The organism is Flavobacterium maritimum, assembly GCF_040049085.1.
GTDB lineage: Bacteria > Bacteroidota > Bacteroidia > Flavobacteriales > Flavobacteriaceae > Flavobacterium > Flavobacterium maritimum.
In genome coordinates this window covers 133,917-364,602 of sequence record NZ_JBDLZY010000003.1, presented here as the reverse complement: position 1 = coordinate 364,602, position 230,686 = coordinate 133,917, and the positions used below count along the sequence as shown (strand labels likewise).

At 34.6% G+C, this 230,686-nt stretch carries 188 protein-coding genes, 3 tRNA genes and 2 pseudogenes (1 of these 193 running past the window's edge); 80 read left to right on the top strand and 113 right to left on the bottom strand.

Annotated features, from left to right (window positions below; genetic code table 11):
* The 6 genes from atpD to ABEB23_RS08845 all read right to left on the bottom strand — a co-directional run.
* A protein-coding gene (atpD, locus tag ABEB23_RS08870; protein ID WP_348812210.1) for a F0F1 ATP synthase subunit beta crosses the window boundary here: on the bottom strand, positions 1 to 99 show its 5' end (the start). Its footprint begins 1,413 nt before the window's first position; only the first 99 of its 1,512 coding nucleotides appear in the window; the start codon lies at positions 97 to 99; the stop codon falls past the left edge of the window.
* A 257-nt stretch (positions 100 to 356) separates the two neighbouring features.
* On the bottom strand, positions 357 to 1,823 hold the full coding sequence (locus tag ABEB23_RS08865) for a G-D-S-L family lipolytic protein (RefSeq protein WP_348812209.1): 1,467 nt from the start codon (positions 1,821 to 1,823) through the stop codon (positions 357 to 359).
* Positions 1,824 to 1,911: 88 nt separating this feature from the next.
* Positions 1,912 to 4,746, bottom strand: coding sequence for a TonB-dependent receptor (locus ABEB23_RS08860; protein ID WP_348812208.1), 2,835 nt, complete (start codon positions 4,744 to 4,746; stop codon positions 1,912 to 1,914).
* A gap of 297 nt (positions 4,747 to 5,043) precedes the next feature.
* On the bottom strand, positions 5,044 to 6,891 hold the full coding sequence (gene glmS / locus ABEB23_RS08855) for a glutamine--fructose-6-phosphate transaminase (isomerizing) (protein WP_348812207.1): 1,848 nt from the start codon (positions 6,889 to 6,891) through the stop codon (positions 5,044 to 5,046).
* 7 nt (positions 6,892 to 6,898) lie between these two features.
* Positions 6,899 to 8,554, bottom strand: coding sequence for a BamH family beta-barrel-assembly machinery protein (gene bamH / locus ABEB23_RS08850; RefSeq protein ID WP_348812206.1), 1,656 nt, complete (start codon positions 8,552 to 8,554; stop codon positions 6,899 to 6,901).
* A 21-nt stretch (positions 8,555 to 8,575) separates the two neighbouring features.
* Positions 8,576 to 9,382, bottom strand: a complete 807-nt coding sequence (locus ABEB23_RS08845) for a glycogen/starch synthase (protein WP_348812205.1) — start codon at positions 9,380 to 9,382, stop codon at positions 8,576 to 8,578.
* 78 nt (positions 9,383 to 9,460) lie between these two features.
* On the opposite strand from ABEB23_RS08845, the gene panC reads away from it, so the two are divergent.
* The 8 genes from panC (at position 9,461) to ABEB23_RS08805 (ending at position 16,592) form a co-directional block, all read left to right on the top strand.
* On the top strand, positions 9,461 to 10,339 hold the full coding sequence (gene panC / locus ABEB23_RS08840) for a pantoate--beta-alanine ligase (protein WP_348812204.1): 879 nt from the start codon (positions 9,461 to 9,463) through the stop codon (positions 10,337 to 10,339).
* A gap of 14 nt (positions 10,340 to 10,353) precedes the next feature.
* Complete coding sequence (panD, locus tag ABEB23_RS08835; protein ID WP_348812203.1) at positions 10,354 to 10,704, top strand: aspartate 1-decarboxylase; 351 nt, start codon at positions 10,354 to 10,356, stop codon at positions 10,702 to 10,704.
* Positions 10,705 to 10,901: 197 nt separating this feature from the next.
* Positions 10,902 to 12,050, top strand: a complete 1,149-nt coding sequence (locus ABEB23_RS08830) for an alpha/beta hydrolase (RefSeq protein ID WP_348812201.1) — start codon at positions 10,902 to 10,904, stop codon at positions 12,048 to 12,050.
* Positions 12,050 to 13,411 carry a DNA repair protein RadA gene (gene radA, locus ABEB23_RS08825; protein ID WP_348812200.1) on the top strand — a complete coding sequence of 454 codons (1,362 nt, stop codon included), beginning with the start codon at positions 12,050 to 12,052 and terminating at the stop codon, positions 13,409 to 13,411. The genes ABEB23_RS08830 and radA overlap by 1 nt, the downstream gene beginning before the upstream one ends.
* 182 nt (positions 13,412 to 13,593) lie before the next feature.
* Positions 13,594 to 15,237, top strand: coding sequence for a carboxylesterase/lipase family protein (locus ABEB23_RS08820; protein WP_348812198.1), 1,644 nt, complete (start codon positions 13,594 to 13,596; stop codon positions 15,235 to 15,237).
* A gap of 192 nt (positions 15,238 to 15,429) precedes the next feature.
* A complete protein-coding gene (locus ABEB23_RS08815; protein ID WP_348812197.1) occupies positions 15,430 to 15,840 on the top strand; it encodes a hypothetical protein in 411 nt (136 codons plus the stop codon).
* Positions 15,841 to 15,911: 71 nt separating this feature from the next.
* Positions 15,912 to 16,322: a hypothetical protein gene (locus tag ABEB23_RS08810; protein WP_348812196.1), complete on the top strand. Its 411-nt coding sequence runs from the start codon at positions 15,912 to 15,914 to the stop codon at positions 16,320 to 16,322.
* A 75-nt stretch (positions 16,323 to 16,397) separates the two neighbouring features.
* Positions 16,398 to 16,592, top strand: a complete 195-nt coding sequence (locus ABEB23_RS08805) for a hypothetical protein (RefSeq protein ID WP_348812195.1) — start codon at positions 16,398 to 16,400, stop codon at positions 16,590 to 16,592.
* A 60-nt stretch (positions 16,593 to 16,652) separates the two neighbouring features.
* On the opposite strand, the gene ABEB23_RS08800 is transcribed toward ABEB23_RS08805, so the two are convergent.
* The 12 genes from ABEB23_RS08800 to gdhA form a co-directional block, all read right to left on the bottom strand.
* Positions 16,653 to 17,255 carry a lipoprotein signal peptidase gene (locus ABEB23_RS08800; protein WP_348812194.1) on the bottom strand — a complete coding sequence of 201 codons (603 nt, stop codon included), beginning with the start codon at positions 17,253 to 17,255 and terminating at the stop codon, positions 16,653 to 16,655.
* A gap of 84 nt (positions 17,256 to 17,339) precedes the next feature.
* Entirely contained in the window at positions 17,340 to 17,720 is a 381-nt protein-coding gene (locus tag ABEB23_RS08795) for a TraR/DksA family transcriptional regulator (protein ID WP_348812193.1), read from the bottom strand.
* 7 nt (positions 17,721 to 17,727) lie between these two features.
* Positions 17,728 to 21,129, bottom strand: a complete 3,402-nt coding sequence (gene ileS / locus ABEB23_RS08790; RefSeq protein ID WP_348812191.1) for an isoleucine--tRNA ligase — start codon at positions 21,127 to 21,129, stop codon at positions 17,728 to 17,730.
* Positions 21,130 to 21,297: 168 nt separating this feature from the next.
* On the bottom strand, positions 21,298 to 22,023 hold the full coding sequence (locus ABEB23_RS08785; RefSeq protein ID WP_348812190.1) for a LytR/AlgR family response regulator transcription factor: 726 nt from the start codon (positions 22,021 to 22,023) through the stop codon (positions 21,298 to 21,300).
* A 68-nt stretch (positions 22,024 to 22,091) separates the two neighbouring features.
* Positions 22,092 to 23,126 (bottom strand): sensor histidine kinase, encoded by a 1,035-nt coding sequence (locus tag ABEB23_RS08780; protein ID WP_348812189.1) that lies wholly within the window; start codon positions 23,124 to 23,126, stop codon positions 22,092 to 22,094.
* A 12-nt stretch (positions 23,127 to 23,138) separates the two neighbouring features.
* Positions 23,139 to 24,359 (bottom strand): ABC transporter permease, encoded by a 1,221-nt coding sequence (locus ABEB23_RS08775; protein ID WP_348812188.1) that lies wholly within the window; start codon positions 24,357 to 24,359, stop codon positions 23,139 to 23,141.
* Between the two features lies 1 nt (position 24,360).
* Positions 24,361 to 25,104 (bottom strand): ABC transporter ATP-binding protein, encoded by a 744-nt coding sequence (locus ABEB23_RS08770; RefSeq protein WP_348812187.1) that lies wholly within the window; start codon positions 25,102 to 25,104, stop codon positions 24,361 to 24,363.
* 2 nt (positions 25,105 to 25,106) lie between these two features.
* Entirely contained in the window at positions 25,107 to 26,318 is a 1,212-nt protein-coding gene (locus ABEB23_RS08765; protein ID WP_348812186.1) for an efflux RND transporter periplasmic adaptor subunit, read from the bottom strand.
* A gap of 4 nt (positions 26,319 to 26,322) precedes the next feature.
* On the bottom strand, positions 26,323 to 27,648 hold the full coding sequence (locus ABEB23_RS08760; protein ID WP_348812185.1) for a TolC family protein: 1,326 nt from the start codon (positions 27,646 to 27,648) through the stop codon (positions 26,323 to 26,325).
* Between the two features lie 193 nt (positions 27,649 to 27,841).
* Complete coding sequence (recO, locus tag ABEB23_RS08755) at positions 27,842 to 28,555, bottom strand: DNA repair protein RecO (protein ID WP_348812184.1); 714 nt, start codon at positions 28,553 to 28,555, stop codon at positions 27,842 to 27,844.
* Between the two features lie 74 nt (positions 28,556 to 28,629).
* Positions 28,630 to 30,933, bottom strand: a complete 2,304-nt coding sequence (gene porZ / locus ABEB23_RS08750) for a type IX secretion system anionic LPS delivery protein PorZ (protein WP_348812183.1) — start codon at positions 30,931 to 30,933, stop codon at positions 28,630 to 28,632.
* A 131-nt stretch (positions 30,934 to 31,064) separates the two neighbouring features.
* The gene (gene gdhA / locus ABEB23_RS08745; protein WP_348812182.1) at positions 31,065 to 32,408 is read right to left on the bottom strand and encodes an NADP-specific glutamate dehydrogenase; all 1,344 of its coding nucleotides are present in this window, start codon (positions 32,406 to 32,408) and stop codon (positions 31,065 to 31,067) included.
* Positions 32,409 to 32,729: 321 nt separating this feature from the next.
* Between gdhA and ABEB23_RS08740 the strand changes: the two genes are divergently transcribed.
* Complete coding sequence (locus ABEB23_RS08740) at positions 32,730 to 33,533, top strand: THC0290_0291 family protein (protein WP_348812333.1); 804 nt, start codon at positions 32,730 to 32,732, stop codon at positions 33,531 to 33,533.
* A gap of 78 nt (positions 33,534 to 33,611) precedes the next feature.
* Here ABEB23_RS08740 and ABEB23_RS08735 read toward each other — a convergent pair whose 3' ends face one another.
* Positions 33,612 to 34,757: a cystathionine gamma-synthase gene (locus tag ABEB23_RS08735; protein WP_348812181.1), complete on the bottom strand. Its 1,146-nt coding sequence runs from the start codon at positions 34,755 to 34,757 to the stop codon at positions 33,612 to 33,614.
* Between the two features lie 104 nt (positions 34,758 to 34,861).
* Here ABEB23_RS08735 and ABEB23_RS08730 point away from each other — a divergent pair, with 104 nt between their 5' ends.
* Complete coding sequence (locus ABEB23_RS08730; protein WP_348812180.1) at positions 34,862 to 35,605, top strand: DUF3298 and DUF4163 domain-containing protein; 744 nt, start codon at positions 34,862 to 34,864, stop codon at positions 35,603 to 35,605.
* A 146-nt stretch (positions 35,606 to 35,751) separates the two neighbouring features.
* Here ABEB23_RS08730 and ABEB23_RS08725 read toward each other — a convergent pair whose 3' ends face one another.
* Entirely contained in the window at positions 35,752 to 36,207 is a 456-nt protein-coding gene (locus tag ABEB23_RS08725) for a DinB family protein (protein WP_348812179.1), read from the bottom strand.
* A 76-nt stretch (positions 36,208 to 36,283) separates the two neighbouring features.
* Between ABEB23_RS08725 and ABEB23_RS08720 the strand changes: the two genes are divergently transcribed.
* The 5 genes from ABEB23_RS08720 (at position 36,284) to nadD (ending at position 39,781) form a co-directional block, all read left to right on the top strand.
* Positions 36,284 to 36,640, top strand: a complete 357-nt coding sequence (locus ABEB23_RS08720) for an arsenate reductase family protein (protein ID WP_348812178.1) — start codon at positions 36,284 to 36,286, stop codon at positions 36,638 to 36,640.
* The gene (locus ABEB23_RS08715) at positions 36,633 to 37,514 is read left to right on the top strand and encodes a DMT family transporter (protein WP_348812177.1); all 882 of its coding nucleotides are present in this window, start codon (positions 36,633 to 36,635) and stop codon (positions 37,512 to 37,514) included. The genes ABEB23_RS08720 and ABEB23_RS08715 overlap by 8 nt, the downstream gene beginning before the upstream one ends.
* An 82-nt stretch (positions 37,515 to 37,596) precedes the next feature.
* Positions 37,597 to 38,457 (top strand): YicC/YloC family endoribonuclease, encoded by an 861-nt coding sequence (locus tag ABEB23_RS08710; protein WP_348812175.1) that lies wholly within the window; start codon positions 37,597 to 37,599, stop codon positions 38,455 to 38,457.
* A gap of 50 nt (positions 38,458 to 38,507) precedes the next feature.
* Positions 38,508 to 39,080 (top strand): guanylate kinase, encoded by a 573-nt coding sequence (gene gmk / locus ABEB23_RS08705; RefSeq protein ID WP_348812174.1) that lies wholly within the window; start codon positions 38,508 to 38,510, stop codon positions 39,078 to 39,080.
* An 89-nt stretch (positions 39,081 to 39,169) separates the two neighbouring features.
* A complete protein-coding gene (gene nadD / locus ABEB23_RS08700) occupies positions 39,170 to 39,781 on the top strand; it encodes a nicotinate (nicotinamide) nucleotide adenylyltransferase (RefSeq protein ID WP_348812172.1) in 612 nt (203 codons plus the stop codon).
* Here the strand turns inward: nadD and ABEB23_RS08695 are convergent, their stop codons facing one another.
* Complete coding sequence (locus ABEB23_RS08695; protein ID WP_348812171.1) at positions 39,782 to 40,678, bottom strand: LysR family transcriptional regulator; 897 nt, start codon at positions 40,676 to 40,678, stop codon at positions 39,782 to 39,784.
* A gap of 88 nt (positions 40,679 to 40,766) precedes the next feature.
* On the opposite strand from ABEB23_RS08695, the gene ABEB23_RS08690 reads away from it, so the two are divergent.
* The 3 genes from ABEB23_RS08690 to ABEB23_RS08680 all read left to right on the top strand — a co-directional run bounded on the left by ABEB23_RS08690 (position 40,767) and on the right by ABEB23_RS08680 (position 44,109).
* On the top strand, positions 40,767 to 41,537 hold the full coding sequence (locus tag ABEB23_RS08690) for a type 1 glutamine amidotransferase domain-containing protein (RefSeq protein WP_348812170.1): 771 nt from the start codon (positions 40,767 to 40,769) through the stop codon (positions 41,535 to 41,537).
* A gap of 113 nt (positions 41,538 to 41,650) precedes the next feature.
* Positions 41,651 to 42,814, top strand: coding sequence for an iron-containing alcohol dehydrogenase (locus ABEB23_RS08685; protein WP_348812169.1), 1,164 nt, complete (start codon positions 41,651 to 41,653; stop codon positions 42,812 to 42,814).
* A 299-nt stretch (positions 42,815 to 43,113) separates the two neighbouring features.
* Complete coding sequence (locus tag ABEB23_RS08680) at positions 43,114 to 44,109, top strand: NAD(P)H-dependent glycerol-3-phosphate dehydrogenase (protein ID WP_348812168.1); 996 nt, start codon at positions 43,114 to 43,116, stop codon at positions 44,107 to 44,109.
* A 115-nt stretch (positions 44,110 to 44,224) separates the two neighbouring features.
* Here the strand turns inward: ABEB23_RS08680 and ABEB23_RS08675 are convergent, their stop codons facing one another.
* The 3 genes from ABEB23_RS08675 to ABEB23_RS08665 all read right to left on the bottom strand — a co-directional run bounded on the left by ABEB23_RS08675 (position 44,225) and on the right by ABEB23_RS08665 (position 46,232).
* The gene (locus tag ABEB23_RS08675; protein ID WP_348812167.1) at positions 44,225 to 44,632 is read right to left on the bottom strand and encodes a hypothetical protein; all 408 of its coding nucleotides are present in this window, start codon (positions 44,630 to 44,632) and stop codon (positions 44,225 to 44,227) included.
* A 114-nt stretch (positions 44,633 to 44,746) separates the two neighbouring features.
* Positions 44,747 to 45,766 carry a phenylalanine--tRNA ligase subunit alpha gene (pheS, locus tag ABEB23_RS08670; protein ID WP_348812166.1) on the bottom strand — a complete coding sequence of 340 codons (1,020 nt, stop codon included), beginning with the start codon at positions 45,764 to 45,766 and terminating at the stop codon, positions 44,747 to 44,749.
* A gap of 109 nt (positions 45,767 to 45,875) precedes the next feature.
* Complete coding sequence (locus ABEB23_RS08665; protein WP_348812164.1) at positions 45,876 to 46,232, bottom strand: hypothetical protein; 357 nt, start codon at positions 46,230 to 46,232, stop codon at positions 45,876 to 45,878.
* A 145-nt stretch (positions 46,233 to 46,377) separates the two neighbouring features.
* On the opposite strand from ABEB23_RS08665, the gene ABEB23_RS08660 reads away from it, so the two are divergent.
* Complete coding sequence (locus ABEB23_RS08660) at positions 46,378 to 46,878, top strand: CvpA family protein (RefSeq protein WP_348812163.1); 501 nt, start codon at positions 46,378 to 46,380, stop codon at positions 46,876 to 46,878.
* Between the two features lie 194 nt (positions 46,879 to 47,072).
* Here ABEB23_RS08660 and ABEB23_RS08655 read toward each other — a convergent pair whose 3' ends face one another.
* From ABEB23_RS08655 to ABEB23_RS08620, 8 genes are all read right to left on the bottom strand, one after another.
* Positions 47,073 to 47,816, bottom strand: coding sequence for a tetratricopeptide repeat protein (locus ABEB23_RS08655; protein ID WP_348812162.1), 744 nt, complete (start codon positions 47,814 to 47,816; stop codon positions 47,073 to 47,075).
* A 20-nt stretch (positions 47,817 to 47,836) separates the two neighbouring features.
* A complete protein-coding gene (locus tag ABEB23_RS08650) occupies positions 47,837 to 49,588 on the bottom strand; it encodes a BatD family protein (RefSeq protein WP_348812160.1) in 1,752 nt (583 codons plus the stop codon).
* A 104-nt stretch (positions 49,589 to 49,692) separates the two neighbouring features.
* Positions 49,693 to 50,457, bottom strand: a complete 765-nt coding sequence (locus tag ABEB23_RS08645) for a tetratricopeptide repeat protein (protein WP_348812158.1) — start codon at positions 50,455 to 50,457, stop codon at positions 49,693 to 49,695.
* 50 nt (positions 50,458 to 50,507) lie between these two features.
* Positions 50,508 to 51,539, bottom strand: coding sequence for a VWA domain-containing protein (locus ABEB23_RS08640; protein ID WP_348812156.1), 1,032 nt, complete (start codon positions 51,537 to 51,539; stop codon positions 50,508 to 50,510).
* Between the two features lie 3 nt (positions 51,540 to 51,542).
* A complete protein-coding gene (locus tag ABEB23_RS08635) occupies positions 51,543 to 52,544 on the bottom strand; it encodes a vWA domain-containing protein (RefSeq protein ID WP_348812154.1) in 1,002 nt (333 codons plus the stop codon).
* Positions 52,544 to 54,178 carry a hypothetical protein gene (locus ABEB23_RS08630; RefSeq protein WP_348812153.1) on the bottom strand — a complete coding sequence of 545 codons (1,635 nt, stop codon included), beginning with the start codon at positions 54,176 to 54,178 and terminating at the stop codon, positions 52,544 to 52,546. Before ABEB23_RS08630 ends, ABEB23_RS08635 begins: the two co-directional genes overlap by 1 nt.
* Positions 54,179 to 54,228: 50 nt before the next feature.
* The gene (locus ABEB23_RS08625) at positions 54,229 to 55,092 is read right to left on the bottom strand and encodes a DUF58 domain-containing protein (RefSeq protein WP_348812152.1); all 864 of its coding nucleotides are present in this window, start codon (positions 55,090 to 55,092) and stop codon (positions 54,229 to 54,231) included.
* A 73-nt stretch (positions 55,093 to 55,165) separates the two neighbouring features.
* The gene (locus ABEB23_RS08620; protein ID WP_348812151.1) at positions 55,166 to 56,170 is read right to left on the bottom strand and encodes an AAA family ATPase; all 1,005 of its coding nucleotides are present in this window, start codon (positions 56,168 to 56,170) and stop codon (positions 55,166 to 55,168) included.
* A gap of 212 nt (positions 56,171 to 56,382) precedes the next feature.
* Between ABEB23_RS08620 and ABEB23_RS08615 the strand changes: the two genes are divergently transcribed.
* Positions 56,383 to 57,255 (top strand): aldo/keto reductase, encoded by an 873-nt coding sequence (locus ABEB23_RS08615; RefSeq protein ID WP_348812150.1) that lies wholly within the window; start codon positions 56,383 to 56,385, stop codon positions 57,253 to 57,255.
* A 70-nt stretch (positions 57,256 to 57,325) separates the two neighbouring features.
* On the opposite strand, the gene ABEB23_RS08610 is transcribed toward ABEB23_RS08615, so the two are convergent.
* Entirely contained in the window at positions 57,326 to 58,129 is an 804-nt protein-coding gene (locus ABEB23_RS08610) for a DUF4382 domain-containing protein (RefSeq protein WP_348812148.1), read from the bottom strand.
* Positions 58,130 to 58,393: 264 nt separating this feature from the next.
* Here ABEB23_RS08610 and ABEB23_RS08605 point away from each other — a divergent pair, with 264 nt between their 5' ends.
* From ABEB23_RS08605 to ABEB23_RS08585, 5 genes are all read left to right on the top strand, one after another.
* Positions 58,394 to 59,149, top strand: a complete 756-nt coding sequence (locus ABEB23_RS08605) for an SDR family NAD(P)-dependent oxidoreductase (protein ID WP_348812147.1) — start codon at positions 58,394 to 58,396, stop codon at positions 59,147 to 59,149.
* Between the two features lie 84 nt (positions 59,150 to 59,233).
* The gene (locus tag ABEB23_RS08600) at positions 59,234 to 60,382 is read left to right on the top strand and encodes an ATP-binding protein (protein ID WP_348812146.1); all 1,149 of its coding nucleotides are present in this window, start codon (positions 59,234 to 59,236) and stop codon (positions 60,380 to 60,382) included.
* Between the two features lie 434 nt (positions 60,383 to 60,816).
* Positions 60,817 to 61,704, top strand: coding sequence for a 3-keto-disaccharide hydrolase (locus ABEB23_RS08595; RefSeq protein ID WP_348812145.1), 888 nt, complete (start codon positions 60,817 to 60,819; stop codon positions 61,702 to 61,704).
* A gap of 109 nt (positions 61,705 to 61,813) precedes the next feature.
* The gene (locus tag ABEB23_RS08590; RefSeq protein WP_348812144.1) at positions 61,814 to 62,539 is read left to right on the top strand and encodes a metallophosphoesterase family protein; all 726 of its coding nucleotides are present in this window, start codon (positions 61,814 to 61,816) and stop codon (positions 62,537 to 62,539) included.
* Positions 62,540 to 62,584: 45 nt separating this feature from the next.
* Positions 62,585 to 63,082 (top strand): DUF6646 family protein, encoded by a 498-nt coding sequence (locus ABEB23_RS08585; protein WP_348812143.1) that lies wholly within the window; start codon positions 62,585 to 62,587, stop codon positions 63,080 to 63,082.
* Positions 63,083 to 63,174: 92 nt separating this feature from the next.
* On the opposite strand, the gene amaB is transcribed toward ABEB23_RS08585, so the two are convergent.
* The 3 genes from amaB to ABEB23_RS08570 form a co-directional block, all read right to left on the bottom strand.
* Complete coding sequence (gene amaB, locus ABEB23_RS08580) at positions 63,175 to 64,722, bottom strand: L-piperidine-6-carboxylate dehydrogenase (RefSeq protein ID WP_348812142.1); 1,548 nt, start codon at positions 64,720 to 64,722, stop codon at positions 63,175 to 63,177.
* Between the two features lie 280 nt (positions 64,723 to 65,002).
* Positions 65,003 to 65,542 (bottom strand): 3-hydroxyanthranilate 3,4-dioxygenase, encoded by a 540-nt coding sequence (locus ABEB23_RS08575; RefSeq protein WP_348812141.1) that lies wholly within the window; start codon positions 65,540 to 65,542, stop codon positions 65,003 to 65,005.
* Positions 65,543 to 65,685: 143 nt separating this feature from the next.
* Positions 65,686 to 66,822, bottom strand: a complete 1,137-nt coding sequence (locus tag ABEB23_RS08570) for an endonuclease/exonuclease/phosphatase family protein (protein WP_348812140.1) — start codon at positions 66,820 to 66,822, stop codon at positions 65,686 to 65,688.
* A gap of 224 nt (positions 66,823 to 67,046) precedes the next feature.
* Between ABEB23_RS08570 and ABEB23_RS08565 the strand changes: the two genes are divergently transcribed.
* The 3 genes from ABEB23_RS08565 (at position 67,047) to ABEB23_RS08555 (ending at position 69,120) form a co-directional block, all read left to right on the top strand.
* Entirely contained in the window at positions 67,047 to 67,943 is an 897-nt protein-coding gene (locus ABEB23_RS08565; protein WP_348812332.1) for a S66 peptidase family protein, read from the top strand.
* 42 nt (positions 67,944 to 67,985) lie between these two features.
* Positions 67,986 to 68,345 carry a YraN family protein gene (locus tag ABEB23_RS08560; RefSeq protein ID WP_348812139.1) on the top strand — a complete coding sequence of 120 codons (360 nt, stop codon included), beginning with the start codon at positions 67,986 to 67,988 and terminating at the stop codon, positions 68,343 to 68,345.
* Between the two features lie 118 nt (positions 68,346 to 68,463).
* Complete coding sequence (locus ABEB23_RS08555) at positions 68,464 to 69,120, top strand: aspartate kinase (RefSeq protein ID WP_348812138.1); 657 nt, start codon at positions 68,464 to 68,466, stop codon at positions 69,118 to 69,120.
* A gap of 102 nt (positions 69,121 to 69,222) precedes the next feature.
* Here ABEB23_RS08555 and ABEB23_RS08550 read toward each other — a convergent pair whose 3' ends face one another.
* The 4 genes from ABEB23_RS08550 to ABEB23_RS08535 form a co-directional block, all read right to left on the bottom strand.
* On the bottom strand, positions 69,223 to 69,990 hold the full coding sequence (locus ABEB23_RS08550; protein ID WP_348812137.1) for an SDR family NAD(P)-dependent oxidoreductase: 768 nt from the start codon (positions 69,988 to 69,990) through the stop codon (positions 69,223 to 69,225).
* Between the two features lie 175 nt (positions 69,991 to 70,165).
* Entirely contained in the window at positions 70,166 to 71,095 is a 930-nt protein-coding gene (locus ABEB23_RS08545) for a helix-turn-helix domain-containing protein (RefSeq protein WP_348812136.1), read from the bottom strand.
* A 57-nt stretch (positions 71,096 to 71,152) separates the two neighbouring features.
* Positions 71,153 to 74,518: a transcription-repair coupling factor gene (gene mfd, locus ABEB23_RS08540; protein ID WP_348812135.1), complete on the bottom strand. Its 3,366-nt coding sequence runs from the start codon at positions 74,516 to 74,518 to the stop codon at positions 71,153 to 71,155.
* The gene (locus tag ABEB23_RS08535; RefSeq protein WP_348812134.1) at positions 74,511 to 75,122 is read right to left on the bottom strand and encodes a hypothetical protein; all 612 of its coding nucleotides are present in this window, start codon (positions 75,120 to 75,122) and stop codon (positions 74,511 to 74,513) included. Before ABEB23_RS08535 ends, mfd begins: the two co-directional genes overlap by 8 nt.
* Before the next feature lie 497 nt (positions 75,123 to 75,619).
* Here ABEB23_RS08535 and ABEB23_RS08530 point away from each other — a divergent pair, with 497 nt between their 5' ends.
* Entirely contained in the window at positions 75,620 to 76,558 is a 939-nt protein-coding gene (locus ABEB23_RS08530) for an L-threonine 3-dehydrogenase (protein ID WP_348812133.1), read from the top strand.
* A 64-nt stretch (positions 76,559 to 76,622) separates the two neighbouring features.
* On the opposite strand, the gene ABEB23_RS08525 is transcribed toward ABEB23_RS08530, so the two are convergent.
* The 3 genes from ABEB23_RS08525 to ABEB23_RS08515 all read right to left on the bottom strand — a co-directional run bounded on the left by ABEB23_RS08525 (position 76,623) and on the right by ABEB23_RS08515 (position 78,309).
* Positions 76,623 to 76,694, bottom strand: a tRNA-Arg gene (locus ABEB23_RS08525).
* 16 nt (positions 76,695 to 76,710) lie between these two features.
* Complete coding sequence (locus ABEB23_RS08520; protein ID WP_348812132.1) at positions 76,711 to 77,181, bottom strand: c-type cytochrome; 471 nt, start codon at positions 77,179 to 77,181, stop codon at positions 76,711 to 76,713.
* A gap of 3 nt (positions 77,182 to 77,184) precedes the next feature.
* Positions 77,185 to 78,309 (bottom strand): PQQ-dependent sugar dehydrogenase, encoded by a 1,125-nt coding sequence (locus tag ABEB23_RS08515; RefSeq protein WP_348812131.1) that lies wholly within the window; start codon positions 78,307 to 78,309, stop codon positions 77,185 to 77,187.
* Between the two features lie 246 nt (positions 78,310 to 78,555).
* Between ABEB23_RS08515 and ABEB23_RS08510 the strand changes: the two genes are divergently transcribed.
* The 4 genes from ABEB23_RS08510 to ABEB23_RS08495 all read left to right on the top strand — a co-directional run bounded on the left by ABEB23_RS08510 (position 78,556) and on the right by ABEB23_RS08495 (position 87,427).
* Positions 78,556 to 81,204 (top strand): MGH1-like glycoside hydrolase domain-containing protein, encoded by a 2,649-nt coding sequence (locus ABEB23_RS08510; RefSeq protein WP_348812130.1) that lies wholly within the window; start codon positions 78,556 to 78,558, stop codon positions 81,202 to 81,204.
* 213 nt (positions 81,205 to 81,417) lie between these two features.
* Positions 81,418 to 83,067 carry a SusR family glycan utilization regulator gene (susR, locus tag ABEB23_RS08505; protein ID WP_348812129.1) on the top strand — a complete coding sequence of 550 codons (1,650 nt, stop codon included), beginning with the start codon at positions 81,418 to 81,420 and terminating at the stop codon, positions 83,065 to 83,067.
* 349 nt (positions 83,068 to 83,416) lie between these two features.
* A complete protein-coding gene (locus tag ABEB23_RS08500) occupies positions 83,417 to 85,531 on the top strand; it encodes a glycoside hydrolase family 97 protein (protein WP_348812127.1) in 2,115 nt (704 codons plus the stop codon).
* A gap of 123 nt (positions 85,532 to 85,654) precedes the next feature.
* On the top strand, positions 85,655 to 87,427 hold the full coding sequence (locus tag ABEB23_RS08495; protein ID WP_348812126.1) for a glycoside hydrolase family 13 protein: 1,773 nt from the start codon (positions 85,655 to 85,657) through the stop codon (positions 87,425 to 87,427).
* A 177-nt stretch (positions 87,428 to 87,604) separates the two neighbouring features.
* On the opposite strand, the gene ABEB23_RS08490 is transcribed toward ABEB23_RS08495, so the two are convergent.
* The 11 genes from ABEB23_RS08490 to ABEB23_RS08440 all read right to left on the bottom strand — a co-directional run bounded on the left by ABEB23_RS08490 (position 87,605) and on the right by ABEB23_RS08440 (position 98,092).
* Positions 87,605 to 89,935 (bottom strand): glycoside hydrolase family 3 protein, encoded by a 2,331-nt coding sequence (locus tag ABEB23_RS08490; RefSeq protein WP_348812125.1) that lies wholly within the window; start codon positions 89,933 to 89,935, stop codon positions 87,605 to 87,607.
* A 342-nt stretch (positions 89,936 to 90,277) separates the two neighbouring features.
* Positions 90,278 to 91,018, bottom strand: a complete 741-nt coding sequence (locus ABEB23_RS08485; protein ID WP_348812124.1) for a 3-keto-disaccharide hydrolase — start codon at positions 91,016 to 91,018, stop codon at positions 90,278 to 90,280.
* Between the two features lie 384 nt (positions 91,019 to 91,402).
* Positions 91,403 to 91,792: a Dabb family protein gene (locus ABEB23_RS08480; protein ID WP_348812123.1), complete on the bottom strand. Its 390-nt coding sequence runs from the start codon at positions 91,790 to 91,792 to the stop codon at positions 91,403 to 91,405.
* A 125-nt stretch (positions 91,793 to 91,917) separates the two neighbouring features.
* A complete protein-coding gene (locus tag ABEB23_RS08475; protein WP_348812122.1) occupies positions 91,918 to 92,433 on the bottom strand; it encodes a PepSY domain-containing protein in 516 nt (171 codons plus the stop codon).
* A gap of 276 nt (positions 92,434 to 92,709) precedes the next feature.
* Positions 92,710 to 93,252, bottom strand: a complete 543-nt coding sequence (locus ABEB23_RS08470; protein ID WP_348812121.1) for an alpha-glucosidase C-terminal domain-containing protein — start codon at positions 93,250 to 93,252, stop codon at positions 92,710 to 92,712.
* Positions 93,236 to 94,033, bottom strand: coding sequence for an alpha-amylase family glycosyl hydrolase (locus tag ABEB23_RS08465; protein WP_348812119.1), 798 nt, complete (start codon positions 94,031 to 94,033; stop codon positions 93,236 to 93,238). Before ABEB23_RS08465 ends, ABEB23_RS08470 begins: the two co-directional genes overlap by 17 nt.
* 22 nt (positions 94,034 to 94,055) lie before the next feature.
* Positions 94,056 to 95,411: an alpha-amylase family glycosyl hydrolase gene (locus ABEB23_RS08460; protein WP_348812118.1), complete on the bottom strand. Its 1,356-nt coding sequence runs from the start codon at positions 95,409 to 95,411 to the stop codon at positions 94,056 to 94,058.
* Positions 95,412 to 95,821: 410 nt separating this feature from the next.
* Entirely contained in the window at positions 95,822 to 95,947 is a 126-nt protein-coding gene (locus ABEB23_RS08455) for a hypothetical protein (protein ID WP_348812117.1), read from the bottom strand.
* Between the two features lie 11 nt (positions 95,948 to 95,958).
* A complete protein-coding gene (locus ABEB23_RS08450) occupies positions 95,959 to 96,819 on the bottom strand; it encodes an alpha/beta fold hydrolase (protein ID WP_348812116.1) in 861 nt (286 codons plus the stop codon).
* Positions 96,820 to 96,847: 28 nt separating this feature from the next.
* Positions 96,848 to 97,546 carry a 3-keto-alpha-glucoside-1,2-lyase-like domain-containing protein gene (locus ABEB23_RS08445; RefSeq protein WP_348812114.1) on the bottom strand — a complete coding sequence of 233 codons (699 nt, stop codon included), beginning with the start codon at positions 97,544 to 97,546 and terminating at the stop codon, positions 96,848 to 96,850.
* A gap of 24 nt (positions 97,547 to 97,570) precedes the next feature.
* Positions 97,571 to 98,092 (bottom strand): DinB family protein, encoded by a 522-nt coding sequence (locus ABEB23_RS08440; RefSeq protein ID WP_348812113.1) that lies wholly within the window; start codon positions 98,090 to 98,092, stop codon positions 97,571 to 97,573.
* Positions 98,093 to 98,191: 99 nt separating this feature from the next.
* Between ABEB23_RS08440 and ABEB23_RS08435 the strand changes: the two genes are divergently transcribed.
* Positions 98,192 to 98,536, top strand: a complete 345-nt coding sequence (locus tag ABEB23_RS08435; protein ID WP_348812112.1) for a winged helix-turn-helix transcriptional regulator — start codon at positions 98,192 to 98,194, stop codon at positions 98,534 to 98,536.
* A 213-nt stretch (positions 98,537 to 98,749) separates the two neighbouring features.
* On the opposite strand, the gene ABEB23_RS08430 is transcribed toward ABEB23_RS08435, so the two are convergent.
* Together ABEB23_RS08430 and rseP are read right to left on the bottom strand one after the other, a co-directional pair.
* Positions 98,750 to 98,823 (bottom strand) — tRNA-Asn (locus tag ABEB23_RS08430).
* A 133-nt stretch (positions 98,824 to 98,956) separates the two neighbouring features.
* Positions 98,957 to 100,300 (bottom strand): RIP metalloprotease RseP, encoded by a 1,344-nt coding sequence (gene rseP / locus ABEB23_RS08425; RefSeq protein ID WP_348812110.1) that lies wholly within the window; start codon positions 100,298 to 100,300, stop codon positions 98,957 to 98,959.
* Between the two features lie 186 nt (positions 100,301 to 100,486).
* Between rseP and ABEB23_RS08420 the strand changes: the two genes are divergently transcribed.
* The 8 genes from ABEB23_RS08420 to hflX all read left to right on the top strand — a co-directional run bounded on the left by ABEB23_RS08420 (position 100,487) and on the right by hflX (position 111,841).
* Entirely contained in the window at positions 100,487 to 101,554 is a 1,068-nt protein-coding gene (locus tag ABEB23_RS08420; RefSeq protein ID WP_348812109.1) for an NADH:flavin oxidoreductase/NADH oxidase, read from the top strand.
* 208 nt (positions 101,555 to 101,762) lie between these two features.
* On the top strand, positions 101,763 to 102,803 hold the full coding sequence (locus ABEB23_RS08415) for a Gfo/Idh/MocA family oxidoreductase (RefSeq protein ID WP_348812108.1): 1,041 nt from the start codon (positions 101,763 to 101,765) through the stop codon (positions 102,801 to 102,803).
* A gap of 194 nt (positions 102,804 to 102,997) precedes the next feature.
* Complete coding sequence (locus ABEB23_RS08410) at positions 102,998 to 104,209, top strand: MFS transporter (RefSeq protein ID WP_348812107.1); 1,212 nt, start codon at positions 102,998 to 103,000, stop codon at positions 104,207 to 104,209.
* Between the two features lie 154 nt (positions 104,210 to 104,363).
* The gene (locus tag ABEB23_RS08405) at positions 104,364 to 107,246 is read left to right on the top strand and encodes a TonB-dependent receptor (RefSeq protein ID WP_438861673.1); all 2,883 of its coding nucleotides are present in this window, start codon (positions 104,364 to 104,366) and stop codon (positions 107,244 to 107,246) included.
* 20 nt (positions 107,247 to 107,266) lie between these two features.
* Positions 107,267 to 108,619 carry a DUF5689 domain-containing protein gene (locus ABEB23_RS08400; RefSeq protein ID WP_348812106.1) on the top strand — a complete coding sequence of 451 codons (1,353 nt, stop codon included), beginning with the start codon at positions 107,267 to 107,269 and terminating at the stop codon, positions 108,617 to 108,619.
* Between the two features lie 108 nt (positions 108,620 to 108,727).
* Positions 108,728 to 109,177, top strand: coding sequence for an FKBP-type peptidyl-prolyl cis-trans isomerase (locus ABEB23_RS08395; protein WP_348812105.1), 450 nt, complete (start codon positions 108,728 to 108,730; stop codon positions 109,175 to 109,177).
* A gap of 369 nt (positions 109,178 to 109,546) precedes the next feature.
* The gene (locus ABEB23_RS08390; protein WP_348812104.1) at positions 109,547 to 110,413 is read left to right on the top strand and encodes a hypothetical protein; all 867 of its coding nucleotides are present in this window, start codon (positions 109,547 to 109,549) and stop codon (positions 110,411 to 110,413) included.
* Positions 110,414 to 110,605: 192 nt separating this feature from the next.
* Positions 110,606 to 111,841, top strand: coding sequence for a GTPase HflX (hflX, locus tag ABEB23_RS08385; RefSeq protein ID WP_348812103.1), 1,236 nt, complete (start codon positions 110,606 to 110,608; stop codon positions 111,839 to 111,841).
* Between the two features lie 71 nt (positions 111,842 to 111,912).
* On the opposite strand, the gene ABEB23_RS08380 is transcribed toward hflX, so the two are convergent.
* The 6 genes from ABEB23_RS08380 to ABEB23_RS08355 form a co-directional block, all read right to left on the bottom strand.
* Positions 111,913 to 112,848, bottom strand: a complete 936-nt coding sequence (locus ABEB23_RS08380) for a DUF3078 domain-containing protein (RefSeq protein WP_348812102.1) — start codon at positions 112,846 to 112,848, stop codon at positions 111,913 to 111,915.
* Between the two features lie 82 nt (positions 112,849 to 112,930).
* Complete coding sequence (locus ABEB23_RS08375) at positions 112,931 to 113,443, bottom strand: DUF2480 family protein (protein ID WP_348812100.1); 513 nt, start codon at positions 113,441 to 113,443, stop codon at positions 112,931 to 112,933.
* A 65-nt stretch (positions 113,444 to 113,508) separates the two neighbouring features.
* Positions 113,509 to 113,832 carry an SUF system Fe-S cluster assembly protein gene (locus ABEB23_RS08370; protein ID WP_348812099.1) on the bottom strand — a complete coding sequence of 108 codons (324 nt, stop codon included), beginning with the start codon at positions 113,830 to 113,832 and terminating at the stop codon, positions 113,509 to 113,511.
* Positions 113,833 to 113,909: 77 nt separating this feature from the next.
* The gene (locus ABEB23_RS08365) at positions 113,910 to 114,329 is read right to left on the bottom strand and encodes a SufE family protein (RefSeq protein ID WP_348812098.1); all 420 of its coding nucleotides are present in this window, start codon (positions 114,327 to 114,329) and stop codon (positions 113,910 to 113,912) included.
* Positions 114,330 to 114,375: 46 nt separating this feature from the next.
* Complete coding sequence (locus tag ABEB23_RS08360; RefSeq protein WP_348812097.1) at positions 114,376 to 114,801, bottom strand: hypothetical protein; 426 nt, start codon at positions 114,799 to 114,801, stop codon at positions 114,376 to 114,378.
* Positions 114,802 to 114,813: 12 nt separating this feature from the next.
* On the bottom strand, positions 114,814 to 116,028 hold the full coding sequence (locus ABEB23_RS08355) for an aminotransferase class V-fold PLP-dependent enzyme (RefSeq protein WP_348812096.1): 1,215 nt from the start codon (positions 116,026 to 116,028) through the stop codon (positions 114,814 to 114,816).
* A 285-nt stretch (positions 116,029 to 116,313) separates the two neighbouring features.
* Here ABEB23_RS08355 and ABEB23_RS08350 point away from each other — a divergent pair, with 285 nt between their 5' ends.
* Positions 116,314 to 117,660, top strand: a complete 1,347-nt coding sequence (locus ABEB23_RS08350) for a serine hydrolase domain-containing protein (protein WP_348812095.1) — start codon at positions 116,314 to 116,316, stop codon at positions 117,658 to 117,660.
* A 100-nt stretch (positions 117,661 to 117,760) separates the two neighbouring features.
* Here the strand turns inward: ABEB23_RS08350 and sufD are convergent, their stop codons facing one another.
* The 4 genes from sufD to ABEB23_RS08330 all read right to left on the bottom strand — a co-directional run bounded on the left by sufD (position 117,761) and on the right by ABEB23_RS08330 (position 121,817).
* Positions 117,761 to 119,077, bottom strand: coding sequence for a Fe-S cluster assembly protein SufD (sufD, locus tag ABEB23_RS08345; RefSeq protein WP_348812094.1), 1,317 nt, complete (start codon positions 119,075 to 119,077; stop codon positions 117,761 to 117,763).
* Between the two features lie 73 nt (positions 119,078 to 119,150).
* Positions 119,151 to 119,903, bottom strand: coding sequence for a Fe-S cluster assembly ATPase SufC (gene sufC / locus ABEB23_RS08340; protein ID WP_348812093.1), 753 nt, complete (start codon positions 119,901 to 119,903; stop codon positions 119,151 to 119,153).
* Between the two features lie 33 nt (positions 119,904 to 119,936).
* Entirely contained in the window at positions 119,937 to 121,385 is a 1,449-nt protein-coding gene (sufB, locus tag ABEB23_RS08335) for a Fe-S cluster assembly protein SufB (protein WP_348812092.1), read from the bottom strand.
* Positions 121,386 to 121,487: 102 nt separating this feature from the next.
* Positions 121,488 to 121,817 (bottom strand): HesB/IscA family protein, encoded by a 330-nt coding sequence (locus tag ABEB23_RS08330; protein WP_348812090.1) that lies wholly within the window; start codon positions 121,815 to 121,817, stop codon positions 121,488 to 121,490.
* Between the two features lie 368 nt (positions 121,818 to 122,185).
* Here ABEB23_RS08330 and ABEB23_RS08325 point away from each other — a divergent pair, with 368 nt between their 5' ends.
* Positions 122,186 to 123,043: an MBL fold metallo-hydrolase gene (locus ABEB23_RS08325; protein WP_348812089.1), complete on the top strand. Its 858-nt coding sequence runs from the start codon at positions 122,186 to 122,188 to the stop codon at positions 123,041 to 123,043.
* Between the two features lie 74 nt (positions 123,044 to 123,117).
* On the opposite strand, the gene ABEB23_RS08320 is transcribed toward ABEB23_RS08325, so the two are convergent.
* A complete protein-coding gene (locus ABEB23_RS08320; RefSeq protein WP_348812088.1) occupies positions 123,118 to 128,151 on the bottom strand; it encodes an RCC1 domain-containing protein in 5,034 nt (1,677 codons plus the stop codon).
* 440 nt (positions 128,152 to 128,591) lie between these two features.
* On the opposite strand from ABEB23_RS08320, the gene ABEB23_RS08315 reads away from it, so the two are divergent.
* The 3 genes from ABEB23_RS08315 to trpS all read left to right on the top strand — a co-directional run bounded on the left by ABEB23_RS08315 (position 128,592) and on the right by trpS (position 133,260).
* Entirely contained in the window at positions 128,592 to 130,172 is a 1,581-nt protein-coding gene (locus ABEB23_RS08315; RefSeq protein ID WP_348812087.1) for a S8 family peptidase, read from the top strand.
* A 68-nt stretch (positions 130,173 to 130,240) separates the two neighbouring features.
* On the top strand, positions 130,241 to 132,115 hold the full coding sequence (locus ABEB23_RS08310) for a M1 family metallopeptidase (RefSeq protein ID WP_348812085.1): 1,875 nt from the start codon (positions 130,241 to 130,243) through the stop codon (positions 132,113 to 132,115).
* Positions 132,116 to 132,285: 170 nt separating this feature from the next.
* Entirely contained in the window at positions 132,286 to 133,260 is a 975-nt protein-coding gene (trpS, locus tag ABEB23_RS08305; RefSeq protein ID WP_348812084.1) for a tryptophan--tRNA ligase, read from the top strand.
* 224 nt (positions 133,261 to 133,484) lie between these two features.
* Here trpS and ABEB23_RS08300 read toward each other — a convergent pair whose 3' ends face one another.
* The gene (locus ABEB23_RS08300; protein ID WP_348812083.1) at positions 133,485 to 135,206 is read right to left on the bottom strand and encodes a tetratricopeptide repeat protein; all 1,722 of its coding nucleotides are present in this window, start codon (positions 135,204 to 135,206) and stop codon (positions 133,485 to 133,487) included.
* Positions 135,207 to 135,866: 660 nt separating this feature from the next.
* Positions 135,867 to 136,967 (bottom strand): DNA-processing protein DprA, encoded by a 1,101-nt coding sequence (gene dprA, locus ABEB23_RS08295; RefSeq protein ID WP_348812082.1) that lies wholly within the window; start codon positions 136,965 to 136,967, stop codon positions 135,867 to 135,869.
* A gap of 251 nt (positions 136,968 to 137,218) precedes the next feature.
* Between dprA and ABEB23_RS08290 the strand changes: the two genes are divergently transcribed.
* Positions 137,219 to 138,157, top strand: a complete 939-nt coding sequence (locus ABEB23_RS08290; RefSeq protein WP_348812080.1) for an HU domain-containing protein — start codon at positions 137,219 to 137,221, stop codon at positions 138,155 to 138,157.
* 58 nt (positions 138,158 to 138,215) lie between these two features.
* Here the strand turns inward: ABEB23_RS08290 and ABEB23_RS08285 are convergent, their stop codons facing one another.
* The 6 genes from ABEB23_RS08285 to ABEB23_RS08260 form a co-directional block, all read right to left on the bottom strand.
* The gene (locus ABEB23_RS08285) at positions 138,216 to 140,483 is read right to left on the bottom strand and encodes a helix-turn-helix domain-containing protein (protein WP_348812078.1); all 2,268 of its coding nucleotides are present in this window, start codon (positions 140,481 to 140,483) and stop codon (positions 138,216 to 138,218) included.
* A 319-nt stretch (positions 140,484 to 140,802) separates the two neighbouring features.
* Positions 140,803 to 141,375: an OmpH/Skp family outer membrane protein gene (locus ABEB23_RS08280; RefSeq protein ID WP_348812077.1), complete on the bottom strand. Its 573-nt coding sequence runs from the start codon at positions 141,373 to 141,375 to the stop codon at positions 140,803 to 140,805.
* A 245-nt stretch (positions 141,376 to 141,620) separates the two neighbouring features.
* Positions 141,621 to 142,469 carry a class I SAM-dependent methyltransferase gene (locus tag ABEB23_RS08275; protein ID WP_348812075.1) on the bottom strand — a complete coding sequence of 283 codons (849 nt, stop codon included), beginning with the start codon at positions 142,467 to 142,469 and terminating at the stop codon, positions 141,621 to 141,623.
* A 215-nt stretch (positions 142,470 to 142,684) separates the two neighbouring features.
* Positions 142,685 to 144,556 (bottom strand): tRNA uridine-5-carboxymethylaminomethyl(34) synthesis enzyme MnmG, encoded by a 1,872-nt coding sequence (gene mnmG, locus ABEB23_RS08270; protein WP_348812074.1) that lies wholly within the window; start codon positions 144,554 to 144,556, stop codon positions 142,685 to 142,687.
* Positions 144,557 to 144,755: 199 nt separating this feature from the next.
* Entirely contained in the window at positions 144,756 to 145,175 is a 420-nt protein-coding gene (ybeY, locus tag ABEB23_RS08265; RefSeq protein WP_348812073.1) for an rRNA maturation RNase YbeY, read from the bottom strand.
* Positions 145,172 to 148,444: a DUF4175 family protein gene (locus tag ABEB23_RS08260; RefSeq protein WP_348812072.1), complete on the bottom strand. Its 3,273-nt coding sequence runs from the start codon at positions 148,442 to 148,444 to the stop codon at positions 145,172 to 145,174. The genes ybeY and ABEB23_RS08260 overlap by 4 nt, the downstream gene beginning before the upstream one ends.
* 153 nt (positions 148,445 to 148,597) lie before the next feature.
* Here ABEB23_RS08260 and gltX point away from each other — a divergent pair, with 153 nt between their 5' ends.
* Positions 148,598 to 150,109, top strand: coding sequence for a glutamate--tRNA ligase (gene gltX, locus ABEB23_RS08255; RefSeq protein WP_348812071.1), 1,512 nt, complete (start codon positions 148,598 to 148,600; stop codon positions 150,107 to 150,109).
* A 35-nt stretch (positions 150,110 to 150,144) separates the two neighbouring features.
* On the opposite strand, the gene ABEB23_RS08250 is transcribed toward gltX, so the two are convergent.
* The gene (locus tag ABEB23_RS08250; protein WP_348812070.1) at positions 150,145 to 150,786 is read right to left on the bottom strand and encodes a PorT family protein; all 642 of its coding nucleotides are present in this window, start codon (positions 150,784 to 150,786) and stop codon (positions 150,145 to 150,147) included.
* A gap of 77 nt (positions 150,787 to 150,863) precedes the next feature.
* Here ABEB23_RS08250 and ABEB23_RS08245 point away from each other — a divergent pair, with 77 nt between their 5' ends.
* Positions 150,864 to 151,853 carry an SPFH domain-containing protein gene (locus tag ABEB23_RS08245; RefSeq protein ID WP_348812069.1) on the top strand — a complete coding sequence of 330 codons (990 nt, stop codon included), beginning with the start codon at positions 150,864 to 150,866 and terminating at the stop codon, positions 151,851 to 151,853.
* A gap of 26 nt (positions 151,854 to 151,879) precedes the next feature.
* Here the strand turns inward: ABEB23_RS08245 and ABEB23_RS08240 are convergent, their stop codons facing one another.
* From ABEB23_RS08240 to ABEB23_RS08225, 4 genes are all read right to left on the bottom strand, one after another.
* The gene (locus ABEB23_RS08240; protein ID WP_348812068.1) at positions 151,880 to 152,134 is read right to left on the bottom strand and encodes a DUF6327 family protein; all 255 of its coding nucleotides are present in this window, start codon (positions 152,132 to 152,134) and stop codon (positions 151,880 to 151,882) included.
* Positions 152,135 to 152,136: 2 nt separating this feature from the next.
* Positions 152,137 to 152,487, bottom strand: a complete 351-nt coding sequence (locus ABEB23_RS08235; protein WP_348812067.1) for a phage holin family protein — start codon at positions 152,485 to 152,487, stop codon at positions 152,137 to 152,139.
* A gap of 39 nt (positions 152,488 to 152,526) precedes the next feature.
* Complete coding sequence (locus tag ABEB23_RS08230) at positions 152,527 to 152,859, bottom strand: YtxH domain-containing protein (protein WP_348812066.1); 333 nt, start codon at positions 152,857 to 152,859, stop codon at positions 152,527 to 152,529.
* Between the two features lie 684 nt (positions 152,860 to 153,543).
* Positions 153,544 to 155,640 (bottom strand): glutamine--tRNA ligase/YqeY domain fusion protein, encoded by a 2,097-nt coding sequence (locus tag ABEB23_RS08225; RefSeq protein WP_348812065.1) that lies wholly within the window; start codon positions 155,638 to 155,640, stop codon positions 153,544 to 153,546.
* Between the two features lie 151 nt (positions 155,641 to 155,791).
* Here ABEB23_RS08225 and folB point away from each other — a divergent pair, with 151 nt between their 5' ends.
* Positions 155,792 to 156,151, top strand: a complete 360-nt coding sequence (gene folB / locus ABEB23_RS08220) for a dihydroneopterin aldolase (RefSeq protein WP_348812064.1) — start codon at positions 155,792 to 155,794, stop codon at positions 156,149 to 156,151.
* 126 nt (positions 156,152 to 156,277) lie between these two features.
* A tRNA-Cys gene (locus ABEB23_RS08215) sits at positions 156,278 to 156,348 on the top strand.
* 342 nt (positions 156,349 to 156,690) lie between these two features.
* Here the strand turns inward: ABEB23_RS08215 and ABEB23_RS08210 are convergent.
* The 3 genes from ABEB23_RS08210 to rnr are packed head-to-tail and all read right to left on the bottom strand — an operon-like array spanning position 156,691 to position 160,273.
* Complete coding sequence (locus tag ABEB23_RS08210) at positions 156,691 to 157,368, bottom strand: LysE family translocator (protein WP_348812063.1); 678 nt, start codon at positions 157,366 to 157,368, stop codon at positions 156,691 to 156,693.
* A 36-nt stretch (positions 157,369 to 157,404) separates the two neighbouring features.
* Positions 157,405 to 158,073, bottom strand: a complete 669-nt coding sequence (locus ABEB23_RS08205; protein ID WP_348812062.1) for a head GIN domain-containing protein — start codon at positions 158,071 to 158,073, stop codon at positions 157,405 to 157,407.
* A 19-nt stretch (positions 158,074 to 158,092) separates the two neighbouring features.
* On the bottom strand, positions 158,093 to 160,273 hold the full coding sequence (rnr, locus tag ABEB23_RS08200; RefSeq protein ID WP_348812061.1) for a ribonuclease R: 2,181 nt from the start codon (positions 160,271 to 160,273) through the stop codon (positions 158,093 to 158,095).
* Positions 160,274 to 160,381: 108 nt separating this feature from the next.
* Between rnr and ABEB23_RS08195 the strand changes: the two genes are divergently transcribed.
* Together ABEB23_RS08195 and rpiB are read left to right on the top strand one after the other, a co-directional pair.
* Positions 160,382 to 160,615, top strand: coding sequence for a putative signal transducing protein (locus ABEB23_RS08195; protein ID WP_348812059.1), 234 nt, complete (start codon positions 160,382 to 160,384; stop codon positions 160,613 to 160,615).
* A 734-nt stretch (positions 160,616 to 161,349) separates the two neighbouring features.
* A complete protein-coding gene (gene rpiB / locus ABEB23_RS08190) occupies positions 161,350 to 161,778 on the top strand; it encodes a ribose 5-phosphate isomerase B (protein ID WP_348812057.1) in 429 nt (142 codons plus the stop codon).
* A 4-nt stretch (positions 161,779 to 161,782) separates the two neighbouring features.
* Here rpiB and ABEB23_RS08185 read toward each other — a convergent pair whose 3' ends face one another.
* A complete protein-coding gene (locus tag ABEB23_RS08185; protein WP_348812055.1) occupies positions 161,783 to 162,058 on the bottom strand; it encodes a DUF1294 domain-containing protein in 276 nt (91 codons plus the stop codon).
* Positions 162,059 to 162,120: 62 nt separating this feature from the next.
* Here ABEB23_RS08185 and ABEB23_RS08180 point away from each other — a divergent pair, with 62 nt between their 5' ends.
* Positions 162,121 to 164,244, top strand: a complete 2,124-nt coding sequence (locus ABEB23_RS08180; RefSeq protein ID WP_348812054.1) for a Tex family protein — start codon at positions 162,121 to 162,123, stop codon at positions 164,242 to 164,244.
* Between the two features lie 124 nt (positions 164,245 to 164,368).
* Here ABEB23_RS08180 and ABEB23_RS08175 read toward each other — a convergent pair whose 3' ends face one another.
* From ABEB23_RS08175 to ABEB23_RS08140, 8 genes are all read right to left on the bottom strand, one after another.
* Positions 164,369 to 168,370 carry a beta strand repeat-containing protein gene (locus ABEB23_RS08175; RefSeq protein WP_348812052.1) on the bottom strand — a complete coding sequence of 1,334 codons (4,002 nt, stop codon included), beginning with the start codon at positions 168,368 to 168,370 and terminating at the stop codon, positions 164,369 to 164,371.
* A gap of 26 nt (positions 168,371 to 168,396) precedes the next feature.
* Positions 168,397 to 168,696, bottom strand: a complete 300-nt coding sequence (locus ABEB23_RS08170) for a DUF6916 family protein (RefSeq protein ID WP_348812051.1) — start codon at positions 168,694 to 168,696, stop codon at positions 168,397 to 168,399.
* 28 nt (positions 168,697 to 168,724) lie between these two features.
* Positions 168,725 to 169,219, bottom strand: a complete 495-nt coding sequence (locus ABEB23_RS08165; protein WP_348812050.1) for a GNAT family N-acetyltransferase — start codon at positions 169,217 to 169,219, stop codon at positions 168,725 to 168,727.
* A gap of 13 nt (positions 169,220 to 169,232) precedes the next feature.
* Positions 169,233 to 169,748: a phage tail protein gene (locus tag ABEB23_RS08160; protein ID WP_348812049.1), complete on the bottom strand. Its 516-nt coding sequence runs from the start codon at positions 169,746 to 169,748 to the stop codon at positions 169,233 to 169,235.
* Positions 169,749 to 169,795: 47 nt separating this feature from the next.
* Positions 169,796 to 170,302: a phage tail protein gene (locus tag ABEB23_RS08155; RefSeq protein ID WP_348812048.1), complete on the bottom strand. Its 507-nt coding sequence runs from the start codon at positions 170,300 to 170,302 to the stop codon at positions 169,796 to 169,798.
* A 17-nt stretch (positions 170,303 to 170,319) separates the two neighbouring features.
* Complete coding sequence (locus tag ABEB23_RS08150) at positions 170,320 to 170,829, bottom strand: phage tail protein (RefSeq protein WP_348812047.1); 510 nt, start codon at positions 170,827 to 170,829, stop codon at positions 170,320 to 170,322.
* A 41-nt stretch (positions 170,830 to 170,870) separates the two neighbouring features.
* Positions 170,871 to 171,536 (bottom strand): hypothetical protein, encoded by a 666-nt coding sequence (locus ABEB23_RS08145; RefSeq protein ID WP_348812046.1) that lies wholly within the window; start codon positions 171,534 to 171,536, stop codon positions 170,871 to 170,873.
* A gap of 242 nt (positions 171,537 to 171,778) precedes the next feature.
* On the bottom strand, positions 171,779 to 171,955 hold the full coding sequence (locus ABEB23_RS08140; protein ID WP_348812330.1) for a Sec-independent protein translocase subunit TatA/TatB: 177 nt from the start codon (positions 171,953 to 171,955) through the stop codon (positions 171,779 to 171,781).
* Between the two features lie 213 nt (positions 171,956 to 172,168).
* On the opposite strand from ABEB23_RS08140, the gene ABEB23_RS08135 reads away from it, so the two are divergent.
* Genes ABEB23_RS08135 through ABEB23_RS08120 form a run of 4 tightly spaced genes read left to right on the top strand, consistent with a single transcriptional unit; the run spans position 172,169 to position 176,911 of the window.
* The gene (locus ABEB23_RS08135) at positions 172,169 to 172,660 is read left to right on the top strand and encodes a peptidase (protein WP_348812045.1); all 492 of its coding nucleotides are present in this window, start codon (positions 172,169 to 172,171) and stop codon (positions 172,658 to 172,660) included.
* Between the two features lie 36 nt (positions 172,661 to 172,696).
* Positions 172,697 to 174,196: a GH3 auxin-responsive promoter family protein gene (locus ABEB23_RS08130; RefSeq protein ID WP_348812044.1), complete on the top strand. Its 1,500-nt coding sequence runs from the start codon at positions 172,697 to 172,699 to the stop codon at positions 174,194 to 174,196.
* 35 nt (positions 174,197 to 174,231) lie between these two features.
* Positions 174,232 to 175,911, top strand: a complete 1,680-nt coding sequence (locus ABEB23_RS08125; protein WP_348812043.1) for a DUF6909 family protein — start codon at positions 174,232 to 174,234, stop codon at positions 175,909 to 175,911.
* A gap of 10 nt (positions 175,912 to 175,921) precedes the next feature.
* Positions 175,922 to 176,911 carry a hypothetical protein gene (locus tag ABEB23_RS08120; protein WP_348812042.1) on the top strand — a complete coding sequence of 330 codons (990 nt, stop codon included), beginning with the start codon at positions 175,922 to 175,924 and terminating at the stop codon, positions 176,909 to 176,911.
* 67 nt (positions 176,912 to 176,978) lie between these two features.
* On the opposite strand, the gene ABEB23_RS08115 is transcribed toward ABEB23_RS08120, so the two are convergent.
* A complete protein-coding gene (locus ABEB23_RS08115) occupies positions 176,979 to 178,232 on the bottom strand; it encodes an O-antigen ligase family protein (protein ID WP_348812041.1) in 1,254 nt (417 codons plus the stop codon).
* Positions 178,229 to 179,464, bottom strand: coding sequence for a glycosyltransferase family 4 protein (locus ABEB23_RS08110; protein WP_348812040.1), 1,236 nt, complete (start codon positions 179,462 to 179,464; stop codon positions 178,229 to 178,231). The genes ABEB23_RS08115 and ABEB23_RS08110 overlap by 4 nt, the downstream gene beginning before the upstream one ends.
* A 119-nt stretch (positions 179,465 to 179,583) precedes the next feature.
* Between ABEB23_RS08110 and ABEB23_RS08105 the strand changes: the two genes are divergently transcribed.
* Together ABEB23_RS08105 and ABEB23_RS08100 are read left to right on the top strand one after the other, a co-directional pair.
* Positions 179,584 to 180,114 carry a hypothetical protein gene (locus ABEB23_RS08105; protein WP_348812039.1) on the top strand — a complete coding sequence of 177 codons (531 nt, stop codon included), beginning with the start codon at positions 179,584 to 179,586 and terminating at the stop codon, positions 180,112 to 180,114.
* A 63-nt stretch (positions 180,115 to 180,177) separates the two neighbouring features.
* Positions 180,178 to 181,269, top strand: coding sequence for a glycosyltransferase family 4 protein (locus ABEB23_RS08100; RefSeq protein ID WP_348812038.1), 1,092 nt, complete (start codon positions 180,178 to 180,180; stop codon positions 181,267 to 181,269).
* A gap of 110 nt (positions 181,270 to 181,379) precedes the next feature.
* Here ABEB23_RS08100 and ABEB23_RS08095 read toward each other — a convergent pair whose 3' ends face one another.
* From ABEB23_RS08095 to ABEB23_RS08085, 3 genes are read right to left on the bottom strand one after another with little or no spacing between them, the layout of a single operon-like run.
* Entirely contained in the window at positions 181,380 to 182,546 is a 1,167-nt protein-coding gene (locus ABEB23_RS08095; RefSeq protein ID WP_348812037.1) for an O-antigen ligase family protein, read from the bottom strand.
* A gap of 13 nt (positions 182,547 to 182,559) precedes the next feature.
* Positions 182,560 to 183,297 (bottom strand): FkbM family methyltransferase, encoded by a 738-nt coding sequence (locus tag ABEB23_RS08090; protein WP_348812036.1) that lies wholly within the window; start codon positions 183,295 to 183,297, stop codon positions 182,560 to 182,562.
* On the bottom strand, positions 183,278 to 183,919 hold the full coding sequence (locus ABEB23_RS08085) for a lipopolysaccharide biosynthesis protein (RefSeq protein ID WP_348812035.1): 642 nt from the start codon (positions 183,917 to 183,919) through the stop codon (positions 183,278 to 183,280). Before ABEB23_RS08085 ends, ABEB23_RS08090 begins: the two co-directional genes overlap by 20 nt.
* Before the next feature lie 1,025 nt (positions 183,920 to 184,944).
* On the opposite strand from ABEB23_RS08085, the gene ABEB23_RS08080 reads away from it, so the two are divergent.
* The 3 genes from ABEB23_RS08080 to ABEB23_RS08070 all read left to right on the top strand — a co-directional run bounded on the left by ABEB23_RS08080 (position 184,945) and on the right by ABEB23_RS08070 (position 188,464).
* Entirely contained in the window at positions 184,945 to 185,928 is a 984-nt protein-coding gene (locus ABEB23_RS08080) for a UDP-glucuronic acid decarboxylase family protein (protein ID WP_348812034.1), read from the top strand.
* Between the two features lie 411 nt (positions 185,929 to 186,339).
* Positions 186,340 to 187,707, top strand: coding sequence for an undecaprenyl-phosphate glucose phosphotransferase (locus ABEB23_RS08075; RefSeq protein ID WP_348812033.1), 1,368 nt, complete (start codon positions 186,340 to 186,342; stop codon positions 187,705 to 187,707).
* Between the two features lies 1 nt (position 187,708).
* A complete protein-coding gene (locus ABEB23_RS08070; protein WP_348812032.1) occupies positions 187,709 to 188,464 on the top strand; it encodes a glycosyltransferase family 2 protein in 756 nt (251 codons plus the stop codon).
* Positions 188,465 to 188,500: 36 nt separating this feature from the next.
* On the opposite strand, the pseudogene ABEB23_RS08065 reads toward ABEB23_RS08070, so the two are convergent.
* Together ABEB23_RS08065 and ABEB23_RS08060 are read right to left on the bottom strand one after the other, a co-directional pair.
* A pseudogene (locus ABEB23_RS08065) lies at positions 188,501 to 188,907 on the bottom strand (ORF6N domain-containing protein); the annotation flags it as partial.
* 154 nt (positions 188,908 to 189,061) lie between these two features.
* Positions 189,062 to 190,372 carry a phenylacetate--CoA ligase family protein gene (locus ABEB23_RS08060; RefSeq protein WP_348812031.1) on the bottom strand — a complete coding sequence of 437 codons (1,311 nt, stop codon included), beginning with the start codon at positions 190,370 to 190,372 and terminating at the stop codon, positions 189,062 to 189,064.
* Positions 190,373 to 190,504: 132 nt separating this feature from the next.
* On the opposite strand from ABEB23_RS08060, the gene purD reads away from it, so the two are divergent.
* A complete protein-coding gene (purD, locus tag ABEB23_RS08055; protein ID WP_348812029.1) occupies positions 190,505 to 191,779 on the top strand; it encodes a phosphoribosylamine--glycine ligase in 1,275 nt (424 codons plus the stop codon).
* A 31-nt stretch (positions 191,780 to 191,810) separates the two neighbouring features.
* Here the strand turns inward: purD and ABEB23_RS08050 are convergent, their stop codons facing one another.
* Positions 191,811 to 192,041 (bottom strand): DUF6341 family protein, encoded by a 231-nt coding sequence (locus ABEB23_RS08050; RefSeq protein ID WP_348812028.1) that lies wholly within the window; start codon positions 192,039 to 192,041, stop codon positions 191,811 to 191,813.
* 145 nt (positions 192,042 to 192,186) lie between these two features.
* Here ABEB23_RS08050 and ABEB23_RS08045 point away from each other — a divergent pair, with 145 nt between their 5' ends.
* Entirely contained in the window at positions 192,187 to 193,116 is a 930-nt protein-coding gene (locus ABEB23_RS08045; protein ID WP_348812027.1) for a DUF6427 family protein, read from the top strand.
* Here the strand turns inward: ABEB23_RS08045 and upp are convergent.
* Positions 193,111 to 193,764 carry a uracil phosphoribosyltransferase gene (upp, locus tag ABEB23_RS08040; RefSeq protein ID WP_348812026.1) on the bottom strand — a complete coding sequence of 218 codons (654 nt, stop codon included), beginning with the start codon at positions 193,762 to 193,764 and terminating at the stop codon, positions 193,111 to 193,113. The two genes, ABEB23_RS08045 and upp, sit on opposite strands and share 6 nt — an antisense overlap.
* 108 nt (positions 193,765 to 193,872) lie before the next feature.
* On the opposite strand from upp, the gene ABEB23_RS08035 reads away from it, so the two are divergent.
* Together ABEB23_RS08035 and ABEB23_RS08030 are read left to right on the top strand one after the other, a co-directional pair.
* Positions 193,873 to 194,478 carry a DUF4254 domain-containing protein gene (locus tag ABEB23_RS08035; RefSeq protein WP_348812025.1) on the top strand — a complete coding sequence of 202 codons (606 nt, stop codon included), beginning with the start codon at positions 193,873 to 193,875 and terminating at the stop codon, positions 194,476 to 194,478.
* A gap of 47 nt (positions 194,479 to 194,525) precedes the next feature.
* Positions 194,526 to 195,554 (top strand): glycosyltransferase family 9 protein, encoded by a 1,029-nt coding sequence (locus tag ABEB23_RS08030; protein WP_348812023.1) that lies wholly within the window; start codon positions 194,526 to 194,528, stop codon positions 195,552 to 195,554.
* An 85-nt stretch (positions 195,555 to 195,639) separates the two neighbouring features.
* Here ABEB23_RS08030 and ABEB23_RS08025 read toward each other — a convergent pair whose 3' ends face one another.
* Complete coding sequence (locus ABEB23_RS08025; RefSeq protein WP_348812022.1) at positions 195,640 to 196,692, bottom strand: 2Fe-2S iron-sulfur cluster-binding protein; 1,053 nt, start codon at positions 196,690 to 196,692, stop codon at positions 195,640 to 195,642.
* A gap of 129 nt (positions 196,693 to 196,821) precedes the next feature.
* Between ABEB23_RS08025 and ABEB23_RS08020 the strand changes: the two genes are divergently transcribed.
* From ABEB23_RS08020 to atpG, 11 genes are all read left to right on the top strand, one after another.
* The gene (locus ABEB23_RS08020; protein WP_348812021.1) at positions 196,822 to 198,291 is read left to right on the top strand and encodes a DUF5687 family protein; all 1,470 of its coding nucleotides are present in this window, start codon (positions 196,822 to 196,824) and stop codon (positions 198,289 to 198,291) included.
* Between the two features lie 73 nt (positions 198,292 to 198,364).
* Positions 198,365 to 199,060, top strand: a complete 696-nt coding sequence (locus ABEB23_RS08015; protein WP_348812019.1) for an ABC transporter ATP-binding protein — start codon at positions 198,365 to 198,367, stop codon at positions 199,058 to 199,060.
* Positions 199,061 to 199,147: 87 nt separating this feature from the next.
* Positions 199,148 to 201,775 carry a type IX secretion system periplasmic lipoprotein PorW/SprE gene (gene porW, locus ABEB23_RS08010; protein WP_438861672.1) on the top strand — a complete coding sequence of 876 codons (2,628 nt, stop codon included), beginning with the start codon at positions 199,148 to 199,150 and terminating at the stop codon, positions 201,773 to 201,775.
* A gap of 2 nt (positions 201,776 to 201,777) precedes the next feature.
* Complete coding sequence (locus ABEB23_RS08005; protein WP_348812016.1) at positions 201,778 to 202,185, top strand: bactofilin family protein; 408 nt, start codon at positions 201,778 to 201,780, stop codon at positions 202,183 to 202,185.
* Positions 202,154 to 202,381, top strand: a complete 228-nt coding sequence (locus ABEB23_RS08000) for an AtpZ/AtpI family protein (protein WP_348812015.1) — start codon at positions 202,154 to 202,156, stop codon at positions 202,379 to 202,381. The genes ABEB23_RS08005 and ABEB23_RS08000 overlap by 32 nt, the downstream gene beginning before the upstream one ends.
* 593 nt (positions 202,382 to 202,974) lie before the next feature.
* A complete protein-coding gene (gene atpB, locus ABEB23_RS07995; RefSeq protein ID WP_348812329.1) occupies positions 202,975 to 204,120 on the top strand; it encodes a F0F1 ATP synthase subunit A in 1,146 nt (381 codons plus the stop codon).
* A 104-nt stretch (positions 204,121 to 204,224) separates the two neighbouring features.
* Positions 204,225 to 204,413 (top strand): ATP synthase F0 subunit C, encoded by a 189-nt coding sequence (atpE, locus tag ABEB23_RS07990; RefSeq protein WP_024980572.1) that lies wholly within the window; start codon positions 204,225 to 204,227, stop codon positions 204,411 to 204,413.
* 127 nt (positions 204,414 to 204,540) lie between these two features.
* Positions 204,541 to 205,041 carry a F0F1 ATP synthase subunit B gene (locus tag ABEB23_RS07985; protein WP_348812014.1) on the top strand — a complete coding sequence of 167 codons (501 nt, stop codon included), beginning with the start codon at positions 204,541 to 204,543 and terminating at the stop codon, positions 205,039 to 205,041.
* A 2-nt stretch (positions 205,042 to 205,043) separates the two neighbouring features.
* Complete coding sequence (atpH, locus tag ABEB23_RS07980) at positions 205,044 to 205,577, top strand: ATP synthase F1 subunit delta (RefSeq protein WP_348812013.1); 534 nt, start codon at positions 205,044 to 205,046, stop codon at positions 205,575 to 205,577.
* 38 nt (positions 205,578 to 205,615) lie between these two features.
* On the top strand, positions 205,616 to 207,193 hold the full coding sequence (gene atpA / locus ABEB23_RS07975) for a F0F1 ATP synthase subunit alpha (RefSeq protein ID WP_348812012.1): 1,578 nt from the start codon (positions 205,616 to 205,618) through the stop codon (positions 207,191 to 207,193).
* A gap of 72 nt (positions 207,194 to 207,265) precedes the next feature.
* Complete coding sequence (gene atpG / locus ABEB23_RS07970) at positions 207,266 to 208,126, top strand: ATP synthase F1 subunit gamma (protein ID WP_348812011.1); 861 nt, start codon at positions 207,266 to 207,268, stop codon at positions 208,124 to 208,126.
* Positions 208,127 to 208,791: 665 nt separating this feature from the next.
* Here the strand turns inward: atpG and ABEB23_RS07965 are convergent.
* The 7 genes and pseudogenes from ABEB23_RS07965 to ABEB23_RS07935 form a co-directional block, all read right to left on the bottom strand.
* Complete coding sequence (locus tag ABEB23_RS07965) at positions 208,792 to 209,451, bottom strand: IS1 family transposase (RefSeq protein WP_348812009.1); 660 nt, start codon at positions 209,449 to 209,451, stop codon at positions 208,792 to 208,794.
* A gap of 175 nt (positions 209,452 to 209,626) precedes the next feature.
* Positions 209,627 to 209,866 (bottom strand): annotated as a pseudogene (locus ABEB23_RS07960) (IS1/IS1595 family N-terminal zinc-binding domain-containing protein); the annotation flags it as partial.
* Positions 209,867 to 210,152: 286 nt separating this feature from the next.
* On the bottom strand, positions 210,153 to 210,779 hold the full coding sequence (locus ABEB23_RS07955; protein WP_348812007.1) for a hypothetical protein: 627 nt from the start codon (positions 210,777 to 210,779) through the stop codon (positions 210,153 to 210,155).
* Positions 210,779 to 217,630 carry a DUF6443 domain-containing protein gene (locus ABEB23_RS07950; RefSeq protein ID WP_348812006.1) on the bottom strand — a complete coding sequence of 2,284 codons (6,852 nt, stop codon included), beginning with the start codon at positions 217,628 to 217,630 and terminating at the stop codon, positions 210,779 to 210,781. Before ABEB23_RS07950 ends, ABEB23_RS07955 begins: the two co-directional genes overlap by 1 nt.
* A 9-nt stretch (positions 217,631 to 217,639) precedes the next feature.
* The gene (locus ABEB23_RS07945; protein WP_348812005.1) at positions 217,640 to 220,927 is read right to left on the bottom strand and encodes an RHS repeat domain-containing protein; all 3,288 of its coding nucleotides are present in this window, start codon (positions 220,925 to 220,927) and stop codon (positions 217,640 to 217,642) included.
* Positions 220,928 to 221,143: 216 nt separating this feature from the next.
* Positions 221,144 to 222,817: a T9SS type A sorting domain-containing protein gene (locus ABEB23_RS07940; RefSeq protein ID WP_348812004.1), complete on the bottom strand. Its 1,674-nt coding sequence runs from the start codon at positions 222,815 to 222,817 to the stop codon at positions 221,144 to 221,146.
* A 713-nt stretch (positions 222,818 to 223,530) separates the two neighbouring features.
* The gene (locus ABEB23_RS07935; RefSeq protein WP_348812002.1) at positions 223,531 to 224,187 is read right to left on the bottom strand and encodes a response regulator; all 657 of its coding nucleotides are present in this window, start codon (positions 224,185 to 224,187) and stop codon (positions 223,531 to 223,533) included.
* Positions 224,188 to 224,722: 535 nt separating this feature from the next.
* Here ABEB23_RS07935 and ABEB23_RS07930 point away from each other — a divergent pair.
* Positions 224,723 to 225,694 carry a sensor histidine kinase gene (locus ABEB23_RS07930; protein WP_348812000.1) on the top strand — a complete coding sequence of 324 codons (972 nt, stop codon included), beginning with the start codon at positions 224,723 to 224,725 and terminating at the stop codon, positions 225,692 to 225,694.
* Between the two features lie 365 nt (positions 225,695 to 226,059).
* Here the strand turns inward: ABEB23_RS07930 and ABEB23_RS07925 are convergent, their stop codons facing one another.
* The 4 genes from ABEB23_RS07925 to ABEB23_RS07910 all read right to left on the bottom strand — a co-directional run bounded on the left by ABEB23_RS07925 (position 226,060) and on the right by ABEB23_RS07910 (position 230,296).
* A complete protein-coding gene (locus ABEB23_RS07925; protein WP_348811999.1) occupies positions 226,060 to 228,213 on the bottom strand; it encodes a peptidase domain-containing ABC transporter in 2,154 nt (717 codons plus the stop codon).
* A gap of 83 nt (positions 228,214 to 228,296) precedes the next feature.
* Positions 228,297 to 229,433: an HlyD family secretion protein gene (locus tag ABEB23_RS07920; RefSeq protein ID WP_348811998.1), complete on the bottom strand. Its 1,137-nt coding sequence runs from the start codon at positions 229,431 to 229,433 to the stop codon at positions 228,297 to 228,299.
* Positions 229,434 to 229,479: 46 nt separating this feature from the next.
* Entirely contained in the window at positions 229,480 to 230,064 is a 585-nt protein-coding gene (locus tag ABEB23_RS07915) for a hypothetical protein (RefSeq protein ID WP_348811997.1), read from the bottom strand.
* A gap of 76 nt (positions 230,065 to 230,140) precedes the next feature.
* The gene (locus tag ABEB23_RS07910) at positions 230,141 to 230,296 is read right to left on the bottom strand and encodes a class IIb bacteriocin, lactobin A/cerein 7B family (RefSeq protein WP_348811995.1); all 156 of its coding nucleotides are present in this window, start codon (positions 230,294 to 230,296) and stop codon (positions 230,141 to 230,143) included.
* Positions 230,297 to 230,686 lie beyond the last annotated feature (390 nt).

Here is a 230,686-nt window from a genome sequence, read left to right as displayed (position 1 = left end):
TGAATCATAAATTTTTGGAAGTTCAACATCTTTACCGTTGAAAACAACGTCAACTACTGGGCCAATGATTTGGGCAACTTTTCCTATTACTTTAGACATTACTTATGTATTTATTAAATAGCTATTTAGGTTTATGAAATGCAGCCAACCGAAACATATCGATTAAATGCTTTTTTCAGAGTGCAAAGATAATTTTTAAAATATAAAATCAATAATTTTTTTTATAAAAAATTCAGGATAATTTTATTATCAGATATACAATGGATTTTTAACTTAGAATCAGATACTATTTGCCCTAAATTAAAAAACCACCGCGCCTAAAAACGGGTGGTCTTTTACAAAAATATCCGATACTTTTATGGCAAAATTGCCGGATACAATATGGAATACAATCCTACGTCAACCTTCTTTAAAGTAGAGCTGTACTTTGTGTTAATAGCTGTACTAAAAGCATTCGCAATCAAGGCATACCCCCTTGGACTAGGATGCACCCCGTCAAGAGAAAAGGCACCTCCTGTTACATAGGTAGCGGTTAGCGTAAAGCTATTACTCACTATACCTGCAGTTGACAACTGAGTCATCATAGTTTTTGTATCTACAAAAGCCAAACCTTTAGCTTCCACTACTGCTTTTATAGTGACATTATATGCATCCGTTGCTGTTTTCACTTCAGCTATCTCTTCTTTTGACAAAACCCACTTATCCGCTAACGGAACTGAAACCCCATTTACTTTGGTTGGATCTCCACCTATAGCAGTTCCAATAAAATTCATAGAAGGCAGCACCATCAAGTCTTCGGGTGTAGCGTGTCTGTAGGAAGGAATCCCATAGGCTGTTAAATTCGTCAAATAACTATCTTCAATCACGACCGCATTACTTCCGGCGCTAAAACCTATCGTTCTTTTTGCTGCTTCAGCAACAGAAATCAAACCTTTTGATGCTGCAAACTGTAAACCGCCATTATAAGCCGCATAGCCCGCATTCAATTGAGTAGCTACTACAGCAGTAAGCGGAACAGGATTATAAGGCACTGTTGTAAAATAAGGCAAAGTACTAACATATGGTAAATTTGCCACCACACCTTTAGCTCCATTAGCCGTCAAATTTGTCACTATACTTGAATAAACACTAGCAAAAACATTGGGATCAGTAATATCATTAGACCCATAAGTCGCAGGATTTAAATTTCCTGTTTGATTTACACCAACTCCTCCAGAAGTTGCATACCCTAAAACATCATTTCCTCCAATCCATAAAGAGAAGAAAGTCGGAGTCTGCATCAAAGCATCCGCTAAAACTGTAGTTCCAGATGAGCTAGCAAATCGAGCAAAATATGGATTCGCAGCACCCGTAGCAACACCGGCAACATTACCATACCCAGGAGCCACCAAATGATAACTTTTAGCTCCAGGAACTCCTAAATCATTAAAAGGTCCTGCCAAAACAGAAGACACCTCAGTAGTTGGCATTCCATTAACTGTAGCCGGTCTTAACCCATTAAAATACAATCGAGATGCCGCAATGATTTTTCCACCCAAAAGCAATCCACCGATATTGTCAGACATAAACGGGATCTTAAATTCACCTCCTCCAGCTTCAGCAAACTGTTGAGAAAGTATATTTACATAAGAACCTTCCTGACCTTTTTTGAAAAGAGCACCATCACTATACCCCGCAGCAAATGAATCTCCCAACGCAACATATTTTGCAAAATTTGCCGAACCAGATGACACAGGCTCTTCAACAACTGTATTTTCATCATTACTATCACATGCTACAAAACTTAGAGAAACAAGTAGCAGCCATTTGAAATTTTTTATCATAATAGTCTATTTTTTATATTATATCTCTTTTCAAACCTCATGAAAAACAAGGATCAAAGAAAGCAATTTTGTTTTTACATCACATTAATTAAGGATTGATTGTCCAGGAAGCAAAATACTGTTGTCCAATTGCCCCAGCACCCAACACTTGTGTATATTCTTTTCCTCCAATATTTGAGGCCCCAAGTTTTAAGGTTGATTTAAGCTTTGGTATATTATAATTAATTTGAGCATCAATTACTGTTGCCGAATCAATCATACCATCCGCCATTGTAGATTGCCACAAATACTCACTATTCCATCTGCCACTTACATTAAATCCAAAATTGTTAAATAGTCTTTCGTTACCAAACGACGCCTTAACCCTATGTTTAGGCGTGTTAAAACCAGGCTCAAAACTAGGATCCTTTTCTTGATCGAAATTAAATTCGGCATAATTATAATTAGCCCCTACTTCAAAATTTCTAAATACTTTTTTAGAAAGACCAATACCAAAACCAAGAGATTCAATCTGCACATCAGTATTGGTATACAACTGAAACGCTCTATAGTTACTTGTCTGAAGCGCATGTACAGATTGCACACCAGGATCAGTAGGCCCAGCCAGAAGATTTGGAGCATCTTGCGTGGCACCATAGAGAGGCGCTACAACATTTAAATTCCCAATGAAATCATTGTAAATATTATAATACCCATTAAGATCAATTGATATATCCTCTATAAAAGAACGATACCCCAACTCAAACGCCTTAACCTGCTCTGGTTTTACATATTCAATATTAGTTTTTCGCAATAAGGCCGCACCACCAACAGGATCACTGGAAGCAAGCGCTGCAAATGCACCCACTGAAGATGCAGTATATGAATTATTATAGGCATTTAGACCATTAATAACAACTGTAGTCCCTCCAGCAAAAGCCTGCCCAGCCGCGGTAGAAACTGGTAACGTTTCACTATATCTTGTCAAATTATCAGGAGCCGAACCAAGTAATATTGCACTACCTACATTAAATCCGATATACTGATCTTGCGTTGAAGGGTTTCTGAAACCGGTTTGAAACGACCCTCTAAAATTATGCTTCTTAGATTCTCCTGCCGAGTACACCAAGGACAACCTTGGAGAAAAATTACCATCAAAATTTTGTGCCTTATCATATCGAAGAGAACCTGTAAACTTCAAACGATCTTCTAAAAACCTTTCTGTTAATTGTGCATAAACCCCGTATTCATCGTATTTAATTGGCCCATTTGCATCCGTATAAATCCTCCCATGAGAATTCAACTCATAGAGTCTAAAAGATCCTCCTACTTGAACTTCAGCAAACTTTATAATATCTTTAAAATTATAATTAGCATCTGAATGATAGATTCTTGAATTATCAACCAATTTAGAACCAGTAAGAACGCTTGGATCTGAAATCACCTGATTAAATGCAGATTTAAATTCGGAAGACCCAGGAAGAAACCTGCCTGTATCCGCTGTAGTCCTAGCCGCTATATGTGCATTTTCAGGAGTCATCCCTGCTAATGTTGACTGAATATATGCCCCAGCATATTGACCAAACCAGGTTTTATCATCTTTCCATTTTCGATTTATGTTAATACCGGTAAAAAGCATATCATACGAATCCCCACCATCCTCTGTCGTAGTATAACCTCTTACAAAAAAGTTTTTGCCCTTGAACTCCAATTTATGTTGCTCCATGTAGAAATTATTCAGATAATATCTATTAGCCCCTTGATAAACGGCATTTCCAAAACCAAATTTACTTTGCCAAATAACTTCTAAATTTTCATTTCCGAAAGGCCTGTAGTGAAATGAGAAATCGATCTTAGTATTACTTGCTTTATTATCGGTCAAATCAACCTCATTATAACCGGTTCTGCTAACATTATAATTTGGCAATAAATTTACAGCTGAAGCAGGTATTAAACCTAAAGAAGCCAACGATTGTCCAACACCTTTTATATTTGTAGAAACCTCGTCACCGTAAACATTTATCCCATCATAATTTACATTACTTCTATCTATCCCTGGATTTACTTTATCATCGTAATTAGTTGCATACCAATCTGTGCCTCGCATGTAAGTAAAATTCGCTTTAGCTGCAAATTTTGGACTAAAAGCATGCGCCATTCTTATTCCATAATCAACAAAATCATTTGAACCTGCAGCCTCTTGACTTGTTTGTCCAAACTTCGCATAAGCAGTAATTCCCTGATTTGTAAACGGGCTTTTACTATTCATAAACAATATACCATTGAACGCATTTGCTCCGTATAATGCAGATGACGCACCAGGCAGTAACTCCACACTTTGAACGTCAATCTCAGAAATACCAATCATGTTTCCTAATACAAAATTCAGTAAAGGAGAAGAATTATCCATTCCGTCCACAAGCTGCATGAAACGAGTATTAGCAACTGTAGCAAAACCACGGGTATTAATAGATTTGAAAGACAAACTACTTGTATTCATCTGAACCTCTTTCAAGTTTTCTAAACCGTCATAAAAAGTTGGAGATGCTGTTTTCTTAATATCAGCTATTCCCATTCTTTCAATTGTAACCGGCGACTCTAATACACGTTCCGGTGTTCTTGAGGCAGACACAACAATTTCATCTAATTTTGTTTCTTCGTCTGACAACTTTATATTCAATTTTTGATTATACGAAGAAACCGTAACTTTTTTTGATCCAAAACCTAAAGCCGTTACTTCTATTACATAAGGCAATTTTTTTGATGAATTTAAATTAAATTTTCCGTCGTTGTCTGTAATTGTGCCAAAGTTATCTCCGACAATATGGATATTGGCAGCCGGAATAGGTTGATTGTTACTGTCTGAAACAGAACCTGAAATTGAATTCTGAGCAAAAGATATGCTGCAAAAAAACAATGACAAAAAAAGTAAATACATTCTCATTGGTCTATAGTTTTTTGGTTTATGTCGCCAAAGTACAAATATTTTTTTGCTATCAATAAAAAACAATGAAAATAATTTAATATTTATCATGTTTATTGCCACATTTTTACATAATCCTCAATGTTCTTTTTAAATTATATTCAATAATTATCACTTTAGATTAAAAAAATAGTATGCATACATATAAAATTTAGAAAAAAATTGAATATTTCTTAAAAAAACAGTTATTAAAAAAAATATTAGGCAATAAAAAAAGCGAGACATAAATCTCGCTTTTTTGTATTTGTTTAAAATTATCTATTCTACCGTAACAGACTTAGCCAAATTGCGGGGTTGATCCACATTGCAACCTCTCATAACAGCAATATGATACGACAAAAGTTGTAATGGTATAGTAGTAATTAATGGTGACAGGGCATCTGAAGTTTCCGGTATCTCAATAACATAATCTGCTAATTCACGTACTTGAGTATCCCCTTTAGTAACAACAGCCACAATTCTTCCGCTTCTCGATTTAATTTCCTGTATATTACTTACAATTTTATCGTAATGCCCTTGCTTCGGCGCAATAACAATAACAGGCATTTGCTCATCAATAAGTGCAATCGGACCATGCTTCATTTCGGCAGCCGGGTAACCTTCTGCATGTATGTATGATATTTCTTTAAGCTTAAGAGCTCCTTCAAGCGCAACAGGAAAATTATAACCTCTTCCTAAATACAAACAGTTTGGCGCATCTTTAAAAACTGATGCAATTTCTTTAGCTCTTTCATTAGTCTCTAACGCCTCTTTAACTTTTTCAGGAATTATTTCTAATTCTTGCAAATACATATGGAAATCAGAATTAGACAGCGTTCCTTTAGCTTTTGCAATACGTAAAGCAATCATTGTCAATACTGTGATCTGAGTAGTAAATGCTTTTGTTGATGCCACTCCAATTTCTGGTCCGGCATGAGTATAAGCTCCCGCATGCGTCTCCCTTGAAATAGAGGATCCAACAACATTACAAACCCCAAACACAAAAGCACCATGCTCTTTGGCTAACTTTATGGCAGCCATAGTATCCGCCGTTTCACCTGACTGAGAAATAGCTATTACAACATCTTTACTGCTTATTATTGGATTTCTATATCTAAATTCAGAAGCATATTCAACTTCCACAGGGACTCTAGCAAATTCTTCAAATATATATTCCGCAACCAAACCTGCATGCCAAGAAGTACCACATGCCACAATAATTATTCTGTCAGCATTAAGGAATCTCTCTAAATTATCCTCAACACCCGCCATTTGAATCAGCCCTTCATTAGCATGAAGCCTTCCTCGGTACGTATCTCTAATAACATTAGGCTGTTCATAAATCTCTTTTAACATAAAGTGATCATATCCTCCCTTTTCGATCTGCTCCAAATTCATTTGAAGCTCTTGAATATAAGGATCAACTTTAGAATCATCTTTAATTTTTCTTACCTTCATAGGTTTATGCAACCTTATATTTGCCATTTCACCATCCTCCAAATAAACAGCATTAGAGGTATACTCGATAAAAGGAGATGCATCGGAAGCAACAAAGTACTCACCTTCACCTATACCGATTGCCAATGGACTTCCCAAACGGGCTGCTACTATTTCATTAGGGCTTTTTTTATCAAAAACCGCAATTGCATAAGCACCAACTACCTGGTTTAAGGCCACCTGAATTGCCTTCCCTATCTTTAATTTTTCTTTTATCTGTATCTCTTCAATAAGATTTACCAAAACCTCAGAATCAGTGTCAGAATAAAAAACATATCCTCTTTTGATCAGCTCTTCCTTCAAAGGTGCATAATTCTCAATAATTCCATTATGAATAATCGCCAAATCTCCCGAATTGGAAAGATGAGGATGAGAATTCACATCATTAGGAACACCGTGGGTAGCCCAACGCGTATGCCCTATACCTATTGTACCATTTGTTGTGATTTCCTTGGCCGCTTTCGCCTCTAAATCAGAAACTTTCCCTTTGGTCTTACTAAGTTTCAAATCTTGACCATCATACAACATGACACCGGCACTATCATACCCTCTATATTCAAGTCTTTTTAGACCTTTAATAATTATAGGATAAGCTTCTCTATAACCAATATATCCAACAATTCCACACATAGTTTAGTTAATTAGGTTTTGTATAATAAATTTCAAGTTTCAATCTTTTATCCGCAGGAACTGTGGATTTTGTTCCGTAAAGTACCGTTCCCAATGGATTCATCACTGATGCTTTTGGCGCATACGAGCTAAAAGAGTTAGGTGATTTTAATTTAGAAGAAGTTATAGTATTAATATCTTCCGTAACCACTAAACCAAACTTAACATTAGTTGAGTCAGCATTATTTATCAGATTTCTAATTTGATTTGTAATTCTGATTTTATAGGTAAGTCCTCTGCCACCAGTTTTATCCTCTTTATTGATAATCCCATCAAATACATATTTTGATTTCTTTGCATCAGCACTTTTTGATAGATCATTATAGTAATCCACTACTGGACGATCGTTATTCAAATCATATAAATAAATACGATTAGGCTCATAACTATTAGCCATTGTAGTAGGATCGATATGAAAAACAAGATTAGCTTCATTGATTAATAATTTCTTCCCATCTGCAGGATACCTTAAATTATCTAATTCATCGGAAACTCCATTAGGACCTGTTAATTTCCCATCCTTATCATATCCTATCAAATCTGTTTTATCAAAAAGTTCAACAATTGACATAGCCCCTTCGCCCCCTCTAAGATACAGCTTATCATCACCTTCCGTTGTATTAATATTTGCCGGATTTGTAGCATTTGCATAATTAACCTTCGCATCCGTTTGTCCTTGCAAACTTACAGTATTCCCAGACAAATTGAGAACAATCGACTTTTCTTCCTTTACAGTCTCTTCATCAGTAGTTATAGCCGTTTTTGCTTTGTACTTAATGGTGATTTTACCCCCTTTAAAATTCAACATCGCCAAACTACCTGCACTACCATCAGCATTTTCAACTTTAAAATACAAACCTCTAAAATATTCTTTGAACACATCATTTGTAGCTAACTTCCCTGCTGGGGCATTAATGATTTTATTCTTGAAAAATTCAGAATTTAATTTTAAACGCATAGCCGGAACTGATCGGGTGGTTACATCCTTACCATCAGCATCCTTAGTTACTTCAACTATTTCTTTAGGATCAAAAAAGAATCCATCATTCTGTTCCTTATCAGTACTAACAAAATCATTTAAACGATTTCCGATTTTAGCACTCTCGAAATCGGTGTTTTGATCAGTGAAATATTTCTGCGGTTGTTGAAATCCCCCAACTGGATCCAAATCCCTCATATAATAACCGGATTCATAAACGCTTAATTTAATTTTTGCTTTACTGGCACCGTATATAGAATCCAACTCATACACATGACTACCATCTGTATTCGTAGTTTTCAAAGTACTGTAGTAAGGAATAGACAAATACACACTATCTATAACCGGCTCATCACCTATAGTAGGATTAGCACTAGCTAAAATCACTTGCGTTCCAAAATTAGCAGTTGTTTTTCCAAAAGCAGGATCATCATATATCCCCAAAGGATTTACTGGCAAATTATCGGATTGAACCGGACCTATTTTTTGATTATAAGCAACTACGTCTGAAGTATATTCAAGGAGATCAAAATGGTTATCACCAATCAAGCCATCTCCCACGGCATTAAATTCTTTATCACAGGAGTATAAAAAAGTAACCCCTGCCACTAATAGCATTTTCTTAAAAAAAGAAGAATTGTACATGTTTTTTTATAAAAGTTTAATTTATAGAACTGCCGTTTTGTAGAAATTAGTATACGCTTCAGCAAATTTATCTTTCGGGACGAAAGGTAAAAAAGGTTTTCCTGAAGATTCTATAAATTTTGTTAAACTTGGTGACAGATTATCAGAAGCAATAATCACAGCATCAGAATGTTTTACTGTCGTTTTTATTATATTCTCATAATTTGGGGTTTCTAAATCAGAAATAGCGCCAAACGGAATGTCATCAAATTTAACTTTATTGATCATCTCTGGATCTAAAGTACCGTCGAAAGACTGACTATAAACTGATGTAACGATTTTTGTTTCAGAAAATAATGCTTCGTTTTTATAAAAATGCTTCATGTAAACAGGCAACATTGCTGCCAGCCAACCATGAACATGAATAATATCTGGAACCCAATTCAATTTCTTAACAGTCTCCACCACTCCTTTGGCAAAGAAAATAGCACGCTCATCATTATCAGGATACATCACACCTTCTTCATCGGCAAACGTAGCTTTTCGCTTGAAATATTCATCATTGTCAATAAAATAAACTTGAATCCTTTCTTTGGGAATAGAAGCCACTTTAATAATTAATGGCATATCCAAGTCGTTTACTACCAAATTCATCCCCGAAAGTCTAATTACTTCATGTAATTGGTGTCTTCTCTCGTTAATATTTCCATATCTTGGCATGAAAATTCTTATCTGTCCTCCCTGATCATTTATCATTTTCGGCACGTCGTAAGACATTAAAGAGACCTCATTTTCAGCGAGATAAGGAACCACTTCAGATGATACATATAATATCCTCTTATCTTTCATATTGTAATTTACTTAATTTATTGGCAATAAAAACCATGCAAAATTACAAAAATTTATGCAGTTATTAACTAAAATATTATGTTTGCACTTAATTTTAATAATACCACCATGCACATTTTCTACGGAAAAGCACCTTTAGCAGCCTATTTAAGATCTATCAAAACAGCAAATTCAACTATTGGGTTTGTACCAACTATGGGCGCTTTACATCAAGGACATCTCGCCCTGATGAAAAAATCATTGATTGAGAATGACTTTACCGTGGTGAGTATTTTTGTAAATCCGACCCAGTTCAACAATCCGGAGGACCTTGCAAAATACCCGAGAACAATCGAAGAGGACATCAAAAAAATGACCGCTTTGAACCCCGAAATTATCTTATACGCACCAACAGTGGAAGATATTTATGAAGGACAAATTATTTCACAATCCTTTGATTTCGACGGATTGGAAAACCAAATGGAAGGCAAATTCAGGCCAGGTCATTTTAACGGTGTTGGTACTATTGTGAAACGTCTTTTCGAAATTATCGAACCTACTAATGCCTATTTTGGCGAAAAAGACTTTCAACAATTACAGATTGTAAAAAAAATGGTCGAAAAAACCAATCTAAAAGTAAATGTAATAGGATGCCCTATTTTTAGAGAACCCAACAACCTTGCCATGAGCTCCAGAAATGAGCGTTTGTCTCCACAAGAAAGAGAAGAAGCTGCCATAATCTACAAAATATTAAACGGAGCGAAAGAAAAGTTCCAAACAAACAGCGCATATTCTGTCTCAGAATGGGTTCAAAAGTCGTTTGAAAACAACCCCCATTTTTCATTAGAATATTTTGTAATCGCTGATGAAGCAACACTTTTACCAAGCTTTAGAAAAAATAAAAATAAAAAATACCGCGCTTTTATCGCTGTTTTTGTCAACAACATTCGTTTAATTGACACCATTTCATTAAATTAATTTACCTTTGTAGCATGCAAATTCAAGTCGTAAAATCAAAAATTCACCGAGTAAAAGTAACGGGAGCCGATTTAAATTATATCGGAAGTATTACTATTGACGAAACATTATTGGAAGCTTCTAATATTATCGAAGGTGAAAAAGTATCTATTGTAAACATCAACAATGGCGAGCGTTTTGAAACCTATGCCATCAAAGGTGAAAAAAACTCTGGAATCATTACCCTGAATGGTCCTGCCGCCAGAAAAGTTCAAAAAGATGATATAATTATCATTATTTCCTATGCAACTTTAGATTTCGAAGAAGCCAAGACCTTCAAACCTTGGATTATTTTTCCAAATGAGGAAGACAATTCTTTGACTTAAGCCTTTAAATCGAATTCTTAATTACTCTTTCACAACCTGCTTGCGGGGAGGAATTCTATTGGCTATAACAATTAAAGATGTTTTATACATTATACTAGAGCGATCCGTTTTAAACTATTGCCCTTCATTAAAAGCAAATAAAGTATTATATTGCTACTCCATTCAGTTAGAGTATTATTTCTAAAAACGCCCAAATAATGAAACATACATTTCTATTATTACTCTTTAGCCTTTCTGTTTTCTCACAAAAAACTACAGAATCTTTTCAATCCAACAAATTAGGCGAAAAGCGCGAAATCACAATTGGTCTCCCTCCTTCTTATGAAAAAAATACAGGTAAAAAATACCCTATATTAATCCTACTGGACGGTGATTACTTATTTGACCCTTTTTACGGCGCTTTAAATTATGGCGCCTATTGGGATGATTTACCGGAAACTATCATTATTGGAATTAGTCAAAACAAAAATGACGAACGGACAAGCGACTGCGATTATGATGATGAAAGCGGTCTTCCAGCGGGCAAAGGAGCTCGTTTTTTTGAATTTATCGGAGGCGAACTACTTCCCTACATAGAAAAAAAATATAGAACTGCTCCATTTCGAATTATTGCCGGACACGATACTACCGCAGGATATCTAAATTATTTTCTATTTAAAGAATCGCCCCTTTTTAATGCTTATATCTCTATGAGTCCCGAACTTGCACCAGAAATGGAGGTTCGAATACCAGAAAAACTAGCAGAATTCAAGCAACCTATTTTTTATTATCTCTCCTCTGCAGATGGAGATATTAAAAAAATGCGCGAAAGGGTACAAAACCTAGACTCAAACATCAAACCTGTAACAAACCCATCACTCAATTACCAATACGATCTGTTTAAAGGAGCCTCCCATTATTCCCTGGTACTGCACTCCATACCAAATGCATTGTATCAATTTTTTGATTCTTACAAACCTATATCTTCATCAGAATTTGCCGAAAAAATCGTAATCCTTCCATCAGGCTATGTTGATTACCTAAGCACTAAATATGAAATTTTATCCAAAAATCTAGGTTTAAATGTTCCTGTTCGCGTAAACGATTTTAAAGCAATCGAAGCGGCCATTCTAAAAAACAAAGCCTATGACGAATTGGAAAAATTAGCAGTAATTGCCAATGAAAACTACCCTAAATCAATGTTGGGCGAATACGAACTTGGTCTTATGTATGAAAAAATAGGGGATTCAAAAAGAGCCGCAAAAAGATATCAAAACGCATCACAAATGGAAGAGATTGGTGATTTAACCAAAGGCATGATGATGGAAAAATACGAGGATATGCAAAGCTTAACCCCAAAAAAATAATGTCAAAAGTAAAAACCTCCTTTTTTTGCCAGAACTGTGGCACACAATATGCCAAATGGCAAGGACAGTGTAATTCTTGCAAAGAATGGAACACTATTGCTGAGGAAATCATCCAAAAACAGGAAAAATCTGCTTGGAAAAGCGATTCTGCTTCCAATACAAAAGCACCAAAACCATTACGAATAAATGAAATTGATTCTACTCAGGAAATTCGATTGGACACCACTGACACAGAACTCAACCGTGTTCTTGGTGGCGGTATGGTACCCGGCTCCCTTACTCTATTAGGAGGTGAACCCGGCATTGGAAAAAGTACACTTTTACTTCAAATTTCATTAAAATTACCATACAAAACCTTGTATGTTTCGGGAGAAGAGAGCCAAAAACAGATAAAAATGCGTGCTGAAAGAATTACGCCAAATGGAGACAATTGCTACATTCTTACTGAAACCAAAACGCAAAATATTTTCAAACAAATAGAAGCTATCGAACCCGAAATTGTAATAATCGATTCGATTCAAACACTTCACACCGACTATATAGAATCCACTCCCGGAAGTATTTCACAAATACGGGAAACCACAGCAGAACTTATAAAATTTGCCAAAGAAACAAATATTCCAGTGATTCTCATTGGTCATATCACCAAAGACGGAACTATTGCCGGGCCAAAAATCCTGGAACACATGGTTGATACCGTTTTGCAATTTGAAGGCGACAGGAATCATGTATACCGTATTTTACGCTCCTTAAAAAATCGTTTTGGATCTACTGCAGAGATAGGAATTTATGAAATGCTCGGAAATGGATTGCGCGAAGTTTCAAATCCTTCCGAAATATTAATTTCACATAAAGACGAAGAGCTATCAGGTACCGCCATTGCTTCGACATTGGAAGGCATGCGCCCTTTAATGTTAGAAATTCAGGCCCTAGTCAGCACCGCAGTATATGGAACCCCGCAGCGAAGCACCACAGGATACAATGCGAAAAGACTCAATATGATTTTGGCGGTTTTAGAAAAAAGAGCCGGTTTTCGTTTGGGAGCCAAGGATGTTTTTCTCAATATAACAGGTGGAATTTCTGTTGATGATCCCGCGATAGACCTGGCTGTGGTAGCTGCCATCCTATCTTCCAATGAGGATATTCCCGTCAATAAAGATTTTTGTTTTGCAGGAGAAGTTGGGCTTTCTGGAGAAATACGACCAGTTAACCGGGTAGACCAACGTATTCAGGAAGCCGAAAAACTAGGATTTTCAACCATTTTTGTTTCAAAATACAATAAAATTTCGTTGAAAAACACCGGAATTAAAATTAGATTGGTTGCAAAAATTGAAGACGTCGCAGGCGAATTATTCGGATAAAAAAATCTTCATTTTGTCGCTAAAGAAAAATCTCAAAAACATTCACAGTTATTTGAATCACAATAAAATATAAAAAATAAACATAAAATTGTTTTATTTTGTTTTTGCTTGTAACTATTGTTCTACTATGTAAACAAATAACATAATAAGAATATAATTACACCCTATAACTTTTATAAATTATGAGTCTAAAAACAAAATGTATCGGGATACTACTGTTAACAGTACCTTTCTTTTCCCAGGCACAGCAAGCCGAAAATAAAAATGCTTTTCCCGTTCAAGTAACAATTACAAATGGGACTATCGAAGGAGAATTCGATATCAAAACGAACATTCAGAGTTTTAAAGGAATTCCATTCGCGCAACCTCCAGTAGGAAACCTTCGTTGGAAAGCTCCACAACCCCTTACCAACTGGTCTGGCGTAAAACAAACCAAAAAATTTGGACCAAGACCCATTCAATCAAATGTTTTTGGTGATATGGGTTTTAGAAGCGACGGCATCAGCGAAGACTGTCTATATCTAAACGTTTGGACACCAGCTAAATCCGCCAATGACAAACTACCTGTCCTAGTCTATTTCTACGGTGGTGGTTTTGCAGCAGGAGACGGTTCAGAACCTCGCTATGATGGTGAAAATATGGCCAAAAAAGGTATTGTAACCTTAACAGTGAACTATCGATTAGGAATTTGGGGATTTTTCTCCCATCCCGAATTAACAAAAGAATCCCCTAATAAAGCTTCTGGAAATTACGGTTTATTGGATCAAAATGCTGCCTTAAAATGGGTACAGGCAAATATTTCAAAATTCGGAGGTGATTCCAAACGGGTCACCATAGCAGGAGAATCAGCAGGTTCTATAGCGGTAAGTGCACAAATGGCATCTCCCTTATCAAAAGATCTTATTGCAGGAGCTATAGGTGAAAGCGGCGGTTCCATCTTTCCAACTTTATCTCCGGTACCATTGGCAGAAGCCGAAAAAACAGGCCAAGAATTTACTCAAAAAATTGGTGCGACATCATTAAAAGACCTCAGAGGAATGTCTACTTTAGAATTGTATCAAAAATCAGAAGGGACTAGCTTGGGTGTTTTCAAAACAACTATTGATGGTTATTTTTTACCGAAGTCTTTACCAGAAACTTTTGAATCCAAAGAACAAGCTATGATTCCTTTGTTATTAGGATGGAACTCTGAAGAAATGACCTATAGAGCATTAACGATGGGAAAAGACCTAAATAACGAGATATACATTCAAAAAGTTAAAGAACTATATGGAGACAAAGCAGAACAGGTCCTAAAATTGTATCCGGCAGGTTCTCCTGAAGTAACGGAACAATCAGCAACTGACTTGACAGGGGATCGATTTATAGCCTACAGCACTTGGAAATGGTTTGATTTACATAGAAAAAACAGCACACAACCTGTTTATCGATATTATTATACACACCCAAGACCAGAACTGCGCGACAACAGCCTTGAAGCCGGTCTTGCTGGTGGTGTCATCAAAAAAAACTCAAATACTCCAAAAACGCCTAAACCGAAAGGTGCGGTCCATTCAGCTGAAATAGAATATGCAATGGGAAACTTAGCGGGAAATAAAGATTATGCATGGACAGAAGAGGACTATACCGTTTCAGAAACAATGATGAACTACTTTGCCAACTTTATAAAAACAGGTAATCCAAACGGTGACAAACTTCCAGTGTGGCCTGCATCAAAAAATGAAGAGAAGCCAGAAATTATGATTATTAATCTAAAATCAAATTCACAAAGAGCTGAAAATGATGGCCGCTATTTGTTTTTAGACAAAGAATACACCAAAAAATAATTCTTCCTTTACATTATATAAAAGAGGATGCTTCAAAAGTAGCGCCCTCTTTTTTTTATTTTTAAAACTGAAACACAAATAGTTAACTTTTAAAAAACTCAAATCTCATCCAATAAAAAATAATATTTCAATAACAAGATTCATAATTTTGTTGTAAATTTATGTGTTGTTTTTTCATTTAAAGTTCAGAAAATGAAACCCTCACACCAAACAATGACCCATTTCTATGAGCACTTAGGAAAAGTGTTCTATTGCCTTGCGGCCATAGATAAAACAGTCCGTCAAGAAGAAGTGGAACTTCTCAAACAAATTATAAAAACAGACTGGCTTCCACTTGAAAATTCTTTTAATGAATTTGGCGATGATACTGCCTACCAAATTGAAATTGCCTTTGACTGGCTTGTAGCCAATAAATGGGATTCCTCATCTGTTCTAGCTGATTTTGAAATTTTCAGAAAAGAACATAAAAGTCTGTTCACAGCTGAGACTAACAACCTCATTTTAAAAACCGCGAATACCATTGCGATTTCTTTCGCGGGAAAAAACAAAGCGGAGCATGTCTTCGTGAGTCGACTCGGCGATATTTTGCTCCATGACGATTAAATCAATTAAATACTTCTCCAAATCAAAAAACTGTTTCAAAATATTCCACTTTAACATAAAAAATTGAAAACATGAAAAGACAAACTGGCATTTGGATAGACACCTCAAAAGCAATAATTGTTGCCCTTGACGGTGATACAGAAAAAATTACCGAAATAGATTCTGATGTTGAAAACAGTGTTTACCACAACAAAGAAGGTAACAAAGGAACCTTTTCGGAAGGTCATCATGGCAATAGCGACAAAAAATTTGACGATCGAAAAAAACAGGAACTTGATTTCTTCCTAAAATCGGTACTGTCTTATGTTAAAAAATCAGACGAACTCTTTGTTTTTGGCCCGGCTGAGACCAAAATAGAACTGGAAAAAAAAATATCCACTGAAAACCTGATTGAACCAGGCAAACTAAAATCAGTTGAAACAGCAGACAAAATGACCATAAATGAGATTGTAAGCAAGGTTAGAAGATTCTACAACCCATAAATCACAATGAATAAACAGGATGCCTCTTTTTAATTTTGAATTCGTATTTTCGCATTTAGAAAACCTACGAAAATTATGAAATTATTTAAAGCTCCCAAATTTACAGCCCAGATTTTAATTATTCTATTTGCTGTTTCATTATCAAACTGCAGTGTTCGAGTTGGAACACATAAATCAACTGCCAAAACGAAACAGGTTCCTCCTGGACAGGCTAAGAAAATGACCGGAGACAAGAGCGCCAAAAAATACGCTCCCGGACAAAACAAATAAATAAAAAAAGACCTATTCAAAACAGAATAGGTCTTTTTTTATTTTCATCTAATAGTAATTCTAATGCTTATGAAACGCTCTTTTATTGAAAACAATCAATATCCCTACACCCGTTGAAATGGCAACGTCAGCAATATTAAAAATAGCGTTAAAAAAAGTAAAAGGTCTGCCTCCAATAAAAGGCACCCATTCCGGCATTGGATAATCTTTTACAAACGGAAAGTAAAACATGTCAACAACTTGTCCATGAAACCAGGTACCATATGGGTTTTCAGAAAACAAAGTTGCAACTTGATACTGACTGTCGTCAAAAATCACACCGTAAAAAACAGAATCTATTATATTTCCAAAAGCACCTGCAAGGATTAAAGCAATGGCTACTATTAAGTAATTTGAACTGTGTTTTCTTTTAACAGAATCCCACAACCAATAACCAATTCCTCCAACTGCTGCCAATCGGAAAAGAGTTAGGAATAATTTTCCGTATGTTCCGGGAATTTTAGTTCCCCAAGCCATTCCTTCATTTTCAATAAAAAGAATCTTAAACCAATTGAATACTTCGACTTCTTCGCCTAAAATAAAATTTGTTTTGATATATATTTTGGATACTTGATCGACAAATAATATTATAAAAATAAGGAGATACGCTTTTCGTAATGACATTTTCTAAAATTTAATGGGCAAAAGTAACAATTAAATCAAAAAAAACGCTCCCAACGGAGCGTTAATTATTATGTAACAAAGTGATTATCGTTGCAAGTTTTTCGCCTCAATGCTCATTGTAGCGTGAGGAACTATTTTCAACCTCTCTTTACCGATTAATTTACCTGTCACCTTACATATTCCATAAGTTTTATTTTCTACACGGAAAAGCGCGTTTTTTAAATCACGAATGAATTTTTCCTGACGAATGGCTAATTGCGAATTCGCTTCTTTTGACATCGTTTCGCTTCCTTCTTCAAAAGCTTTAAAAGTAGGTGAAGTGTCATCCGTTCCATTATTCAAATCATTCATGTAAGCACTTTTTATTAAATCTAAATCTTCTTGTGCTTTTTGAATTTTTTTAAGGATTATCTCTTTAAACTCTGCCAAATCAGCGTCAGAGTATCTTGTTATTTCATCTACCATAACTAAATTATTTAGTGATTGTTATTCTCGTTTTTATTTCGTCAAACTCAATTTCTGTTCCTTCTACTATATTTTCTTCAAAAACCAATGTCTCTGTAAGTGTTTCTGATTTAATGTATGATTCATTGTTCTTTACTGCTTCCTGTAATACTTCATTCTTCTGCAAATGAACTTTGATTTTATCAGTAACTTCAAATCCTGAATCTTTACGGATATTCTGAATTCTGTTTACCAATTCTCTCGCAATACCCTCTTGCTTCAACTCAGGGCTTATGGTGATATCCAGCGCTACCGTAATTCCGTTTGAGTTAGCAACCAACCATCCTTCAATATCCTGTGATGTAATTTCTACATCTTCTAATGTTAAAGTTACGTTATTTCCAGCAATAACAATAGCTAAGCTGCCCTCTCTGTCCAATTGATTGATTTGCTCTTTCGATAAAGACTGTATCTCTTTGGAAATCAAGCTCATATCCTTTCCGAATCGAGGTCCAAGAGCCTTAAAATTTGGCTTAATCTGCTTTACCAAAACTCCTGAAGCATCATCCAAAAGCACAATTTCTTTCACATTTACCTCTGCTTTTATCAGGTCAGAAACGGCCTCAATTTCAGATCGCTGATTGTCGTCAAGTACCGGAATCATTACCTTTTGCAAAGGTTGACGCACTTTTATCATCTCCTTTTTTCGCAGTGATAAAACCAGTGAAGAGATGGTCTGCGCTTTCTGCATTTTACTCTCCAACGATTTATTAACAAAGTTTTCAACGTATTTAGGAAACTCCGCCAAATGTACACTATCATACTTTTCTGACTGTGTTGCTTGGGTTAAATCTCTGTAAAGCTTATCCATAAAGAATGGTGCAATAGGAGCACCCAATTTACTAATACTCAACAAACAAGTATATAAAGTTTGGTAAGCTGCGATTTTATCTTGCGCGTATTCACCTTTCCAGAAACGTCTTCTACACAAACGAACATACCAGTTACTCAAATTTTCCTGTAAGAAATCGGATATTGCACGAGCTGCTTTGGTAGGCTCATAATCTGCATAATAACTATCAACATCTTTTATCAGGGTATTCAATTCCGAGATAATCCATTGATCAATTTCTGGTCTTTCATTCAAAGGAATTTCGGCCTCTTCGTATTTGAATCCGTCAATATTCGCATACAAACTAAAGAATGAATATGTATTGTATAATGTTCCAAAGAATTTACGACGAACCTCAGCAATTCCCTCCAAATCAAATTTCAGGTTATCCCAAGGATTTGCATTCGAAATCATGTACCAGCGTGTTGCATCCGGACCGTATTCAGCTAAAGTCTCAAAAGGATCAGCCGCATTGCCTAAACGTTTAGACATTTTCTGTCCATTTTTGTCTAAAACCAATCCATTAGAAACTACATTCTTATAAGCAACTTTATCGAAAACCAAAGTTCCAATCGCATGTAAAGTATAAAACCAACCTCTAGTCTGATCTACTCCTTCAGCGATGAAATCTGCCGGAAAATCTTTGTTTTCGTCAATTTTATCTTTGTTTTCAAAAGGATAATGCCATTGCGCATAAGGCATCGCTCCCGAATCAAACCAAACGTCAATCAAATCAGCCTCACGTTTCATAGGTTTTCCTGAAGCAGAAACCAAAGTGATTTCATCAACTACATTTTTATGCAGGTCAATCAAATCATAATTGCTTTCGGTCATATTTCCAATTTCAAAACCTGCAAAAGGATTTGCAGACTGAAAACCTGCCGCTATAGATTTCTCAATTTCATTAAATAACTCTTCCACCGAACCAATTAGAACTTCTTCTTGCTTGTCCTCGGTTCTCCAGATTGGCAATGGAATTCCCCAATATCTTGAACGAGACAAGTTCCAGTCATTGGCATTTTTCAACCAATTCCCAAAACGACCTTCACCGGTTGCTTTAGGCTTCCAATTTATTGTTTCATTCAAGTCAAACATTCTGTCTCTGACCTCCGTAATTTTTATAAACCAAGAATCTAAAGGGTAGTATAAAATAGGCTTATCTGTTCTCCAACAATGTGGGTAACTATGCACATATTTCTCTACTTTAAATGCTTTATTCTCTTCTTTTAATCGAATGGCAATCTCCACATCAATAGAACGTTCTGGAACTTCACCTTCGTTGTAATATTCGTTTTTAACGTACTTTCCACCATATTCACCCATATGCGAAGTGAATCTCCCTTGTAAATCTACCAATGGAACTGGAGTCCCATTTTCGTCCAGAACTAACATAGGAGGAACCTCTGGAGTAGCTTCTTTGGCCACTTTCGCATCATCCGCTCCAAATGTTGGTGCTGTATGCACGATACCTGTTCCATCTTCTGTGGTAACGAAATCACCTGAAATTACTCTAAAAGCATTTTCAGGATTTTGATATGGTAATGCAAAAGGCAACAATTGTTCGTATCGAATACCAACTAAATCAGCTCCTTTACATTCCGTCAAGATTTGGTACGGTACTTTCTTGTCTCCCGCTTTGAAATTCTCAAAATCGGCAGCCTCTGTACTTGGAAAAAATCCTTTCCCGAATTGCTTTCCAACTAAATTTTTAGCCAAAATTACATTAGACGGAAGAAACGTATATTGATTAAAGGTTTTAACTAAAACATAATCGATTTTTGGACCAACGGTTAATGCCGTATTACTTGGCAAAGTCCAAGGAGTAGTCGTCCAAGCTAAAATTTGAACATCTCCAAACCCTTGAAGAAAACTCGGCAATGTATCATTTTTGGCTTTGAATTGCGCAACGACAGTCGTGTCTGTAACATCTCTGTAACTCCCCGGCTGGTTTACTTCATGCGAACTCAATCCAGTTCCTGCTTTTGGTGAATACGGTTGAATAGTGTATCCTTTGTACATCAAATCCTTGTTATAGATTTGTTTTAAAAGCCACCAAACCGATTCCATATATTTAGGTTTGTAAGTCACATATGGATCTTCCATATCTACCCAGTAGCCCATTTTTTCAGTCAAATCATTCCACACATCCGTATAACGCATCACTGTTTTTTTACAAGCTTCGTTATATTCTTCAATGGAGATTGTTTTCCCAATATCTTCTTTTGTAATTCCCAATTCTTTTTCGGTACCTAATTCCACAGGCAGACCGTGGGTATCCCAACCAGCCTTACGCTTTACCTGAAATCCCTTTTGAGTTTTATATCTACAAAAAATATCTTTAATCGCGCGCGCCATTACGTGGTGAATTCCCGGCAATCCATTTGCCGAAGGCGGTCCTTCAAAAAACACGAATGGTTGATTCCCTTCGCGAGTGGTTACACTTTTCTCAAATATATTTTCTTTCTTCCAAAAATCAAGAACTTCTGATGCCGTAGCTGGCAAGTCAAGTCCTTTGTATTCAGTAAACTTTGCACTCATTTTATACTTTTCTAAATCGAGGTGCGAAAGTAAGGAATTTTGACCAAAAGAAAGAAAAGAAGACAAAAAATAGACAAAATTGAGTCGATAATCAGATAAAATGATTCCCTGAAATTAAAAAACATACAGAAAAGGCATAATCTGCTCCAAAAATGAGTAGAAAAGGAGTTATTCCAGCGAGTTTTTAGTAATAAAATCCAAAAACCTAGGTTTGTATTGATCAGAAACTGTTATCCTTTGATTATTAATAAGTATCTGACTACGTTCAATCGCTTCAATACTATCTAAAGAAACAATAAAGGAACGATGCACACGCATAAATTTATCAGCAGGAAGTTCTTCTTCAAGTGTTTTCAAGCTCATTAAAGTCAGAATAGGCTTTGGATTATTTTTCAACCAGATTTTGATATAATCTTTTAATCCTTCAAAGTATAAAACGTCCTTTAAATTAATTTTTATCTGTTTATAATCTGATTTCACAAAAATAAAATCAATAGTTCCGGATGTTGTTTTTTCTTGACTTTTGACTAACTCAAACCATTCTTTAGCTTTGGTGGCAGCCGTCAAAAATTCGGAATAATCAAATGGTTTTAACAAATAATCCAATGCTTCAACCTTAAATCCCTCAATGGCATATTGATCAAATGCTGTAGTAAAAATAATTCGCGTTGATTTCGGAATAACTTTAGCCAATTGCAAACCTGTTAAATCAGGCATTTGTATATCCAGAAAAATCAAATCTACCTTTTCTTCATTCAAATAAAACAATGCTTCCAATCCACTATTGCATTTTTTAACCAGATGTAAAAAAGGCGTTTTAAGCACATAATTTTCAACTAAATTAAGCGCCATCGGTTCATCATCAACTATTAGACAAGTTATTTTTTCCGACATTTCTGTTATATTCTAAGATTAGCTTTAGACAATTGTAAACTTACTTAATTATCTGAAAATTACTGTATTTATAATTTTATATTGAGATTCACAACAAACTTCCCATTCAGTATCTTTTCTGAAAAAGAGTGGTTTTCAGGATACAATAAAACCAACCTCTTTTCCAAATTGTCCAAGCCTATTCCGGAGCCGCTTTTATCAGTTTCGGTTTTTGGAAAATTATGATTTTCACTATAAAAAAATACATTGTTGTCTTTTACCGTCATTTTAAAAATTATATCGGTACTTGTATCAGCAGAAACACCGTGCTTAAAAGCATTTTCTATAAGGGAAATAAACAATAAAGGAGCAATTTGTAAGTCGTCCTTTAAATCTGGAAATTCATAATGCACTTTTGTATTTGGGGTTAGCCGAAGTTTCATTAACTCAATATAATTGGTCAGGAAACTAATCTCCTTTTTTAAACTAACTTTCTCATTATTGGTCTCATATAACAAATAACGCATCAATTTTCCCAAACTATGAATTGTTTGCTTTGCCATTTCCGGTGAAATATCCACTAATGAGTAAATATTATTCAAGGAATTAAAAAAGAAATGCGGTTGCAACTGGTATTTTAAATGTTGTAGCTCTGATTGGAGTTTTATATTGGCCGCTTCTTTCCGTTCAGTTTCTGTCTTAATCCAACGCTCCGTTGTTTTTAAAGCAACCGAAAAAACAACAGGAACAATAAAGGAAACAATATCAATATAGATAAATAATTTTTTGGGTGGCTTGTGTAAATCTGCTTTTTCATTATTAAATGGTTCTAAAAAAAAAGCATCTTTAATTTCAGTATTCATCCAAATAAAAACCGCAATTACACAAACATTTATAATAACATAGAAGCCTGTTTTTTTAGGAAAAAGAAAACTGTCAATCAGTACAAAATAATTGGTATAAAAAAGAATAGCGTACAAAAACAAGGGAATCCAGGAAAAAAAAATAACATTCTTAACCTCTTGATTCTGTCCCGATGATAACAAATACGGAAGGCTGAATAATACTAACCAAGCCATTAAATGGAAAAATACTGTTGCCGATTTACTTTTTACAAAATTCATTTTCAACTGTTTTTATTCATAACGCAAAGCCGTAATTGGATCTAAAGCTGACGCCTTTTGGGCGGGATACCATCCAAAAAATATTCCGGTAATCGCACACACTACAAATGATATGACAATAGAGTAAGACGTTACCGATGTAGGCCAACTCAAAACTTTCTCAATAAACAAGGTAGCTCCAAGTCCCAAAGATACACCAATTAACCCTCCGGTAATACTTATCATCATCGCTTCAATAAGAAATTGCATCAAAATATCGGAGCCTTTTCCTCCAACTGCCATTCTCAATCCTATTTCGCGAGTACGTTCTTTTACCGAAACATACATAATATTCATAATCCCGATTCCACCAACTAATAAAGAAATACTGGCTATAGCCACTAATAACACCGTAAGCATCTCGCTGGTAGAACTAAATGTGGAGATCATTTCTTCCATAGAAAATACATTAAAATCATCTTCTTGCTCTTCAGTAATTTTATGACGTTCTCTAAGTATTTTTGTAATTTCTTCTACGGCACTTGGGGCTTTATCTTCACTTACAGAAGATGCCACCACGGATTGTATATAATCTATAGCTAGAATTCGTTTTTGAACCGTAGTATAGGGTGCTAAAATAACATCATCTTGATCTTGCCCAAAAGTACTTTCTCCCTTTTTCGCCAAAACACCTATAATTTTAAAAGGAATACTATTAAAGCGCACCATTTTCCCTACCGGATCTTCACCATTTTTAAACAAATTCTTGGCTACTGTTTGTCCGATTACCGCAACTTTGGAAGCCGATTTTATTTCAGCATCTGTAAAAATACCTCCATTTTGAACTTCCCAAACTTTTATTGTTAAGTATTCTGGAGTAATCCCATAAATCGATGTGGGCCAGTTATTAGCCCCATAAATTGACTGTCCGTTACCCTCCACCATTGGTGAGACTGCTGAAAGTAACTTTGTTTCCTTTTGGATTGCCCTATAATCCGCCAATGTTAAGGATTTCATGGCGCTGGGATCCATTCGCACACCACCACGCATGTCGGCACCAGGACGAACTGTAATCATATTGGAACCCATGCTTGAAATTTGCGCTTTAATACTTTCTTTCGAGCCTTCGCCAATGGCCAGCATCGCAATTACAGAAGCGACACCGATGATTATACCGAGCATCGTTAAAAAAGTTCTCATTTTGTTAAGCACAATGGCTTTCCAGGCTATTTTAAATAAATTTAGAATTCTCATGTTAGTCTTCTTCTTTTGGCATCGCTGCAAGAGCTTTAGCTGCCGATTGAATATTCTCGTTAAGGCTGTCTTTTATTATATGGCCGTCTTTCAGTACAATTGTCCTTCCTGTAAAAGTGGCAATATCAGGCTCATGGGTAACAAATAATATTGTTTTTCCCTGTTTGTTGAGCTCCTGGAACAAAGCCATAATTTCATACGATGTTCTAGTATCCAAATTACCAGTAGCTTCATCCGCAAGAATCACGACCGGATCATTTACCAGAGACCTTGCAATAGCGACTCTTTGCTGTTGGCCTCCCGACAATTGTGAAGGTGTGTGATGCAATCTGCCGGAAAGATTTACTTTTTCGAGTGCTTCCAATGCTCTACTGTGTATTTCTTCTGAAGAAACGGTCCCACTGTAAAGCAAAGGCAATTCTACATTCTCTATAGCTGTCGTTCTTGCCAATAAATTATAGGATTGAAAAATAAATCCAATTTTTTCGTTTCGTATTTTGGCAAGTTCATTTTTGTTTAAATTCTTAATGGACACATTATCTATTTCATATAGTCCCACATTAGGCTGATCCAAGCATCCCAAAATATTAAGCAAAGTACTTTTCCCTGAACCGCTGGAACCCATTATTGTAACAAATTCCCCTTCTTCTATTGTAAAAGAAACCCCTTTTAAGGCATGAACAGTCTCTTCCCCCATGGTGAATGATCGTTTAAGATCTTCTATTTTTATAATTGTTTTTGCCATGATTATTTCTTTTTTCCGGGTGGTTTTGGCATAAACGGACTGTCATTGCTGCCTTCAACTTGCGTTTCTGCTTTGGAAAGTGTTTTTAGATTATAAACTAATTCCTGACCTTCTATTAATCCACTGATGACTTGTACATTTATACCATCACTGGTTCCTGTTTTTATTTCTTTTTGAGAAATTCCTTTATCATCAAGCACCCAGACCACGGCCGCATTTTTACTATTGGTGTCGTTTTTTGCAGGAGTGATTGTTTTAAGATTATGAGCGGTTTGATAGGCATTTAAAATCTGTAAATCAGGTTGAAAATTTACGGCCTTAGCTTCAATTGTAAGTATATCTTTCAATTCAAGTGTAAAAATAGAAATGGTCGCTGTTAACCCTGGCTTTAATTTTAACTCCGGATTTTCTGCTTTAATAACGACCGTGTAGGTCACAACATTGGAAGTTGTAGTAGGATTTAATCGCACTTGAGTGATTGTGCCCGAAAATTCTTCACCTTGATAAGCATCTACGGTAAAAGACACTCTTTGTCCTTGTTTTACCTGCCCGATATCGGCTTCATCTACATCAGCCTCTACTTGCATTTCCTTTAAATCTTTGGCAATTGTAAATAAAGTTGGCGTACTGTAACTTGCTGCTACGGTCTGACCCTCATCGACGGCTTTTGACAAAATCACCCCATCAATTGGTGAATAAATATTAGCATAACTCAAATTAGTTTTCGCTTTTTGTAAATCAGAACCGCGCTGAACTACTGTACTTTTGGCATTATTGAAATTATACAAAGCTTCATCATAATCGGACTTACTGATTACTTTACTATCAAACAATGTTTTTTGACGGCTGAAAACAGTTTGCAAATACTTCTGCTCATTTATGGCGCTATTGTACGATGCTTGGGCCTGAACCACTGCAGCATTCAAATTTGTTTTATCTAGTTCCGCAATGAGTTGGCCTTGCTTTACCACACTGTTATAGTCTACATAGATTTTTTCAACCACACCAGAAACCTGTGTCCCTACCTCAACTTGTGTAATGGGTTCGATCGTACCTGTTGCAGTAACGGTTGTAATTACGTTCCCTTTCTTCGCTTTCATCGTTTCTACTTTTATTTCGGAAGCCGTAGTCCCGGAAAAATACGCATAGCTCAGAAATACAATTCCTAAAACGGCTACTACAATGACTACTTTTTTTATTTTTTTAGTGTTCATATTCTTAAAGTTTAATTTCGTTTCCTTGATAAAATTGTAATAATTGATAGTATAAAATGTTAAGATATTTTGCCTGAATGTAATTTTGTTGCGCATTGGTATAAGTGTTTTGACTAACGACCAGATCTGTAGTACTTAAGTCATTTAACTCATACTTCTTTTGGGCCAGTTTATAAGATTCAGAAGCGGCATCCCGGGCAACTTTTGAAGCCTCTAATTGCTCTTCGGAAGCAGTGGCATTTTGCCAGGAGGTTTCTACTTTTTTATACAATTCTTTTTCAGCTGTTTGGGATTCAAGTTCTGCTTTTTCGATATTAATTTTAGCCGTCTGAACTTGAGCTTTGGTTTGATTTCTGTTAAAAATAGGAACAGAAAGTGACAGACCAACCCTTTGATTAAAATTCAAATTCATCTGGTTTAAAAAATCAAAATCTTGCGTACTGGTATAACCCGAACCCAAACTTCCGGAAAGTGATAAAGTGGGCAGAAAACCTCCTTTAGCAATATCCAAATCTTTTTCGGAGACCGATTTATTTATTAATGATGCTTTTATTTCAGGCAAATTGTTTAATGCATGCTTATAGACTTCAATTTTGTTTGGAACAACGCCAACGATTATATTTTCAGTTTCCGGACTAACAATTTCAAAAGTTTCCTCCGGACTTAATTCTAATAATTGTTTTAAAATAATAATTTGTTGGGCATAACTATTTTTGGCATCAATAAGACTATATTTATTTGTTGCTGCCTGTGAAACTGCATCGGTATAATCTTTCATCGCAATACTTCCGGCATCTAATCGTGCTTTGGCACTTGTGACTTCTTTTTCAGAAGACATCACATTGTTTTGCGCGATACTAATTCCCTCTTTACTATATAAGGCTCGGAGGTACGCCTCAGTAATACTCAGTGCAACATTATTTTTGGCCTCTTCCAGATAGAGGGAGTTTTGCTCGACCAATAACTTATTTTGCTTAATTTGATTGCTGATTTGATTTCCCTGAAATAAAGTGACCGAAGTACTTAAAACCGGACTGGTTGAATGCACTTGCTGCGCGACATAATCACTTGTAATGGGATCAATGGTGTTCCCATTGGACAAACTTTGTGAAACGCTTCCCGTCAAATCAGGTAATCTTGACGCTTTTGATTTTTCGTAATTTACTTCAGCTGTTTTAAGAGTTAATCCTACAGTTTTAATGGTAATACTTTTTTCTTTTGCATAAGCAATGCAATCTTCTAAAGACCATACTTTTACTTCATTATCCTTTTCTTGACCAAAAGAAAACAAGGAAAAGAAAAAAATCCCTATTGCTATATTTATCTTCATTTGATATTAATTTTTATCAAATTTCTTGATATAGCAACGGTAAATAAAACGAAATAGACAAACTAACCGTTTTTACATCTACAATGCCATTATGTATAGATTAAAAAAAACATGTTTATCCGAGAATCCAGAAAAACAGAAAAACTCTTCAAGATGCTAAAAATCAAAAGGTTTGCAAAATAACACAGAACGATTAAGAGAAAACTTCCTTTAAAACATCCAAAGACTTTGGTTTTTTGAATCCATCAAGATGGAAGCTGTAGTAATCAATCAGAATCTTCAGCAGAATTTGCCTTTCGATCACGTGAAAGGTTTTTTGGTCATTTTCAAATTTTAAATCAATCAGTTTTTTAAGCAATTGACTTTCGTGTTCCGTAAGAGAACTAATAGCGTGAAAAGGGGTAAATACACCTTCGGTCATTTCGAAAAAAGGCATGTCCATATCAGAAATATCAGGATAAAAGCCCAGATACTTGGTAATTTCTAAGAGTAAAATCAAATGGAAATTCGTAATTTCATCATGATTGTCCAACCAATGCATAGCTGTTTCAAGAAACGTAAAAAGTGATTCGTTTTTCTCTTCTTCGTGAATGGAATGATGCAAGATTTCGGAAACAAACATCACAATCGTACTTTTTATAATGTCAGTATGAATGGAATGAAAAGGTTCGGCTATCTTAACTTCTTTAAAATTCTCCAAAGTTCCTTTGTTTTTATGAACCGCTTCGATTTCAAGTATTGACAAAGGTTGAAAATAGGCTATTTTTTGACTTGATTTTCGGGACGAAAAAGCATCCCGCACGAAATATGATTTTAAACCATGTGAGAGTGTGAAGCATTTCACTATCAGACTTTTTTCCTGAAACTTCAAAGACGAAATTACTATGGCTTTAGTTTTTACTAACATTTAAGCGTTGGGTTTTAGGTATTGGGTCTTAGGTTTGAAATAGTGCTTTCCAACATCTAATACCCAGAACCAAATTACCTTATTATCATTACTTTTTTGACTTTGGTTTCAACTCCATCTTGGGCTGAAATAAAAATCATATACACTCCTGAGGCAACTTTGTATTTCCCGAAAGCGGTCGTATCCCATTCAATTGTCCCACCTTCTGAAGTAGTTTCATAAACCAGATTTCCTTCAATATCAGTTATTTTAATATTGGCTTTATCTAACAATCCGGCAATTTTTACAGTTCCTTCAAATTCAGGTCGCACCGGATTTGGATAAACATACACTTTACTTAAATCATCACTGGCGGCTGTAGAAATCCCTTTGAAAGAAATCAGACCTTTGGAAGTGGCTATAAACACTTCGCCTGTAGCACTATTTATATCTATGTCGTTTATAGCATTGCTCGGCAAAGGTGAATTGTTTATCGTAAAATGGTACTTGGTTTCCTGACCGTTTGGCGAGACCATGAACAAACCCGAATCGGCAGTCCCTATCCATTTATTATTCGCTCCGTCAACAACAATATCTGTTATAAACTGTTCGTATAACAATTCCTGCGCTAAATTATCTTCCAAAATAATGATAGGCGCCGTGGTCATTTGTCCTTCCGTTTGAAAATTACCAACATTTGATAAGATTCGCAATCCTTTAGTAGTTCCTATCCAAAGTTGGTTTCTGGTATCGATTGCTAATGCTCTGACATCCGTAAAAGGCAGATTCCCATTATCAGGACCTGAAGTTATTTTTTTGAAAGTGTTACTACTTTCGTTAAAACCAATAACCCCGTCACTATTGGTGCAAAACCACTTTGTGCTATTTTTATCGATAACCATTCTTCCCATGCTCGTATCTTCACTGGATTCTAATATTCCATCCATCGAATAACTTTGCCACTGTCCATTCGTTTTTAACACTTTTAGACCATTTTTGATTCTGCAATTGTTAACCCATAGATTTCCTGATTTATCGAATGCAGCTCCATTTATCCTCACATCAATATAATCCGGCCCAACAAATAATATGGATTCCAGTCCGCTATTGTCCTGATTGTATAAAAATGTCGGCACATCATCTTCAATTTTTAACAAGCCTGAAAAGAAAGAACTGGCATACACTTCTTTTTCGTTATTAGGATTTACAGTAATTCTGGCGATGGCTTTGGCACCCAAAACTTCTTCATAAGGAATGTTCAGCCAGCCGGAAGAGCTGAATTTACTTATCCCATAACTATTAGGACCATTGGGCTGATATGTATACGGATTATAATCTCCGGAGTACCCTCCATAAACTGTCCAAAGCAAACTTGAAGTGGCCTGAAGCGCAAAAATATTATTCCTGGAAGGCCCCATTGGCGTAATATTCTCAAAAGTTGTTCCGCCTGAAACTGCTCTGCTAAACAATCCGTTTTCTTTAGTCCCGATAAAAAGAGCCTCACCTATTACTGTTGCGCAAGTCAAAACAGGATTCGTATCCATAATTTGATTGCTGTTTATTTGACGCACTAATACCATTTGTTTATTATAGACCAAAACACTGGCTGGAGTAGTAATAATTAAATAATTGGCAACCGCCCTCATGTCTGAGGCAGGTTGTGCGAGAGCATTAAAACCTATAAAAGAATTAGAACCCGAGTCATATTTATGCACGTAACCAGCAGCATTAACAGCAAGAAGCTCCGTATCAAAAGTTTCTACACTTGACCAACTTCCGGCGGAGATTAGGCCCCACTGATTATAATCGATAAGGTTTTTATCGGCAATATCAGCTTTTTTAATTCCGTTCCCAGTAGATGCGTAAATAAATCCATTGAAAATAGCGGTTTGAGCAACACTAATCTCACTGCCATTATCACCAATAAAATAGGTGTCCCCAAATTGCATCGTATTCAAATTAAATTGAACGATTCCAAAATCGCAGGAAACATAAACTATTCCTTCATATTCCATGAAATGATTGATTTTTTTCATGTAAGAAGGGAGCTCTTTATTTATAATATCGACTACCTTAAGCATACTTCCGTCTGCTTCGTTGATTACTATAATTAGACCATTTTCATAACCAACTAGAGTCTTATTAAAGCTTGGGCTGTAGTATAGAGATGAGATTGTCTGGCCCGAAAGGCCATCAACTGTATTAGTTGTTTTAATTAAATTAGTAGATGTATTTTTAGAAAACAAGGCGTTTTCGGAAGCTGCAAAAACAGCAGTAGGAGATTCTGATACATCTTTAATTTCGCTATATGAAAAGTAACCTTGCCACAACAAATTGTTTTGGGAAAAACCCATTTGCGCTGCAATCAAAAACACGAAATATAAAAACCGTTTTCTCATTATTTCCAGAAGTATCGATTCGCAAATATACTACAAACGAAAGTTTTTGAATTTTGTTCTCCCAAATAAAAAAAATGCCTTCTATCCGAGCTAACACGGAAAGAAGGCATTTAAATTTTTATTGAAAAAGACTACACTACACCTTGTGCAAGCATGGCATCAGCCACTTTCACAAAACCGGCAATGTTTGCTCCTTTTACATAGTTTACATATCCATCACTGTCCACTCCATATTTTTTACATTGATTATGAATTCCAACCATAATCTCTTTTAATCTGGAGTCCACTTCTTCACTGGTCCAATTCAAACGAATCGAGTTTTGTGTCATTTCCAGTCCAGAAGCCGCAACACCTCCAGCATTAGCTGCTTTTCCAGGCGCAAAAAGCACTTTGGCTTTCAAGAACTGCTTAATAGCTTCTAAAGTACATGGCATATTAGCCGCTTCAGTTACACAAATTACACCATTTGCAATCAAGTTTTTCGCATCTTCTTCATTCAATTCATTTTGTGTAGCACAAGGAATTGCGATGTCAACTTTAACTTCCCATACACTTTTTCCTTTATGGAAAACGGCATTTGGATATTTCTCTACGTACATTTCGGCTCTGTTATCACCGCTTGCTCTCATTTCAAGCATGTATTCGATTTTGTCTCCAGATATTCCGTCAGCATCATAAATATATCCATCAGGTCCTGAAATAGTCAACACTTTCCCACCCAATTCATTTACTTTTAAGGCAACACCCCAAGCAACATTCCCAAATCCGGAAATGGCAAATGTTTTTCCTTTAACTTCATGACCAATCGTTCTAAGCATTTGCTCAGTGAAATAAACTACACCATATCCTGTAGCTTCAGGTCTTATCAATGAACCTCCATAAGCAAGTCCTTTTCCGGTCAGAACTCCCGTAAATTCATTTCTGATTCTTTTATATTGACCAAATAAATATCCAATTTCTCTGGCTCCAACACCGATATCTCCGGCTGGCACATCTAAATCCGGTCCAATATGTCTGCATAATTCAGTCATAAAAGATTGACAAAAACGCATTACCTCAGCATCCGATTTACCTTGAGGATCGAAATCAGAACCACCTTTACCACCTCCCATAGGAAGAGTTGTTAAGCTGTTCTTGAAAACTTGCTCAAAAGCAAGAAATTTAAGTACTGAAAGGTTTACCGAATTATGAAAACGGATTCCTCCTTTGTAAGGTCCGATAGCTGAATTCATCTGAATTCTAAATCCTCTATTCACTTGTATTTCTCCTTTATCATCAACCCACGGAACTCTAAATATTATAGATCTTTCAGGCTCAGCAATTCTAAGAAGCAAATTCTTACCATCGTATTTCTTACGCTCAGAAATAAAAGGGATAACAGTTTCTGCAAATTCTCTAACTGCTTGAATAAATTCAGGCTCATTTGGATTTTTTGACTCAACTTGAGCCATAAATTGATTTATTTTATCTTCCATATTGAAATAAATTACTCAAACAAAAGTTAATGTTAATAGTTTCCTTTAATTAATTAAAAAAATTAAGAAAACGTTTTCGTTGTTGTTTACAAAGATACACCTTAAAAGAATATTTGACGCAAAATTTTTCTTTTATCAGTAGAATTATCTTTTTATTAACCTATTTTGAAGAAATCTACATTTGACACGCTCTTTTCAGCGAAAACGATGTAGTTTTCGTAAACAAACATGAATTTGGCTACTTTTATTTTATTTTATTTTTATTTCTATAAATGAATGTCGATTTTATATATTTGTCGTTATTGATAACCGTTCCTTATGATGCACAAACACTTAATTGCTATAGCCCTTATCTTAATCGGTTTTTCGAATAGAGTAAGTGCGCAATTTGGCTTCTCTCATGAGATAGGAGCAATAGCTGGACCAGTTGCTTTTCAATCGGATTATGGCGAGCGTCATGACCTTACTACCAATGCAGGAAATACTGGTTTCGGAATAGGAATCATCCATTATTTGAATTTTTCGTACAAAGCAGAATGTAACTGTTATGCTCCCGAAACGTACTTTAGTGATCATTTTAAACTAAGAAGTGAGCTTTCGTACAACCAAACCAACCTGGATCATTTTGGAGAATGGGTAGAACCCGATAAAACTTCTATATACGCAGATCAATTACGCGCAATGGAAGGAAGCACAAAAGTCACTAACATAGGAATGCAGCTTGAATATTTCCCTTTAAGCATCCGTGAATTTTCGGCCACTATAGAAAGCTGGGGACCATTCGTGAGTTTAGGCGCGCAATTCAGCTATTATAATGCAGAAGCACATTCGTCAATGGGACCTCTAGGAACTCCGCTGACTACCTATCCTAAATACCTAACCCCAACTGACGGCCGCCCTTATGGTTTTTCTACAGAAAACGGATCCGTATGGTCAGTGGTATCTAGTGTGGGGACCCGTTATAAATTAAGGCCTTTATCCGATTTAATGATCGATTTAAGATTACAATATTATTTTTCAAATTGGGTTGATGGCTTAAATCCAAATCCGGATCTTTATAAAGAAAACAAAGCAAACGACTGGTTAGTATGGCTTAATGTAGGTTACATTTATTACTTACAATAGAAAGAATACCATTTCCCTCATAAAAAACAAAACCCCAACTCTATTCTGGAATTGGGGTTTTCTTATATTAAAAAGCTGTTATGCTAATGCTTGCTTTATATCTTCTATTAAATCTTCGGCGTCTTCAATACCAACACTTAATCGAACTAAATCATCCGTTATTCCCACTTCTTTTCTTTTGTCTTCCGGAATAGATGCGTGAGTCATCAAAGCAGGGTGATTGGCTAATGATTCTACACCTCCAAGCGATTCTGCTAAAGTAAAAACTTTAAGATTCTCTAAAAATGTAATAGCATCCTCTTTTTTGCCAGACTCAAAAGTAAATGAAACCATTCCTCCAAAACCACTCATTTGTTTCTTAGCGATTTCATGATACGGATGACTTGGCAATCCCGGATAATAAACCCTTTTGATTTTAGGATGGTTATTTAAGAACTCCACTACTTTTTCTCCATTCTCACAATGTCTTTGTACACGTAAATGCAAGGTTTTAATTCCTCTTAGCACCAAGAAACTATCCATAGGACCAAGTGTTGCTCCTGTAGCAAATTGCTGAAAATGCAATTGCTCTCCCAAAGCTTCATCTTTTACAATTAAAGCACCGGCAATAACATCCGAATGACCTCCCAAATATTTAGTTGCCGAATGCATTACAACATCTGCACCTAAATCCAGCGGTTTTTGTAGATATGGCGTTGCAAAAGTATTATCAACTGCAAAAAGGATTTTTTTCTCTTTGGTAATTTTGGCAATTTCCTGAATATCCGCTAATTTCATTAAAGGATTGGTTGGGGTCTCTACCCAAACCAATTTAGTGTTTTCATTGATTAAAGACTGGAATTTCTCCAAATCATTCATATCAACAAAGTGGAATTTAATTCCGGAATCTTTATAAATACGGGTAAACATTCTGTAAGTTCCACCATACAAATCATCCATCGCTATAATTTCGTCTCCCGCTTTGAACGAACGCAAAAGACAGTCCGTTGCTGCTAATCCAGATGAAAAAGCCAAACCTCTGGTCCCATTTTCAATACTTGCCAATGCGTTTTCCAAAGCAGTTCTTGTTGGATTTGCTGCTCTGCTGTATTCGTAATCCGGATTTATAGGTTTTCCCGGACTGGTTTGCACAAATGTTGATGTTTGATAAACCGGCGGCATTACTGCCCCTGTACTTGGATCATGGTGTTGCCCACCATGAATAGCTTTGGTATTGAATTTCATATATTTACAATTTTGAAACGCTTAATAATGAGACAAATTTACCGTTTAATTTATTCAAAGCAAGGAACAAGTTAATACCTTTGTATATAATTAACATTTTTGAAATGAAAAATTTAATCCTTTATACTGCACTGCTTTTGTTAATGATAAGCTGTTCTGAGGAATTAGTCTTTGAGGATCAATCATTCCAAAAGAAAACAAGTTTACCCTGCAAAGAAGACTGTCCTCACATTACTGTAAAAATTCCTATTGCAAAGGATCTTCCCGTGGTAGCCGACAGTATTAATAAAAAAGTGTTTTCTGTTTTAAAAGCAATCATTTATTTCGGCGAAAAACCATACACAGCTACCGATTACAATGGACTACTAGATTCCTTTATTGGTTCCTACGAAAAACTGCAGAAAGATTTCCCAAAAGACACTTTTGGCTGGGAAGCTGAAATCGAAGGAAATGTTATCTACCAGTCTGACAGCATTCTGAATATCGAGATTAAACATTATACATATACGGGTGGAGCTCATGGCTATCAGGGCCTTCGTTCTCTTATTTTTGATCCGGCTACCGGAAAATCCATTTCGAATAATAAACTTTTTAAAAACAAGGATCTATTTAAGGCTTTCGCCGAAAAAAAATTCAGAGCTAAATATCAAATCCCGGAAAACGGATCGATTAATGCCACTGGATACCAGTTTGAAAACGACCAATTCCACCTGCCTTTAAATATTTTTTATACTGATAAAGGACTACTGCTGTATTACAATCAGTACGAAGTTGCCTCTTATGCCGATGGTCCTAAAGATTTGTTTTTGACATACACCGAAGTAAACAACTACTTGGCTATTAAATAAAAAAGAACCATTTGAAAAAGTCAAATGGTCCTTTCTGGTGATAAAATTTCTGATTTTGTAGATTGCTCAGCCCCGATAGCAGCGGCATCTTTTTTTGAAGTTTTTTTTACCAAAAAAAAGATACAGCGGATAGCGGTAAACAGTTCCTAAAGAAACTTTCGGATACTAAACATAATTCCGATATGAAGTCCTTCGTGAAAGTTGTTAAAAATCATGGCACCTTCTGCATTCTTTAGAACAAAGCCTGTAGATGTAGGGTATTCCATAAAATTTTCAAAGATATTGTTTTCGAAATCTGCTTGGGTCTGATCAATAGTTGTAAACAATAAAGACTTGATTTGATCAACTTCGGCTTGCGTTGCGATATGCTCCGGTTTCGTTCCTTTTTTGTATTTCTCCACCATCTCGTCCGAAACCATCATAGGCAAACCGGATAATTTGTAAACTAAAATTTGTTGCGTCACGACCACATGTGCAATATTCCAAATTAAATTATTGCTGAATCCTTCCGGAATAGTATTGAGTTGTTCTAAAGAGTAGTTTTCTAAAAATGGCGCAATCATTTTTCTACTCGTTCTTGTAATATCAAATATTTGATTCATTTTTTTAAATTTTTGATAAAAATAATCATTTTCCGTGTCAAATGAATTTTCTTTGCACAAAGAAATAGCTGTTTACATGAACAAAATATATTATCTCGCGTCTTGCGATACCTGTAGAAAAATCATAAAATCATTGCCAAAAGACCACAATTTGGCTTTTCATGACATCAAGCAAAACCCTATCACCATTGAAGAGTTAGAACAAATGCGAGAACTTTCAGGAAGTTACGAAGCACTTTTTAGCAAAAAAGCACAGTTGTACAAATCAATGGATTTAAAAAACAAATCCCTCACCGAAGAAGATTTCAAAAAATACATTTTGGAACATTACACTTTTTTGAGCCGTCCGGTTTTTATCATCAACGGTAAAATTTATATTGGCAACAGCCAACAGAACATGCATCAAGTCATGCTTGCTTTAGGAAATGTCTAAAAGAAATATTGCTCTGATTGGAGCTACTTTTGTCTCAATAATTTACGGAATTACCTTTACCATTGCCAAAGACGTAATGCCAAAATACATTGACGCGTACGGATTTATTCTGCTGCGCGCCGGAGGATCAATGGTTTTATTTTGGCTCGTTTGGTTGTTTATGCCAAAAGAGAAAATTGATTTCAGTGATTTTCCAAGAATTATCGCTGCTGCCTTCTTTGGTGTAGCTTTTAATATGCTGACTTTCTTCAAAGGATTAAGTCTTACTTCGCCTATCAGCGCCGCGGTTATTATGGTTTCAACCCCCATGATTGTACTCGTCCTTTCAGCACTGATTATGAAGGAACGTATGCGAAAGCGAATGGTTTTTGGACTCATCCTCGGTTTAATCGGAACAGCTTTCCTTATTCTTTACGGAAAATCCATTGGTAGCGCAACGAATCCCGGATTGGGCAATTTTCTGGTTTTGGTCAATGCAATCTCCTATGGTTTTTATTTGATTATCGTAAAAAAATTAATGGACAAATACAATGCATTTACCTTTGTAAAATGGATTTATTTGTTTGGTTTCATTATGGTTCTGCCTTTTGGTTGGAGCGAACTTGAAGCTGTAAAATGGGCTCTGGCACCATCAGACATTTGCTGGAAAATAGTATTTGTGGTGACTATTTCCACCTTCCTGACCTATTTACTAAATTTGCTTTCGATGAAAGAACTAAAACCAACTACAGTGGCCGTTTTCATCTATTTGCAACCTTTGTTTGCAACCGTTTTTGCGATTAGTTTAGGCAAAGACGAATTATCATTTGTGAAAGTAGCTTCGGCAATTTTGATCTTTGTCGGAGTTTATTTGGTTACCCAGAAAAAAAATTAGTTTTCACTCTCACTATCAAACTATAGACTGCGACTGAACACTAAAAACTTTTAATTATCTTTGGACACTTTTAGAAAATTATATGATACAATCAATGACTGGTTTTGGTAAAGCGACTTTGCAGTTACCAACAAAAAAAATCACGGTAGAAGTAAAATCCCTCAACAGTAAAGGTTTGGATTTGAATGTAAGAATGCCTTCTCTATACCGCGAAATGGAATTGGGTTTACGCAACCAAATAGCTTTGAAGCTAGAACGAGGAAAAGTGGATTTTTCTATTTTTATCGAAAGTACCGCTGAGCAAACCTCTACCAAAGTTAATGTGCCAATCGTAAAAGCATATATCAATCAGTTAAGAGCCGTTTATGCTGATGCTGATGAGACCGAACTAATGAAAATGGCCATCCGTATGCCGGACACCATGAAAATAGAACGCGAAGAAATAGACGAAAACGACTGGATTCAGATTCAGACCGTTGTCGAAGAAGCATTGCAAAATATCTTAAACTTTCGTAAAGACGAAGGAGAGTCTCTTGAAAAAGAATTTCAATTGCGCATTGGCAACATCCGTCAATATATGACCGAAGCTTTAGAACTTGATCCGGAACGTGTTCAAGCCATTAAAGACCGTCTGCAAACTGCTATTTCAGAACTAAAAGTAAATGTTGACGAAAATCGTTTTGAACAGGAGTTGATTTACTATTTAGAAAAATTAGACATCACCGAAGAAAAAGTACGTTTGACCAACCACTTGGATTATTTTCTGGAAACCATCAACGGAAGTGAAGCCAACGGCAGAAAACTTGGTTTTATCACCCAGGAAATGGGACGTGAAATCAATACGATGGGTTCTAAGTCGAATCATGCGCAAATGCAGAAATTAGTCGTTCAGATGAAAGACGAATTAGAGAAGATTAAGGAACAGGTATTGAACGTATTGTAAATGAAATTCATAAACTTAAAGCATATTGCTTAAAGTCTAAAGTTAGAATAATGAAAAAAGGAAAATTAATCGTATTCTCGGCACCGTCTGGTTCAGGGAAAACCACCATAGTTAGACATTTATTAGGCAAAGAGGATTTGAATCTAGAGTTTTCTATTTCGGCAGCTACCCGCGAAGCACGTGGTGAAGAAGTGAATGGAAAAGATTATTACTTTATGTCTTTGGACGAGTTTAAAAAACACATCAAAAACGAAGATTTTGTTGAATGGGAAGAAGTCTACCGCGATAATTTCTATGGCACCCTAAAAAGTGAAGTAGAACGCATTTGGGCTAAAGGAAAAAACGTAATTTTTGACATTGATGTAGCCGGAGGATTGCGAATTAAACATAAATTCCCTGAAGAAACTTTAGCAGTTTTTGTAAAACCACCAAGTGTAGACGAGTTAAAAAGAAGATTAAAAGAACGTTCTACCGAAAGCGAAGACAAAATCAATATGCGTATTGCCAAAGCCTCTGTTGAACTGGCCACAGCACCACAATTTGACGTGATTATCAAAAACTATGATTTAGATATTGCATTAGAAGAAGCCTATCAACTGGTGCATAATTTTGTAAACAAATAAATTGAAGAATTAAAAGATTTAAAAATTGAAAATTACGAAATGTGATTTTTTTTTAAATCTTTTAATTTTTAAATCTTTTAATTGAATTCATGAAAGTAGGCCTCTATTTCGGAACATTTAATCCCATACATGTCGGGCATCTCATCATTGCGAATCACATGGCGGAACATGCCGGTTTAGACCAAGTCTGGATGGTGGTTACCCCACACAATCCATTAAAGAAAAAAAGCACTTTGCTAGATGATTACCATCGTTTGCAAATGGTGTACCTCGCTACCGAGGATTTCCCTAAAATCAGACCTTCTGATATTGAATTCAAGTTGTCACAGCCTAATTATACCGTAAACACTCTGGTTCATTTACAGGAAAAATTTCCTAATTATGATTTTTCATTGATTATGGGCGAAGACAATTTAAAGTCTTTACACAAATGGAAAAACTACGAAGCCATTCTGGCGCATCACGAAATTTATGTGTATCCAAGACTCGAGTCCAAAGAAGAAACAGATGAAATAAGCTCGACAGAAGCAGGGCATCTAAGCTTCAAGAACCATCCAAGAATTCACATGATTGACGCACCGGTGGTTGAAATCTCCTCGACTTTTATCAGGGCCAATATCAAAAAGGGCAAAAATGTACAACCATTATTACCTGCCAAAGTTTGGGAATATATTGATCATAATAACTTTTATAAGAAGTAATTAACCCAACACCCGTTTTAATTCCGCTTCAATACTTTCAAAAACGGCACTCAAATTATTATTTTTACCAGACAACAAATACACATTGGTAGTTGGCATTTGATTACTGTCCCATAACAATTGGAGTTTTTTATCTGCTATAAAACCCTTTGCGTTGCAGTCCCAAGTCACAGCAATTCCGGTGTTTTTTGACATAATTTCCAGCATCTCATATTCCGAAGGAATGATGTAATTAGGCACCATTGATGGTCTCTTTTTATTAAACACATGCAACCAAAACAATTTGATATGCGGAATCCTGGCATCATGACTAAACCATTTTTGGTCGTTTAACCAATTCTCTATTGCTGTTAAATTATTGCTTTTAATATTTGACTGTAAATCCGAAGCATCAATGGTAGCCGAGCCAACGATAATTTGTTTGATTTCTCCCAGCTTTTTCTGAATGGTATCAAAAGTGTCGTACTGTTGCGTAACAATTGCAACATCTAATTTCTTAGAATCAACCAATGCAAACAAGACATCATTTTCATGAAAGCTAAAATCGATAAAATCGAATTTTGAAAGCAAAGTGCTCCCCAGGCTACTCATCAAATGTCTAGAAACACCGACCGAAATTAATCTATTAGCATTAAAGGCTTTAGCACGAAAACCATTCTCAACATTTTCCAGTCGGTCTAAAGCTTCAATGATTAAATTATTAAGTAACTTAGCGTATTCTGTTGGTTCCACACCTTTGGACTTTCTATTGAAAAGTTTATAACCTACATGTGCTTCCAACATTGCTATTTGCTGACTTACAGCAGGCTGACTGATAAATAACTCTTTCGCTGCCAAAGAAAAATTTCCGTTTTTATAAACCGATTTGAAGGTTCTGTACCATTCGAGATTAACCATGATATAAATATATTTATCACAAACATAATTTAAATTATTTTTACTAATACCATGTTCGTCCCTAAATTTGCAGAAACAAAAATCAATTATGAAGAAAATTGCATTATTTACGATTATAGCATTAACAGCGAGTGGCATTAGTGCAACCGCACAAAAACAAAATAAAAAAGGGATGAAAAAAGTATTATTTGTTGTCACCAGTCACGATAAATTGGGCAACACCGGAGAAAAAACAGGATTTTGGACAGAAGAATTTGCAGCGCCTTATTACGCCTTAGCCGATAAAGGAGTAACTATTGACATTGCTACACCTTTAGGTGGACAACCACCAATTGATCCAAAAAGTGAGGATCCATCTTCAGCCACAGCGGACACCAAAAGATTTGATGCTGACACCGCACTTTTGAACCAATTAAAAAACACTAAAAAATTATCGGATGTCAATCAAGCTGATTATGACGCTGTATTTTACCCAGGAGGTCACGGCCCGCTTTGGGATTTAACTGAAGATAAAAATTCAATCGCATTAATCGAATCGTTTTATACGAATAAAAAACCAGTTGCATTTGTTTGTCATGCGCCCGCAGTCCTTAAAAGTGTAAAAGCAAACGGGGAATTCTTAGTAAAAGGAAAAAAAGTAACCGGATTCTCCAACACAGAAGAAGAAGCTATAGGTTTAACTAAAGTTGTTCCGTTTCTTTTAGAAGATGTATTACAGCAAAACGGGGCCACTTACAGTAAAGCTGCTGATTGGCAACCCTATGCCGTAGAGGATGGTTTACTAATTACAGGCCAAAATCCCGCGTCATCTAAACTGGTGGCTGAGAAACTATTAGCACAATTAAATTCAAAAAAATAAAAGAAAGTCCCTAAGATTCTAAGACGCCAAGTGGCTAAGATTTAAATTCCTTTTTAAAAAACTTAGAATATCAGAGTCTTAGAATCTTAGCAACTAATAAAAAAACAAACACTATGCTTAATTTCGAATTATACAATCCAACAAAACTGGTTTTTGGAAAAGGACAAATAGAAAAGTTAGCCACACTAGTTCCGAAAAATGCTACAATCCTACTCGCTTATGGAGGTGGAAGTATTTTTAAAAACGGCGTTCATGAGCAAGTCCGTAAGAGTTTGGAAGGTTTTGAAGTAACTGAATTTGGAGGCATCGAAGCCAATCCTCACTTTGAAACATTGATGAAAGCAGTTGAAATTATTCGGGAGAAAAAAATCGATTTTATCCTTGCTGTTGGGGGAGGAAGTGTAATCGACGGTGTAAAATTCATCTCAGCTGCTGTCCCTTTTGACGGAGATCCAATAGATATTCTCAAAAAAAGAATTCTTTTTAGAGATGTTACTAAAGTAATACCTTTTGGAACTGTTTTGACACTGCCTGCAACAGGAAGCGAAATGAACTCGGGAGCAGTTATTACAATTGAGGCCACGCAGGAAAAATTAGATTTTGGCGGATCCGCACTCTTCCCGCAATTCTCTGTTTGTGATCCAACTGTTATTGCTTCTTTACCTAAAAGACAATTGCAAAATGGGGTTATCGATGCTTATGTGCATGTATTAGAACAATATTTAACCTACCCACACGATGGTTATCTTCAAGACCGAATTGCTGAGAGTATTTTGCAAACTTTAATCCAAGTTGGCCCTCAAGTAGTTGAAACTCCAACAGATTATGCTTTGGCTTCGAATTTTATGTGGAGTTGTACCATGGCTTTAAACGGTTTAATCCAAAAAGGAGTTCCTTCGGATTGGGCAACACACATGATCGGACATGAGTTAACCGCATTATACGGAATTGATCATGCCAGAACCTTGGCTATTATTGGTCCAAGCTTGTACAAAGTTCTATTTGAAACTAAAAAAGGAAAACTGGCGCAGTACGGAAAACGCATTTTTAATCTCAGTGGCAGCGAGGACGAAATTGCTAAAGAAGCTATTAACAAAACGGTTGAATTTTATCACACCATGGGAATGCAGACCAAATTATCTGAAAACGCAAAAGATTTTGAAAAAACAGCTGATTTCATTGCCAATCGTTTCGAACAAAGAGGCTGGAAAGCTTTGGGAGAAAAACAAAATATTACTTTACAAAAAGTAAAAGAAATTGTGGAAATGAGTTATTAAATAAAAATTTCTAAACAAAATAAAAGGCGTTCTTATTTAAATAATAGGAACGCCTTTCAAAATACTAAAACAAAACTAACTAATTCAATCCGCATTTTTTTATCTTAAAAACTTTATTTATAATTACTTAGAACGTTAATTCACTGCATTTATTGTATAAAAAAATAAAAAAAATAAAAAAATAAATTATTTACCCAATGATTCTCATCGCAACCCGCATGAAATAAGGGTTTCTTGATTTAAATTTATTTGCATTATTACTGTTTTTTTAAGTACTTTTGATTAAATTTAATAAAAAAATGGCTGAAAATTTAAAATTTGCTGTAATTGGTGGAGGAAGTTGGGCAACTGCTATCACAAAAATGTTATGCGTGAATCTTTCTGAGATTTCGTGGTATATGCGTAATGATGCTGCTATAGAACACATTAAAACCTACAAACACAATCCAAATTACCTGAGCTCAGTAGAATTTGACACCAAAAAACTGAAACTTACCAACGATATCAATGAAGCTATTGCAAATGCTGATTACATCATCTTTGCTATTCCGTCTGCCTTTTTAGATGCTGAATTGAAAAAATTAACCGTTTCATTAAAAGACAAAATAATTTTCTCGGCCATTAAAGGAATTGTTCCCGAAACAAGTTTAATTGTTGGAGAACATTTTCACTTCACATACGACATCCCATACTACAATATTGGCGTAATAACAGGACCTTGCCATGCCGAAGAAGTTGCTTTAGAACGATTATCTTATCTTACTATTGCTTGTGGGGATCCTCAAAAAGCCAAAACAGTAGCCAAAAATTTATCCGGAAATTACATCAAGGCGAAGATTTCTGACGATATTATCGGAACAGAATACGCAGCCATGCTTAAAAATATTTACGCTATTGCTGCGGGAATGGCCCACGGTTTAGGGTACGGAGATAACTTCCAGGCGGTATTGATGAGCAATGCCATTCGTGAGATGAAAAAATTCATCAGAAAAGTACATAAAATGAAACGAAACATTAATGATTCCGCTTATTTGGGGGATTTATTAGTGACTGGATACTCCGTTTTTTCAAGAAACAGAATGTTCGGAAATATGATTGGAAAAGGATACACGGTACAATCCGCCATGATGGAGATGAGCATGGTTTCTGAAGGATATTATGCCACCAAAAGCGCGTACAAACTGAATCGGGGATACAAAGCTAAAACGCCAATCATTGACGCCGTTTACGAGATTCTATATGAGGGAAAAGATGCTAAATCCGTTTTTAGGGAACTAACCGAAAAACTGGATTAAATTTAGTTTTCGAATTAAACTTTTTAACGGTTCCAAATCACAATATCGAGAAGATATTTGCTTTGGGTTATTTCACCTGGAAATCCAAAAACAAGAGACAAAACACTAAATAAGCCTATTTAACCATAATCCCTTCAACGAATAAAATCGGAACCTCCTCTGTAGCCTCTTCATTGATGGAATTTGCCTTGAAAATGAATTTTTTATCATACAGCTTGTCTCCAATAAAAAAGGTCAGCATAAACTCATTATTTAAGACTAAAACACTTTTTTCAATCATTTCAATTTTTGCAACCGAAACAGCAGGAACTTCTACAAATGCATGACGTAAAAGAGATGTTTTTTTCATTTCGCCATCGATGGTTCCAAAAGCTTTAGAAACAACCATTACACTATCCAGATTAAAATCACTGTCATTAACCAAATAGACATACCATACTTTTTCCATGAAATCGTCGCTCCATTCTTGAACTGCAGCTAAAAACACGTTTTCTACCTCGGGGATGATGATATCTTTCTTCATAATAGTTTTAAAAAAATTAACTTTAAAGTCAAAAGCCACAAAATCAAAAGAGATAATTTTAAATTACCCAACTTTAGATTTTATGACTTTAACCTTTTTGACTGTATAATATATTTATATAAGCGTTTTGAATTGCTCTAAGAAACGAACGTCATTTTCGTAGAACATTCTTATATCTCCAATTTGATAAAGCAACATAGCTATACGTTCTACACCCATTCCGAATGCAAAACCATTAAATTCATCAGGATTAATCCCGCAATTTTTCAATACATTCGGGTCAACCATTCCACAACCGCCAATTTCTAACCAACCGGTTCCTTTGGTAATACGATAATCCGTTTCTGTTTTCAGCCCCCAATAAATATCAATCTCGGCACTTGGTTCCGTGAAAGGAAAATAAGATGGGCGCAAACGAATTTTTGATTTTCCGAACATTTCCTTTGTGAAATACAAAAGCGTTTGCTTTAAATCCGCAAAAGAAACATCTTTGTCAATATATAAACCTTCCACTTGATGGAAAATACAGTGCGAACGTGAAGAAACTGCCTCATTACGAAAAACCCTTCCCGGAGAAATGGTTCTGATGGGCGGTTTGTTGTTTTCCATATAACGCACTTGCACCGATGAAGTATGCGTACGCAACAAAATATCTGGATTAGTCTGAATGAAGAAAGTATCCTGCATGTCACGTGCCGGATGGTATTCCGGTAAGTTCAAGGCTGTAAAATTATGCCAATCATCTTCAATTTCCGGACCTTCGGAAACATTGAAACCAATCGTAGAAAAAATATCGATAATTTGGTTTTTAACCAATGAAATTGGGTGGCGGGAACCAATAGTTATCGGTTGAGCTGATCGTGTCAAATCGCCATAAAACCCTTTACTTTCTTCTTTGTTTTCCAAAGCTTCTTGTATTGATTTTACTTTGTCTTCGGCAGAAGTTTTAAGCAAATTGATTACTTGACCAAATTCTTTCTTTTGTTCGTTTGGAACATTTTTGAATTCAGCGAAAAGGTCTTTTAAAAGCCCCTTGCTTCCCAGGAATTTAATTCGGAATGCTTCTAATTCTGATACATTTTGAGTAGAGAAAGCTTGTGCTTCACCAATATATTCTTTTATCTTGTCTATCATCTGTCTTTTACTAAAGGTGCAAATTTAGTATTTTTTTAGCTAAAAAGTATATAGTCACAGTCGCAGTTTTCAATATTGCGGACTGAAAACTGAGACGGAACACTGATCATTAAGAAATAAGTTCTCTTTCGATGAAATAGTTTACAATTGCTTCTTTCATCAAAACCGATTGTTCTCCCGCTTTTAATGGCGGCAACTCCTCTTTTACTTTGTAATGCGGCCAACCTTCTTCATCAAAAAATTCGAATTCATAGAAACCATAAGGCTCCAATAACCTGCAAATAGCAATATGCATCAGGTTTAGTTTTTCATCTTTTTTGAATTCACGGTGTACTTTACCCAGTTCTTGTACACCGATCAAATAAATAATGGCGTCCAAATCTAAATCTTCACCCTGTGAAAATTGATTAGAAAGTATATCTACAAGCTGTTCCCAGCGTTCTTTTAATTGTGTATCTCTTGACATATTATGAGTTATGAGCTATGAATTATGAATTAGGAGTTCATAATTTCATAAAATTATTTCGACAAAGATAAGAACTTGAAAATTGGCAATGGACAATCCCCTTTTGTTTTATATTTGCACTTTTTTAAATATTAAAATTAGCATTATGGGTTTTCTGGATATTGTTTTGGGTGTATTATTGGCTTTCGCTCTGTATAAAGGGATAAAAAACGGACTTTTTATCGAATTGGCCTCACTGATTTCTCTTTTAGCTGGTATTTACTTTGCCATAAAGTTTTCCTCATTCATGAAAAATATTTTATCAGGCTTTTTCCATTGGAATCCCAATACAATTCAGATTACCGCTTTTATACTCACTTTTATTGTTGTAGTTATTGGGATATCTTTACTGGGTAAATTCCTCACCGGTTTGGCTGATTTTGCTTATTTAGGACTACCAAATAAAATCGGAGGAGGTTTTTTTCGAGTTCTCAAAACCGTTCTGATTGTGAGTATTGTTTTTACTGTTTTCGAAAAAATAAACTACAACAACTTTTTGGCCAAAAAAGAAACCTTGGACAATTCCTTATTTTACAATCCGATTCAGAAAACAGCAGGCTATATCTTTCCTTCAATTGAAAAATGGTATGATAAAGTGAGGAAATAGTGTTTTTAGTCTCAGTAATTAGTTTTTGGTAGAGTAGAGTAAATATTATTCTGTTTTCAAGTTCTATCAGCTGAATGCATTCTTAAAATAAGATAGCCCATAGTTCCGACTATGGGCTATTGATTTTATATACTAATAAACTAAATCCATTTTAACACCCAGACCGAAAACTGAGACTAAAAACAGAATTACTATTACTTCACTTCCTTAATTGCACTATTCTCAATCCAGCCTTCAGTTCCATCTGTAAGTTGGACTTTCTTCCAATTACTTATAACTTGCTGGACATATACTTTTGTTCCTTCGTGGAGCACAAAAATAGCCGAGGCTGATTGCTGCGGCTCGCTTTTCACTTCGGCCACTTCAGCAAAAACGATAGCCGGTTTTTCGTTTTCGAAATGACTTTTTTCAAAAATAGCTGCCGAAACACTAATTAACAGAAAAGAAACCAACACAAACATTCCGAAGAAAAAAATCCTCTTGAAAAGTGCGTTCACTGAAAAATAGTACCCTATAAAAAACAATAAAAATAGTATCGCAAACGAAACCGCAATCCAAGCCCAAGTATTGTAATGATAAATTGCCGTGAAATCACGCAGCAATCTTTCAAAACCAACTTTTGGCACTTCTTTTACCTCATCAATGGTCAATTTTTGTGCGAATTTCAAGTTATTCAATACCTCTTTATCGTTTGGTTTAAGCACTAATGCTTTTTCATAATTATAAATCGACGGAGCTACTTTGTTTAGTTTGTAATAACAATTCCCCAAATTAAAATACAATTCAACCGAATGTTTATTGGTCTCCAAAACACCTTCATACGCTTTTATCGCCTCCTCGTATTTCCCATCTTGATATAATTCGTTCCCGACTTCAAAGCCATTTTGAGCGAAAAAAACCTGTGTGATTAGTAAAAATATATAAACTACGTTCTTCATTTTGTCTAAATTATCAATTGCTAAATCTGCTTCTCTAATTCTGCAATTATCAGTACCGCCTTATCAAAATCCTGTTGAATTGAGGTACTTGATGCCGGAGCATAGCGTGCCAGTTCGCAATTCTCTGTCAATGCAATAAAATCGTTAACCGCTGCCGGATTCGCATTTCTGGACAACAAAAGCTCTTGTATATTATCCTTACTCATATCAGAAGTTTCAATATGCAGTTTGGCTTTTAAGAAATTATGCATCGCTTTTTCTAAGGCCACATAAAATGGTTCTTTATTATTGATCTGTTTTTTAGCTTCAGATAAATATTTCTTTGCCAATCTGTTGTTCATTCTGATTCGGTTTCCGGAAACATCCTTATCAATAGCTTCTTTTTTCTTTCTTAACAGCACAATCAGAGGCAGCATTAAAAATGGAGAAAGTAACAATCCGTAGAATAAATTTGACCCAAAGAAATCTTCTTTGTGCATCGCCAAAAGTTTACTTTTCAACTTAATATATTTGAACTGCTCTGTTTTTAAAATCTTGTTTTTCTCTCCACCTGTAGAAGCAACGGCTGTTGAATCTGTGGCTGTTGGCCCGTCGAGAACATTAATCATTATTTCCTCTGAAGTAAGTGTTTTATACGTTCCCGAACCCAAATCAAAATACGTAAACTGCATCGGCTTAATAGGATATTTGCCTTTGTATTGCGGTATAATGGTATAACTGTCTGATATTTTTCCTGTCATACCAGCCAAACCTGTATTTACTTGTTCGTTATGCACAGGATCATACATCTCTAAAGAATTTGGAACAACAGGTTTTGGCAAATTAAATAATTTCATATTTCCTTTACCTGTTACACTGACAACCAAATCTAAACTTTCTCCATTTTTCAAATTGGTTTTACTCGGTATTACCTTAAAATCAAACTTCCCGACAGCACCCGAAAAATCTTCTGGTTTCCCGACTTCCGGCAATGGTCTAGCGTAAATTGTTTTGGCTCCCGCTGACACTCTTTTGTTTCCCTCGGTTACAATATATCTACCAAACACATCTCTGCGATTACTTGGCAATTGCACATCAATATCCAATGAAAGCGGTTCTATGGCTAATTTTCCCGATTTTTGAGGATATAAAACGGTTTTTCTCAGTACCACATAACGATATTTTTCTCCCTTAAACATCCCTTCCTCTGCAACCAATTGCTTAATGTCAATATTCTGGCTCCAGAAATCATTGTATTTAGGTGAATTAAGTTCTCTCCAATTCGTGATTCCAATATTGTAACTGAAATAGAGCTTATATACCACTGTTATAGGCTCATTGATATAAGGGTTTGTTTTTGAAATATCAGCAACAAGATAAATATTGTCATCTGCTGATATTTGAGTATCATTCGGATCTCTAGGCTGCTCTGTTGCGGCCGTAACATTAATTCTTATAGGCGATGTCTTATAAATTTGGCCATTGAATTCAATAGCTGCCTGTTTAATAAGCAATGTACCCTTTTGATTAGGCAAGAGAAAATAAGAGTAAATTTTTTCAAATGAACTTCTTCCATTTACCCAAGACTGACTTACCTGTTGACTGGGACCTGCTATAATTCTAAATCCTTCAAAAGAGGGTTGATTGAAATTATCACCATCCACATTCATGATAAAATCAACACGCAATCTTTCATTTAGCCCAAGCGTAGTTTTGCTTACTTTGGCCTCAAATTGTACTTGAGCCCAAAGTCCCTGAAAACATAGAAGCAATAGGATTATATATTTTTTCATTACTTGTTTAATCTTTTACTTGTTTAACCGTTTATTTGGTTAATCGTTTATTTCGATTCGATTGAACAAATCCACTAATAAACGATTAACCAATTAACCAAATTCTACCAATCTTTCTCTGTTTGTACTGGTTTTCCTTTTACTTTTTGTGCGTTAACTTTATTTTGAACTTTCTTCTCTTCATTGTTCACTGCATCTAAGAGATTTTGCAATCGGTCTTGGGATATTCCTCCAGGAGTAGGCTTCGGTTTATCACCCTGATCTTTCTTATCGTCATTTTTCCCGTTTTTGTCTGACTTATCCTTATCTCCTTTGTCGTCGTTTTTATCTTTGTTCTTGTCGCCTTGGTCTTTATTTTTATCCTTTTCTCCGTCTTTCTTATCGTCCTTCTTATCCTTATCCTTGTCTTTATTTTTATCTTTATTCTTATCGTCTTTAGGCGGATTTTCCTTCAGCATCTTCTTAGCCAGAGCATAATTATATCGCGTCTCTTCGTCTGAGGGATTGTTCCTTAAGGCATTTTTATAAGCTTCTACAGCCTGCGAATAATCTTTCTCCTTCATAAAAACATTTCCTAAATTATGGAAAGCTTTGTGTTTTTGCGATCTTGATTTTGTACTTGCAATTGATTTTGCATAAGCATACTTGGCCTCTGAAGGCTGATTTTGTTTGTAAATCGAATTCCCTAAATTATAGGGTGCAACAGCTCTATTAGGAAATTTTGACTGCGAAACTCTATAACTCGCTTCTGATTCAACAAAATTATTTTGCGCATATTCTTCATTTGCTTTAGGCAAATTTTTGTCCTTCTCCTGTGCTGAAACAGCCAAAGAAATAGTGAGCAAAACATATAGAAATAAATTTTTCATTATCGTTTTTAATTTACATACCGTAAGATTCTTAAAAATCATCGAAATACTTACTCTTTCTCATTAAATAAATTCAACTTTTTCACCCATTTCGTTTTCCTCTCTAAAAGAAAAACATCCAACAACAATAAGATAAAAGCTATCCCCAAAAACCATTGAAATTGGGACTGAAAATCGGCCATTTGCGTAGCTTCAAATTCTGTTTTTTCAATATTATTTAAAGCATTTTTTACATACTCCAATACTTCTTTGGTATTGGATCCGCTTACATATCCACCTTTAGTAGCTTTAGCAATTGCAATAAGGCTTTCCTTATTTAGCTTTGTAATTACTACTTCATTATTCCTGTCTCTTTTAAAACTTTCAACAACACCATTTCTTTTCAACGGAATCGGGCCTCCTTTCTCAGTACCGACACCAATAGTAATAATTTTAATTCCTAACTTATTGGCTTCTTCCGCAGCAGCCTCAGCGCCTTCAGAATGATCTTCTCCATCAGAAACCATGATTAGCAACTTACTTGTCTTTTTATCGTCAAAATAAGTAGAAGAAAGCTTAATAGCCTCGTCTAATGAAGTTCCAACAGAGGATACCATATCAGTATTCATACTCTGCAAAAACATCTTCGCCACACTATAATCAGTTGTAATTGGCAGCACAGGAAACGAACTTCCTGCATAAGCCACAATACCTATTCTGTCGCTTCCCAATTGGTTGATAATCTGCGAAACAATTTGTTTACTTTTATCCAGACGACTTGGAGTCACATCTTCTGCCAGCATACTTTTGGACACATCGATAGCAAAAACGATGTCGATTCCTTCCCGTTTTACCGTTTCCATCTTAGTCCCGATTTTTGGATTTACCAATCCTAAAATTAAACCGGTCAAAGCCAAAAGTATCACCACCAATTTCAAAATTGGCTTAAAAAAAGAACTCTCCGGACTAAGTTTCTTGACCAAATCCAAATCCCCAAATTCCTTTTGTTTCTTTCTTTTCCAATATAAATTAAATAGAAAAAACACTACTATAATGGGTAGTATCAACAGCAGGTACAAATATTTCTTTTCGTCTAATTCCATTTTCTATATAAATGATCTGTAAACCGTATTTCGTAATCCAATTTCTAACAATACCAAAAAACCGGCTAACCACACAAAAGGCCTGAACTTCTCATCGTAATCATAAAACTTCAATTCTTCGATTTCTGTCGTTTCCAGTTTGTTGATAGAAGCATAAATTTCGGCCAACCTATCGTTACTGGTCGCTCTGAAATATTTTCCATCCGTTTTTCTGGCAATGCTTTTCATCAATTGCTCATCAATTTCCACTTGCATCATTCGGAACAAAAATTGACCGCTTGGAGTGACATTATACGGAGACATAGCCATTCCATTAGTTCCAATTCCTATCGTATATACTTTAATACCATATTGTTTGGCAATATCAGAAGCCGTTTCGGGTTCAATAAAACCGGAATTATTTACACCGTCTGTCAAAAGAATAATAACTTTACTTTTGGCTTTACTGTCTTTTAACCTGTTTACAGCTGTCGCCAATCCCATTCCGATTCCGGTTCCATCCTGTAAAACATTATCATATTTTATACTTTTAATCGCCTCCGATATAATAGCCTTATCACTCGTTACGGGTGTTTTCGTATACGCTTCAGAAGCATACACCACAAGCCCGATTCTATCGTTAGGTCTTTCATTAACAAAATCGGCAGCCACTCTTTTCAGAGCCTCCATTCTATTGGGCTTCAAATCTTTGGCCAACATACTTCCTGAAACGTCTACGGCCATTACAATATCAATCCCTTTAGTCGTTTTCGTTTTGTTACTAATATCAACCGTTCTAGGTCTTGCCATTGCCACTATCAGCGAACTTAAGGCCAATAATCGAAGCACACCCAAGTACGGTTTTAATTTTGCTAATAACGAAACAGACCCTTTAAATCCTTCAACAGAACTTATTTTTAAAGTCGCTGATTGTTGGTTACTTTTCAAAACCAGCCACACAGCAGCCATTGGAATCAAAAGGAACAACCAAAAAAACTCTGGGTTTAAAAAAGTTAATTTTTCCATTATTTACCCATTTGTTTTAGTTCAACAGAATTCAAAATGCGATCTGTAATTTCGTTCGCATATTTATCACCTTCAGCATGCAAAATCATGATTTGCTGCAAACCTTGCTCTTGTTTGAAATATAAAATTTCATAGTATGCTTTCTCGCTAGTTTTATTCAACGGATTAAGAATAGTCATTGTTCCATATCCTTTTAAGCCTTCGATACCGTTTCCGGTCTGGAAATCTTCTTGTTTTACAATGATATTTTGTCCTCCTTGGGATTCAATCACTTTCAATGATCCTTCTAATGCTTTAGATAAGTCTATCTCTACCGGGTTTTTGAACTTACTTGTTGAAACTACTATGTAAAAATTATCCATTATGCTACCATATTGAAAAAGCTGCATCTCTTTAATCAAAGCCATGGTTTCTTTTGGCAGTGTTTTTTGAACATCCATTCTTTTGAGAACCTTTGGTGTTTCAATCAAAACTGCAGGATTACCGTATTCACTTTTTACCCATTCTCCTTCCAATAACTCTTTAGTTGGATGACCAATAATATTATCTTTCACATAGTCAAACCCTTTGGTAACAATAAAAAAAGTGGTTGTGACCAACAGTAAAAAAACTACTGCCGAAATAGACATAAGAATACGTTTGTTTCTCTTTTTCTTCAGCTGAATTCGTATCTGATTTTGTCTTTGAGCTTCATTCAATACCATATCTTCTTCTACCGGGACTTCAGCCGGAATAGAATTATCCAAAGTCAGAATAGCTTTTTGTATCTTATTTCTATCTTCGGTGATTTCGAAATCCAACGGTTTCGATTTGGCAAATTTCACTAAATCAGCCTGTTTTAAAACACGTTCCAGATTTTCTATGGTTTCTTGTGAAAGTGTCATTTTCTTTTTCAAAGAAGCCACCCGAAGCCCTTCAATAAGCTCCGAAGTAGTGCTTTCCATAGCGGGAATCTCAATTGCTTCCTCGATATAGTTTCTGGTTATATCCGTCAATTCACTGTAATACGCCTTGATTTCCCCTTTTTGCCAAAGCTCCTTTTTTTCTAATGTTTGAAGTAAACTAGTTGCTTTTTCTATAGGAGTTTTAAAAATTTCTTCTTCAATTTTCTTCTTTTGATATTTTCTGAGATACCAATAAACCAAGGCTCCAATACCCACTATAAAAATCAGTATCAAAAGATACTTCCACCAGTCACCTAATTGGTCTTCTACAGGAACGATATCTTTAATATCATACATTTTTTGCTGTAAAGTGTCTACTGGCACATTAGCAACTTCTACTAAAAGAGAATCTGATAAAAATGGTTTATTATTGATAAAGATCTTAACGCTGGGAATTGTATATTTTCCTGAATCAAATTGGGTTAAGCCATACTTTTTGATTAATTCATAGCGACCGTCCTGCTTGATGGTATCGATCGGATATGACATAATCACTTCTAAAGCCCCAATGTTTTTAAGATTTGGAAAAACGACCTTAGCACTGGTATCAACCGAAGTCTTCAAGCTTAATTTGAATTCGGCACCTATTTTATTTTTAATCGTGTCAATACTTGTCACTAGTTGTTTTTGTTGCGCAAAAACAGCCGAAGAAAATAGCAGAACTAGTAGTAGGTATAATTGTTTTTTCATTTTATAATTTTCGATGGAGCAAATAATTGATAATATTCAATCTAAAATCTTTATCTCGATTTAAAATAGCCCAATAATTTTGTCACATAACTTTCGTCAACTCTTGTGTTTACAACACCAGAACCTGATTTACTAAAGGTTTCTTTAAAATAATTCACCTTATCGTGATAGTATTTCTCGTAATTCATCCGAACTGATTTTGATCCGGTGTTGATCAATTTTGTTTCACCGGTTTCAGCATCAAGCATCGAAACCATACCTAAATCTGGCATTTTTTCTTCACGAATATCATAAACCCGAATACCTGTAATGTCATGTTTTTTGGATGCAATTTTTAAGGTTTGCTCATAATCCTGAGACATAAAATCAGAAATAACAAAAACAATTGCTTTCTTTTTCTGGGTTCCCGATAAAAATTTCAGGGCTTGTGCTATATCTGTTTTATGGCTTTTAGGCTCGAATTCGATTAGCTCCCGTATGATACGTAACACATGTGATCGTCCTTTTTTCGGAGGAATATACAATTCGATTTCATCTGAAAACAAAATCAACCCAATTTTATCATTGTTTTGAGTGGCAGAAAAAGCCATGGTCGCAGCAATTTCTGTTACGATGTCTTTTTTAAATTGATTTTTGGAGCCAAAACTTTCCGAACCGGAAATATCAACCATCAACATCATTGTTAATTCGCGTTCCTCTTCAAAAACCTTTACATGTGCTTCATTGTAACGTGCAGTTACATTCCAATCGATGGCACGAATATCATCTCCGTATTGGTATTGGCGCACTTCGCTGAAAGTCATTCCACGTCCTTTGAACGAGGTATGGTATTCCCCCGAAAAGATGTGATCACTCAATCTTCGGGTTTTAATTTCAATTTTTCGTACTTTTTTTAAAAGCTCTTTTGTATCCATTTTTTCAGTGTTCAGTGTTTGGTGTTCAGTGTTCAGTTACTGTAAACTGAATACTGATTACCGCAAACTGTTTTTAAGGTACTTCAATCTCGTTGATGATCTTATTGATGATGTCTACAGAAGTAATATTTTCAGCCTCGGCTTCGTAAGTAATCCCAACTCTGTGACGCAATACATCATGAACCACAGCACGTACATCTTCGGGAATCACATAACCTCTACGTTTAATGAAAGCATAACATTTAGCTGCATTGGCAAGGTTAATACTTCCACGGGGAGAAGCTCCAAAACTAATCAATGGCTTCAAATCTCCCAATTTATATTTTTCAGGATAACGGGTAGCAAAAATTATATCAAGAATGTATTTTTCAATTTTCTCGTCCATGTAAACCTCACGAACTGCTTCCTGTGCACGTAAAATCTGATCCACAGAAACAACTTGATTTACTTTATCATAACTCCCTTTCAAATTCTGACGAATCACTAAACGCTCTTCATCCATTTTTGGATAATCAATAACCGTTTTTAGCATAAAACGATCGACCTGTGCTTCAGGAAGTTGGTAGGTACCCTCTTGTTCAATAGGGTTTTGAGTAGCAAGAACCAAAAATGGTCTGTCCAGTTTAAAAGTAGTATCACCGATCGTCACTTGCTTTTCCTGCATCGCTTCCAACAACGCCGATTGCACTTTGGCTGGCGCACGGTTAATCTCATCCGCTAAAACGAAGTTGGCGAAAATAGGACCTTTTTTAATTGAAAATTCATTTTGCTTGATGTTATAAATCATGGTTCCAACGACATCAGCCGGTAATAAATCCGGAGTAAACTGGATTCTGCTGAAAGAACCATCAACAGCTTGAGACAATGTATTAATTGCCAATGTTTTAGCTAACCCAGGAACACCTTCCAATAAAATATGCCCCTGACCCAAAAGCCCAATTAACAAACGCTCGACCATGTGTTTCTGGCCCACAATAACTTTGTTCATTTCCATCATGAGGAGGTCAATAAAAGCACTCTCTCTTTCAATTTTTTCATTGATTGCCCTAATGTCTAAAGTCGTTGTATTCTCTTCCATATTAATATTTTTAAAACCTTATGTTTAATGCCTAGTCTTTGAGAGTGCAAATTGAATTTTTTTTTATAAGAAAGATGTTAAAAAATGGTTAAAACTTCGACTAATGGCAGAATTTTAAGGACGAATTATGATAGAATTTACCTATTTTTAAGAACTTTGGAAAATACACTTTGAAATCACAGAAATAAGAATTTGAATAAAAAATAAAAACCATGGGTAAAACAACATTATCACCTATAATTGCTGGCGCTATGAATTGGGGAGTTTGGGATAAAAATCTCAATACCAAAGAAATGAAAAACATGATTCGTCTCTGTCTGGAAAACAAAATCACCACTTTTGACCACGCAGATATTTACGGTGCTTACACAACAGAAGCTGATTTTGGAAAAGCATTTGCTTCCAGCAAAATTGCAAGAGATAAAATACAACTTATTTCCAAATGCGGGATTCAAATGGTAGCTGAAAACAGAAACAATACCATCAAGCATTATGAATATTCTAAAGACTACATCATCTGGTCTGTTGAAAATTCGTTAAAAAACCTGCATACGGATTTCTTGGATGTACTTTTACTGCATAGACCAAGCCCATTAATGCAAGCTGATGAAATTGCAGAAGCCGTTCTCAAGCTTAAAACAGAGGGGAAAATTATTGATTTTGGACTTTCTAATTTCACTTCTTCACAAACCGAATTGATTCGCCAAAAGACGGAAATAAGCTATAATCAGATACAATTTTCCGCCACCAATTTTGAACCAATGGTGGATGGAAGTTTTGATTATATGCAAATGCACAATATTCGCCCGATGTCATGGAATCCTTTAGGATGCGTTTTTAGAGAAGATATTCCACAGACTCACCGATTAAAAAAATTATTGGCAACCTTGGTTTCAAAATACGAACTAGGTTCTGACACAATCTTGCTTTCCTGGATTTTGCAACATCCGGCCAAAGTACTTCCTATTGCAGGAACTGTGAACGTAGCCCGAATCCAATCTTTAATGAAAGCAACTGAATTGCATCTGGATAAAGAAGACTGGTTTGCTATATGGACCGAAAGTATGGGAAATGAAGTTCCTTAAACCGTTGACTATAAATCATAAAAAAAACAGCTAATTGATAGCTGTTTTTTTTATGATTAATTATTTTGATCTATAAGGCGATGTTACCCATATCTGTAGCTTGTCCATTGACCACAACCACATCTGCGATTGCTTTTACCGCCACTCCCGAAGCCACATCTGGAGTTAAAGTAACTGTATAAGTTCCAGCCGGAACTCCATTTAGCTGAAATTTCCCTAACTCATCAGCATAGGCCGAAATAGTCTTATCACCCACCGGAACAGAAACCAAAACTTGATATCCAACTAAATTTGGACTAATAACCCCTTTAATAACACCTGAAGTAGCAGTTGTTGATACCTTGATTACCGGATGAAGATTATAAATCCCAGAAGCTCCACCTTCAACAACGGAATGTTCTACATCAAAATCCAGTAAAAAATCATACGTAACTCCCTCGACCAATGTTTGATTAATTTGTAGTTTCAACCCTGATTGTTGTCCACTTGGAGTATTTAAAGGATATTCAACACCATCTACAACAACCGTGTTTCTATCACCAAGCAATAATCTAATTTGCCCTAAGTAGCCTGAAGGAACGCTATTATCTGCTAGCATAACATTAACTCCTCCAGTTAATTCAAGCAAATTATATATACCTGGATTAGTATTTCCAATACTTACCCATCCCTGATCATCCGTGTTTGAATTGTCTTTAGTCAAAACATCCAATACATCTACGTTCACTTCTTCATAATCTCCTGGCGCATCGCTCATCCTAACCGTAACTCTTGAAGTCGGCACACTGTCGTCACTATCATTACAACTTACAAAAAACAAAGACGCCAAAACAATTACTAAAAACTGCAATAAATTAAATTTTACTTTTTTCATTCTTTTATTTTTTAAATTAGTACTTTCATAACGTGCAAAAAAACTTCTTTAGTACTTTTAAGACTTTTTTTAACACAAAGCTTAATAAGCACTTTTTTGATAAAAAGCTGTTTCTATTTCCTAATAAAGGTCGCTATTTCACGATAAGAAAGACCACTAAAATTAATGAAAATTTGTTACAATTTTTAATTTAAAAAGCTTTAAAACAGCTAATTGAAACAAAAAAATAAAAGATTAACTATTTACAAGAATACTATATAAATCATGAATAAAACAGTTTTAATAACTGGAGCAACCAGTGGAATCGGTAAAGCTACAGCAAGAATATTGGCAGAAAACAACTACAGGATAATCATCTGCGGAAGACGGGCAGAGCGATTATCTGAACTAAAAAAAGAACTTTCAGAATTTACAGAAGTCCATACTTTACAATTTGATGTTCGGGATAAAAAAGCCGTTTTTGAAAACATCAATTCTTTACCCGAAGCGTTTTCGAAAATAGAGATTCTAATTAATAACGCCGGAAACGCACATGGTTTAGATCCTATACAAAATGGCGATTTAGATGATTGGGATGCCATGATTGACATTAATGTAAAAGGACTTTTATATGTTTCAAAAGCAATAATCCCAAAAATGATTGAACGAAAATCCGGTCACATCATTAACATTGGCTCTATAGCCGGAAAAGAAGTATATCCAAACGGAAATGTATATTGCGCCTCCAAACATGCTGTTGATGCTTTGAACAACAGTATGCGAATGGACTTGAATCCATATGGAATTCGCGTTGGCGCCATACATCCCGGAATGGTGGAAACCGAATTTAGCGAAGTCCGTTTCAAAGGAGATACAGAAAGAGCTTCAACTGTTTATAAAGGTGTAAAAGCTTTACAAGCTGAGGACATCGCCGACATTATCCACTTTGTAGTCTCCAGACCTTACCATGTCAACATTGCCGATTTGATTGTATATCCAACCGCACAGGCTTCGGCGACAATTTTAAAAAGAGATGTTTAAAATTGATTTTTATATTGTTGGATTTTTAGATTATTAATACAGTCTAAAAATCCAATAGTCTAAGAAATCTAAGAATCTAATCATATGATCAACAAACGCCTTCTCATAAAAAATCTTCTTGCCCATAATGACGAAAGTAGTTTTTATGATAAAAAACGTCAGTTGAATTTACATACCCGTGAAGGAAAAGCAAAATTCCTCAAACACATTTGCGCGCTGTCCAATTCGAATCCCACAAACAACTCTTACATCGTGGTAGGTGTTGAAGACCAAGACAATCTTATTGTGGGCGATGATTTCTTTGATGATAGCCGAATTCAGAACTTGGTTAATGCCTTTTTGGAGAATCCTCCTAAAATTCAATACGAAAATGTGCCTTTCCCTAATTTACCTAAAGACAAAGTCATCGGACTCGTGACTATCAAACCAAACAGTAAAACTTCCTATTTCAAAAAAGGAATTCATACCATTCCTGCCAACAGTATTTTCATAAGACGTGGCAGTAACACAATGCCTGTTGAAGGCGAAATAGAGAAGAATTATCAAAACATAGAAACTGTCATCGGTATTGAAAATAATTCTCGAAACAGTATCGGTTATACACTTGACAACGTCATCGATTTTATGAATTTCAGGCACAAAGACATGTCCCCAAAATATAAAGTCTTCAAAGAATTATTTGTGATTTGCTGGGCAGGAATTGCAAAAAAATCACGTGACAAAACCTATTTATCACGCGTCGATATAGAACTGATCAATGAGCAAATCAAGTTGTTTTACTCTGCTCTTGATGTTGTCGAAATCATTTTTGATGAAGACACATTCACCATTATAGAGTATGTTCCTCTAGGCCTGAATGACAAAACGAGTTACTATCCTTTAGAAAAACAGACAATTCATTTTCATGATAATGGCTACTACAAAATTGAGAGAGAAATGCTCTTTCAACCACCAGAATTCAATAAGAAAATGTTGTTTCATATTTATAATGCCAATATTGCATTACTTGACAAACTAAAGAAAGGACTTTTATTAAACCAAAGGGAGCATAAAGACTTAGAAAATTTACCTTCAACTTTCATGATTTGTTACCTCAATGGCTTTGAAGAAGCCAAACAAAAACTGATTGATGCCAAACCATTGCTGAAACCACACACACAAGTGTATTTATCGTTTAAGGAAGCGTTGCGGATTTTGAGAAAGATGAAATACGACGTCCAGTCAGAAAATTAGAAGATGTTGTTTTTAAAAAACCGCCTATTTCAACCAATCGTATTACGACAAAAGAGCCGTTAACCAACCTACCATTTCATTTATTACCTGACAGACAAAACTGGTCAAGAGAAACAACAAAGCGAGAACTGCATTCATGATATAGTTTTTAAAATTTTCGTAAAAATAACCTAAAATATTTTATCAAACTATCACCAAAAATAGTGATTTATTGCAGTGCTAAAATAATAATTATGAATCATAAGTTTATGTTAATATTTTGAATTTCAATAAAATAAACTCCTCTTTTCTTTTTATTTAAATCTTTTTTTCTCCAGCTGTTTTTTACAACAAGAAAATCGAACCTATTTTCATATCATTAAAAATGATACTTTTGGATTCAACAATTTATTAATCAGAATACTACAATTATAACAGCAAAAATAACCATAAAAATGAAAAACATTTTCAGACTATTTCTATATACCATTTTACTTTCGTCGTCCACATTCGAACTACATGCGCAAACTTCGAAAAACAATGACTGGACCAATCTGTTGGACTCAAACCTCAGTCAATGGGATATGTATTTGAGTTATAAACACAAAAACAATTACAACGGACAAGTTCCGATGGACAACGAAGGAAAAGCTATTGAACCTATTGGATATAACAAAAATGAAGCTAATGTTTTTACTGTGATCCAAGAAAACAAAGTGCCCGTTTTAAAAGTATCCGGTGAATATTACGGCTGTGTTTTTACAAAAAACAGTTATAAAAATTACCGATTAAAACTTAAGGTAAAATGGGGAACCAAAAAATGGGAACCAAGAACCGAGAAACTCCTCGATGCTGGTGTATTATATCATTCACAAGGCGAGGCTGGCGTAGATTATTGGAGAGCCTGGATGTTGTCGCAGGAATTTCAGTTTATGGAAGGTCATTTTGGTGATTATTGGAACATTGGTAAAGCTGCCATCGATATAAAAGCATTCGCTTCAGAAGGCGTGATGACGTCAATAGCCGATGAAAATCAATCTTTTCTGCCCTTTGGAACCAATACTGAAAGAACCGGTTATTGTACCCGCAAAGAAAATCACGAAAGTGCAATGGGAGATTGGACCGAAATAGAATTAGTATGCTTTGAGGGAAAAAGTCTCCATATTGTAAACGGCCATGTAGTAATGGTACTGCAAAATTCCCGTTTCTGGGATGGGACGAAATTCAATCCGTTAATTGAAGGAAAAATACAATTACAAAGCGAAGCCGGCGAAGTATACTACAAAGAGGTCCTGATAAAACCAATTCATGAAATGCCAAAGGAGTTCAAAAAATATTTTTAAGAAATATCTCGATTTTTTGCCCACCGATATGCGAATTTGAACTTAAAAAACACACAAAAGAGTTGCATTTCGCTTATTTTTGTAGGAGAACAAATTGAGATAATAAGAAATGAGAACACTTGTCATAGGCGACATACATGGTGGATTACGAGCAATACACCAAATTATGGAAAGAGCTAAGGTAACCAAAAAAGATACCCTGATTTTTCTAGGGGATTATGTGGATGGTTGGAGCCAATCACCACAAGTTATCGATTATTTAATTGAATTAAATACAAAAAACAATTGTCATTTCATCAGAGGCAACCATGATGAGTTATTACTCCATTGGCTTAAAGACTCTAAAGATAATGTTACATGGTACCAACATGGCGGCGAAGCAACAGTATTGGCGTATGAAACAGTAACTGAGGAAATCAAAAAAAGACATATTGAATTCCTTCAATCACTGGAAGATCATTATCTGGACGACAAAAACCGTTTGTTTATTCATGCTGGCTTTACCAATATGAACGGTATTGATTTCGAATATTTTCCGAAGCTTTTTTATTGGGACAGAACCTTATGGGAAACTGCTTTGGCATTGGACAAGAAAATAAAAACCACCGATTTATTATATCCAAAGCGATTTAGGCTGTATAACGAAATATACATCGGCCATACTCCTGTTTCCAGAATAGGTAAAACCATTCCTGTACAAATGGCCAATGTCTGGAACGTAGATACTGGCGCGGCTTTCAAAGGACCTTTAACTATTATGGATGCAGATACAAAAGAATTTTGGCAAAGTGAACCTTTAGACATTTTATACCCAAATGAAAAAGGTAGGAATTAGAATATATTAAACTATTTTTGCCAAAAATTTTAATCGTTTACAATTATGAAAAGAATTATTACACTATCATTACTTTTGTCATTTGGATTGATCAATGCACAACAAGCTTTTAAAGGAAAAGGAGATGCTAAATTTAATGTTGGAGCAAACATTCAAGATGGCGGATCCGGGATTCAAGCCTCTGCCGATTTTGGAATCGGTGAAAACTTATCTTATGGATTTGTTGCCTCTTATTTATTAGGTGTAGATGAATTTTTAGGTGAAAAACCAGAATTCGAAGATCGATTTGACGCTAAATTTAGAATTAATGCCAATTTAGGAAGTGTAATTAATATTGACGAAAAATTTGATCTATATCCTGGTTTAAATTTAGGTCTTAAAAACTTCGGTGGGCATGTAGGAATGCGTTATTTCTTTACGGAAGGATTTGGTGTTTATACTGAAGCTGGCTTCCCAATCGCAAAATACGATCAAGACATCACCGGTTTTGATCATTTGAACAACCAATTTACTTTTAATATTGGTGCTTCATTTAACATGTAAGATCTGATTACAACGAATCCTTCTTAAATAAAAAAAGACAATTTGAAATTTGGTTCAAATTGTCTTTTTTAGGTTATAATTGGTTAGTTAGTCTACAAATCAAATTTGATTCCTTGTGCCAATGGCAATTGCGTACCGTAATTAATTGTATTCGTTTGTCTTCTCATGTAGGCTTTCCAAGCATCAGAACCAGACTCACGTCCTCCTCCAGTTTCCTTTTCACCACCAAAAGCACCACCGATTTCTGCTCCAGAAGTACCAATATTAACATTGGCAATACCACAGTCAGAACCTGATTGTGAAAGGAACAACTCCATTTCTCTCATGTTATTGGTAAAAATAGAAGAAGAAAGTCCTTGTGGCACACCGTTTTGCAATGCAATCGCCTCCTCAATAGTACTGTATTTCATTACATATAAAATAGGAGCAAAAGTTTCTGTTTGAACGATGTCAAAATGATTTTCTGCTTCAATGATACATGGTTTTACGTAACAACCACTTTCGTATCCATCACCTTCAACCAATCCACCTTCAACAATAATTTTTCCGCCTTCTTGTTTTGCTTTTTCAATCGCATTCAAATAATCTTGAACAGCCCATTTATCGATTAGCGGTCCAACGTGGTTATTTTCGTCTAATGGATTACCTATTTGCAATTGACCATAGGCATTTTGCAATACACTGATTGTTTTATCATACACACTTTCGTGAACAATTAAACGTCTGGTAGAAGTACAACGTTGCCCCGCGGTTCCAACAGCTCCAAAAACAGCTCCAACCAATACCATACTGATATCTGCATGTTCTGAAACAATAATTGCATTGTTTCCTCCCAATTCAAGAATGGTGTTTCCAAAACGTTCTGCAACAGTTTTAGATACGTGACGGCCTATTCTTGTTGATCCTGTAAAAGATACCAATGGTATTCTGTGATCATTATTAATTAAGTCCCCAGATTCGTTTCCTGTTACTAAACAGCTAACTCCTTCCGGAACATTGTTTCTTTCTAAAACTGTTTTGATGATATTTTGACAAGCAACTCCACACAAAGGTGTTTTTGAACTTGGTTTCCAAATCGCAACATCTCCACAAATCCATGCAATCATTGCATTCCAACTCCAAACTGCTACTGGGAAATTAAAGGCAGAAATAATCCCAACAGTTCCTATTGGATGGTATTGCTCATACATTCTGTGCATTGGTCTTTCAGAATGCATTGTTAATCCATATAATTGACGGGATAAACCTACTGCGAAATCACAGATATCGATCATTTCCTGAACTTCACCATATCCTTCCTGAAGGCTTTTTCCCATTTCGTAAGAAACCAATTTCCCTAAAGGCTCTTTAAATTTTCTTAATTCATCTCCCATTTGACGAACGATATCACCTCTTTTAGGAGCCGGAACCATACGCCATTTCAAAAAAGCCTCAGACGCTTTTTGCATTGCTTTTTCATAATCCTCTTTTGAAGACGTTTTCACTTTTGCAATTAAAGCCCCATCCGCCGGTGAGTAGCTTTCAATGATTTTTCCGTTGGCGAAATTATCTGCTCCGGTTGATGTTCCTTCATTTACCTCTTCAATCCCTAATTGTTTCAGAGCTGATTGTATTCCGAATTGATCTGCAATTGTTATCATTGTAACTTTTTTATTAAAAATTGTTATATTTTTTTACAAATATATTGTTTTCACATGAAATAATAAACATTGGCTCTTAATTTTTACTCTTTTGGGGAGTTTTAAAAAAAAGTATTACAAAAAACCATTGATAGTTAGCTGTTTTTTTTAGCCGCGATCGCCCCGAAGGTTCCAGAGACATCCTTTTTCTAGACCATCAGACGAAGGAACAGGGACAAGAAAAAGATATAACGTACAGCGGCAATAGCTCCACCTTCCTATTATACTCAGGATGGCACAACTATTTTTGGGCTATAAATCTAGGATCGGCTTCCATTACCGTTCCGCAATTGGTACAAGTTCTTAACCTTTCTGAATTATAGAAGTGCTCAAAATGAGGCAGAAAATCCTTTTCGATATTGTGCAATTCAAAATAGACTTCGTGCAACTTATGATTACAGTTATCACAAAACCAAAGCAACCCATCTGTAAATCCTTGTCCTGCGCGTTTTCGTTCGATCACCAAACCTATTGAGCCCTCGGATCGAACAGGGGAATGCGGAACTTTTGCAGGATTTAAATACATATCACCAGCATGGAGTTCCATTTCTTTTCGCTCACCGTCTTCCTGAATTATGACTTTGATACTACCTTCGAGCTGGTAAAATAACTCTTCGGTTTCGTTGTAATGATAATCTTTACGTGCGTTAGGTCCCGCAACAATCATGACGATATAATCACCCGATTCTGCGTATAAATTTTTATTTCCAACGGGTGGTTTAAGAAGATGACGATTCTCATCAATCCATTTATTGAGGTTGAAAGGTTTTGCTATTGCCATTTTTTCTGAAGTTCTAAGTTTATAATGTACTAAGGTACTAAGTTTTCAGTCGCAGTCATAATTTTTAGTTTTCAGTTTTCAGTCGCAGTTTTCGGGGAGCACTGGATACCGAAAACTGCGACTATAAACTGACTACTGAACACTTATTTCTTTTCTTTGATTAAATAAATATACACCGGAAAATGATCACTAAATCCCACATCTACAAGGGAATGACGCAATGGATATCCTTTGTACTGACCTGATTTTTGTATTAAAAAAGATTTATTATAAATTCCCCCTTTCCAATATCGAAACGAAGAATAATCGGTCTTGAGGAAGGATTCGGTGACCATTATTTGATCAAAAATATCCCAAGCATCACGATGGGCGATACTTCCCAAACCTTTTTTGGCCATTTCTTCAAACGGATTGTATATGCCAAATGAGGCAACATCAGCTTTTTTGGCTTTTGCCCCAAGCGCAACTTTGACACTTTTGTTGTATGGTCCATCATTCAAATCTCCAAGTGTTATGACTTTTGCGTTCGGATTGATTTGTTGCAGAGAGTCGATAATTTTCTTGTTTAAAGCACCGGCTGCTTCACGAAAGGGACTAGACTTCTTTTCACCACCAGAACGTGAAGGCCAGTGATTGACAATGATACTCACCTCTTCTCCATCAAGAAATCCGGTTACCAAAAGCTGGTCACGGGTATAAATCCTATAATTCCTACTGTTCATTTGGGGAACATCATCCGTTTTTTCTTCTGCTTCGAATTTTAGGTTTTCTAATGTTTTACTGCCATTTTTATAAACATACAATGGGATATTAGTATAACTGGTGGGCTGAAAGTGCTTTTTCCTATACAGTAGAGCGACGTCAATTCCTCGTTTATCCGGAGAGTCAAAATGAATGATACCATAATTTTTATCCAAAAGCTTGGGCTGTTTGACCAGATCCTCCAGAACATTCCTGTTTTCTATTTCGCAGCCGCCAATAAAAGTAGGCGCTTCTGGATTTTCAGCCGAACCTATTTCAGCTAAAACTTTGGCAAGGTTTTCCAGTTTATTTTGGTACTTCTCGAAAGTCCAGTGTTGCATTCCCTTTGGAGTCCATTCCTCGTCATTGGTATTGGGATCGTTTATAGTATCAAAAAGATTTTCGAAATTATAGAACGCAACCGTATGAATCAGATATTTCTTTTGTTGCGCATTGGCAATTGTAATCGAAAATGATACTACTACTAATAAAATCCATCGCCTAATTCTAATTTTAAATCTTAAATCCCTGGTACACATATTACATTTTTGAAGTAAAATTACTACATTTTTAGATTTGACTTGAAAATATTTCTATTATTGATTATCTTTGTAGTAGCCTAATGAAAGGCTTTCCATTTTTACTAAGAAAAGAAAACATGAATGCTCCGCAATCTAATATTATAAAGCGCTATTTTGTTTCCTATAAAATCCTATTTCTTATTTTTGTTTTACAATCCTACAACATGCAAGCAAATACCGCAATGATTACACCACCCATTTTACAAAAAGGAGACACAATAGCCATTTTGGCAACAGCCAGAAAAAACATAGACGACAACCTGCAACCATCTATAGACCTATTGAAAAGTTGGGGTTTGGAAGTTGTTATAGGGAAAAGTATCGGTTTGGATGACAACCAACTGGCCGGAACCGACGAACAACGAGCAGCCGATTTTCAACAGCAATTAGACAATCCCAACATTAAAGCGATTTGGTGTGTCCGCGGTGGTTACGGTACGGTACGAATGATCGACCTGCTGGATTTCACTAAATTCAAACAAAATCCAAAATGGATTGTTGGGTTTAGTGATGTGACTGTTTTACACAATCATTTAAACACTATGGGCTTCAAATCCATTCACGGAATAATGCCAATCAGTGTTCCCAAAGCTTCTGCAGAAGCGATTGAATCCTTACGCCTAGCCTTGTTTGGCGCACCCTTACGATATGAAATTGACGCCAATGCTATGAATAAACCTGGAAAAGCTTCAGGAGAGGTAGTCGGAGGGAATTTGTCCATTTTATATAGTGTACTGGGTTCCCAATCGGCCATCGAATGTACGGACAAGATATTATTTCTTGAGGATCTTGACGAATACTTGTATCATATTGACCGAATGATGATGAATTTAAAACGTAATGGCTGTCTAGATAACATTAAAGGAATTATCGTTGGCGCCATGACCAAAATGAAAGACAATGATATTCCGTGGGGGAAAAATGCCTTAGAAATCATTCAGGATGTCACTAAGAAATATGATATTCCAATTATTTATAACTTCCCCGCAGGTCATATTCAAGATAACCGCGCTTTGATACTAGGCAATAAAGTAACAATTAACGTGACGGCTACCTGCAGTACCGTTGTATTCGAATAAAATACAAATATTGATTAAAGGATAATCCCTAAAAGGGGCAACATGGCTGAACACAATGAGCTCGGGAAACTGGGAGAAGAAATGGCTGTAGAATATCTGAAAAAAGAAGGTTATACCATTCTGGAAACCAACTGGACCTTCGAAAAAGCCGAAATTGATATTATTGCCCAAAAAGAAAATACGCTCGCAGTTGTAGAAGTAAAAACCCGTTCCTCATTGGAATTTGGTCTCCCTCAAGATTTCGTAAAACCCAAAAAAATACAACTTCTTGTAAAAGCTGTAAATGCATTTGTAATTGAAAAAGATTTAGACATTGAAGTCCGTTTTGACATCATTGCTATCAATAAAGAGAGCAAATCTTTTGTAATTGAGCACCTTATAGACGCATTTTTTCATTTTTAACAAAAAAATATTAATGTTATATTTGTAACAAATTGTTTTTTATTTATATTTGCAGAAGTTTTTAACACAACTAACTACCAAACTCAACTATTTACCAAAAAACTAAACTCTTACAACTATGAAAACTGTTTCTTCAATTGTAGAAAATTACATCAAAACAAAACCATTTTTATTGAATGCATTATCTCTTGGAATCATCAATCTGACCTCTTTATCACGAAATATTATGACCGAATTAGAAAGTGAATTCGGTAAAGAAGTAAAACAAGGCGCCGTGGTTATGTCTTTAAAAAGACTGACTGAGGAATTGGATTTCAAACTCAACCATAAAATTAATAAAGTAATAAAAAACATAGGTGAAATTACTGTTCGTTCTGAACTGACAGATTACACTTTTGCAGCATCGGATACTGTTTTAAACAAACAAGCCGATTTAATTACCGATATCAACACTTTTTCAGATATTTTTTATACCTCATCAAGAGGCGTAAACGAAACCAATATTGTAGTAAGCAACAGTGTGAATCATTTGGTTGATAAACATTTCTCCAATGAAAAGCTGATCCAAAAACTAGAAAACCTGGCTTCTATCACCGTAAAATTACCCAAAGAGAATATCGTGGTTCCAGGGATTTACTATTTTATTTTCCAACGTTTGGCTTGGGAAGGAATCATTATCAATGAGGTAATTTCAACTTCCAATGAGTTCACTATCTTAGTAAGCGAAGATGAAGTGGATGTTGCTTTCAAAGTGATTAAAGATTTGAAGAATTAATTCGCAACTTAATCATAATCAAAAAGCTTCCAGCCTCACCTCACGAAGACTGGAAGCTTTTTAATTATAAAAAAAATCAACCCATAAAGAGGTCATCTAAATTTACAAATTCGTTCCTCCCGAAACTTCAATACGTTGTCCGTTCACCCATTTAGCATCATCTGTACACAAAAAGGCCACTACACCTCCAATATCATCAGGTAAACCTACTCGTCCCAAAGCCGTTAGCGAAGCAATCAGTTGGTTTAACTGTTCGTTATCCCGAACCACTCCCCCGCCAAAATCAGTTTCTATAGCACCGGGAGCCACAACATTGACTCTAATTTTTCTTTCTCCCAATTCTCTTGCCTGATATTTAGTTAGTGTCTCTATCGCTCCTTTCAAGCTCGCATAGGTTGAATATCCGGGAAAGGAGAAACGGGTCAATCCTGACGAAATATTTACAATTCCACCGCCATCATTCATAACCTCCAAAGCTTTTTGAGTCAGAAAAAAAGGCCCTTTGAATTGAATATTAACCAAATCATCAAATTGAGCGGTGGTAGTTGTAGAAAAACTTTCGTGAAGCCCCACACCTGCATTGTTGATTAAAAAATCGATTTTTTCAACACCAAAAGTATCTCTCAAAGCGGTTGCAAGCTTTTGAAAAAACAAATCAAAACTACTTACTTCGCCAACATTCAATTGAATGGCAACTGCTTTTTGTCCCAGTTTTTCGATTTCGGCCACAACATCATCAGCTTCGTCTTTTTTGCTGTTGTAAGTTAGGATTACATCAATCCCTTTTTTGGCAAGACTTAAAGCCATGTCTTTTCCTAATCCGCGGCTTCCTCCGGTAACTACTGCTATTCTACTGTTCTTGATTTCCATCTTTAATTTTTTAAATTGATATGACAAAATTAGTTTAGAAGCAAAATTATATGGTTGCAAATATCAATCGATAGTTTGCAAAATTCAAATCATAGGACTGCAAAGAAATTCCTGCTAGGAATTCAAAACAGCCCACCTTCAACCCTTATATGCTTTAAAAAATAATCTAATTTAGCTAAACCCTAAAAGAAATAGGCGTCAATGCAGTTTGTTTTTTGAAAAAATTAGAAAAATGTGCCAACTCTTCAAAGCCCAGTGAATAAGCAATTTCCGAAATATTCCAATCGGTTTCCTTCAATAAAATCTTAGCTTCATATATTAATCGGTCACTGATTAACTCGGTGGTGGTTTTACCCGTGTTCTCTTTTAAAACTTTATTCAAATGATTGACATGGACAGACAAACGAGCAGCGAAATCCTTAGCCGATTTTAATTCTAAACGTTGACGGGGCGACTCTATTGGGAATTGTCTTTCGAGTAATTCAACAAATAAGGAAGAAACTCGGGCTGCCGAATTATGCTTAGAATATAGAGCAGTTATCGGTTGCAGCTTTTGTCCGAAGTGAATTAATTCCGAAACGTAGTTCCGAATCAAATCGTATTTATAGACATAATCTGAGTTGATTTCCTTATGTATCTTTTTGAATATCAAATCAATTTCCGTTACCTCATCATCCGAAAGCTTAAAAACAGGGTAGCAGTCCGTTTGAAAAATAGGCAGTTTATCCAATTCAATACCGATTTTATCCTTGGTCAAGAACTCATTCGTAAAAACACAAAAATGCCCCGATTGCTGGGTGTCCTGCGGAACATAATTATACGGAATTTTAGGCGTGGCGAATAAAAGTGCGTTCTCTTCAATATCAATTACCCGATCTGCATACTCTACTCTGTTTTTCCCCCGAATCAAGCTTATTTTAAAATAAGCCCTGCGATTATAAGGCATAACAGGTTTTTGCCTCATCTTTTCAAAAAGCTCCTGGATATTGAAAACATTGAAATGACCGATTTCTTTTTGGATACCATTGGGCAATAATGAATTCGGCTCCGTACCGGAGTCTCCGGAAATTTCCTGATAGAACTCTTCTATTGATTTGGATTTCATTGAAAATGAATTTGTAAAAATCAAATATAGTGATTAAACAGGAAGTCTTTAATTTAATTACTTCCCAAACAACTCCATCAACTCCAATGCTTTTCGGATTGATTTTACATTATCGAAAGTCAACAGTAAACGCAAGCCAGCAGGCGTCTGTTTTTCTTTCATTTTACAAATAGAACTGTGTTTTTGCACAAACTGCAAGACCTGATGAAAACGGTTCGACTGATAATAATCTGACTGTTGATCGGATACAAAATAACCAATCATCTTACCCTGCTTCATCACCAGTTTTTCAATTCCTACACGAGTTGCTATCCATTTGATACGAATACTGTTCAGCAGGGAAACAGCTTGTTTGGGTAAAGGCCCAAAACGGTCAATTAGTTTACTTTCGTAGGCGAGTAATTCTTCTTCGTTTTTAACCGCACCTAATTCGTTATAAAGACTCAATCGTTCCGTAATGTTGTTGATGTATTCATCTGGGAATAATAACTCAAAATCGGTATCAATTTGCAGGTCTTTGACGTATTCTTTGGTTTCAATGTCGTTTTCCTCCGGATATAAATCTTTGAATTCGTTTTCTTTCAATTCTTCAATGGCTTCGTTCATGATTTTTTGATAGGTATCAAAACCAATTTCATTGATAAAACCACTCTGTTCACCACCCAATAAATCACCTGCTCCACGAATCTCCAAATCTTTCATCGCAATATTAAACCCACTTCCGAGTTCACTGAATTGCTCCAAAGCCTGAATACGTTTTCTGGCATCATCGGTCATTGCGGAATACGGAGGGCAAATAAAATAACAAAACGCTTTCTTATTGCTTCGACCTACTCGACCACGCATTTGATGCAAATCAGACAAACCAAAATTATTCGCATTATTGATAAAAATCGTATTTGCGTTTGGAACGTCCAATCCACTTTCGATAATAGTTGTTGCTACCAGAACATCAAATTCACCATTCATAAAAGCAAGCATCAACTCTTCGAGTTTGGCGCCTTCCATTTGGCCATGACCGATACCTACTCTGGCATTGGGAACCAAACGCTGAATCATTCCGGCAATTTCCTTGATATTTTCTATTCGGTTATTAATAAAGAAAACCTGTCCGTTACGCTGGATTTCATACGAAATTGCATCTCGAATCAATTCTTCGCTAAAGCCAACCACATTTGTTTCAATAGGATATCTGTTGGGCGGAGGTGTTGTAATTACTGACAAATCGCGTGCAGCCATCAACGAGAATTGCAATGTTCTCGGAATTGGCGTAGCAGTCAAAGTCAGTGTATCCACATTGGCAGCAATCGTTTTGAGTTTGTCTTTTACGTTGACACCAAATTTTTGTTCTTCATCCACAATCAGCAATCCCAAATCTTTAAAAACTACATTTTTGTTGACTAATTGGTGTGTTCCAATCACAATATCAAGTTTCCCTTCGGCTAATTGCTTTAAGGTTTCTGCCTTTTGTTTGGCAGTTCTAAAACGGTTTAAATACCCAACCGAAACCGGCATGTCTTTTAATCGCTCCGAAAAAGTACGGTAATGCTGGTAAGCCAAAATCGTCGTAGGCACCAAAATAGCAACTTGTTTACTGTTATCTACCGCTTTGAAAGCCGCTCGAATGGCCACTTCGGTTTTACCAAAACCAACGTCTCCACAAACCAAACGATCCATCGGACGATCGCTTTCCATATCGGCTTTTACCTCTTGAGTTGATTTAATTTGATCTGGCGTATCCTCGTAAATAAACGAACTTTCCAACTCGTTTTGCAAATAGCTATCGGGTGCAAACTGAAATCCTTTTTCCAATCGTCTTTTCGCATACAACTGAATCAGATTGAAAGCGATATGTTTGACACGTGCCTTGGTTTTTTGTTTTAAAATCTTCCAGGCATTCGAACCTAATTTATAAATCTTAGGCGGCGTTCCATCTTTTCCGTTGTATTTTGAAATTTTGTGCAGCGAATGAATACTCACATACACAATATCATTATCGGCATAAACCAGCTTGATTGCTTCCTGTGTCTTGCCTTCTACTTGTATTTTTTGCAAGCCTCCGAACTTCCCGATTCCGTGGTCAATATGCGTAACATAATCCCCAACCGATAAAGTGGTGAGCTCTTTTAAAGTAATATTCTGCTTTTTCGAATACCCGTTTTTAATATTGAATTTATGGTACCGTTCAAAAATCTGGTGATCGGTATAGCAGGTAATTTGGTTTTCATCATCAATAAATCCTTGGTACAAAGGCAAAACTACGGTATGATATTGTTTTCGAATGTTCTCCGAATTGGCCTCATCCAGGGTTTCGAAGATATCGTGAAATCGCTTCGCCTGTGCTTCATTGGAACAAAACAAATAATTTTTGTACCCATTGAAATGATTATCATTCAGATTATTAAGTAACAAATCGAATTGTTTATTGAACGAAGGTTGCGGCTGAATATGGTATTCGAATTTTTTGCTGGTTCTGAAAATGGCTTTCGAACCCAATTCCACAATCGAAAAATCCAACGCTCTTTTTACAAACTCGGTCTGATTCAAGAACAATTGCTCCGGACTGGCGTGTTTGATGTCTTTTGATAACTTTTCGAAAGCTTCTTCGGCTTTCCCGAATTGTTTGTCTAATTGTGATAAAAAGTCCTCCGTATTTTGAATAAAAATAATGGTTTTCTCTGAGATATAATCCAAAAAACTCTCCCTGTTTTCCTGAAAAACCTTGTTTTCAACGTTCGGGATTATCGTGATCTTCTTTTGCTTTTCCAATGATAATTGCGTCGCCACATCAAAGCTTCGGATGCTTTCGACTTCGTTACCAAAAAACTCGATTCGGTATGGATTATCATTGGAAAACGAAAACACATCGACAATTCCTCCGCGAACTGAAAATTCTCCGGGTTCGGTAATAAAATCAACTCTTTTGAATTCGTATTCGAATAAAACTTCATTGATAAAATCGATTGATATTTTGTCGCCAATACTGACTTTCAATGTGTTTTTGTCTAATTCTCTTCGGGTCACCACTTTCTCAAAAAGAGCTTCAGGATAGGTAACAATGACTGCCGGTTTTTTGCGGGAATTGATTCTGTTCAGCACTTCCGCACGAAGCAAGACATTGGCATTATCGGTTTCTTCTATTTGATACGGACGACGAAAAGAACCTGGGTAAAACAGAACATCCTGATCACCGATCATTTGTTCCAAATCATTCAAATAATAGGCAGCTTCCTCTTTGTTATTCAAAACAATCAAAAAAGGAAGGTCCGCTTTCTTGAAAACAGAACGTATCACAAACGAAAGTGACGAGCCCAACAAACCCTCCAAATGCATTTTCACTTGATTATTTTCCTGTAATCGAGCTACAATTTGGGCTGTTTTGGGCGAATTATCGTAGGTATTGTATAAGGCAGTCTTACTCAACGCGTGGCATATTTGGGTCAATCGGTTTGCTCGGTGTACTTGGAATGGCTCTTGCGGTATCCAACATTCTCAACATATCAGATTCCCCCAGTTCAACAGGAATTTTGCCTTTTTCTACAATCTTATCCATTTGTCTTTGTAAAGAGGCCAATTCATTATTAATTTCAGAAATAAGTAGTATCACTTTTTTGTCGGGAATATTATCCAAATGAATGAATAAATCCAACAATCGAACTTTGGTAATCAAAGTTGATATTCTACTTTTTATTTGCGGTTTACTAAAATTATAAGGCACATTATCCTTCAAAGCCATTGCTTTTTTAGAAATTTCTGTCGATTTTTTTTGAAAAGCACCAATTGTTTTCTTCGGCTTTTGGGACAATTCTGCTAAAAACAAACGCAACTCATTCCAACTGGCCACACTGGCTTCTGAAGTAGTATTGATGGGTGTGTCATAAAAATCCCAGGCTTTTTCTATATTCGAAAAGATAAGTTCTCTTTTTTTGGTTTCTTTTTTGTTTTCGGCAATCCGTTTTTGATTGTCGTTTTGGCACGAGAAAAGAAGGGAAGCCAGAAAAAAGAAGGCCACTATTTTATTTGTCATTTGAATTTTCATTAAAGCACAAAGTTACAAAGTAAATTTACAATACCGAATTACAGCTATAGAATAAGCTTGTTAAACATTGTTAAACAGTTACTACGCAATAACGGGTAGAAAACTAATTTATAAACTTACACCAATTGTTTTCTGATATGGCTCGCAAACAATTTCATTAGCCTAAGGTTTTATTTAATAAAATTGGGCACACAGATAACGCAGATTTACACAGAAAAAAAACTTTGTGTCTGCTTTGCGAATCTTCGCGAAACAGTTTTCAACCCATTTTCAACCCATTTCGAAAGCGATAAATTAATTTATTTTTGCTTTTGCGCCACATAAATAACAATCCAACAGCAATAGACCCGCTTTTATGTTTTAAAAAACAAAAATTTAGGAGTTTCATTGCCATTTTAAATGTATTTTTGTGTTAATCATAGCTTTTTTTATGAAATTGTTATATTTTACGAAAACGTTATCTTTGTATTTCTAAAACTGACAATATGAGTACTAAAATACTGATTATAGGCGCTTGTGGACAAATTGGGACTGAACTTACCCAACAACTTCGAAAAATATACGGAACAGAAAATGTCATTGCTTCGGACATTCGTAAATTGAATACAGATGTTGTCAATTCCGGTCCATTTGAAGTGGTAAATGCATTAGATTTCAATCAGATTGAGCATTTGGTTGAGATACACCAGATCGACGAGGTCTATTTGATGGCTGCTTTACTTTCTGCAACTGCCGAGAAAAACCCTGCTTTTGCCTGGGATTTGAATATGAATTCCTTATTCCACGTCTTGAATTTGGCCAAAGCCAAAAAAATAAAAAAGATATTCTGGCCTTCCAGTATTGCAGTTTTTGGACCTACAACTCCAAAAGAAAACACACCACAATATACCATCATGGAACCTTCAACTGTTTACGGAATCAGTAAACAAGCCGGCGAGAGATGGTGCGAGTACTACCATAATATTTTTGGTGTTGATGTGCGAAGCATCCGTTATCCTGGATTAATCAGCTGGTCTACCCCTCCGGGTGGCGGAACTACAGATTATGCCGTGGATATTTTCCATAAAGCACTTTCTGATAAAACATACGAATGCTTTTTGTCATCTGAAACCAAAATGCCAATGATGTATATGGACGATGCCATCGCAGCAACCATACAAATTATGCAGGCTCCGGTTGAACAAATCAAAATTCATTCTTCTTATAATCTGGCTGCCATGAGTTTTACACCGACTGAAATTGCGGCCGAAATCAAAAAACATATTCCTGAATTTACAATTACATATAATCCAGACTTCCGTCAAAAAATAGCCGACAGCTGGCCAGCTAGTATTGATGACAGCCAAGCCAGAGAAGACTGGAATTGGAAACATAAATTTGATTTGGAAACAATGACAACAGATATGCTGGAGCATTTGAGTTAAGACTTTCTACTCTATAAACTAAAAAAGACCATCGACAATGATGGTCTTTTTGTTTTTGATTCAGTAGCCCTGCCAGGAATCGAACCTGGATCAAAAGTTTAGGAAACTCCCATTCTATCCGTTGAACTACAAGGCCGGATTACTATATTAAATCATTCCTTAATCCCTGCCACTTCTTCCTTTGTGACTATCTTATCTTGCTTGTTACTCCAGGAATTCATAATATAATTCATCACATCAGCCACTTCTTTATTGGAAAGTCCCATAGGCGACATGGTATTATTGAACTTCATTTTATTGACAAGAATTTCACCACTTTGTCCGTATTTTACCGCATGAATACTTTGGGATCGTTTTTTGGTCAACCAATCGGAACCATCCAATGGTGGAAAATTATTTGCATCTCCTTTGCCGTTGGCACCATGACATTGGATACAAAAATCAGTGTAAATTTCTTTTCCCTGCGCCCATTTTTCCTGCACGCTTAGACTGTTTTTATTGATATCAGCAAAACTGACCAGAGATTTTACTGAACTAGGGATACGAGGAGACATCTCTTTGCCTAAATAAAAACATCCCAACAAAAAAAAGCCCAAACCCGAAAATAGTTTTGTTGTCAACATAAATCAATTAGGTAAAATTTTAAGAATTCCTTTTCCTTCCACTCCAATGTAAATATAACCGTCCGGACCTTGTGCCACATTACGCAAACGACCAATATCCAGCGCTATTTTTTGTCGGCCAACCACCGCATCCCCTTTTAATTTAACTAGTTCCAGATATTTAAATTTTAACGACCCTACAAGAAGGTGGCCTTTCCAATCCGGATAACGGCCGCTGGTCACAAAGGCCATTCCACATGGCGCTATAGATGGCAACCAATAATAAATCGGATTTTCTATACCCTCTTTCTGGGTTTCATTGCTAATAATGCTTCCATCATAATCAATACCATACGTTACTAGTGGCCACCCGTAATTAGCTCCCTTTTTTATAATATTAATTTCATCTCCTCCTTGCGGACCGTGTTCGTGTGACCAAATAGCTCCTGTTACAGGATTTTTAGCCAAACCTTGAGGATTTCTATGTCCAAATGAATACACTGCCTCTTTGGCTCCAGCCTGACCTGCAAAAGGATTATCAGCAGGAATACGACCATCATCATGAAGACGGTATATTTTTCCACCATCACGCTTAATATCTTGCGGATTTTCAAGATTGTTACCCCGATCCCCAACAGAGAAATACAAATATCCTTCGTTATCAAATGCTATTCTGGAACCAAAATGATGTCCTTTGGTTGTGTTGGGTGAGGCTTTGTATAGATCTTCAATTTGTGTCAGACTGCCATCCAGAAGTTTCGCCCGAATAAGTTTTGTATTTCCTCCCTCGCCTTCACCATCATCAGAAGAAAAGGTAATATAAAGCCATCCGTTTTTAGCATAATCGGGATGCAAAGCAATGTCTAACAAACCTCCCTGCCCTCTGTTATAGACTTTGGGCACATTTTTAATTTCGGTTTTTGTGCCATTTTTGACATGGTACAGGGCCCCACTTTTTTCGGTAACCAATAGCGCTCCGTCCGGCAACCATGTCATGCCCCATGGGATTGCAATATCAGAGGCTATAGTCTCGAAACGGTACTTTTTGACTTCCTCATTGATCGGGACATCATCTGGCTTCACTTGCCCATTACAACTAAAAAAAACGAAAGAAAAGAGGTAAAACTGTATTAATGTGATTGTTTTCATGAGTCTAAGTTTTAGGAACCGTTGAACAGAAATCTTTACTAAAGATACTAAAAGAGGTCCTAAAAAGACAAGAGATGTTTTTAAAATTCAGTGCAAATTCACAAAAAACCATTGTTTGTATAGTATTTTATAGCTGAAAAATCATTTATTTAACAATAATAGTATACGATTTTTGCAAAATATTTAGGTGTTTTTAAACGGCATTTATATAAATTGCGATTTTACAATTAAACTTAATTAAGTATCATGGCGGAAATGGATGCAGAAAGATTGCGATTAAAATTAAGAAACGACAATAAAGGGTGGAAAAAATGGGGCCCTTATTTAACCGAAAGACAATGGGGAACTGTTAGAGAAGATTATTCACAAAGCGGTGACGCCTGGAATAACATTACTCATGATATGGCACGTTCAAAAGCTTATCGTTGGGGAGAAGAAGGGATTGGCGGAATTTCTGACAATAAACAACACATTTGTTTTGCTTTCTCTTTTTGGAACCACAAAGACCATATTTTAAAAGAACGTTTTTTTGGTTTAACCGGAAATGAATCAAATCATGGAGAAGATGTTAAGGAAATCTATTTCTACCAAGATGCCACGCCTACGCATTCCTACCAAAAGATGCTTTATAAGTATCCACAAGGAACTTTTCCCTACGAACAACTGGTGACAGAAAGCAAAAAACGTTCCCGACTGGAACCCGAATACGAGTTACTAGATACCGGAATTTTTGATAAAGATGCCTATTTTGACATTTCTATTGAATATGCTAAAGCCGACGAACAAGATCTTTTAATTAAAGTTACCGTAGAAAACAGATCAAAAGTCGCCGCGCCAATTACCGTATTACCAACCATTTGGTTTAGAAACACTTGGTGTTGGGGATATGACAATTATAAGCATAAGCCGCTGTTAACAGGTATTGGACACTCCATTATTGAAGTCTATCACCGATTAGTAGGCCGGTATAAATTATATGCTGAAAATGCAGATGAATTTTTATTTTGCGATAATGAAACCAATTTTGAGAAACTGTACAACTCTCCCAATCCTACTCATTACACTAAGGATGGCATCAATGATTATGTGATCAATAAAAGTAAAGAAGCTGTTAATCCCAACCACATAGGCACCAAAGCTTCTGTAAAATATGACAATATAATTCCTGCCAATGGAAAAAAAGTATATCGTCTGCGCTTTACGAATAAAACACCAAGCAGTCCTTTTGGAGATTTTGACACCATTTTTGAAAAACGACTGATTGAAGCGGATGAATTTTATGCCAGTCTTCAAAAAGGTATTGAAGAAGAAAACTTAAGATCTGTTCAACGTCAAGCGTATGCAGGAATGCTTTGGACCAAGCAATGGTATTATTACAATGTTTTCGAATGGTTAAAAGGAGATCCGTCCATGCCAAAACCTGATGCGAACCGAAAAAATGGACGGAATAGTTCTTGGAAACATTTATATACCTCCAATATTCTTTCGATGCCTGACAAATGGGAGTATCCGTGGTTTGCCGCCTGGGATTTAGCATTTCACACCTTACCTTTGGCACGTCTCGACCCTGATTTTGCAAAAAGACAACTTTCTGTTATTTTGAGAGAGTATTATATGCATCCAAATGGCCAAATTCCTGCTTATGAATGGTCGTTTTCGGATGTAAATCCACCCGTTCATGCATGGGCAACCTGGAAAGTATATGAAATTGACAAGGAAATAAATGGCGGAAAAGGAGACACCGCTTTCTTAGAGCGCATTTTCCATAAGCTGTTATTGAACTTTACCTGGTGGGTAAATCTAAAAGACAAAAATGGAAATAACATATTTGGCGGAGGATTTCTGGGCATGGACAACATCGGAGTATTTGATCGCTCTGCAGACTTACCAACAGGTGGCCATTTAGAACAAGCCGATGGAACTGGCTGGATGGCCATGTACAGCTTAAATATGTTGCGTATTGCTTGTGAAATTGCGCTTGAAAACCCAGTTTACCAAGACATGGCATCCAAATTTTTTGAGCATTTCTTACACATTGCCGGCGCTATGCAGTCTATTGGTGATAATCAGTTAAACCTTTGGGATGAAGACGATCAGTTCTATTATGACATGCTTCACAAGGAAAACGGTGAAGCCGAATTGTTAAAAGTACGTTCAATGGTTGGCTTAATCCCATTATTTGCTGTCGAGGTCTTAAACCCCGAATTGCTGGAAAAATTGCCCGACTTCAAACGTCGTGTCGAATGGGTATTGGCAAACCGTCCCGATCTAGCCAGTTTAATTTCCAGCTGGTACCACCACGGAAAAGGAGAAACCCGTTTGCTCTCTATTCTTCGAGGACACAGAATGCGAATGATCATGAAGAGAATGTTTGATGAAACGGAATTTTTATCTGATTTTGGAATACGCTCGTTATCCAAATACCATAAAGACCATCCATATAAATTCACCTATGAAGGAGGAACAGTTCAGGTTGATTATACCCCTGCTGAGGCTACCGGAGACATGTTTGGTGGAAATTCAAACTGGAGAGGTCCCATTTGGTTCCCGATGAATTATTTAATTTTAGATTCTTTAGAAAAATTCTCCAGTTATTACGGAAATGATTACGAGGTGGAATTCCCTACTAATTCCGGGCAGATGATGAATATCAAGCAAGCTGCCGAAGGAGTTGCAAAACGACTGTTAGCGCTTTTTCTCCCTGATAAAGACAAAAAAATACCGATGTATGGAGAATATGAGAAGTTTCAAAAAGACCCGATTTTTAACAAGAATCACATGTTCTTTGAGTACTTTGACGGGGATACCGGTAAAGGCTTAGGAGCCAATCACCAGACCGGATGGACTGGATTAATCTCAGAAATCATTCGTCATTTATATGTAAAAAACGAGTAACTGCTTCAGTTTCCTTTTCTAAAAAAAGACAATCATACCTTTAGTTTCTAAGTGTTTCTACACCAATAAGACTAAAGGTTTTTTTATGAAAAAAAACCAAGTTCTATACTTCCGAAATTAGAAAAAGCAATGATTCTCCATTGAGATGATTTGTAATTTACTGTCCGTTAAATTGGATTTTTAGTTATTTTTACGAATTCTAATCCAAAATAAATGAACAAATTTTCGACTTTACTTATCATACTGATTTTCCCAGTTTTCATTTTTGGACAAACGAATACCGATTCATTATTGAACGACCTTGACCAAACTGTTGCTGACTATCAGTTTTATTTAAATCGAAAAGAGAGCAGAATAAACAAACTCAAAGAGTTCCTCAAATACACTACCACCGATCTTCAAAAACATGAGATTTACGGGAAATTATATGATGAATACAAAGCCTATCAGCTGGATTCTGCACTAACTTATGCCAGAAAAAGTTTGCTGCTTTCTCAAAAATTAAAAAATCCGGATAAAGTAAACGAAGCAAAACTAAACGTTGCGACGATAATGGGAACTTTAGGGATGTATAAGGAATCCATTGATCTGCTGGAAACTATAGACACCCAATTAACCCCTAATATAAAAGGAAATTATTATGGCACGCATAGAATAGTATATGGCTATTTAACTGATTATGCCGCTTCTAATCAAGAGAAAAGGAAATACAAAGCATTGACACAAAAATACAGAGACTCGTCTCTGCAGTATTTCGCTCCAAATTCCAGACAATTCTGCATCGCCAATTCGGATGTATTATTGGAGAACGGGCATTACGATCAAGCGATAAAATCATTACTTGCATTTTTTTCAAAAACATCAAAACGAGATCCTGACCATGCCGTTCTTGCCTACATTATTTCTGACGCTTACCGATTAAAAAAAGATAAAAAACAAGAAAAAAAGTGGCTGATTATTTCTGCCATTTCCGATTTACAACTGGTAAAAAAAGAAAACATCTCTTTGCGTAAATTGGCTTTTACTTTATACGAACAAGGTGATATTGATCGTGCTTATAAGTATATTAAAAGATCACTGGAAGATGCCCTTTTTTGTAATGCCAAATTAAGGACCTACGAAATATCAAAAATGTTGCCCATCATCAATGAGGCCTATGAGCATAAAAATGAAACCAACAGAACACAATTAGTCGTTTTTTTAATCAGTGTCAGTATCTTATCCTTGTTTCTGATAGGTGTTTTGATTCTACTGTTCAAACAAATGAAAAAATTAGCGAATGCCCAAAAAACCATAAGCTTAGCCAATTCAAAGTTGTCTGTATTGAACAAAGAATTAAAGGAAATCAACCAAAGGTTAAATCAAACCAATGCTACGTTGGCAGAAGCGAGTCTGTTGAAGGAAATTTACATTGGCCGCTACATGGATCAATGTTCTGATTATATTGCCAAATTAGAAGAATACAGCCGAAAACTGAGTGTAATGGCTACAGCAGGAAAAATGAATGAACTGGTAAAAGCTGTTAAATCGAATACGTACATTGAAAAGGAATTAAAGGCATTTTACACTAATTTTGACCAAACCTTCTTAGAATTATTCCCAACTTTTATCGAAGAGTTTTCAAGCCTTTTAACAGACAAGGAGGCCGTTCATTTGAAACAAGGCGAACTTTTGAATACAGAGTTGAGAATCTTTGCCCTAATCCGTTTAGGAATTAAAGACAGTACAAAAATTGCCGAATTTTTAAGATATTCCGTTTCGACAATATACAATTACCGTTCGCAACTAAAAAACAAATCTTTAGGGCCTCGTGAAGAGTTCGAGTCCAAAGTCATGCTAATCGGGTCCTCTGGCAAAAATTAACACTACTCCCCTCTATATTACGCATTAAAAAGTACGCCCAACCTCTTTTTTATTTGATAAATCCACCACTTTTTTTGAATACAAATAAATTATAATTAATTGATTTTAAGATTATTATAAAAATTATAATCTACTTTTTTTTTACAATGAAAATTTCCGGCGAATAAAGAATCTACTTTTACTATCTCGGAATTTCTGACACAGAAAGCAATCCCAAAACCAGTTCAATAAATCGATTTCGTTTAAACTACATGATGTTTGTTTGCGAACTTTTACTTTTTGGAACTATTGGTTCGAATACTTTCTGGTATTAAATCTAAAATCAATTAATCAATTTATATTTTAAAAAATGAAACATTTCCTTTTTACAGCCCTACTTTGTTTGGCATTAATTACCAGCGCTGCAGCCCAGCAGTTAAAATCACCCGATGAAAAACTAGTAATGTCATTTTCGTTACAAAATGACGGATCTCCAAGTTACAGCTTAAATTATAAAGGCAAAGTAGTTGTAAAACCAAGTAAACTGGGACTTGAACTAAAAAACGACAAAAAATCATTAGTAAACGACTTTACAATTATTGATACTAAAACGGCTGTTTTTGATGAAAATTGGAAACCAGTTTGGGGAGAAGTAGCAATAATCCGTAATCAGTACAATGAATTGGCAGTTACTTTAAATCAAAAAGGAACGGACAGACAAATGATCCTTCGTTTTCGTTTGTTCAATGACGGATTGGGCTTTCGATATGAATTCCCTTCACAAAAAAACCTTTCTTATTTTGTAATCAAAGAAGAGAAGACTCAGTTTGCAATGACCGGAAACCATACTGCTTTCTGGATTCCGGGAGATTACGACACCCAGGAATACGACTACACAACCTCAAAATTATCTGAAATTAGAGGTTTGAATGAAAAAGCCAGAACTGAAAACCTATCTCAGACTTCTTTTTCAACAACAGGAGTTCAGACTTCTTTGATGATGAAAACCGATGACGGATTGTATATTAATTTGCATGAAGCGGCTTTAATCAACTATTCCTGCATGCATTTAAATCTGGATGACAAAAACATGATCTTCGAGTCTTGGCTTACTCCAGATGCTATTGGGGACAAAGGCTATATGCAGGCTCCAAACCATTCTCCGTGGCGTACTATAATCGTTAGCGATGATGCTCGTGATATTCTGGCTTCAAAAATGACTTTAAATTTGAATGATCCTTGTAAAATTGAGGACACTTCCTGGATAAAACCAGTTAAATATGTGGGTGTTTGGTGGGAAATGATTACAGGCAAAAGCTCATGGGCTTATACCGATGAATTTCCATCCGTACAACTGGGTGTAACTGATTTTGCAAAAGCAAAACCTAATGGTAGACATGGAGCCAATACGGCTAACGTAAAAAAATATATTGATTTCGCCGCCCAAAACGGTTTTGATGGTGTATTGGTCGAAGGTTGGAACGAAGGTTGGGAAGATTGGTTTGGACATTCAAAAGATTATGTATTTGATTTTGTAACGCCTTATCCGGATTTTGATGTGAAAGGTTTGCATGAATACGCAAAATCAAAAGGAGTTAAAATGATTATGCACCACGAAACTTCAGGGTCTGTGCGCAATTACGAGCGTCATATGGACAAAGCGTATCAGTTCATGAAAGACAATGGCTATGATGCCGTAAAAAGTGGTTATGTTGGAAATATTTTGCCAAGAGGTGAAAACCACTACAGCCAATGGATTGTAAACCATTATCAATATGCTATTGAAAAAGCAGCCGATTATAAAATTATGGTCAATGCACATGAGGCGATTCGTCCAACAGGTATCTGCAGAACCTACCCTAACTTGATTGGGAATGAAGCAGCAAGAGGAACAGAGTACCAAGCTTTTGGTGGTTCTAAACCAAACCATGTTACGGTGTTGCCTTTTACCCGTTTAATCGGTGGCCCTATGGATTATACTCCAGGAATTTTCGAAATGGATTTAAGTAAAATTAGTCCCAATAATAATTCGCATGTAAACAGCACGATTGCGAATCAATTGGCCTTGTATGTAACAATGTACAGCCCGTTGCAAATGGCTGCCGATTTACCTGAGAATTACAATAAATTCTCTGATGCTTTTCAGTTCATTAAAGATGTAGCCATCGACTGGGACAAAAGTAAATATCTTGAAGCTGAGCCAGGTCAGTATGTTACCGTTGCCCGTAAAGCAAAAGGAACAAACAACTGGTTTATAGGAAATGTAAATGGTGAAAACACCCGTACTTCCGATATTAAATTGGATTTCTTGGAAAAAGGCAAAAAATACGTGGCAACTATTTATGCAGACGCTAAGGATGCCCATTACAAAACAAATCCACAGGCCTATACTATTCGAAAAGTTAATGTGACAAGCAAATCAAAATTGTCCCAGTTTTCAGCTCCTGGTGGAGGATATGCGATTAGCATTATTGAAGTTAAATAATAATTAAATTATAAAGAGGCTGCTACTATACAGCCTCTTTGTTGTTTGCGACTATTATTGGCTCGAAAAAATGATTTGACAAACAATCAAAATAACCAAAACTATTAACCAAAAAACTATAGAATGAAATTAGAATTCTCAAAAATAACTGCCCTTACGCTGCTTTGCTTTGGATTATTTTCAACAAAGCCGGCTATAGCACAGGAAAATGAATCGAAAGTTGACCGTAAATGGTGGAAAGAAGCCGTGGTGTATCAAATTTACCCAAGAAGTTTCAAGGATACTGATGGAGATGGCGTAGGAGATTTGAAAGGGATTATCCAAAAGTTAGATTACATCAAAAGTTTAGGCGTAGATGTGGTTTGGCTGAACCCAATTTATGGTTCACCAAATGCAGATAATGGATATGATATTTCGGATTATCAAGCCATCATGAAAGAATTTGGAACCATGGAAGATTTTGATGCATTATTGAAAGGGATGCACGAAAAAGGTTTAAAACTAGTGATGGATTTGGTTGTCAATCACAGTAGTGACGAACACAGATGGTTTCAGGAAAGCCGAAAATCCAGAGACAATCCTTATAGAAATTATTACCATTGGTGGCCCGCAGAAAAAGGGAAACCAGCTTTCCGACCGGGTGCTTTTGAGGCCGACGGAAGCGGTTGGAGATATGACAAACAAACCGATTCTTACTACTTACATTATTTCAGTTACAAACAACCGGATTTGAATTGGGAGAACCCAAAATTGCGTCAGGAAATTTACAGCATGATGAATTGGTGGTTCAAAAAAGGAATTGATGGCTTTAGAATGGATGTGATTCCGTTTATTTCCAAAGACACTACTTTCCCCGTAATCACACAAGAAGAATTGGATAAAAATTATCACGGGCGTTGGGACATTTACATGGCCAGTGGACCACATTTACACGATTACCTTCAAGAAATGAACCGAGAAGTATTGAGTAAATACGATGTGATGTCTTTGGCTGAAGGAGCTGGAATGATCACATCTACAGCATTAAACTTTGTTGATGAAGATCGAAAAGAATTGAATATGGGATATCATTTTGAAGGAACCAACTTGGGTTATATTCCAGATTATTTCAAAAAAATGGGACCGTTTTCTTTAGTTGATTTCAAAAAAATCTATTCGGATTGGGATGCGGTTTATGATAAAAAAGGTTGGGGAACCATCTATTTAGGAAACCATGACCAGCCAAGAATGACTTCCCGTTGGGGGAATGATTCGATGGAATTCAGAGCTGTTTCTTCAAAAATGTTGACTACTTTCTTGCTTTCTATGAGAGGAACACCATACTATTATAACGGAGACGAAATTGGAATGGTAAATGCCAAATTCGACAAAATTGAAGATTATAGAGACATCGAAACCATTGCTGAATATGAAAAAGTAAAAATTGCTGGTGGCGATTTGAAACAATTTATAGAAGATCAAAAAACGGGAGGTGCCAGAGACAACGGAAGAACTCCTTTTCAATGGAACAGTTCTAAAAACGGAGGATTTACAAAAGCAGAACCTTGGTTAAAAGTGAATGACAACCATATAACATTGAATGCTGAAGCACAGGAAAAAGATGCTAATTCGGTATTGAATTACTTCCGAAAAATGACAAAATTGCGTAAAACAAATCCAATTTTAGTTTACGGGAAATATACTTTGTTAGACAAGGAAAATCCAAACGTGTATGCTTTCACCAGAGAATTGAATGGTAAAAAAGTACTGGTTTTACTTAACTTTTCTTCTAAGAACGCTTTGGCAAATACTGGATTAAACATTAGCAAAGCCAAAGTCTTGATTGACAATTACGGAAAAGCTACTAAAAATGGAGCATTGAGACCTTACGAATCGGTTATTTATGAATTGAAATAAAGAATTGTAACCCAGGATATCTGGCACACTATATTGGAGAACCAAAAACAAATCCGATTATGAATGCAATTCATTTGCCAGACAGAAAATAATGCCGCTAGGTCTAAAAAAAGCGACCAACTAAAGTGTTTTTTAGTTGGTCGCTTTTTTAGTTGGTCTATTTCAATTTCTTGAAACCTATTTCTTAACGCTATATTTAGCCGTTCTGGCATCTTTTATAACTCCTTTCCAGTTCAATCCGAAACCAAAATCATACACATTTCCATTAGCATCTTTGTATGGAATCATATCGTGAGGAACGTCTTCCATTTGTTTTTCAACAGTAGACATATTGATTGGCATTTGCAACGGCAACAATCCCGAAGGTTCTGTTTGTCCCGAAATAATATCCATTAAAGCTTCTGCCTGTACGCCAAACTCTCCTACAATCGCATCCACCTCTTTTTCAAACTCCCCAAAAACCATCGGATTAGAAATATTCACGGATACCAATACTGGTTTGCCATTCATCGCTTTTTTAGTTTCAAGAATCGTATTTAAATCAGGATATGAGTTTGATTTAGATGTTTTATTCAAGTAAGAGCGGTTTGTAATGGTTGGGTCAATTACAGGATCACCGGCGGCAATACTTTGCGTTCTGGCATCGACTGCTGTATAGTCCTGCAATTGCAAACTAATAGGCACATATCCATTCCCTCCGGCTTGTCTGTCTGCTCTGCTATACCCACCACTTATAGGGCTTTTAATAAATACAATGGCAAAATCAGCTTTAGCAGGATCATCCGTTACGGTATAATATTTTTTAATCAATTCCAGATTAACAGGATACTCGATTTTTTCCGGTGACGGTTGACCAAAAAAGTTGATACCAGCGGGAGTAACTCTTTTGGGGATATAAACCGTCTTCCCTTTTTGTATTGGCAAAGTCTTATTTTGATTTTTTATCATCACAATAGACTTTAATTGTGCATCATATCCCGCTTTCATGAATTCAGGCTGACCTACAATAGTTTTGGTCTCCACAGAGTCTAAATACGAATTTTCGAATAATCCTACTCTAAAGATATTCAGAAGCAAACGCACTGCTGATTGCTCAAAGCGTTTACGCATAAAACTTTCTCCATGCTCCTTTACTCCCATTTGATATGCTTCAAGCACAGGATTGATATCATTATTGCCTCCAAACTGGTCAACCCCAGCCATTAAAACTTTATAATGTCTTTCGGCAACAGTCAATTTTTCAACACCCCATGATTTCCCTGCAAAGACATCTGGAGTAGGCCCTTCATCTGCCGTAATCAACCAATCCGTACAGACCACTCCTTCATAACCATACTTGTTTCTTAGCAAATCCGTAATGATGTATTTACTAAAACCATTCCCAACATTTTCACCGTTCTTTTTATCCTGACCGTAAGAAATCGTGTAATAAGGCATCACCGCGGATGCTTTCTGGGTACCACCTTCTAACTTAAAAGCGCCATCGACAAAAGGTTTTAAATGAGTTTCAAAATTATTTCCGGGATAAACTGCAAACTTTCCATAAGCGAAATGACCATCACGTCCGCCTTCTTCCGGACCACCACTTGGCCAGTGTTTTACCATCGCATTCACACTTAAATTACCCCATCCTTCATAAGCGGCAATGGATTTTGGGGAAGTTTGAAACCCGTCTACATAGGCTCTTGCCATATCTGTTGCTAATTTTGGATCTTCTCCAAAAGTACCCACAAAACGATTCCATCTCGGCTCTGTAGCTAAATCAATCTGTGGTGACAATGCCGTTGTAATTCCGATGGCCCTGTATTCCTTAGCGGCAATGGATCCAAATTGTTTTGTAATAGCCGGATCAAAAGTAGCCGCCAATCCCAATTCCTCCGGCCATTGTGAAATCGCGCCACCTGATCCAGCATTGTATTCAGCATCTTTATTGGCTCCATTTCTTGGATCAGAACTGTTATTAGAGGGTATTCCCACTCCGATTCCTTCCACTAGCGCTTGTATATTATTATTCCATTCTGCAGCAACTATTGGACTTTCGACCGAAGTCATCAACACATGACGCAAATTATCTTTCGTTAAAAATGCTATTTGTTGATCCGACAAATCGGAAGACTTTGCGCCACTTTTAGAAAATGGCTTTCCAGTATACGTTCCTGTAAACATTCCGGCCTCTGCAGCGGGAACAGATTGATGTCTGCTGTATAACATTAAACCCGCCATTTGCTCCACAGTCATTTTTGCTGCAAGATCTTTAGCACGCTCCGCTACAGGTTTTCTCCAATCTTCATAAATGTCCAGAGAACCATTTTTGTTTAAATCTTTAAAAGCTAAACCATCAACTTGAATAATGTTAACTCCAGATTTAGGCGAATACCCTAATGTTTGCCCTCCTTGGTTTTTAACAATATTATAGATGCCCTTAGGGATTTCCGTCCATTTTTTCTGGGCGTAAGAATGCGTTCCAAAGAGTACAAGTAACGCAGGTAGTACTATTCTTTTTTTCATGTTTTGTTGGTTGTTTTTTAGGTATGTAAATAGCTGAATTATATCCTTATAACAGGTTGATTGTAATAGTATGGACTACTATTAATCATCACAACTGTACTTTCTGTTTCCGTCACACCGAACGAAAACGTTTTCAAATATAAAAAATAATGTGTCATTACAACACAATGAATAAATAATATTTTAAAAAATCACCTCAGAACTGATTAAAAGTAAAGCTTTTAACCCTATTATTTTCACTTTTAACCAAAAAAAAGACCATCATTACTGACAGTCTTTTTGCTATTACTTTCTTTATTGTCGACAGTTACTATTGAATACCATCAACGTGATTGTCAACATTTAATTCAATTCTTTGATTTTAATATTTCGTAAAGCTACGCCCTTTGCCCAATCCTGAAATGCAATTTTACCGCTGGTAGCTTTTCCAAAAGACGGGAATTTTCCTAAATTACTTGCTGCCACCAGCTCTTTCCAACGAGCGCTGGTCATATCTTCCTGACCCGTTAAAACACCATTTAACCAAAATGTTATCTGCCCATTTTGTTGAAGAATTCGGGACGTATTCCATTCACCAAATTTTTTAGGCTGCACTTTGTTTTTTAATGGAGATAAGCTATAAATACAGCCCGACAAGCGTTTACCATCTTTCAAATCGTGGGTGGAAGCATTTGCATTATCCAGTAATTGGTATTCAGGACCAGTAGTCCAGGCTGTAGGGAATTCGGGGCCTTCCTGAACATTAATGAACACACCACTATTTCCTCCTTTTGAAATCTTCCATTCAAAAGTCAAATCATAATTATCATACGCCTTATCAGACACAATATCTCCTCGCACAACGTTTTCTGTATTAGGATCGCACACCAATTCTCCCCCGGCAACTGACCAGGCAGATTGAATGGCGCCTTCATTATAAATGTGCCAACCATTAGTTGTTTTACCGTCGAAAAGCAGTACCCAACCGTCTTTTAATTCGTCCTCCGTCAGCATATTTATATTCTCCACTTTTTGGGAATAGGAAGCTAAACTAATTGAGCATAGTAAAATTATAGACCATAGAGAGAGATTTCTTTGCTTCATCGTTTTAAATTTAAATTCATTATAAAATTGATATTCCCTTTTTCCCATTGCTGCTTTTTAGAAAAAATAATTCTTTACTAAAAACCATTTTCAAATATAGAAAAATAATGCGTCGTTAAAACACAAAGAACACCTAAATCATTTCATATTAGAATTTTAACCTTGCTAGAAAAAAAACAGCTTTGTAAACCCGTTTATACGAAAGACATAAAAAATGAAAAAAAACATTGCCACCAAGTTTTCAAAGCTCCGACCAAAGCTTCAATGAGTCACCCAAAAATTCAAAAATCATGGACAAAAAAAAGGTCTCAAGAACTAAATCTTGAAACCAATACTTTTTTAAATGACTTTGCTTCTACGGGTATTAAACCAAGCTTGCAAAGTCTATACATCTATCGCATCATAAACAATTACCTTTTCCCATAAATGAGAACATTCCTTTATAAAAGCCAGATGAATTGGATGGTCTTGATATATTTTTTGACCGGCTTCATCATCAAAAAACATAAGTTCTGAAACATCCCAAGAGGTATCAACTACCTCACGTTTCTCTGTGGAAGCTAAGACTCCCACATGAATTTGACGAATAGTTGGGATTGCCGCCAAGGTTTTTAAACCGGCAATCAATTGTTGTTTATCAGCCTCCGATTGAGGGTTCTTTAACCAAAAAAACACATGGTGCAACAAGGCTTTTTTCTCTGGACGCGTTCCAAAACCCATAATACCGGCAACTCCAAATAGAGCTGCAAAACCAATAAATTTTCTACGTATCATCACTTAACTTATTTTAAAAAGGTAAATATCGAAATTTAAAAAATGAAAAAAGACAAAATACCCCCTTTATTTTAATGCTTTCCGTTCATTTAAACAAAGTTAGACCAAGAGGTCACTGATTTCATTTACACAAATAACAAAATTACAGTCAATACCACTCCTGCTGCAGTAAAATATAATCCTCTTTTAAATATTGACGTTTTTGGCATGAACATCCAAAAAGCAGAGACCACAAAGAATAAAAGCGACAGACCAAAAAAGACATTCAAAAAGAACAGAGGATCTCCGGACTTTGCTTTATGAAGATGGGTCATTTTTTCGATTACCGCAGGAAGCTCCTGTGTTTTATAATCAGCTGCCCCTGTTTTTTTGTTATAGGTTCCCTCCTTAAAATAGATAATATCCCCTTCTTCACGATCAGCTTTGAAACCTCGAATCTCCAACATTCGACCTAAATCCTCGCCGCTGGCATTTGGTTTAACCGTTTTAATCACTTGTTTTTCCTGCTTTAGAAAACCAGAATCTCTAAAAATTAATACGATTCCGCTTAAAGCATAAACAGCCATAATTCCAGCAAGGAAAAAGCCTAAATATCGATGAACGATGCGCATTGTTGTGCTAAGAGTTCGTTTTTTTGACATAACTAAACAGATTTAAAATTAAAAATAGTACTTGTTTTTCAATTCCTAACGGATTTATACCGAAAGCACTTCTTATTTCTAAAAGAAGTGCTATACCAAAAGATTCGTTGGACAAAAAAACAATAAAAAGGTTTAATCATCATCGTAATTTATTATTAATCTTCACTGCACCGTCTTAACTAGTCTATCCCAGAAAAAGCCACACTATTGATTCATTCCTTTTCTCAAAAAAAGGGGGTAATAGCAAAACTATACCCCTATTTTATGTTTATAACATTACTCTCTTTCTAAAACCAAATATCCCCAAGGCTCCAACTTCAATTTATCCTGTCCTTTAAACTCCATTTTTTTAGCTGTAAACAAGTCCGTGAATTTTCCTTTATGGTATTCATTTTCTAAACTAACTTCTTTGATTTGGTCACTAAAATTAATAATTACAATTACATTATCATTCCCTTTTGTTCTAGAGAAAGAAATCACATTTGCCATTTGATCGTTCTTAATACGAACCATTTTTCCTCCCCAATCGCCATTCCAAAGTGCTTGATTACGATGTTTTAATTCAAATAATTTTTTAAAAATAGCCCCATTCTGATGATCTTTCCAAACTATTGGGTCTTTATCAAAAAACAGCAACGAACGATCTAATCCCGATTCCTGACCGCTGTACAACATTGGCATTCCGTCAATAGTTCCTATTAGCACCATGGCTGGCTTCAGTCCGTCACCAAAGTTTTTAAACACATTGCCTTCCCATGAATTTTTATCGTGATTGTCCAAAAATACCATTCGATAACCGGCTTCAGGAAAAATACTCACATGTTCTGCAATATAACCTTCCGTTAAGCCGTGGATAGTTGTTTTTTGGGTCGTTATCGTCAAATGACTTTCGGTGTAAATCAAAGGTTTCTGATTCGGCCAACATAAATACTGGTTTAATAGCATCGAGTTCTTTTCGAACATTTTCCCAAAAATCCAAAGGCATAAAACTCGCCACATCACAACGATAACCGTCTATATTGGTCTCTTTTACCCAATATTTTAAGACATCGGTCATGTATTTTCGAATACCCGGTTGTTGGTAGTCAAAATCTATAATATCATCGTAATCGCGCCAAGGTGTCGGTTCAAAATTTCCCGCTTCGTCCTTGATGTACCAATCCGGATGTTGTTTTACCAAAGCGTTGTCTGTCGCCGAATGATTAGCAACCCAGTCCAAAATTACGTGCATTCCCATTGCGTGAATTTTGTCTACCAAAGCTTTAAAATCATCTAAACTACCATGCTCCGGATTCACTCCATAATAATCTTTTACCGCATAATAGCTTCCTAAAGACCCTTTTCTGTTTTTTTCTCCAATGGGGTGAATGGGCATGAGCCAAATAATATCAACACCAAGCGCTTTGAGTCTTGGCAAATGCGCTTCAAAGGCTTTAAAAGTTCCTTCGGGAGTGAATTGCCGAAGATTTACTTCGTAGATTGTGGCATTTTTGCTCCATTCCGGATGCTGTAATTCGACATATTTTTTAGGTTGGTAAGCATCTTGAGAAAAACCTAAAAACGAAATAAAAAACAAAACTATGGGTAGGTGAGATTTCATAGCGAGTTGATTTTTTTAAAAATTAGTACTCATACACTTCATAACCCCAGGGTTTCATTTTCCATTCTTTGGAGTTTAAAATTTCCTCGTTTCCTTTAAAGACATTGTGTGCTTTTCCTGTCAAAGTAGCGTCTTTTATTGATACTATTTGTTCATTTTTGGAAAAATTAAGAATTACCAAAACTTTTTTATTCCCCTTTTCCCTTAGATAGGCATAAATAGCTTTATCGTCTCCCAAATGTACTTTTTTGAAAGAAGCATCAGCGGAAAGCGCTTCGTTGTTCTTTCTTAGATTCAGTAATGTCTTGTAGAATTTTTCCCTTTGAAAGTTTTTAAACGTTATGGGGTCCTTGTCGAAAAATTTCAAGGCTCTTAAAACCGGTTCTTCCTGTCCGCTGTATATTAGGGGAACACTGTTTTTCATGGTTTGTGTAAATACGGCAAACGGTTCGTGAATAACTCCTGGAAAAGTTCCAAAATCGGCATGGTTCCAACTGTTTTCATCGTGATTACTGGTGAAATACATTTGAATCGTATTTTTGGGATATATAGTTTCATTTTCTTTGTTGATACTATCCAATACAAGTGCTGATTTTTCACCTTTGGCTACTTTTTCCATCATTTTGAACATGTGCCAAGGGTAAACCGCATCGAAGCCACTTTTGGGGAGATAAGTACTGTCTCCTTCGGCAAGCATAAAGATATTCTTCATTTTTTTTAATTCCGGAATAGACTTCTGCCAAAAAGAAGCGGGAACATTCCAGGCAACATCACATCTAAATCCATCTATATTGGTGTCTTCAATCCAGTATTTCATCGCACGAAGCATACTATCTTGCAATATCGGATTCTTATAATTTAATTGCCTCGTATCTGCCCAATCAAATGCGACTGCAGGTTTACCGGAGCTGTCCTTTATGAAGAAATCGGGATGTTGAGTAATCCATCGATGATCAGCCCCAGTGTGATTTGGCACCCAATCAATTAATACTTTCATTCCTTTATCATGTATGGATTGTACCAATTTCTTAAAGTCATCCATTGTACCAAATTCAGGATTAATCGCAGTATAATCAGAAACGGCGTAATAACTTCCCAAAGAGCCTTTTCTGTCTAATTTGCTAATAGGGTTAATTGGCATGAACCAAATCGTTTCCACTCCCATCGCTTTTAATCGGTCGAGGTGCTTGGCAAACGCATTAAAAGTTCCTTCGGGCGTGTATTGACGAACGTTTACCTCATAAATATTGCTTTGCATGATCCAGGCTGGATGACCATCGATTTGATTACTATCGTTATTTGATAATTTGTTGTTTTGACAGCCTATCAAAGAAAAAATCAATGCAACAAATAGAAAAGGAGTAGGAGTTTTTTTCATAGCAGTAAAAATTAATTATTAAAATAAGTTTATACTTTGAAGTGATTTAGTTTATGGAACTATTGGAGCACTTTTTCAATAAATTACACAAACTAGCGGAGTACCAATTTAGTGATTTTATTAAACAAATTTCAAATGAAAAGGGTATTAATGTCTTAATCATCATGTTATTTCGATGTCTGAAGATAGGCAGATTTTTAGACAAGATCAATTCCAATTTGTAGCGACCAATGAGAGGTCTCACTTCTGAGTCACCTTATTTTAGGACTATACATAAAAACAAAAAAAAAGCCCAACATTGCTGTCAGGCTTTTTTATTATTGCTCTTTATTTACGAAAATGAACCTTAATGCTCTTAAATACTAGTCGCCGTTAAACCAAACAATTACTTTTTCGAAAAATTATTGCAATTAAGAATCTTTTATTTCTGCTTTGGTATTTATGGCTTCAAATTCCTGTTGATTCCAAGTAAATTTTTGGGCAAATGCATCAGTCATAAATAGAACAAGAACACTGGATAAAAGCACTTTTTGCATATTGAACAGATTTATTTCTGGTTTAAAAACGGAACGATACTGGCCCAAACAGCCGGAAAATTTTCTATGAAAACCACATGACCCGTGTTAGGTATAATACCCAGCTGGCTGTGAGGTATCATATTGTATGCATTTATAACTGTTGCCAGCGGTGCATTCCGGTCCAATTCCCCAGAAATTACGAGAACCGGACATTTAATTGTTGAAAACAGCTCTTTGCTGGCAGTCATGGTATTGTAAAAGTTAGCCATGTTAATCCAAAACTCTTCAATTCTTTCGGGTTCTGGCATTAGTGCCAACTTTTTTTTCCAAAATTCATTTTTCAAATCAAATGCTTCCCCTGAAAAAACAACTTTTCGCAAACCAGGTATCTGTTCGCCCGCACCAATTGCGACCATTTTCTTAACACGCTCAGGATACATGCTTGCTACCTTATAGGCCGTATAAGCACCATCACTAAACCCAAGGATGGTAACACTATCTTTCGTCACTGCATTAACCACAGCCATGACATCATTAGCTTTTAATTCATAAGTTATAGGTTCAGTTCCAATTTCTGATTTCCCATGTCCGCGAGTAGCAATAGCAATTACCTGATAAGTGGGTTGCAGATTATTAATAAATTCACTCATTTCGTCAATAGACCCCATTATTCCGCCATGAAGCAGGAATATCGGTTGTCCCTTACCATACACCTCATAATAAATTTTGGCATCTTTTGACTGCACATAATGTCCAGCTTGCGGATTATTGCCGTAAGGAACTTTATTAGTTCCATTCGAAGGTTTTATAACCGCATGCAAGGTCTGTTGGGCTTGAAGCTGTATTGTAAATAAAACACAAAGCGATAATAGGTTGAAAAAACGTACCATTTCTTTAAAAGTTAAGGCTTACTTATAATTAGCGTTTTATGATTTTCAAATCCTTGAAATAGCCAATTGTTCCAATATCCACCCATAAAGCGATCGCGCCTTTAGTGGTACTTCCTTTCATCTTATCAACAATGAAATTAGAATATTTTGCATCATTTACAAACAATTCTGCTCTTTGTCCATTAACTTCTATTCTCAGTGTTATCCATTCGTTAATATTAACTGGTGCTGAAGTCTCGTACATCTCAGGAGAAAGTTTCCTTAACGTTTCAAACTTAAAATTTGGATAAGCATAATATTGAACAGTATGATTTCTATAGGATTGATTGTCTGATCTTCCAACCTTTGGCCTTAAATAGATGTTCTCAAAAGCCTTATCATTATCATCTATTCGAAAAGCAACCCCAATAAAACCTTGAGCAAATTGAAATGGCGAAGGGTTTTGAATTTGGCTATACATTTTCACTTCAATAGTTCCATTTTCAAATTCTAAATCTGTAAGCTTTGCATAGGTGGGCTCATCAACAGTAGATTCCAATTTGTTAACATCAAAAGCAAGAGCATCAAGATCTCGTTCAATTTTCAACACTTTTTGACCCTCAAAAGTAATGATTGAACCTGTGACATTTTTTAATTCAAATGTTTGCTTGCCCAATGTCAGCTTCTGTCCATAAGAAAACAAGCATAAGAATAATAACGGAATTGTAATTTTTAATAATTTCATCATACTAAATTTTTTTCAAGGAACTAACTAAAACAATTTTTCTGCTGGAGGAGTAGCGCCTACCAACCTCAAATAAACCGTTGTCTGCCCTCTATGATGGGTTTGATGTTCAAAACATTTGTTTAACACCTGCTCTCTACTCATGTCAAATTGACCAAAAAGTTTAATGTGTTCCCCAAGTTTACTATTAGGATATTTTTTAATGGCATTAATCGCAAAATCATAAGCAGCCATTACTTTAATGGTCACACTGGCCTTGTTCTCGTCACCGGATTTTTCCAACTCACCAACACCTACTGGCGGTTTCTCATCCGTGGCAGAACCTACGAAACCATATATCGCATCGCTCAAGTGTAAAACTTGGCCTGAGAACGATCGCATTTCTTTTGTTGGCTTAAACGAGTACCCACTTTCAGGCATCGCATCTAAATATTCTCTAGTATACGCTTTAGCTCTTTCCCACTCTTTAACGATATCATTCGTTGCTGTTTGCGCATTCAAATTACCCATAGATAAAAATACTGTCAGAAGTAATACAATCTTTTTCATAGTTTTTGGTTTTATAATTTTTTACAAATCTACGGACATTAGTGTATATTTGTAACCAATTAATTAAATACTGGTAACCAGTAGGTAACTACAAATTGTATGAGATATATCGAGAACCCCTATGATTGCCCTGTAACCAGAGCCATGTCAATTTTCGGTGGTAAATGGAAGCCCATAATATTAAATTGCATTGGTGAAAGTTCATTGCGGTTCGGGAAACTAAACCAATTGATGCCTGCCATTTCTAATAAGGTGTTATCAAATGAATTGAAAGAGTTAGAAGCTCTGGGCTTAATAGAAAGAAAAGAGTTTAAAGAAAGCACGCCAAAGGTAGAGTATACCTTATCTAATTCAGGAAAGAGTTTAATGCCCGTTTTACATGAAATTGCAAACTGGGGTAATTCAAATGAAGCGAAAAAGATTGTTACGGAAATGGTCAAGTAGATAATGTCCTCCATTATTACGTTAAACAATTCCTTCCAATTTCAATCCATAAAAAATCAGTTATCCCTGATTTTGATTATAAAAAAGCCTGACAGTTATGTCAGGCTTTTATTTTTATTTCTCCACAGGTTTTGGGTTCGAATATATACTACTGCCAATTCCAACTGTTTTTTAAAACAAAAAAGCCCGACATTGCTGTCAGGCTTTTAAAAGCTCCCCCTCTTGGGCTCGAACCAAGGACCCTCTGATTAACAGTCAGATGCTCTAACCAACTGAGCTAAGGAGGAAACTGTATATTGAAATGCGATTAGGAACGTATTTATTGTGCTTTTACTGATGTTTTATCTTCGGTTAAGCGGTTGCAAATATAGGGCTAAATTTGATTTCTGCAAACAAAATTAAAACTTTTTTTAATTTTTTTTACTTCCCAACAATTGCTTTATAAATGTCGTTTCCATTTGCAAATAACAAGAGCGAGATAAGCAAAACAAAACCAACCATTTGGGCATTTTCCAGGAATTTATCACTCGGTTTCTTGCCGCTAATCATTTCATATAATAAAAACATTACATGACCCCCATCAAGAGCAGGAATAGGCAATAAATTCATTACACCAAGCATAATTGATAATAAAGCCGTGATCGTCCAGAACACTTCCCAACTCCAAGTATTAGGAAAAATATCAAATATCGCTTTAAAACCACCTACTTGTTTATAAGCACCAGTACTAGGACTAAAAATCATTTTCAATTGTTTTCCGTAACCTACTAATTGGTCCTTTCCTTTTTCAATCCCTACCGGAATGGACTCCAACAAACCAAATTCTTGCTTGCTTATTTTGTAGTACCCCAGTTTCTCTAATGATTGCATCCCTAGACCTCCAATTTGAACTCCTAATTTACCATCTTTAGAAACAACAACCGGAACTTGCACTTCTTTTTCGTTTCGCAATACTGTTGCAGTAATGGTTTTGTTTTTATTATTATCCAAAATAGCTTTAGCTTCGTCAAAATATTTTGTCTTTTGTCCGTTTAGGGCAATCACTATATCCTTCTTTTCTAAGGCGGTGTTTGAAGACTCTGAAGCGACGGCTCCGATTACAAAAGGCATTCTTATAGAGGCCAGTGGCATTTTTTCAACTTTCGACAATTGATCAACAAAATCATTTGGCATGTTTATTTGTTGCTCTTTTCCATTTCTTTCGATAAGAATATGCTTAGCCATCACAATTTTCCCATTGATGTCATTGTCAAATCTTTCTAATTTTTCACCCTCGATAGAAATGATTCTGTCTCCAGTTTTGAAACCTGCATTTTGCATGGCTTTATTTTCTATCAAAAGACCATCTTTCAAATCATCATTAGCAATATAAGTATCGCCATAAACAAAAGCCATCCCAATGTAAATGATAAATGCCAAGACAAAGTTTACCGTAACCCCACCCAACATGATAATCAAACGTTGCCAAGCCGGTTTAGAACGAAATTCCCAAGGTTGTGCTGGCAAAGCCATTTGTTCCTTATCCATGCTTTCGTCAATCATTCCGGAAATTTTCACATAACCACCCAAAGGCAACCAACCGATTCCGTACTCAGTTTCTCCAATTTTCTTTTTTAGAAGAGAATATTTAACATCAAAAAACAAATAGAATTTTTCGACTCTGGTTTTAAATAATTTCGCAGGAATGAAATGTCCCAACTCGTGAAGAATAATCAGTAATGATAAACTCAATAAAAATTGAGAAAGCTTGATAACAATATCCATTTTTTAATTTTAGTTCTTAATTTGACGGACAAAAGTAAGGTTTTCTATTTTAGTTGCAAAGGTTTAGCTTTTGTATGATAATAAATGTTTGTTAATAATTACTGTTTTTAATTTTCACTTTCGTTTGTGTCTTGTAACTTTACTGTTCTTTTCTTTTAAAAATCCATCAATAAAATCTTAAAACGTATGGCATCACAATTATTTTCACCACTCCCAATAAAAAATATCGTCCTAAAAAACAGGATTGCTATTTCACCAATGTGCCAATATTCTGCAAAAGATGGTTTCGCCAATGATTGGCATTTAGTACATCTGGGCAGTCGTGCCAGTGGCGGCGCAGGTCTAATTATCCAAGAAGCAACTGCAATTTCTCCGGAAGGCAGGATTTCTCCTGAAGATTTAGGCCTTTGGAAAGACGAACAAATCGAAAAACTACAAACAATCACCCGCTTCATTCTCAGCCAAAACTCAGTCCCTGGAATTCAATTGGCTCATGCTGGAAGAAAAGCGAGTGTGTCTTCTCCTTGGAATGGCAATAAAAAACTAGACCAAAGTCAAGGAGGCTGGGATACTGTTGCACCAAGTGCCGTGGGTTACCATTCAAATGAAGCTGCACCTATTGCCTTAGACCAACCAGGAATCCAAAAAGTGATCTCCGATTTTAAAACTGCGACCAAAAGAGCCGTCCAGGCCGGTTATCAGGTACTGGAAATTCATGCCGCCCATGGTTATTTGTTACACCAATTTCTTTCTCCTTTATCCAATTTCAGAACGGATGAATATGGTGGAACCTTTGAAAACAGAATTCGCTTGGTCTTAGAAGTTCTGCAAGCAGTACAATCGGAATGGCCAGAAGACATGCCTTTATTGGTTCGAATCTCCGCCTCAGATTGGGCAGACGGAGGTTGGAACATTGAAGAATCTGTCCAGCTTTCGAAAATTTTAAAAGAAAAAGGCGTTGATTTAATAGATACTTCTTCAGGAGGCTTGGTTTCTCACCAACAGATTCCGTTAGGACCCAATTACCAGGTTCCTTTTGCAGAACAAATCAAAAAAGAAACCGGAATCATGACGGGTGCGGTAGGCTTAATCACGGAAGCTATCCAAGCAGAAGAAATCGTTGCCAGCGGTAAAGCAGATTTGGTTTTATTCGCAAGAGCATCCTTGCGAAATCCGAATCTGGGACTAACATTTGCCCACGAACTGCAAGCTGAGACCGACTGGCCAAAACAATACGACAGGGCAAAAATTTAATTAAGGACCTTTTTCTAACTCAAACTAGGAACTTATATCCTTATATGGTTTAACTTTGAAGCAACCTGAAATTATGCCTTACAGCATACCGAAAATGTTATAAAACAGTAAAACAATGTTAACCAAATAAGATAACTAGTATTTAAAAAACATGATTTCTTATTTTTTTATATAAATCCCGTAAAACCTATTTTATAAATAAAACAACATGCAAAAAATAAAAACCGCCTTGCTTTCTTACGGAATGTCCGGGAAAGTTTTTCACGCCCCTTTTATAGCTATTCATCCAGGATTTGAACTCTTGGGTTCTTGGGAAAGAAGTAAAAAATTAATCCAAGAAGATTACCCTTCGGTAAAAAGTTATGCTTCCCTTGAAGAACTACTGGAAGACGATGTAGATTTGGTGGTAGTGAATACGCCTGTAGAAACCCATTATGAATATGCAAAAAAAGTATTGCTGGCCGGAAAATGTGCTATCGTCGAAAAAGCTTTTACCACCACCGTTGCCCAAGCACAGGAATTAGCGGATTTGGCAAAAGAAAAAGGACTAAAACTCTCCGTTTTTCAAAACAGAAGATGGGACAGCGATTTCAAAACCGTCAAAAAAGTGGTTTCAGAAAAAGTACTGGGTGACATTGTAGAAGCCGAATTCCATTTTGACCGATATAATCCGAATTTAAGTCCAAAGCAACACAAAGAAACGGCCAATTCAGGTGCAGGAATTCTGAAAGATTTAGGACCTCACTTAATCGATCAAGCCTTGTTTTTATTTGGTTTACCCCAATCCGTTTTTGCTGATATCCGAATCACCAGAGCACATTCTTTAGTAGATGATTATATTGATATTTTACTCTATTATCCGGAATTAAGAGTTCGACTGAAAGCTGGTTTTTTTGTAAGGGAAGCCATTCCTTCTTTCGTCGTACATGGTAAAAAAGGATCCTTTTTAAAACCGCGGGGAGATGTTCAGGAAGATGATTTAAAACTCGGAAAAAAACCAAATTTAGACACATGGGGAACCGAGTCTGACAGCCTCCAAGGTATTTTACATACCGAAGTTAACAATGATATATTTAAGGCCAATTTACAAACCCTTCAAGGTAATTATTACGATTTTTTTGAAGGTGTATATCAATCCGTTGTTAATAATAAACCAGAACCCGTTACTGCACAAGATGGTGCTCACGTCATGCAAATTATTGAAGCAGCCATTCAAAGTAGTGCTAAAAAAACAGTTATAAAGATATAATTTATAGGCGCCGAAATCTTGCAAAAAACACTTTTTTTAAAGATTTCGGCACCTTTTTCTATTTTAAAACCATAAGAAAATACTTGTTTTTAATCTCCAATAACGTTGTATTTTTAAGCAAATGTGTTGTTTTGACATAATGAGAGTTTGCATTTTGTATTTTTGAACCAGTAAAATTCTAAAAAACAACTGATTTGATAGATTTAAACTTTTTAGGCCGATTCAAAGCCAAAGGAAAATACAAAAAAACATATAAAGACGCCAAAGTTTCTTATTTAAATAGAATCCGATGGGCAGTATCTATGTTTTATTTTGGAATGGGTTTGTGTTTTGCCACTTGGGCAAGCCGAATCCCAGATATCAAAACTACTTTACATCTTAGTGAAGGAAGTTTAGGAACCATTTTATTTGCCCTTCCTTTAGGGCAATTGGCGATGATGCTTTTTTCGGGAAGACTGGTAACCCGTTTTGGAAGTCACCGTATTCTACTTTTTTCAATTTTCATGTATGCTTTTAGTTTAACTAATTTAGGATTGGCACAAAATGCTTGGCAACTATCATTAGGATTATTTGCCTTTGGGATTTTTGCAAACCTTTCAAACATAGCCGTAAATACGCAAGGAGTATACACCGAAGGCCTTTTCAAAAGAACCATCATGTCCTCTTTTCATGGCATGTGGAGTTTAGCTGGGTTTACTGGGGCTTTGGTAGGATTGGGAATGTTAGCGTTGGAACTTTCTACTTATGTGCATTTTCTAATTGTTGCAGCAATCGTTGTTTTGTTGGTTGTACTTAATTTTAAATACTTAATTATAGCCAAAGAAAACGCCAAAATCGAAAAGAAAAAAGGCTTCAGAAAACCGGACAGTACATTGGTTTGGCTTGGTGTAATCGGGTTTTGTTGCATGGCCAGCGAGGGTGTTATGTTCGATTGGAGTGGTGTTTATTTCAAAGATGTTATCAAAGCTCCCGGACCATTAGTAATTTTAGGCTACACCTCTTTTATGATCATGATGGCCAGCGGACGATTTCTTGGAGATGGTTTGACACTTAAATTTGGCCGAAAAAAAGTAATGCAAATCAGTGGCTGTCTAATTTCATTAGGATTGTTCACGGCAGTATTTTTTCCGTACATCATCCCTTCAACAATTGCTTTTATGTTTGTCGGATTAGGAGTTTCTACCATTGTGCCTACTCTTTACAGTATCGCCGGAAAACATCCAACAATCCCAACAGGTGAAGCCTTAACAGCTGTTTCGAGTGTAAGTTTCTTAGGATTTTTAATGGGGCCACCCATAATTGGTTATATCGCGGAAGCATTTGGTCTACGATTTTCATTTGCTTTCATTGGTATTTTTGGATTCTTGATTGCCCTTATGGTTTCCAGAATTAAGGCCATTGAATAACATTTTTACTATAATAATTTATAAACCCGTCAACTTTAAAAACTGTCGGGTTTTTTATTTAATTCTGGTGTCCTCAAAATAATAATTAATTTGAAAGTAAAAACCTACTATTTTTATTGTTAATTTTGTAATTACAATCTTACAAATAATTATTTTGAATCATCTAAATTACTACAAACCAATATACCGGCGGCTCTCTTTCAAAAACTTCACCTTAACCCTGCTTTTTCTACTGCAAACAGGATTTGGTTTTGCCCAAAAAACAACTGGCTTCTTAGGAAAAATTATAGATGCGAAAACGCTAAGCCCATTAGAACACGTAGTTGTCAGAATCCAAAACACCTCTGAAATGCGACTTACAACAGCCACGGGAAAATTTAGATTTGAAACAGAAATCATAGGAAACCAGTTCATATTAATACAAAATCAAGGCTATAAGGACAAACTATTTCCGATACAAATTATTGAAGGGCACATACTCGATTTAGGTACAATCCCATTAGAAGAAGACCAAACTTCAGAACAACTTGTTGGTTTAATAACGCTGTACGAAAGTGATCTGACTGACGACAATAGTGGTTCTGAGAATACTTCAGGACTTTTACAATCTTCAAAAGATGCTTTTCAGCAAGCAGCATCATTTAATTGGGGTCAAGCTCGTTTTAGAATTAGAGGGTTAGACAGTGAACATGCTAGTATGATGATTAATGGGGTTTCTATGAATAAACTATATGATGGCAGACCCCAATGGGGAGATTGGGGCGGACTAAACGATGCACTTCGCAATCAGGAATTTTCGATTGGCAGCGCTCCATCTGACTACACTTTTGGCGGCATCTTGGGAACACAGCAAATCAACACCAGAGCCTCCATATATAGGGCTGGTTCGAGAATTTCATTTTCGGCAACCAATACAAATTACAGCTACCGCATGACAGGAACCTATGCTTCCGGCATGAATTCAAGAGGTTGGGCATTTGTAGTTTCCGCCGGAAAACGTCTGGCACAAGAAGGGTATTTTCAAGGAACAACTTATGATGCCAATTCATTTTTTATAAGCCTTGAAAAGAAATTAAATAAAAATCATTCACTTAATTTCACCGGCTTTTATACCCCAAACATTCGTGGAAAAAACTCACCCAATACCGCTGAAGCAACGCAGTTAACATCCGAAAAGTACAATTCATATTGGGGATTTCAAGATGGGAAGAAGAGAAATTCGAGAATCAAAACCATTGAAGAGCCAGTTTTAATGTTGAGTCACTATTGTAAAGCTAATGATAAAGCCTATATAACTTCAAACCTTATGTATCAGTTTGGTAAAATTGGCAATACCAACATTGATTACCAACATGCCAATAGCCCCGATCCGGCGTACTACCGAAAAATGCCTAGTTACTACAGTTCCCTATATGCTCCTGATAATGGAGAATACTCAGGAGAATTTACACCTGATTACGAAAATTCAGAAAAAAGTAAAGAACAATTTCTAGCCAACCCGCAAATTGATTGGGACGCCATGTATCAAGCTAATCAGAAACAAATTTTGGATAACAACGGAACTGTTTCGGGTTATGAACCTACCAAAAGCAAATATGTTTTATTCGAAGACCGCACTGATGATCAAACAATTGCAGCAACCTCAACAGTAAACACCCAACTTACGGAAAACACCTTTTTTTCTGCAGGTGCTTGTTTCAAAAAATTAGAATCACATAACTATCAAAAACTTATCGATCTACTGGGCGGTACTTATTTTGATGATATTGACACTTTCTACAAAGGAAATCAGGCACAATCTGATTTGAATCAGCCCAACCGTCAGGTAATTGTTGGTGATACCTATGCTTACAATTATAAATATTTTGTTAACGCCCTTGAACTGTTTACGCAATTCAGATTCTCGTATAAAACAGCCGACTTCTATTTGGCACAAAGTTTCTCAAACAGCAATTATCAAAGAGAAGGATTGTATAAAAACGGCCTTTATGAAACGACATCTTTTGGAAAAAGCGCTAAAGTAAACTTCGAAAATTTTGGCTTTAAAGGCGGGATAACTTTCAAAATCTCTGGAAAACAACTATTCCTTATTAATGGAGCGCATCTAACTAAAGCACCAACACTCCGCAATACTTTTCCAAATTCAAGATTAAACAACTCCATCGTTGCTGGACTAGAAAGCGAGAATATCAATAGTCTGGATGCCAGTTATATCTTTCGTTCTCCAAAATTCAAAGCCCGAGGGACTGTTTTCTGCACATTGATAAAAAACGCAACCCAAACTTCCTTTTTTTATGCCGAAGGAATCTTTGATAATGGCGCAGGTTATACAAATACCGATGCCTTTGTGAGTCAGACGCTAACACATTTGAACAAGAAAAACTGGGGAACCGAATTCAGTTTGGAATATCAAATCAATTCCACCTTTAAAACGACTGCATCAATGGCTTTTGGAGAATTCATTTTCGACAGTAATCCAAAGGTAACTATTGCCAATGATGCCCAAGCTTCATTGGAAAATACCAATCCAGTCTTTGACTTTGGAAATGCAAGTTTAAAAAACTACAAACAAGCTGGCATGCCACAACAAGCTTACAGTGCGGGAATCGAATACCGCGACCCCAAATATTGGTGGATTGGAACCAATATCAATTATCTTTCAAACACTTACATTGACATCTCCCCTATTTCCCGAACGGAAAACTTTTATAAAAACCCGGCAAGTGGTTTCAACTTTCCCGAAGCGACCGAAGAACGAGCCGCCATATTACTCAAACAGGAAAAATTTGACCCTATCACGCTTTTAAATCTTTCCGCCGGAAAATCATGGAGGATCTACGGTAAAAATGTGGGGCTTTTTGTGAGCATCAACAACCTCCTTGATGTCAACTACAAAACTGGCGGATACGAACAAGCCAGAAATGCCAATTTCAGACAACTCAATCAGGATGTTTCCAGCGGAACTCCGTCTTTTGGAAATAAATATTTTTATGGATATGGAAGAACCTATTTCGTCAATCTTTATATCAATTTATAAATCAGAAAATCAGTTATTTTATGAAACCTACTTCTAATAATTTCCTTTTTTCAGTAGCAATTACCGCCCTCTTTACAAGCTGTGTGAATGACGAATTTTCAGTTCCGAAACTAAGTTGCACTCAACCTGATTTAACCGTTAACCGAACAGTCGCCGATGTTCATAAAGATGCCAATGCTATTGCAACTCAATATCCTTATGATGACATTATCGAAGCCTATGTCGTATCAAGCGATGAGGCCGGTAACTTTTTCAAAACGATTTCTTTTCAAACTTTGGCGACAGCCGAATCACCCGCACTAGGTTTTAGCGTTCCTGTTGATGCCTCCAACAGCTATATCGACTATCGCATTGGCAATAAAGTCTATATAAAACTCAAGGACCAATACACTGATATTTTTTACGGTGGTCTGCGAATAGGCGGTATTTATGTGAACTCCTACAACGAAGGTTCAGTGGGCAGGCTTTCGCAAAACGACTATAAAAAAGTATTAAATGCTTCCTGTACAACCGTGACTGAAGACCTTCTGGTAACAGCTACTACGATTGCCGACCTAACTCACGATTCAAAGTTGAACACTTTGGTTGAAATATCCGATGTTCAGTTTACGGCAGCAGCCAATGGACGGCATTATTACGAAGAAACCAATGATGTTGGCGGTGCTACAAATTGGAATTTAATGGATAAGTTCGGGAATCAATTGATTTTTAGAACGAGCAGCTTTGCTGATTTTGCCAATAATTTAGTTCCGAATGGAAGCGGAAAAGTTAAAGGAGTACTCACAAAATTTGGCTCTGATTATCAACTTATTGCTCGATTTGAAAACGATGTTATGATGACTGAAACAAGAGCTGTCCCGTTTTTCTCAGAAGACTTTCAATCGGTCGAAAACAACACCAAACTCAATTTACCGGGCTGGGCTAACATGGTTCAAAAAGGCACAAAATTCTGGATTGGAACCGTATATTCCGGAAATGGCTATGCCGAATTCAATACCACAGGAACCAAGGTTGTGTCCAATGTCGCCTGGTTGATTTCTCCGAAAATAGATATGGATGCTCATACGAATGAAGTTTTGACTTTCAGAACAGCTCAACATCATTTAGACGTTGATTCTCCATTAAATTCTCTACAAGCGTATGTTTCCACTGATTTTGACGGCTTAAATATTGTAACAGCCACCTGGATTCCTCTCACACCTAATTTACCCAATCAAACCACACCCTGGCATCAATTTGTGGGTTCTGGTGGTATTGATCTGTCCTCTTACACGGGAAAAATTAATATTGCCTTCAAATATATGGGATCAGGTAAAAACTTAGCGTTGGATGGCGCGTTCCAAGTAGATGATGTTCAAATTTATGGGGACTAATTATTGCACTCTGAATTACCCCCTAAAGATCAGCGTTGCATTTATTTTGGACAACAATTACCTATAGAATTTTACTATATTTGCCGCCACTCTTAAATAAATATAACCATGAAACACCTCTTATTTGCTTTAGCCTTAACACTCTTTATATCTTGTTCAAAAGATAAAGAAATAGATTATGTTGCTAAAAACGAACAAGATATTATTGCCTATATAGCAAAAAATAATTTATCTGCCCAAAAAAGCAATTCTGGCTTGTACTATGTAATTAACGAACCAGGGACCGGAGAACAACCTACTCAAAATTCGAATGTGACAGTAGCTTACAAAGGTTATTTCACCAATGGAAATGTATTTGACCAAAGTACTTCCGAGGGTATTTCATTTGGTTTACAACAAGTCATAAAAGGCTGGACAGAAGGGATTCCTCATTTCAAAGAAGGTGGTAGCGGTATCCTTTTAGTACCGGCCCATCTCGGATATGGAAACGATGATTATAGCAGTATCCCAGGAGGTTCTGTACTAATTTTTGAAGTTAAACTTATTTCTGTAAACTAGTCCTTAATTGCTATACTTTGTAAGTGACGGAATTACGTATCCGACAAAAATTAAGTCTGACGTATTGCTAACACTTATCAAAACAGATTACATCTCAAACCAACCCCTCGTGATATCAGTATAGATTCCAGAGGGGTTTTTCATATAATTAATATCCTTTTAATGCCCCGCAAGCAGAAGTTACAGCGATATTTGGGTATAAATCCATTTTAGTTTTCCAAGGAAAAACACGCGAAAAACATGTAATCAATTTACAACCAATTAATTACCTAATAAATTTAGTTCTACTCCTTACTTTTCAGCTTTAAAATTGCGGTCCTTTGGTTGATTTTTGTATTTTGGTACTCCCAAATTGAAACAAAATACCATATGAAAACCTACTTTTTTGCCTTCTTTATGATGGCCTTCTCTTATTTGTCCCAAAGTCAAGCACAGGAAAATCCTGTTAAGTTGAAACAAATTAACATTGTAAAAACAAATTTCCGAAATCTAAAAAGCGGTGAAATTATAAACAAAAACTTCTTATTCAAGGACGGAAAACTTTCAACAATCACAACCTCTGACGTCACTCAGAACTTCTTTTACAACCAAAAAGGATTATTGGATATGAGCGTAAAAGAAAAAACAGGAAGCAACTGGAAAGAAGTAATAAACTACACTTATGACGAACAAAACCGACTCATAAAATTCACCAAAAAATACGACGAGGAAGGCAAATATGTCACTAAGACAGTAACTTTTTCCTATGTGGGTGCAAGAATAAAAGCAATCACTAAAAAAACGAACAGCCAACAAACTTATGTAGAAGACATTGAATATCTCGTTGAAAATGGCCTTATTACCAGACGTTCATCCAGAGATAGAAATCAACAAATCTTCAACAAAACAGAATATGTCTACTCTAATGATAATGTTCTCCGACACAAAGGATTGCTAGGCGACAAATCAATTAAAACCTATGGATTTGATGATAAAAATTCAGCAGATTTACTAATAGTAAAAAACATATTCGGTGAAAACTATAAAGTTATTGTACCATTGGTTTCCTTTCACGAAGAAGAATTTAATTTTCAATCAATCTGCAATAACAACGAATTGAGCTACACCACTACCGCGGCAAAAGATATTATTAAAAGTGGAAAATTCAAATACAACACTTTAAACTATCCGGCATCATATTCCCTTTCTGAGGATAACGGAATGCTGAAAACCGTAAAAACATATATCTACGAGTAAAAAAACTGACTCCTTTTAAGGTTTATAAAAGCGAATCTTTGCAGAAAATTATTTTGCAAAGATTCGCTTTCTTATTGGATATTCTTGATTTCGATAATAAATCCAAAATAATCAGATTCAAATCTTCTGTTTTTTATAAAGAACTCCAGAAGTATAAAGCAAATCAGTAAATTTGCAGTCTTATTTAAAGACATGTTAGAAAAAGAAGTAATAAATTTCGAAAAAACGGCAATTGTTGGTATTGTAACCCAAAACCAAAGTGAAGAGAAACTAAACGAATATCTTGACGAATTGGAGTTTTTGACCTTTACCGCTGGAGGACAAGTGGTGAAACGCTTTTGGCAAAAAATGGACAAACCAAATCCCAAAACGTTTCTAGGTACTGGAAAAATAGATGAAATTAATCTTTACGTAAAAGAAAATGACATTTCAACCCTGATATTTGATGATGAACTGTCACCTTCCCAACAAAAGAATATTTCAAAGATTATCGATTGTAAAATTCTGGACAGAACGAATCTTATCTTGGATATTTTTGCGCAAAGAGCTGAAACGTCCTACGCCCGAACACAAGTGGAACTGGCGCAATGCATCTATTTGTTACCGAGATTATCCGGTTTATGGACGCACTTAGAGCGCCAAAAAGGAGGAATCGGGATGCGTGGACCTGGAGAAACGGAGATTGAAACCGACAGACGTATTGTGCGCGACAGAATTTCCTTGTTGAAGGAAAAAATAAAAAACATTGACAAACAAATGGGTGTGCAACGTAGCAATCGTGGTGCGATGGTCCGTGTAGCTTTGGTAGGATATACCAATGTTGGAAAATCCACTTTAATGAATGCGGTTGGAAAAAGTGATGTTTTTGTAGAAAACAAACTATTCGCCACTTTGGACACCACCGTACGAAAAGTAGTGATTAAAAACCTGCCTTTTTTGCTTTCGGATACCGTTGGATTTATTAGAAAATTACCAACCCAATTGGTAGATTCTTTTAAAAGCACACTAGACGAAGTTCGTGAAGCAGATTTGCTTTTGCATGTGGTTGATATTTCACATCCTGATTTTGAAGATCATATTGCATCGGTAAACCAAACTTTATTAGACATCAAAGCCAGTGACAAACCTACAATTATGGTTTTCAATAAAATTGATGCCTACAAACATCTGACCATTGATGAAGATGATTTAATGACCGAAAAAACAACCAGACATTACACGCTGGAAGAATGGAAATCAACCTGGATGAGTCGTGTAGGAGAACAAAATGCCTTGTTTATCTCGGCAAAAAACAAAGAAAACTTTGAAGAATTCAGAGAGCGTGTGTACGAAGCTGTTCGACAAATTCATATTACCCGTTTCCCATACAATAAGTTTTTATACCCTGATTATAAAGACGCTGTAGAAAAAGAAGATAAAGAAGAATAAACATTTCTCTTTAATAGTAAAAAAGCCCTTTTGAAACGACAAAAGGGCTTTTTTTATGCTTATTTACTATATTAAAAACCAAAATTAACTCCTAAACCAAAAACCTCCCTGGTTTGAAATCCTCTAAATGCATTATCATCGTATATCACCTGAAGGGACAAATTAGCCGACAAATACTTATTGATTTTCATTACAACGGCTAAAGAATAATCAAGGTCAACATTTAGGGGATCTTCAAGATAATTAGAATATAGATTTAAGGTATTTTCTGCCGAAACATTGGCCATAACATTAAACTTATAATAGGCCGACGCATACAACCCTAATTCGTAACGCATGCTCTTATTCGCATCAACCCCAAAATAATCTCCGTCTACATATCCAACTCCCGAAGTCTTATCTTTATTCACAAAAGTAAATTTGGAGGTCAATGGAGCAAAATTAAACTTCAAATTCTCCTCCTTTTTCCAATAAATACCAGGCCCAAAAGTTAAATAGCCCGGAGAAAGAAAATCAGTGTATTCCGTTCTTATTTCAGCACCATTGACGTCTTTACTGTAAAGATATCCTTTTGTAAATTGGGTTCTGAAATTTAAAAAGAAGGAGTAATACCAGTTGCTGTTCTCAGCCACTCTTTTCCCTAAAATGGAATTTAATTCAAGTCGGTCATCTGTCTTCTTTTCGAAATCGGCATTATCGGTTTGAAGCAGACCGTAGGATGCCAAAACTTTATTATCCCAAGACACATCATCTTTTTTGTAATTGAAATCATAATTGATTCCTAAATTACCGGATAGGTTGTTTTCTCCACCGGCAACCCAATTGTTGAAATTCGATTGATTAAAAAGAAACGAAACAGTTCCTTTCTTCTTCCATCCGTTCTCAGTTGTGTCAGCAATTGATTTAACAACTTTCTCGGTGTTTTTTATCAACTCTTTCTCGGAATTTTGTGCTTGAACGAAAACGGCAGTTGTCATCAACAATACTGCTAAGAGAAGTCTTTTCATTTTTCCTTTATTTAATTGGTAATCAAATATAAGGAAAACTGAGCAACTGTTAAAATATACCTAATTTAAATATAAAATAAAGTTATTTGTTTTTTTGGGCTTTATACAAAGGAACCGCTGAACAGGCTTCGCCATACATTATACTTCTGGCAAAAGGCTGTAAATATTGAGCTGCCAAGATATAAGCACGTAGAGGTACCGGTTTTTTAGAACAGCCTTTCAGGATAACAGGTTTGTCTTTGTAAACAGAATAATCGATTTTAGAAAGCACGTCTTCATAAAGAGAAGCATCAATATCTTCTCTGTAACCATTGACAATTTTTTTGGCAAAAGGTGTCAATTGAATCGTAACCAAAATCAACGCCCAAGCAGGAATAATGGCATCTGTTCCGCAGGAAACAGCGACATATTGATCTTGATACTGCGACCAATCATAATTTTTCAACTTTTCTCTGAAGTCGGTTTCTTTCAAAACAAAGCCATCCAAAAGCCATTGTGAAATATCGATTTGCGCCCGAATTCCTTTCGGATAATAGTCTTCGAGATCGAAAACCTCCAAAACACTATTGGCCACTTTATTGATTATTTCTTCCATTTTTTTAGTTTTCAGTCACAGTCTCAATTCACAATCTAAAAAGTGAACTGAGACTGATTACTTTTTTACAGCATTCCCAATTCTAATTTTGCTTCTTCACTCATTAAATCTTTACTCCAAGGCGGATCGAAAGTAATCTCTACATCAGCATCTTTTACATATTCGATAGATTTTACTTTTTCCTCTACTTCTCTTGGTAAACTTTCCGCAACAGGACAATTTGGAGAGGTTAATGTCATCAGGATTTTTACTTCATAATCTGTATTTACCATCACATCATAAATCAATCCCAATTCGTAGATATCTACAGGAATCTCCGGATCGTAAATCGTTTTTAGTTTTTGGACAATGGCTTCTCCTAATTCTGTGGTGTTTATTTCTTGTGTCATAATTGTAGTATTAAACCATTTTAAACATGGTATTTAAGTTTTTTTGAACCCTATCAGCAATATAAGTTCCTTTAAAATTATTTCTTAGTATTGAATGCCAAAGCATACATTTTAATATTTTTTATCATCGACACCAATCCGTTAGCGCGGGTTGGGGACAAATGTTCTTTCAAACCTATCTCGTCTATGAAACCCATATCGGCTTCAAGGATGTCTGAGGCCTTCTGATTCGAAAAAGCACGAATTAGTATAGCTATAATCCCTTTGGTTAAAATCGCGTCGCTATCAGCCGTAAAAACGATTTTATCGTCAATCTGTTCCCCTTGCAACCACACTTTAGATTGACAGCCTTTGATAAGGTTATTCTCGGTTTTGAATTCTTCCTTGATTAACGGAAGACTTTTTCCCAATTCAATGATGTACTCATAACGTTGCATCCAATCATCAAACATTGAAAATTCGTCTATTATTTCTTCTTGTATTTCTTTTATTGTCATCTATGCTGAATTATTTACACTGAATATATTCAGTGTCTCAGTTATTTTATTTATGGGTAAATGAAACTAATTTGTTTACCAATTTCTTTATTTCGGCTGGTGGAAAACCATGGTCAAAGCCTTTCGTTTCGTATGTTTTTCCTTTGTAGATGATTTTTAAATTGGCAATAGCCGCACCATCGTAAAAGCGTTTTTCCGTTGGCGCTTTCAAATTTGGAACAGCTTCAAGATCTAGCTTTTCAAATTCTGCAGTCAGCACTTTCCAATCCTCATCTGATATTTTGGTTTCAACCGGCTTTTCATCCCTGTTTTTAGAAACAAAAACGGTTTGATTTTCTACCAACACTTTTTGGTATATGCCTCTTGATTGTGCACTGTATTCAATTGTGGCAGTATCCATATCGGTGTTTTTTTGAGAGGCGCAACTGCTCACGATAAACATACTTAAAAAAAATGCAATTGCTATTTTCATGATTGTTTGGATTTAAGACAACATCATTTGAGCTTTTTTAACAGCCTCTACCATGCTGTCAATTTCTTCTTTCGTATTGTAAAATGCAAACGAAGCACGTATTGTTCCAGGAATTTCAAAGAAACTCATAATCGGTTGTGCACAATGATGCCCTGTTCGTACAGCTATTCCTAATTTATCAATGATAGCACCAACATCATAAGGATGAATCCCATCAATGTTAAACGAAATTACCGAAGTTTTTGCTTTCGATGTACCAAAAATTCTCAACCCTTCAATTTCCAATAAACGTTTTGTTGCATATTCCAGCAATTCCAATTCTTGTTTCTGAATATTTTCAAAACCAATTTCGTTCAGGTAATCAATAGCTGTTCCCAAGACGATTCCACCCGCAATATCAGGAGTTCCCGCTTCAAATTTATGAGGTAAATCAGCATAAGTAGTTTTCTCAAAAGTTACTTCTTTGATCATTTCTCCTCCACCTTGATAGGGCGGTAATTTATTTAACCATGCTTCTTTTCCATATAAAATCCCGGTTCCCGTTGGACCACACATTTTATGACCTGAAAAAGCATAAAAATCACAATCCAATTCCTGAACATCCGGTTTTAAATGCGGAACGGCCTGAGCACCGTCTATAAAAACCGCTGCACCAAATTCGTGCGCTTTATCAATCATGTATTTGATTGGATTGATTGTTCCCAAAGCGTTCGAAATATGATTTACGGTAACGATTTTAGTTCTGCCTGATACTAATTTATCGTATTCATCCATAATCAACTCTCCTTTTTCATTCATCGGAATGACTTTAAGGACCGCTCCTGTTTTCTCACACAGCATCTGCCAAGGCACAATATTGCTGTGGTGTTCCAATGCAGAAACCACAACCTCATCACCCGGTTTTAAAATCGCAGCGAATCCGTTCGCAACCAGGTTTACACCATGTGTTGTTCCTGAAGTAAAAAGCACTTCATGAGCGAATTGAGCATTAATATGATTTTGAGCTTTTTTTCTGGAAAGTTCATAAGCTTCTGTTGCCAATTGGCTCAAAGTATGAACCCCGCGGTGAATATTGGCATTAATTTCCTGATAATATTTTGAAATCGCTTCAATAACCACTTGTGGTTTTTGCGATGTGGCTCCGTTGTCAAAATAAACCAATGGCTTCCCATTTACACTTCGGGATAGAATTGGAAAATCTGATCTAATTTTTTTTATATCTAGCATTACTTTATTTAGAAAAATTCTAAATACAAAAGTAGTGAAATTGAAATTAATTTTTAGCAAACACTTGTTAATAAAAATTAAACCACTAAGAAATTCAGATTCCTAGCGTTTTGTACGAATACATAAAGAATCTCAATTTCTTGCTTGTACGAAAGTTTATAATTCTTTTTTACTAAATTGCTTACTATTAATGCGCTATAAAAAAAGAACAATCTAAAATTAGTCATAAAACCAATTGTGATATAAAAATCACATAGTAATCATGAAAACAACAAATAATAACATATGAAAAAATTCCTTCAAATATTTGGTTTAGCAGCTCTTATTGGCATGACCTATTTTGGATTTACCACTTATCCCAAACTAGATTTAATTTCTGGTTTCTCTTCAAAAAGTCTGGCTTCAGGCCATTTTATAGACAATCGTTCACAGGAAATGGTTGAAAAAGGAGATAATGATATGCATCTGATTGATTTGGCTGATAATAAAATTGATGAAGATGGAAAATTCGCTTCGGCAACCGTCTATGGTCTGAAAGAACGAAAAGCGATTTATCGCGAAGGCCTAGGCGTAACGCTAATCAACGATGATTTTGATGTTTCAAAACCCTATTTGGTTCCCAAAAGAACAAAATTGAACAATAGTTTACCTTTTCCTTATGGCAATAACGAGCCCAAAGAAACTGTTTTTGCAAATATTGACTATGAAAAATTGAATACGGCTGTAGCCAATGCTTTCGACAAAAAAGGTGAAATAAAAAAAAGAACCCGTTCTCTATTGGTGATCTATAAAGACAAAATCATAGCCGAAAAATACGATACCGGCTTCAACAAAGACAGTAAAATTCTAGGCTGGTCGATGACTAAGAGTATTACCAGTGCGATGTTTGGAATTCTGGAAAAACAAGCTAAGTTTAACATTTATAAACCCGCTCCAATCCCGGAATGGGCAAATGACGAGCGCAAAATCATTACAACAAATGATTTATTACACATGAATTCAGGTTTGGAATGGGAGGAGAAGTACGATAGAATTTGTGATGCCACCGAAATGCTTTTTCAGGCAGAAGACATGACAAAGGTCCAATTAGAAAAACCGGCCATATTCAAACCCAATACCCATTGGAATTACTCGTCGGGAACCAGCAACCTTCTTTCCGGAATTTTGCGAAAACAATTCAAAACCCATCAGGAATATTTAGATTTTTGGTACACAAACCTGATTGACAAAATTGGGATGAACTCCATGTTGATTGAAACAGATATGGCAGGTAATTATGTGGGTTCATCTTATGGCTGGGCCACAACCAGGGATTGGGCTAAATTTGGTTTACTATACCTGCACAAAGGCAACTGGAATGGAGAGCAAATCCTGAACGAAAGTTGGGTAAAATATACCACAACACCAACCAACACCTCAAACGGGCAATATGGCGCTCATTTTTGGTTAAACGCCAGTGGAAGATATAAAGATGCTCCAAGGGATTTATTTTCCTGCAACGGTTTCCAGGGACAAATGATTTTTATCATTCCTTCACAAGATTTAGTTATCGTACGAATGGGCTTAAAAGAAGACCCTGCAATTAATTTCAACGAATTATTGAGAGGGATTATTTCATCTATCAAAAAATAACTGTAGAAGCTCAAACTAAAACCACAAAGGGCACAAAGTTCAGAAACAAACTTTGCGCCCTTTGCGTAAATCTTACGAAACCTTGCGGTTAAAAACTTAACTACAAATCAAATCCCAATTTCACGCCTAATTTATTGGCAATAATAGTGGTAATTCGTTTTTTAAGTTCTGGTATTTTGATATTTTCGATAACTGCATTCGAGAACGCATACATCAATAAAGCTTTGGCTTCTTTCTTAGGGATTCCGCGCTGTTGCATGTAGAACATCGCAGTTTCATCTAACTGACCAACAGTACAACCATGCGAACATTTTACATCATCGGCAAAAATTTCCAATTGCGGCTTTGCATTGATAGTAGCCTTATCACTCAATAGAATGTTGTTGCTTTTTTGAAATGCATTAGTTTTTTGCGCTTCTTTCTCTACATATACTTTTCCGTTGAAAACACCTGTAGAACGATCTGAAAAGATCCCTTTATAATCCTGGAAACTTTCACAGTTTGGAGACGAATGCTTCACTAAAGTATAGTGATCAACATGCTGTTTTCCGCCAATTATAGTTATCCCATTTAAAGTACTGGTCAATCTTTCGCCAAAATGATAAAAATTCAAATTATTTCGGGTCAAATTCCCTCCAAAAGAGAAGGTATGTACCGAAACATGACTTTCTTGCTTTTGAGAAACATAAGTATTATCAATTAAATTGGCTTCAAGACTGTCGTTTTGAATTTTATAATAATCAACAATAGCACGTTTTTGAGCAAAAATCTCGGTAACAGAATTGGTTAAAACCGCATTGTCATTCAAACATTGGTGTCTTTCGATAATCTGAACATGAGAATTCTCACCTACAATCACCAAATTTCTTGGCTGTACCAAAAGAGCTGCTTCTGACCCGGTAGAAAAATACATAATCTCAATAGGTTTGTCCGCTACCTTGCTTTTAGGAATGTTGATATAGGCTCCTTCATTGGCGAAAGCCGTATTCAAAGAAGTCAAACTTTCCTCTTTACTGGCAATTTTATTGAAATAAGTGTCAATCACCATTTTGTATTTAGGTTTGTTCAATGCCGAAGACATTAAGCAAACATCAATTCCATCGTGTGTGGTTGAGGACAAATGCGAACTAAAAACACCATCAACAAAAACTACTTTGTAGGTATCAATTTCATGCAAAAAGTATTTTTTTACATCTTTGAACTCGATCGTTGGCTCATTTTTTGGGAATACGCTAAAATCATTTTTTAAGATAGCATTTAGCGAAGTATATTTCCAAGCTTCATCTTTTTTGGTTGGAAAACCTTTATTTTCAAAGTTTTTTATGGCCGCTGTTCGAACATCATGAAGTTCAGTCTGAACATCGATACGCTCTTCAAAAGCCATAAAAGACGATAGTAATTTTTCTTTCAATTCCATTTTTGGTAGTTATAAGTTATGAGTTATAAGTTATGAGTTTTGCAAACTGCAAACTGTAAACTGCAAACTAATTTTACGCTTCTTGTTCTTGTTTAATCCAGTCGTATCCTTTTTCTTCCAACTCGTAAGCCAGTTCTTTTCCTCCGGATTTTACAATTTTTCCGTTGTACAGAACGTGAACAAAATCAGGAACGATATAGTCTAATAACCTTTGGTAGTGAGTGATAACAATGATAGCGTTTTTGTCGCTTTTTAACTTGTTAACACCGTTGGCTACAATTCGAAGCGCATCAATATCCAAACCAGAATCGGTTTCATCCAAAATAGCCAATTTTGGTTCTAACATCGCCATTTGGAAAATCTCGTTACGTTTCTTCTCCCCACCAGAAAATCCTTCATTTAGAGAACGCGACAAAAACTTTCTGTCAATTTCCAATAATTCTGATTTCTCACGAATTACTTTCAGCATTTGGTTAGCCGGCATTTCTTCTAAACCGTTTGCTTTACGAGTTTCGTTAATCGCAGTTCTCATAAAGTTGGTTACTGAAACACCCGGAATCTCTACCGGATATTGGAATGAAAGAAAAACTCCTTTGTGTGCTCTTTCTTCCGGAGCCAATTCAGAGATGTCTTCACCTTCCAAAAGAATTTCTCCCTCGGTCACTTCGTAATTTTCATTCCCTGCAATTATCGCAGAAAGAGTACTTTTTCCGGCACCATTTGGTCCCATTATCGCATGGATTTCTCCTGCTTTCACTTCAAGGTTTATTCCTTTTAATATTTCTTTGTCTCCAATGGAGGCGTGTAAATTTTTAATTGATAACATCTTGTTTCTTTGTTTTATAAAGTCTTAAAAAGATTAACCTACTGATCCTTCAAGAGAAATTTCTAATAATTTTTGTGCTTCAACAGCAAATTCCATTGGCAACTTATTCAATACATCTTTACTAAAACCGTTCACGATTAAAGCAATAGCTTTTTCAGTTGGAATTCCACGTTGGTTACAATAGAAAACTTGGTCTTCTCCAATCTTACTGGTTGTTGCCTCATGCTCTATTTTGGCTGTTGGATTTTTACTTTCGATATATGGAAAAGTATGTGCCCCACAATTGTTCCCCATTAAGAGCGAATCACATTGTGAAAAGTTTCGCGCATTATCTGCTCTGGCACTGATTTGTACCAAACCACGGTAACTGTTTTGTGATTTTCCGGCAGAAATTCCTTTGGAAATAATGGTTGATTTGGTGTTTTTACCCAAATGAATCATTTTGGTTCCTGTATCGGCCTGTTGGAAATTATTGGTTACAGCAATCGAATAAAACTCTCCTACTGAATTATCTCCTTTTAATACGCAAGAAGGATATTTCCAAGTAACGGCAGAACCTGTCTCTACTTGTGTCCAAGAAATTTTTGCGTTTTTCTCACACAAACCTCTTTTGGTCACAAAATTGAAAACCCCACCTTTTCCTTCTTTATTTCCTGGATACCAGTTTTGAACAGTTGAATATTTGATTTCGGCATCATCCATCGCTATCAATTCTACTACAGCAGCGTGCAATTGATTTTCATCACGACTTGGCGCAGTACAACCTTCTAAGTAAGAAACATAACTTCCTTCATCTGCAACAACCAATGTTCTTTCGAATTGTCCAGTTCCGGCTTGATTGATACGGAAATATGTTGATAATTCCATTGGACAACGAACACCTTTTGGAATATAACAGAACGAACCATCAGAGAAAACAGCTGAATTCAAGGCTGCATAAAAATTATCTTTCTGTGGCACTACAGTTCCTAAATATTTTTTAACCAAATCCGGATATTCACGGATTGCTTCAGAAATAGAACAGAAAATAATCCCTTTCTCTCCTAATGTTTTCTTGAATGTAGTTGCTACCGAAACAGAATCCACAACAATATCCATGGCAACTCCGGACAACATTTTTTGTTCGTCAAGAGAAATTCCCAGTTTTTTGAAAGTTTCCAGTAATTCAGGATCTACTTCATCAAGGCTATCGTACTTCGCCTTGCTTTTTGGGGCAGAATAATAAGAAATAGCTTGAAAATCCGGTTTGTCATAATGAACATTTGCCCATTCTGGCTCTTCCATTTGCTCCCAAGCACGAAAAGCCTCAATGCGCCAGTCGGTCATCCATTGTGGTTCTTCTTTTCTAAGGGAAATCGCTCGAACGATATCTTCGTTTAAACCAACAGGAAACGTATCAGAGTCTATATCAGTATAAAATCCGTACTCGTATTCCTTGGTTTCGAGTTCAATTTTTAAGTCGTCTTCAGTATATTTTGACATTTTTTTATAGTATTGAAAGATTGAAAAATTGAAGTATTTAAATAAAATATTAAAACACCTCTGAAATCTTTAAATCTTTAAATTTTCAATCATTTAATTATTTTAAAGAGAGAAACTCTCCCCGCAACCACAAGTTCTACTTGCATTTGGATTATTGAAAACAAATCCTTTTCCGTTTAATCCGCCTGAAAATTCCAAGATTGTTCCGGCTAAATATAGAAATGACTTTTTTTCTACCGCAATGGTAATATCGTTATCCATGAAGATCTTATCGTCCTCACCTTTTGTTTTATCGAACTTCAAATCATAAGATAAACCAGAGCATCCGCCGCTTTTCACCCCTACTCTTACATAGTCGACAGCAGCATCAAAACCATCGTCTTTCATCAAATCGATGATTTTCTTTTTGGCAGTATCAGAAACTTTTATCATGAGTTTATATTATTTGTTTTTTATACGTCATATGAAAGGCACTAAAAAGAAGATTAAAACATCTGCTATTCCGAAATGCTTATTTCACTGTTATATTGATTTTGTCTAAATTAACGACAAAGATAGTACATAAAAACCTTTTTCCATAATTGATAACATTTATATAACTAATCTTAAAATAGAAAAAAACTATTTGCCAATAGTAAAAGCCTTTGAATTACTTAACTTTGTGTCAACTTTTTTTATAAAATCATGAAATGAGCATGACCTGAAATTGGCTACAAATACCAATGAAGATATGCGACTCGAGCTTTGCGAATAGGCGAAGCAATAACAAAGAACCCAAGAAAAACAAAAAATAGCAACTTATGAAACTATATCCCATAGAAACAGGTAATTTTAAATTGGATGGCGGTGCCATGTTTGGTGTTGTACCCAAAACTATCTGGAACAAAACCAATCCTGCCGATGAAAACAATTTAATAGATATTGCCGCCCGTTGTTTATTGATTGAAGATGGCAACCGACTCATTTTGATTGATACCGGAATGGGGAACAAACAATCGGAGAAATTTTTTGGCTATTACTCGCTTTGGGGAACGCATTCCATGGATAAATCCTTAGCAAAATATGGATTTCATCGCGATGATATTACCGATGTTTTTATGACGCATTTGCATTTTGACCATTGTGGCGGGAGCGTGCAATGGAATTCAGACAAAACTGGTTATGAACCAGCCTTTAAAAATGCCAAATTCTGGTCTAATGAGAATCATTGGGAATGGGCCACTAAACCAAACGCCAGGGAAAAAGCATCTTTCCTTTCCGAAAACATTTTACCGATGCAGGAAAGCGGGCAACTTAACTTTATCAAACGACCTGAAGGGGATTTTTTATCAACATCTGAATTGGGTTTTGGCATCTTCTTTGTCGACGGCCATACCGAAAAACAAATGATTCCACACATTCAATACCAAGACAAAACGATCGTTTTTTGTGCCGATTTATTGGCAACAGCCGGACATGTTCCAATCCCCTATGTAATGGGTTATGATACCAGACCACTTTTGACATTAGATGAAAAAACAAAATTCATGAACGCCGCTGCAGATAATAATTACTATTTATTACTGGAACACGACGCACATAACGAAATCATAACAGTACAGCATACCGAAAAAGGGGTTCGTTTGGCAAACGTTTTTACATGTGAAGAAGTTTTTTAAATTACATCACAATATAAAAAAAACCCCATTTTCATTAGCTTGAAAATGGGGTTTTAGCTTAACTAAAAATATAATTATTCAACTATAACTTTTTTAGCAGAAGCTGTATCCTGATTGATTAGGTATATATAGTAAACTCCTTTCGGAAGATCTGATAAATTAATAGTATTGTTTGTATTTATAGAATCTAAAGTAAATGTTTTTACAAATTGCCCTAATGAATTATAAACTGTTGCTTTTTCTAAGGCAATATTTAGAATGTTGATCACCCCTTTTGTAGGGTTTGGATATACAATAGCTTTATTAAAATCAGAATCTTCTAGACCTAAGGTACAAGTCTCAGAATAAACAGTATTTGTTTCTTTAATTTTAGACCAATTTGCGTTTGAATAAGCGGCGTTATCAACTTTTACACAACCCAAAGTAGTAATCCCTAAAAAGCTTGTTCCTGAGGTGTTAGTCGTTTTTTTGCTTGTTTGGAATGCCACAATAAGGTTTTGGTTGTTTCCATTTTTCAAATCTAAATACACAAGTGGATTACCTGTAACATATAGAATTTGAAGATTCGTATTTTTAGAAAGATCTAAGGTAGTAAGCTGGTTGTTGCTGCAGTCTAAAATGTTTAATGCAGTAAAGTTTTCAATTCCGGTTAAATCTTTAATATTGCTATTAGAAAGGTCTAAAGTGGTAATTGCGCTTATGTTCGTAGCTGTAATTTTTCCATTTAAGCCATCAGTATCAATTCCCAAATCAATTAGTTTTTGTTCAAAATTTGAATCTGGAATTAAAGTATAATAATCGCAATATCCGTTATAGCTAGCTGTAACGTCTTTGAATTCAAGCCAATTCGTGTCAGAATATATTTTATTATCTACCTGTATACAGCTCAGATTTGGGTTATTATTAAAATGGATATTAAAAGAATGCAAATTAGTATTGTTTCCGTTTTTTAAATTCAAGTTTACCAATTGATTTGAAGAACAATTAAAATCAGTCAAAAGAGTGTTTTCACTAACATCTAATGTAGTTAATTGATTGGAACCACAAAATAATTGAGTCAAACCTTTCTGTTTAGAAATATCTAAAAGCTTCAATTGATTTCCGCTGAAATCTAAAAGATCTAAAGCGGTATTATTATTTACATTTAAGGTAGACAATAAGTTATTCTCGCAGGTTAATGCTACCAATTTATCACTATTAGGAGTATATAATTCAGTTAGCAGATTATTACTGCTGTTGAATATCTGCAATTCATAATTGTAGCTAAGATCTAAACTAGTTATTAAATTATTTGTACAACTTAAAAAAACCAATGCTGCATTTTGACTGACATCCAAAGCAGTTAATTGATTTGAATTACAACTTAAATTTGTTAAAACTGTATTTTTGTTTAGATTCAAAGTTTTCAATTTATTTGAATTTAATGATAATTGATCCAGAGTAAAGTTTTTACTTAGATCTAAAGTTGTTAGCTGATTTGAATCAGCTAACAATTGAGTTAGGGATGTGCATCCACTTATATCTAAATTAATTAATTGATTTCCAGTGCATCCTAAAGCAGTCAAAGCTGTGTTTTTACTTAGATCTAAAGAGGTTAATTGATTTCCATAACAATTTAAAGTTGTCAAAGCGTTGAAGCTTTGGATTCCTGCTAAGTCGGCAATAGAACTATTGGATACTTCTAATGTTGTTACGACTGATATACTTGCAGTTATTACAAGTCCGTTTTTGCCATCGGTATCTATGCCTAGTGCTATTAGTTTGTCTTCAAATTTAGGATCAGGAATTTTTGTAATAGTAGAACAGTCATAAGGAGAATAAATAGCAAAAGAATCTTTTTTACTAGACCAATTTGCATTAGAATAAGCAACATCGTCTACTTGAATACAACTTAAATTAGGGTTGTTTGTAAGATTTAGATATCCAAATTTAACATTGTTTCCATTCTTCAAATTTAGATTCTTTAATTGATTAGAATTAGAATATAAACCGACTAAGGCTGTATTTACGCTGACATCCAAAGTGGTTAACTGATTTTTTGAACAATTTAAAAATTCCAAAGCTTTATTTTTGCTTATATCCAAATTTGTTAATTGATTAGTCTGACAATATAACTCTGTTAGAGCAGTTATTTGAGAAACATCCAAGTAGGTTAATTTATTTTCGCGACAATCTAGCAAATTCAAAGCTGTATTGTTACTTACATCTAAAGCGGTTAATAGACTTGTATTACATCCCAAAAATGTTAAAGCAGTATTTGTACTAACATCCAAAGAACTGATTTGGTTTGAGCCACAATCTAATTTTTTTAAAGCCTTATTTGTTTTTACATCCAAAACGCTTAATCGATTTGTATAACAACTTAAACTATCTAAAGCAATATTATTACTCACATCTAAAGCCTCAATTTTGTTGTTATTACAATCTAACGTTTTTAAAAATGTGTTCTTGCTTATATTCAATGCTGTCAATTGATTTTGATTACAATATAAATCCGTTAATAACGCAAAATCTTGTATTCCTGTTAAATCTGTAATGGAACTATTACTAACGTTTAAGTGTGTTAAGGTGTTGATTTTGGATGTCAAGATTTTTCCATCCGTATTACCGCTTTCAATTCCCAAATTAATTAATTTTTGCTCAAAATTTGGATCTGGAATTAAGGTATAAATATCATTATTTGCAGGGTTATATAAACCTTTTATTTCTTCTTGCGTAAGTACACGATTCCAAATACCGATATCATCAATATCACCTTCAAAATAGTTGTTTAATTTATTTCGTCCTATTCTAAAAAGATTATTAAAACCATTTGTATATAAACTGGCAGTTCCGCCCATTTTATAAACTCCATTTATATATAATGAATACGTGTTATTAGTATCATCAAAGGTCATCGCAAAAAACGTCCATTCATTGTTAAAATAATTTTCTTGAGATTGAAAAGTTTCAGCGTCAAATTGTATGTCTAAATAGCCTTTGCTATAGAAACTAATTTTAAACCAATAATCTGGATCGGATATGTTTCCATAATTTAAAAGGCCAAAGTCAAATTCTTTTGAAACAGTTGGGGCATCAGCTTTGAACCATCCAGTGATTGTGCGGGATTCTCCTTTTAAAGGATAGTTAAGAACATTTGCTTCTATGTAACTGCTTGTTCCATTGAAAGAGTAAGCGCTGTTGCTCGTTCCAAATCTATCTGATGTTGGGGTAACATTCGCAGCAACCCCATGTGATCCATTACCACTGCTATCATTTGCATTTGCATTAAAAGGATAATAAGCAAGTAGGCCACTAGTTGGTATTTGCTCATTTGCTGACACAGGTGTAATTGTCACATCAACTGCTGTTCTTGAACTTTCGCAACCGTTGATTGTTTGCGAAACATAATATTTACCTATCTGCAGCGCAACTGATAAATCTAAGACTGTTCCTCCAGTAATGTCATTATACCATCGAATATTTGATCCGACAGCCTGTAAGCCGCTGACTGTTGCGTTAGTATTGAACGTCTGAGCAACTGCAGTTGGAGGCGGGGTATTATTTGCTGTAATAACTACATTATTTGAAGAGATACAGCCGTTATTGTCTTTTACATTTACAACATAAGTTCCTGCTGATAAGCCAGTAAATACATTTGAAATTTGGTAGCTAAAATTTGGTAAAATTGAATATTGGTAAGGTGCTGTTCCTCCAGTTGCCGTAATGGTTAAACTTCCATCATTAGCATCATTACAGCTTGTATTTATACTTGTTATTGCAAAAACAACAGGGGTTGATGGTGCAATAGTAACAATTTTAATGATTGATAACGAAGCGGCATCTGTAATCGTACAAGAATAATCACCTGCTTTCAGTCCTGTGGTTGAGGCTGTTGTAGCTCCATTTGACCAAAGATAAGAATACGGGGCTGTACCTCCAGAAACCGATGTTATCGATGCCGAACCGCTAGTATCGTTTATGCAACTTATGTTGGTTTGATCTGTGGTTACTGTAAATGCTCCTGGACAGCCTATAAGTGTCGGTACATTTTTATCAGCATTTGTAGCATCACCCAATTGACCTGAAGAATTGTACCCCCATGTGCATAAAGTCCCATCTGTTTTTAGGGCAACTGTGTGATCACGACCAGCACTAACCGCCTGCCAATTGTTTGCCGACCCGATTTGTATAGGGAAAAGACTTTTGATGGTTGTGCCATTTCCTAATTCTCCGTAAAAATTGTTTCCCCAGGCCCATAAAGTCCCATCTGTTTTTATAGCAATTGTATGACTTCCTTCTGAGTTTACGTCTTTCCAATCCGTTGATGTTCCGATTTTTGTAGGGATATAACTGACTGTAGTTGTGCCGCTTCCCAATTCTCCATAAGTATTTTTCCCCCAGGCCCATAAAGTCCCGTCTGTTTTTATAGCAATAGTATGACTGTCTCCTGCTGTTACTGTTTTCCAATCGGTTGCTGTCCCTATTTTTTTTTGCGTATAGCTTTTTGTAGTGGTACCATCTCCCAATTGCCCACTGTCATTTCCTCCCCAGGCCCATAATGTACCATCTGTTCTCACGCCAATTGTATGATAATAGCCTACTGTTATCGTTTGCCAATCCTTTGCCGTTCCTATCTGTACAGGAATTTTTTTACCTATGCTTGTACCATCACCCAGTTCTCCAAAATAATTATCCCCCCAAGCCCACAAAGTTCCATCTGTTTTTAGGGCAACTGTATACTGATTTCCTGCTGCCACCATCTGCCAATCCTTTGCCGTACCTATCTGTACAGGAATGTTTTTATTTATAGTGGTACCATCACCTAGTTCTCCAGTTTGGTTATCTCCCCAAGCCCACAAAGATCCATCCATTTTTAGGGCAACCGTATGATTGGTTCCGATGGCCACTGTTTTCCAATCACTAGCCGTTCCTATATTTGTGGGAACATTTCTATTTGTAGTTGTACCATTACCCAATTGTCCAACACTATTATTTCCCCATGCCCATAAGGTGCCTTCTGTTTTTATGACAACAGTGTGATTATATCCGGAAGCTATTGTTTTCCAGCATTGCGCTTTCATATGAAAGCATGAAAGTATTAGAAATAATAGTAATTTTTTTTTCATGTGGTAGAGATTTAGGTTCTTTAATAGTATGGATTTCTCAAAGGTAAAATAAAGGCTTAGTGATTGTTCAAATGGTTATCATTTCAAATTACAGCATAGGTTAACAGCATTTTCGAAAAATGATAATAAGTAAGTAAAGTCTTTGTAGAAAATGATGGAAATATTTGGAGTTTGTGAAAAAACTGATAAATTCGCTAAAAACAGCAATAAGAGTAATTTTATTTTCATAAAATATAGCTTTAAATTAAAGGCACCACAAGAAAACGAAAATTAGTCAATTTTCCTACAGTTTTTTCTGATAATATATTGCGTTTTTTATTTTTATGACAAAAATCATTTTCAGAAGCATTTTTCTCTTAAAAAACAGTTAATGATTGCGTAAAATGTAATTTCCTTAAAGTATTTTTGAACTTGATTATTAAAAACCGAAAAATAAATCCATGAAAAAAATTAATTTAACTTCTATTGCACTAGTTGCAGCTTTGTCATTATGCCTTTCGGCAAATGCACAAACATCGGTTACCTATATTGCCAAAAAAGGAAAACTTAGCGAAACCGAATTACAAAGATGGTCTCATCTGGATTTAGAAAAAGACAGTATTCCTGGAATGAGCGTTGATAAGGCTTATGCGGAATTAATCAAAGATAAAAAAGGAGTAAAAGTAATTGTTGGAATCGTTGACTCCGGCGTCGATATTGAACACGAAGATTTAAAATCAGTAGTATGGACTAATACTAAAGAAATAGCCGGTAACGGAATTGATGACGATAAGAACGGTTACATCGACGACATTCATGGTTGGAATTTTCTTGGAGATGCAGTTCATGAGACTTTAGAAATGACTCGAATCTTGAAAAAAGGTGATGATGGTTCCGCAAACTATAAAGCAGCATCAGTTGCATATGAGGAAAAATACAGCAAAGCATTGGAAGGAAAAAAACAAGTAGATTTCCTGATAAACACTAATAAATCTATCCAAACCTATCTAAAGAAAGAAGTCTATACCATTGAAGATTTGAACGGAATTGTTACTACTGATCCCGAATTGAGCCGAAACAAAATGATTATGACTCAGGTCTTAACGAATGCGGGACCTGGTTTCAATGAAGAGATCGAGGGATATCGTAAATACATCTATGATCAGCTGAACTTCAACCTGAACAAAGAATTTGATGGCAGAAAATTAGTGGGAGATAATCCGGATGATATAAAAGATACCAAATACGGAAACAATACTGTCTTTGGCCCAGATAAAGAAGAAGCATTGCACGGAACCCACGTTGCCGGAATTATTGCTCAAGTAAGACACAACAATATTGGAGGTGACGGAGTTGCCAGCAATGTAGAAATCATGACTGTAAGAGCAGTTCCTGATGGGGATGAATATGACAAAGATATTGCACTTGCTATACGATATGCAGTTGATAATGGGGCCAAAGTAATCAATGGCAGTTTTGGAAAAAGCTATTCTCCGCACAAACAATGGGTTTATGATGCCATAAAATATGCAGAGAAAAAAGACGTATTATTTGTACACGCCGCAGGAAATGATGGATACAATGTCGATCTAACAGAAAATGCCAATTTCCCAAATGATTCAGAAGACAATAAAAAAGAATTTGCCTCTAATGTCCTCACAATTGGGGCTTTGAATAATACCTATGGAGAAGGGGTTATTGCAGAATTTTCAAATTATGGTACTTTCAATGTCGATGTCTTTGCTCCTGGTAATGAAATATACGCAACGATTCCTAACAACAAATACAAATATTTACAGGGAACCTCTATGGCAGCGCCTAATGCAGCCGGGGTTGCGGCATTAATTCGTTCTTATTACCCAAAATTATCCGCCAAACAGGTAAAACAAATCTTAATGGAATCAGGTACACCGTTACCTGAAAATGTTCTTTTAGGTGAAAAGAAAGATGTAAAAGCTACAGCTGCAAATACTTCCAAAACAGGTAAAATGGTCAACGCGTACAATGCCCTGTTGTTGGCTGAAAAAATGTCTAAGAAATAAATCCAGCAAATTGTTAATCTCCTATTGGAAGAGTGGTTATAGCTCTTCCAATTTTATTTAAATACCATATGAAAAAACTCCTTTTATTATCTTTCTTTTCAATAAGTCTTGGAAATCTATCGGCCCAAAACACACCCTATTGGCAACAACAGGCCGATTACAAAATGGATGTAACGATGGATGTAAAAACCTATCAATACAAAGGAAAACAAGAATTAGTTTATACCAATAATTCACCTGACACTCTAAAAAAAGTCTATTACCATCTATTCAATAATGCTTTTCAACCCGGAAGCGAGATGGATGCGCGTCTTCAAAGTATTAAAGATCCGGATGGAAGAATGGTCACCAAAATAAAAGTTGGTGATCAAGAAGTTAAAGAAAGTAGAATCAAACACTTACAACCAAACGAAATTGGGTATTTGAGGATCTCAAATTTCAAACAAGATGGCGTAGCTGCCAATGCAAAAGAAGTTGGGACTATTCTGGAAGTAACTTTGGCAAAGCCAATTCTTCCTAAGTCAAAAACTACTTTCACTTTAGATTTTAATGGCCAGGTTCCTGTACAAATTCGTCGTTCCGGAAGAAATAATGCCGAAGGAGTTGAATTATCGATGGCGCAATGGTATCCAAAATTGGCCGAATTTGATTTTGAAGGCTGGCATGCAGATCCCTATATTGCCAGAGAATTTCACGGAGTTTGGGGTAATTTTGATGTAAATATTACCATTGACGCAGCTTACGTTTTAGGAGGTACTGGTTATTTACAAAACAAAAACGAGATTGGCTACGGATACCAGGACGCCGGAATCACAGTAGTTCATCCAAAGAAAACGAAAACACTAACCTGGCATTTTAACGCGCCAATGGTTCATGATTTTACTTGGGCTGCCGATAAAGACTACATCCATGATGTTGTAAAAGGTCCAAATAATGTTGATTTGCATTTCTTGTATAAAAACAACCCGAAGTTCATTCAAAATTGGAAAAACCTTCAGTCAAAAACAGCTGAGTTAATGGCCGTTTATAACAAGGCTGTTGGAGATTATCCTTACAAACAATATTCTGTTATCCAAGGTGGTGATGGCGGAATGGAGTATGCCATGTGTACATTGATTTTGGGTCAAGGCAATTTTGAAGGATTACTTGGTGTCACTGCTCATGAAATGGCTCATTCGTGGTTTCAGCATATTTTGGCTTCCAATGAATCAAAACACGGATGGATGGATGAAGGTTTCACTTCATTTCTTGAGGATTACGGCCTTAACGAAATCTCCGAAAAGAAAGTAGAAAATCCGTTTGCTGGTGCTTACAAAGGCTATTTCTCTATGGCAAGTTCCGGAAAAGAATTACCACAAGGCACGCATGCGGATCGTTTTGATGAAAACAGAGTATACAGTATCAGTTCCTACAGCAAGGGAGAACTTTTCCTGACTCAATTAATCTATTTAATCGGGAAAGAAAACCTGATGAAAACCCTTAAAAGATACTATCAGGAATTTCAATTCAAACATCCGACACCAAATGATATCAAAAGAACGGCTGAACGTGTTTCTGGAGCGAATTTAGATTGGTATTTAATCGATTGGACCCAAACTACCAACACGATTGATTATGGTATTGCATCGGTAAAAGAAAATGCTGATAAAACGACTGTTACTTTAGAAAGAATCGGGAGAATGCCAATGCCAATCGATTTACTGGTAGAATACACAGACGGAACAACAGAAAGTTTCTATATTCCTTTGCGAATGATGAGTTTCGAAAAAGAAAACCCGAATCCTGCCGTGAGAAGAACAGTTTTGAATAACTGGGCCTGGGCATATCCTAGCTTTGAATTTTCTATTGCAAAACCAAAAAAGGATATCAAAAAAATCAGTATTGACCCAAGCAAATTAATGGCTGATCTAAAACCCGAAAACAATGTTTATGAAGTAAAATAATAGCTTCAAAATTAACTAAAGTCTATTTTTGCGAATTCATTTGAATTTTTAGAAATAGACTTTTTTTATACCTGCATTTTACTCCAGCTCAAAAAGCAAAGAAAAAAAACTCCAAACTTTGTGAAAATCACTATGAACTTTGCGAACTTTGCGATTCAGAAAAATTTACAATGGCAAAAATACTTACGGGCGTTCAAAGTACAGGAACACCACATTTAGGAAACTTACTTGGCGCAATCATTCCCGCAATAGCATTATCAAATAATCCAGAAAACGAATCCTTTCTTTTCATTGCCGATTTGCATTCCATAACCCAGATAAAAAACGGAGAAACGCTTCGAGCAAATACCTACAGTACAGCTTCTGCTTGGTTGGCTTGTGGTTTAAATGTAGATAAAGTAGTTTTTTACAGACAGTCTGATGTGGCCCAAACCGCAGAATTGTCATGGTATTTGAGTTGCTTTTTCCCTTTTCAACGTTTGACTTTAGCACATTCTTTCAAAGACAAAGCAGATAGACTGGATGATGTAAATGCTGGTTTGTTTTCATATCCGATGTTGATGGCAGCCGATATTTTGTTATACGATGCTGAATTTGTTCCAGTTGGAAAAGACCAATTGCAACATTTAGAAATTACACGTGATGTTGCTTCCCGTTTTAACCATCAAATGGGAGAAACTTTTGTACTTCCGGAAGCCAAAATACAGGAAGACAGTATGTTGATTCCGGGTACTAATGGGGGGAAAATGAGTAAATCGGCCAACAACATTATCAATATCTTTTTGGATGACAAAGCTTTGCGCAAACAAGTGATGAGCATAGAAACCGACAGCACGCCATTGGAAGATCCAAAAAATCCGGATACTTGCAATGCATTTGCCATATATTCCTTATTGGCAACCGAAGAACAAATCGCCACTATGAAAGCCAATTATCTTGGCGGAAATTACGGTTACGGTCACGCCAAACAAGCCTTATTTGAATTGATTACGGAGAAATTCAAAACAGAAAGAGAAAAATACAATTACTACATGAATAACCTTCAGGAAGTAGATGCGCTATTGAAAATCGGTGCAGCAAAAGCAGCTGTTGTTGCTAATGGGGTTCTGAATAGAGTGAGAGAAAAACTAGGTTTTGAGGTTTAATTAAAATTTAAAACAAAACGAATTTCACTAATTTCCACGAATCTAATCGTGAAAATTAGTGAAATTCGTTTTTATAAGCCTAATGTATCGGTAAGTTTTTCTAGACGAAGGACGCATCACATCGGCTTCTTTCACGGAAAATGCTTAATATCCCAAGCGGATGCTGCGGTATGGCGGGGTCTTTTGGATATTTAGTAAAACTTTCAGATGGTTGTTTTTGAAAGTTATTTTATTCTTGAAGAAGTGATTTTTATATCCGCTGTCGCCCAGCTCTTGCCAATAAGTTGATCCATTTCCTTCACTTTTTCTTTGTTGTCGAGTTTTTCATAAGCTAATTTCAATCCATGATGCGCCCAACCGTTATTCGGCAATCGTTTTAAGTCTTCTTTATAGGTTTTAATGGCGTCATCATACCTTCCGTTTTCAATTTGGATTGCTCCCAAATGGTGCCTTACCGAGAAAAACCAGTCCGGCGGTTCATTGTAGTTTAAACCGTCTTCAATAACAATGGCTTTCTGCAGCAGGAGAATGCTTTGGGTGAAATTTCTTTCGGAGGCTAAAATTTCAGCTTTCAATACTTTGGTGGCAATTTCAACAATGGAATGCATGGAATTGATTTCCCAAATTGTCATTTTTTCCAATGATTTATCATAAGATAGTACTTCAAGCTTTACAAACTCCCCTTTAGCTTTTGTGTAATTTTTTTTACCAAGATATGCCATTCCACGTGCATAATGTTGCACGGCTTTGGGATATTTTAAAGTATCGGAAACCAATTTCATTTTCAGGATGTCATCCCATTTTCCGAATTTTACAGCAACAAAATACGGAATCACATAATAGTGCTGAAGTGTTGCCCAGCCCGGTTCAATCATTGTTTTCGGATGCACATGATTTGCCGTTTCATTAGCTGCAATCATCGCCCATTTCGAGTTGCCTTCCAAAGTTGCCGTTCCGGCCATAAAATGATAATTGTGTGGGTAATAAGCCAGTGGATAAGCACCTTGAGCGTGACACATGGTAACATAATTACTATCAACTTTTACAGCATTTATATTGGCCATGGTTCCTTTACGATAGTCACCGGTCCGGATATAAATATGGGAAGGCATATGAACCAAATGCCCAAAGGCTGCGGCATTTCCATCATCAAAAAATTTAGCAGATGCATAGCCTCGCTGCGGGGTATTGGAGGCTTCAATGGCATGAATGTAAAAATGGTTGGCACCGATATGTTTTGGATCTTTCTTCAATATTTTTTCAAGTAAGGCGACGATTTCGGGAGTCCAAGGTTTGGGTGTTCCGTTTTTCTCGTACAAATCCCACGGATGTAAATCCATAACAGATTCAACATACAACGCATTGATATTGATGTCATCGGGAAATTTTGCATTAACTTCTTTCATGTCATCCGAATAGGCTATATCCAATTTACCTCGATCTTCCACAGGTTTTGCAACGTATCTTTTTGACAATGCATTGATTAAGGCTTTTTCACTTTCCGAAACCTTACCACTTAACTTTAATGCGGTTTGTATGGCTTTGTATGCCCTTTCATAATTATCAGGCTCCATTCCTGCATTATAATTTGGGCCGAGAACATAGGCTAATCCCCAAAAACACATGGCGCATTCAGGATCAAGCTTGGTAGCATAGTAAAAGGAACGAGCCGCTTCGGCATGATTAAAACCATACGATAACCCCAATCCCTGATTAAAATATTTTTGAGCTTCAGTATTCTTGGTAGTTATCTTATAATCAATAACATCCATTCCTTTGAATAACGGCGCTTTATTATCAGAAGTGTACCATTTGGCATCCACGGTTTGCGGCGCACAGCTTACACTGTTTTTGCCTATCACTGCTTCCTCTTTTTCCGGAGTTTCTTTTTTGCATGAAAAAAACGAGATAAGTACAATTGCCAGAAGAAAAATTACTTTTTTCATAATGCTGATGTATTTGGTTGAAAATCAATATAAAGTTAATTAAAATAGATGATAATTATTTCTGTTTTGTTACCGAAATAGGCATTATTAGTTAGTGAAGTTTTTTTACCAGAAATTTTTAATAGTCGTATTTTTCAAGAATAAACTATAACATTTGAGAACATCAGTAATCCATGGTATAGCTGACCCGGAATCTTACAAAAAACGATTATCAACTTGGCTGTAACAATTCAAAGAAATTGTTTTTCTGGACAGCAATAAGTAATCCCAACAGTAAGGCAGTTATGATTTGGTGCTGGCCACTGATTCGTTTACATCGATTAAAACCGATTATCACAATGCGTTTGAAGATTTAAAAACAATATTAGCGACAATCGAAAGACTGGCTGTTTGGGGATTGCAAATCGTTCTTCTTACTATTTTTTTCCCCTATCCGAGCGATTGCGTTCGTTCAAAAGAAGAGGTCTCGTTAATTTCAGTCTCAGGAACGAGCTGTAGACATCAAATGAGCAACGTTACAAGCCGAAAAGCATTTCACCTATGAGAATATTATATGAAGCTTTAAAATAGTGAAAAACACCTTAAAATGAATATATATAAAAAGCCCGTAAAACTTAGACTGCGGGCATTTTTATAGCGACTTATCAAAAGTCTTTAGATTTATATGGCCTCAAACAATTTTCCCGGTAAAGGCCGAATCACTCCCTTAAGTTCCATATTCAAAAGTAAACCTGATATTTTATAAATGGGGAAATCACAATGCAAAGCAATAATATCCATTACTTCTTTACCCGTTTTCAAAAGATAATCATAAACTTTTTGTTCGTCTGTCTCTAAGGTTACAAACAATTGTTTTTGAATGGGTTTAGATTCTTTTTCCAATTCCCAATTTAAAATATAAATCAAATCAGCAGCGTTAGTCAACACATTTGCTTTCTGGGTTTTTATCAGGTTGTTGCAACCTTGGCTGTATTTATCTGTAACCCGGCCGGGAACGGCAAAAACATCCCGGTTATAATCGTTAGCCATATTGGCTGTAATTAGTGAACCACCCCTATCGGCTGATTCTATTACAATAGTGGCTTCGGTCATTCCTGCTACAATTCGGTTTCGACGGACAAAATTCTCCTTATCCGGATTCGAGGAACTCCAGAACTCGGTCATGAAACCACCATTCTGTTCCATTTTGGCTACGTATTTTTTATGGGGTTTGGGATATATTTGATTCAAACCATGAGCAACAACACCAATCGTTTGCAAATTGTTTTCCATCGCTACTTGATGTGCTACGATATCAACACCGTAAGCGAAACCACTCACAATAATCGGATCAAGTGGCGCTAAATCTTCAATCAATTTTCGGCAGAATTCAATTCCGTAGGATGTAATTTGACGTGTTCCAACAATACTGATAATTTTCCCTTTTTTAAGATCAATATTTCCAGAACTAAAAAGCACAACAGGTCCATCAATGCAATGTTTCAACCGTTCGGGATAGTCTTCGTCTTGAAAATAAAATGCCTTTATATCGTTTGACTGTATAAACTGTATTTCCTGATTGGCTTTTTCAAAAATAGATTTGTCTTTTAAATTCTTTAATAACACTGAGCCCACGCCATCAATTGCCGCTAATTGTGATGCTTTTGCTTTAAAAACTGATGCTGCATCGCCAAAATGTGTCAGTAATTTTTTGGTCATAATATCTCCTACTCCTTCTACCCTTTGCAATGCCAATAAATGAAATAAATCCTGTTCTACCATAATTAAAATTATACTTTTTCAACTTTCGAAACCCTTTTCGGCCAATCCAAGTTTCAAAAGTTGATTGTTATTAGATTTTAAATATAGGTTTTTTATTACATTTATAACATAAATGATTTTATTTTTTCATGCATCTTTTAATCCATTTGAATAACTATTTGAAATTGAAATGTATAAAACTTAAAGTCGATTGTTAATAAAAATTGTGAATAAAATTTTGATAACTATTTTCGTTGTATAACTTTGTTAACATGAAAATCGAACTATACATCGCGCAGCTTTTATACCGTTACCAATGTGTAACCGTTCCAGGTTTCGGAGCTTTTTTGACTGAAATTCAATCGGCACAATTAATTGAAAGTTCCAATTCTTTTTTCCCTCCAAAGAAAATGATCTCCTTTAATGCCTATCTGAAAAACAACGATGGCTTATTGGCTAATCATATTGCCCAATCTGAAAAAACCTCTTATGAATATGCTGTAAGTGCAATTCAGTTTGAAGTTTTTTCATGGAAAAAAGCATTACAGGAAAACGGCCGATTTTCTATAAAAAACGTTGGGGATCTTTGTCTGAATGATGATAATAATTTGATCTTCACACCTTTTGATCAAACCAATTATCTGACTAATTCTTTTGGATTAGCTCCTTTTGTTTCGCCAGTGGTAAAGAGAGAAATCTTTGAAAAAGTGGTAGAAACGATTGAGGAAAAAGAACCTATTGTTTTACAGCCTGAAGAAACTAGAACATCAAGTCCTTATTTGAAATACGCCGCTATTTTTGTTTTAGGATTAGGACTTACCGGAAGCATCGCTTATCCTATTTATCAAAATCAAATTGTAAACCAAACTGTTTTGGTCGAAACTGCCGTACAAAAACAAGTACAAAGCAAAATTCAGGAAGCTACTTTTTTTATCGAAAGTCCATTACCCGCGGTAACCCTTTCTGTAAAAGACGGTAAAATGCCTTATCATATTATGGCAGGAGCTTTTAGAAAAGAAGAAAATGCACAGAAAATTTTTGAAAAATTAACTTCGAAAGGATTTAAGGCAAAACGATTGGCTCCAAACAAACACGGATTATTCCCTGTACTTTATGGAAGCTATGCCACTTATGCAGAAGCCGAAAAAGCAAAATCAGAAATTCAGGAAACAGAAAACGAAGAAGCCTGGATTCTGATCGAATCTCTATAACAAAAAAACCTATTCTCAACGAATAGGTTTTTTTTTGCTCCTTGCCTTTCATGAAAATCTAATTCAAACTTGCTTTATACATTCTAGCTTCCTCCCAAGAAAATTGATGCGCGTGTTTTTCCATCAGTGTATTCAATGATTCTTCTTTATATCCGGCAAAGGCATCGGCTAAATCTTGAATTTTATCCTCCGGCAAAACCTCTGAAATTGATACCGCCTTAGTTTGAATTAATTTTACGAAATGTCCATAAATAGTTTGTTTGGTGAGTACTCTAATTCTGGCAATATCTTCTATAGAGTTTTTTTCAACCCATAATTCATAGGTTTCCTGTATAGTTGATTTTTTTGGAGTTGCCTTAGTCGGTTTCTTTTTAGAATAGCGCTCCAGGTCTTTTTCGTCTTCTATAAGCGTAATATTTACTTTTTTGAACTCTTGCTGTATTGATTCGGTTTTTTTGATCTTATACCGCTTTATTTCATCTGAAGTTAATTTTTCCTTTGAAATAGTTTCACCTGAAACCACTGTTTCAATTAATAATTTGGCTTTCATTAAACGCAAAACAGCTTTTGTTTGTAAATCTTCCAGAACGATCAACTCATCATAATATGCTTTTACCTTTTTGATGCGCTTCACTTCTTCTAATTTCCAAAGTATTTCGTAAACCAACTTATCCATCGGTGTCAGAAAATAATTGAATGCCGCTTGAACTCTATCAGAGACATGATTTAAATCAACCGTTTCCAGACTGAAAAGTTTATTCAATTGCAAAATGAATTTTTTGGATGGCTCCAAAAGCTGTTCTATCATTTCCATTTGCTGTTTGGCCCAAAACGCCTGTTTTGATTTTTCCGAATTTTCGGCTTTATCATTATAACTGAATTTATGATTGCGCCATTCTTGGGCCAAATCGTCCCAATCAAAACTACTAATCAGGTAATTATGGATAAAATTTTTAGTTTCAAAATGCAGTGCGTTCTCCAAAAAGGAATCCGAGGCTTTGTTCAGCGAATAATCCATCACGTCCTGATCATTCGAAATACCATTCATTTGAAGCGGAGAAAGCAAAATAAGCCCATTTAAAGACCGTAAACGAGATAATGCGACATACGCTTGTCCTGGAAGAAAAACTCGCGAAACATCAAGCGCTGCTTTGTCAAATGTCAATCCCTGACTTTTGTGCACCGTAATTGCCCAGGCCAACTTGATCGGATAATGGACAAAACTGCCCAAAACCTCCTCTTCGATTTCTTTGGTCATTTCATCGACTTTGTAACGAATATTTTGCCATTCATATTTTTCGACTTCAATCGTTTTATTCTCTTCGGGAAAATGAACAAGAATTTCCTGATTCGAAAGCGATTTAATAACGCCCATTTTTCCGTTAAAATAATTCTTATCGAAAGACAAATCATTTTTCACAAACATGATTTGTGCACCAACCTTCAATTGCAAAAGCTCTTCGACCGGAAATATTTTCTCGGGAAAATCTCCAGTAATTTCAGGTTTGTAAGTCAATAGCTTTCCTTCCAAATCTTCCAGTGCCTGAGCATTCATTTCGTCTGCCTTAGCATTATGAGTAGTAAGCGTAATGTACCCCTTATTCGCTTTTAAATCAAAATCCGGTTTTACATATTGGTTTAAGGTTTGGATATCCTGCTGCGAAATCTGATTGTTACGCAGATTATTCAATACGGAAATAAAGGTGTCGTCCGTCTGACGAAAAATTTTGGATAATTCGATATATAAAGGCGGACTTTGCTGCACCGCATGCGAATGAAAAAAGAATTTTCCCTTATAATAATTTTTAAGCGTCCGCCACTCCTCATCCCGGATTACAGGAGGCAATTGCAGTAAATCTCCAATAAACAAAACCTGCACACCACCAAATGGAGAAGCTTTCTTTCGAACCGTTTGCATCATATAATCCATGGCGTCCAATAAATCCGCACGGAGCATACTCACTTCATCTATGATCAATAATTCCATATTACGAATCACTGCTTTTTTCAAACCATTCATTTTAAAATGTCTACGCAAAGTGGCCTTGGTTTCGAACTTGCTATGTTCAGAGAATTGAGGGGAAGAATTATCCGGAATAAAACCGCCAAATGGCAATTGGAACATCGAATGTATGGTTACTCCACCAGCGTTTAATGCTGCAATTCCTGTGGGTGCCACCACCACAGTATTCTTATGTGTGGTTTGGATAATTTCCCGTAAAAGTGTGGTTTTACCCGTACCGGCTTTCCCGGTCAAAAAGACTGAGCGCTGGGTTTGATTGATAAATCGTAAGGTGTAGGCGGCGGCTTCAGAAATGGTTTGCATATGGCGTATATTAAAAAAAGCTAAAATATTAAAAATATCAGAAAATTACTATATTTATATAGATTTTGGAATTGCATGCGAGCGAAATCCTCATCACGAAGAAAATCCACGAGATCTAAGAACCAACTTATTATCTAAAAAAGACCGACTTTACAAAGGACTACTTTGCAAACAAAGAATATCCACCGAACCAAAAAATTACGCTATGATACTTTCGCTTTACTTCAAGTTCAACAAATTATTTAAGTACTAAAAAGCTAAAAAAAAAAGCCTTCAATCTAATTATAGATGAAGGCGATTTTTTGAATTAATGGAAATATTATTTTTTTGCTTCAGCTTTTTCTTCAGTTTTAGCTTCTTTTGGAGCAGCTTTGTATTTGTCATTCAAGGCTTTAATAATTTCCTTTGTAATATCGAATTTGTCTTCAGCATATAAAATAGTCGCTGCATCACCGGTTCCATAAATGTAAGCGTATCCTTTTTCTTTACCGTAAGTTTTGATGAATTTCTTCACACCGCTTACTAAAGAATCCATCTCTTTACCACTTTCTTGTTGTAATTGTTGAGACAATGCTTGTTGAGCATAACCCAATTGTTGCTCTCTTTTTTGTAATTCAGCTCCTTTTTGTTGTGCCCACGCCTGACCATTTGCTTGAGCTTGACTTTGAAAACTGGCAGCTTCTTGCTTGAAACGATTAATTTCAGCTTCTAACTGTCTTCCTTTTTCTTCTGCTTGCGCTTTATATTTAGCTTCAAGGTCTTTTGCCTCTGTATATTGTTTCATTAATTCTGAAGTATCAACGTAAGCTGTTTTTACTTCTTTTACTTCTGCCGCTTTCTCACAAGCGATAAGTAAAATTGAAATTGCGATAAGTGCTAATGCTTTTTTCATTTTGATGAATTTGTAGTTTTTAAGTATTGTTGACAAAAATATAAAAAAATAAATAGCATTATCATAAAGTTTGAAAAATGCAAAATATTTATTGTATCAGTTTTTACTATTGTTGTTTATAAATTAATAATTAGAGGTTATCAAAACCCAATCCTATAGCTTTTAAATACGCCTTTTTCTCAAAAAAAGAGATATAAACCCTCAAATAAGATAAAAACTTCTCTTAAATCGCCTTAAAATAGATTTTAAGTGTTTTTCAGGACATAAATATGTGATGAATACTCAAAATTCTTCTTGGCTTTCAAATTAGACTGCAAGCCGATAAAAAATGCTTTTATAAAATTCATTTTCCCCGTTTTGTATTTTTCCGAAAGTAATGCAACATAAAAAGAGTCAAATTTCATCGGAAGTATTTTTACCAATTGCATCCCTTCTTTCTCGAAAAGCATTTTAATCGCTTTCTTTGAAAAATGCCAAAAATGAATTGGCACATCATACGCGGCCCAAAATTTTCCATAATGTTTCGCATCGAAAGATTTGAAATTAGGAACCGCTACAATCAAAGTTCCGTTGGGTTTCAATAATCGTTTGAGTTCTTTTATTTGGTTATCCAAATTAGGAACGTGTTCCAAAACGTGCCACATTGTAATTATGTCAAAAGAATGACTTTCTATTTCAGACGTTAGCTCCACAAACGCAACTCCTTTATTTTTTGCGATCGCCTTTGCTTTGTCACTTGGCTCTACTCCTATTGTTTGCCAACCATCTTGCTTAGCAACTGACAAAAAATCCCCGGTACCAGCTCCTATGTCTAAAATTCGTCCTTTATTAGGTTGAAGGGAATTAATTAAATTCAATTTGTTTTTGAGTGCAATATTTTTTACAAAATGATATGCTTTTTCAAAAAGAGACCTTTTACTGTCCGTATGCGAAATATAATCTACGCTCTCGTAATATTTTCCTAGTGTATCTAAACTAGGTTGTGGTGATGTGATTAGCATATCCAGATTTTCATCGTGATATAAGTCAAAAATTTCTTTTGATACGGAATAATCGGTAACGGTTAAAAAATGCTTTTGGTTAGAAGTATCCATTAATTAATTAATTGTGCTTTTATTTTTTTGTTTTTTTACACTAAACCCTGAAAATGTTTAAAATCATTTTCAGGGTCAATTTACTTTTATTTTAAAACTTTTCAACAAAGACAGGGTCTCCGAGCGTAGTTTCACGTGGAACAAATTTAGTATTCAGTCGCAGTATTCAGTTTTGCAGCAGGACCAAAACTGAATACTGCGACTGAATACTAAATTTAACGTCCAATATAAATAAGCAAAACCGAAATATCACTTGGAGATACTCCGCTAATTCTTGACGCTTGAGAAATAGTTACTGGACGAATTTTTGATAACTTTTGCTTTGCTTCAATAGACATCGATTTTATTTTATTGTAATCGAAATTTTCAGGAATTTTTACTTCTTCTAAACGAGTCAGCTTATCAGCATTATTTCTTTCCTTTTCTATATATCCGGAATATTTCACTTGAATTTCCGCTTGCTCTAAAATTTCCTGATCCAAATTATTTTCCTCTACATAAGAAACAACTTTCTCAAATTTCATTATATCTTCCAAATCAATTTGCGGACGGGAAAAAACTTTAAACATTTTATCTCCTTGTGAAATCAACGCCGTACTTTTCGATTCTAAAATAGGATTTGCCTCCGCAACAGAAACACTCGTTTCTTTGAAGAAAGCAACCATTTTTTCAGATTCATTTAATTTGTGTTCCATTCTACGCAAACGAGCTTCAGATGCTAAACCAATTTCATGCGACATTGGAGTTAATCTAAAATCAGCGTTATCCTGACGAAGTAAAGTTCTATACTCTGCACGAGAAGTAAACATTCGATACGGTTCTTCGGTTCCTTTAGTAATTAAGTCATCAATAAGAACTCCAATATATGCTTCATCTCTTTTTAAAATTAAAGGTGCTTTTTCGTGCACTTTTAAATGCGCATTAATTCCCGCCATCAATCCTTGCGAAGCCGCTTCTTCATATCCAGTTGTTCCATTTATTTGCCCAGCAAAATATAAACCCTCCACTAACTTTGTTTCCAAAGTATGTTTCAATTGTGTCGGAGGAAAATAATCATATTCGATTGCATAACCAGGACGGAAAAATTTCACATTCTCAAAACCTGCCACAGTGCGTAACGCTTTAAATTGAATATCCTCAGGAAGTGAAGTTGAAAAACCGTTTACATAAACCTCGCAGGTATTCCATCCTTCCGGTTCGACAAAAAGTTGATGTCTTTCTTTATCAGCAAATCGATTAATTTTATCTTCAATCGATGGACAATATCTCGGACCCAAACTTTTGATTCTCCCGTTAAACATTGGAGAACGATCAAAACCCTCTCTCAAAATATTATGAACCTCCAAAGAGGTATACGTCATATGACAAGATTTCTGGATCACCAAAGGAGTCGTCAGATCGGAGTACGAAAATTTATCAGGCTTCGCATCACCCTTTTCTTCATTCATTTTAGAATAATCCAAAGAACGACCATCCACTCTTGGAGGTGTTCCTGTTTTCATTCTTCCCGCTTGAAAACCTGCATTAACCAAATCCTCGGTAATTCCGTAGGCAGCACTTTCTCCTGCTCTTCCTCCACCAAACTGCTTTTCTCCAATATGAATCAAACCATTCAAAAAAGTTCCATTGGTTAACACAACAGATTTTGCCTTAATTTCAATTCCCAAAGAAGTGCGTATCCCTTTTACCTTTCCGTTCTCAATTATCAAACCTTTCACCATCTCTTGGTAAAAATCCAAATTAGGAGTCCCTTCCAACATCAAACGCCACTCCTCAGCGAAACGCATGCGATCACTTTGAACTCTTGGCGACCACATCGCAGGACCTTTTGATTTATTCAACATCTTGAACTGGATTGCCGTTCTGTCTGAAACAATTCCGGAGTATCCGCCAAGAGCATCAATCTCTCTTACAATTTGTCCTTTTGCTATTCCACCCATTGCCGGATTACAGGACATTTGTGCGATGTTCTGCAAGCTCATCGTCACCAACAAAGTTGAAGAACCTAAATTTGCAGCAGCAGCAGCAGCCTCGCAACCTGCGTGCCCTGCGCCAACAACAATCACATCGTATTCGTTTAAAAACATTCTCTTTATAATTTACGCCCTTCGGCAAGCCTCAGGGCTGTAGTTTTGCAATCTTTTTTTCTTGTTCCACGTGAAACATTATGTTATTCATTCCAAACTATCAAAAACTGTTCCACGTGAAACACGTTTAGTTTTACTCTAAAAAACAACAATTATTTGTTCCACGTGAAACATATTATCAATCCATAAAAAACTTCACTTACTGTTCCACGTGAAACATAGCTAATTTTTCATCTTCTTTAGCACGCATCTTTAATTCATCATTTTCTGTTTTATCCTTGTATCCACAGTAATGCAATACCCCATGAACCAAAACGCGCTTTAACTCTTCTTCAAAAGAAACATTAAAATCAAGAGCGTTGTCTTTAACCCGCTCAACTGAAACAAAAACATCTCCATTCAATTCATTACCCATTGAGTAATCAAAACTAATAATATCTGTTAATGTGTCATGATTTAGGTATTCCAGATTAATTTTATGCAGATATTCATCATCGCAAAAAATATAATTTATCTCCCCTTCTTTTTTGTTTTCAGACTCGATAACTCTAGTCAACCACGTTGCAATTGCTTCTTCGTTTTCTAAAGTAAAGTCGTTTTCGTAATTAAAATTGATCATTTTTTATTAAAATATTCTTGAACCCTTTGATTAAAATTCGAGCGCAAAGGTAAGGATTGTCTATTTAATATCTCTATGCTATTTAAATAATCTAATAAGGGAGCTGGCAAGCTACTAGATCTGTTGTAAAACTCTCTTTTACTAGTTTCAGATTGCCGTTTGTTTTCTTCGCCTTGTTCTTGTACTGCACTATTCAACTTTAATAACTCTTGTTTAACGTTTAATATTTTTTGAAGGGTTTCGTTTTTAAAACCTTTATTTAAAAGTTGCTTTTCTATCTGCTTCATTTGCTCCAAAGCACTTTGGCCATTGCCTCCCAAACCTTGCTTATTGAGCTCTTTCTCGAGAGCTTCTCGCAGTTGTTTCTGCTCTTTATAAATCTCCATTATTGCTTTTGCATCGCCTTCTCCATCACCACCATCACCATTATTACTTCCATCTTTACCCTGTTTACCACTCTTGCCTGCACTAGGTTTCTCCCCTTTTTTAATACCATCTTTCATTTTCTCCCCTAAACCTTCTTGCTTTTTAATGATGTCTGGTAATTGCATCCCCTGGCCCTGACCTGATTTAGGCTTACCCATACCCATACCTGACATAGACATTTGCATATTAGATAGTGTATCACTTAATAAATCTGCCAATTTATTAGCAGATGACACAGTGTATTGCTGATGAGAAAGCCCTTTTGGAATCTGAGCATCACTTAAAGTCTCCAATGATTTATCAATATTGTACTCAATATTTCCTATTTCTTTAGTGACTGATTCTGCAATTTTAGGGTTTCGCAATGATACAGCAAACAAACTATCATCTACATGCTTGAATTGTTGCTTTAAGTTTTGCTGCTGTTTTATATACTTATTAAAAGATGGTGAACCTGCTTTTAAATTTTTAAACTGACCCATTACATCCTCTTGAGATACAGAAAAAGCAAGCAAGTTATCTAAAATTTGGCGTAGCATTTTTATATCCTCTTCCATTTGCTCACTCTCTGACGCTTCCATACTCTCTTGCATTTTCATAGCCATTTCTTTCATTTTTTTTGAAGCGCTCTTTTGTTTTGGTTTCGCCTTTTCCTTGTTAGATTTCTGCAACTCTTCTCCAGCTTTCTTCAAATCGTCTTCAATACTTTTCTCTTTCAGATCATCATTAGGAAGATCTAAAGGCGATTTCAATTCCTTATTTTCCTTCTCTAAATCATTTAACTCTTCTTGTATTTTATCAAATGTTTTTCTAATTTCTTCTTGATTGACTAAATTATTTTCATTCAATTTATCAGATAATTGATTTTGCTTTTCTGAAAGTTTATCTAATTTATCAGCTAATTGTTCCGCCTTTTTTTCAACATAAAACTTCTTAGTTAACTCAACTAACTGCTCCAAAGTCCTAGTTTGATTTTTACTGCTTTGTTTAAAATTATCTAACTTTTTCAATAACTCTTCGCTATCAATCTTATCATTTAGCTTTTGCAATTCATCTAAAAGCTTTTCATTTTTTTCTAAATCCTTATCAACTTTGTCGAGACGTTTTTGCAATTCTTCTTTTGAATCTGCATCAAATTTATCTAAATCATCCTTCATTTTCTTTGCAAATTCCTGCATCAATTTATCTTGTTGCTTCTGGCGCTCTACAAAATCCAATACTTTTTTCTGGTCTTTAAACTCAAAATTATCTTTCTCCTTTCCCATCTGTTGCAACTTATCCATCTCAGATAATTGCCTATCCTGAGACTTAAGAGATCTTTCTAAACTATTAATATTATCATTCTGTTGCTGCAATATCTCATCTTCTTTTTCTTCACGAGTAGCAACACGATCTGAAAAAACACTAGATTTTGCACTTTTAAAATGATGTATAGCATCGTTATCGTAAACCTCAAAATAATAATCATACGAAATTCCTTCCTCCACCGGAAGGTTACTCGGAAAAGAAAACACAAACTGATCAAAAGCAACGGGCTTAATACTTATTGTTCCACGTTTGGCAGTGTGCGGTTTTGCTCTCTCATAGAAGACAATCTGAAGCTTAGAAAGACCATAATCGTCAGAGATCTGACCTACAACGTAGTTAGATCCCACCTTTAAACTATCAGGAGCGGCACCTACGTTGATCGATGGGTATTGATCTTTGATAACCGACAACTGATAATCGAGCTTTTCATAGTTTTTTACGCTACTATTAGAGGTAAGAATTTGATAATCTGTATTTTGACTAACATTTTTTGACAAAACAAAGCTATTTTCTGCTTTTACAAAAGGAAATATATGTTTTCCTTCTTTCCAATCAATATTTTGCGTAGCAATCGTATTCATTCTCCAAGTAACACGCGTTCCTTCAGGAATAATAGCATTACCAGATCCCTTAATCACTTCAGATTTTCGTTTCAAGTAAACCGGAAAATTTAACAACATTTCAAAATTAGAAATAGAGGGAACAGTCACCACCTGCAATTCATAATCGGAAGAAGAAACAGAATTTGCCTCCAAATGGAAGACAAGATTTTGTGAAGCTTTAGTAACTTTGAATTCAAATAAACCTGACCCAACAGATTCCATATAATAACTTTCATCGTCCAAGAAAATCATAACATTTTCCGGAACCACTTTCCCTTCTGTTTTCACACGAACAATAAAATCTTTATTTTGTTCTGTTTGGAGACTATGGTTCAAAACAATAAATTCAAAAGGTGCCGGTGGTAAAAATTGCTGATTGAAATGAACCACGCGATTCAAACTCTGAGATATTACTTTACTGTTTCCAGATAAATAGAAAAAAACAAAAAACAGAATTGGTACAATAGCTAAAGGCAAATACTTCTGATTTTTATTAAAATTAATAACATTTCCAAAAGGGATCGGCTGTAATGCCAAAGCTTTTTGTTCGATCGATGCAACCAATAATTCAGATTGTTCCACGTTTTGGGATAGCTGCAAAAAATTTGTCAACTTATCACTAACCTCAGTAAAGTGATTTCCAATAATTGACGAAGCTTGTTTATAATCCATTCCCTTCTGCAACCTCAATAATTTAAAAATCGGAAACAGAATAAAACGCAACAATAGAAAAACTTCACCAATAACAAAAATCCAAAACAGAAAAGCTCTTCCAACTGGTTTCAACCAAAGAAAATATTCAATAAACAGCGTAATCAGAAAATACAACAGACCTAAACCTATGAAAAATATAATTCCTTTTATCAATTCATTCGTATAGAATTTTTTGATAAAGGCTTCGAGTTTCAAATATATTATACTTCTGGTATCCACTATTTATGATTTAATTATAATAACCACTAAAAGTAACAATTTATATAAATAAAGAAATGTTAAATCCGTAAAGTTTTAAATGAATAAATTATCTCATTTTCAAATTCTTTAATTGACTAATTGAAATTGTATCTTTGCCCAAAATTCATAAAGATGTCAAAACAAGTTCGTGTGCGTTTTGCACCAAGTCCAACAGGACCATTACATATTGGCGGAGTTCGTACCGCACTATTCAACTATTTGTTTGCAAAAAAAAATAATGGTGTTTTCTTTTTACGAATAGAAGATACCGATCAAAACCGTTTTGTTCCAGGTGCCGAAGAATATATAATGGAAGCACTTGAATGGTTAGGCATTTCACCAGACGAAACTATAGGGAAAAATGAAAAATTTGGTCCCTATAAACAAAGCGAGAGAAAGCATTTATACAAACAATATGCAGATGAATTAATCAATTCCGGTAATGCCTATTATGCATTTGATACAGCAGAGGCTTTAGATCTTCATAGAAAACAACACGAAGAACAAGGAAAAACATTTATTTATAATCATCATAACAGAGAAAAACTTGATACTTCATTAGTAATTTCGGCAGATGAAACTGCTAAAAGAATCGCTTCCGGCGAAGATTTTGTTATCCGATTTAAAACGCCAGTTGCCGAAACATTACATCTGCACGACATCATCCGTGGAGATGTTAAATTTGAAACAAGCCTACTAGATGATAAAGTATTATTCAAAAGCGATGGAATGCCAACTTATCATTTGGCTAATATCGTAGATGACCATTTGATGGAAACCTCACATGTTATTCGAGGTGAGGAATGGCTGCCATCTATGCCTTTGCATGTTTTATTGTACAGAGCTTTTGGTTGGGAAGCTCCGGAATTTGCACATTTACCATTAATAATGAAACCTATAGGTAACGGAAAATTATCTAAAAGAGATGGTGATAAAATGGGATTCCCTGTATTCCCATTAGATTGGAAAACCGAAGAAGGTATCTCATCAGGATACAGAGAAAAAGGATTTTTTCCTGAAGCTGTTGTTAATTTCCTCGCTTTATTAGGATGGAATGATGGAACAGAAAAAGAATTATTCACTTTACAAGAATTAATAAGTGCTTTTGATCTAAGCAGAGTCCATAAATCTGGTGCAAAATTCGACCCAGAAAAGAACAAATGGTTTAATCATCAATATTTGATAAAACAAAAAGATGAAGATTTAGCTAAAGCGTTCCTTCCTATTTTGAATGAAAAAGGTTTTTCGAATACGCTAGAGATGACAAAATTGATCAAAATAGTTTCTCTGATAAAAGATCGTGCACATTTTGTTTCTGAATTTTGGGAATTGAGTGATTTCTTTTTTGCGGCTCCAACAGCTTATGATGAGAAAGCAAGTAAAAACTGGAAAGAAGAAACCCCATTCTTAATGCAGAGTCTCATTTCAATTTTAGAGGAAATTGGAGAATTCTCATCCATGAACATAGAAACCATTGTCAAAGATTGGATGACAAAAAACGAAATCGGAATGGGGAAAGTAATGCAACCCTTTCGTTTGAGTTTAGTAGGAGCGCTCAAAGGTCCTCACCTATTTGATATCGTAGAATTAATTGGAAAAGAAGAAACCATTAATAGAATTCAAAAAGCAATAGCAACATTGTAAAAACAAAAAAGCTCCCGAAATTTGGGAGCTTTTTTTTAAAAGTAAAGTATAAGATTACCATTCGCAATTCCAGGATTCCCTTTCAAATTAACTCCTAGGTTTTGATAATTCAAATTACCAAAGGTGTTAAATAAACCATACTGATAAGAGAAATTCAGACGAACGTGTTTAACTCCAAAAGTAATTCCGGCTGCCGGATAAAAATTAAATTTAGAAATATCAACAATATCTTTTGCTAATAAAGGAGTTCCAGAAATACTATTATTTTCATCTTCACTGTCAATCTTGAGTTTTCCGTTTAGCTGAAAAATAGGTCCAAATTCCAAACTTAAATGATTAGGAATAATTTTATAACTAAACTGTAAGGATACTTGAGCAGAAGGCAAGGTATATTTCACATCTTCATCAAATAATACTAGATTCTTTGTAGCTACCAAGAAATTGTTTTCACTAAATTGAATAGCATAAACCATGTCCCAATCATTATAAAAATTACCTCTTACAGAAAGACCGGCATTCCATCCTGTATCAGGTTTGGCATCAAAACTATCGGTCATCAAAGTAAACTGGTTCATACCAACGATAATACCAATTCGATTGGAATCTCTGTATTTATATTGTGCAAATACAACTCCTGAAAACAGAATAAAACTAAACGTAAAAAATATCTTTTTCATGAAATAAAATATTACTGGAACAAACCTAAAGATTTTTTGTAATTTAACACTGATTTTTTAACTAAATTATTAAAACTATGGACATTCCATTAATTATTTTTCTTGTATTCGGGTTATTTATTTTCTTATCCTCCTTCTTTACCGTAAAACAACAATCATCCGTTATCATTGAACGTTTTGGTAAATTCTTAAGTGTTCGCAATTCTGGATTGCAACTCAAAATTCCACTAATAGACAGAATTGCAGGTCGTGTTAATTTAAAAATTCAACAATTAGATGTTATCATTGAAACGAAAACCAAAGATAATGTCTTTGTAAAAATGAAAGTTTCGGTTCAATTTAAAGTCATTCAGGAAAAAGTATATGATGCTTTTTACAAACTGGAATATCCACACGACCAAATAACTGCTTATGTTTTTGACGTAGTACGAGCGGAAGTTCCTAAACTAAAATTAGACGATGTTTTTGAAAGAAAAGACGATATTGCCATCGCGGTAAAAAGAGAACTAAATGAAGCCATGACTACTTACGGATATGATATTATCAACACTTTGGTTACTGATATAGATCCAGATATACAAGTAAAAAATGCCATGAACAGAATTAATGCAGCTGACAGAGAAAAGACAGCAGCCGAATTTGAAGCAGAAAGTTCAAGAATTAGAATTGTAGCTAAAGCTAAAGCAGAAGCAGAAAGTAAGCGTTTACAAGGACAAGGTATCGCAGATCAAAGACGTGAAATTGCAAGAGGACTAGTAGAAAGTGTTGAAGTTTTGAACAGTGTTGGGATCAATTCACAAGAAGCATCCGCATTAATTGTGGTTACACAACATTATGATACCTTACAGGCTATTGGTGCAGATGCAAATTCTAATCTAATATTATTACCAAATTCACCACAAGCCGGAAGTGATATGTTGAATAATATGGTTGCCTCCTTCTCCGCTTCCAATCAGGTAGGCGAAATGATGAAAAAAGCCAATAGAAAACTGAAACCAAAAAATGAAGAGCATCAAAATGGTAATCAATCACCTACACTACCAGAAACGCCACAAGAGGAAGTATAACTACTTGGTAAAAACAAAAAAGAGACTTAACGGTCTCTTTTTTTATTTTTAAGCCAATTTATCATATATGGAAGTACAGCTAAAAGAACTTTTGAATACGAATTCCTCGCCACAGATTTACAACTACCTAAAAAATCAATCAATAAGTTTTCCGGCCTAAGAACTTCTTTTGTTTGTTCAATATTCAAAAGAATTTTTTGAAGATGAATTTCTTTTTCCAATTTTAGAATTTCTAATTCCCGATCAATTTCGGAGTAAGATGAATATTTTTTGATTTCCATAATTAGTCATTAAAAAAGATTTCTGAAAATTTCTCTAAAATAGGTCTATCAATAATTTTATGTTGAAACAAAAACAAAAATAAAGTTAGTAATAGATAAATTCCACCAACAATAAGAAAACCTAGAGCATTACTATCCAAAAAGTTACCAATAGCAAAAGCAGCAGCTACTGAACAAAACAATAAAACCATACTGAAACATAAAAGAACCAAAGCAAACTTCAAAATCATACTAGTAGATTTCATTGCTACTTTAAAACTCTTCAATTTATAGTAATCCAAATTACTTTCAATATACTTTTGCGTGTGATCTTGAATGTTTTCGCTATGTTCTCTTAATTCTTTAAAAGCCATTGTCTAGTTTTTAGTATTCAATAATTAATTTACAACACCCTATTTTTTTTGAAGTTTAGCATTCTGAGTTTTCAGCTCCGCTAATTTTGTTTCTAAAAATGAAATAACATCTTCTGTTTTATAACTCATGTTTGAAACTAAATCCTCATAAGAATCTTCCAGATTGTATTTAGTGGTTGTAAACTTATTTTTCAATTGTGCTGAAACTTCATCTAATTTATGTTTCAAATCATTTTTAGTATCATCAAAACCATCTTTAATTTTCTCTCTGGTTTTTGAACCTTTATCCGGAGCAAACAAAATTCCAATTCCAGCTCCTATTGCTGCACCAGTCAAAAGTGCTAGCAATGTATTTCCTGTGTTATTTGACATGATCTTTCCTTTTTAAATAGTTTGTTTTATAAAGATACAACTTTATTAACAATCATTAGTTAACAACTCGATAAAGTGTAATTATATAAGACAAAAAGTAAAATAAAGAACGCTGTTAAACGATTTTAATAAAAACAATATTCTTATCATAAAATACAAAATACTCTTTTAAATTTAATTTATATAAGTCAATATTAATAGTTTAAAATAATTATAAATTAATAATCAATAGAAAAAATATATAATAATTATATATATATAAACAATACTTTATAATAACAAAAATCTATAATACAAAAAAAACGATATTTACCCAGACAACTTCATAAAAACCAAAAAATCACTTTTCAATATTTCAACAATTGCGTTTATACTTTTTAAGCTAAAAAAACTAAAAGTAAATAGTTTCATCTACAAATATCAGTTCATTACTAGTTACCACAACATAATTAAAAAAAAATAGCCGTTTACAAGCCAAAAAATAAAATAAAGCTTACTAATAAAAGATATTTACAAAAATAATAATGATATCACAAAATTTAAAAAAGTGGCTTAAAATGAATATATATCAGTCAATTTTAATTAATAAATATTATATAATTTTAAAAAATAATAGATAAAATTAATAATAAAAAAACTCGCTAGTAAGCGAGTTTTAAATATATAAAATCTATGTTAAAAAAATTATAGGTTCCTTAACTCTGCCAAAACTTTTTCATTTTTCTCATCTTTTATCATTTCGAAAAGTTGCACTTTAAAATCTTCAAAATTCACAGTATCATGTTTTATATTTTGAATAACTGAAATCCTAACTTTGGCTAATTGACTTTTTAAAGACATCGAATACAATTTTGTTAAAGATTCAAAATCTATGTCCGAAGGATTCACTTTATCAGAATGTTCCAAAATTAAATTAGCAAATAATAACGAACTATTATCGTTTTTAATATTCTTAACGATTGTTTGGTTAACAAGACTATAATTATCAATGCTTTTAATACTTTCGATAATACTATCAAGAATTAAATTGGCAGCATTTTCATCCTTTTCCTTCACGTATTTATTGATTTCTTTTTGCGTATTCATCAACAAATTTTGCTCTTTTTTACCTTTTTCCTCCCAAGCATCTTTAAGTCCAACTGTTTTATTAAAAACTAATTTACCTTCGGCCGAATCTTTATCTACATTGAAATAACCTAATCTTTGAAATTGAAAATTATCGCCACTTTTAACTTTAGCAAGACTAGGTTCTATATAACCTTTTACTACTTCTAATGAATTACTGTTAATAAATTCCAAGAAACTTTTCTCTTTATGACTATCCGGCGCTTCATCAGTAAACAAACGATCATACATTCGAACTTCAGCTTCAACGGCATGTGCGATAGAAACCCAATGTAATGTTCCTGCTACTTTTCGTTGACTAGCTTCACTCCCACTTCCACTACGACTATCTTCGTCATAGCTTACTTGAATTTCAATTATATTGCCTTCTGAATCTTTAGTAACAGATTCTCCTTTAATGATATAAGCATTTTTTAAGCGTACTTCTTTGCCTAAACTCAAACGGAAAAACTTAGCTGGTGCCTCTTCTAAAAAGTCTTCTCTTTCTATAAATAATTCACGGGAAAAAGGAACTTTTCTATACCCTGCATCTTCATCTTCCTGGTTATTTTCCGCATCCAACCATTCTTCCTTATCTTCCGGATAATTGTTAATAACCAATTTAATAGGATCTAAAACAGCCATAACTCTAGCTGCTTTTTTGTTTAAATCTTCTCGTAAACAAAACTCTAAAAGGGAAACATCAATCACATTTTCGCGTTTAGCAACACCAATTATATCACAAAATTTACGAATAGAAGCTGCTGTATATCCTCTTCTTCTCAATCCAGAAATAGTTGGCATTCTAGGATCATCCCAACCATCAACAAAATTTTCCTGAACTAACTGCAAGAGTTTTCTCTTACTCATGACAGTATAATTTAAATTCAACCGGGCGAATTCATATTGATTTGGTCTTACCTTATTCTCATCATAAATTTGATCTAAAAACCAATTATACAACTCCCGGTGCATCACAAATTCTAATGTACAGATAGAATGTGAAATTTGTTCCATATAGTCACTTTCCCCATGAGCATAATCATACATTGGATAAATCTTCCACTCGTTCCCGGTTCTATGATGGTGACGGTGTAATATGCGGTACATCAATGGATCACGCATCAACATATTTGTAGATGCCATATCAATTTTAGCACGTAAAACATGGCTTCCTTCAGGAAAATCACCATTTTTCATTCCTTCAAATAAGCTAAGATTTTCTTCAACAGAACGATTTCTAAAAGGCCCGTCAACACCTGCTTGCGTCGGAGTTCCCTTTTGAATAGCCATCTCTTCAGAAGACTGACTATCAACATATGCCTTTCCATTTTTTATCATCAACACAGCCCAATCGTACAATTGTTGAAAATAATCAGACGAATACAATTCTTCCGTCCAATTAAAGCCTAGCCATTGTAAATCTTCCTTAATAGCATCAACATATTCCTGCTCTTCCTTAGCTGGATTGGTATCATCAAAACGTAAATTTACAGGTGCATTATACTTTAATCCTAAACCAAAATTCAAGCATATAGATTTAGCATGGCCAATATGCAAATAACCATTTGGTTCCGGTGGAAAACGAAAACGTAATTTATCTTGTGAAAGACCTCCAGCAAGGCTGTCTTCAATGATTTGTTCAATAAAATGAAGTGATTTATCTTCTGTTGACATTGTTTTAAATTTTGAGAAGCAAAGTTACCAAAATTGTTGCTGAAACCTTGAAACCTTGAATCGTTTATTTGACTTTAAGCCTAAAAAAACAAAACATTTTGTACTTTTATCCAATAAAACGATTTAAAAAAAACACGAATAAACTTAAATCATGGGAATCATAAAATTAAAAAATATACGAACTTTCTCTTATCACGGTTGTTTAATCGAAGAAGGAAAAATTGGTTCAGACTATAGTGTTGATTTAGAAGTAAAAACAGACTTAAGAAAGTCAGCTGAAACAGATAATCTCGAAGATACTGTTGATTATGTTCTTTTAAATAGAATTGTAGTGGAAGAAATGGACATAAGAGCACAATTATTAGAAAATGTTGCCCGTAGAATAATAGTTCGAATTTTTTCGGAAGTTCCAGCTATCTCCAGAATTATAGTTGCCGTTTCTAAACTAAATCCTCCTATTGGTGGTGATGTTGAAGCAGTTACTATAGAAATGGAAGAATACAGAAATTAATTCTTTTAGAAAAAAAGACCTTTTTAGAAAAGCTAAAAAAGCTATTCTTAATTTTTTTTAGCATTTTTAGACTTTAAACTTTTAAACTTTAAACTTTTTAGTTACTTTTGCCGTCCATTCAATTATGGCGTCGTGGCCGAGCGGCTAGGCTGGGCTCTGCAAAAGCTCCTACTCCGGTTCGAATCCGGACGATGCCTCTAAAACCTTCAAGGAAACTTGGAGGTTTTTTTATGCTTAATTTTTATAAAAAATTAGATAAAAATAGGGTTCGATTCCGGACGATGTCATCAGAACTTTCTAAGTAATTTGGAGGTTTTTTTATGTCTAATTTTTGGAAAAAATTGAATAAAGATAAGGTTCAAATCCGAGTCATACTGTAAAAATATTCAAAGCTATTTGATGTTTATTATCAATAACATTTGAATTTAATATAAACCATATAAGTACTTATACTATTGTAATTTTTGAAGGAATTTTAAAAAAATGCCTGATTATAAATAATTTTACAATCAGGCATTTTATAATTATTAGAATAAAATCTATTTATCAATATTTTCAAAAGCATTTTTAACCATCTCTTTTTCTTTTGGAAACCAGCCTTGTGTTATTAAAACAAGTCCGAAAATAATTAAAACAATACTAATTCCTTTTTTAACTTTAAGAATATTTGAAGGAGTTAACTTTGATTTTAACTGTTTAGCCAATAAGATCTTGACACAGTCAATTAGTAAATAAGTAACAATCACCGATGTAAAAAAAGTCATCATTCGCGATGTTTGCAGTTCTAATTTTGGTCCAACAGAAATAATGATTGCCAGCCAAAAACCAAGAACTCCAATATTAATAATATTTAAGAAAAAACCTTTTATAAAAAGACTTATATAATTCTTTTTAATGATCTCTTTATCAATCAAATCATACTTAATTTTACCTTCTTTTTTTAATTTTATAAAAGATATAATTCCGTAAGCCAACATTAGCATTCCGCCAAACATAAAAAGTGCAGGCTTATCTTTTAAACTTTGAATTAACCTGTAACTTCCCAAATAAGCAATTCCTATAAAAAAAATATCTCCCAAAACAACTCCTATATCAAAAACCAAAGCAGCTCTGAATCCTTTGGTAATACTGGTCTCCAGTAAAATAAAAAATACTGGGCCTATCATGAAACTTAAAAAAATCCCCCAAGGAATACCAGTTATAATATCATTAATCATTAAATAATAATTTATTTAGAAAAAAATTTTAATACACTACTCTTTCTCAGTAATAGTACCTCCCATAACAGTTTCCTGATTAATTTGTTTTGGTTTTCCATAAATGAAAATAGAACCTCCAGCCTTTACTTTTGCATTTACCAAGGTAGATGCATTAATTTCAGCTTTTCCTCCAGCAGAAACGCTTATTTGTGTTTGTGATGTATGTAATTCTTCTGCTTTTACAATACCACCTGAAGTAATATCAATATCCTGATTTGTAGCCGAACCTCTTAAATCAATTATTCCACCTGAATTAGCCTTAATATTTGCTTTTTCAACATCCAAATCGACTCTGATCTCTGCTCCTTCTTTTGCATTCAACTCCATCACAGTTTGTTTAAAAGTATAATCACTCGAAATATAACTTCCTTCGCTAGCACTAATACTTTCGATTCTTTTAAAATACAACTTAATAGAAATTTCATCACCTGAAAATGCTTTAGTAATAGACATTCTAATTTTCAGTTCTCCGTTTTTATTGATAACTTCTACTTTATCTTCATCTTTTCCGGATATAATGATTTTGTTTTCTGAAGCTTCAATTAACTTCACATTCAGTTTATCAAATACTCTTACAGTATCAAAATCACCCAAGTTTTTAGTCACTTGTGCATTCAAATTAATAGCTAAAAATAATGCAGCTATAAAAAATAAATTTTTCATTTTATTACTATTTAAATAATTACTCGTTTCTTCTTAAAAAATTAAAATCCAACTGCTTTTTAACTAAATCTGCATTTTTAACTTTAACATAAATTTCGTCACCCAACTGTAATAATTTATTGGAAGTAGCACCTACAAGAGCATATTGTTTTTCGTCAAAAGTATAATAATCTTCTTTTATGTCACGAATTCTACACATACCTTCACATTTGTTTTCTATAATTTCAACATAAATTCCCCATTCGGTTACACCTGAAATAACACCCAAAAACTCTTGATCCTGATGGTTTTGCATATATTTTACCTGCATGTATTTGATGGAATCTCTTTCAGCATTTGTTGCTAAACCTTCCATTGTAGAAGAATGTAAACATTTTGTTTCATAAGTTTCTTCATCTACTGATTTTCCACCGTCCAGGTAATATTGTAATAATCGATGTACCATTACGTCAGGATAACGACGAATCGGTGACGTAAAATGTGTATAATATTCAAAAGCTAATCCGTAATGACCAATATTATCTGTAGAATATTTGGCTTTACTCATACTTCTGATAGTCAGCGTATCAATTAAATTCTGTTCTTTTTTACCAACTACATCGGCTAATAAATTATTCAATGATTTTGAAATATCACCTTTGTTTCTAAAATCTATTTTATAACCAAATTTAGCAATAACAGTTTGCATCGCTATTAACTTATCTTCATTAGGCTCATCATGAATTCTATAAACAAATGTTTTCTTTTGTTTTCCAATATATTCAGCTACTTTTCTGTTAGCCAAAAGCATAAATTCCTCAATAAGATGATTTGCATCTTTAGATATTTTGAAATAAACACCTTCCGGTTCACCTTCTTGATCTAAATTGAATTTTACCTCTACTTTATCAAAAGAAATAGCTCCTTCATTCATTCTTTTTCTTCTCAATATCTTGGCTAATTCATCCATTTTTAAAGTAGCAGATGTAATTTCATCAGAAACTTTATAAGAAGTACCAACAATAGAAATTTCTTCTGGAATTGTATTATCCTTGGTTTCTATGATATATTGTGCTTCTTCATATGAAAATCTTTGATTGGAATAGATAACAGTACGTCCAAACCATTGGTTAACTACCTGAGCTTTAGCATTGATTTCAAAAACAGCTGAAAAGGTATATTTTTCCTCGTGTGGACGAAGTGAACAGGCATAATTTGACAATACTTCGGGTAACATTGGTACTACCCTATCCACTAAATAAACAGAAGTAGCTCTTTGATAGGCTTCATCATCCAGAATGGTTCCTTCTTCAAGATAAAAAGAAACGTCTGCAATATGAATACCTATTTCATAATTGCCATTCTCTAACTTTTTGTAAGACAAGGCATCATCAAAATCTTTAGCATCCTTTGGATCAATTGTAAAAGTCAGGGTATCTCGCATATCCCGACGTTTAGCAATTTCACTTTCATGAATAGTTGTATCTATTTTTTGTGCGTAGGTTTCAACCTCTATTGGAAATTCCGCCGGTAATCCATATTCCGCCAAGATAGCATGAATTTCAGTATCATGTTCTCCCGGTTTTCCTAATACTTTTATGACTGCTCCAAAAGGACTATCTGCTCTCGCCGGCCAATCCTCGATATGAACTAATACAACATCACCTTGTTCTGCCTCTCCTATTTTATCCTTTGGAATAAAAATATCAGTATACATTTTTGGATTAGCAGTCGAAACAAAAGCAAAGTTTTTCTGGATATCAATGACACCAACAAAATCAGTTTTATTTCTTTCTATAACTTCAATTACTTCACCTTCAGGTTTTTTACCTTTTCTTCTGTTATAAACATATACTTTTACGGTATCTTTATCTAAAGCGTGATTCAAATTATTTGTCGGAATAAAGACATCTTCTTCTAAATCTGGACAAACAAAATAAGCGGTTTTACGACCTGTCATATCAATTTTACCTTCGTAATAATCCTGACTGATCGCCTTAATTAAATATTTTCCAGGTTCTGATTCTATAATTTTTTTTTGTGAAGCAAGAATCTTTAAGTCTTTAATAATTTGATTCCTGCTTTGTGTATCATCTAATTCCAGTTTAGCTGCAATTTGTTTGTAGTTAAATGCTTTATTGGCACTTTGCGATAAAATTTTTATGATTTTTTCAGAGAAGTCTTTCTCTTTTTTTATCGGCTTTCTTAATCTTTTCCCCATACTTCTTTTTCTTAAAAGTCTAAAATTACGAAGAAGATGTTAAATATTACTTTTTAAAGAATAGATTTATTAAAAATATAACTTTATGTATCTTTACAAAAAGTCCAAATGGAAGATTTTGAAACAATTGCAATTTTTAATCATTCCCACGAAATTATTGTACTAAAACACATTTTAGAACAAGAAGGTATTCACTATTTTTTTGAAAATGAAATCACTTTATCAGTAGCCCCTTTTTATACTTCAGCTTTAGGGGGAATCAAACTAAAAGTCCATCGCAACGATTTTGAATCCGTACAGGAAATCTTAGACAATTTGAATAACACACTTACCATCGTTTAATTCAATTAAAAGTTTCAAAATTTTAAAAAAATTGAATTTTAAATTTTCAAAGTTGTCAACATATATTAAATACAACAAAAAGAAAAGGGAAATTTAAATTAATTTTTTATGGTTATTATAGCTTGTTAATAGTGACTATAAATTTATTTTAAAATGTATTGAAATGAAGTTTTACCATGTTATTTTTAGTTATTAACATAGTTATTTTGTTCTAAGGATTTAGTTTTAAAGCAATTTCTGTTTTTAGTTAACAACTGTTGATAATAGAAAATTAATGAATTTTGTAAATAAGTTAATTTCTGAAATTTGTTAATAAACCATTTTTAACTATTGATAACTATTCTAAAAATTCAACAAACTAAATTTGGTTTTTTAAAGTGGGTTTTGGATTAGTGATTTTTTCGATAAGGACTAAAAAAACTTCTAATATTCTATCTAAAGTTATGAACATTTCATGTTAATTTAAAGTTAACTGAATATCAAGCAGTTGCATTTAGCTGTTAACAATACAATTTTTTAACAATTTTATTACAAATTAGGTATTGATTTACAGTTGTTTGTAAATTAATCAAGATTGTATAAAAAGCTAATTTTTTAATAATCCGATAGTTATAGTTGTGGGTAAAACCAATTTTTTTAATAACTGTTTTTGTTAAGAAAGAAACAAACCTCGATATTCTTTAAAACTGGAAATCTTTGATTAAATTTGCAGCACACAACTTAATATATATAAAATGAAAATTTCTATAGGAAACGATCACGCTGGTCCTGAGTATAAAAAGGCAATTGTTGAAATGCTTAAAGCAAAAGGGCATGAAGTAACTAATTATGGAACCGATTCTGCAGACAGTGTAGACTATCCGGATTTTGGTCATCCAGTTGCTTCTGATGTTGCAGAAGGAAAAGCTGATTTTGGGATTGTTATTTGTGGAAGCGGTAACGGAATTTCAATGACAGTAAACAAACAGTCTAAAGTTCGTGCGGCTTTATGTTGGATAAAAGAAATTGCAGTTTTAGCCCGTCAGCATAATGATGCTAATATCATCAGTATTCCGGCGCGTTATACTTCTATTCCGCAAGCGGTAGACATGGTAGAAACTTTTTTAACTACTGAATTTGAAGGTGGAAGACACCAAACAAGAGTGGATAAAATTTCCTGTTAGTAAATTAAAGTTCTATTATTCTAAAATAGAACAGTCCAAATAGAATAAATACCTGTACTGTAATAATTCCATAAAACTTCAAAAGATAGCTGTCTTTTGAAGTTTTGTGTTTAAAGGCTAGCATACCCAATCCTGAACCAATTGTTCCGCCCATAAGTACGAGGGTTAATAGTGTTTTTTCGGGAATCCTTCTTTGTTTTTTTATAGCCAATCGTTTGTCATAACCCAAAAACAAAAAAGCTAAAAAATTAAGGATTAAAAAATAGTAGAATAATATCATTATTGATGTTCAATTGAATTCCAAAGATATTATTTTCGCAGTATAATTTTTTAAAATAAAAAATGACTAACATACAATTCATCTCCAAAACGGTTGCCACGGCAGCGATAAATATTCAAAATACAATTCAATTATTAGAGGAAGACTGTACAATTCCCTTTATTTCCAGGTATCGAAAAGACAAAACCGGTAATCTGGATGAAGTGGTAATTGAACAAATTGCTAAGTTGCATAAAGAGTATGAAGTGATCATAAAACGCAAAGAAGCAATTTTAAAATCGATTGAAGAGCAAAATGCGCTTACACCAGAATTAGAGAAAAAAATCAAACTGAGTTTTGATTTACAGGAATTGGAAGATTTCTATCTGCCATTTAAAAAGAAGAAAAAAACCAAAGCTGATGTCGCTCGTGAAAACGGATTGGAACCATTAGCGAAAATCATTATGGCACAAAATAATGATGATGTTGACTTTATATCCACGCAATATTTGAATGAAAACGTAATCAATGAAGAAGCGGCTTTGCAAGGCGCAAGAGATATTATTGCGGAATGGATTAATGAAAATATTTATGTGCGTAAGCAATTACGAAGATTGTACGAGCGCAAAGCAACGATAATTACCAAAGTCGTAAAAACTAAAAAAGAGGAGGAGGGTGCGCAAAAATTCAATCAATATTTTGATTGGTCAGAACCGTTAAGTAAAGCGCCATCGCATCGATTATTGGCAATGCTTCGTGCCGAAAAAGAAGGTTTTATCAAGTTTAAAGTAGAAGTTGATATTGATGAAGCGTATGATATTATTGACGAATTAATTTTAAAAGGTCAAAGCAGTGCAACACCTCATGTACAATTAGCAATCGAGGATAGTTACAAACGATTATTAAATCCAGCCATTTCAAATGAAGCTTTACAGGAAGCGAAAGCGAAGGCTGATGCCAATTCTATTCAGGTTTTTGCTAATAATTTAGGACAATTGTTACTGGCTCCGCCTTTGGGAGAAAAGAGAATTCTAGCCATTGACCCCGGGTTTCGTTCGGGATGTAAAGTGGTTTGTCTGGACGAAAAAGGAGACTTATTGTATAATGAAACCATTTATCCACATGCGCCACAAAATGAAAGCGCTATGGCGATGAAAAAAATTCGCTCGATGGTTAATGCTTACAATATTGATGCGATTTCTATCGGTAACGGAACCGCTTCACGCGAAACGGAATTTTTTATTAAAAAGATTGCTTTTGACAAACCCGTTCAGGTGTTTATTGTTTCAGAAGCCGGAGCATCGGTTTATTCAGCATCAAAAATTGCAAGGGAGGAGTTTCCTAATTATGACGTTACGGTTCGTGGTTCCGTTTCTATTGGGCGACGATTATCAGATCCTTTGGCAGAATTAGTAAAAATCGATCCAAAAGCCATTGGCGTAGGCCAATACCAACATGATGTAGACCAAAATAAGCTGAAGGAAGAGTTAGACAATACAGTAATTCGTTGCGTGAATTCAGTGGGTGTAAATATTAATACGGCAAGTAAACATTTGTTAAGCTACGTGAGTGGAATAGGAGAGAAGCTGGCGGAAAACATAGTCAATTATCGTTCAGAAAACGGACCGTTCGAAGATAGAAAACAATTGAAAAAAGTGCCTCGTCTGGGTGAAAAAGCGTACCAGCAAGGTGTTGCTTTTATCCGAATTTCGAATGCTAAAAACCCGTTGGATAATTCGGCAGTACATCCTGAAGCCTACGGAATTGTTGAAAAAATAGCTAAAGATTTGAAATTGACTGTTAATGATTTAATTGCCAATAAAGAAAAAACGGCTTTGATAAAAGCAGAAAATTACATTACGCCCGAAATAGGCTTATTGGGATTAAAAGATATTATAAAAGAGCTTGAAAAACCGGGCTTGGATCCCAGAAAATCGGCTAAAGTTTTTGAATTTGACCCTAATGTAAAAACAATAAAAGATGTAAAAGCGGGAATGGTGTTACCAGGAATTGTGAATAACATTACCAATTTTGGATGTTTTGTGGATATTGGTGTTAAGGAAAGCGGTCTGGTTCACATTTCACAACTCAAAGCAGGCTTTGTGAGTGATGTAAATGAAGTGGTTAAATTACACCAGCATGTGGAAGTAAAAGTGACCGAAGTCGACGAAGACAGAAAGAGGATTCAGTTGACGATGGTTTTGTAATTTCATAATAAAACCCAAACTACAATCAGATAGTAGTTTGGGTTTTTTGATGTTTTTTAAAAGACGGTTACTTATTATTAGAAAAAGTATTCTACTTTTTTTAAGCTCAGCACAAAAAAGATTTTTATTTTTTTATAATCAATTTTTGAGTTTTTACTTTGTTATCGCTAATACTTTTGATAAAATAAATTCCATCAGATACGTCTTCTAAATTTAAAGTATTAACTATATTTTCATCTAGATTAAATGATTTTATAGTCTTTCCTGATCGGTCTATTATGATATAATTTCCTTTATAAGGAGTAACAATACTTATAATTCCTTTACTCGGATTGGGGTAAATTTTAAATTCATTTTGATTGAATTCATCAATGGCCAGACTATTTACAGTAATACAATTAGAAGTTACTGTACAATCAGCAACGGTAATTTCAACTTTATAATCTCCATTTATCAAGGGAATGTAAGATTGGTTCGTTTCATTTACAAGCAAAGTATTAGGACACTGATACCATTGGTAAGTAGCACCCAAATGATTTGAAGTTAGTGTACCTGAATTAAAGCTTACAGAATTATTAATAGCTGATGAATTAGTTATAGTTAGATCTAAAGTTTTGGTATCACAACCCACTACATTAGTATAGACACCGGAAGCTGTATAGGTAGTGTTATTTTCAGACCATGTATAAGTATCACAGGCAGTTATTGTTTGTGTAGATGCTGATGAATTTGTTATGGTTAAATCTAAAGTTTTGGTATCACAACCTACTACATTAGTATAAACACCGGAAGCTGTATAGGTAGTATTGTTTTCAGACCATGTATAAGTATCACAGGCAGTTACTGTTTGTGTAGATGCTGATGAATTTGTTATGGTTAAATCTAAAGTTTTGGTATCACAACCTACTACATTATTATATACACCGGAAGCTGTATAGGTAGTATTGTTTTCAGACCATGTATAAGTATCACAGGCAGTTATTGTTTGAGTAGATGCTGATGAAGCGGTTCCTGTTACTGTTTTTACTAAGAGTCTGTCACTTGCACAATATGCTGTTTCACAAGCTACACAATAAGTTGTATTATTTGTAGTAGGTGTAGCAATTACTGATTCTCCTGTTGCAAAACTACTGCCCCCTACAAGTGCGGTATACCAAGTGGCTGTTGTCCCAAGAGGACAAGTAGCGTTTAGAGTTACAGTTGTATTACCTAAGCAAGTAATATTTTCTGTAGAATTTGTAAATGAAGCGTTTGCTGGTTTTATTGAAGTTGTTGTGATATTAGAGTTTACTGTTGCAAAATTAGAACCACTCACAGTCGCCATATTAGTAACTTGACAAGTGTTTGGAGGTAATACATTAGCAGCATTTATTATTGCGCTAAAAGTGATTACCGTGCCTTTTTGTGAAGGTAAAGTAAACGGTCCTACAGAAATAGTTTCTGCAGTTATTTTTGCAGCACTATTTTTAGATTGATTAGAACTAATTTCATTATTAATTTGACTTTCTGCTATTGGAGTTATTTCTTTTTCAACATTTTTAGGAGTATTTGCAAATTTTGAAGCAGATGCATTGTCAGGCACTAAAGCGGTTCCAGATAATATTGTTCCTCCACCTTGTTCGTCTATAGCGGTTCTAGATTCCAGATTATTAGCGTTCCAAAAAGAGGTAAGTGCAGCTGATCTGTCACCTGTTCCATTTAAATACGGAGTTGTGCCCTGCAAAATAACCTGACTATTTATTCCCAAAGAAAGCACATCAAAAGTTCCAGCGAAGAGACCACTAACAGGACTGTTAGTTGTATTATTACCTATATTTGCGGCACTTATTAGAGGACTGGCTGCATTATTTCCAATGGCAATTACACCAACGTGTGCATAGCCATCAGTCACTAAGTTAATGATATTGTTTTTAATGGTAGCATCCATTCGGGCAGTACCAAAAGTGCCATTGTCATTAGCTTCAGAAACAATACCGTAATTAGTAATGTTAGTAATCGTATTATTTAATATTTCGGTTATATGTTTACCATTTCCGTATGCAGCCACAGAAATACCATTACTAACAGATCCTATTCCACCTCCTTCAATAGTGTTATTGTTTATTCTTCCCTTCATAGTTCCTGTTCCTTGATTTCCAATGTTACAGGTGAAACTACCATTAAAACTTGATTTTAAGATGTTGTATATTACATTATAATTTACTGTTGCTGCTCCAACTGCCTGTAGTGATAAACCATTGCTACCTGGGGTTGAGGCTGCAGCATTTATAGTGTTGCGATCACTCAATGTGTTTCCGCCGACCTGAATAGTGTTTGTTGAATTACCGCCAAAATTTAATGCTAGCCCATATGTTTTAGCGTTGGAAAAATCATTTCCTTTTAAGGTTAAAGTAGTATTTGAAGTTCCATAACCCTGAAATATAAAATTAGTGCCACCATTTGCTCTGCTAAATGAATTTTTAAACTGACATCCTGTTACGGTCAAATTCAGAGTTGGATTAGTTGACAGAATACCATTATAGGCATAAAAACCTCGTCCCCATGAGTCATTAACATTAGTACTGGTTATTGAGCTGGTTCCTCCAAGATTCAAGGCATAGATACCACCGACTTCTGAATTAGGGGTATTGCTTCCGCATCCCGTTAAGGTACTATTACTTAGTGTAAAATTAGTCACATTATTGATATTAATACCTGTAGCATTGTTAGTACCTGTAATCGAAATATTATCCAATGTAACTCCTGTAACTGTTTTTAAATGAATGGCACTATTACAAGAAGAATTGTCGGCAGCAGGTGTAGCGCAAATTCCTGTTGAAGTAGTTGAATTGGTAAAATTCATGTTTTTGAGCGTAACGTTAGTACATGAAATAAATTCAGCACCTCTATTTGCTATATTTTGAATAGTACCTCCTGATCCGGCAGTTGTTCCAGTTCCAATAACTTGAAAACTTCCCGTGGAATTAGCTACAGATATTCCTTTTGAAGCTCCATTTGCAGAAATACTTTTAAAAATACAATCTAATACAGTTCCGGCACCAATATTTACAGCGACAGCAGTACCTCCATTAATGGTTACATCTCTTACTTTTAAAGTTCCAACACTTGCTCCTGCCATAGTTGCAGTAGTTCCAGTAAGTGTGATTCCTTCTACATCATTATTTAACTTAAGATTTAAAACTGAAAAATTGGGATTTGTACCACCAGTTGATGGCAAAGTATTACTATAAGTTGGTACTGCAATTCCTAATATCGATGTTAAACTGGCTGTGGCTCCCTGACCAATTAATTTTTGATTGTCTGATAGAGTCAAAGTGGTACCGCTACTTCCGGTACCTGTATAAATAAAAATAGGGTTTGAACCGGTGCCGGTAACATTGTCTACCGTTTTGAAAGGACTTGATAAAGTACCATTTCCGTTTGAAACTACCAAGCTGTTTACAAAATAGATAGGAGCTGATACTGTAATGTTTACGGTCGCAGAACTTGTTTTTCCGTTGCTGCTTGTCAAAGTATAAGTAAAACTATCAGAACCGGAATAGCCAACATTAGAATTATAGGTAAAAGAACCATTTGTAGCTAACGATACTGTTCCGTTAGTTGGAGCTGATAAAACAGTCACTGATAAGGCAGTTCCATCTGGACTGACATCATTTGATAAAACACCTTGAGCAGCATTTAATGTGATTCCAACATTTCCAATACAATTATACGCATCGTTTACAGCAATAGGTGTTGCTTTAAGAGAACCGGGAACTAATGTTAAATTAGTGTCTAATATGTCCTGAAAAGTTGTTCCTGTTGCATTATCAGCGCCACTGTTATTAACAGTAACAGTAAAATCAAGTTGTGAGCCCGGTTGAGCATTTCCTCCACCATTAACAGTAACTGCATTAGTAACACTAATGGTTGCTGCGGCAGACATCGAATTAACGCTTGTTTCTTGTTTAATCAGAGATGGTTTATTTTTGCTATTGGTTTCCTTAGCAACAAATTTTTTCTCAACTTCTGCTACCTGCTTTTCAAGTGGAACAACAACATTTTCCTTAAAAAGGTCTCTATAAGACATTCCGAAAGTAAAGAAACCTAATAGTACTACGATAATTAAGAGTTTGTTTTTTTTCATTTTTTTACTTTAAAAGGTTAGCATAATTAAGAAAATATAGCCTCATATTTCATCCCAACATTATCAAAACCCAGTGGAGAAAGAAATAATTGTAAATCTCCTTTTTCAGGATGTAAAATGGTAAAAATACCTTGTTGGTAATATTCATTTTTTTGATCTGTCCGAAAAACTATTGAAAAAGGATTTCTTTCCAAAGGCGAATAATTATTCAGTTTTGTCAGCTCAATTAATTCTGCTTCAAGCTGGACTTCATCTGAAATACGAATTGTAAATACATTATTAATCAATGTTTCAAAATCGTTTAAAGTAAGTAAAGCTATATCCATGCATTATATTTTTATTATTTTATCGAATTTAAATAGGGCTCCATTCCATTAAATGGTAAATACCGTTTGTTTCGCTAATTTTAGTAAATCCCAATCTTTTGTATAAATTCATGGCAGGGTTGAAACTTTCTACATGAATACTGACATTCATATCTTTTAGCGCTGCCTTTTTTATTATTGCTCGCAAAATTGAGCTTCCAATATCTTTTTTTCGCCAATTAGGCAATAAAGTAATGTCTATAATTCTGACGCCTTTTTTTTCAAAATAAAAATCAATATACAGTCTTCCAACTACAATATTTTCTTTTTCAATTATATAGAACTTAGCTCCTATATAATTTTTTTGATAATAGTCATGTTGTGCAAAAAATTGCTGCTCAATAAAAAACTTTTTTTGTTCTTCGTTCCAGTTGGTTCCTTTTTCTAGTTCTTCTGTACGGGTACTGCCGTAAATTTCACATAAAACAGGTAAATCACTTTCCTGAATATCACGAAGATTAATATTATTTATTTCTAAATCCAATCTATATATTTAATTAGCCTCTTGGAGGAAAAACTCCCTGAAGTGAGATACAGAAATACATCGTTACATAAGGCATCATATTATTATGAGGCTGATCACCGCCTGATGGTACAATTGAATTTGTTGCCATTGCCGTCATAGAACCTCCCGATATATAAACCTTTACAGGGTTACCACGACCTAAACTAGAATTTGCAGGATTTGTTGACTGAGAATTTAAACTGGCAACCATTAGATTATGACTATGTGCAGGTATTTCTGATTCGAGCAAAGTTACTGTTTCACTACCCCCATTTTCGCCTAAATCATGTAATGATAAGCCGGGACCTTGTCCAGGATGCATAGGCGCTCTACCTTGCAAATCAGGTAAGGCAAAATTTGACATTCCGTTACCGCCATAAGTTGTACCTAATAACGAAAAAAGGGCTGTGTTTTGGGATAATGGTAAAAGTTGCCCATCACACCAAGCCCAGCCTTTTGGGGCAAAGTTAAATGGGAATATGCGTATTTCGGCCACAAATGGATCCATAATGTTTTATTTTTTTGGTATTAAAATTTTAAAGGACACGCTACTACTTATGTTGGATTCGGAAATATTCCAAATAATGAAATAATAAAATCAACACACAAATAAGGTTGGAAATTAGTATGCGGCTGACTACCCCCTGTAGGACTTATTTCTTGGGCACTTAACGGTATTGACGGGCTTGAACTAGAATATATTTTATTACCGGTAGCAGTAGCACTCAAATAAGCATCAGCTGGACTGGCACTATTTGCTAAATCTGTTGTAGCTACTAAAGCATGTGAATGTGCCGGAATCTGAGCAGCAGTAAGAGTTATTTCTTCAGCTCCACCCGTTTCAGCCAGTATAAATCCGTTACCATTATGTATGGGAATTCGGCCACGTAAATCAGGTAAGGCAAAAGTACTTTCTCCATCACCACCATAAGTAGTTCCAATTAATTGAAATAATGTTTCATTTTCAGAAATAGGCATTAGTTGTCCTTCACAAAACATCCATCCAGCAGGAGCAAAATTTCCTGCAAACATTCTGATTTCACCAACGTAAGGTTGTGCCATAGTTTTTTTGTTATAAATTAATAAGGTTGAGGAAAAATCCCTTGCAATGCTATACAAAAATTCAAAGCCAAAAAAGGCTGCATATTCAAATGGGCTTGACTGCCACCAATATTTGAAACAGAACTAGGGCTCATTGTCGTCAAGTTTTGACCGGAAGTATTATACACCTGATTTGGAGCTGTATTTCCTAATGAAATACCTGCAGCGGGAATATTGGTGCTTACGGCCTGGTTTGTATTGTTTAGAATGTGTTTATGTGTTGGTAATTCACTTACGCTTAGTGTGTGAGCCTGTTCACCTCCTCTTTCGCCAAGTGTGTGACCACTTCCCACATGAATAGGAGTTCTTCCTCGTAAATCAGGTAATGCAAAATTAGCTCTTCCATCACCGCCAAAAGTAGTTCCTAATAATGAGAATAAAGCCTGGTTTTGATTTATAGGTAATAATTGACCATCGCACATTGCCCATCCTTTCGGAGCAAAGCTAAATGACATAATTCGTGTTTCAGATAAAAATGGTTCTGCCATATTGAGACTATTTTATATGTTTATACTTTTTAGTACTATTATTAAACTAAAATGGAGTTTACAACTAGACTATGTTGGGATATCACTTCTTTTTGAAGTATAATATTAGATCCTTCGCTTACAATAATTTTTGTTGAGGTTTGTTTAGGAGAAAGAAGTGTTTTTAGAAACACACTGCCTTTTTTAGTTTCAAAACCATATGGGTTTAATGGCTGTACAGGAGAAGGAAATAAATAGGATATTAAATCAACAGTATTGTTTCTTGTTTTTAATTCTTTCTGGGCTACAGTTATGGCTTCCAAATCAAATCCAGACAATGATTTTAGTGTTTTCCATTCCCCATCTGAGTTTTTTCCAAAACACAACAAAACATTGTCTAATTTTCCTGAGCCATTTACATGAAGATGGATAGGAAACAGTTTTAGTTGATTATCCGAAGAGCTATAACAAAAATTACCTGAAGGTTCGTACCCCATTTTTTCCCAATTTACAATTGCTTTTTTATAACATTCTAAAAGCATCGGGTTTAAAGAAAAAGTATCTGAATACGTTGATTGAAGGAATTGTGCTAAAATATTTTCTTCTCCTTTTTCTGAATCTGAAAAATCAGTGAAAGTGCTTTGAGCAAGAAGTGAACTGCAAAAGAGTGTTGTAGCACCAACAAACCCAACATTTTTAAGAAAATTTCTACGCGTTAAATCAATCATAACCAATGCTTTTTAAGTAGTAAAGAATTGTTGTAATAAGTAGTAATAATCGTGTAAAAGTAGTAAAAACATTAATATATTGTGAAAACCACATAACATTAATTACAATTTTATAACAATAGATGATTTTTTTTTACTGTTTAAAGTATGTTTTTTAAGAAATAATCAATTCCTAACTTAAAAGTAGATATAAAAAAAAACCCAAGCTATTTAGCTTGGGTTTTTTAATACTTTCTAATTTCCTATTTCGTTTCTTCTTCTTCTTTCTTATCAGCTGGTTTTTCGTCTTTGGCTGCGTTTTTGAATTCTTTGATTCCGCTTCCTAAACCTTTCATTAGTTCCGGAATTTTTTTACCTCCAAAAAGTAATAATACAACTGCCAATATAATAAGGATTTCTGTAACACCTAATCTTCCCATGATTGAATAATTTATTGCCGAAGCTAATTTGTAATAAACTCGGTGGCAAAGGTATATAGAATTAGTATATGGAAACTCATTTTGATTCATTTATTTGGTTTCAAAAGCGTTAAAAATTTATTAAAAAGAGATGTAAACCATAAATAACCGCACAAAAACAAGGGAATACAATCAATGACAATAATTGTTATATTTGTTGAATAATCAAAAATTATGTCCGATAAACGATTGAAACGCCAAAAACTCAAAGAAAATTTATTCAGCAAAAGGCGTTTGATAATACTTAACGAAGATACTTTTGAAGAAACTTTTTCTTTGAAACTTACTTTGATGAATGTTTTTGTGTTCGCCAGTCTAGGAGCAATAATTATTACAATCGTCACTACTTTTATTATAGCGTTTACTCCCTTAAGAGAGTTTATACCAGGTTATTCATCTTCAAAATTAAAAAGGGACGCAACAGAATTGGCCTTAAAATCAGATTCTTTGTCGCGAGCATTGAAGAAAAATGAAGCCTATATTCAGTCGATTAAAAAAGTCCTTATGGGTGAGTTAGAATTTGCGAAATTTAATAAAGATTCTATTCTTTCAACAGCAGAAGAAGTTCCGGCCGAAATAGATTTGTCTGCCTCAGAAGAAGAACTCAAATTGAGAGAGCAAGTGGAAAAGGAAGAAAAAAACCAGTCTTCAAAGAAAACAAAATAAAAACCTCTGTTTTTTAAATCTTTTTAAAGAAAAAAAATGTCAATAAAATCAATTGCTGCTAAATTATTCGCACAAAAAATTTACAATAAAACACAAGTTTGGGCTAACGAACCCGTTAAAACCCAAAACAAAGTTTTTTTAGAGTTAATAAAAGAAGCAAAGAATACGCAATTTGGAATTGACCACCATTTTGATCAAATCAAAGCAGTTGCTGATTTTTCAAAGAATGTACCTGTTAGGGATTATGAAGATTTGAAGCCTTATGTTGATCAGGTGGTAAAAGGTTCAGAAAATATTCTTTGGAAAGGGAAACCCCTATATTTTGCTAAAACTTCGGGCACTACTTCTGGAGCCAAATACATTCCATTGACAAAGGAATCCATGCCGTACCATATTGAAGCGGCAAGAAATGCGATTTTGCATTACATTCATGAAACCGGTAATGCAGATTTTGTGGATGGAAAAATGATTTTTCTGCAAGGCAGTCCAATTTTAGAAGAAAAAAATGGAGTGAAACTAGGTCGATTATCTGGGATTGTGGCTCATTTTGTCCCTAAATATTTGCAGAAAAATAGAATGCCTTCCTGGGAAATCAATTGTATCGAAGATTGGGAAACCAAAGTAAATGCGATCGTTGAAGAAACCTTCGATAAAGACATGAGGGTGATTTCCGGAATTCCGTCCTGGGTGCAAATGTATTTTGAAAAATTGCAGAAAAAAGGAGGGAAGCCAGTGGGTGAAATATTCAAAAACTTCAAATTGTTTATTTACGGAGGAGTGAATTATGAACCGTATCGTGCCAAATTTGAAAATTTGATAGGTAGAAAGGTGGACAGTATTGAATTGTTCCCTGCTTCGGAAGGATTTTTTGCTTATCAGGATTCTCAAAAAGAAAAGGGAATGTTGCTGCTTTTGAACAGTGGAATTTTCTATGAATTTATAAAAAGTGATGAATTCTTCACTGATCCAGATGGTGCGGGACCAAGACGTTATACTATTGGTGAAGTGGAATTGGGTGTGAATTATGTGTTGATTATTTCTACCAATGCGGGACTTTGGGGTTACAATATTGGTGACACGGTTCAATTTACCAGTTTAAAACCCTACCGAATAATCGTATCGGGAAGAATCAAACATTATATTTCTGCTTTTGGAGAACATGTCATCGGAAAAGAAGTGGAAAGCGCTTTACAAGAAGCAATAATCGGAACCAATATTCGAATCAATGAATTTACGGTGGCACCTCAAATTAACCCATCTGATGGATTGCCTTATCATGAATGGTTTATTGAGTTTGAAAATGAACCGGAAGACAGCGTAATTTTTGCGGAAGCGATAGACACTGCTATGCGAAAACAAAACATGTATTATGATGATTTGATTGTGGGTCATGTACTGCGAAAAGTGGTTATTACAAAGGTCGCTAAAAACGGCTTTCAGGACTATATGAAATCAATTGGTAAACTGGGCGGACAAAATAAAATCCCGAGACTCTCTAACGACAGAAAAATAGTGGATTTATTAAGCAAAAAATAAAACGTCTATATTTGAGATTCAGAAAATAAAAAATAATGAAAGAGACTAAAAATATATCAAGATCCAGGGCGCAGGAATCCTCTGCCGCGATTGAAAAAATGTACATTACGATGCGTCATTTGTTCAATAGAGGATTTTATAAACCTATGGGGATTTCGGGCGATACTTTGAGAGAGGCATTAATGGCCTTACGACCTGAAATTTATGGGAATATTGCAGAGGAAAAAGTCGAATTAAACGGACTTTTATATGTGATTGAACGTCTTCCTACAGGAATTGAGGAATGCAGATTCATTAATTTAACTTCTGACGAAGGTTATTCGAAATCGCATTTTCAAGCGATTGTTCCGCCAAAAAGAAGACGCAATTGTTACCGTATAGACGAAGAACAAATGAACGTGGAAATTACTCGCGGCCGTTCGGATATTTATGATATTTTGACACATTTGACGTTTATCTTCATTGAATCACACAAAATTAGAAACAGGGTTTTACTGGATGATGGTGGGGAAGTTTCCAGAGATTGGTACAAATTAGAACAAGCTGTTTCCCAAAACAAGAAACTGTCACAGATAGAGAAAGAAAAAGCAATTTCCCATGCCGCAAATATTTTGGGAAGAACGTTTGAAGAAGTATTGGATATTTATGATGCCTTTGGTTCTACAAATGTACCAGATCGTTTTTTGCACATCATTTTTTGGTTAGGAAAACTGGCAATAGAGGAGATAGTTGACAATAATAAACGAACCATTACGTTTAGTCCTATCTTGAGAGAGCGCTTGGGACATCATATACATGGTGAAATTTGGGCAACCAACATCAAAGAGGTTTTGAAAGAGAATCGTCTTCTTGGCCGACCAATCCATGTAATAAGTGCGAATATGCACAGTGTGATGAATTCAATTTTTGCAACTCCGGTTTTAAAATCGAACTTTAAAGAAAAATCCGATTTCTTTATTTATGAAGAGTTGAGCAAGTCCGGTGCCGATGAAGTTCGTAAGCAGGTGGAAGAAGTGGCTTTAAAGCACGGAATGATTTCCTTACCGGACACATCGGGAACTAATATTGATGTTCAGATTTTTGATACGGCCAAAATAGACTGGGCCAAAACGGCCTTTCCAAAGGCAAATACCGGAAATGAAAAGCCAGTACTAATTGTAATGGATTATGCTTTTGGTGAGCAGGCATATGAAACCATTGATGAATTATTGAAACCATATAAAAAAGAAACCCTTTTAAATGTACAGTCGGTTTCTATTATGGGAAAAGCAGGAATTCTCGAAGGAGGAAAAGGCGATATCATGATTCCGAATGCCCATATCAATGAAGGAACTGCCGATAATTATTATTTTGAGAATGAACTGACTGCAGAGATGTTTGAAGGAAATGACATTACGGTTTTTGCCGGACCCATGGTTACGGTTTTGGGAACATCCTTGCAAAATAGGGATTTATTAAAGTTTTTCCACGAATCAACCTGGGGAGTTATAGGACTGGAAATGGAAGGTTCCTATTATCAAAAAGCGATTCAGTCAGCTTCAAAAATAAGAAAAAGTGTTCCCCACGATGTAAAAGTAAGATACGCGTATTATGCATCTGATAATCCATTGGAAACGGGAAGCACATTGGCTTCAGGCGGATTGGGTACGACAGGTGTAAAACCTACTTATTTGATTACGATTAAAATATTGGAACAAATTTTTAATGTTAAATAACAACAGCAGAATGAACAAAAATGTACCCCATAACCTAGAGGATCAGGAGGTTGATTTGTCACAAATTTCTAGAAATATAGGTAGTTTTTTCGATTGGATTTCTGAGAGAATCTTTTTAGGGTTACTGTTTTTTATAAAAAATAAAATTATTGTTTCAATTTTATTAGTAGTAGGAATAGGTATAGGATTGTATTTGGATAAAACGCAAAAAAACTACAATCATCAGATTATAGTTCAACCAAACTTTGGAAGCACAGATTATTTGTACGCAAAAATTAATCTAATTGAATCCAAAATTGAAGAAGGGGATACTGTTTTTTTAAGAGAGATTGTTGGTATAAAAGGATCGAAAAAGATCAATAAATTTGGGATTGAACCCATAACAGATGTTTATAAATTTATTGAGAGTAAACCGGAAAATTTTGAATTAATCAAGTTGATGGCTGAAAATGAGGATATTAAAAAAATTATCGAAAATAATTTGACAAGTAAAAACTATCCATTTCATGCCATATCTTTTTCAACAAATGAATTAATCAGTGAAAAAGAATCTGTGCAACCGTTGTTAAATTTTTTAAACGACACGGATTACTATAAGAAAATTCAGAAAGAGATTTTAAATAATATTAAAATCAAGATGATTCAAAACGATACAATTATCTCACAAATAAATGGAGTTTTAAATGGATTTTCGAATAAGATAAACGGCTCACAAAAAAGTGACAAACTGGTTTATTATAATGAAAATACACAACTTAATGATGTTATTAAAACTAAAGATGGTTTAATTATCGAACAAGGGAATCATAGGGTTAAATTAGTAGGTTTAGATAAAATTGTGAAGGACAATAGTATAACATTAAATGTTAAGAGTACACACTCGGTCAATGGAAAATTAAAATTAGTTTTGCCAATTTTGTTTATTTTCATTTTCATTTTTATTCGTTTTTTTATTGCTTTTTATAAAAAGAACTCTTTGAAATTACAAAAAAAACGATAATAATTTATAGAAGAAATTGTAACATTAATCCTTGGATTAATTTTTTAAAATCCTTTGAGAAAAATTCTTAAAAGGAATTTTCTGGTTGAGATAAAACTTTTGGAGGGATGTTTTTATAATATTGAATAAAGCATATTAATAGTAAATTAAAATATAAAACACCATACTGTCTATATAAATAATCTTCTATAAAACACACTATCATAGCATCAAAAAGAAAAACATAAAAGAGGAATAAATTTGTTTTTAAGCAAGTTTTGATTATTAATAATAAATAGATCACAAAGAAAAACAATCCTATAACACCGCTTGAAACAAGTATGTAGAAATAATAATTATGTGTCAAGTAATTATGTGATTCATAAAAACTTGATTCATAATTTTTCCCATAACATTCATTTAGTTTTGTCTGAAGATTTTCGAAACCAACACCATAGAGTAAATTTTCTTTAGATATACCAATAGAACAATCAAAAATTGCTTTTCTGATATTCGTTGAATCGTAATTAACGTTTACCGGAGGTTTATTGTAACTTTGATAAAGTTCGACAAATCGGTCTTTAATTCCAGGAGTCAGTAACGAAAGCGAAGCGGCAAATAAAATTAATGTTCCTAAAAAAAATAGCTTTTTCTTAATCTCTATTTTACCGATTGATAATAACATTATGATTAGTACCGCAACTAGCAATACGATGTTAAGTCTGGTTAATAGCAAAAAGGAAATTAGTAAAAAGCAAATTATGTATATGAGTTCAGTATATTTTTTTTCTTTTAAAACTAACTCGAAAGAATGGGCCGAACATAAAATTAAAAGTGTCGTATAATAAGTTGGATGTATTCTAAAAAGATTAAAATTATAATAGATATAGTTTCTGAAGCTAGAGACATTTTGAAAAACAACAAAGAATTCCCCTATAGAAAAATTAATAAAGAAACTAATAACATAAATTATTGCTATTAGTAAACAAGTGATTTTTAAGACAGTTATGTATAAATTTATTTTTTGAGTATTAAAGAATTCCTTTGGAATTAGTGAAAAGAAAATAGGAATAATTAGAAAAAAAAGAGCATGTTGAATATGGGGAATACTTTTTTGAAAATTAGTTGAAAAAATAGAATTTATTAAAATAATCCAAAATGGGATGGTGAGCAGGATTGTTTTGGGTTCTAAAAAACGATAATCTTTAACTGAAATTTTATAGATTATGGTGTTAAGACAAACAAGGATTACAACAAAACTTGACAGACTCTCCTTGAGGATGGGAAAGGTAAATAGAAACGACAGTAAAACAGGAAATAATTTTAAAGTCACATTTTTCATAATAAAACACTTTTTATTTTGTTACTGAAATCTTCCATGATTTGATTCTCGGAATAGGTGTTTAAAACATAATTTCTGGCCTTTTGTCCAATATCCTCGGAAAGTTTTGAATTGTTTTTTAACTCTAAAATTGTTTTGTAAACTGGGATAACGTCATCTCCAGTGAAATAAATACCACCTCCAGATTGATTTATAATAGTTAAAACTTCAGAATTTTCATTTCCGGAGATAATAGAAGGTCTTTTACTAGCCATCATTCCAAGAATTTTAGAAGGCATAATAGTATTAATTACTTCTTTCTTTTGAAATAAAAAATGAAGATCAGCTGAACAGAGCAAATTGTTAAGTTCTTCATAAGGGACAGGATCAAAATATTTAACAAAGAGGAATGATTTTAATTTTTCCTTTAAAGTATTTTTAAAGCCGCCATCACCTACAATTACAATTTCAATATTTTCTTCAGGATTTATTAAACAACACAAATTTTTTAAAAAATCCCAATCTTGTTTCTCGCCAATATTACCAGAGTATAACATGGTGAATTTATATGGATTTATTATGGAATGTTTTGAACTGATTTCTGGATTAATTTTTTCCGATGAAACCCAATTTGGAAAATAAAATGATTCTATTTTAATCGATTTTTCTCTAATTTTATTCATCATGCTTAAGCTAATAGTACTAACAATATTGGCCGAATTCAACATTTTTTTTTCAAAGGACGTAATAAGATTTTTAAAAAGTTTAAAAAGTAAATTATTGTTTTTTACTATTCCTGAATCTAAAGCTAAATCAAACTCAAAGTCCTGGATATGTATCCAAAGTTTTGCTTTTTTTATTTTTGATAAAAAAAGAGCAGGTAAAATAGAAATCGTAAACGGAACAATACAAATAACTAAATCGGTGCTTTTAATTTTTCGTAAGTTTACAAATGTTCCATAAAACAGATCAAACATCATCAAAATTCTTCCTTTAAAATTAACAGTTTCAGGAATGTATTGTTTGTATCGAATAATTTCTAAATTATCAGTTGTTTCAGAATAATAACAAGGAAGGTTCTTGTAATTTTCATAAATTTTCCATTGAGGATAATTGGGAAAACCAGTAATAATTGTAACCTGATACCCTCTTTCTACAAGGAACCGAGAAAACTGAGTTGTGTATAGTCCTATAGCAGTATCCTCAGGGTAAAAAAAAGCTGTTATTACAGTAATAGATTTATTTTTAGTCATTAAGCACCGGCTCATTTAAAATGTAAATATATGCTTTTCGAAGAATTTTACTATTTAAAAAACATTAAAAAAATAATTAAAAAAATAATACATTTGCAAAACTAAAATCTAAAAAAAAAATGGAAAAAATAGTTTTATTGTTTTTAAGCAGTATTTCATTGCTTTCTTGTGGAGGAGATAAGAAAAAAGAAAATATAAAAATAAGCAATGAAGAAGTGGTTGCTGATAAAGGCAATTTTTCGGTAATTATTGATGGAGTTTATAAAAAAAACGACTCTATAGTTTTTTATTATACGCAAAATGGTTTCGAATGCACGGATGAACAAGCAATTAAACAAGCAATTATTGGTTCAGACTTGATTCAAAACGTTACTATTAAATTACCAGGGGAAGTTATTCTTGAGAACTTCAGAATCAATTTAAGTAACAATCCAAGCCAAGAAACGGTATTGTTAAATAAGTTTAGAATAAAAAGAAACGAAAATTATTTTGACATTCAACAGGTAGAATTCTCAAAATATTTAAATTTTAATGAAAATGTCTCTTGGGATGACAAATTAAAAGGATTTAAGTTTAATACAATAAAAGACAGTTATATACCTAGAATATTAGGAAATCAAGAGCTGGAGTCTAAACTTACAGAAATGTAATTACTGCTTTAGTATTATTTAAAAACTTATTTAAAGACATTTTAGAATGTCTTTTTTTTTATTATGAACATAACCTTAGATAATATAATTTATTCAAGCGTTACCCAAGGAGGTGTTTCTAATTATTGGTTTGAATTATCACAATTTCTTCTACAAAAGGAACTGGACGAAGTATCTTTTTATGAGGAATCTAATTCTAAATTAAATTTTCATAGAAATCAGCTTTCTATCCCAGAGAATAAAATTATTCTTAATAATTCTTTTACAAAGTCTTCAATAAAGAGAAAACTATCTTCGGTTGAAATAAAGACTAAAGATTATTTTTTATATCATTCAAGTTATTATAGACCCTTATCTGGCAGTGATTTTTTCTCAGAAATAACCACTGTTCATGATTTTACTCATAATTATTATTCAAGTTTTTTTAAAAGACTTGTTCATAATAAAATGAAATATAGTTGTATTAAAAGATCCAAAGGAATAATCTGTATTTCAGAAAACACTTATAATGATTTAAAAAAATTCTGTGCTCCTGATAAGAATCAAAAAGTTGAAATTATTCATAATGGCGTAAGCGGTGATTATTATCCAATTGATGAGGAACGTTCTTCATCGGTAAAGTATTTAAATTCTTTAGAAATAGAGAGTCCTTATATCCTTTATGTGGGAAGTAGAATAAATTACAAGAATTTTTCTTTTGTAATTAAACTTTTAAAAGAGGTATCCGATATTAATCTTGTTATAGTTGGTACTAATTTGACTACGAATGAGTTAAATTTATTTGACAAAGAAAGTTTAAAAAGAATTTCAGTTGTAAGTGATGTAAACAATTCAGATTTAAATATACTTTATAATTTTGCACATGCACTTATATACCCTTCGAGTTATGAAGGTTTTGGTATTCCCATTGTAGAGGCTATGAAAGCAGGATGTCCAGTATTGGCATTACGAAATTCTTCCATTATTGAAGTCTCGGGTGATGCTGCAATTTTATTTAAGGAGTTAAATGTTGGGCTATTTAAAAAAGCACTGCTTGAATTATTCGAAGTAAATTTTAGAAAAGAAATAGTGGGTAAAGGGTTTCTTCAAGCTGAAAAATTTAGTTGGGATAAATGCTGTAAAGAAACATATGATTTTTATAAAGAGGTCTATTAATTGTTTTTGTTGCTAAAATCACACATAATCTAAAACTATGAAACAACATAGATAAATATGTCGCTAATTCCGGTTTTAAAATGAGTTTAACAATAATGATAACAATATCTTTATTGAACTTTTGCATTTATATTCTCTTTATAAGAGAAATAAAATAACCAAATAAATAGAAAAAATTCTGGAGGGAAATAGGTTCCGTCTCTAAAAAGTTTCAATAAAAAATAAATAAAAATTCCTTGAGCGAAGAACAATTCATTTGATTTGAAACATTTTGATGATTTGTATATTGCATATAGTAACAGAATAAAACCTAAAATTCCAAATTCTGAACAAATTCTTGTAAATAACGAATTAGCATCAAAAGAATTATCAGTTTCTTTTTTTTGCTTTCTAAGATATTTGGGAGGTCTCATTTCTTTTAAATATCTATTGGTATGCATATAATGATGACTACCGATACCACTTCCAAAAGGATGATCAGTGATGTTTTTTTTAGCTATATATAAATTACTTATCAAGACATAAGAACTTAAATTAGTGTCCTCATCAAATTTTCCGGTATTAATCACATTCAAAGAGTTATAAGTATCATCAACACGTAGCTTAAAAAAAGGAAATTCGTTGTATACAAAGAAAAAAACAGCAATAACGATAGGTATTAATCCTAGAAGAGCTCCAATTCTTCTTAATGTTAAATTAGGAATAATAAACATAAGTCCACAACCAATATATCCTAAAGAAGAATTAGACAATATTAAAGTGCCAAAAATGATTGCAAAATTGACATAGTTTTTTACGTTTAGATAATAATAACAAGCTGGAATTACTACAATAACATAATGAGCAGGTTCTTTAAAAATACTTTGTAAGCGACCATCGTTTAAATTAATGTTTAAAAAGTAAAGAGGGTAGCCTATAATTGCTACAATTAAAGCGATTTTTAGGTACACGTTTATGATTTCTTCTTTTTTATAAAGAGGAATAAAATTGTAATAATATGTTCCTATAATTGTTATCCCAATAATTTGAGATAACATAAAGTTATATGGAATCGAAATAATGGTGTAGGTTAAAATACCATGTATAAAAAAGAATAAAATTAATGCTGCGAAATAAAGGTTTAAAGTGATTTTTTTTATCTTGATTAATAAAAAATAATTTATAATTATTATTAAGTAGAGTAATTTCCAGTCAATGATGAAATTAAAAAAAAAGGCCTCTGTAAATATTGCAAATACAGAGGAGTAAAGGAGGTATTTCTTTATTGAAATTTTCATTGTAATAAATTACTTATTTATAAAAAATACCATCTATTTCTAGTTGCTTTCCTGTTTTTTTGTCATAGAAACCATTTTCTAATGCGAGTAATTCGAAATCCAATTCGTTTAATTTATTTTTCATCATTTCAAAAGTCATTGCCCCTTTATAAGACGAAATAAAAGACATTTCTATTTGAACTCCTTTGATAGATTTTAGCGATTTTTCTGCACCAAGTAATACCATTTCTTCATATCCTTGAGTATCGATTTTTAAATAGATATTCTTCCCTTTTAAATTAAAACTATCAAAAACACTATCTAGTTTTTGTATTTTTATTGTTTCTTTTTCTACAAATTTTGCTTGTGGAGCACTTTCAACTAGTTGCGGAAGATTATCAAGAAGAGAGCTGCTAACTGAGTTTTTAGCTATGTTTATAGTGGTTTGGCCGTCTCTTTCTCCGATAGAGTAATTATAAACTTTCCAATTAAGATCTTTTGACGCAATTTTTTCTAATATGTTAAATGCTTTTTTCATTGGTTCAAAAGAAATAATTTCTCCTTTGAAACCTAGGTTTCTCATTTCTGCACCATATTGTCCAATATTAGCACCAATATCAATAATGACATTTATATTATGATGATTTATCAACGCAATTCTTCTTGCAAGTTCATCTGTTGGATATTTTATGATTTCAATTCTGAAAAAGGAATTAAAAAAGCGTTTAAGTTTTAGTAATGTACTTTTGTTTTTATAGATAAATTTGTTCATGTTTTTTTATGTTTGAAACAATTTTATAGGCTTCTATAGGCTGAACTATACTCCAGATTAAAAGACAAATTATTGAGGATAATGCGACACTAGAAACACCAAAATCTAATTTTATAAAGAAATAAGACAATGGTATTTTTAATAGAACACTTGTCGCTAAAAGTAATAAATAACTTCTTAGATTACCAATTCCATTAAAAAAATAGCTATAAAAAGTTGTCAAGATTCGTAAGGAGGTCAGTATCGAAACAACGACCAATAAAAAAGGAGAAACAACAAAATCTTTAGAAATCCAAAGTTTCATTATTGGAGCTGCAATTACAACATATAATATCATTCCAATTAAAAATAAAATATATAAATAATTAAATTTTCTAAAACTCATGTTTAACCAAAATTGATTTTTTTCTAAATAATGTTTTGCAAACAAAGACCAAAGTGGGGCCATCCCAGCAGTTAATATCATCAGAGGAAATTGAAAATATTTCGAAACAATTTCATAAGGGACAATATCCCTTGGTCCAAAAAAGAAAGCTAAAATATAATTGTCTGATGAAAATAAAAATAAAGTACCAATTTGAATAACCATGTATTTAAAACCTAAACGATATATGTTATTCAAGTGTTTTTGGGGTGTTTTTTCTTTAGTAAAAAGGCTAATTTTTTCAGTTTTAAAAAAATATAAAGTATATAAAATATTGATTATTAAACAAACAATTCCATTTATACAGCTTATCAAATACAGCTTTGATTCCTCTTTTAATGACGGAAAGAAAAGTAAAGGAATTGTTAAAAATAAAAGAAAAACAATTTGATTAGCAGCAATTGATTGCTCAGCAAATTTACCTTTATGAACACTGATAAATAATGCTTTATGAGTGTTTAATATGAAATTAACACAAAAAAAGAAAATATTCAGGAGAAATAATTTGGTAACAAAGGACGATTCAAATGGAATATTTAATAATGATTGAATATCAAAAATTAGAAATATAATAACAAATAGTATAAATATTAACAATGCAGTGAAACAACAAATTTTATAAGTTGATTTTATATATGCATTGATTAAATCAAAATTCTCTAAATGCTGTAATTCAGGAATTTTAGATTTAAGAACACTCGATAAGCCAAAATCCATTAATAAAACCCACTGAAACAGTGCGAAAACCAAAACCCAAACACCATAATTTGTGCTACCAAAGTAATGAATTAGGAGCGGTATAGAAATAAACATAGACAATCCTGAGATAGCTTTATAAAAAGCACTCATAAAAAGGTGATTCTTTAACAAGAGTATTAATTGATTCATTCTTTATATAATCTTTATTTTTGAGGAATAGTAGTATGTTTTTTATTCTGCTTTAAGTTTCCAACCTAAAATATTAGTTTTCGGCAATGTGAGTTTCTTTGAATACTCAAACAATTTTTAATATTAAAATATAAAAATATTTTTTTCCTTTCTTTATAAAAAGATCAATGTTAGAAAGGATATCTTAATCTATTAATTCTTATAATTTTGGTTTTTTTTACATTCAAAAAAAACCAAAATTATAACTACAAATATAATTTTATATAAGTAAATCCAATTCCCAACTTGATATTTTGTTAATTGTTTTTTATATCTTGCAATTGTAAAATTGATTTATGAAAAGAATACTTATCACCGGTGCTGCCGGATTTTTGGGATCGCATTTATGTGATCGTTTTATTAAAGAAGGCTATTTTGTAATAGGAATGGACAATCTCATCACAGGAGATTTGAAAAATATTGAGCATTTGTTCAAACTTGAGAATTTTGAATTCTACCATCATGATATCACGAAATTTGTTCATGTTCCAGGAAAAATAGATTATATATTGCATTTTGCTTCACCGGCAAGCCCGATTGATTATTTGAAAATCCCAATCCAAACTTTAAAAGTAGGTTCCTTGGGAACACATAATCTTTTGGGACTGGCCAGAGTAAAAAAAGCCAGAATTCTTATTGCTTCTACATCAGAAGTGTACGGAGATCCATTAGTACATCCGCAAACTGAAGAATACTATGGTAATGTAAACACGATAGGACCAAGAGGAGTATATGATGAAGCCAAACGTTTTCAGGAATCCATAACCATGGCGTATCATACTTTTCACGGGGTGGAGACCAGAATTGTTCGAATTTTTAACACTTACGGACCAAAAATGCGTCTCAACGACGGAAGGGTTATTCCGGCATTTATAGGTCAAGCGATTCGAGGGGAAGACCTGACTATTTTTGGGGATGGTATGCAAACCCGTTCTTTTTGTTATGTAGACGATCAGGTAGAAGGGATTTTCAGATTGCTGCATTCTGATTATGTTTACCCTGTAAATATTGGTAATCCCGACGAAATTACGATTAAAGACTTCGCCGAGGAAATCATAAAATTGACAGGGACCAATCAAAAAGTGGTGTATCTCCCATTACCGGTAAATGATCCGTTACAGCGTCAACCAGATACGACTAAAGCAAAGGAGTTGCTTGGCTGGGAAGCCAAAGTAGGTCGTGCGGAAGGAATGAAAATCACCTACGATTATTTCAAATCATTATCAAAAGAGGAACTTTCAAAAGAAGAGCATAAAGATTTTTCCAATTATATAAAATAATCAAATTTGCGTTTTGGTTTAAGTCGATTTTTCTATTTGTAATCGATAATGGATTCTATCAAAATAATTATTATTTCTGATGATTTATGTTGATTGTAATGTTATAATATACTTGAATTTTAATTGGATATGGTGAAATCATAACAAATTTATAATCTGTGAATTTTCTAATAGTAAATTAACTACAAAAAATAGACAATGGTATACTAAATAGGAATATTAGTCGTTTTGGATGATGAATCTTTGCAATATAAATTTTACTTCAATAACTTAGAAATTAGTTACTAAGAGAATAAAGACGAAGAAAAATAGATTCTAAGGAATGAAAACTCTCTACATTTGTTTCGAAATATTGCGATAGAGACTTTAATACAATAATTTTATAAAAAACGACAACGGATAACGATTAATATGACTGCAGCGCAAATAGGAAGATATTCAAAATATATAAGCCCCATTAGTGTTGCTTTTGATCTAATAATAGTAAATTTATTCAGTCTTTTTTTCGTCAAAGGACTTCAAGTAAATTACTTATATTACTGTGTATACCAAATAATTGGGTGGTTTTTAATTGCTTTTTTTGTCAAGTTTTATGAAGTCTACAGATTTACCACTCCAGTCGAAATAATTTCAAAACTGTCGATACAATTTATTTTATTCTTTTTAATTGTAATTGCCTTTTTTCCTTTTTCCCAAGAGGCAATTTTTAATGCAGCCAGTATCGCCTTTTTTTTAGTTTCAAGTTTAGTATTGATCACTATTTTCAAATTTTTACTTTTCTATTATCTGAAGGAATACAGAATAATGACAGGTAGTAATTTTAGAAACACGGTAATTATTGGATATACACCCGAATCAATTCGGCTAAAGCATTTTTTTGAAACAAGAAATGACTACGGATATCGTTTTTTGGGATATTTTTCAGACAGGAAATCAAATCAAAATATCAAGGGAAAACTCGCGGATTTAAAACCGTTTATTATTGATAATGGTGTTCATGAAATTTATTGTTCATTGAATGAAATCTCTAACGAAAATTTGAAAGATTTGATCTGTTTTGCTGATGAAAACAATAAAACCATAAAATTTATTCCTGACAGTAAAGAAATCTTTTCAAAAAATTTAAGAATAGATTATTATGAAATGTTTCCTGTACTTTCTTTGCAGAAAACAATGCTTCATGATCCGATAACAAAAACTTTTAAAAGAATTTTTGATATTGTTTTTTCATTGATTGTAATAATTGGATTTTTGTCATGGTTAATTCCGATACTGGCTATTTTAATAAAATTAGAATCCAGAGGCCCTGTCTTTTTTAAACAGGGAAGACCGGGAATTGATGAAAACGAATTTTTTTGTTATAAATTACGCTCTATGCGAATCAATAAAACGACTGAAAAGGAAGCTTCCAAAGATGATCCGCGAGTTACAAAAATCGGTAAGTTTATGCGTAAAACAAGTCTTGATGAAATGCCTCAATTTCTGAATGTCTTATTGGGAGATATGTCGGTAGTTGGTCCGCGCCCTCATCTTTGGGCGCAAAATAAAGCCTACAGTAAGAAGATTAAAAAGTATATGGTCCGTCATTGTGTTAAGCCTGGGATTACTGGTCTGGCGCAAGTTAGCGGCTATAGAGGCGAAATAGAAAAAGATCGGGATATGGTTCACCGAATAAAATTTGATATTTTTTATATTGAAAATTGGTCCCTGATTTTGGATTTGAAAATTATTTTTCAAACTGTTGTCAATATTTTCAAAGGGGAGGAGAAAGCATATTAAAATGGAAAAATCATTAGTATCCATCGTCACACCAACGTTCAATTCTGAAAAATTTATTGTAGAAACGATTCGATCAGTCCAAAATCAAACCTACCAAAATTGGGAAATGATTATCGTTGATGATGGTTCTTCTGATGAAACGGTTTCAATTATAAAAAATTTTTCAGCAGATGACCCCCGAATCATTCTTCATCAGTTAAAGAGTAATTCCGGACCCGCAAAAGCAAGAAATAAAGGCATAGAAAGCATTAAAGGAAAATACATGACTTTTCTGGATGCTGATGACATTTGGTTCCCGGATTTCATAGAGAACAGTATTAAAACGATTGAAGTGACGGCTGTTCCGTTTGTTTTTTCTTCCTATAGACGTTCTGATGAACATCTGAATTTTATTTACAGTGATTTTATAGTTCCGCAAAAAGTAACCTATTCCGATATTCTCAAGACGAATTCTATTAGCTGTTTAACGGCCTTTATTGACATAGAGAAGCTTGGAAAGAAAACGATGCCGGAGATTTTCAAAAGGCAGGATATGGGATTGTGGTTGCAATATTTAAAAGAAATTCCTTTTGCTTATGGAATTCAAGAGTCGAAAGCTATTTACAGAATCAGAGCCAATTCGCTTTCACGCAATAAAGGTGATTTATTGAAATACCAATGGCAATTTTATCGTGAAGTGGAACATTTAAATGTATTCCAATCGATTTATTATATGACCCATTGGATGTACAGAGGCTTTATAAAATACAGAAATTAAAGCATTTATTTAAATATAATCGATGAGTTTTTGGAATCATTTTTTATATCCAATTTTCACTCTGTTGCTCTCAGTTTCTTTCTTCTCAGTTAATTCATCCAAATAGGAGAAAACCAATTCGATGTTTCTATCATGGTTTTCCAACTTTTTCTGAATTTGAAGTATGTCTATTTTTATTTTGGTGGTGTCCAAAAGCATTTGTCTTACTTTTGAAAAAATGCGCATAATTTGAATATTGGTTTGTATTGCTTTTTCACTTTTTAACACACTTGACAACATCAAAACTCCGTGTTCAGTGAAAGCAAATGGCAATTTTCTAGTTCCACCCCAACTTGAAGTCGCAAATTGCGACTTCAAGTTCTGAAATTCGATTTCAGTAAGTTGAAACATAAAATCAAAAGGAAATCTTGAATCGTTCCTTTTTTCTGTTCGTTTAATCTTTTTGTTTCAACTCCATAAAGTAATGCCAAATCACTGTCTAACATAACTTTTTGGTTGCGGATATACTATATTTTAGTCGAAATAGATTCTTCAGAAAGTAAAGATTTATTTTCCATAAGTTTTTAGTTAAAAAACAAATACAAGATTTTATTTATATTATAAATAGGATTTAAACTGTTTTAATTTCCCTCGATTACTTCTTTCCAATGCTTTTTTTCTGATAAAACTAAACTTCAAATTAGGTTCCAGGTATAGTGTGATGGCCTCTTCAATTTTTTGTATTTGTGTCGAATTTAATTCCACATCGCTCACATATTCGATTTCAAAAGTATCGATTTTGGTTTGCTTGATTATAAATTCTTTTACGTTACCATCGTCTTCAATGATGCTTTTCGTGACATAATAAAATGTAAGGCCAGGTGATTTCTTTCCACTGGGTAAAATCGCAACATCATTAGTCCTCCCGATTAGTTTTTTCAGAATGGGCTTTTTCAGTGTGCTTTTCTCATCCAAAATCCCAATGTCTCCGATATCATATCTAATAAAAGGATGTGCTTTGTTGAATAAGGAAGTAATCACAATCCGACCTTCTTTTCCGTAAGGAACCGGTTGATTATTTTCGTCTAAAATTTCTACGAATAAGGTTTCCGAATTGACCTGCCATTCTCCGTCCGGATTTTCAAAAGCAATTAAATCCAGCTCTGATGCGCCGTATTCATTGATAATCGGAATACCAAATTGTTTTTCTAAAAGAATTTTATCTTCTTCAAAAAGCATTTCGGAGGTAACCATACAAACTTTTAAGCTTGGACAAATTTCTTTCAAAACGATATTTTTTTTCTGAAGAAATTTGGCAAACAAAACAATCGAGCTGGTATATCCATTGATGTAATCGAATTTTATATTCTGAAATTTTTTCAGAATCTTTTCTAAAACGGCATCAGACAAATCGAAAATCGAAAATCGGAAACGTTGACTCAATACATCTTTAAGGCGCTCTTTTTTGTAGCCAATAAAATCCATCGGAATTCCATAAAAACGGGCCTGGAAGGAACGGTTAAAATTAATTTTGTACCAGCCAAAACGATAGATGATACTCGACCATGTTAGCGCATGGCAGTATTTGTCTTTGGCAAAAATGAAAGGATCTCCGCTAGAGCCGGATGTTTTGTTTACATAAATATTTTTTGGCAAGTACCCGTTGGAAAGTCTTTCCATTAAAGGTTTTTGCAAGTTTTGTTTATTTAAAATGGGTAAATCATTCCAGTTTTTTAAAGTGGTTGAACCGACGATTTCTTTGTAAAACGGATTGTTTTCTAAATGAAACGCTACGATTTTTGTTTTTTGTTCTTCAATAAAAGACTGATGCTCTTCTTCAGAAAAGGAAATTATCTGCTGCAATTCGGCTTTGGCTTCCTTCATTGGAAAACCATTTAACAGGAGGGTTAAGTCAAAAATTGGAAGCATTTTTTAGAATAAATTTTATCAAAAATAATATTTACCCAGACGTAAAGGTCAAGAAGCAACAACTTTTTGAAAATTAATTATTTTTTAAGTTCAAAAGCAATTATTTTTGCACCACAACTAAAAAACTACATCATGACTATTTTACTATTGGGTTCAGGCGGAAGAGAGCATGCTTTTGCATGGAAAATGATTCAAAGTCCGCTTTGCGACAAACTTTTTGTAGCACCTGGAAATGCCGGTACAGCTACAATAGCCAATAATATTAACATAAGCCCAACTGATTTCGACGCCATAAAAGCATTTGTTCTTCAGGAAAAAGTGGAAATGGTGGTAGTAGGTCCGGAAGATCCTTTAGTAAAAGGAATTTACGATTTCTTTTTAAATGATACTGAATTGAGTCATATTCCAGTTATCGGACCATCAAAATTAGGAGCCCAATTAGAAGGAAGTAAAGAATTTGCCAAAGAATTTTTAATCAGACATAAAATCCCAACTGCCGCTTATGATAGTTTTACTGCAGAAACAGTAGAAAAGGGATGTGAATTTTTAGAGACATTGCAACCACCTTATGTTTTGAAAGCAGATGGTTTGGCAGCAGGAAAAGGCGTTTTGATTATTCATGATTTGGCAGAAGCCAAAGAAGAATTAAGAAACATGTTGGTGCACCAAAAATTTGGAGCAGCCAGTTCAAAAGTGGTCATTGAAGAATTCCTTGACGGAATTGAATTAAGCTGTTTTGTTCTTACCGATGGGAAAAGCTATAAAATTTTGCCGACCGCCAAAGATTACAAACGTATTGGAGAAGGGGACACAGGGTTAAATACAGGTGGAATGGGAGCAGTTTCTCCAGTTCCTTATGTTGATGCCGTTTTAATGGAAAAAATAGAAACACGCATAGTAAAACCAACTATTGATGGTTTTCAAAAAGACGGAATCCCTTATAAAGGTTTTGTTTTTATTGGACTGATCAATGTTAAGAACGAACCAATCGTAATTGAATACAATGTGAGAATGGGTGATCCGGAAACTGAAGTGGTTGTTCCGAGATTGAAATCTGACTTGGTAGAATTATTTTTGGCTGTAGCCAATGAAAAATTGGATGAAATTTCCCTTGAGATTGACGAGAGAAGCGCTACAACGATTATGGTTGTTTCAGGAGGATATCCGGAAGATTTTGAAAAAGGAAAAGAAATTTCAGGACTTTCAGAAGTTGAAGATTCTATTGTTTTTCATGCAGGAACAAAATTAGAAAACGGAAAAGTGGTTTCTAATGGCGGAAGGGTTTTAACCGTGACATCATATGGAGACAATTTCGAAGAGGCCATAAAAAAATCTTACCAAAACATCGATAAATTATGTTTTGATAAGATGTATTTTAGAAGAGATATTGGAAACGATTTAAAATAGTTTCCAATTATCGTTCATTCTTTTTTAAATATTATTTTAAAAAAGAGTGAGCGGTAGTATCTTGATTTTCTGTACCTGCTTCATCAAAAATTCTCAATTGTTTGATCCAGTATACCATTGCAGCTGCACAGATAACCATAAAAATCCAATTGATAGTATTAGCGCCAAACCAAGAAACAAGTTCAAAAGATCTTAAAAAATCTAGTGGGGCGAATAAGATGTCTACAAATAAATATTGTATTCCTTCAAAAAATGCTTTCATAATGCTATAATTATTATATTATTTTATTGTTTTGGAAACTAGTGAAAGCATAAAAGGGGCTGGAACAGCTAATCTTTTCGCAACTTCTTGGTTTCCTTTTTAAACAAGTATTATATTTACAGTCACAAAAGTATAAAATATCCTTATGATAACAAGTGTTTTTAAAAAATCTACACCATTAAATTATTCTTTGGTTGTAATTTTAATACTGGTTTTCTTTTTAATGTATCAATTTCAAGATCCATCTTGGATGAATTCGGGTATTTTAATTTTTATAAAGGCTGGATTATTGTTGGTTTTAATGGCTTCCATTTTTATCACTAATTTTATTGTAAAGAGAAACGGATTAGGAAAAGACAGTAGTTACACCATCTTTTTTTATTTTTTATTTTTGTTGTTTTTTCCTTCGGTAGTAGACAATATCAATTTAATTGTTGCTAATTTCTTCATTCTGTTGGCCCTTCGCCGATTGATTTCTTTACAGTCACTTAAAGCATCCAAGGAAAAAATATTTGATGCCTCTTTGTGGATTTTCGTAGCCACAATATTCCAATTCTGGAGTATTCTTTTTATAGTGCTTGTATTTATTTCAGTTTTCTTTCATGTTTCCAGGGATTATAGAAACTGGGTATTACCTTTTATTGCACTTTTTACAGTAGGAACTATTTTTATGCTTTTTGCGCTAATTTTTAGTGTGGATATTGTCGATTTTGCGTACAAAAATGTAACAACTAATTTTGCGATCGATTATTTTACCAATAATTATCAAAATGCTGCTTTGTCCATTTATGTATCTGTTGCCTTGTTTTTTGTTGTTTCAATGCTACTGTCACTTTCAAACAGACCATTATTGTTGCATACATCCTTCAAGAAAATTATTGCATCGTTTTTTATTGGGGTAGTTATTTTCCTGATTTCTGCTGACAAAAGCAATGATTTGCTGGTATTCACTTTTGCTCCATTATCTATTTTGGCAACCTGCCACATCGAAATTGTGCAGAAAAAAATGAAAAACGAAATAGTTTTAGGGATTCTTATTTTGTGCAGTCTATTTGCATTTTTCTCACAATTATAATTTTTCTCCAAAAGCTAAATCACCGGCATCACCCAGTCCGGGAACAATATAACTGTGTGCATTGAGTTTTTCATCAAGTGCCGCTATCCAAAGATGACAGGAATCCGGTAAGTGTTTTTGAAGATAATCAATTCCCTCCGGCACGGCAATCACAACGGCAATATGAATTTCCTTTGGCGTTCCTCTTTCCATTAATTTGTTATAAACAGCGAGTATAGATTGTCCTGTGGCCAGCATTGGGTCAATAAGCAATACATTTTTAGCATTTATGTCGGCAATCGCTTGATATTCTACTTTAATATCAAAATAATCGTCATTATAAGGGTGGTGGCGGTACGCAGAGATAAAGCCATTTTCGGCAGTATCAAAATAATTTAAAAAGCCTTGATGCAAAGTCAGACCGGCCCTTAAAATGGAGCATAAAACCAAGCGGTCTTTTATTTGGGTGGTTTTTTTTATGCCTAACGGTGTTTGAATTTCAATGTCTTTGTAATGCAATTCTTTACTTAATTCATACGCCATTATTTCACCGATACGTTCAATATTTCTTCGAAAACGCATGCTGTCATTATGAATATTGACATCTCGTATTTCGCCCAAAAAATGATTGAGAACACTGTTGTTTTTCGATAGCTGATGAATTTGCATAAATTATTTTTTTATATTTTATATCCAAGATTTATAAATAAAACTTTGGCACTTTTTTAATACTATAAATGTATAAAAAAGTATCTTTGCCTTTTAATATATAAAGATATGTTTTCAAAATTAGCTTATTCTGTTTTCGAACAAAGTATTAAAGATTATCATCAATTTGATAATGTAGATCAACCGATCAACAATCCTTTTCCAAAAGATAAATTCGAACATTTATTGTACTTAAAAAACTGGATTGACACAGTACAATGGCATTTTGAGGATATCATCAGAGATCCAAATATTGATCCTGTCGCTGCGTTGACACTAAAAAGAAGAATTGATGCTTCGAATCAGGAACGTACGGATATGGTAGAGTATATCGACAGTTATTTTTTGCAAAAATACAGCAATGTAAAAGTAAAAGAAAACGCAAAAATCAATTCAGAAAGTCCCGCTTGGGCATTCGATAGACTGTCAATTTTGGCATTGAAAATTTATCATATGCAGGAGGAAGCTACTCGTGCTGAAGCTTCACAGGAACACAGAGATAAATGTCAAGAGAAACTGAATATTTTATTGGAGCAAAGAACAGACTTGTCAACTGCTATCGATGATTTATTGAAAGATATTGAAAATGGAGATAAATTCATGAAGGTGTACAAACAAATGAAAATGTACAACGATGATGATTTGAATCCTGTTTTGTACCAAAACAAAAAGTAATTTTTGGCAGTTTAGAATTGTCAAAGAATAGTAAACATATAGCCGTCATGAGACTTTCCGCAATGGGAGATGTCGCCATGACGGTTCCTGTTTTACGTGCATTTGTAAAGCAGCACCCAGACATAAAAATCACGGTCATTTCCCGTCCTTTTTTTAAACCTTTTTTCGAAGACATCCCAAATGTTTCTTTTTTTGTTTTTGATGAAAAAGGAAGGCATAAAGGGTTTTTAGGTTTAATCGGATTATTCAAAGATTTAAAACGATTAAAAATCGATGCTTTTGCTGATTTACACAATGTTTTGCGTTCTAAAATTATCAGGACGCTTTTTGCTTTAAGCGGAAAAAAAGTGGCATCAGTTGATAAAGCGAGAGCAGAAAAAAGAGCCTTAACTCGAGCCGAAAATAAAATTTTTAAACCTTTGCCAAGCATTTTTGAAAGGCAGGTAAAAGTATTTTCAGCACTTGGTTTTACGGTTGACTTATCGCATCCTGTATTCCCTGAACGGGCAGATTTAGATCAGGAAATTTTAGAAGTAATAGGTGGGGTTCCGCTAGCTGTCGGAACAAAATTAATTGGAATTGCCCCTTTTGCGCAATACGATTCCAAAGTCTATCCATTAGATTTAATGACGGAAGTAATCAACCAATTATCAGAAAACCCAAAATATATAATAGTGCTTTTTGGTGGTGGAAAAAAGGAAATCGAGATCTTGGATTCACTTTCTTTAAATAAGAAGAACGTCATAAATGCTGCAGGGAAAATTAAATTTCAGCAGGAACTAAAACTCATCAGCAATCTGGATGTAATGCTTTCCATGGATTCAGGAAATGCCCATATTGCAGCCATGCTTGGTGTAAAAGTAATTACGCTTTGGGGGGCAACACATCCTTATGCAGGATTTTCACCATTCAATCAGCCTTTTGAAAATGCTTTAGTATCTGATAGAAACCAATTTCCTAAATTACCGACTTCGGTTTACGGAAATAAAAAAATAGAAGGATATGAAAACGCTATGCGGACGATTTCACCTGAGAAAATAGTTCTCAGTATTCAATCGCAGTTGGCAGAAGAATAATCCTGGTTCGCAAAAAATATAAGATATAAAAAAAGAGTTTGCTAGGCAAACTCTTATATACTGTAAACGGAGACTGATTACTTATTTAAACATCATCGTAATCAACAGAAATACTTTCCGAAGTAGGATGCGCCTGACAGGTTAAAATCAATCCATCAGCGATTTCTTTATCAGATAAAATGGAATTTTTCTTCATTTCTGCAGTTCCGGAAGTTACTCTGGCTAAACAACTGCTGCAAATTCCGCCTTGGCAGGAATAAGGAGCGTCAATGCCTTGTTTCAGTGCAGCATCAAGAATAGTTTGTTTTTGCGACATTTCGAAAGTGGTCTCCTCATCATCAACCATAATGGTGATTTTGGTATGGCCTTCTAATGATTTTTCGATTTTATGTTCTTTGGTAGAAGAAGAAAATAATTCAAATTTAATGGCTGATTCCTTCACGTTTTTTTCTTTCAAAACAGTAGAAACCGTATTGATCATTTCCTCAGGACCACATAAATAGAACTTGTCGAATTCAAGTGCCGCGTGTTTATTATTTAAAACAAAATTCACGATCGATTTATCTATTCGGCCGAACAAAGCATTTTCTGCTTTAGCTTGACTGAAAACATAATGTACAAAAAGGCGACCTACATATTGTAATTGTAAATCGTGCAATTCTTGGTAAAAAATGGTCTCCTCAGGAGATTTGTTTCCATAAACGAGTACAAAAGAACTTTTTGGTTCACTTTTTAAAACCGATTTCAGGATAGACAACGCTGGTGTGATTCCGCTACCGGCTACAAAAGCGACATAGTTTTTCTGTTTGTCTGCTTGTGGTTCGAATATAAATTTCCCTTCAGGTTTTCCTACTTCAAGGACATCACCTGCTTTTAGTTTGGTATTGGCAAACTGAGAAAAAACACCGTCTTTTACCGCTTTTACCGCAATTCGTAATTCACCGCTTTCCGGAGCCGAGCAAATTGAATAGGCACGACGTATTTCCTGACCGTCCAGTGTTAGTCTCAAATTGATATATTGACCCGCAATAAAAGTATAATTTGGTTTTAATTCTTCAGGCACATTAAAAAGTACAGAAACCGCATCTTTGGTTTCGCGTTTTACTTCTTTAATGATAAGTTTTAGGAATGAAGGCATGAGTTTATTTTTTTTACAAAAGTAGGAAATGGCAAATAAACCGTTCTAATTATTTAATAAATATTTTATTTTAATAGTAACATTTTCTTACTTTTAGCTACTAAACTGAGAATCTAACCTGGAATAATTATGTTTAAACGATTTATTTATCTGGAATGGAAGGCTTTTTTTCGTTCGGCTTCCTTCGCATCCAACTTGGCTTTGAAAATTCTAATCGCTTTTGTGGCTATTTATTTTACTTTAGTTTTTTTGGCATTAGGTGTTGGCGCATTTTATATCCTTAAAAAATTGAACCTGGATCCGATTGCAACGGTGAATAAATTCTTGATTTATTATTTTTTGATGGATCTGATTTTTCGTCTTCTTTTACAAAAGATTCCCGTGATGAATATCCGTCCATTATTGATTTTTCCAATCAAAAAATCGACCATAGTTCATTTTTCATTAGGGAAAACGGTCTTGTCGTTTTTTAATTTTGTTCATGCCTTTTTCTTTCTGCCGTTCAGTGTTGTTCTGATTTATGAAGGCTATGATGTATTCAGTGTAATTCTTTGGCACATTGCTATTTTCTCATTAGTGTACATCAACAATTTCCTGAACATTGTGTTGAGTAATAAAGACAATTTATTTGGAATTTTCATCACTGTTGTTGCTGTTTTGGGAGGATTACATTATTATCACTTTTTTGATATCACCAATTATAGCACACCGTTTTTTGATGGATTGTTCCATACCAAATGGGTTTTTAGTATTCCGGTTGTGGTATTAATTGGATTGTATTACGGTACATTCAATTATTTCAAGAGGAATTTATATCTGGATGCTGGACTTTCCATTAAAAAAGACATTGCAAAAACAGAGAACCTGACCTGGTTGAATCAATTCGGAAGTTTGGGAACATTTCTTAAAAACGACATTAAACTTATCAAAAGAAACAAACGTTCTAAAACAACTATTGGAATGAGTGTGATGTTTCTTTTTTATGGTTTAATTTTCTTCTCCAATGGAATCGAAGTTTATAACAATCCTGTGATGCACATTTTTGCAGGAATTTTTGTGTCGGGAGGTTTTCTGATCACTTTCGGGCAATTTGTACCCAGTTGGGATAGTGCTTATTACTCTTTAATGATGACCCAAAATATTCCGTACAAGGGGTATCTAAATTCAAAATGGTGGTTAATGATTATCGGAACCGTTATTTCAACAATTTTGGCATCCTTCTATTTGTATTTTGGATGGCAGGTTTATCTGACCATTGTTGTTGGTGCGATTTATAATATTGGGATCAATTCCCATTTGGTATTACTTGGTGGAGCTTACACTAAAACACCAATAGATTTGGATTCAGGAAAAGGCGCTTTTGGCGATAAAAAAGCATTCAATGTAAAAACGATGTTGGTTTCGCTTCCACAATTAGGATTGCCGGTTCTATTGTATTGGCTGGGTTCTTATCTGGCTAATGCCAATGTTGGACTGGCGTTGGTTGCTGCCGCCGGAGTAGTGGGTTTTGCGTTGAGAGGCCCTGTGTTTTCATTGATTGAAAAAATCTATAAAACGGAAAAATACGCCACTATTAGTGCTTACAAACAAAAGGGTTAACGAGCAATTTTCTGGAGAGAAAAGTCCAAGACAATTAACCAAAAATATCAAATAACCGAATAAATCTTTTAAAATGATACAAGTAAATAATCTGACAAAAAAATACAACGCAACCACAGTTTTAAATATAGAAACGCTTGAAATTCCAAAAGGTCAAAGTTTTGGATTAGTTGGAAATAATGGTGCTGGGAAAACCACTTTTTTTAGTTTATTATTAGATTTAATCCAGCCTTCAACAGGGAATATTATCAATAACGATGTACAGGTAAATACCAGTGAAAATTGGAAACCTTTTACTGCTTCTTTTCTTGACGAAAGCTTTTTGATTGGCTATTTAACTCCTGAAGAATATTTTTATTTCATAGGTGATTTACGTGGACAGAATAAGGCAGATATTGATGCTTTATTAGCGAAGCACGATGAGTTTTTCAATGGCGAAATTCTAAAAAACAAAAAATATTTACGCGATCTGTCCAAAGGGAATCAGAAGAAAGTGGGAATCATCGCAACCTTAATCGGAAATCCTGAAGTAGTAATTCTGGACGAACCCTTTGCAAATCTTGATCCAACAACGGTAAATCGACTCAAGAAAATTATAAAAGAATTAGCTGAAAATCCTGATGTTACTGTGTTGGTTTCCAGTCATGATTTGCAGCATACAGTTGAAGTATGCAACAGAATTGTGGCGCTAAATAAAGGGGAAGTGGTTAAGGATATTCAAACATCAGAAGAGACGCTGCAAGAGCTCGAAGCGTTTTTTGCGGTTTAAATTTCGATATTTCAAAAAGAAACGTATTTTTACAAGTGATTATACTAAAACCTTTTTTTAGAAGTTAAAGGATAAAAACGTTTCCCATTGAAAATCAACACATTTAAATACCTATATATTTTAATTTTCCTGTTTTTTTTGATAGCTTGTTCTACCAAAAAGGATACTTTTTTGGCTAGAAATTCCCATGCTTTAAGTACAGAATATAACATTTTGTACAATGGTCAAATTGGATTGGATAAAGGAATTGCAGGAATAAAAGCCAATACTATTGATAATTTCTGGAAGCGTTTGCCAATAGAAAGAATGCTGATAACTGACGATTTCTCTCCAGAAGGAAAACCTAAAAATACTGATTTTGAATTGGCAGAAACCAAAGCTACAAAGGCCATTCAAAAACATTCGATGAACATCGGTGGATACGAAAAAAACAGTCAGATTGACGAGGCTTATTTATTACTTGGGAAAGCCCGCTATTACGACCAAAGATTTATCCCGGCATTAGACGCATTCAATTACATTTTATACAAATACCCAAACAGCAGTAATATTTATACCGCTAAAATTTGGCGTGAAAAAACCAACATGCGTTTAGGGAATGATGCGCTGGTGATTAAAAACATCAACAAGCTTTTGAAAGATCAGGATCTTAAAGATCAGGTTTATGCAGATGCCAATGCGCTTTTATCGGAAGCGTTTTTGAATCTTGAAGAAAAAGATAGTGCGATTACCAAATTAAAAATTGCCGAAGACTTCACCAAAGTCAATGCTGAAAGAGTCAGATATCGTTTTGTATTAGGGCAGTTGTATCAGGAATTGAATAAGAGAGACAGTGCCATTTATTTTTATCAATCGGTTATTGATATGAACAGAAAGGCCGAAAGAAAATATGTTATTCAGGCTTATGCCAAAAAAGCACAATTGTTCGATTATGAAAATGGGGATAAGGAAGCCTTTGTAGAAAGGTATAACAAACTTGTCGAGGACAGGGAAAACAGACCTTTTTTGGATGTTATTTATCATGAGATGGGAGTGTTTTATGATAAATATAACGACCAGGAATTAGCGATGGAATTTTACAACGCATCTTTAAAAACAGATTCAAAAGATCCGTATTTGAATGCCTCAAATTATCGAAATCTAGGGAATATGTATTTTAGGAATACAGATTATTCAACAGCAGCAAAGTATTATGACAGTACTTTGGTGAAGTTGGATGTAAAAACCAGAGAGTATGCCCACATTCAAAAAACAAGAAAAAATTTAGATGAAGTCATAAAATATGAAGCTATTGCCAAAAGAAATGATAGTATTTTAAAAGTAGTTTCGCTTTCCGACATCGACCGAATGGCTTATTTTGAAAATTACATAGATACCTTAAAAAAAGTCGATGAAACCAAGAGAATTTTGGAAGAAAAACAAAAAGAAACTCTTGCAAATATAGAAAGGAACAGTAAGTCCGGTTCATCAGTTCCGGAATTTGATGATGGGTCCGGAAAACCAAAAAAATCATCGTTTGCTCCTCCGTCGGGGAATGATGCTTCTGTAAATGAAAGCGGAAGTATTTTCTATTTTTACAATCCTAAAACTGTCGAATTTGGTAAATTAGAGTTCAAGAAAATCTATGGCAACAGAACTTTGTCCGGAAACTGGAGATTTTCAGGTGATGAATTGAACAAAAAAGAAAACGACACTCTAATTAGTAGCGAAGCATTAACGGAGAATGCAATATCCCAACAAGACACCATAATTGAAAAATACACTACGGATTTTTATCTAAAACAACTTCCTACAACCCAAACAGCCATTGACAGTATCGGCAAAGAAAGAAATTTTGCTTATTACCAACTGGGGATTATTTATAAGGAGAAATTCAAAGAATATCAGTTAGCCAGTACAAAACTTGAGCAATTATTACAGCAAAATCCCGAAGAGAAACTCATTCTTCCTGCCATGTATAATTTGTTCAAAATTTATCAAATCACTGATGTTGCCAAAGCGGAGGAAATGAAAAACAGGATTTCCACCCAATACCCAAATTCCCGTTACGCACAGATTATAAATAAAACAGGTTCGAATGATATCTCGGCAAACGAAACACCGGAGATGGCCTACAATAAATTGTATAAATTATACCAGGAAGAACAGTTTGTTACAGTCTTGGAAAAATCAGAAGAGCTGATTAATCAATACCCAGGGGATGAAATAGTTTCAAAATTCGAATTGCTCAAAGCCAATGCAATAGCAAAACTTCAAGGACTGACAGCCTACAAAAACGCATTGCAGGGAGTTGCGGATAATTATCCTAATAGTGAAGAGGGGAAAAGTGCTCAAGAAATTTTAAACACCCAAATTCCGTTTTTAGAGCAAATGAATTTCAACACGACGGACACGAAGAATTGGAAAATCCTATATAAAATTTCCGCCAAGGACGATAAAAGAGCTAAGGAAATTGAAGAAAAAGTGAAGAAGTTTAATGAGATTGAAAATCTTTACAAATTATCATGTTCCTTTGATAATTACAATGATAAAGAAAAATTCGTGACAGTACATGGATTAAAATCAGAATCTTATGCCAAAGATATTGCATTGGCAATGAAAGAAAATAAAAAATACAGTATCACAGAACCGGCGATTGTAATATCCAATGAAAACTATAAGGTAATACAAATCAAGAAAAATTTGGATGTATATCTGGCATCAAAAAACCAATAAATATGTTTGATAAAAAAACAAAATCATACACCGATTTGTTAGGTAAAACCAACAGGATCGTAGAAGGAACCATTATAAAAGGAGACATCCATTCATTGGCTGATTTTAGGTTGGATGGAGAATTGATAGGAAATTTTCAATCCAATGGGAAGATAGTTATTGGTCCTGCCGGCAGTGTTACGGGCGATATTGTTTGTAAAAATGCTGATATTGAAGGAAAGTTTAACGGAAAGATACAAGTTACCGAAATTCTGAATGTAAAATCGAAAGCTAGTATTCATGGAGAAGTTGCGGTGGGCAGATTATCGGTAGAACCGGGTGCGGACTTTAGCGCTTCCTGTATCATGAATACCAACGCAAAAAATTTAATACCTAACGATGGAGAACAAGCCAAACAAAAATCAGTTTAATAAATGGCTTGCCCTGATTAATATTCCCATTCAGATGGGGGCAATCATTTTTCTTTTTGCCTATTTTGGAAATTGGTTAGATGAGAACCATCCAAGCCCCAAAGTATATTACAACAAAATATTAATTATGGTTGGTGTGGTCTTAGCCTTGTATAATGTTATCAGGCAAGTAAATGAAATCAATAGATCTTCCTAAATTTTCCGTCCGGACGATATTGAATAAAGTACATAAAAAAACCAAGCGTCTTTCAGCCTTTCGGCAACAAATAAACACAATGAATTTAAAAAATTACCAACCACTTTTATACATCTTATTTTTTTCCGGAGGAGCTTATATACTTCACAAAATGTTTTTTTCTGTTCTCAAAATAGAGGAGGAGCATTTTTATTATTCTTTAGAAACATTGTATTTGCTGTTTTTCGCTTTGTCAATTATCATCATGTTTATAATACTAAAAGTGAAGGAAAGAAGCTTTGATAATGTAGGTATGTCATTTCTTTTGGCAACCAGTATCAAATTGATACTATCTGGTATTATTTTAAAACCGTTGTTACAGCTTTCAAATCAAATTGATACGATACAAAAAAAGAATTTTTTCGCAATTTTCATTCTTTTTTTGGCGATAGAAACAATCCTGACAATACGCTTATTAAATAAAAAGAAATAGGCAGATAAAATAGGAATGCAAAGTTTCAAAAATAAATTTTTTATATTCTTTTGAATATTAATAAAAAATGTACCTTTGCACCAAATTTCAGAAACGTAATAAATTAAGATATTTAACTGTTATGGTGATTTCAAACAAACCACTTAGATTTATATTAGCGAGTTTAGTAGCATGTCTTCCTTTAATTAGTTTTGCAAACCCCACTGAGGACACTGCAAAAGTTGTAACAGAAGTTGCTCATGAGGTAACTGAAAACGGGCAAGGAGAAGCTCATGCAGAGCCAACAGATCTAAAATCTAAAATTAAGGAATTCATAAATCATCACCTTTTAGATTCTCATGATTTTACCATTTCTGCAAATGAAGAAACGGGTGAGCATTATGGTTTTTCTTTACCAATTATTCTTTGGGATAATGGTTTGCAAGTTTTTTCTTCTTCAAAATTTCACCATGGTGAAGCGGTTGCAGAACACAACGGAAATTTCTACAAATTACACCACGAAAAAATATACAAGACAGATGCTGCTGGAACTTTAACAGAAGAGCATGGTCACCCAACTAATGTTAGACCATTGGATCTTTCTATTACAAAAAGTGTGGTTGGTATTTTAGGTGTGGCAATTTTAATGTTTCTTTTATTTAGAGGCTTGGCAAAATCATATACTAAGAATAATGGTATTGCTTCTGGAGCAGGACGATTCTTTGAACCTCTTGTATTATATGTAAGAGATGAGATTGCTATTCCAAACATCGGGGAGAAGAATTATAAAAAATACATGAGTTATTTGTTGACTATATTTTTCTTCATATTGTTCTTGAATATTTTAGGCTTAATTCCACTAGGATTCAATGTTACAGGTAATATTGCAATAACTGCTTCATTGGCCTTGTTAACTTATTTGATCACTACATTCTCAGCAAATAAAAATTATTGGGGACACATTTTCTGGATGCCGGGAGTGCCAACACCAATGAAATTCATTTTGGCTCCAATCGAATTATTGGGAACAATCATCAAACCATTTTCATTAATGATTCGTTTGTACGCAAATATGGTTGCGGGTCACGTAGTTTTAATGAGTATCATTGGTTTAATGTTCATCTTTAAAAGTTGGATCGGAAGTACATTGTCATTCGGATTGGCTTTTGCACTTTCTATCTTAGAAATATTGGTTGCGTTTTTACAAGCGTATATTTTCACAATGTTATCTGCACTTTATTTCGGAGCAGGAAACGAAGAGCATCATCACGACGAAGCTCATCATTAAGATTGCTTTAAGCAATAAGCTATAGACAACATGCTGCAAAGTACAAAGCCTATCGCCTAAAGTATAAAGCCAAAAACAAATGTTTAATTTTTAATATATATATTATGCAAATTCCAGAAATTGTAGGATCAGGATTAATTGTAATCGGAGCAGGTTTAGGTATTGGTAGAATCGGTGGTTCAGCAATGGACGCTATCGCTCGTCAACCAGAAGCTTCAGGAAAAATCCAAACAGCTATGCTTATCGCAGCTGCCCTTATTGAAGGTATTGGTTTCGCGGCTTTATTCGCTTAATTAAAACTAAAAGACAATAGTTGCAACGGTTGGTTGCGACTATTGTTTTTAAAATTAAAACATTACAAATTGCTGTTTTAGTAGCAATTAAAAAAGATTCATAATTTAAAATTTATAATTATATATAATGGATAAGTTAATAAATGATTTTTCGTTTGGTTTGTTTATTTGGCAAGTATTAATATTTGTTGGATTAATATTCTTATTAAAAAAATTCGCTTGGAAACCAATTCTTGATGCGGTTAATGACAGAGAAGAAGGAATTAAAAATGCATTGGAATCTGCTGAAAATGCTAGAAAAGAAATGCAAAATTTACAAGCAGACAACCAACGTATTTTACAGGAAGCTAGATTAGAGCGTGACACCATGCTTAAAGAGGCTCGTGAAATAAAAGATAAAATGGTTGCTGATGCAAAAAATGAAGCACAAGCTCAAGGTCAAAAAATGATTGACCAGGCCAAAACTGCAATCGAAAGCGAAAAAAATGCCGCTATGGCTGAATTGAAATTACAAGTTTCAACTTTGTCATTGAGTATTGCTGAAAAATTATTGAAAGATGAATTATCTAACAAAGAAGCTCAAACTAAATTGGTTGAGAAAATGTTAGGTGACGTTAAATTGAACTAATCATGGCAAGTACTAGAGCAGCAGTTCGTTATGCGCAAGCAATTTTAGATTTATCGAATTCAAAAGCGGTATCTGAAGTTGTAAATAATGACATGAAATTGATTGCTTCGACTATTAATGGTAATTTGGAATTGAATACTTTTATTCAAAACCCAACCGTAAAAGTAGAAGTAAAAGAAAAAGCACTTTTAGAAGTTTTTGCTACTGTTGATAATGTAACTAAAGGTTTGCTTCATTTGTTATTTGAAAACAAAAGATTTGAAATCCTTGAGGTTATAGCGTTAGAGTATAGTAAATTATTCGATGTTATGATAGGGGTGGAAGTGGCAAAAGTAACTACAGCTATCGCTATGGATGCTGCGCTTGAAGCTAAAGTTTTAGCTAAAATCGCAACGCTTTCAGACAAGAAAATCACAATAGAAAATACGGTAGATCCTGCCATTATCGGGGGATTTATTTTAAGAATAGGTGACAAGCAATACAATGCTTCAGTTGCCAACAGATTACAAATATTAAAGAGAGAGTTAAGTAATTAGTTTTATTACACATTTAAGTGTCTAAATTATAAATTAAGATGGCGGAAATCAAACCTGCTGAAATTTCAGCAATATTAAGAAAGCAAGTCGAAGGTTTTGAATCTGGTGCTACGCTAGAGGAAGTAGGAACAGTACTTCAAGTTGGAGATGGTATTGCTCTTATTTATGGGCTTTCAAATGTTCAATACGGAGAGTTAGTAGAATTCGAGAATGGTCTTGAAGCGATTGTATTGAATCTTGAACAAGATAATGTTGGGGTGGTACTTTTAGGACCTTCAACAGGAATCAAAGAAGGATCTACTGCAAAAAGAACACAACGTATTGCTTCCCTTAAAACAGGTGAAGGAATGGTAGGTCGTGTAGTAAACACTCTTGGTTTTCCAATTGATGGAAAAGGGCCAATCAGTGGAGAACTATATGAAATGCCATTAGAAAGAAAAGCTCCTGGAGTTATTTTCCGTCAACCAGTTACTGAGCCATTACAAACAGGAGTAAAAGCAGTAGATGCTATGATCCCGGTTGGTCGTGGACAACGTGAGTTGGTTATTGGTGACCGTCAAACAGGTAAATCAACTGTTTGTATTGACACTATCTTAAATCAAAAAGAATTTTATGATGCAGGAAAACCTGTATTTTGTATTTATGTAGCTATCGGGCAAAAAGCTTCGACTGTTGCTGCAATTGCAAAAATGTTAGAAGAAAAAGGAGCAATGGCATATACTGTTATTGTTGCTGCAAATGCTTCTGACCCAGCTCCAATGCAAGTTTATGCTCCTTTCGCAGGTGCTGCAATCGGAGAATATTTTAGAGATTCAGGTCGTCCAGCTTTAATTGTTTATGATGATTTATCTAAACAAGCGGTGGCATATCGTGAGGTTTCTCTTTTGTTAAGAAGACCACCGGGACGTGAAGCATATCCTGGAGACGTTTTCTACCTTCACAGTAGATTATTAGAACGTGCTTGTAAAGTAATTGCTGATGATGGAATTGCAAAAAACATGAACGATTTGCCGGATGCATTAAAAGGTATCGTTAAAGGTGGTGGTTCATTAACTGCTTTGCCAATTATCGAAACTCAAGCGGGTGACGTTTCTGCATATATCCCAACAAACGTAATCTCGATTACAGATGGTCAAATTTTCTTGGATGGAGATTTGTTTAACTCTGGAGTTCGTCCAGCTATTAACGTAGGTATTTCTGTATCTCGTGTAGGAGGTAATGCTCAGATTAAATCAATGAAAAAAGTGGCGGGTACTTTAAAATTAGACCAAGCACAATTCCGTGAATTGGAAGCGTTTGCTAAATTTGGTTCTGATTTGGATGCGGTTACTTTAAATGTAATTGAAAAAGGTAAGAGAAACGTTGAAATCTTGAAACAAGGTTTGAATGATCCTTATACTGTAGAAGATCAGGTTGCAATTATCTATGCTGGATCAAAAAATTTATTGAGAAGTGTTCCTGTTAATAAAGTAAAAGAATTCGAGAAAGATTTCTTGGAATTCTTGAACAACAAACACAGAGCAACTCTTGATGCTTTGAAAGCAGGAAAATTAACTGACGAAATTACAGATGTAATTGAGAATGTAGCAAAAGAAATTTCAGCGAAATATAACTAATTAGGTTTCTTGGTATTGGGTTTTAGGTTTTAGTCCTAACACCCAATACTCGATACCCAATACCATAATAAAATGGCAAATTTAAAGGAAATCCGTAATAGAATTACTTCCATTTCATCGACGATGCAAATTACATCGGCAATGAAAATGGTTTCTGCAGCAAAGCTAAAGAAAGCACAAGATGCAATCACGGCAATGCGCCCTTATGCCGAAAAATTAACGGAATTATTGCAAAATCTTTCTGCCACTCTTGATGGTGATGTAGGAGGAGATTTTACTACACAGAGAGAAATCAAAAAAGTATTGGTGGTTGCCATAACTTCAAACAGAGGTTTGTGTGGTGCTTTCAATTCAAATGTAATTAAAGAAGTTAAAAACCGTTCTGATTTTTATGCAGGAAAGCAAGTGGACGTTTTTGCCATTGGTAAAAAAGGAAATGATATTCTTTCTAAAACACTTTCAGTAGTGGACAATCAAAGTACTGTTTTTGATCATTTAACTTTTGATAATGTGGCTGCAATTGCAGAAACATTGACTCAAAAATTTGTTACAGGTGAGTATGATAAAATTGAATTGGTGTACAATCAATTTAAAAATGCAGCGACTCAAATTGTACAGGTGGAGCAATTTTTGCCATTGGCACCAATAAAATCTGATAAACCGGCTTCTACTGGAGATTACATTTTTGAGCCTTCAAAAGAAGAAATCGTGTTGACTTTGATTCCAAAATCATTAAAAACACAATTGTTCAAAGGAATTAGAGATTCATTTGCATCTGAGCATGGAGCGCGTATGACTGCGATGCACAAAGCAACAGATAACGCGACTGAATTGCGTGACCAATTAAAACTGACTTACAACAAAGCGCGTCAGGCATCTATTACAAGTGAGATTCTTGAAATCGTTGGTGGAGCAGAAGCTTTGAAAGGATAGAAAAAACTCTGTCAAGATATATTTAAAAGAGCCGATATTAGTCGGCTCTTTTTTGTTTAAGAAAGTAGATTTATATTGTTTTTAGTTATTTTCGCTCTCATTCTCTGAAGTTTGCATCGTTAGTGCTGCTCCAATGTCTCTGTCTTCGATATTTCGAGTGGGCGAAAAATATATTCAAGGTATTGATTGCCATTTAATGGTACTTAATGGCAAATTTTGTGAAAATACTGTAGTAACTAGAGTGGAGAAGAACATTAATTTGTAACTAAGGAATTAGTTTGAAGGATAAATTAGAATATGTATTTAAATGATAGAATAGTGGTTTTAATTTTTGGTTTAGGTTTGTTAATTGCAGGCTATTTTCTGTATAGTAAGGAGAAGAAAAAGCCCAATGTAAAATTGAATTCATTTTTAGGATATAAATTTTTTAAACATTATGGCATAATCTTAATGTTTTTTGGAATATTTTTATCTTTCATAGCAATTCATTCAATGATTTATAGATAGATTTTCTTACCGCTCAGGTGCTCGTTAAATGTCATTAAGTTAAAGAATAATCAACACGATTTGTCATTCCGACGGAGGAGGAATCTCAACAAACGTGAGCAAGAAATTGAGATTCCTTCTTCGTCGGAATTATAAAGATAAACTTACTATTTAAAAACCTAAATCCAAAAATAAATTTTCAATATGGCAATCAAAACTACCAAACTTTTGCTAAAACAAATTGTTCGACGGTTTAGTCTTTTAAGATGAGTTCGTAAAGTCAAATTTTTCCTCTCAATATGATTTGTGCTAAAACGTTTTACAGAATGTAATTTCTCATCAATCAGATATCTATAGTTTTTTAATCTGTCGGTAAATATCTTTTTAGCTTCTGATAATTTTAAAGTATCCAGAACACGACTTAATGTTTTATTTGTTCGTTTGCCAATATTAAAGCTTACAACATTTTTTGAATTCTTTTCCAGAGCATAAACCAGCCAGATAAAATTTCTTTTATGTCTGATATAGGTACACATTTCATCGACTTCATAAGTTTTTCCTTTACTGATAATCGGCTGATGAATGTTTCTGGCAATTGATATAATTCTTTTCAATAATGTTGTAGTTGAAATTTTTAGTATTCTCGCAGTACGTCTTATTCCTAAACCTTCTTTGGTAAACAAAATTATCTCTTGATTAATATTCCTTATGTATGCATTATACCTATAGTCGGACTGTTGTCTCTTTTGACAGACGCAGCATTTATATCGTTGATTTCCGTTAGATTGAAATCCATTCTTTATGCATTTACCATTGCAAAAATTACATTTTATTTTCATGACCTAATTTGATACACTAAGTACAACAAAAGCCTTTTAAGGCTTTTTAAAAGAATAAAAACAGAAGAGACAACCAGCTGGTCGTCTCTTTTACTATTCAAAAAGTACAGATTTATATTCTTTTTCAGTTAGTTACATTGCTATTTTATAAAAACACCTAATCTGATACATTACCGATAATTGGTTTGGTAATATTTCGGGCGATAAAAACGATTCTTTTTAATAATGTTGTCGTTGATATTTTCAATATTCTTGCCGTACTTCTTATTGCCAAACCTTCTTTAGTTAATTGAATAATATTCTGGGTTATACCTCCTTTATAAGCCAGATATGCATAATTTTCAACTCTAGTTTTCCCGCATGCTCTGCAAATATATCTTTGATTACCAGACTTTGTCTTTCCATACTTTATCATCTTTCGAATATAACCAACACATCTCTAACACCTAGTCTGGTTTGACTCCATTTTTTTCGATTTAAGGCATTATAAAATAAAAAAACAGCCCAAAAAGGCTGTTTTAATTTTTATGCGATATTAATATAAATATCTGATTTTCTGTAAATGTTAGATGCAATAATTAACCACCAACACATCTGATACATTACCCAAAAGTATTATCTGAAAAGCAGTGCAAATATTTATTCTATTTCAATATATTAAAGATATGAAATCGCATATCACTAACTCTGAAACACTACCATTACCTTACCAAAATGCTTGGTAAATTAAAGTACATCGAATCATATGATTTATCTTTTAAACAATTTTTCAAAAATTCTAAGTTACTTTCATCATATTCTATCAATTCAATTATAAAATCTAAATAATTCATTTTATGAGTTATTCTAAACAATATTAAACTAGCTAATAATTGTTCATTTTGATGATATATTTTGGTGTCTCTGATATGTTCTAAATTTTTCACAATCATATCAACATATAATAATTTTATATTTAAACTTAAATATTGTAAACAAGCTAATACTATAAAATCATTATCTATTTCTTCGATTATTGTAAGCTCTAGAATTTTTCTATAATTTAAATCGAGTCCGAAATCTGTAGCAAAATAGATCAAATCTGAAACAAAATCTAAATTTTCATTATCTAAATGAGAATTAGTAAAATTTTCTATTTGTGAAAAATCCTCTTTATCAAAAAGTGAATATTCAGAGAAAAAAAATGCAACTAATTCTTTTTCATCGAGATTTAAAATAAATTCAATTTCATCAAAAGAAAGCTTTATTTTATCATCACAGAGTTTCTTAATAATATTATAGGCTTCTATGAATGGAAGATTCACTATGCTTTTTAATTTTATATTCATTATTTTTTGTCTTTACTTTGTCTTGAACTTCTTTGTCCAGTATTTTTTTCGTGCCTTTTTAATTTTTGCAAATCAGAACTAGATGCTGTACCAGCTGCTTTTTTAGCTCTTATTGATTGTAATTCATCATCTTGTAATTTCCCATTATTATTTCCTCTTTGACTCATTGAATCGTAATGCCCAATAGTCGTTGCATCGTCATTATTTACTGTTATACCAAACTCAGAAACATAATAAATAAGCATTCCTAAAGCAATTAAGTCTGCAGGACCAGGCGCAGGGGAGTCAACTTGAGAAACAAGAAGTGCAGCAGCTAATAATTCATTACCATCCTTTTTTTTGTCTTCTGTTTTTTTCTTTTTATCATCTTCTTTTTTCTTCTCCTCCTCCTTCTTTTTTTCCTCTTTTTTCTTCTCTTCTTCTTTCTTTTTATCTTCTTTTTTCTTCTCTTCCTCCTTCTTTTTTTCCTTGTCTTTGTCTATTTCATCTTCTGCACCAAGTCCTAAAAAATCAGTATATCTAATAGGGTTATTATTTGCGTAAAGGTAAGGTGATTGATTATTGAATTTTTCCCCCCAAGGATCGATCACAATAAATCTACCAATTGCAGGATCATAATTTCTTGCTCCGTAGTCGTACATATTGAGCCCCAGCTCGTCTTGCAGCTCTTTTCCGTTGTACTTATACTTATAACCCGTAGGGGCGTAACTATTATATCCTTGATGTTTCAAGCCAAAAGGATAATAATTGTTTTCTTCTAAAATTTCAGAACTTGCAATTGAACCATCTTTATTATCATCGCTGTAGCTTAATCTAATGTTTCCTAGATGATCGGTATAATTAAATACATAGCTGTAAGTGTTTACACTACTCACAACGGTATTCTTTACATAGCCCTCGGCAGTTGGAAAATATTGCAAAGACCAACTTCCTAAATTTGGCTTGGTATACTGATAACCGCCTAAATAGTTAGTGTTCGTAACGGCAGTGCCTTGGGTTACTATTTTTTCTAATTTTTGTCCTGTTGCGTTGTAAATATACTCAATAGTCCCTGTTGAACCAAATGTGATTTTGGTGGGTAAGTTCAAATGATTATAACGTATTTCGGTAATGTTTTTATTTTTATCCGTTATTAAATTACCGTTTGCATCATAGGTATAATCATCTCCGGTTTTGTTGCCATCAATAAATCCTTCGGCATTATTACCGCTTGGACTGTCGGTTACTTTAGTGAGTTGGTTAGGACTGTTGGTATTGCCATAATCATAAATCAGGTCATCTATCTGAAATACCTGAGTCGGAGCATCGCTGGTACCATATCGCTGTAACAATATAATATTACCGTTTTTGTCATAGGTTAGACTTTCGTTGTAGGCACCTGAGACTGGAATAGCATCACCTGGTTTTTGATAAATAGCATTTTTTAATCGGTTTAAATCGTCATAAACGTAGCCATACTTTCTAATAGGAGTGTCCGTCCTCCAATACGTTTCAGCAATGTTACCATTATACAATGGTTTTACATTGGGTACTGTTCCGGCTATTTCATTATAATTTAGTTTAAACGAAAACAAATCTTTTGGATCACCTGCAATTTGCAAATTATTAACATCGTTAATGTTTTTTAGCCAACCACGGATATTATAGGTATAATTCACTTTTTGCAAAGGTGTGGCAAGTGTATTACCTACTTTTTTACTGATCAGTTGCCCCAATTCATCATAAGTGTTGTCTGCTAGAAGTTGTATAGCACCTCCATTAATCTGATGGGTAGTCTTAAGCAAACGATCTTGTGGCGAATAAGCAGATTCTTCTTTTACAACAAGTTCTGTGTCACCGGAGATACGCTTGTGTTTTGTTAGCGTATATTGCAGTTGTCCCGAAAATGAATCCAGTTTACTATCGGTATTGGTATAACCGCCCAAATAGTTGGTTACCGCACTACGGATAAGTCTGGCTTTGGCATCATAAAAAGTAGTAGCTGTTTCTCCTGCTGTCGACGATGGTGTGGTTACTGCTCTTGTCCAAGATCCTGTGGCAAGTGTTTTAGTGTTTGTCAAAATATTTTGCCCTTCTACAGTTGTAGGAACAGTGGGAGCATTTGGAAACAAATAATTGTCATAGTAATTGACTGTAAGGAGCTTAAAGCTAGTTGGGGAAATCGTATTACTGTAATTAACCGGAATACCATCTATGGTGCCTGAGGTTTGCTTTGTTTCGAAAAGTAATGTAGCATTATTTTGCGCGACTTGTAAAGTATTCCTATTTGAGCTATTAGAGATTAAATTGTTCCATCCTGTATAAATAGGCCTGCCAAAAGCATCATATTTGGTAATTATCCAGCCCACAGCGGTATCGTCTTTGAAAGGTGATTTGGCAGGACCTGTAGCTACAGGTCTGTCAAGTCTGTCATAAACAATAAACTCCCATTGCTTACCTGGCAATTTCTTTTCGGCAAGACGGTTGCGATTATCATATTTGTATTGGTAACACAAACCATCTAATTGGGCTATAGGATTAGTTACCAATGGTGGGATTACATAAGTTAGATTCCCATAGATATCATAAACATAATAAGTATCGTGTTTTTCACCAGCATTGTACGTTCTTTTTAAAATAACTTGTCCTTCCTTGTTTTTGAATTCTACTGTAGCTCCTGCAGATTCTGTAGGACTTGCCGCAGTATTCTCATCATAGGTAATGGTTTTGTATAATTGATTATCCCCATAAGTCCCATTATCAGAAAAGGCAATAGTATAAAGACCTGATCCTGCATCCCATGTTGCAGTGGCCTTATATAGTTTTACAGCATCAGTGGCACTATTCGACTGGTATTCCATTTTTATCTCATGGCCCGAATCCATGATCCATTCATTTCCGGGAGCCGCCTGTTTTAATACTCTATTTAGTGGTGAGTATTCTAATTTTTTTTGAGAAAAAGGGTTATCAGTATTATCGTACTGACTTGTTTTGTAAAATGTTAAGGTATTAGCAAGCGCATTTTCATCATACGCCATATTAGTTGATGAGGCCTTAAAAGGTAAATAATCATGTGTTTGTCTTCCAAAATCATCATATTCTATATGCGTTATTATATCCTTTCCTGATGCCGATTGCTGGTTAGCGATTTGTTGCATAGGTCGACCGAGTCCATCAAAATAAGTAATATTAATTTTGGCCTTATCAGGTGTTGGTGCTATAAATTCAGTTGATGTTGGTTTCTTATAGACTTTGGTAATAATATAGTTATGATCAAGTGAAGGAGTTGCTAAACTTGAACAGTCAGAACTTGTACCCATAGCCGAAGGACAGTTATCAGTATTGTCACGGATATAATTACCTCCGGGGTTTGTACATTGTTGCACAAAATTGGAAGGATCACCAAGACCATCTGCATCATTATCAGCATACCATTTTGTGTTAGGGTTCAGAGTAGCATCACTATCATTACAATCGGTGCTATTGGTTACATATCCGGTCGGTTTTGCACTATAGGAAACGGTTACAGATGAAGTTCCAAAAGTATCGGCATCAGCATCTCTATAAAATGTTTGAGGGGCAATGTTGGTGATGTTTACAGTAGTGTCGTTATAATCACTTGAATTACGAACATACCCCGGTGGCTGTGCACATTGTACAAGAGTAGGTGAACTGACCCCAAAACCATCCCCGTCAGCATCCCGATACCAAACGGTATTAGGATTTAAACTAGCATCACCATCATTACAATCGGCGCTATTGGTTACATATCCGGTTGGTTTTACACTATAGTAAACTGTTGTACCTGTAGTTCCAAAAGTATCGGCATCAGCATCTCTATAAAAAGTTTGTGGGGCTATATTGGTGATATTTACTGTAGTGTCATTATAATCACTGGAATTGCGGACATATCCTGCTGGCTGTGTGCATTGTGTAAGAGTCGTTGTACTGATTCCGAAAGTATCCCCATCTGCATCCCGATACCAAACAGTGTTCGGATTTAGAGTAGCATCACTATCATTACAGTCGGTGCTATTGGTTACATATCCTGCCGGTTTTACACTATAATAAACCGTCGTACTGGCAGTTCCAAAAGTATCCGCATCAGCATCTCTATAAAAAGTTTGCGGGGCAATGTTGGTGATGTTGACGGTAGTGTCATTATAATCACTTGAATTACGGACATAACCTGCCGGTTGGGCACATTGTGTAAGCGTCGTTGTACTGATTCCGAAAGTATCTCCATCTGCATCGCGATACCAAACAGTATTAGGATTTAAAGTAGCGTCACCATCATTACAGTCGGTGCTATTGGTTACATATCCTGCGGGTTTTACACTGTAGTAAACTGTTGTACCTGAAGTTCCAAAAGTATCGGCATCGGCATCTCTATAAAAAGTTTGCGGGGCAATGTTGGTGATGTTTACAGTAGTGTCATTATAATCACTTGAATTACGAACATAACCTGCCGGTTGGGTACATTGGACAAGGGTAGGCGAGCTGACACCAAAACCATCACCGTCAACATCCCGATACCAAACAGTGTTAGGATTTAGAGTAGCATCACCATCATTACAGTCGGTGCTATTGGTTACATATCCTGCTGGTTTTACACTATAGTAAACTGTTGTACTGGAAGTTCCAAAAGTATCCGCATCAGCATCTCTATAAAAAGTTTGTGGGGCTATATTGGTGATGTTTACAGTAGTGTCATTATAATCACTCGAATTACGGACATAACCTGCCGGTTGAGCACATTGAGTTAGCGTCGTTGTGCTGATTCCGAAAGTATCTCCATCTGCATCCCGATACCAAACAGTGTTAGGATTTAGAGTAGCATCACCATCATTGCAGTCGGTGCTATTGGTTACATATCCTGCTGGTTTTACACTGTAGTAAACTGTTGTACCGGAAGTTCCAAAAGTATCCGCATCGGCATCTCTATAAAAAGTTTGGGGGGCAATGTTGGTGATATTTACCGTCGTGTCGTTATAATCAGTTGCATTCCGGACATAACCTGCCGGTTGGGTACATTGGACAAGGGTAGGCGAGCTAACCCCAAAACCATCTCCATCCACATCGCGGTACCAAACAGTATTAGGGTTTAAAGTAACATCACTATCATTACAATCTGTTGAATTGCGGACATAACCTGCTGGTTGGGCGCATTGGGTCAATGAGGTGTTGATATTTCCAAAGGTGTCTCCATCAGCATCTCGATACCATTTAGTGCTAGGATTAAGGGAAGCATCGCTATCGTTACAGTCCGTTGAATTACGAACATAACCTGCCGGTTGGGTACATTGGATAAGGGTAGGCGAGCTGACACCAAAACCATCACCGTCAACATCCCGATACCAAACAGTGTTAGGATTTAGAGTAGCATCACCATCATTACAGTCGGTGCCATTGGTTACATATCCTGCTGGTTTTACACTATAGTAAACTGTTGTACTGGAAGTTCCAAAAGTATCCGCATCAGCATCTCTATAAAAAGTTTGTGGGGCTATATTGGTGATGTTTACAGTAGTGTCATTATAATCACTCGAATTACGGACATAACCTGCCGGTTGGGTACATTGAGTTAGCGTCGTTGTGCTGATTCCGAAAGTATCTCCATCCGCATCCCGATACCAAACGGTATTAGGGTTGAGAGTAGCGTCACCATCATTACAGTCGGTGCTATTGGTTACATATCCTGCGGGTTTTACACTGTAGTAAACTGTTGTACCTGAAGTTCCAAAAGTATCACCATCGGCATCTCTATAAAAAGTTTGTGGAGCAATGTTGGTTATGTTGACGGTAGAATCGTCATAATCACTTGCATTACGGACATAACCTGTTGGCTTGATACATTGAGTGAATGTAGGTGAATTGACCCCAAAACCATCACCGTCAATATCCCGGTACCAAACGGTGTTCGGATTTAGAGTTGCATCACTATCATTACAGTCGGTGCTATTGGTAGCATATCCAATTGGTTTTACACTATAGTACACCGTCGTACTTGTAGTTCCAAAAGTATCACCATCGGCATCTCTATAAAAAGTTTGCGGGGCAATGTTGGTGATGTTTACCGTAGTGTCATTATAGTCACTTGCATTCCGGACATAGCCGGCCGGTTGTGTACATTGGACAAGGGTAGGTGAGCTTACCCCAAAACCATCACCGTCAACATCCCGATACCAAACGGTGTTAGGGTTGAGAGTAGCGTCACTATCATTACAATCGGTGCTATTGGTTACATATCCTGCTGGTTTTACACTATAATAAACTGTTGTAGCAGCAGTTCCAAAAGTATCCGCATCAGCATCTCTATAAAAAGTTTGCGGGGCAATGTTGGTGATGTTGACGGTAGTGTCATTATAATCACTTGAATTCCGGACATACCCGGCTGGTTGTGTGCATTGTGTCAGTGAGGTGGTACTAATTCCAAAAGTATCTCCGTCAGCATCCCGATACCATTTGGTATTAGGATTTAAAGTGGCATCATTATCATTACAGTCGGTGTTATTGGTAACATATCCAGGAGGTTTCAGAGTATAAAACACGCTTATGTTTGGATTACCAAAAGTGTCTGTATCAGCATCTCTATAAAAATATTGAGTAGGGGCAATGTTGGTGATGTAAGGTGTAGTATCGTCTAAATCAGATTGATTCGCCACATAACCACTAGGTTTAGTATCTGCGTAAACAAATTCATTAGGGTTACCAAAACCATCAAGGTCTCTATCAATATTCCATTTGTAACAATAAGTACAACCTTCTTCTGGCGGGGCAGACATTGTCGTAATTTTCGCTGTTGTTTTTTTTTGAGCATAACCCAATGAAACGATCATCACTAAAACTAAACTACTTATAATTTTCTTCATGGCTTCTAATTAGTTTTTATAATGATATTGGTTTTCAGACAGTATGTTTCCTTGAGCATCTTTCACGAGTTTCAAACGGTTGAATTCATCGTATTTGTAATAGGTAGTATCCCCTTTAGGATCAGTTATCGTACTAACTCCTATAAGAGGTTGGTATGTATAAGTAGTAACCAGTGCGTTAGGCAAAGAGTTTCTTAAAGTGGCTAATGCCGCAAGCAAACTAACTTCATTTCCGGTATCTGATGCTGTTTCCAAATTTGACACATAGGATGATACTTCAGTATAAGTGGCATTTTCAATCTTGGCAATAGGTTGCGTTTTGTTGTAACCCCAAATTAGAGATACAGGAATACCACTTTCTAGAGTATACTGTTGAATATTTCCTTGATCATTGTATTGATTGTATGTGATTTTTTTCTCAAGGTTTCCGATGTTGAGAATACTAGGCAATGAATTTGGAAATTTAGCCGAGTAAATTGATTTTGGAAGTAGTAAATTACTTGTCGAAACGCTCTTGTCGTATATGGTTAATTGTTCAGATAATTTAGTTGCTCCTTTATACGTTTGTGTATCCAAAGGAATACCAACCATATTCATACTTTTTAATTCACTTACAAAAGGCTTATCTGCCATCTCAGTATCTTGTGCATAATAGTATTTAGTCTCAAGAGTTTCTTCTGCAGAGTTTTTTGTGATCTCTGAGGTTAATTGTAAGTGGATGGGATTGTTATAGGTAAATGTTTTGGTGGTTATGATAGGGTTTAATCCATTTAAATCAAAATGTTTTTCTGTCGTTTGTTTTAGAAAACTTCTTTTGGTTTGTATGAAGTATTTATTAACACTAAAAATTTGATAAATAAATGAGTTAAATGTGTTATAAAGTGTTGCATAAGAACTCGTAGAAACATTATAACCATCAATTTTTGTAGTAAAAGAAGGGTCAAAAGCGTATTCATTTATTTTTTCGCTTTTCAATTTTAAATCTCTATCATAAACCTGCTCTTTTATTAAGTTCCCGTTTCCAAAATTATTAGTATACGGTGATCCTGGTATCCAGTCTCCTTGAGCTAAAATAGGGGGCGCGTCAAAAACAATATCAAAACTGCTTTTTATCGCACCGTTTAATAAACTATGATTAAAAATTTTTATGACTGTTCGATAAGCTATGTGATAAGATTGTGAAAAATATAGTGAATTTAAGGTGGACGAACCAAGTCTGCATTGATATTCAGAATATTCACCTAGGTTATTGCTGCCTACTTCATAAAAAGAAATCGCGGGTTTTATAGTTTCCATAACGCCTGATGAACATTCTAAACAACCAAAATCACCATATTCATAATCTTCAGTCTGAATAGCTCCATTTATTGGATTAGAAATTATAGATTTAATTCTCATTCCACCTACTGGAACATTTTTCATAGTAGTAGTGACTTCATTGGCATATGTAAAACTAAGAGCCATATCAAGACATGGTTTAGCTAAACTGATTTCAAAGGAATAAGTATGACCTTTGATTAAGTCTACAAAAATATTGTCATAGTTTATGCCTCCTTCTATTTTACCAGTGAATTCTACGGGTAGACCCTGTGAATTTTGATATATTTTAACTGGAGTATTAGTGGTTGTATCCATGACATCTATGAAACCGGTTATCCAATGTGTTGGATATGTAGTTGGATCACAATCCTCAGTGGCATGAGGCAAATTTAAATACTGTACACTTGAATAAAAAAAGACTTTCTGTGTTGCAGCACTGGTTACTGTTATACTTTTAGAATTTGAAAATGAAGAAAAAGTACCTACGCTAAGATTGACGTTCTTAAATTTTTCCTCCTCTATTTCTTTATAAACAGAATGGGGTTCATAAATAAATTCGTTATATCCTTTGGTCGGATAAGTTATCTTTTTTAACATTCCCTTTATGCCAAATTGCGGATCTGCATCCCGATCTCCATTTACGTTTCTAAAAAGATTTTGTATCTGATCATAATTAAAATGTTCACTTGGACTGCTAGTGTAATCTGTGCTTGTGTAGTTAGATACATTTTTGGAAACTAAAAATGTATTTGGCTTTCCATTAAAATACCCCCAATTATCTCTGGCATAAGTCAGTCTCGGAGGAAGTTCATCTAGATTGTAATAATCAAATGTATGTGTTTTTGTGTCATTAGAATTATTTGGATTTACTTCACTTAATTTAACGAGAAATTTTCGGAAAGTATTAACGCCACAGTAGCTGCAATCCGGGGAAAGAAATTCATCAAGCGCTGTAGCAGTATAATAATTTAAAAGAAATTTTTTAATTATTTTATTGGAATAGTTTTTAATATTAATTTCAGATATTAAATAATCAGATCCGATAAAATTAATGGAACCGCCTTCCCATTGAATACTATCTAAAAAACTTTCACTGGAATATGTTTTTGAAACAATTGGATATTCATTTTGAGCTTGGGAATAAACTCCTGCTTGATATGTTGCTTTTATACTTTGGGATATCCCGGTATTGCGTATTATACTGTTTTTTGTATAGTTAAAGACAATAGATTTAGAGGCTACAGTTTCTATTTTAGATAAGTACCATGAAGTTTTATAGGGTGTTGAAGGAGCTGACATTCCACCTCCCATAATTTGATCAGTTCTGGAAAAAGAGGTTTCGGTTCCGTTATTGCCACCAAACCAATATTTCGTCCCATCGGGAGTAGTGATTAAAATATCAGGATTCGCCAAATTTGCTGAGCTAATAAAATTAGGCAACATTTCGATTTTTACAGCAGATGGCTCTATAAGTTTTACACTAAGATTAGAATCTAAATAGAATTTCCCTGAATAGCCATTGAAATTAAAATTAAAAATATCGGTTTGTGTATCGGCACAGTCATTACCAATAATACCTACTAGATCGACATTATTTATATTATAGGGAGGAGCAGGAAAATCAGCTTTACACAATTCATCAGGGTCATCGTATAAATTTCTGGTTATTGCGCCTCCAGCATTTAAAACCCAATCAATACCTACAAAAGATTCATACTTATCAACGTTAACTCCATTTGAGCTGTAGGAAAGACTTATGGGTAAATTTAATTCTTTTAAACTAATGGTATATAGTGGAATAGATGCTTGTATAGTTCCAGTAAATAGCCCTACAGGAATTTGGCCAAACTTACCGAGCTCAGATGTGTTTGGAGCAACGGGAACTTGTTCTTGAAGAAGTGAATTCACACCGCCGGTTTGAGCAATGCAATTAGTAAGAAAAAACAAAAAGAGCAATTTGTATATGTTTTTTTTCATTAGTAATGTTTTTTATTTTTAATGTGTTGTTGAAGAATCTAAAATTGTTATCGCTCGGCAGAATTTCCTGCATCGAATTGTTTTTTTAGATAGATTTATAAAGACTTTGGTCAAGTGATTACAAGAGCGTTACTGTTATTTATTTACCCTTGTTATAATTACGCTAACCTTTGAGTAGATGCCCTGATAAAAAAGAAAGAACAGTAAGGATAATTTTTAGTGCTCCCCGCTTTTAATTACTTTCACCCCATCAGTCTGCACATTCGTTTTTATATTGACAACGTAAACACCATGCGGATAAGGACTTAAATCTATTGGAACGGTACGGGAGTGTATATCAAATCTTTGCAAGGTCCGACCTGAGATATCAACCAATGTGGCTGTTCCATACTCAAAATCATATCCTATAATGATATTGGTAAAACTTTTGGCAGGATTAGGTATCGCTTCAACACTTGCCTTAATTTCCTCTGGTTTTATTTTGTCTTTAAGTTTTACAACCCAAAAGTCATTATTTCCAATATTGGAATTTTTATCTCGAGATGAATTTGAATTTGAAGTTCCGGCCAATAAGTATCCTCCATCCCGGGTTTCAATAAGTCTTCTTAATATATCTTCTCCACCGCTTCCTATTGTTTTTTTCCAAATTTCTTCTCCGGAATCATTAATTTTTAGGGCGATGTAATCATTTATTCCTTCTTTGTCAGCATTCATTTTCATTACCTGTAATCCCCCTCTTGGTGGTGAGGTATTTTCGCTTTGTGCGTAACCGCCAATCAAAAATGTATGATCTTTATTTTCGATTAAAGAGGTCAATATGTCTACTTTTCCAAAATCATAAGTTCGGCTCCAGACCACATCCCCAATGGCATCAATTTTTAAAACCCAATAATCTGTCCCGTTCCCCACGGTACCTCCCAATGAGGTAAGTGGGCTGGTGCTGTTTGAATTACCTCCTATTACATATCCTCCGCCGTCTTCTATTTGATGGATTACATACAATTGGTTATCACCATTGCCACCATAAGTCTTTTGCCATTCAATATCACCAGTATCATTAATTTTAATAATCCAATAATCTCCCATTCCACTATTAGCATCTGTTTTGTCTCCAGATTTAGGAGAATTAGAATATCCTCCCATAATATAGCCTCCGTCATTGGTTTGTTCCATGCTTCTAAGAACATCCGCAGATTCTCCACCGAACGTTTTTTGCCATTGTACCTTTCCTGTATTATCAATTTTTACAATCCAATAATCCATATTACCACGGCATTTTTCAGACTTATTAGTTAAGTCTGGTTTGCTTTCCATTGCTCCTTTCTGTTCAACGCCTGATTTAGGGTTTAAGGAACTATTTGATGACCCTCCAAGCATATAACCACCATCTTTGGTCTGAAAGGCACATACCAATTCATCTTGACCGCTTCCGCCAATCGTTGCCTGCCATTGTTCATCTCCTTTTGCATTAAGCTTAATAACCCAAAAATCAGTAATACCTTTACAGTCCGCCTTTTTGTTTCCTGTTCCTTCTTTTAGATTCGAAGGACTGTTTGAAGTTCCAGCTAAAATAAATCCGCCATCTCTTGTTGTTTTAATACTTTGTAATAAATCAAAACCGCTGCCTCCAAGACTTTTTTGCCAATCGAGATCTCCTTTTTCATCCATTTTCCAGACCCAATAGTCTAAGTCACCATTGTTAGTATCGGTTTTATTTCCGGTTTTATCAGACAAGGAACTTCCTGCCAGAATAAATCCGTAATCAGCGGTGGGCAACGCGTCAAAAAGATAGTCAGAATGTTTGCCGCCGTATGATTTTTCCCAAAGAATATCTTGAGATTGAGTAAGTAAAGGGTAAAAAGATAATAGTAGAAGTAATTTTATTTTCATATTCAAGTAAGTTTATTGGTAATAATAGTATCATTAATCTAACTATAGTAAAGAAGAGAAATCTTATTTTGTAATATTAAGTTCTGTGCTACTTTTGTGTTTGGATAGTTATTAATATCGAGCTGAGTTTTGATGTATTAATAAAAGGATACTTGTTATATTGGGCGCTATGTTTAATTATTTTGTAATGGAATAAACATGTTATTGCATGGTATAATTGTTCCATAGTTTTCTATGCAACATTTAATTTGAAATTTCCTCTCATAAGTAAGTTCTCATTATTTTTAGAAAAACTTCTTGTTGTTTTCTATTAAGTATTTAAAATTCAATAAAATACAATGAAGTGCTCAATTTGATTTTCACCATAAGAAGTAATATGAGGAATAATTTTCGCCGAAATTAATTACTTATTATTAACAAGAAGAATTAGACACTTCACTTTTAACAAATGAGGTAGTTGAAGTGCAAAAAATGTTAAAATTTACAATTTAAATTATCGAGCAAAAAAAATGCTCGACGGTATTATCGTGCATTTTTTATGATTTTTTTCAATTATAATTTAAATATCTCAGGCGAGAAGTTGAAAATTTAAAAAAACAAACTATGTGTATAAGGACGATTTTTTTTATATAAATCTAATGTATTAAAAAACATTATCGAAAGAGTTAAAATATTTGTTTAAGGAATCAGGTTATAAATTGTGGAAGTAGATATTAAATAAAACCTTGACTTATGGCTTCTTTCACAAGACAGGAATCATCTGTTACGTCAAAGGCTTTTTTCATCCGAAGAATACGTTTTTGGATAGCACTAGTGGTAAGGTGAACGATTTCCTCCAATTCTTTAATTTTATACCCTTTTGATAAATACAAAAGAATTTGACGATTATAATCTTCAATCATTAATTCTTTTTTCCATATTTCGTTGATGCAACTTTTCACCATCGGACTATGATATTGGTTGCCTTGCATAACTTCGACTACGGCTTGTTTTAATTTCTCAGGAGTAACATCATTCTTTATGATGAGTCCTTCAGGCCGTACTTTCTTGGCAATATCATATACAATGATAACTTCAGTATGTGCAGTTATCATAATAACTTTACAGTTAGGCATTTTTTCACGTATAGCAAAAGCTAAGTCACTACCGGATAAAATAGATTTTTCTTCATAACTGGGTAAGCCTTTATCAATGAGAGCAATGTCAAAAAAATCCTTAGAATTTGTTGTTCCTGAGAGAATAGAAAAGGCTTCTTTGCAAGTATAGGCTTTGGTGAAAACAGCTTGAGATAACCCGATAGGAGAGGTAGAAAGAGCATTAAGATAGCCTTCCACGGTCATGGGATGATCATCAACCAAAAAAATATTCATAGTTAGGGTATTTAACTTTGACAAAACAGGCGGTTTCTCTGCAAATGAAGCTGATTCCTATCGCCCAATGCTGTTCTTGTTAGTGGTATTCTATGTGTTTTTCTTTCCTCATCTTAGGAGGTTTTGACATCAAATTCTAAAAACAACACTACAGCTTGTAATCGCAAGAATCCTCATCAAATTTAATGAAATGACATTGTTTTTTTACAACAATAAATGCATTATTTCGTAAATATATATTGGGTCACAGTTCATCCCTCGATTGCTTCATCACAACATTCCCTTGAAGTCAATACTTCAGGTTGATATGCAAATTTATTCAATTATTAAAGTGACTAAAAAAACAGTAAATTAAAATAATTAGTAATCGCCGTAGTTGCTGATTTTCTTCGTGTGACAAATTCATTTTAATTTAATAGAGATGGCAAAAAGAATAAGACAATGGAGGAAATTATTATAAACCAGACATTCAATTAAAATGGAAAGATCTGGTTTTTATTTTTATTTTTGATGTGATTTATAAATTTCCTACAAATTGATAATAAAATTAAAAATTGTACTGCTCATTAATGTTTTTCTATTGACTATCGGATGTGATAATTCGGCTAACAATATTGAATTCAAGTCGGATGATACCAAGAATATTGATGACAGCATTCGAAAGATAGAAAAGGAAACCGAAAATAGATTCGCAGAAATTGTCTACGAGACTGACCAGCAAGAAGAGGTGAGTGTGGTTTTGTCAAAAAGGAATATGTTGTTGGGAATAGGTGCAGGAATGATCATTCTTTTTTCGGGAGTTTTTTTTGCTATATACCTTTTGAAATCTAAAAATAAAGAATTGCTTTTTGTGAAGGAACGGTATAAAGAAAATGAGAAAATTTATCAAATGATGCTAGACCAGCAATTAGAAGAAGAAAAAGCAAAGAGTAAAGAGAGGAATCATATAGCGATGGAATTACATGATGGTGTTGTAAACAGTATTTTTACAACACGATTTAATCTAATGCAATTAGACACAAATGCCTTCGAAAAAAAACAGGAATTGGTACAAGAGCTAGAGAAAGCAGCAAATGAAATTCGTAGAGTTTCACATGATTTGAGTAAAAACCTCTTATTTGAAGATAAAAGTTTCTCAGAGCTTCTTAATAATTTGGTAGAATCACAGCAAAGCCAGTGCGATACAAAAATTGATTTGTCAGTAGACAAATACATTGATTGGTCAAAGGTAACAAGTATCAATAAAATTAATTTGTATCGCGTTATAGAAGAAGCAATTCAAAACACTAGTAAATATTCTAAGGCAGATAAATGCTATGTGATGCTTTTGAAAAATCATGACAAAATAAAAATCCGAATCTGGGATAACGGAATAGGGTTTAATCCCGAAAGTGTGAAACAAGGTTTAGGCTTAAAAAACATCAAAGAGAGAACCAAAGAATTAAAAGGGGAACTCGAAATTACTTCTAGGATAGGTAGCGGAACCACGATAGAAATGGTGTTTTGAGAATTGCTACCCAGTAATATTAAATAAAATCGATTAATTTTTGTAAAAACACTTTTTTGCTAAAAATAGCTAGATAATAGACAAATGCCATTTCTTTTTTTGAGAGTTAATCACTAGTTTATGTTGTAATTGTTAATACTATATTTGTCTAAAATATTGACCAGGTATTAAAATTTGTAATGTCAAATCACAAAGACATTTAGTTTCTCCACTACCCAAGGAGTCTATTGTTAGTGCAGTTTTCATCAGGAACTCTTTAGGGGTAAGAGCCGACATAAGTCAGTTTTTTTATTTTGTAACGTCAATCAAAAATCCATATGAGTTTAGTTATCTTATTTTTGACCCAGTAGTATTTCGATCAAATTTTAATTAAGCAACCCTTGTTTGGCCCATAAGTCATAGTATTTACTTTTTTGTTCCATTAACTCTATATGATTTCCGGTTTCAATTATGGTTCCGTTTTGCATTACCATAATAGTATCTGCATTGGCAATAGTACTCAATCGATGCGCAATAACGATGACTGTTTTTCCTTCTGATTTGAAATTGTCAATTACCTTTTTTACAATATGTTCTGCATTAGTATCCAGAGAAGAAGTTGCTTCATCCATCAATAAAATTTCTGGATTTTTATATAATGCTCTGGCAATGGCGATTCGTTGTTTTTGCCCACCCGAAAGCATAGCGCCATTTTCTCCAATCTGCGTTTCAAATCCATTAGGTAGTTTTTCAACAAATTCTGTGATTCCTAATTGTTTGGATAGATTTAAAACGTGTTGAATATTCGGGAATGAATCCCCCAAAGCAATATTCTCGATTATATTTCCCGAAAACAGATTGAGTTGTTGGGGAATTACACCGATGCAATTTCGAAGACTTTGATAATGAATAAACTGGGTGTCATAATCTCCAATATAAATTTTTCCGTCTTTTAGAGGATATAAATTTTGCAAAAGTGAAATCAGTGTTGTTTTTCCGCTACCGCTTTCACCAACGATGGCGGTAGTTTCATTTTTCTTGAAGACGGCGTTAAAGTTTTTAAATACATCAGTTCTGGAACCATAGCGAAAAGAGACATTTTCAAATTTTATTTCACCAATATTGTTTTTTTGCAATTTGACTTTGTTTTCGGTTTCTTCCCGCTCTAAATCCATTATTTCAAATAGTCTGTCAGCTGCTATCAAAGCATTTTGAGCCGTTTTATTCATACTGATTAGCGAGGCCACTGGGGAGGTGAAGTATTCAATTAAAGCATAGAATGAAAATAATTCTCCAGGAGTTATAGCTCTGTCAATTACATATCCCGAACCAATCCACATTAATACAACTGTAAAAATGGAGGCTAAAAACTGAGTGGAAGCTACTGAAAATAAAGAGTTCAAACCCGATTTATAAGTGGTGAATAACAGTTTTACAAACCTGTTTTCGGTTTTCAAATTTGAAAATTCTTCGATTCCAAATTCTTTTACCGTTCGGATATGTGTTATACTTTCGACTAACTGAGTTTGTAAGTAGGCAGCATTTTCCATTATGTTCCTTTCCACTTTTTTATTAAATGTATTCAAAGCAAAATAAATCAGTCCATAAAAGGGAATAACAAGCAATATAACTAGGGCCAGTTTCCAGTGATAGGTAAACATCAAAGTAAAAGAGAAAATCACAATAAAGATATTGACAATCATGTCAATAGCTGTTTCGTTAATGAATGATCTGATTTTTACTGCATCATTTATTCTAGAGGTAATTTCTCCGATTTGCATTGTATCGAAAAATCGCTGAGGCAAGTGGAGTAAATGTTTATAGTATCCTAAAATTAATTTAGCATCTATTAATTGCCCGGTTTTCATTACAAAGATACTCTTTTTTGAACCGATGTAGGCTTGAAGTGAAATGATTGCAATCATGGAAACACTCAATAAATTAAGTAAGTTTCTATTACCTTCAACTAAAACGTAATCGATAATTTTTTGAATGTAAATAGACATTGCCAATCCTAAAACAGTAAAAAGAATAGCACCAACCAGAGCTTGAATTAAAATAGTTTTGTGAGGTTGGACCAAATACCAAAATCGTTTAACAGGTGAAATTTTTTCGTTATAGGTTCTAAAATCATCATTTTGTGCAAACAGAACTAATACTCCGGACCATATTTTGGAAAACTCTTCAAAGGTATAAGTTTCTATTTTACCAAAAGCAGGATCCATTGCTTCAATTTTTTCTTTGCTAACGGAATAAATTACAATATAATGATGAAATTGTTCTTTAACGACAACATGAGCAATAGCGGGTAAAGGAATTTTATCTAAAGCATCCAGCCCTCCTTTTACGCCTTTGGCGGTAAAACCCATTTTTTCTGCAGCTTCAATAATCCCAAGAACATTGGTTCCACGTTTATCTGTATTGGCATATTGTCTAATTCTGGCTATAGGTAGATTAATCTTAAAATGGTTTCCAATAGATGCCAGACAAGCTGCACCACAGTCTTTAATATCATGTTGTTTTATTTTTATTGATGCCATTAAAAGAAGATAAATAGGGGAGGAAGATGGTTGTCCTTCTCTGAATTAAATGATTGTTTTTGTATTCAATTTCCTCTTTGAAATTAAGTCGTTAATCGTTTCGGATTTAACCAATCATCCACCTTATCAAATAAGAGATCATAAAGGCTTCTTCTGGTTATCATATGACGTGTAGTGAGTGTCATTCCCTTTGTCACTTGGGTTTTATAGCCAGATTGTAAATTCATTGCTGTAGAATTTAAGGAGCATCGTACTTTAAAAAATGCCTGTTCACCTTGAATGGTAATATTGTGGTCTATGTCAACTACTTTTCCTTCCAATAATCCCCATTGATTGTAATTGAAAGCGTCGATCTGAAATTTTACTTTTTGGTTTTTTTTGATGAGTCCAATATCATTTGGCAAAACAGTACTTTCTACAATTAATTGATCTACAGCAGAGATGTTAGCGATGGGTTGTAAGGCATTGAGGAAAGAACCAATTTGAATTCCTGAGAAATTCTCAACAGTACCACTTATCGGAGCAGTAATAATATAGTTCTTGGTTTCAACATTTATTTTTTCAAGTGTTCCGTTTAAGGTTTTTAATTGGTCTTCGAGTTCTCTTTTCTTGTTTTGCCAGGCACATCGTTGGTTTTTGTCAAATCCAGAAAGTGCTTGTTGAGAATAGGTGTATTCGAAACTATATTTTTCAAACTCGGCTCGAGCTATTACGCCTTTGTCATACAATTGTTTGTTACGATCGTAGCCTGTTTTGGCTTGAGCAATTTTACTTTGCAGTTCGTTTTTTTTACTGGTATAGCTATTCCATTCTTGTTGTATTTCTGGAGTTTTGAGTGTATTGCTTTTACCTGAGACGACAAAAGACAAATCAAGGATTCGATTCTGCAAATCGATTGAAAGCTCTTGATTGGTAGCTTTCTCCGTATCCAGATTTTCTTGTGAGAGTTGCACGAGTGTATCGCCTTTTTGAACGATACAATTGTTTTTGAGATTGACAAACCTAACTTTACCATTAACCAAACAGTTGATAGGGACATTATCGGTTGTACTGCGAATGAGTCCTCGACTCTGGCTACTTATGTCTACTTTGATTATTGGTAGTAATATTAGAAAAAGTAGGATCGCAAGAATAAGTACCAGGTATATAGAAATACTCTTGGTTTTGTTTTTGGCAATTAAATTTTCTAAGGTGTTTACGGGGTCTGAACTGAAGTTCATTTTTGATAATGATTTTAAAATTAGTTTAAAGTTATCGAATGTAATTTTATAGATTCAAATCATCTATTTTATAGGTTAAATATTGTTTTAAAAGCTTTTTGTAGAGTAAAAAAAGGAAAAAAGCAGAAGGAAAAATAAAGATAAGTATATCGAAAAAGTACATATTATTAAAAAGTAAATAATATTTAATTGCTAACGGATTTTTAGAAATAAATAAATTCACCCAAATATTGTTTAATATAAACAGTGAACTCGTTGTAATTATATAAAGAGGAACAATTGAACCAAATAATAAAACTAGTCTTGAAAAAGGAATTTTTAATAACCAGTCTGATAAACGATTGTTTGTTTTATTAAAAAAAAATAGATGGACATAATTATTGAAATTATCAGCTTTTATTTTAAAGTCATTTGATTTCTTTGTTGAGGATATGAAAACATATATTAGTAGTAAAGCTAGTAATACCTCTAATATGAAAAATTCATAAATATTTAAATTAAAAAGTTTTACTAAAATATTTTGCTCTTCTCTTTTGAAATCAACAATATGGGAATATGTTGTATATAAATCAGTTAATCTGAAAATTAATATTGCAAAAGAGATTAAAATGATATAAAATTTATTTTTCAAAGGTAAAGTGTATAGATGTTTAAATTTTGATAAAGTAAATCCAACCTATGGTTAGGTTGGATTATACATTTTTATCTTAGTTAGGATTGGTATCATAAACAGGAGCTTTTTTTGCAGCACAACCGCTTATTAACAAACAAGCACCTAGAATCAATAATGGAATGAACCCTCCATCGGTTTCTTTAACTTCCTGAGCATTAAGCTCAACTAAATTCAAATTATCTAAATTCATTTTTTAAGTTTTTTCAATGTTAATTAATTGTTGTAACAAAATGGTTTTCTCGAGAATTCCTTTTTACTTCTTTTCGCATTTCGTTTTTACTGCAAATGCAAATTCTGTTTTGCTCTGTATTTTATAGGGTTACATAACAGCTGTATCAATCCCTTGGCTTTGTTTTTTTGAAGGGTAACAATTTAGCTTTATCTAAATCCCTGTGCTCTGTTTTTTATAGGGTTACATATCAGCTGTATCAATCCCTTAGCTTTGTTTTTTTGAAGGGTAACAATTTAGCTTTATCTAAATCCCTATGCTCTGTTTTTTTTGAAGGGTTACATAACAGCTGTATCAATCCCTTGGCTTTGTTTTTTTGAAGGGTAACAATTTAGCTTTATCTAAATCCCT

Excerpts from the sequence above, each read along its gene's own strand:
- ABEB23_RS08865 (WP_348812209.1), bottom strand. The coding sequence starts at position 1,823 with ATGATAAAAAATTTCAAATGGCTGCTACTTGTTTCTCTAAGTTTTGTA.
- ABEB23_RS08860 (WP_348812208.1), bottom strand. The coding sequence starts at position 4,746 with ATGAGAATGTATTTACTTTTTTTGTCATTGTTTTTTTGCAGCATATCT.
- glmS (WP_348812207.1), bottom strand. The coding sequence starts at position 6,891 with ATGTGTGGAATTGTTGGATATATTGGTTATAGAGAAGCTTATCCTATA.
- bamH (WP_348812206.1), bottom strand. The coding sequence starts at position 8,554 with ATGTACAATTCTTCTTTTTTTAAGAAAATGCTATTAGTGGCAGGGGTT.
- ABEB23_RS08845 (WP_348812205.1), bottom strand. The coding sequence starts at position 9,382 with ATGAAAGATAAGAGGATATTATATGTATCATCTGAAGTGGTTCCTTAT.
- panC (WP_348812204.1), top strand. The coding sequence starts at position 9,461 with ATGTTTGCACTTAATTTTAATAATACCACCATGCACATTTTCTACGGA.
- panD (WP_348812203.1), top strand. The coding sequence starts at position 10,354 with ATGCAAATTCAAGTCGTAAAATCAAAAATTCACCGAGTAAAAGTAACG.
- ABEB23_RS08830 (WP_348812201.1), top strand. The coding sequence starts at position 10,902 with ATGAAACATACATTTCTATTATTACTCTTTAGCCTTTCTGTTTTCTCA.
- radA (WP_348812200.1), top strand. The coding sequence starts at position 12,050 with ATGTCAAAAGTAAAAACCTCCTTTTTTTGCCAGAACTGTGGCACACAA.
- ABEB23_RS08820 (WP_348812198.1), top strand. The coding sequence starts at position 13,594 with ATGAGTCTAAAAACAAAATGTATCGGGATACTACTGTTAACAGTACCT.
- ABEB23_RS08815 (WP_348812197.1), top strand. The coding sequence starts at position 15,430 with ATGAAACCCTCACACCAAACAATGACCCATTTCTATGAGCACTTAGGA.
- ABEB23_RS08810 (WP_348812196.1), top strand. The coding sequence starts at position 15,912 with ATGAAAAGACAAACTGGCATTTGGATAGACACCTCAAAAGCAATAATT.
- ABEB23_RS08805 (WP_348812195.1), top strand. The coding sequence starts at position 16,398 with ATGAAATTATTTAAAGCTCCCAAATTTACAGCCCAGATTTTAATTATT.
- ABEB23_RS08800 (WP_348812194.1), bottom strand. The coding sequence starts at position 17,255 with ATGTCATTACGAAAAGCGTATCTCCTTATTTTTATAATATTATTTGTC.
- ABEB23_RS08795 (WP_348812193.1), bottom strand. The coding sequence starts at position 17,720 with ATGGTAGATGAAATAACAAGATACTCTGACGCTGATTTGGCAGAGTTT.
- ileS (WP_348812191.1), bottom strand. The coding sequence starts at position 21,129 with ATGAGTGCAAAGTTTACTGAATACAAAGGACTTGACTTGCCAGCTACG.
- ABEB23_RS08785 (WP_348812190.1), bottom strand. The coding sequence starts at position 22,023 with ATGTCGGAAAAAATAACTTGTCTAATAGTTGATGATGAACCGATGGCG.
- ABEB23_RS08780 (WP_348812189.1), bottom strand. The coding sequence starts at position 23,126 with ATGAATTTTGTAAAAAGTAAATCGGCAACAGTATTTTTCCATTTAATG.
- ABEB23_RS08775 (WP_348812188.1), bottom strand. The coding sequence starts at position 24,359 with ATGAGAATTCTAAATTTATTTAAAATAGCCTGGAAAGCCATTGTGCTT.
- ABEB23_RS08770 (WP_348812187.1), bottom strand. The coding sequence starts at position 25,104 with ATGGCAAAAACAATTATAAAAATAGAAGATCTTAAACGATCATTCACC.
- ABEB23_RS08765 (WP_348812186.1), bottom strand. The coding sequence starts at position 26,318 with ATGAACACTAAAAAAATAAAAAAAGTAGTCATTGTAGTAGCCGTTTTA.
- ABEB23_RS08760 (WP_348812185.1), bottom strand. The coding sequence starts at position 27,648 with ATGAAGATAAATATAGCAATAGGGATTTTTTTCTTTTCCTTGTTTTCT.
- recO (WP_348812184.1), bottom strand. The coding sequence starts at position 28,555 with ATGTTAGTAAAAACTAAAGCCATAGTAATTTCGTCTTTGAAGTTTCAG.
- porZ (WP_348812183.1), bottom strand. The coding sequence starts at position 30,933 with ATGAGAAAACGGTTTTTATATTTCGTGTTTTTGATTGCAGCGCAAATG.
- gdhA (WP_348812182.1), bottom strand. The coding sequence starts at position 32,408 with ATGGAAGATAAAATAAATCAATTTATGGCTCAAGTTGAGTCAAAAAAT.
- ABEB23_RS08740 (WP_348812333.1), top strand. The coding sequence starts at position 32,730 with ATGCACAAACACTTAATTGCTATAGCCCTTATCTTAATCGGTTTTTCG.
- ABEB23_RS08735 (WP_348812181.1), bottom strand. The coding sequence starts at position 34,757 with ATGAAATTCAATACCAAAGCTATTCATGGTGGGCAACACCATGATCCA.
- ABEB23_RS08730 (WP_348812180.1), top strand. The coding sequence starts at position 34,862 with ATGAAAAATTTAATCCTTTATACTGCACTGCTTTTGTTAATGATAAGC.
- ABEB23_RS08725 (WP_348812179.1), bottom strand. The coding sequence starts at position 36,207 with ATGAATCAAATATTTGATATTACAAGAACGAGTAGAAAAATGATTGCG.
- ABEB23_RS08720 (WP_348812178.1), top strand. The coding sequence starts at position 36,284 with ATGAACAAAATATATTATCTCGCGTCTTGCGATACCTGTAGAAAAATC.
- ABEB23_RS08715 (WP_348812177.1), top strand. The coding sequence starts at position 36,633 with ATGTCTAAAAGAAATATTGCTCTGATTGGAGCTACTTTTGTCTCAATA.
- ABEB23_RS08710 (WP_348812175.1), top strand. The coding sequence starts at position 37,597 with ATGATACAATCAATGACTGGTTTTGGTAAAGCGACTTTGCAGTTACCA.
- gmk (WP_348812174.1), top strand. The coding sequence starts at position 38,508 with ATGAAAAAAGGAAAATTAATCGTATTCTCGGCACCGTCTGGTTCAGGG.
- nadD (WP_348812172.1), top strand. The coding sequence starts at position 39,170 with ATGAAAGTAGGCCTCTATTTCGGAACATTTAATCCCATACATGTCGGG.
- ABEB23_RS08695 (WP_348812171.1), bottom strand. The coding sequence starts at position 40,678 with ATGGTTAATCTCGAATGGTACAGAACCTTCAAATCGGTTTATAAAAAC.
- ABEB23_RS08690 (WP_348812170.1), top strand. The coding sequence starts at position 40,767 with ATGAAGAAAATTGCATTATTTACGATTATAGCATTAACAGCGAGTGGC.
- ABEB23_RS08685 (WP_348812169.1), top strand. The coding sequence starts at position 41,651 with ATGCTTAATTTCGAATTATACAATCCAACAAAACTGGTTTTTGGAAAA.
- ABEB23_RS08680 (WP_348812168.1), top strand. The coding sequence starts at position 43,114 with ATGGCTGAAAATTTAAAATTTGCTGTAATTGGTGGAGGAAGTTGGGCA.
- ABEB23_RS08675 (WP_348812167.1), bottom strand. The coding sequence starts at position 44,632 with ATGAAGAAAGATATCATCATCCCCGAGGTAGAAAACGTGTTTTTAGCT.
- pheS (WP_348812166.1), bottom strand. The coding sequence starts at position 45,766 with ATGATAGACAAGATAAAAGAATATATTGGTGAAGCACAAGCTTTCTCT.
- ABEB23_RS08665 (WP_348812164.1), bottom strand. The coding sequence starts at position 46,232 with ATGTCAAGAGATACACAATTAAAAGAACGCTGGGAACAGCTTGTAGAT.
- ABEB23_RS08660 (WP_348812163.1), top strand. The coding sequence starts at position 46,378 with ATGGGTTTTCTGGATATTGTTTTGGGTGTATTATTGGCTTTCGCTCTG.
- ABEB23_RS08655 (WP_348812162.1), bottom strand. The coding sequence starts at position 47,816 with ATGAAGAACGTAGTTTATATATTTTTACTAATCACACAGGTTTTTTTC.
- ABEB23_RS08650 (WP_348812160.1), bottom strand. The coding sequence starts at position 49,588 with ATGAAAAAATATATAATCCTATTGCTTCTATGTTTTCAGGGACTTTGG.
- ABEB23_RS08645 (WP_348812158.1), bottom strand. The coding sequence starts at position 50,457 with ATGAAAAATTTATTTCTATATGTTTTGCTCACTATTTCTTTGGCTGTT.
- ABEB23_RS08640 (WP_348812156.1), bottom strand. The coding sequence starts at position 51,539 with ATGGAATTAGACGAAAAGAAATATTTGTACCTGCTGTTGATACTACCC.
- ABEB23_RS08635 (WP_348812154.1), bottom strand. The coding sequence starts at position 52,544 with ATGGAAAAATTAACTTTTTTAAACCCAGAGTTTTTTTGGTTGTTCCTT.
- ABEB23_RS08630 (WP_348812153.1), bottom strand. The coding sequence starts at position 54,178 with ATGAAAAAACAATTATACCTACTACTAGTTCTGCTATTTTCTTCGGCT.
- ABEB23_RS08625 (WP_348812152.1), bottom strand. The coding sequence starts at position 55,092 with ATGGATACAAAAGAGCTTTTAAAAAAAGTACGAAAAATTGAAATTAAA.
- ABEB23_RS08620 (WP_348812151.1), bottom strand. The coding sequence starts at position 56,170 with ATGGAAGAGAATACAACGACTTTAGACATTAGGGCAATCAATGAAAAA.
- ABEB23_RS08615 (WP_348812150.1), top strand. The coding sequence starts at position 56,383 with ATGGGTAAAACAACATTATCACCTATAATTGCTGGCGCTATGAATTGG.
- ABEB23_RS08610 (WP_348812148.1), bottom strand. The coding sequence starts at position 58,129 with ATGAAAAAAGTAAAATTTAATTTATTGCAGTTTTTAGTAATTGTTTTG.
- ABEB23_RS08605 (WP_348812147.1), top strand. The coding sequence starts at position 58,394 with ATGAATAAAACAGTTTTAATAACTGGAGCAACCAGTGGAATCGGTAAA.
- ABEB23_RS08600 (WP_348812146.1), top strand. The coding sequence starts at position 59,234 with ATGATCAACAAACGCCTTCTCATAAAAAATCTTCTTGCCCATAATGAC.
- ABEB23_RS08595 (WP_348812145.1), top strand. The coding sequence starts at position 60,817 with ATGAAAAACATTTTCAGACTATTTCTATATACCATTTTACTTTCGTCG.
- ABEB23_RS08590 (WP_348812144.1), top strand. The coding sequence starts at position 61,814 with ATGAGAACACTTGTCATAGGCGACATACATGGTGGATTACGAGCAATA.
- ABEB23_RS08585 (WP_348812143.1), top strand. The coding sequence starts at position 62,585 with ATGAAAAGAATTATTACACTATCATTACTTTTGTCATTTGGATTGATC.
- amaB (WP_348812142.1), bottom strand. The coding sequence starts at position 64,722 with ATGATAACAATTGCAGATCAATTCGGAATACAATCAGCTCTGAAACAA.
- ABEB23_RS08575 (WP_348812141.1), bottom strand. The coding sequence starts at position 65,542 with ATGGCAATAGCAAAACCTTTCAACCTCAATAAATGGATTGATGAGAAT.
- ABEB23_RS08570 (WP_348812140.1), bottom strand. The coding sequence starts at position 66,822 with ATGTGTACCAGGGATTTAAGATTTAAAATTAGAATTAGGCGATGGATT.
- ABEB23_RS08565 (WP_348812332.1), top strand. The coding sequence starts at position 67,047 with ATGATTACACCACCCATTTTACAAAAAGGAGACACAATAGCCATTTTG.
- ABEB23_RS08560 (WP_348812139.1), top strand. The coding sequence starts at position 67,986 with ATGGCTGAACACAATGAGCTCGGGAAACTGGGAGAAGAAATGGCTGTA.
- ABEB23_RS08555 (WP_348812138.1), top strand. The coding sequence starts at position 68,464 with ATGAAAACTGTTTCTTCAATTGTAGAAAATTACATCAAAACAAAACCA.
- ABEB23_RS08550 (WP_348812137.1), bottom strand. The coding sequence starts at position 69,990 with ATGGAAATCAAGAACAGTAGAATAGCAGTAGTTACCGGAGGAAGCCGC.
- ABEB23_RS08545 (WP_348812136.1), bottom strand. The coding sequence starts at position 71,095 with ATGAAATCCAAATCAATAGAAGAGTTCTATCAGGAAATTTCCGGAGAC.
- ABEB23_RS08535 (WP_348812134.1), bottom strand. The coding sequence starts at position 75,122 with ATGACAAATAAAATAGTGGCCTTCTTTTTTCTGGCTTCCCTTCTTTTC.
- ABEB23_RS08530 (WP_348812133.1), top strand. The coding sequence starts at position 75,620 with ATGAGTACTAAAATACTGATTATAGGCGCTTGTGGACAAATTGGGACT.
- ABEB23_RS08520 (WP_348812132.1), bottom strand. The coding sequence starts at position 77,181 with ATGTTGACAACAAAACTATTTTCGGGTTTGGGCTTTTTTTTGTTGGGA.
- ABEB23_RS08515 (WP_348812131.1), bottom strand. The coding sequence starts at position 78,309 with ATGAAAACAATCACATTAATACAGTTTTACCTCTTTTCTTTCGTTTTT.
- ABEB23_RS08510 (WP_348812130.1), top strand. The coding sequence starts at position 78,556 with ATGGCGGAAATGGATGCAGAAAGATTGCGATTAAAATTAAGAAACGAC.
- susR (WP_348812129.1), top strand. The coding sequence starts at position 81,418 with ATGAACAAATTTTCGACTTTACTTATCATACTGATTTTCCCAGTTTTC.
- ABEB23_RS08500 (WP_348812127.1), top strand. The coding sequence starts at position 83,417 with ATGAAACATTTCCTTTTTACAGCCCTACTTTGTTTGGCATTAATTACC.
- ABEB23_RS08495 (WP_348812126.1), top strand. The coding sequence starts at position 85,655 with ATGAAATTAGAATTCTCAAAAATAACTGCCCTTACGCTGCTTTGCTTT.
- ABEB23_RS08490 (WP_348812125.1), bottom strand. The coding sequence starts at position 89,935 with ATGAAAAAAAGAATAGTACTACCTGCGTTACTTGTACTCTTTGGAACG.
- ABEB23_RS08485 (WP_348812124.1), bottom strand. The coding sequence starts at position 91,018 with ATGAAGCAAAGAAATCTCTCTCTATGGTCTATAATTTTACTATGCTCA.
- ABEB23_RS08480 (WP_348812123.1), bottom strand. The coding sequence starts at position 91,792 with ATGATACGTAGAAAATTTATTGGTTTTGCAGCTCTATTTGGAGTTGCC.
- ABEB23_RS08475 (WP_348812122.1), bottom strand. The coding sequence starts at position 92,433 with ATGTCAAAAAAACGAACTCTTAGCACAACAATGCGCATCGTTCATCGA.
- ABEB23_RS08465 (WP_348812119.1), bottom strand. The coding sequence starts at position 94,033 with ATGAAATCTCACCTACCCATAGTTTTGTTTTTTATTTCGTTTTTAGGT.
- ABEB23_RS08460 (WP_348812118.1), bottom strand. The coding sequence starts at position 95,411 with ATGAAAAAAACTCCTACTCCTTTTCTATTTGTTGCATTGATTTTTTCT.
- ABEB23_RS08455 (WP_348812117.1), bottom strand. The coding sequence starts at position 95,947 with ATGCAAAAAGTGCTTTTATCCAGTGTTCTTGTTCTATTTATGACTGAT.
- ABEB23_RS08450 (WP_348812116.1), bottom strand. The coding sequence starts at position 96,819 with ATGGTACGTTTTTTCAACCTATTATCGCTTTGTGTTTTATTTACAATA.
- ABEB23_RS08445 (WP_348812114.1), bottom strand. The coding sequence starts at position 97,546 with ATGATGAAATTATTAAAAATTACAATTCCGTTATTATTCTTATGCTTG.
- ABEB23_RS08440 (WP_348812113.1), bottom strand. The coding sequence starts at position 98,092 with ATGAAAAAGATTGTATTACTTCTGACAGTATTTTTATCTATGGGTAAT.
- ABEB23_RS08435 (WP_348812112.1), top strand. The coding sequence starts at position 98,192 with ATGAGATATATCGAGAACCCCTATGATTGCCCTGTAACCAGAGCCATG.
- rseP (WP_348812110.1), bottom strand. The coding sequence starts at position 100,300 with ATGGATATTGTTATCAAGCTTTCTCAATTTTTATTGAGTTTATCATTA.
- ABEB23_RS08420 (WP_348812109.1), top strand. The coding sequence starts at position 100,487 with ATGGCATCACAATTATTTTCACCACTCCCAATAAAAAATATCGTCCTA.
- ABEB23_RS08415 (WP_348812108.1), top strand. The coding sequence starts at position 101,763 with ATGCAAAAAATAAAAACCGCCTTGCTTTCTTACGGAATGTCCGGGAAA.
- ABEB23_RS08400 (WP_348812106.1), top strand. The coding sequence starts at position 107,267 with ATGAAACCTACTTCTAATAATTTCCTTTTTTCAGTAGCAATTACCGCC.
- ABEB23_RS08395 (WP_348812105.1), top strand. The coding sequence starts at position 108,728 with ATGAAACACCTCTTATTTGCTTTAGCCTTAACACTCTTTATATCTTGT.
- ABEB23_RS08390 (WP_348812104.1), top strand. The coding sequence starts at position 109,547 with ATGAAAACCTACTTTTTTGCCTTCTTTATGATGGCCTTCTCTTATTTG.
- hflX (WP_348812103.1), top strand. The coding sequence starts at position 110,606 with ATGTTAGAAAAAGAAGTAATAAATTTCGAAAAAACGGCAATTGTTGGT.
- ABEB23_RS08380 (WP_348812102.1), bottom strand. The coding sequence starts at position 112,848 with ATGAAAAGACTTCTCTTAGCAGTATTGTTGATGACAACTGCCGTTTTC.
- ABEB23_RS08375 (WP_348812100.1), bottom strand. The coding sequence starts at position 113,443 with ATGGAAGAAATAATCAATAAAGTGGCCAATAGTGTTTTGGAGGTTTTC.
- ABEB23_RS08370 (WP_348812099.1), bottom strand. The coding sequence starts at position 113,832 with ATGACACAAGAAATAAACACCACAGAATTAGGAGAAGCCATTGTCCAA.
- ABEB23_RS08365 (WP_348812098.1), bottom strand. The coding sequence starts at position 114,329 with ATGACAATAAAAGAAATACAAGAAGAAATAATAGACGAATTTTCAATG.
- ABEB23_RS08360 (WP_348812097.1), bottom strand. The coding sequence starts at position 114,801 with ATGAAAATAGCAATTGCATTTTTTTTAAGTATGTTTATCGTGAGCAGT.
- ABEB23_RS08355 (WP_348812096.1), bottom strand. The coding sequence starts at position 116,028 with ATGCTAGATATAAAAAAAATTAGATCAGATTTTCCAATTCTATCCCGA.
- ABEB23_RS08350 (WP_348812095.1), top strand. The coding sequence starts at position 116,314 with ATGAAAAAATTCCTTCAAATATTTGGTTTAGCAGCTCTTATTGGCATG.
- sufD (WP_348812094.1), bottom strand. The coding sequence starts at position 119,077 with ATGGAATTGAAAGAAAAATTACTATCGTCTTTTATGGCTTTTGAAGAG.
- sufC (WP_348812093.1), bottom strand. The coding sequence starts at position 119,903 with ATGTTATCAATTAAAAATTTACACGCCTCCATTGGAGACAAAGAAATA.
- sufB (WP_348812092.1), bottom strand. The coding sequence starts at position 121,385 with ATGTCAAAATATACTGAAGACGACTTAAAAATTGAACTCGAAACCAAG.
- ABEB23_RS08330 (WP_348812090.1), bottom strand. The coding sequence starts at position 121,817 with ATGATAAAAGTTTCTGATACTGCCAAAAAGAAAATCATCGATTTGATG.
- ABEB23_RS08325 (WP_348812089.1), top strand. The coding sequence starts at position 122,186 with ATGAAACTATATCCCATAGAAACAGGTAATTTTAAATTGGATGGCGGT.
- ABEB23_RS08320 (WP_348812088.1), bottom strand. The coding sequence starts at position 128,151 with ATGAAAAAAAAATTACTATTATTTCTAATACTTTCATGCTTTCATATG.
- ABEB23_RS08315 (WP_348812087.1), top strand. The coding sequence starts at position 128,592 with ATGAAAAAAATTAATTTAACTTCTATTGCACTAGTTGCAGCTTTGTCA.
- ABEB23_RS08310 (WP_348812085.1), top strand. The coding sequence starts at position 130,241 with ATGAAAAAACTCCTTTTATTATCTTTCTTTTCAATAAGTCTTGGAAAT.
- trpS (WP_348812084.1), top strand. The coding sequence starts at position 132,286 with ATGGCAAAAATACTTACGGGCGTTCAAAGTACAGGAACACCACATTTA.
- ABEB23_RS08300 (WP_348812083.1), bottom strand. The coding sequence starts at position 135,206 with ATGAAAAAAGTAATTTTTCTTCTGGCAATTGTACTTATCTCGTTTTTT.
- dprA (WP_348812082.1), bottom strand. The coding sequence starts at position 136,967 with ATGGTAGAACAGGATTTATTTCATTTATTGGCATTGCAAAGGGTAGAA.
- ABEB23_RS08290 (WP_348812080.1), top strand. The coding sequence starts at position 137,219 with ATGAAAATCGAACTATACATCGCGCAGCTTTTATACCGTTACCAATGT.
- ABEB23_RS08285 (WP_348812078.1), bottom strand. The coding sequence starts at position 140,483 with ATGCAAACCATTTCTGAAGCCGCCGCCTACACCTTACGATTTATCAAT.
- ABEB23_RS08280 (WP_348812077.1), bottom strand. The coding sequence starts at position 141,375 with ATGAAAAAAGCATTAGCACTTATCGCAATTTCAATTTTACTTATCGCT.
- ABEB23_RS08275 (WP_348812075.1), bottom strand. The coding sequence starts at position 142,469 with ATGGATACTTCTAACCAAAAGCATTTTTTAACCGTTACCGATTATTCC.
- mnmG (WP_348812074.1), bottom strand. The coding sequence starts at position 144,556 with ATGTTTTTAAACGAATACGATGTGATTGTTGTTGGCGCAGGGCACGCA.
- ybeY (WP_348812073.1), bottom strand. The coding sequence starts at position 145,175 with ATGATCAATTTTAATTACGAAAACGACTTTACTTTAGAAAACGAAGAA.
- gltX (WP_348812071.1), top strand. The coding sequence starts at position 148,598 with ATGTCAAAACAAGTTCGTGTGCGTTTTGCACCAAGTCCAACAGGACCA.
- ABEB23_RS08250 (WP_348812070.1), bottom strand. The coding sequence starts at position 150,786 with ATGAAAAAGATATTTTTTACGTTTAGTTTTATTCTGTTTTCAGGAGTT.
- ABEB23_RS08245 (WP_348812069.1), top strand. The coding sequence starts at position 150,864 with ATGGACATTCCATTAATTATTTTTCTTGTATTCGGGTTATTTATTTTC.
- ABEB23_RS08240 (WP_348812068.1), bottom strand. The coding sequence starts at position 152,134 with ATGGAAATCAAAAAATATTCATCTTACTCCGAAATTGATCGGGAATTA.
- ABEB23_RS08235 (WP_348812067.1), bottom strand. The coding sequence starts at position 152,487 with ATGGCTTTTAAAGAATTAAGAGAACATAGCGAAAACATTCAAGATCAC.
- ABEB23_RS08230 (WP_348812066.1), bottom strand. The coding sequence starts at position 152,859 with ATGTCAAATAACACAGGAAATACATTGCTAGCACTTTTGACTGGTGCA.
- ABEB23_RS08225 (WP_348812065.1), bottom strand. The coding sequence starts at position 155,640 with ATGTCAACAGAAGATAAATCACTTCATTTTATTGAACAAATCATTGAA.
- folB (WP_348812064.1), top strand. The coding sequence starts at position 155,792 with ATGGGAATCATAAAATTAAAAAATATACGAACTTTCTCTTATCACGGT.
- ABEB23_RS08210 (WP_348812063.1), bottom strand. The coding sequence starts at position 157,368 with ATGATTAATGATATTATAACTGGTATTCCTTGGGGGATTTTTTTAAGT.
- ABEB23_RS08205 (WP_348812062.1), bottom strand. The coding sequence starts at position 158,073 with ATGAAAAATTTATTTTTTATAGCTGCATTATTTTTAGCTATTAATTTG.
- rnr (WP_348812061.1), bottom strand. The coding sequence starts at position 160,273 with ATGGGGAAAAGATTAAGAAAGCCGATAAAAAAAGAGAAAGACTTCTCT.
- ABEB23_RS08195 (WP_348812059.1), top strand. The coding sequence starts at position 160,382 with ATGGAAGATTTTGAAACAATTGCAATTTTTAATCATTCCCACGAAATT.
- rpiB (WP_348812057.1), top strand. The coding sequence starts at position 161,350 with ATGAAAATTTCTATAGGAAACGATCACGCTGGTCCTGAGTATAAAAAG.
- ABEB23_RS08185 (WP_348812055.1), bottom strand. The coding sequence starts at position 162,058 with ATGATATTATTCTACTATTTTTTAATCCTTAATTTTTTAGCTTTTTTG.
- ABEB23_RS08180 (WP_348812054.1), top strand. The coding sequence starts at position 162,121 with ATGACTAACATACAATTCATCTCCAAAACGGTTGCCACGGCAGCGATA.
- ABEB23_RS08175 (WP_348812052.1), bottom strand. The coding sequence starts at position 168,370 with ATGAAAAAAAACAAACTCTTAATTATCGTAGTACTATTAGGTTTCTTT.
- ABEB23_RS08170 (WP_348812051.1), bottom strand. The coding sequence starts at position 168,696 with ATGGATATAGCTTTACTTACTTTAAACGATTTTGAAACATTGATTAAT.
- ABEB23_RS08160 (WP_348812049.1), bottom strand. The coding sequence starts at position 169,748 with ATGGATCCATTTGTGGCCGAAATACGCATATTCCCATTTAACTTTGCC.
- ABEB23_RS08155 (WP_348812048.1), bottom strand. The coding sequence starts at position 170,302 with ATGGCACAACCTTACGTTGGTGAAATCAGAATGTTTGCAGGAAATTTT.
- ABEB23_RS08150 (WP_348812047.1), bottom strand. The coding sequence starts at position 170,829 with ATGGCAGAACCATTTTTATCTGAAACACGAATTATGTCATTTAGCTTT.
- ABEB23_RS08145 (WP_348812046.1), bottom strand. The coding sequence starts at position 171,536 with ATGATTGATTTAACGCGTAGAAATTTTCTTAAAAATGTTGGGTTTGTT.
- ABEB23_RS08140 (WP_348812330.1), bottom strand. The coding sequence starts at position 171,955 with ATGGGAAGATTAGGTGTTACAGAAATCCTTATTATATTGGCAGTTGTA.
- ABEB23_RS08135 (WP_348812045.1), top strand. The coding sequence starts at position 172,169 with ATGTCCGATAAACGATTGAAACGCCAAAAACTCAAAGAAAATTTATTC.
- ABEB23_RS08130 (WP_348812044.1), top strand. The coding sequence starts at position 172,697 with ATGTCAATAAAATCAATTGCTGCTAAATTATTCGCACAAAAAATTTAC.
- ABEB23_RS08125 (WP_348812043.1), top strand. The coding sequence starts at position 174,232 with ATGAAAGAGACTAAAAATATATCAAGATCCAGGGCGCAGGAATCCTCT.
- ABEB23_RS08120 (WP_348812042.1), top strand. The coding sequence starts at position 175,922 with ATGAACAAAAATGTACCCCATAACCTAGAGGATCAGGAGGTTGATTTG.
- ABEB23_RS08115 (WP_348812041.1), bottom strand. The coding sequence starts at position 178,232 with ATGAAAAATGTGACTTTAAAATTATTTCCTGTTTTACTGTCGTTTCTA.
- ABEB23_RS08110 (WP_348812040.1), bottom strand. The coding sequence starts at position 179,464 with ATGACTAAAAATAAATCTATTACTGTAATAACAGCTTTTTTTTACCCT.
- ABEB23_RS08105 (WP_348812039.1), top strand. The coding sequence starts at position 179,584 with ATGGAAAAAATAGTTTTATTGTTTTTAAGCAGTATTTCATTGCTTTCT.
- ABEB23_RS08100 (WP_348812038.1), top strand. The coding sequence starts at position 180,178 with ATGAACATAACCTTAGATAATATAATTTATTCAAGCGTTACCCAAGGA.
- ABEB23_RS08095 (WP_348812037.1), bottom strand. The coding sequence starts at position 182,546 with ATGAAAATTTCAATAAAGAAATACCTCCTTTACTCCTCTGTATTTGCA.
- ABEB23_RS08090 (WP_348812036.1), bottom strand. The coding sequence starts at position 183,297 with ATGAACAAATTTATCTATAAAAACAAAAGTACATTACTAAAACTTAAA.
- ABEB23_RS08080 (WP_348812034.1), top strand. The coding sequence starts at position 184,945 with ATGAAAAGAATACTTATCACCGGTGCTGCCGGATTTTTGGGATCGCAT.
- ABEB23_RS08075 (WP_348812033.1), top strand. The coding sequence starts at position 186,340 with ATGACTGCAGCGCAAATAGGAAGATATTCAAAATATATAAGCCCCATT.
- ABEB23_RS08070 (WP_348812032.1), top strand. The coding sequence starts at position 187,709 with ATGGAAAAATCATTAGTATCCATCGTCACACCAACGTTCAATTCTGAA.
- ABEB23_RS08060 (WP_348812031.1), bottom strand. The coding sequence starts at position 190,372 with ATGCTTCCAATTTTTGACTTAACCCTCCTGTTAAATGGTTTTCCAATG.
- purD (WP_348812029.1), top strand. The coding sequence starts at position 190,505 with ATGACTATTTTACTATTGGGTTCAGGCGGAAGAGAGCATGCTTTTGCA.
- ABEB23_RS08050 (WP_348812028.1), bottom strand. The coding sequence starts at position 192,041 with ATGAAAGCATTTTTTGAAGGAATACAATATTTATTTGTAGACATCTTA.
- ABEB23_RS08045 (WP_348812027.1), top strand. The coding sequence starts at position 192,187 with ATGATAACAAGTGTTTTTAAAAAATCTACACCATTAAATTATTCTTTG.
- upp (WP_348812026.1), bottom strand. The coding sequence starts at position 193,764 with ATGCAAATTCATCAGCTATCGAAAAACAACAGTGTTCTCAATCATTTT.
- ABEB23_RS08035 (WP_348812025.1), top strand. The coding sequence starts at position 193,873 with ATGTTTTCAAAATTAGCTTATTCTGTTTTCGAACAAAGTATTAAAGAT.
- ABEB23_RS08030 (WP_348812023.1), top strand. The coding sequence starts at position 194,526 with ATGAGACTTTCCGCAATGGGAGATGTCGCCATGACGGTTCCTGTTTTA.
- ABEB23_RS08025 (WP_348812022.1), bottom strand. The coding sequence starts at position 196,692 with ATGCCTTCATTCCTAAAACTTATCATTAAAGAAGTAAAACGCGAAACC.
- ABEB23_RS08020 (WP_348812021.1), top strand. The coding sequence starts at position 196,822 with ATGTTTAAACGATTTATTTATCTGGAATGGAAGGCTTTTTTTCGTTCG.
- ABEB23_RS08015 (WP_348812019.1), top strand. The coding sequence starts at position 198,365 with ATGATACAAGTAAATAATCTGACAAAAAAATACAACGCAACCACAGTT.
- ABEB23_RS08005 (WP_348812016.1), top strand. The coding sequence starts at position 201,778 with ATGTTTGATAAAAAAACAAAATCATACACCGATTTGTTAGGTAAAACC.
- ABEB23_RS08000 (WP_348812015.1), top strand. The coding sequence starts at position 202,154 with ATGGAGAACAAGCCAAACAAAAATCAGTTTAATAAATGGCTTGCCCTG.
- atpB (WP_348812329.1), top strand. The coding sequence starts at position 202,975 with ATGGTGATTTCAAACAAACCACTTAGATTTATATTAGCGAGTTTAGTA.
- atpE (WP_024980572.1), top strand. The coding sequence starts at position 204,225 with ATGCAAATTCCAGAAATTGTAGGATCAGGATTAATTGTAATCGGAGCA.
- ABEB23_RS07985 (WP_348812014.1), top strand. The coding sequence starts at position 204,541 with ATGGATAAGTTAATAAATGATTTTTCGTTTGGTTTGTTTATTTGGCAA.
- atpH (WP_348812013.1), top strand. The coding sequence starts at position 205,044 with ATGGCAAGTACTAGAGCAGCAGTTCGTTATGCGCAAGCAATTTTAGAT.
- atpA (WP_348812012.1), top strand. The coding sequence starts at position 205,616 with ATGGCGGAAATCAAACCTGCTGAAATTTCAGCAATATTAAGAAAGCAA.
- atpG (WP_348812011.1), top strand. The coding sequence starts at position 207,266 with ATGGCAAATTTAAAGGAAATCCGTAATAGAATTACTTCCATTTCATCG.
- ABEB23_RS07965 (WP_348812009.1), bottom strand. The coding sequence starts at position 209,451 with ATGAAAATAAAATGTAATTTTTGCAATGGTAAATGCATAAAGAATGGA.
- ABEB23_RS07955 (WP_348812007.1), bottom strand. The coding sequence starts at position 210,779 with ATGAATATAAAATTAAAAAGCATAGTGAATCTTCCATTCATAGAAGCC.
- ABEB23_RS07950 (WP_348812006.1), bottom strand. The coding sequence starts at position 217,630 with ATGAAGAAAATTATAAGTAGTTTAGTTTTAGTGATGATCGTTTCATTG.
- ABEB23_RS07945 (WP_348812005.1), bottom strand. The coding sequence starts at position 220,927 with ATGAAAAAAAACATATACAAATTGCTCTTTTTGTTTTTTCTTACTAAT.
- ABEB23_RS07940 (WP_348812004.1), bottom strand. The coding sequence starts at position 222,817 with ATGAAAATAAAATTACTTCTACTATTATCTTTTTACCCTTTACTTACT.
- ABEB23_RS07935 (WP_348812002.1), bottom strand. The coding sequence starts at position 224,187 with ATGAATATTTTTTTGGTTGATGATCATCCCATGACCGTGGAAGGCTAT.
- ABEB23_RS07925 (WP_348811999.1), bottom strand. The coding sequence starts at position 228,213 with ATGGCATCAATAAAAATAAAACAACATGATATTAAAGACTGTGGTGCA.
- ABEB23_RS07920 (WP_348811998.1), bottom strand. The coding sequence starts at position 229,433 with ATGAACTTCAGTTCAGACCCCGTAAACACCTTAGAAAATTTAATTGCC.
- ABEB23_RS07910 (WP_348811995.1), bottom strand. The coding sequence starts at position 230,296 with ATGAATTTAGATAATTTGAATTTAGTTGAGCTTAATGCTCAGGAAGTT.